Below are 230,686 nucleotides of genomic sequence, written 5' to 3'. Positions count from 1 at the left end.
TTTACGCTTCGCTTAAAGACCGCAGCAATATGCCTGTGCAGTATGGCTACAGCCCTTTTGTCCGGCTGCGCGATCTCTCCGCAGGATTCAAATCCGACAACAATCGATGCACAGTGGGTGAACCCTTCAGCCACATTTGAACAAAAGACGATCACCGGAATCCTGGTCGCAGATCTTTCTGACAATCCGACCAGCCGCAGAATTTTCGAGGATGTCGCATCGAACGTTTTAGCATTTCACGGAATACCGGCTCAGCCAAGCTATCAGTATTTATCTGACCCACAGTCACTGGTCAGCGGAAACTCGCTTAATGTCTCCTCCCTGATGAAAGCGGCACGCAAAATCAAGGCGAGCGATATTCTGGTCGTGAAAAGCAGAGGCATTAAAACCAATGTGATCTACAACCCCGGAATGACTTGGGGGCCAGATCCTTTCTGGGGGCCTGGTCCCTGGGGCGGACCGTTTGGTCCGGGCCCGTTCGGTCCTGATCCCTTCTGGGGCGGCTGGGCGATTCCGCCCTCTGTGACTCAGCAGCAAATCGCTGAAACCAACGCCGAACTGATGAGTGCTCAAACCGCTGAAGTTCTTTGGACAGGATCTTTTTCTACCGTACTCGGAGCAAAGCCTGCCAACACGACATTCCAGGAATACGCTGAATTGATCGTGCAGGCCTTAATCCATAACGGATTCTTAATCCCTGTCAGCCAGCCTGACTATCAGATTAAGCCCGCTGCGAAGTTTGATCCCGCCGCGTCTCAGCCCGCGCAAAACCCTGCTCGTTAAACCTTTTGGCAATATTGACGCAGTCCTTAATGTGCTGGTCTCCAACCCATTTAAGGGCTGCAAATGATATTCCCGCGGAAGCGGCCAAACCTAAGGCCGGCACAAGTTTTGCCGCCTGAGCGGCGGTCAGACGTATGCTGAGTTTCTGCAGGACTGCCATCACGAGCGGCTTTGTGATCCACTTTCCGGCAAATGAACTTCCCGTCGCAGTAATCATTTGAAAAAGTCTGAGCCGTGAATCCGGAGTCAGATGCCTAATCTGATTAGGCGTCAAACCGAATTCATGATTGATGCTGTTCAGAATTTCGAGCATTAAGCTCACATCGACCGCAACGCTGGCGCCCGGGATCGGAAGAAGATTCAGTCCCGCGCTCATCAGCGCCCGCTCCGTCACAAGTTTTTTGCAGCGTTTCGCGGCATCGAGGATCGCGGCTTCGTCCGCCGGCATTTCATATTCTGTGAGCGCCCCCTGATGATTTTCTCGTGCAAATTCGTTATCAACCGTCATGGTTCGCCTCCGAATATTCCCTTGTGTCCGTTAAACTTAAGTTCTGAATAATTCTATATTTTTAATATAAAAACGAATCGCGAGTATAAAAAGGGCCTATTTTGGTCTTTTCAGAATACAATTTCGCAAATTTTCGACTAATTACGATGAATCTGCTCATCCTTGGTTTAAACCATACAACGGCCCCGTTATCTTTAAGAGAGAAGCTGGCTTTCGGTCCCGAAGAACTGGAATCGTCCATCAATATGATTCGGGCGATGTTCGGCGCGCCTGCCTGCGGGGGCATCAAGGAAGTTGCCATCCTCTCCACCTGCAACCGAACGGAAATTTACTGCGCTGCCGAAGAGCCTTCTGCCGCATTCCGATCTCTTCAGGACTTTTTAGTTCAGAGCAAACATGTCAGTCTGACAGAACTTGAGGAGCAGCTCTACTTCCTTGTGCAGGACGACGCCATTCGTCACGCTTTCCGGGTGGCTTCCGGTCTTGATTCCATGGTGTTGGGCGAAACGCAGATCGTCGGTCAGATGAAAAAAGCCGTTAAAACCGCTTCGCACGCGGGCGGTCTCGGTCTCTTTTTAAACCAGCTTTTCCAAAAGACCTATGCCGTCGCAAAAGAGGTCCGCTCATCCACTGAAATCGGTGCGCATTCCATCTCTTTAGCAGCTGCCGCTGTCCGTGTCGCCAATCGTATCTTCGGCTCGCTCTCTGAGTCGAACATTCTTTTTATCGGCGCAGGCGAAATGATTGAGCTCTGCGCTGCGCACTTCGGCGCTCAGAACCCTCAAAAGGTAACCGTCGCCAATCGAACCGTCGCACGAGCTCAGGCTCTGGCTGATCAGGTAGGCGCCAATGCGGTATCACTGGCTGAACTGCCCGAGATTCTGCATAACTACGACGTGGTTGTTTCCTGTACAGCAAGCACACTCCCAATCCTAGGTCTCGGTATGGTGCAAAGCGCGGTTAAAAAGCGCCGCTACCGTCCGATCTTCATGGTGGATCTTGCAGTCCCGAGAGATATTGAACAGGAAGTCTCTTCTCTTGATGAAGTCTATGTCTACACCGTCGACGATCTGGGCAAAGTCGTGCAGAGCGGCATGGAAGGAAGAAAAGCGGCCGTTGCTCTTGCGGAAGAATTAATTGCCAAGAGAGTCGAGGAATTCAAAAACTGGTTCTCCTCCCGCGAATCTGTACCGCAGATTCTGTTGCTGCAGAAGCGGGCAGACGATCTCCGAATGATGGAACTCGAAAAGGCAAAGAAAGCGCTCCACAAAGGAGAGTCCGTGGAAAATGTGCTCGAAACGATGTCCAAAGGTCTGATGAAGAAATATATTCACGACCCTCTGACCGTTATGCGCAACACACAGAGCCTTTCGGAAGAAGACTACGAGAAAGTCCTCGATCTTCTTCAGCGCTTCTACCATTACCACGGCCGCTAGCTGAAAAATCACCCGACTCATTGAAAACCTTCACCATTTTGAAGGTTTTTTGTCGTGCGTAAATGAGTTTTTTATTTAGAATCACAAGAAATTTTTTACTGTCTTTTTTATGAAAGAATCTATGCGCTCCAAGCTGGCACAACTTGCCAGAAGATTGGAAGAAATTGATGTAACACTCCAGGACCCGGATATCGCCTCCAATATGGATCGATTCCGCGCACTCTCCAAAGAAAGGGCGGAAATTGAACCCATTGTTCAGAAAACCAAAGAATTTGAAAAAGCCGAGGCGGATCTTGAGGCTGCTAACGAAATGCTAAGCGACCCTGAGATGAAGGAATTCGCGTCTGAAGAAATCGGCAATGCAAAAAAAGTGATTGAACAGGTCTCCGCAGAACTTGAAATTCTTCTTCTGCCTAAAGACCCGAATGACGATAAAAATATTTTCTTGGAAATCCGTGCCGGCACCGGCGGCGATGAATCCGCCCTTTTTGCAGGCGACCTTTTCCGCATGTATTCACGCTATGCGGAACGCCAGGGCTGGCAGGTTGAATTTGTCTCGGCCAGCCCGTCCGATCTTGGCGGATACAAAGAAGTCGTTGTCAGAATCATCGGACTTGGCGCCTATTCCAAGCTCAAATTCGAAAGCGGCGGACATCGCGTTCAGCGTGTTCCGGAAACCGAGTCTCAGGGACGCGTCCATACGTCCGCATGTACAGTCGCGGTTCTTCCTGAAGCCGACGAGATAGGAGACGTTGTGATCGATCCCTCGGATCTGAGAATTGACGTGTATCGAGCTTCGGGCGCCGGCGGTCAACATATTCAGAAAACAGAAAGCGCGGTTCGAATTACGCACATCCCGACCGGAATCGTCGTGGAATGTCAGGACGAACGAAGCCAGCACAAAAACAAAGAACGCGCGATGGGTGTTCTTGTCGCACGTATCCATGCCGCACAGGTTGCCGCTCAGCAGGCTGAGGAAGCTTCCATGAGAAAATCTCTGGTGGGTTCCGGCGATCGAAGCGAACGCATCCGTACCTATAATTATCCTCAGGGCCGTGTCACCGATCACCGCATCAACCTCACGCTTTACAAGCTTGATCAGATCATGGACGGCGATCTTGACTGCATCATCACGCCTCTGACCTCAGAACACCAGGCCGAACAGTTGGCTGCCTTGAGCGAAGGCTCGGTCTAACCAGGCATGACGACAGTAGAACAATGGCTTGTCCAAAGTCCGCTTGAGGCTGCGGATAAGCGTGTTCTTTTTGAATTCGTGACAGGACTGGATCGAATCCGTCAAATGACGCATTCCAAAAATGTCCTATCGCCTCAGGCGTTAGAGAAACTGCGCGAAGTCGAACAGAAAAGGCTGGCGGGAATTCCGGTCCCGTACATTACCGGTGTGCAGGAGTTTTACGGCAGAACCTTCTCAGTCGGTCCGTCTGTGCTCATTCCTCGCCCGGACACCGAGTGTTTGGTTGAGTGGCTCATTGAAAATCTCCCTCACGGCATACAGGTGTGCGATCTGGGCACAGGAAGCGGCTGCATTGCCGAAACACTGAAATTGGAACGCTCTGATTTGGATGTCCTTGCCTCGGATCTCAGCAGAAGCGCCATTGAAACGGCCCGCAGAAACGCTGTCAGCCTCAAAGCAGACGTGCGTTTTCTGGAAGGAAGTTGGCTGAAGCCTTACGTCGGTCATTTCGATCTGAAAGCAATCGTCTCCAATCCGCCCTATATCCGCAGCCGGGATCCGCATTTAAAAGCGCTGACTTTCGAGCCGCAGAACGCGTTGGTTGCGCAAGAAAACGGCCTTGCCGCCTACAGAGAGATTCTTTCCGAAGCTAAGTCGCTGAAATTCAATCCGCATATCATTGCCTTCGAGCACGGATATGACCAAGGCGAGTCGGTTCGCAGTATCTTTTCTGAATTTGGCATGGAAGGCAGCAAAACGCATAAGGACTACGGCGGGAACGACCGTTTCACCGTCTGGTGCAGGACCTAAACGGCCGACAAAGGCACCTTTTTAGGTACCTAACATCTTATTTTTATTTTGGATTCTTAGACGAATCGTTTAAAATTTCAAAAGCTTTTTTTATTTTTTTGCAGAGAGACCCTAGATATGATGGTTCTTTACTCCGGCAGCACTGATCCTTTTTCCCAGCGCTGTCGTTTTGTCCTTTTCGAAAAAGGAATGGACTTTGAAATTCGTGACATCGATTTATACCATAAGCCTGAAGACATCAATGTCATGAACCCGTACGGCGAAGTGCCGATTCTCGTCGAGCGCGATCTCGTGCTTTATGAATCGAATATCATCAACGAATATATCGACGAGCGCTTTCCCCATCCTCAGCTGATGCCGCCTGACCCGGTTGAAAGAGCAAGAACAAGACTGCTTCTCTTCAATTTTGAGAGAGAAATTTTCAAGCACGTACATACCCTTGAAAATCGCAACAGCCCTGATGAAGCGCGCATCGCCGCCAGAGAAACCATTCGTGACCGTCTGACTTCTCTTGCCCCGCTCGTAGCTAAGAAAAAATATTTGAACGGCGACGATTTCACAATGCTTGATATCGCTTTGGCTCCCCTTCTGTGGAGACTGAACTACTACGGCATTGAACTTCCGGCAGCCGGTATGCCTGTCCAGAAATACGCCGAACGAGTCTTCTCCCGCCCGGCATTCATTGAGGCGCTTACTCCCTCTGAACGGGTCATGCGGAAGTAATCAATGGAAGAAACAACCTCTTTAACGCCATATTTTCTTCGCGCGTTTTACGACTGGAGCATGGATAACGGTCTGACTCCGCAGATCAACGTGATCCTCAACAACGATCCGCAGCTTTCCGTGCCCAGAGCGTACGCAAACGGTTCGCAAATCACGTTCAATATCGGACCGTATGCCGCTCGGAATTTGGAGCTTGGCAACGATTTCGTTAAATTTGACGCAACGTTTAACGGTGTCGCTGAAAGTATTCAGGTTCCCGTCAGCAACATAGAGGCGGTGTTTGTCAGAGAGACCGGCTTTGGCATCCCGTTCGAGGTCAAACTTAAACCTGACCAAGAACCCGCGCCCCGCCGCGGTTTCACTCGTGTGGACTGATTAAAAAAGGAGAAGCTTTCATTTTGTTACGCTTCTCCTTTTTTTCAGCACACAACTTCAAAAATTTGTGTAAAATTCACGTCTCGGTTAGCCCGCTTAGCTCAGTGGTAGAGCAACCGCCTTGTAAGCGGTAGGTCGTCTGTTCAAGTCAGTCAGCGGGCACCAAAGAATTCCTTCGATCATCTGCTTTGATGGTTGAAAACAGTTAATGTGGAAAGCTTCGCTTTTCCGATGCCCGCTTAGCTCAGTGGTAGAGCAACCGCCTTGTAAGCGGTAGGTCGTCTGTTCAAGTCAGTCAGTGGGCACCAGTTTCGACGGCTCCTTTCAGGAGCCGTTTTCTTTTACCCGCAAAGGGCATTGTCACTTTCAAAGATAACGTACTTCGGTGATAATTCGTCTTATTCAGTAACGTTTAAGGCGGTCATCATGGCTAATGTCCAACAACAAGCTTCAACATTCTTCAGAGAGTTTCAGGCCTTTATTTCCAAAGGAAACGTCATCGATTTAGCGGTCGCTGTTATCGTTGGCGGAGCTTTCAACTCGATCATCGGTTCCCTTGTTAAAGACGTCATCAATCCGATTCTTGGCGCGCTCATCGGAAAACCGGATTTTTCCAACCTTTTCTATGTCATGAAGATGCCCGCCGACTATACAGGGCCGATGACTTATGATGCGCTCACCAAAGCTGGGGCCTCTGTCCTAGGCTACGGCGCCTTCCTCACAGCGGTCATTAATTTCATTCTTCTGGCATTCGTTATTTTCTGTATGCTCAAGGCTCTGACCTCTCTGAGAAAACGCATTGAAGCTGAGGCTAAAGCCGAGGCTGCGGCTCCTGCCCCGACACCGGAAGACACTCTGCTGCTCAGACAGATTCTTGATGAGCTTAAGAAAAAGAATTAATTTGATCTCCAAAGACAGAGCCCTCCGCAATGGAGGGCTCTGCTTTTTACCTGAATTCCCGCTCCTAGATTACAAAAATCGGGGCGGGGATTTTTATTTTCAACTTCTGCATAAGTTCCTTGTAACGCTTTGGGATCTCGTGCCAGAGATATGTGACTTGGCCCTCAGGAGCGAACTTATAGACAGTTAATGCATTAAGCTCACTTATCAGGCGTGGAGCTTGCTCAGGGTCAATGTTGGCGTCCTGCATCCGCTTATGCAGCATCAGTCTTAAACTCAGAGCTAAATACGTGACAAAGACCTTTCCATCTAAAGCTCTCTCCAAACACCTCAATCTTCTGCCGCCGCATCTATCTTTGTAGTTATTAAACGCTTTTTCGACGGTGTCCTTTTGACGGTAAATGTTTAGAGCTTCATCCGGTAAGGAAATTCTGTCAGAACCAAGAAAGAAGAAACCACAACTCTGGCAGAACTGAGCCCAAGCCGGAACATTAAAATCATATTTGACCTTGCCGTCGTCATCTTTTCCGCGTTTGAAGAATTGCCTGAAATACGGAGAGTTAGGCACTTTCCCATTTTTCAGACGCAACTTAAAACTTTCGACTAATTGAGTCATATTCATGACATAGTCAGCTTCTCTTTCTTTGCTGTAATAGACATGGATAAACAACTTGTCCTGTTCGGCGCCATATTTTCTTGTGTTGGAATACCATTGAATTTCGCGCGTTGCACAAAAGCAGTTAACACTATTTTTAAATGCTGCCGGCAAGCATAGTCTGAGTGATCCGGCTACCTCCTTAAAAGTTTGCTCAACAATTTTTAGCTCTGAACGAAGTCCACAGACAAAGCCTACGTGATTGCGGAACATAATTTGCAGATTATGTTCAGAGCAGAACCCTCTATCCAACACCAGGTTGACATCTTCCGCATCAAGTTTAGCCAGCTGGATAAACAGGTTCTTCAATAAAACAACATCAGCAATAGAACCGTCCAGCACCTTGTAGTAAAGCGGCTCGGCTGTCTTCTCATCGATCAGCAGCGCCAGCTTTAGCATGGCCATGTCAGGGTCTTCTTTGTTATGCCCATAGGTAACCTTATGAATTGTTTGTGAGAAAGAAGACACTGAAGTGGTATCAAATGCCCAGTAACTGTTCTTGTCCAATGCTTTATTAGAGGCAAGACGCAGCTTCAGATATTGCTCGACAGAGGGTTGATAATCGATGGATTCAAATATTTCGGAGATTCTTTGAGAGGGTATAGCGGCAGCCGGATAGAGAGAGTTTTGCGCTATTACATCGTAGTTGGAGACAGTGGCGTCAGGATGGATAACTAAGAATATCGCTAAGGATAGTAACTCTTTCCAATGCTCAGGAAAGACGACCTTTAAGGCTTTAGTTATTCCCGATTGCTTGGCAATTTGCTCTAATACATAGCTGGCTCCGGCATTGAGTGCTTCCGACCGGTTCAAAACAATTTGTGCCACCGGAAGACTGACCTCTGCAATACCAACCGGACAGAGTTTGTTATCGGTAAAAGTTAGTTCAACATCCTTGTATTGAGGATTGTTTCGAAGAAATTTCCTTCCCAATTCCACCTTGCCGTCAATCAGGCGCCCAAGGGTGATTCGGTGTTTGCTATAAGAACGCTGTTTGACCGGATCCCAAGCATTTTGAAATTGGTACAGATAGTCCTTGCCCTTGATATTTACCTTGATGACATGCTCAATGGTCTTCGCAAGCATATGAATCCCTCCAGGTAGATTATATAATTATAATCTATTAAATCAGTTAAAATAATGCCCAATGCCCGGTTTACGGGCAATTTGGACACTGTGTGTAACTACTAGTAATATTTATGATCTAGTTTTTGGGAATTCAGGTTTTTAGAATTTCCAGTCGGCTTTAAATATGACCTGACTGTCGATTCTTCCGTCACCTAGAGCTGCTTTTGCAGCCAGCGTCGCTTCCGCTGAGCCACTCCTAACCTTCAGGCCGGCGCCTGCAAAACCGCTCCAGCGATTGATTTCTTTCTGAGAAATCGATTCTCTGGCCTGAGTACCAACCGCCCGCAGCTCTCCTTTCTTATCGAGCTGCCCGACTCGGATGCTGCCGCCTGCCTCTCCGTTGAGGCTAAACCGATATCCGCCAATAGAGCCGATCTCCACACTGCCTCGCACTACCGCCGGAATCTCGGCAAAAACCTGCGCCCTGCTCTTAAATTCAAACGCCTTCTGAGAACCGATCTTCGTGTGCTCAGTAGTCTTTAGAAGAGTCCAAATCTGCGGCTCAATTGCAATGCTGAGGCCCTCAATGATTCGATACGACCCTGAAATGCCTCCGGTCAGATAGTAGTCATCAACCTTCGCCTTCATGCGCTCAAGCTGCATAGCGGCAGGCAGATCCGCGGTGATATTGCCGCGCGACAGGCCCGCGCCGGCATTCACGCCGACAATAAAATCGCCGAAGTCTTTACTGATCATGCCGTTAACCGCCGTCACATTTTGCTTGCCGCTCGCTTCAAGCACAGCATGCCTGCTCTTCGAAGAAATATGGGTATATTCGGCCGCTGCGACAACTGAGTAACCGGATTCGGTTTTATGCGCCATGCCAAGACGAACATTTTCCGAATTCGCTCGATACGCTCCGCCCAGTAAATATCCGCCTGCCTTCCGGGAAGAGAAAAAACCGCCTTCAGCTCCACCGAAGATATGCGTGGAACCTTCGGGCTTGTCATAGAGTCGGATCGCTTCCGTTCCAATCGCGCTGCGCAGACCTTCTCCCGATCGGAACATATTTAAACGTGTCCCGAGAAGACTCGGCAGCAGCGTGGCCTGACCGATAAGCGCAGCAGAATAATGGGGCGCCATAAAGGTCTCGTTGTCCACTCGCGCAAAGAATCTCTGCGCCGCATTGTCGGAATCAATCGTAAAGCCTTCCGTATTGCTGTACAGCCAGCCCTGAAGCTGAGGATAGACAAAGTTCGTTGTGATAACGACCGCTTTCTCCCGATCGATAAACCAGCCGTCCTCGCGGTTCTCCAGCACCAGTGACACATTTCTGTTCGCGGAGATGAGCTGAACCGTATCCGAGCCTTCAAATTCCTGAATAGTGGAATCGGTCAGCTGATTGGTTCCAAAGGGATCAAGCACGAAAATACCGCTCCCTTCTTTGAACACCGGGGCCGTTCCATCCTCAGAACTGAACGCGGGACGCCCCGTACGATGTTTAAGAATAAATACGGCACCGCTCTCAAACGTTAATCCGGCGTGAGCCTCTCTCTCATTGGACAAGCCCACGATAATGGAGTTTTCTTTAGAAAGCACGAACGTGTCATTGACAGCCAGTACGCTCGAGAACTTCTCCTGAGCCAAATCGAAAATCTGGAAAACCACATCTCTCGTTAAATCAATTGAGTCGTCCTTGCGGCCGTCACCCAAAATTAGAATTCCGTTGCTTCCGACTCGAAATTCGGTGCCGCTTCCGCTCCAGTTCTTGATCGCCAGAGAGGCGTATTCACCTTGCTTTTCGTCGCCTTCGATCAGAATAGAGGCGTTTGCGCTCTCCGCGTTTTCAAACACAACATCCGCGTCTGAGCTGAGACGCAGTGTCGGAATCACGTCTCGAGAGCTGCTTCCGATTGAAAAGTCTTTCGCCCTCACCTGACTGCTGATTGAGGTTCTGCCGCCTTCAAGCTGCAGAGACTGAACGGTAAAAAGCCCTTCAATGTCCAAAGTCCCTCCGCGGACGATCACGCCCTGCGTCGAGTCAAAAGATGTATTTTTGTCAAAGCGCGCCGAGCCGTCCAGCTGGAAGATATCCGCGTAAACGTGTGTCTGGGCGCCGTTTTTAATGAGAAACTCACCGGTATTGACGATCGCGGAATTCGGACCGACCGTTACTTTGCCGGTAAATAAAAGACGTCCCGTGTCGGACACAAAAACCTTCGAATCGATTTCTGCCCGCTTCTGGACTTCTCGCGTTCCCTCGTAACTTAATCCGTGCAGCTCCAGCGTACTGAATTCTCCGACGGACAGCCAATTATCTGTCCCCGACATCGGTCCTCTGCCTGTACCATAAAGAACAAGCGTGGAATTGTTCAGAGTCAGCACTTCGCTCTTTGTGTAGATCGACCCGATGCAAAGGCGCTCCGAATTTAACTCGGACATCTCTCCTAAGTTGAGATTGACGGATGCCAAACCGATGTTCTTTCCTTCGAGATAATTCTTATAGTCGCTGTAGTTGATCCCTGTCACAACAGAATTATCAATCAGCAGCTCACCGGTGTACGTAACGCCGATACCGTAGTATTCGGAAGCGAGGCTGAGATATTTCAGATCGACCGCTTCATCGGTGAGGATAATTTCCGAAAATGAGGTCTTAGTGAAATCGGTGATTTTGCCCTGAAGCTGACTCTCACGATTGAAGTCCTGGGCTGATATTTCAAACAGATCCTTGGAGGCCGCTGTAATGCTGACCTCTTTAAAGTGCCAGTTGCCGTCGTTGAGATTGGTGTCGCCCGACAAAGTTAGCGAGCCGCCGTTTTGACTGTACTGACCGGTAAAGGAAAGCGTGCTGCCGTTCAGGACAACCGATGAATCCTGCACCTTGACATTAAGCGCTCCGCTAAAGACCTGATCGGCATTCACGGTTAATGATGCGCCGTTTTCCAGAATCAGAGAGCCGCCCTTTGCTGCGGAGAAAGCACTCCCGCCGGCATTTACCGTCAGCTGCTTTCCTTCTGAGACGGTGATTTTGGAGTTCACGGAACCGAGAACAAATGCGTCCGCTGAGGCGCTGATCAAAGAGTCTCCGCCGATCAGCAGCGAAGCTTTATCCTGCAGTACGGCAAAAGAGGCAGAACTTCCTGTGACCGCCCCTGTGAGGCCTTCGGAAAAAAACACCTGAGATGCCGAAGCAAAACCTTTGATTCGTATCGCTGTGTTCTCTGAGCCGTCCTCAATAGCGGCGCTCAGAGCGGCGTGATGCCTGAATGTGACATCAGCGCCCTCTTCTGCGACCAGGACGGCAGCGGATCCGCCCTGAGCATCGTTAATCGAACTCTTAACTTTGATATCAACAGCTCGCAAAATATCCGCCTGTTTGCTAAAGCGCGCCGCCGGATCATTCGAGCTCTGAACCATGCCGAAATTCAGCGCGGTTTCAGACAGCTCCGGTGCGTTCCATATTTCTTCGGCGCCTTCCATCGTCAGAGGAGAGCTGCCGACAAACGGTGAATTTTCTGAGATGTGGACAAGAATCAGATTTTCTTTAGCGAGATCTTCAATATATTGGTTAATCTCTTCATCCGTTTCAAGGTAATTGGTTTTGGTCTCCCCGAAGAAAGGATCCTCCTGCGAGAAAGAAGGTACCGCATGCAAGGCGATAACCAAGGCGAGTGCTGCCCTTTTGAGAGACAGTGGGCGTCTGTGTCGATATGTCTTGTTTGCCATCGGCAACTCCGGGTGCGCAGCTGCCGATGAAAAGATCCGGTTACACCGGGTTGTCAATTCCGACGAAGCTGACGTTTATTTCTGGGAAATGGTTTCCAATCCAAACGGCCATGGCCCGTATTCCTAACGTTTCTCCGGCATGGTGGCCGACTGAGAAATAAGGAATTCCTAATTCACGAGCTTCCAGAACTGTTCTTTCGCTAATTTCCCCGCTAAGGTAAGCGTCCGAGCCTTCGGCTGCCGCGTCTTCTAAAAAATCCTGAGCCGCGCCGCTGCAGAAGGCGACCGTCTTAATTAAAGCGACGGAGTCTACAGGCACCACAAAAGGAGGTCTATGGACAACCCCCTCTATTTTGTTAGCAAGTTCTTCCGTAGTTACAAAGTCATGGAATTCCCCCATAAGCACCAGAGGATTAGACTTTGTCGCTCGGACGTTCTGCAGCTTCAGCGCACGCGCCATTTCATAGTTGTTGCCGACAGTCTCATTGGCATCCAGAGGTAGATGGTAGGCAATCAGATTGATATTGTTGGCGAGAATCTTCGCGATTCGATTCCGTTTGATACCGATAATCCGTGAGTTCTCGTTTTTCCAGAAATAACCGTGGTGAACAATAATGGTGTCCGCACCGCGCCTGATCGCTTCATCAATTAGCGCCTCAGAGGCGCTGACACCGCAGACAATCCGCTGAACATTATCCGCACCTTCTATCTGCAGCCCGTTCGGGCAGTAGTCTTTGAAAGTCTCAGGTTTCAGTAATTCATCGAGTGTGTTCAGAAGCTCTGCTCTTTTCATAGTCAGTCCATATAGAAACTGCCGGCAAGCCGGCAGTTCAGTTCAATTAAATCTTTGTGCGGATTAAGGCATGACCAGTCCGCTTCCCGAAGCATCCGGGCTGCTGAAGCCGGGCTGACCTGGGACAACCAGCTTGCTTGCGGCCTGACGACGAAGCTCCTGAAGCTCTTTCATCGTGCGTTCCACACCGGCCTTCGCCGCTTCACGATAGCCCTTGACTGCGGCTTCCAGACTGTCGGCTTCGATATCAAAGGAAATCGGAAGCGCGCCCATCTGGGTCATAATCTGAGCTTCACCGGTATAAATCACCGGACGCGACTCATCTTTATTGCCGTCGGCAAGAACGGGAACCAGACAGCGAATCACGCCAATCTTTCTATCGGTATAGATTTCTTCACGGTACAGGTTGGTGAGCTCCATCTGAGCATCAGCCTCTTCCTTAACCGGTTCTGTTTGTTCTGACATTACATACTCCTTCTTTTATTGAATTCAGTCATTATCCGCTCGTGCGCCTCAGATGAAGCGAGGTCTGCCCCCAATCAGGGCCCCTGATTAGCGGTACACCATGACAGGAATCTTCGAATGCGTCAGTACTTTCTGTGTTTCACTTCCAAGCAGAACGGCCGCAAGACCTTGTCTGCCGTGAGAAGCCATAAAAATCAGGTCGCAGTTGTACTCCGTGGCTGCGTCAATGATCGCTTCGGCGGGAGAAAAAGACTTAAATGCGACAACTTCGCATTTCACGCCCTTTCGCTCAACCGCTTCTCTCGCGATTTCCAATCTTTCCTGAGCCATTTCCTTCACACGAGAATCGTATTGATCAATGCTCTCAGGACGATATTCGGACAGATTGGTGTAGCTGTAAGGCTCAATCACGGTGACGGCAACAATTGAGGAGTCCATTGCCTTTGCGAAATCAGCGGCTGCCTCCAGGGCTTTATCAGAAAGCTCCGACCCGTCGGTCGGTACCAGAATACGGCTGTACATTAGGCGTTTCCTTTATTTAAGTTATTTAATCTAGTTTAATAGATTCGTATGCTTACGGTTACTATTTTTCCTTGTTTTACGCTCCTCTACGCTCCTTCTGAGAAACGGTTCTTCATTTTTGTATGCCGGCGATCCGATTAATAGCAACTGAAGCCGCCGCAAACCCGATTGCGGCAGTCACAACCACGCCGGAACCGTAACCGGAACAGGCCAAGCCTCCGGTAATGTCGCAGCTGCCTTCCGGACGAACGACCGGATCGGCGGTGTATACAGCGGTTATGCCGAACTTCTCAATCCGCTTTTCTTCCTTTGGCCGCGGATACCCGTACTGCTTCCGAAGACGATACCTTAGGTTGGAGAGCAGCGGGTCTCCCTTGGCCTTTGCAAGATCATCGACGAGGATATTAAGCGCGGAGGTTTTTCCTCCGGCAGCGCCGCATGTGATAAATAAGCCGCCGCTTTTCTGCACAAAAGCTGCCATTGCCGCCTTTGCCTTGACCTGATCCGTACAGTCCAGCACGACAGGCGTGTGCAGCATTTCCGAAACATTCTCCTCATCAACGAAATCCTCGACCATCGTCACTTCGCAAAGAGGATTAATCAGGGCGATTCGTTCCTTCAGGGCTTGCGCCTTCGGCTTTCCGTAAGCGCCGGTGAGAGCCTGAAGCTGTCGGTTGGTATTGCTTTCGGCGATATTGTCCAAATCTATCAGCGTCAGTTTGCCGACAGCCGTGCGCGCAAGCGCTTCCGCTGCCCAAGAGCCGACGCCGCCTAAGCCGACGACCGTGACCGAGGCCTGAGCAAGACGTGCTGCGCCCTCCTTCGTATAGAGTCTCGCGACCCCGCCAAACCTTCTCTCATAATCCAGCGGGTACCGTTCCGTCTGACTAAGCGTCTCGCCCATAGCGTCTCCAAACCTCACTCACAATAAGGATAAAAAATGTTTGCATCGTCCTCGTCCTCCGTTAAACTTGACAGGGGATGGATCGGAAAAGAACCATATTACTAACCGCGGACAAATTTGTTAATTCGTACCTTGCGAAGGCTGATTTCGATCTGATAATTTAATCATCAAAAAGGCAGTTTCAAACAATTGTTTCTTAGGCTGCGAGAATATTCTGACCCGGAGGAATTATGAAGATTTTAGTACCCATCGACGGCAGTGAATTCAGCAATCACTCGCTTGAATTTGTCGCCTCGCGAACAACACTTCTCGGCTCCAATCCCGAAATTGAGCTGATGAGTGTTCAGGCGCCTGTTCCGGCTCGCGCCTCCCGCCTGATCGGCAGCGGATCACTCCGCGGCTACTATGACGAAGAAGCCAACACTGTATTGGAACCCGCCGTCAAGGAGCTTGAAAAAGCCGGTGTTAAAGCCGCCACACGTTTCGCGGTCGGTGAAGCCGCTCCCACAATCGCGAAGACCGCGGAAGAATCCGGCGCCGACCTGATTATCATGGGTTCGCACGGCAGATCCGCGCTCAAAGGACTGCTGCTCGGTTCCGTCACAAATTCCGTTCTTGCGCTTTCAAAGAAGCCGGTGCTTATTCTGAGAAACAAAACCGCTCCTCAGACGGACTCTCTTAAAGTCGGCGTCGCGGTTGACGGCTCCTCCTACGGCGAAAAGGCCGTGGAGTACATCCTGAAGAATCACGACCTCTTCGGTAAAGACCCGGTCTTTTATCTGATGAATGTCGTCAGCGACTATGCCGGCGTTGTGATGCCCGACATGGCAGGCATGGCGCTCCCGACACTGAATGAATCCGAGGTTCGCGCAATGCAGCGCGAAGCGTTCGATGAAGCGGTCGGACCGGTTCGCGACAAATTCACTCAGCTCGGCTTTAAAGTTGAAGAGATCTGCCTTGTCGGCAACCCGGGCGATGAGATCGCCGCCTTCGCAAACAAGGAAGGGCTTGACGTGATTGTTATGGGCACCCGAGGATACGGCGCATTCAAAGCTGCCGTTTTAGGCTCAACAGCAACCCGCATCGCCGCCATCAGCGATAAGCCCCTTCTGGTTATCCAGGCGTAGAGAAAGCATTCGGACGTTCGTCCCTTACGGTAAAAAAGAAGCGTCCGCAGACGCTTCTTTTTTTGAAGGAGAGATATGCAGCAGATTCTAAAAATAATACTTTTCATGGGCCTTCTGCACTGCGGTTTCATCTCCTCACGCGTGATTACAACCCTTTACGCGCTTCACAACGGGCAGCCCGCCTGGATTGTCGGCGTGATTCTTTCGGTTTATGCGGCGGTCCCCGCGCTGATTTCGATTCATGTCGGCAAATGGATCGACCGCATCGGTGTCAAAATTCCGATCATTATCGCCTGTCTGCTCATATGCGTTGCCTGCGCCGTACCAATTTTCTTTCCTTACGAAACTTTCGGCATCAAACCGATCTATATCACCTGTCTGCTTGCAGGCACCGGCTTTGTCTTTGCGCTCATCAGCGGTCAGGGACTCATCGGGCACCTGACCACAAATAAAACCCGAGCCACGGGATTCACGTTTCAGTCCATGGCTTTTTCCGCCTCGGGCGCCGCCGGCCCGGTCATTGCCGGTTACCTGATTGATGAGAAGAATTACTACTGGGCCTACGGCGGAGCGCTCGGCTTTGCGCTTGCGGCTGCCTTAGTCTTTCTTCTGATTTCACGCGGACTGCCTTCGTCGCTGAACGCGAACAAGCAGAAAAAAGTCGAAAAACACAGCTTATTTGAGCTCTTTAAGCATCCCCTGATTCGAAACGTACTGCTCGCCTCCGCCCTAGTCTCAATGGCATGGGATCTTCAGGCCTTCATGATCCCGGTCTACGGAACGGAAATCGGTCTTGACGCGGTAGCGATCGGATGGCTGCTGAGCGTATTTTCCGTCTGCTCTTTTGCGGTTCGAGCCCTCATGCCGATTCTTTCGCACCACTTTAAAGAGTGGTCCATTATCATCTTCGTGCTCGTCTCTACCGGCGTCTCCTACCTGATATTTCCCTTCACAACTAGTTTGGCGGTCCTCTTTGTCCTCTGCGGATGGCTTGGCGCGTCTTTGGGCGCGTCTCAGCCCAACGTTCTCTCTCTGCTTCACCAAGTCACACCGGAGGAGAGAATCGGAGAGGCGATCGGTATACGAACCATGCTGATGAACTCAAGTCACACCGTTCTACCGCTTCTTTTTGGTTTTGGGGGCTCAGTTATCGGTGCCGCAGCCGCTTTTTGGTCTCTCGGCGCAACGATGATCCTCGGTGCATTCGGAATTCAGAGGTCCAACAAAAATATTGCTTCGGATCGCGGGATGCCGGATGAGGAAAAAGCAATAGAAAGATCACTAATTGATGCGAAAAAACAAAAAATACACCATAAATAGGTGATTTTTTCATGCCATAAAGTAATCACTTATGGTCATTTTGCATTTATCTCGTTACAATCAGTAATGAAAGCTGCGGGACTACATTGATTGTGAGCAAAACTTTAATTACAGCAGCAACTATTCATAAATAAGCTCTCGTTTGAAAGACAAGAGCTTGGAGGGTTTTATCTTGAACACAAGGGAGACAACCGTATTGATTGTTGAACCGGATCTTGATACGCAGCGTGTTTACCGCCAGCGTCTGATCCATGATCCGGGTATCCGTTTGATTGGCATCTGCTCCAGTATGGAATCCGCAACTTCCTTACTGCTTCAGACTCGCTGTGACATCCTTTTAACGGAGCTTAATCTGGGCCAGCGGGATGGTTTGGAATTAATTCACCAAGCTCATACCGAGTATCACATTCCGAATATCGCTGTTATTTCCAATCGTTCCAGTCCAAAAGATATTCTTGCCGCCATTGAAAACGGCGCTATCGGCTACATTGTCAAGACTGAGACTAATCTTCAGTCGATTGCTGACTATGTTCGTTCCATCATTGTCGGAGGAAGTCCGATCAGTCCTATCGCGGGGCGCGTTATTGTTAAGACGCTTCAAAACCGCATTGAAAACGAGCAGGTTTCTGAGATTCAGGGGATGCATTCCAGTTCAGTTCCGAATCCGCTATCGCCCAGAGAGACAGAAGTCCTCCATTTGCTTGGCCGAGGCATGAGCTTTGCTGACATCAGTAAAGTGCTGGGCATCTCCACGCACACTGTCACCGCCCACATCAAGAAGATTTACCGCAAGCTCAAAGTCCACTCGCGAGGCGAAGCGGTTTACCTCGCCTCTCAGATGGGCATTCTCTCGGATCGCTAAAGTGATTCGAAAAGGGACGGTTCAAACCGTCCCTTTTGCTTGTATTTTCAGCTAAGAAGCCGCGGTCCATTCTCCGCTCTTGCCGCCGCTTTTCTTCAAGAGGCGAATCCCGTCCATCTGCATTCCGCGGTCCACCGCCTTGAGCATGTCGTAAATCGTCAGCAGCCCGACCTGAACCGTAGTCAGCGCTTCCATCTCCACGCCGGTACGGCCTTTACATTCGCAAGTCGCAACACAGCGAATTCGACTTTCCTTTTCAAAGAGCTCAAATTCGACCTCGACATGCGTGAGTGCAATCGGATGACACAGCGGAATCAATTCCGGTGTTTTTTTCGAACCCATGATTGCCGCAATTCGGGCAACCGCCAGCACGTCGCCTTTCTTAGCCTTTCCCTGAGCGACCAGTTCAAAGGTTTCCGGCTTCATCGAGATCCATCCCTCGGCAACGCCGACTCGGCAGGTTACGTTTTTTTCACCCACATCAACCATGTGTGCGTCGCCCGATTCATTAAAGTGCGTCAAAGCAGACATTCGTTTCTTTCCTATTAAGAATTCGTTACAGCAAAAAAAATAATAACTGATATATTTTCTTTTAGATGTAAATAATAACGTCGCCAAAAATTCGGAGCTGACATGGTCGCTAAGCGCATAATTTCCTTACTTTTCGCATGTTCGATGGCCCTTGAGCCGGCTGCTCATGTCTATGCGCAAAACTATAACCTTCCTAATCTCGGCGCAGCCGGCGGCGCTACGCTCTCTCAGCTGCAGGAGCGTCAGCTTGGCGAGGAGATTATGAATGAGGTTCGCAGTGATCCGACCTATCTTGCCGATCCTGAAACCATGGAATATCTGAATCGGATCGGATACCGACTCGTCTCAGCCGGTCCCGGCTCCCCATACAGTTTTGAATTTTTCCCGATCCGCGACAGCTCAATCAACGCTTTCGCGCTCCCGGGCGGCTTTATTGCGGTCCACACCGGGCTTGTCACCGCGGCTTCTAACGAAAGCGAACTTGCTTCCGTACTCGCGCACGAAATCGGGCACGTTCAGCAGCGTCATATTGCCCGCATGCTGGAAAATCAAAAAGGCAACTGGGCCATGACGCTCGGTTCTATTTTGGTCGCAATTCTTGCCGCTCGAGCGGGCTCCGGGGACGGCGCAGCGGCTTCTGTCATCGGTGCGCAGGCCGCCATGGCGCAGAACTATCTTTCTTTTTCCCGCGACGCGGAAAGAGAAGCGGACCGTGTGGGTTTTAATTCGCTCGTTCGCGCAGGTTTTGATCCGAAAGGCATGGAGCAGTTCTTCGAGCGTCTTGACTTCAACAACCGCGCTTATGAGGGCGCGAGAGCCGCCCCTGCTTATTTAAGAACGCACCCGATGACCGTGGACCGTATGAGTGAAGCCCAGGTGCGCTCAAGAAGCGTTAGAGCGCAAAAGCACAAAGATTCTCTGGACTTTTATCTGATTCGCGCGCGTCTTCGCGTCCTACAGTCCAACCGTTATCAAGGCTGGTCCGATGCGATGGACTACTTCAAAGAAGAAGCAAAGACCGCAAAGGGCTATGAAGCGGCCGCCGTCCATTACGGCATGGCGGTCGCCGCGCAGCGCATGAAGAACCCGACGCTTGCGCTTCAGGAAATCGAAAAAGCGCGCCAGATGACGGGCGGAAATTCCGCGATCATCAATAAGCTGTACTCTGATCTTGTTTTTGAGTCTTCCCCGAACCAGCGCGCCCGTGGACTGCAGCTGGCGAAACAGGCTTATGAGAAAAGCCCGCTTTCAGCCATGCTCTTAGAAAACTATGCAAGTCTGCTGCTTCGAGATAAGAAATACAGCCAGGCCGTTGAGCTTATGCGAAAGCAGCACGCGATTTCCAAATCAACGGTCACCTATCAATCGATTCTCGGACGCGCCTATGAAGCGATGGGCAAACGAAGCCTAAGCCATCAGGCAATCGGCGAGATGTATGCGCTTCAGGGGCAGAAAGTTGCTGCCATTCAGCAGCTTACGCTCGCGCAGAAAGCCAATGATGCGGACTTCTATACCATGAGTGAAATTGACGCGCGTCTCAGAGAACTCAGAGCTGATGTTGAGTTTGATAAGAAACATCAGTAAACCAATTCACGATTTTAGAGCTGATTTTTAACATCATTTAGTGAGAAAATTTAACGATTCTCATTAAAAAGAAAAAAAGGTTGAAATTGACTGAAACACAGCAAATCACAAATCCGATCGAAACAGATGCCGTGATCATCGGTGCAGGTCCGGTCGGTCTTTTCCAGGTGTTTGAATTAGGGCTGCTGGAAATGAAAGCCCACGTGCTTGATTCTTTAAACCATCCGGGCGGACAGTGCGTTGAGCTGTACCCGGACAAACCGATTTACGATATTCCCGCAGTTCCGGTCTGTTCTGCTACCGAGTTAACAGAAAATCTGCTCAAGCAGATTGAACCGTTCAAGCCGGTTTTCCATTACGGTGAAGAGGCGCAGGTTCTGAAGAAACTTGAAGACGGCCGTCTCTACGTAAAGACTTCCAAAGGTACCGAGTTCCTTGCTAAAGCGGTGTTTATTGCTGCCGGCGTCGGAAGCTTCCAGTCAAGAACACTGAAAGTTCCGCACATTGAAAAATTTGAAGGATCACAGCTTCATTACCGCGTCAAAGATCCCTCCGTTTTTGAAGGAAAGAACATTGTCATCTGCGGCGGCGGAGACTCTGCCCTTGACTGGTGTCTGAATCTTGTCGGCAAAGCCGAGAGCGTCGTTCTGGTACACCGTCGGGACGGATTCAGAGCCGCGCCTGCTTCCGTCACAAAGATGAAAGAGCTGTGCGATCAGTGGGAAATGCAGTTTGAAGTCGGACAGGTCACCGGCTTTACGGAAGAAAACGGTAAGATGATCGAGGTTAAAGTTACCGGCGCTGATGGTGTGACACGTCGAGTTCCGATGGAACACCTGCTGGTCTTCTTTGGTCTGCAGCCTAAGCTCGGACCGATCGCAGACTGGGGTCTACAACTTGAAAGAAAGCAGATTGTGGTCGATACCGCTCGCTTTGAAACGAATATCCCGGGTGTTTTTGCTGTTGGCGACATCAACATCTATCCCGGCAAGAAAAAGCTCATCCTGTCGGGCTTCCATGAATGCGCGCTTGCCGCTTTTGCCGCAGCCGACTATGTATTCCCGGAAAAGCGTGTCCTTCTGCAGTACACAACCACCAGTCCGAAACTTCACAAAGTTCTCGGCGTTGAAACACCGCACTTTGATTAATCGGTGCTGAATGCAGCAACGGAGCCCTCGGGCTCCGTTATTTTTTTGTTGCTTTACTGATGCGTTAGGTATCAGAAATCTTGATCGACGGCATCTTTCGGCTGTAGTCCTTATTCTTCTTCGCTACCGCAATTGCCAGTTTACGGGCGATTTCACGATAGATCTGAGCGATCTTGCCTTCCGGTTCGGAAATCACAATCGGCTCGCCCTTATCCATGCTCAGGCGAATATTGATGTCGAGCGGCAGTTCTCCGAGCAGATCGACGCCATACTGCTTGGCCATTTTTTCCGCACCGCCCTCACCGAAGATGTGTTCTTCGTGGCCGCAGTTAGAACAAATATGCGTAGCCATATTTTCAATAATGCCAAGAATCGGCACGTTGACCTTTTCGAACATCACGAGACCCTTACGAGCATCCATCAGAGCGATGTCCTGAGGAGTTGTCACAACCACCGCACCGGTCAGCGGAACTTCCTGAGAAAGAGAAAGCTGGATATCTCCTGTTCCCGGAGGCATATCGACAATCAGATAATCCAGATCTTTCCAATTCGTCTGCTTCAGAAGCTGCTGCAGGGCGGATACGGCGAGCGGACCTCTCCAAATCATCGGCTGATCCGGATCGATCAGCACGCCGACAGAGGCAACCTGAAGACCGTGTCCGATCATCGGCTCCAGACTCTTTCCGTCAACCGAATACGGTTTATCGGTGATACTGAGCATCGTCGGCTGGCTCGGTCCGTATACATCCGCGTCCAGAAGACCGACTTTGGCACCTTCCTGCTGCAGGGCAAGCGCAAGGTTAGCGGAAACTGTACTCTTGCCTACGCCGCCTTTTCCGCTCGATACCGCAATGATATTTCTGACGTTGTCAAAAACCTTGACGCCGGGCTGCACCGAGTGCGCGATAATATTCTGACCGACATTGACATCAGCATCGATGCCGGCTTCCGTCAGTTTTGCTCTAACCATCGACGCAATGACGGGACCCTGTGTTTTGGCCGGATAGTCCAGCTCAATCTGAACCGTTGTTTTCCCGTTTTCCGTCGTCACTTTTTTCAAAGACTTGGACGCGACCAGATTCTTGCCTGTATTCGGGTCCACAACTTCTTTGAGAAGTTCTGTAATCTTTTCCTGCATTAAAACAACTCCGTTGTATTTTTACGCCGTCTAAACTATCACATCGGAACTGACTTGCATACCGTTCTCAGATAAATACTTACCAGGAAGTTCGGAACCACGAAAACAAAGTAAGAAATCCTCCGCGCATTGACTTATAGACGCTTTCTCCTTAATTCGGTCTGTTAAAATTGACGTTTGGTCTTTTTCAACATATGGAAAAAATATTCATGAGTAAACGCACCATTTTCCTGACGACCGCGCTTCCTTACGCAAACGGAAATTTTCACATCGGTCACATCATGGAATACATCATGGCCGATATTTGGGTTCGCCATCAGCGAATGCTCGGCAATACGGTTCATTTTGTGGGGGCTGACGACGCCCATGGCGCGCCAATCATGATTTCCGCTCAGAAGCAGGGCGTCACGCCGCAGGAGTACGTCGCGAAAATCGCGGCCGGAAGACCCCAGTACCTGAACGGCTTCTATATTAAATTTGACCACTGGCACAGCACCGACAGCAAAGAAAACACGGAACTTTCTCAGGAAATCTACCGCCGTTTGAAAGGCTGCGGGCTCATCTACAGCAGAGACATCGAGCAGTTCTACGATCCGGTCAGAGGAATGTTCCTTGCCGACCGCTACATTAAAGGAACCTGTCCGAAGTGCGGCGCGCCCGATCAGTACGGCGACTCCTGTGAAGTCTGCGGCGCTGTATATCAGCCGACAGAACTGGTCAATCCGTATTCTTCTCTTTCCGGCTGCAAGCCTGAACTCAGAAAATCCAAGCACTTCTTCTTCAAGCTTTCCGACCCGAGCTGTGTCGAATTCCTGAGAAGCTGGACCAAGGGAACCGCCACAGACGGAACTTCCCGCCTGCAGCCTCAGATCGTTGCCAAGACCGAAGAATGGCTCGGCAAAGACGGAGACTTGAATGACTGGGATATTTCCCGTGACGCACCTTATTTCGGCATTGAAATTCCGGATGAACCCGGCAAATATTTCTATGTCTGGCTGGACGCTCCGATCGGATATCTCGCCAGCCTGAAGTCCTACTGCGAATTAAAGGGCATTAATTTTGACGGACTGCTGGAATCGTCCACAACCGAACAAATTCACATTATCGGTAAGGATATTGCCTATTTCCATACGCTCTTCTGGCCCTCCATGCTGCACTTTGCAGGCAAACCTTTTAAAGTTCCGGATCATGTCTGGGCGCACGGCTTTGTCACGGTCAACGGTATGAAGATGAGCAAGAGCCGCGGTACCGGCCTCAACCCCCTGGTTTATCTGGATCTGGGTATGGATCCTGAATGGCTGCGCTATTACTTTGCCGCCAAGATCAATTCGAGGGTCGAGGACATCGACTTCACAACGCACGCATTTGTCACCATGGTGAATTCCAATCTGGTCGGCAAATACGTCAATATCGCAAGCCGCTCAAGCGGATTCCTTGTTAAGCGCTTTGAAGGCAAAGTCAGCGATAAAGCGATTGCGGAGAGCCCGTTGCTTCGCGAACTTAGAGAGCAGGCCGGCGCCATCAGCAAACTTTATGAAGATCGCGAATACAGCCGTGTTCTCAATACTGTTTTTGCGCTTGCCGATAAGACAAATGAATATGTCGACGCCGAGAAACCTTGGGAACTTGCTAAGAATCCGGAAGCATCCGAAAAGCTCCATGAGGTTGCTTCTGTCACACTCGAAGCGTTCAGACTGCTCACCATCTATCTCAAACCGATTCTTCCGAGAACCGCTGAAAACGTTGAGAACTTCCTCAATTGCGGAGAGCTGAGCTGGAATTCCATCTCTGCTCCGCTGAACAGCGCCGCAGCAATCTCTCCGTTCAAACATCTGATGCAGAGAGCCGATGAGAAAGTCGTTGATAAACTCTTTGAGCTCAGCAACAAGAACGCTCCGGCAAACACGGAACAAAAAGCGGAAGAGGTAAAGAGCGAAGCTGCATCCTCTGAAGACATGGTTTACGAGGAACTTGCCCCGACAATTACTTTTGATGATTTTGCAAAAGTTGACCTGCGTATCGGCAAGATTCTCAACTGCACCGCAGTGCCAAAGAGCAAGAAACTGCTCCAGCTTACGATTGACGTCGGCGAGGAAAAACCGAGAAATATCTTCTCGGGTATCGCGGCTTATTACAACCCCGAGGATTTGATTGGAAAACTCACACTTGTAGTTGCGAATTTAGCGCCGCGCAAGATGATGGGTTCAGTATCTGAGGGCATGCTGCTTTCCGCTTCCGACGGCTCTGACAAGCCGAACGGCCTGTATCTTCTCGAACCTTTCCCCGGCGCAAAACCCGGCATGAAAATCCATTAAAGCCTTCTGCTGAAAAAGACCGCGGGTTCTCACAGATCTGCGGTCTTTTTTGTTTACTTCAGCCTAAAAACGCTCATCGTACCGTTCTAAGGCGCATAATGACGAGGTCGAAAGACATTCCCGATTTCTATTTATTAATAAAAACAACTTTCTTTACCTATCTAAGCATGAGTGTCAGATCCCATATCGTGGAAGCGCTTCATAGTTTTCCAATTGCGAAGTTCCACCCGGCTTCTTTATCGCTGCTGCGTCACTATTCGTTTAACGAATTTACGAATGATTTATCCGCAGGTCTTACCGTCGGCGTTGTTGCGCTCCCGCTTGCGATGGCTTTTGCCATTGCTTCGGGCATGACACCGGAATCCGGTATTTATACTGCCATTATTGCCGGCTTCTTTATTTCCCTGCTCGGCGGCTGCCGAGTCCAGATCGGCGGCCCTGCCGGTGCCTTTATTGTTATTGTTTACGGCATCATCGCGCAGTACGGCGTGGGCAATCTGCTCATTGCGACCTTCTTTTCAGGAATATTCCTGTTCCTGATGGGGCTCTTTAAGATAGGCAGCTTCATCCGCTTTATTCCGGTCTCCATCGTGATCGGCTTCACAAACGGTATCGCTGTACTCATTGCGCTCTCGCAGGTGAAGGATTTTCTCGGTCTTAACATCGCCAAGATGCCGGCTGACTTTTTCCATCAGATCGAGACTCTGTGGGGTGCCATTGACACGGTCAATCCCTATGCGGTTGCAATGGGACTTCTTTCTCTTTTCATTGTCTTTATCTGGCCGCGTTCCTGGACGATCGGCGGGGCGCCCTGGCGCAGATGGCTTGCGCGTATTCCGAGTACTGTCGTCGTTTTGATCATCATGACTTCGGCCGTAACTTTCTTCAATCTTCCTGTTGAAACGATCGGCTCCAAATTCGGCGGTATTCCCCAAGGCCTTCCTGAATTCAAAATTCCTGAAATCTCTTGGGGTAATATAAAACAGCTCTTTACGCCTGCGCTCACTCTCGCACTGCTCGGCGCGATCGAGTCTTTGCTCTGCGCTCGTGTCGCTGACGCGATGATCGATGACCGGCATGATCCCAATCAGGAACTGATGGGACAGGGAATCGCCAACTGCATCGTGCCTTTCTTTGGAGGTCTTCCTTCAACCGGTACTATCGCAAGAACCGTCACCAATATTAAGAGCGGCGCCGTCTCTCCGGTCGCAGGCATGGTTCATAGCCTAACGCTGCTGATCATTATTCTGGTTGCAGCTCCTCTGGCGATGAACGTCCCGCTGTGCTCACTGTCCGCGATTCTGCTCTTCATGGCTTTTAATATGGGCAACTGGCACGAGTTTGTTCGACTCAGACAATTTACGCTTTCCTATAAAGCCACTCTGCTGCTGACCTTCTTCCTGACCGTTATTTTCGATCTGACAGTCGCGGTGGAAATCGGTCTGCTCTCGGCCGCGCTCTTCTTCCTTTACCGCATGAACACGCTTACCCGAGTGCTTCCGAAGACACTGCCCTTTGACGCTCCGAAGGAGATTGAGGCTTGGGTTATGGAAGGCGCGCTTTTCTTCGGCTCTGTATCAAAGCTTGAAATTGTCACGGACCCGAAGCATATCAATGCGCCGGACGCTCCCGATGTAGTTATCTTCGATTTCTCCGAACTGCTGTCAATCGATAACAGCGCGCTCGATATCATAGAGAATTTCCAGCGCAATCTGGTTAAGCATGAAAAGGTACTCATCATCGCCGGCGCAAGTGACCACCCGCTGCGGCAGATGCAGCGTCTGGGGCTGGCTCAGAAACTCGGCAAATTCCTGTGCCCGGATATGGACTCTGCCATACGGACTGCCTGCGATGTGATTCATAACAAGAAAACGCCCGCAGCCGACTCGAATGAGATACCGATTATCGAACGCTGACACCGACTGTTGAGGTACTAAGGCTCAGAGTTGCTCTGAGCCTTTTTTAGGTCTTGTCGACAGAATTTTCATTAGGCATTAATACCTAATGCATAGACCAAAGTGTATTAGTAGCCAAGCTTTAACTCATTAAGTAGACTATATCCAAACGGATTAATCCGACTCAAACTAAGAAAAATTATCTTTCTCACACTGACGAGGGAATCAATGGGGAACATTTCTGCTGAGTGGCTTTCAGCTTTGCACAGAAAAAGATTTTATGACATTGATATCAAAGACAAAGAGAATTCTGTGCCCATTGTCCCCTGGATCCATCCCCCGCTCAATCAGGACATCGTCAGACTGCTTATTAAAGTCGGCAAAAAAGTCTCTCTAAAACGTCAGGAAAAGCTTATCTCTCTCGGTCAAAGCATTCATCACCTCGCAGTTGTGACCAACGGTGTCACGGCCAGAAACTTCGGCAATCCGACAGTTGCCACAGAAAAAGCAGCGGCTATTTCTCCGGTGGGCCATCTGGCCTTAGGCAACCTCAATTTCTTTACCGGCAGACCTGCTTTCGGCCACTATTTCGCTCTGACCAATGCAGAAATCTACATCTGCGATCGTGAACTGATCATGCCGATACTCAAGACTGAACCGACTCTGCTGGCATCTCTGATTCGGCATTTCGAAAGCTGTGCGCTCTCTGATCGAATCGGTCTTGCCCTAATGGCATTCTCCCCGGTTGAGCAGCGTTTAAAGGCTTTTGCGATAAGCTGGGCTATCCATTTTGCAGACTCTTTCTATAAGGATGGGAAGATGTGGCTCAGAATGCCTGTCCCCCTGACGCGCAGCAACCGCTGTCTTGTCGCGAACGCATCTTCTGTATCAACAGATAATTATCTAAAAAAATGGAAGGACGAAGGCGTTTGGATTAGAGAGGGAGACTACATCACCTTCCCCGTCGATTTTTTTGAAGATGCGTATAAATGGATGAGGCATTCTGAAGAACAGAGCTCTTACACTTACGCAAGCAGCCTTAAAGAACTTTTTGAGTTAATGCCTCGTATACCTCAAACAATAAATCCGCTAGCATCTCTTTGATTTAAATAGTAATTTTTAATCTAAAAGCCCTGATTCCATTCAGGGCTTTTTCGTCATTGCCGCGCAATAAATCAGGTGGAAGGATCATCATTTCACCCATTTATATTCTTTGTTGAAATTCACATCATTGAAGCGACATTCAGACAATATTTGATAAAACTACCTAACTATTTAATAACATGCGCTAAGGGTTAATCATTAGGAGGGGAACTAAAACAGTTTAGTGGTCATGATTTCGGATGATTTTTAGAATGGATCCTGTAATTGCTTCATTCCCTTCAAACTACGGAGAACATAAACATGACCCTAACAAGACGCAATTTCCTTCGCTCCTCTGCCGTTTCTGCTGCCGCGATTGCCGGCGTCGGTGCTTCTCATGCAGCAGAACTTCCGAAAGGAGCCGAATGGAATGAAACTTGTTCACTTTTAGTCATCGGAACCGGGTTTGCCGGTCTTGGCGCTGCCCTTGAAAGCCATTATCTCGGCATGAAGGATATTCTTGTCGTTGACAAAATGCCTTCTGCAGGCGGCAACTCCATCATTAACGGCGGTGCCATCGCTGCTGCCGGTACCGACATGCAGGCTAAAGCCGGTATCAAAGACAACGCCGACCTTCTCTATTCAGATATTCTGAAAGCGGGCGGCGGTATCGCTCATGCAAACCTTGCACGCAGAATCGCTGACGAATCCGTTTCCAACTATGAATGGCTCCGCGATGAAGTTGGCGTAAACTTCAAAGCCGTTACTTACCATGGCGGTCACTCTGTACCCCGCAGTCATGCAGTCCAGGAAAACACCGGCGCCGGATTCATCAACCCGATGCTTGCCAAGTGCAAGGAATTCGGCATCAAGATCCAGCTTCGCACTATTGTTGATGATCTGATCGTTAACGATAAAGGCTGCGTTGTCGGCGTTAAAGCCCGCATCAACCATCGCTTCAATCGTCCTGACAGCGGCAAAGTTGTTTACATCCGCGCCACTAAGGGTGTTCTGATCGCATCCGGCGGCTTCAGCCAGAACGTTCGCATGCGCACAAGCCACGATCCTCGCCTCACCAAGGAATTCACTTCGACCAATCATCCCGGCGCAACCGGTGAAATGATTCAGGAAGCTCAGCAGGTCGGCGCAAATACCATTCATATGGACTGGATCCAGCTCGGCCCGTGGACCTCTCCGGACGAAAACGGCTTTGGTCTGGCTCCGCTCGCAGTTGAATCCATGGTTGGCTACGGCCCGATGATCAACCCGAAGACCAGCAAGCGCTTCATCAAAGAAACCGGCAACCGCAAAGTTCGCGCTGACGCTATCGTCGCCATCGGTGCCCCGGCCGTCATCTTCACGAATGAACAGAACTTCATGAACAAGGTTGTCGGCAAGAACATGAAGCAGGAACAGTTTGAGCAGGCCCTCAAGAACGGCGTTATCCGCAAGTTTGACGACCTCAAGAGCCTTGCTGAGTTCTATAAGCTTGATTATGCAGTTCTCGAAAAAGAAACTGAAAAATTCAACGGTTACATGAAGGCTAAGAAGGATCCGGAATTCGACTGCATGTTCTTCGATGACGGCGTGCCCAATGAAAAGGGCCCCTTCTATGCAATCCGTCTCTGGCCGCGTGTCCACCACACAATGGGCGGCATTGAAATCAATGAACAGGCCCAGGTTCTGAACGTCAAAGGCGAGCCGATCTCCGGTCTATACGCTGCCGGTGAAGCAACCGGAGGTGTCCACGGCATGGTCCGTCTCGGTACCGTTGCTGTTGCAGACTGCATTATCTTCGGCCGCATCGCTGCTCGCACAGCGAACAAGTGGGCCGGCTGCTAATCTAATCTAACCTTTCCGGAGACGTCCTTTCACGGAGTCTCCGGTTCGGAGACACATCTTGAGAACAAAAATAAATTTGGACTGCGCTACGGCGGCTGTCCTTAGCGCCGGGTTAATGTTCTTCGCCTCATTTGCTTTAGCTGCCAATCCTCCGATGGGCGCCGATCGTCATGTTGCAAAAGGAGTTACCTGCAACAGCTGTCACGGCGAAGACCTCAAGAACCCGAAATTCCCGGATGACGCAACCTGCACTCAATGCCACAACAAGGACGCATTAGCGGAAAAAACAAAGGAACTTCCGGGTGCCAATCCTCACAAAGCGCCTCATAACGGAGAATGCATCAACTGCCATCTCCAGCATGAGCCTCCTGAAAATTACTGCGCTCAGTGCCATAAATTTGACTTTAACGTCAAATAGCTTTGAGTGTTTATCAAATTCCAAAGAGATATCTCTATGAAACTTAGAACTCTTATGCCTGCAGTCTTGGCTGCATTCTCTACTACTGCCTTCGCAGCAAATGTTGAACTGTACGGTATTGTTGACGCTTATGTACAGGTCTATAACGGCGGCAACGGAACCGTTGTCGATCTCGGCAGCGGCGGTAAAGCCGGCTCCAGATGGGGTATTAAAGGAACCGAAAATCTCGGCGGCGGCAACTCCGTATTCTTCCGCTTAGAAAACGGCTTTATGCTTGATAACGGTACCAACAGTCCTGCGACTGGCGGCGACGGATACGCCTTCCAGCGTGAAACCGTTCTCGGCGTAAAAGGCGGCTGGGGTGCCCTTTCCTTCGGTCGTCAGTACACTCTCAACTTCGGCGGTATCGCTCAGTTTGACGCTTTCGGATGCAGCCTCGGCAGCACGATCAACAACTTTATGGCCCCGGCGCCTTATATCCCGAGCAATCATGTCTCAGGCATTAACGGTTTGTCCGGTATTGACAACATGACTCGCCGCGACAACTCAATTATTTATGAGTCCCCGAAATTCGGCGGTCTGGTGATGTCTGCGATGGTTTCTCTCGGTGAACAGAAGAAGCTGAATCGTGTGACTCAGGAACTGAGCAGTGAACAGTCCAACAAACTGGGCAACACCTATGCGGTGCAGGCGGTTTACCGCAGCGGCGCACTTGGCGTCGGACTGACTTACACCTATCAGAACCTTGCCGGCTTCGCGCCTAACAACTTCCGCACAATCAATGCGCATGAGTCCCTTTACAACCTTGGCGCCAGCTACGATTTCGGCGTCACAAAGCTGTACGGCAATCTTATTTACCGTCAGGGCTCCAAAGCGGTTGATCGCAACGCCAACCCAAATCTGATGGTATACAGCGTTTCCGCAAAGACACCTTTGATGGGCGGCTACCTCTTGAACGGCTTTGCCTTCCTCAAGAACAATACGACAGACGACTCCAATGCGTGGAACATCTCTGCTCGCTACGACTACCCGCTCAGCAAACGCTCCACCATTTACGGCGGCGCAGCGTACATGCATAACGACGACAACGTCAACTACACTATCAATGGCGGCGGCGGTTCTTCTTCTGCGCCCGACACCAAGATCGGCAAGAGCCCGTGGACGGTTTTTGTGGGTCTGAGCCATGCGTTCTAACCCGCTTTAAAGTCTAAGTTCTCCTTGTAAACTTAAAGGCCTCTTTCAGCACATTGAAAGAGGCCTTTTTTCTTTATGAAAGATCTTTTGGAATCGGTGCCGGACCAAGGACCTTAACACCTTTTTCCTCCAGGGCTTTGACCTCGGGAATACGAAGCCTCAGAGCGGTATATACCGGCATGCTCTTCAGCGCCTGAGAGGTAAAGAACGCAAGCGCTGAAGTAATCATCATGGGAAGCGTCAGATCCCAGCAGGCCGTCATTTCCAGAATCAGAAGCACCCCGGTAATCGGCGCACAAATTGTCGAGGCGAAGAACGCGCTCATTCCTACGGCGCAGAAAGCCATCGGATTCAGATTGAGGCCGAACAGATTAAGTATCCAGATGAAGAACTGACCTAGTATGCCGCCCATCAGGAGCAAGGGCGAGAAAAGTCCGCCCGGTACTCCGGTTGAATAACAAAGCGGAGCGAAGAACCAACGAATCAGGCCGATGGCGAGGATGGTCATGATCGGGAAAGAGTAATTGAGCATCTGCTGAGCAAGCAGGTCTCCGCCGCCGGAAAGACCCGGAGCAAAATAAACCAAAGCCGCAACCACTACTCCGACTAAAGCCGCTTTAACCTCCGGAAGAAGCGAAGAAAAATACTTATTGGCGTCCAGAAGCCAAAGAACCAGCTTGTTATAGAGCGGGCCCATCGCGCCCATAAATACACCAAAGCAGATATAGGCGGCAGCCTCCTTAAAATTAGGAAGCGCGAATGCTCGAGAGATCACATGATAATCCGGCTGCATGCCGAGAATGGTCATGGAAACCGTACAACCCGCAAACGCGCAGATCAGCGTTGGGATGACCAAATTCATACGAATGTCCTTGGTCACTTCCTCAAAGGTAAACATAGATCCGCCAAGCGGAGAAGAAAACGCCACACCCAGGCCGGTGCCGGCCGAAGCGATCGTGAGAAAACGCAGCTCTTCAGGCGTAAATTTCAGCCATCGGCCAAGGGTCGCTCCAAGAGCAGCTCCCATCTGAACGGTCGGACCTTCACGTCCGAGAGCCATACCGCTGCCAAGTGTCAGCAGGCCGCCGATAAACTTCACAAACACGACACGAAGTCTTGCCGGCTCCACTTCCTGACGCCATGCCGCTTCAACATATTGAATACCGCTGCCGCCTGCGGTCGGGGCAAATCGTACCAGAGCCCTGCCAATCACAGCTGCTCCGACACAGATCAGGAGAATGAGACAGAACCCTTCAAAAAATCCGATTTGATGCGCCCATGCGGATAAATACAGCCTAAGATGGTCCGCTCGATGAAGAAAGACCTGAAAATAGCCGCCCACAAAACCGGTCAGAACACCGGCAATTAAACATACGAAATAGAACCAGCACGTGCGCAGCAAACTCACGGTGACCTCCTAAAATTTTTTTCTGAGCGCAGGATCCCCGCGCTCGCTGTCTCTTTTTCTGTAGCTTAATAAGCTTTAGGAGGTCAGCCGCCTGAAGCGTCACAAAATGAGAATACCCTTTCCCCCGTCTTCAGAGCCGGTCAAAAGAAAACCGCGGAATCCGCGGCTTGTATTCGTTAGGAACCTAACTGCTTTTTCGCAATTGCGGCGGCGCCGCTCTTTGGGAATAACTGAATCAGCTTACGGAAGGTTTTATTGGCTTCATCCGTTTTCTTTGAGTCCATCTGAGCCATACCGACCAGAAGATAGGCTTCGGAAACCTGCTTATGTTCCGGATAGCTTGCGATGAACTTATTCTCAGTCTCAATAGTCTTAGCGAAATCGCCTTTCATGTAATAGCTGCTTCCGAGCCAATACAGTGATGTCGGATAGGTTTTGGTCGCACGGTACTTAGTTGTGATCGTGCTGAAGCAGGCGATTGCCTTATTGGCATCTCCCTTCTTAAAGACTTCCAGACACTTATTGAGCTCCTGTTCGGCAGCGATTTCCTTATCGGACACCGCCTGAGCCGCCTTGGCTTTCGGGTCCATTTCGTCAAGACGGCTCTGCAGACTGCCGTAAATACTTTGAGCGTTCTCGCGTTCCTTGCCTAAGGAGTTGTTCAGCACATCCACTTGACCGCGAAGAGTCTGCACTTCTTTGGTCAGGCTCTCAAGACGGTCGTAGAGATTCATCTGAATATCCTGCTGCGCCTTGAGCTGACTGCGAAGTTCAATAATCGCTTTGCGTGCCTCATCGTCTCCGAAAAGGGCATACGCTGAAGTATTAACAGTGAGTAAAACGGTGCCGAGAACCGCGAGAACGACTTTTTTCATTACGGATTATTTGATCTGGTAGTTAATGTCAACACGACGATTTTCATAGTATGAAGATTCGTCGTGGCCGAGCGCTTTCGGTTTTTCCTTACCAAAGCTGATGGTTTCGATCTGTTCGGGAGAAACACCCATCAGAGTCATACGCTGTTTGACCGCTTCTGCACGTTTCTGCCCTAAAGCGAGGTTGTATTCACGGCCGCCGCGCTCGTCAGTGTTGCCTTCGAGGCGAACGTTAAGGTCCTTGTGCGCAGCGAGGAACTGTGCGTGATTTGTCACGACCGGCATCTGGTCGGCGCTGACAGAGTAACTGTCGAAATCGAAGTGAACCGAGCGGTTGGCAAGAGGACCGTCCTTGCTGTTCAGCATTTCTTCAACAGAAGTCCCGTCGGCGACATTGCTGCCGTCCTTATCTTTATCAAGATCGACTGTCGAGCAGGCAGTCAGTGAAAACAGAACCGCGGCTGCGGATGCGCATAACGCTAATTTTGAAAACTGCATTTCAAATTCCTTTTAACTAATCGTGGGGCCCCAAGCTGGTTCTCTGATATCCCCACTCAAACCAGAAAGCCGGGATTTTGCGCTGCCGTCTGTAGAGACTGTAGACAAAACACCTTTTCCGCCGACTTCTGCGGCGTAAATAATCATATTCCCATTGGGAGAATAACTTGGAGATTCGTTCTTACCGACCTGCGACAGCGGAATCACATTGCCGGTTGCCAAGTCCTGCTGGACCAGCTGGAAGGTTCCGCCGCTGCGTACGATGTAAGCAAGCTGGTCATTCTTCGGGCTGACTGCCGGGCTGACCGCATAAGCGTTGCCGAAGCTCACGCGCTCGGCGCTTCCGCCGACCACCGGCTTGCGATAGATTTGCGGATTTCCGCCTCTGTCGCTCGTGAAGTAAATGTACTGTCCGTCCGGGCTGAACGCGGGCTCGGTATCAATGCTGCTGCCTTCGGTAAACGGACGAACATTCTGACCGTCGACGTTCATCAGATATATCTTCGTAATGCCGCCCTTGGAGAGTGCCACCGCAAGCGTGTTTCCGTCGGGGCTGAACGCCGGAGCGCTGTTGTTGCCGCGGAAGCCCGCGACCTGACGTCTTTTGCCGGTGCTCAAATCGTGAATCCAAACCGTCGGCTTGCCCGTTTCAAAAGTGGTGTAGGCAATCTGCCGGCCGTTAGGAGACCAGGCGATCGAAATGATGGGTTCCTTGCTGCGCAGCGCCGCCTGAGGATTATGCCCGTCACTGTCGGCGACCATAATCGCGAAACTCTTGCGTCCCTGCTGTGCCACATAAGCGATGCGGCTGGCAAAGTCTCCCTTTTCTCCGGTCAGTCGTTCAAAAATACGGTCTGCGATTTTATGAGCATATAGTCTCAAATCGTCTTTGGCACAGACAAAGTTCGCCTCGTCGGTTTCCTGCCGTTTGACCGGATCAAAGAGTCTGAACTGCAGATCATAGCGTCCGTCAGGTGTCTTTTTTACCTCTCCAATGACGTATGCTCCGGCTCCAACAGCGGAAATTTTGCTCCACTCGGGTGTCATGTCATACGAGGTCGGAACAGGTCCGTCCACAAGACGGAACGCTCCGCTTCTCACTAAGTCATTGCCGACAATCTCCGCGATGTTCTCGGGAGCACCTTCATTGCCAATGAAGGCGGGAATGGCAATTGGGAACTGATTCGCCCCCACGCCTAAAATATCCACCTTCAGCTGTGCAAAAGAGGAACTCATAGTACCGGCAACAGCTGCCGCGCCCAATGATTTAAGAAACAAACGTCTCCTCATTTCAATCGCGTTTGCACTCATAGAATTCCCTCTCTCCTTACTTCTTGTCTCCTGCCCGAGCAGCCCGTTCCGAACCATGCGGACAAAAGGAAAATACTTTCAGTATATATTTGAATTCTCTATCAAATCGAAACCGAATTGCTGAATTCTCAGCAATTCGGCCCAAATTTGGTCACACTTTTTAGTGGCGGAAATGACGCTCGCCCGTGAAGACCATTGTAATTCCGCGTTCATCAGCAGCGGCGATCACTTCGTCGTCGCGAATCGATCCGCCCGGCTGAATAATGGCAGTGGCACCCGCGTCAACAATCACATCAAGACCGTCACGGAACGGGAAGAAGGCGTCGGAAGCGGCAACGCTGCCCTTCAGGCTAATACCGGCTTCTTCCGCTTTGATCGAGGCGATTCTTGCAGAATCCACGCGGCTCATCTGACCGGCGCCGACACCAAGGGTCATGCCATCGCGCACAAACACGATGGTGTTGGACTTCACAAATTTCGCAATCTTCCATGCAAACATCATGTCGGAAATCTGAGCACTCGTGGGCTGCAGTTTCGTTACGCACTTCAGAGCATCTTCTTTAACCGTCTGAGTGTCCGGTGTCTGAACAAGCAAACCGCCGCCGACGCGCTTCATATCCAAATCGTTGTGCGCATGTCCCATGGCAACCGTCAGCAGACGAAGATTCTTCTTCTGACCGAATACCGCAAGCGCTTCCTCTGTAAATTCCGGAGCAATGATCACTTCGGCGAACTGCTTGGAAATCTTTTCAGCCGCTTCTGCGCCAACCTGGCAGTTAAAAGCGATAATGCCGCCGAATGCAGATGTCGGATCGCACTTAAACGCTTTACTGTAAGCCTCGGCCGCGTCAAGTCCGATAGCGGCGCCGCAAGGATTCGCGTGTTTGATAATGACGCAGGCAGGTGTATCAAAACTTCTCACTGCTTCCCAAGCCGCATCGCTGTCAGCGATATTGTTGTAGGAAAGCTCTTTGCCCTGATGCTGAACATAGCCGGCCAGAAGTCCCGGCGCAACCTGACGTTCACGATAGAAAGCGGCTTCCTGATGCGGATTTTCGCCGTAACGCATATCCTGAACCTTAACCCACTGGCGAGTCAGACTGTCCGGGAACTTCGAACGTGTGGTCACGTCATTGCCTTCGATGCTTGTCAGGTAGTTCGAGATCATGGCGTCGTAGTGCGCGGTATGGACGAATACCTTTTTGGCAAGCGCAAGGCGAGTCTCGGCGGAGACTTCACCTTTTCCCTTAATTTCTTCGATCACTTTGCGATAGTCGGCCGGAGAGACGATCACCGTGACGCTTTCATGGTTTTTCGCCGCAGCGCGGATCATTGTCGGACCGCCGATATCGATATTTTCAATCGCGTTTTCAAACGTGCAGTTCGGGTTCGCAATGGCCTGTTCAAACGGATAAAGGTTCACGGCAACGATATCAATCGGATCGATATCGTGAGCCTTGAGCGCCTCCATATGCTCCTCCACGGGTCTGCGGGCGAGAATTCCGGCATGAATCTTCGGGTTGAGTGTCTTAACTCTACCGTCAAGCATTTCCGGGAAACCGGTGTAGTCAGCGACTTCCTGGACAGGAATGCCGGCTTCGCTAATCAGTTTGGCCGTACCGCCGGTGGACAAAATGTGATAGCCGAGTTCCGAAAGTTCTCTGGCGAATTCAACAACGCCGGATTTGTCAGAACAGCTAATCAACGCCTGTTTTTTCATCTTTGCTTTCCTCATGGTGTGGGAGATGTGGTTTTGGCTCTAATGGAAAGAGAACGCCTGCCATGGCTGATTCACCGTCCGGCAGCTCATCCTCAAGTATTCGGACAAGCGCCTGCTGCAGCCCTGAGGGCGTGTTTTCTTCATAAAGCCGCTTTAAATAGTCTGTGCATAAGTCTAACCGTTTAAAGTACCAACTTATATGTTTGCGAATTGTCTTAAGACCTCGTTCGCTTCCGTAAAAAGATAAGTGTGCCTCCGTGTGTTCGGCAATCACGTCTATAACGGCTTTCTTGGACGGCGGAACATAGCGGCGCCCATCAAGCGCGGCGCTGATTTCTTCAAAAATCCATGGGTTGCCCATTGCCGCTCTGCCGATCATTACGCCGTCCGCCCCCGTCTCTTGCAAGACCTGAAGCGCCTTGGCGCCGCTGTCTATATCGCCGTTGGCAATGACCGGAATGCCGACCGCCTGTTTTACCTGTCTAATCGTTTCATATTCAGCTTCACCCCGAAACGCCTGCGCCCGGGTTCTTCCGTGAAGTGTCAGCATCTGCACGCCGACGCTTTCAGCCATTTTGGCAATCCTAACCGCATTAATGTGCGCTTCGTCCGTTCCGGTCCGATATTTAAGCGTGACCGGGCCGCTAACGGAGGACACCATGGCTTCAAGCAGCTCCTTCACTAAATCTTCGTTCGCGAGGAGCGCCGCGCCGCTCGCCACACTGCAGACTTTTTTTGCGGGACAGCCGCAGTTGAGATCGATAATCTGAGCGCCGCACTCAGCCGCGTAACGCGCGCTGTCGGCCAAGTCCTGCGAAAAACAGCCGAGAAGCTGGATTCCCCGAGGCGCCTGCTCGCCCTTGAGATTAAACCGCTCCTGCGACTTTCGGGATGTCCTCAGCTGCGCCTGACTTGCGACCATTTCCGCAACCGCATAGGCCGCTCCGTGCGCTCTGCAGATTCGGCGGTACGGAAGATCCGTGATTCCGGCCATAGGCGCAAGAAAAACACGCCCGGGTATTTCTACATTTGCAACATTCAGCACCGTGCGCGAATCAAAATTCTCCATCTCAGGCCTCTGTCACCGCAAAATTGCGTTCCCGTCCGAAGTGCGCTAAATCCTCCGGCGTTCCGACATTTGCCCACGGCCCGCTGTAAAGCTCGCCGCTCACTCTGCCCGCATCAACAAACTGATAGAGCCAAGGGAAAAGAGGCGCCTTTTCAGCTGACTCCTTCTCAAAAATACGAGGAGAAAAAACCGCGATATTGCCATAGGTCAATCGCTTAGGCTCCCGATAGACGAGTCCTTCGCGCACATCCATGTCACCGGTATCTTTAAAGTACGGATTCGGAACCAGCACCAGATGCGCGTCAAATCGGCCGCAGCGAACTGCTTCAGCAGCCGCTCGCAGCTGACGGTAATCGTAGGCCGTCACAATATCTCCGCTCACCACCGCAAAGGGCTCTTTACCGTCACTCAGCAGCGGAAGAGCCTTAACGATTCCGCCTTTGGTTTCAAGCGCGCCGGAAAAATCCTCGCCTTCCTTGGATATTTCAATATTGAGTCCCGGCATAACTTTTGAGCCGGCGTAACGGTCAAATAATTCCGAATGGTGCGCTGTGTTGATGACTGCGCCGCTAAAACCCGCTTCCTTAGCTTTGAGCAGCTGCCACTCGAGCATCGGTCGGCCCCACAGAGAAAGCAGCGGTTTTGCCGTCTTCTCCGTCAGCTCTCTCATGCGTGTGCCTCGGCCCGCGGCTAAGATCATGATCTTCAATTCCGAGACTCCGATGATCAGAAGGTATATCCGACCTGTTCCTGCTCTCCGATAATGGTATCGATAAAGCGGGAGAGCGGTCTCAGCGCGTCGAAGCGACGGCTGGTCGCTTTAACGTAATTGAGGAACCGAGGAGTATCGCCTAAATATTTAGGCTTGCCGTCGCGATAGTTAAGACGCGCAAATATTCCGAGAACTTTTAAATGTCTCTGAATCGCCATCCATTCAACGTCTTCCCAGAAACGGCCGAAGTCAGAGGGAACCGGAACACCTGCTTTGCGGGCCTTTTCCCAATAGCGGATCGTCCAATCCAGAGTCTGTGTTTCTTCCCAGGAAATAAACGCGTCACGGCAAAGACATGCGATGTCGTAGCTCACAGGTCCGTAAACCGCGTCCTGAAAATCAATCACGCCCGGATTGCCTTTCTCTGTGAGCATCAGATTGCGCGGCATGAAATCCCGATGAACATAAACATTGGCCTGATCCAGATTCTTCGCAATAATCAGCGCGAAGGTACGATCAAACATGCTTCTAAGCTCAGGAGTAATTTCCATCCCCAAATGACGCTTTACGAACCACTGCGGAAAGAGTTCGAGCTCAGAGCGAAGCAGTTCAGCCGAATACGCAGGAAAAACATCCGGTTTGCTTGCGGCCTGAAGTTTAACCAAGGCATCTGTCGCCTGCCCCATCAGCCGATCGGCGTTGTCATGGTCCAGAACATCAAGATAAGTTTTGGTGCCTAAATCCGAAATCAGCATGAAGCCGAGTTCTCGGTTTTCTTCATAGATCTTGGGGACATTTAAGCCTGCCTGAGCAAAGACTTCATCGGCGTGGATAAACGGCGCGATGTTGTCCGCTTCTCCGGGAGAGTCCATAACGATATAGGTCGTCTCTTTTCCGTCGATTCGGAAGTAGCTTCTGAAGCCGGCGTCCGCAGATGCCGTTCTCATAGTGTCAAGCTTTAATCCGTACCGATCCGAAAACCCGCTAAGCCAATCCTTCAGCCGCATTTGTCTTTCAGTCATCTTTAAGCACCTCTTGTTTATTGGGAGAGATTCAAGAGAGTCTCTTCTTTGCCCTTATAATCAATCTTCTCAGATCCAAGCAATTTTAATGTTTAGCTGTTTATTTCGCAGAAAAAGACGTATGTCTCGAATTCGTGTTCTCCCTTTGTGCTCCGCTGTAGCGCTGGCACTCCCCCTTTGTGTTTCCGCCGCTGACTCAAAGGATGCTTCCGACGCGACAGCTCTTTCCAATGAAGGCCTGCGTCTGCGCCTATCCAGAGGTTTGAACGAGCAGGCGCCGACCGAAAGAGATGAAGCTCCGACCTATCTGAGCGCCTACCGCATGGTCGGGCGGACCAACGAGAAGATTGAACTTTACGACGATGCGGAAGTCCGTCGCGGCGGCGCCGTTCTTCGCGGAGATACAATCACATACACTTTTTCCACCGACGAAGTTTATTCGAAAGGAAACGCGCTCGTTGCAAGAAACGGTACTGTTTTCAAAGGGCCGGAACTGACTTATCGGCTTGACGCCGAAACCGGTGAAATGCCTGATGCGACATTCCGTTACCTTCCGAATGAAATGAGAGGCACCTCCGATAAAGTCGAGCTGCTCGGAGGCGGCAGAGCCAAGATGTGCAACGCGGTCATCACAACCTGCCGTGAAGGAGAGGAAGCCTGGTGGATTACTGCGGATTCCGTGGACTACGACCAGCTTGACGAGTCCGCAGTCGGCAGAAACGCGACGCTTTATCTGGGCGGAGTTCCGATTTTTGCGAGTCCCTATTTCAGCTTCCCTGTCGGAAGCGAGCGCAAGACCGGTTTCTTAACACCCAGATTCGGAATCAACTCGACGCTCGGCGTGAATCTTGAGCTTCCGTTCTATTGGAATATCGCGCCTAACTACGATTACACCTTCACGCCGAAACCCATGTCCAAGCGCGGCGTGCTCCTGGGCAATGAATTCCGGTATCTGCAGCCGTCCTTCAGCGGTGAACTTACCTATGACGTGATTTTCAAGGACAAGGAAACCAAGGACAGACGCTACGCGCTGTCGTGGAAGCACTTTCAGCGTCTGGGCAGAGGCGGTCCGACGCTCGGCGTAGATTACCAGCGCGTATCCGACAACGACTACATTTCGGACTTTTCCACGACCATTCGTGAGTCCAGTGAAAACATTCTGAATCAGAAAGTTTGGTTAAGTTACGGAAAGACATACTGGAGTACATCTTTAGGCGTCTACAAAAATCAGACGCTTGCTCCGGGCGGGCGCAGACAGACCGAAAAGCCCTATGAAAAAGTTCCTGAGTTTAATCTCAGCGGCAACGTCGCAGATTTCCACGGCTTTGCACTGACCTCCCGTCTGACAGCGACCCGATTTGACCGAGGCGCGGGCTCCACCGTGGGCCGCCATCATTTGAGCGGCGACGGATATCGAACCCTTCTTGATTCCTCAATTTCTTATCCGCTGATGGGGCCGTTCTGGTTCATCACACCCAAGTTCCAGTACAACATGGCTTGGTACCGTGACATTCACGACGCTGCTTCTTACGTCGACAGATCCGGTTCGCGTCTTGTTCCGATTTACTCCTTGGATTCCGGACTGGTGTTCGAGCGAAACACTACATTCTTCGGACGAGAGACAGAGCAGACACTGGAGCCGAGACTCTTTTACGCGTATATCCCTTATCGCGATCAGAGCCATCTGCCTAACTTCGACAGCTCGGAAGCCGACATGAACTTCGCCGAACTTTTCTCGCCGAATAAGTACACCGGAAGCGACCGAATTGCCAACACCAACCAGCTTTCTGCAATCCTGACCACGCGCATGCTCGATGCCGGAACAGGCAAAGAATGGTTTACCGCCAGCGTCGGTCAGCGCTATTACTTTGAAAACAATCAAGTCGGGCTGTATTGGTCGGATCCTGCGAAAACGAAGAACCGAAGCGACCTGCTCGCCTCTGCGCAGTTCTCTTTCTATCAGGATTGGCGTATCGAAGGTATGGTGCAGTATTCCTCGGAATGGTCTAAAGTTTCCAAGACAACGGCAGGCGTTCGCTATAACCCGAGAAAATTCTCCACTGTTTCTCTTTATTACCTTTACAACTACAACCCCAACGATAAGCGAGACGCTTACTACAACACCAACATCAGACAAGTGGACTTCTCTTTCCAGTGGCCCATTGTTAAGGACCTTTACGCTTTAGGCAGGTACAATTACTCCTTGCGTGACCATCGAGTCGTTGACTCTTTGGCCGGATTGGAATACCGAGCCGGCTGCTGGATTCTGCGCGGAGCAATTCAGCGATATATCCGAAGCAAAGGCAGAACAACAACAAACTTCTTCTTTGAGCTTCAGCTTGTAGGACTCGGCACCGTCGGTTCCAGCCCGATTGAGGCCCTAAGTGAAGGAATTTCAGGCTATCAGCCTCTGGGACCAAGGCCCGTTGAGGTAGGTCGTTACGATTATTACGAATAAAGATATATGAAAAAACTTTCTGTTCTCACTCTTTCTGTCAGCTTGGCTTTTTCCGTCGCTGCTTGTGTTTCAGCCGCACAGGCCGCGCCTAAAGCTAAAAGCACGGAAACCAAAGCGGCCGCTCAGCAGATTATTCCTGTCGACCGCATCGCCGCGGTTGTCAATCACGACGTCATTACGGAAATCGAGCTTCAGCAGCGGGTGCATCAGGCCGCTATGTCTCTTCGTCAGCAGAAAATTACGCTTCCGCCGATGAACAATCTGAGAAATCAGGTTCTTGACCGTATGATTCTTGAACGAATCATTGAGCAGAAAGCTCAGGCCTCCGGCATCCGCATCGACGACAATATGATGAACGGCGCCATTGAGCAAATTGCTCAGAACAACGGTCTTACAGTTCCTCAGCTTGAAAAGAAACTCGCGCAGGACGGTGTTTCTTTCAGAACCTTTAAGTCCGGAATTCGTAGCGAACTGATTACCCAGAGACTTCGAGAGCGAGAAGTTGACGACAAAATTCAGATCCCGGAAAGCGAAGTTGATCAGTTTATTAAGGATCAGCTCGGACCTGAAAAACGTATTCAGTACCGTCTCGCCCGCATCGTCATCGGATTGCCCGCCAATCCGACACAGAAAGACGTGGATGAAGCCACTCGACAGGCAAACATCGCACTGACGCAGGCGTCCAAAGGTGCGGACTTCGGTCAGCTCGCAGCTCGCTACTCCAGAGCGCCCGAAGCGATGGAAGGCGGTGTAATGGGCTGGATTCCCGCAGGCAGACTGCCGAGTTTTGTTCTTGACGCGGTAAAAAAACACAAGACCGGCGACATTATTCCGGTTCGTACGCCCAACTCATTCCAGATTTATAAAATCCTCGGCGTACGCGATCCCGGCGACACCGCCTCTCAGACCGTCACTCAGACGCACCTGCGTCAGATCCTGATGCGTCCGACCAATGTCACGCCTGAGAATGTCGTCGTCACGCGTCTGAATCAGCTTAAGGACCGCCTTGATAAAGGTGACGGCGATTTTGCCTCTCTTGCCCGTCTGCATTCTGCTGATCCCTCAGGTACCAGAGGCGGCGATCTCGGCTGGCTTTACCCGGGAGATCTTCCTCCGGAAATTGAGCAGATGCTGTCGAAACTCAGCCCGGGCGAAGTTAGCGCTCCGGTAAAAACTCCCTACGGCTGGCACATCTTCCAGGTACTGGAACGCAGAAACCAAAGCGGTGTCAACGAACGCCTGAAACAGCAGGCGAGAGACATCCTCAGAGAGCAGAAGCTCGATGATGCGATGCTTGACTGGGAACGCAAACTGATGAGCGAAGCTTATATTGAGAAGCGCGTCAATAAACCCGCTGAATAATGTTTCATACTAAGACGCTTAGAGAACCTAAGCGTCTTTTTTCCTATGGCAGAAGTCTTAAAACATCACAAAGCCCGTAAAAGATTCGGGCAGAACTTTCTCAACGACGACTACTGGATTCAGAAAATCGCCGATGCGGTTGATCCGCAGCAAGGTCAGAAAATTATTGAAATCGGACCGGGCCAGGCCGCCCTCACCCGACAGCTTATTGCCGGCGCCTCTCACATTTTCTGCGTTGAAATTGACCGTGACCTGGCCGCATGGCTGCGTACGCAGTTTTCTTCAGGCGCGCTGACGATCATAGAAGCCGACGCGCTGAAGTTTGACTGGAGAACGTTTTCCGAAGGAGAAAAACTTCGTGTTGTCGGAAATCTGCCCTACAACATTTCTTCTCCGCTGCTGTTTAAGCTTGCGGAAATCTCCGACCGTGTAGTCGATCAGCATTTCATGCTTCAAAAAGAAGTCGTCGATCGAATGACAGCCGCGCCGGGGAGCAAAACCTACGGCAGACTCTCCGTGATGCTTCAGCACAAGTACCGCATGGCCAAGCTCTTTGACGTGCCGCCTGAAGCCTTTACGCCTGCACCGAAAGTCGTCTCTTCCGTTGTGCGAATGATTCCGCTGGAAAATCCTGCGGAAGTGGATGAAAAAGCTTTCCATGACGTTGTCGCGGCCTCATTCGCTATGCGAAGAAAGACCCTGCGCAACAACCTCTCTAAATGGATTTCCGACGATATGATCCGAGAAGCCGGGATTCAGCCCGAGCAGCGCGCGGAAACCATTCCGGTTGAGAATTTCATACGCTTGGCGCGCTTGGTAAGCGAAAACAATGTTTCGATCACAATCCCGGGAACCGTGGTCGATTAAAGGACGCTGTGACTGATTGAGTAGCCTTTAAGCTTTCTCTCAAGCTCGCGATAGTTCGGACAGTACATTTCCACCCTGGCCCAAAAGTTCTTTGAGTGGTTCATGTGCTTGAGATGCGCGAGCTCGTGACAGATAAGATAATCGATCACGTCCTTAGGCAGAAATACCGCCCTCCAGTTCAGTCGAACAATGCCTCTCACTGAGCAGCTTCCCCAGCGTGTCTGTGCCGAAGAAATGATGAGCTTGGAAAACGGAATGCCTAAATCATCAATCGATGATGTCTTCAAAAGAATCTGCTCCAGAGCGTACTGTCTAATCTCTTCTTTCAGCACTCTGGTAATCGCCGTCTCCCATAGTTTGTCGTCATTTGTGTCTTTAGGAGGACAGACGCGAATCTCTCCCGCACCGACGCCCTCATCTCTTCGATTATTGACAAAAACGAGTCGGTGTTCTTCGCCGTAGATAGTGACTTTTCTGTTCACTGAAAGCTGACTTGAAGCTTCCTTCTGCTTCTGAAGCTGCCGCAGATACTCCGTATGCCATTTCTCCAGGGCTCGCAGATTTTCGTCCAGCCAAAGCAGTCCGCGCTCCTTTGTTCCGCCTGTAGGAACCGTAAGACGCACTTCACCGTCTTTGAAAGAGGCGCGGTATGACTTGGCGCGTTTAGATCGAATGACCTGAATCTGCACCGTTTCTCCATTCAGATCAACTTCAGCGCCCCCTCTCCTGCTGCGGATATGCTGCAGCTTGGGACTCAGCTCCCGCTCAATCTCTCTGTAGAGCGCCGCAAGCACTTGATCGGAGCGCATATTAAAAGGCACCAAAAGCGCATAATCCATATCCTGATCGTCACACGGAGAAAGAACCGACTTTCTGCATTTTTTCCCGTAAATCACTCTCACGTGAATCTTCCTGCTGCCATGGATAACTTCCAGGACTTCACCCAGCTTATAGGACGAGAACAGCGAAGAAAGTGAGTCATTGATCTTTTTGGAAACCCTGTCTATGAGTCTGTCGAAATCAAACGGATCATTCACGTCGTCAGCCTTTTTGTATTAACTTTTTATTATGCAAGCAGCTTACACAGGCAAGTCTCACTGCTGTTCGCCGGATTTTTTTCGGTAAAACTTCGGCGAGATTTTGGCCATTTCGTTTTCGATAATCTCAAACACCTTCTCGTTGAGTTCGTGCGCACTCATACCTTCCGGGTTAATCGGAGAGTTAAAGACAACATTAACCAGTCCCGGACGAATCACAAAAGAGTGTTTCGGCCAGCATTCACCGGAGTTAAGCGCAACAGGGATCACCGGAGCGCCGGTGCATTCTGCCAAGCGCGCCCCGCCGCTTTTATATTTCACCACTTGTCCCGGAGCCGTGCGTGTGCCCTCAGGGAACAGGATAATGCCCCAGCCCTTTTCAAAGAATTTAGGAACTTCCTGCTTCATCAGAGCAAAAGCATTGCGCCCCTGAGCTCGGTCGATGCTGAACATGCCCAATGAAGCCAAACCCCAGCCGAAAATCGGAATCTTGTGAAGCTCTTTTTTATAGATATAGCTCAGGCGGCGCGGCACAAAGGCGGTGAGCGCCAATGTCTCCCATCCGGACTGATGCTTTGAAAGAAGAATAAAAGGACCTTTCTTCGGAATATTTTCCATCCCGATAAAGCGATAGTCCACGCCACATATAGCCTTCATCAGCACTACGATGACGCGGCACCAGGATCGGATAATGGCATAGCGTCCGCTTTGCCAGCAGAACGGAATACACACTAAGAGCGCAAAACCGTAAATGAAAAGGAGCACTACAAAAAACAGCCAGAAGACTGCAGAACGCAAACCGTAAATTACTTTCATTCTGATTCAATATAAATTTGAATGTCTCAGAGACACGAAGGGCCGCATACGCGGCCCTGATTCAGCGAATTAGGAAGCCAGGCACGAAAGCTTCGCTACCTTATTCATCGCTTTGTGAAGCTCATTCAGAAGCGTCAGACGATTCCTCTTGAGTTTCGGATCCTCAGCATTGACCATAACTTTATCGAAGAAGGCGTCAACCGGCGCTTTAAGCGGCGCAAATTCCTTCAGAACGGCGTCGTAGTGACCGGCGCTGTAATCTGCGCCGAGTTTCGGTTCGACCTTGGAAATCGCCTCATAAAGCGCTTTTTCTTCGGGTTCGACTAAGAGAGTCGCATCCACTTCGCTGCCGGTTTCTCCGGAAGACTTCTTGAGAATGTTCTCAATTCGCTTATTCGCGGCGGCCAAAGATTCGGCTTCAGGCATGCCCATGAAGTCGTGTACCGCTTTAAGTCGTTTGGGAATATCGCTGAGAAGTTCGGGGCGGACTTCGATAACGGATTCCACTTCGTGTGCGGAGTAGCCTTTATCCTTGAGCATGACGCGCAGACGGTCGGTGAAGAACTGACGAAGCTCGTCAGAGGTATCTTTCACTCCGGGAGCGGTCATCTCGATCTGCATCGCAATCTGAATCAGATCATCCAAAGAAAGCGGAAGCTCTTTTTCCATCAGCATTCTCAGAACGCCCAGAGCGTGACGGCGCAGAGCGAAGGGATCCTTCTCTCCGGTCGGAAGCTGACCGATACCAAAGAGTCCGGCCAGAGTTTCCATCTTGTCTGCAAGCGCAACCGCAAGACTTTCTCTGGTGGAAGGCAGCTCGTCGCCGGCGTATCTCGGCTGATAATGCTCGCGAATCGCCAAAGCGACTTTTGCGTCTTCTTTATCATGCTCGGCGTAGTACTCGCCCATAATGCCCTGAAGCTCGGGAAATTCTCCGACCATGAGCGTACGCAGGTCAGCCTTGGCAAGCATCGCAGCGCGGTCGGCAAGTTTCGGATCCGCATCAATCTTCTTGGCGACCTGTTGGGCGATTTTGCGAACACGTTCGCTTCTTTCGAGCTGTGTGCCAAGCTTGTTGTGGTAAACCACATTGGAAAGTCCGGAAACTCTCGACTCAAGCGGCTGAAGCTTGTCCTGGTCGTAGAAGAATTTGGCGTCCGCCAGTCTTGCGCGCACCACGCGGGCGTTGCCGGAGCGGATAGCGTCTCCGCCGTCCGTTGCCTCAATCTGTGAGACCAAAAGGAAGCGGTTCTTGAGTTTGCCGTTCTGATCACGCAGCGCAAAATACTTCTGATTCTGCTGCATGGTAAGAATCAGACATTCTCCCGGCACGGAAAGGAATTCTTCGTCAAAGCTGGAGTCGTATACCACGGGCCACTCAGTGAGCGCAGCCACTTCGTTCACCAAATCCTGCGGCATGATGATTTCAGCATCAAGACGCTTAGCGGCGTCTTTGAGTTCCTGAACCATCTTGTTTCTTCTTTCGTCAAAAGAAGGAATAACCTTGGCGGCTTGCATTTCTTTGGCGTAGCTCTCGGCGCTCGTGATTTCGACCGGCGCCTTGCAGTGGAAGCGATGTCCGCGCGTGTCTCTGCCGGCCTTGAGACCGAAGAGTTCAACATCGACAACCTTATCGTCAAGAAGCGCGACTAAATGCTTAACCGGACGAACGAATTCAACGGTTCTTCCGTCTTCAAGCTGATAAGACATGACCTTAGGAATCGGAAGCTGTTTCACCGCCTTATCCAAAGCTGCCTGCAGACCTTCGGCAAGAAGAACGCCCGGCTTGATACCATCGTAGTAAAGCTGATCCTGCTTGCCGTCATTGACAACCGCAAGCTGAGACGGTTCGCATTCGATACCGAGCGCAGCCATTTTCTTTTTGAGCGCAGCTGTTGCGTTTCCGTCGGCGTCCAGACCGATCTTGGCGGGAACCAGTTTCTGACGGAAAGGTTTATCAGGAGAGCGCTCGGAAATCGCGGTCACTTCCGCCGCGATTCTGCGAGGCGCACCAAAGGCGGTCACTTTCGAATCCTCGGCGGTAAAACCCTGCTCTTTCAAGCTGTCGAAAAGAGAAGCGGCAAAAGCGGAAGAAAGATTTTCCAAAGCTTTCGGCGGCAGTTCTTCTGTCTGAATTTCAATCAATAATGTAGCCATTTTCCAACCTCTTCTCGTTATGCTTTGGGCTGACACATCGGGAAGCCCAGACGCTCTCTCGAGTCGTAGTAGCTCTGCGCGACTGCCCTGGAAATCTGACGGATACGGCCGATGTAGGCGGCACGTTCAGTCACACTGATCGCGCCTCTGGCGTCCAGAAGGTTAAATGTATGTCCCGCTTTCAGAACCATTTCATAGGCGGGAAGCGCAAGATTCAGATCCATTAGTCTCTTGGCTTCGCTTTCGAAGTAGTCAAACTGCTTAAGCAGTTTCTCGGGATCACTTGCTTCGAAGTTGTAGTGACTCTGTTCGACCTCATTCTGATGGAAAACATCGCCGTAGGTCAGAACATGATCTCCGGAGGCGTCCTGCCATTTGGTGTAGACCAAATCGAAAACGTTGTCGCAGTTCTGCAGGTACATCGTCAGACGTTCCAGACCGTAGGTAATCTCACCGGTAATCGGTTTGCATGTGAGGCCGCCGACCTGCTGAAAATAAGTAAACTGAGTGACTTCCATGCCGTTCATCCAGACTTCCCAGCCCAGACCCCAGGCACCCAGCGTCGGATTTTCCCAGTTATCTTCCACAAAGCGAATGTCATTGACTTCAGTGTCAATACCAAGCGCTCTCAAAGAACCCAGGTAGCGGTCCACGATATCGGTGGGAGCCGGCTTTAAGACAACCTGAAACTGGTGGTGCTGATGCAGACGGTTCGGATTCTCGCCGTAACGCGCGTCTTTCGGTCTGCGGGACGGCTGAACATAGGCGGCTCTCCACGGTTCAGGACCGAGAGCTCTTAAAAACGTGGCCGTATGAGAGGTACCGGCGCCGACTTCAATGTCGATCGGCTGAAGCAGCGCGCAGCCCTGGCCGTTCCAATATTCCTGCAGGCGCAGGATCACTTCTTGAAATGTAAGCATGGTAATTTTTATCAGTATGAGAGAACTGAAAACAATTTTTCTATTGTAAACGGTTAAGTTTAGTCTTTCGCGTAATCGCAAGCGCAATTGCGGCAAAGAAAAGCAGGAACATGAAGATCACGGAAGGAAGATCTCCGTTCCGCGCGTACGGGGTCGGTGCTCCTTTTGCGGTTGTGACCGTCACATCGAGTTTGCCCGGCGCCATGAACGGCAATTCCGCCGCCACAGTGCCGTCCGGCTCCACATACGCTGTCGCTCCCGTGTTGGAAGCACGCACCACCGGACGAGCAAATTCAATCGCCCGCATCCTGGATATGTTCAGATGCTGCGGCAGCGCAAGCGAGTCTCCGAACCAGCCGAGATTGGACAGGTTAATCAGAACATTCGGACTCGAAGCGTCTGTCCACCAATCCCGCACTTCTTCAGCAAAGAGATCCTCATAACAAAGCAAAAGCGCAGCCTGGGCATTTCCGAGATTAAACGCGGCCTGAGAGGACGAACCTCGAACCAGGTCTCCCATCGGAATGCCGAGCATGTCGATAAACCAGCGGAAACCGAACGGGACGTATTCTCCGAACGGAACAAGATGCCTCTTGCTGTAGCTCTCGATGATCCTGCCCTTGGACACCTCAACCACCGAATTCGCATATCCGTCTTTCATTCGTGTGAATCCGCCGAAAATCATGCGGCTTCCGTTATCCGTGCCCTCTGTAAAACGCTTCCAAATGTCCTTCGGAAGACGATCCAAAGGAATAGGGAAAATGGTCTCAGGCAGCACCGTCACCGTTTCCGCAGCGGCTCTGCCCTCTTTCATCAAAGTGAGATAGCGTTCAAAACTCGTTAACGTCCCCATCGGAGAAAATTTCTCATCCTGTAGGACTCCGCCCTGAATCAGCTGAAAACGAACCTGCGCAGCCGGCTCATACCATTGAATTCGTCCAAAAAAGATCCCGCCTGTGATTACCGCAAACATCGCCGCCAAACAAACCAGTCTTCTTGTCGAATCTCTGAATGAAAGAACGAAGACGGCAATAAGCACTGCAACCAATGCGGACAGAAAATTAATGCCTGTCGCTCCGACAATCGGCGCATAACCCGAGAGCGATCCTTCAACATGCGCGTAAGCGGAAGCCGCCCACGGAAAACCGCTCAGTACCCAGCCTCTCAGCCACTCGAATATACCCCACGAGGCGGATGTCCCTAATACGAAGGCAAGAGGGAATCCTTTCTTTAATGCCGGAGTGAAAAGAGCGGAAAACGCCGCGGCCGCGGCCGGAAAAATCGAGAGAAAAGCCGCGAAAAAAAACGCTGCCGCTGCCGCAAAAAAAGCGGGCTGATATCCGTAGGTATGAATCGAAACATACACCCACGAAATGGCATAACAGAACCAGCCCAAGCCAAAAAGAAAGCCTTGCGCAAACGCCTGCTTTACGCCATGAGACTTTGATAGACAGATAAATAGAACGGATAAGGCAATCAGCTGCAGAATGGCTCTGGCCGGCGCAAATGAAAAACCCTGAAGTACCCCGGCTGCCAAGGGAAGAAAATATAAGAGTGCTTTTGTTTTCACGTTGACAAATAAAAAACGGGACGATTCCTCATCCCGCTGTTATCAAAATTAGTTTGGTTCCACCGGTGCCGGTTCCGCAAGTTTTTCAACATTCAGCATCTGAACCTGCCGCGCGACTGCTTTCGTGACTTTGAACCGATAGCCGTCGAGATCCACAAATTCACCTGCGTGCGGAACATGCTCAAGTTCATCGCTGATCAGACCGCCGACACTGTCGTACTTATCATCAGAGAAATGCGTACCAAAGACGCGGTTAAAGTCATCAATCCGCGTCGCGGCTTTAACTCTCCAGCGATTTCCTCCGACAGAGACAATGTCGCTTGCGGACTTGTCCGTGTCGTACTCGTCATCAATCTCGCCGACAATCTCCTCAAGCACATCTTCAATCGTAATCAAGCCGGAGATGGAACCGAACTCATCGACCACGAGCGCCATATGGTTTCTTTTCAGGCGGAATTCTTTCAAAAGCACGTCTGCGGGCTTTGATTCCGGCACATAAACCGGCTGTCTGAGATGCTCTCGAATCTGATACTGCGGATTCACAAACAAGCGAAGCAGATCCTTAGCCAAAAGAATACCGAGCACGTTGTCTTTATCTCCGTCGACCACAGGAAAGCGCGAGTGTCCGGCTTTGACCACGTCTTTAATCCAACTCTGCGAGTCTTCCGAAATATCGATCACCGTCATCTGCGCTCTCGGGATCATCAAATCCTCGGCGCGAAGCTCATGAACTCGGATAACGCCCTCGATCATAAGCATGGCGTCATCGGTCAGGATTTTCTTGTCATGGGCCTGATGAAGGTCGTCAAGGAGCTCCTGAGTATTTTCAGGCACATCTTCATGGAAAAATTTTTCAGAAAGTTTCTCAAAAAAATTCTTTTTACTTTCTTCCGGATTGTCTGACATAAAACGGTTTCTTAAAAAGTTTCAGCGATCTAACGCAGCTCTCGCGGCACATAATTCCGATCGGGGTAAGGAAGATCATAACCGAGATTGTTCAGAATATCAGTCTCGAGCTGTTCCATCTCCTCGGCCTCGTCCTGTTCGATATGATCGTAACCTCGGGCGTGGAGGACTCCGTGCACCACTAAATGCGCCAAATGCTCTTCAAGCGACTTGTTCTGTTCGGCCGCCTCACGCACCAGAACCGGAAGACAGATCGCGATATCTGCCATGATCGGATTTGTGCAGTAGACGAAAGTCAGAACGTTTGTGGGTTTTTCTTTGCCGCGGAAACTCTTGTTCAGCTCAAGCCCCTCTTCCGCATCGACAAAGCGAATCGTCAGCTCCCCGGGCAGGCCCTGCGCGGCTGTGCGAATCCAGTGCTCAATATTCTCTTTGGCGGGAATTTCGAGCGCTTCGTCTTCCTCTTCCTGCAAATGGATTAAAAGTTCTCCGTCCTGAGGGCCTTCGGATTCGATTTCCGCAAGCGCCTCCGCCAATTCTGGATCTTCTTCAGCTTCTCTGTTCAGAACCTGATCAGTTGTTTTTTCCATTCTGATACTCCCGTTTCTCTGCTTTTTCATATGCTTCGACAATACGGGCAACCAACGGATGGCGCACGACGTCAGCAGCCGTAAAGTATGTGATCGATATGCCCCGAACTCCGTTAAGGATATTGGCTGCCTCAACCAATCCGCTGCGCTGTCCGCGCGGAAGGTCAATCTGCGACGCATCTCCTGTGATAACGGCCTTAGAGCCGAAACCGATACGCGTGAGGAACATCTTCATTTGTTCCGGCGTTGTGTTCTGAGCCTCATCAAGGATCACAAAAGAAGAGTTTAACGTTCTGCCTCGCATATATGCGAGAGGCGCAATCTCGATCTTTTGCTTTTCGAGAAGCCGCTGAGTTTTTTCGGTTCCGAGCAAATCGAAAAGCGCGTCATAGAGCGGACGCAGGTACGGGTCAACCTTCTGACTTAAATCGCCCGGGAGAAATCCGAGTTTTTCGCCGGCTTCGACCGCGGGACGAGTCAGAACAATACGCTCGACCTCTCCCTTCTCAAAAGCGCTGACCGCGGCGGCAACCGCTAAGTAGGTCTTGCCTGTGCCGGCCGGCCCGACGCCAAAAGAGATGTCATGTCCGATAATACTGCGGATATAGTTGCGCTGCATCGGTGTTCTACCCTGCAGGCCCTTACGGTTTGTCCTAAGCTCGGGCACCGGCTCTTCGGCCTGAACTTCTTCAGGCACATCCTTCTGACCGACTAAGTACAGCTGAATATCTTCGGTTGTCAGATCTGAATTCTTTTTTTCGGCAAAAGCGGCCAGGTCCGAAAGCGCTTTAAGCGCTTTGCGCGCAGCTGCGGTTTCTCCCCGAATCTGAAAATGCGCGCCTCTGCGCGAAATTTCCACATTTAGGAAAGTTTCCAGCTGCGTTAGGTTTGAATCCAGCGGACCGACTAAGCTCGCCAAATCGCTGTTCGTAATCTGAAGGGACAGGTTTAAGGACGTTCCAACATCCTTTTGTGCTTTATCCGGCATCAAATAATCTCGCCTCCAAGCGTGTGGGGATATACATCTGTAATTTTCAGATTAATCATTTGCCCGATGAGGTTTGGCTGCCCATTAAAAGTAACGATACGATTATTGTCGGTGCGTGCAGACAGTTTTCCTTCACCTCTTTTTGCCGCGCCCACCACCAGACATCTTTGGACCGTACCAACCATTTTCTGAGAAATTTCCTGAGCATGTTCAGTATTCAGAGCCTGAAGGCGCTGCAGGCGTTCCAATTTAACGGACTGCGGCGTGTCATCCGGCATGTCGGCCGCAGGTGTTCCCGGGCGCTTGGAGTAAACAAACGAGAAGCTTGCGTCGAATTTGACGTCCTGAATGAGCTTCATTGTTTTCTCAAAATCTTCCTCTGTCTCATTGGGGAAGCCGACAATGAAGTCTGTCGCGATACTAATGTCGGGGCGCACCGCGCGGAGCTTGCGCACAATCGACTTGTATTCAAGGATGGTATAGCCGCGTTTCATACCGGCAAGCACACGGTCGCTGCCTGCCTGCACCGGCAGATGCACGTGATTGGCCAATTTAGGAAGCTTTGCGTAAGCCTCGACAAGGCGATTCGTGAATTCTTTCGGATGAGAAGTGGTATAGCGGATTCGTTCAATACCCTCAATTTCCGAGACGTACTCAAGAAGCAGGGCAAAGTCGACGATCTCTCCGTCGGGACCTTCTCCGCGGTAGGCGTTCACATTCTGTCCGAGAAGCGTCACTTCTTTGACGCCTTGCTCTGCCAGCTGCGCGACTTCAAGCAGAACGTCTTCGAGAGGACGTGAGAACTCTTCACCGCGGGTATAAGGCACGACGCAGTAGGAACAGTATTTGCTGCAGCCTTCCATGATGGAGACAAACGCAGTGGCCGCTTCCGAAGTCGGTGCGGGCAGATGGTCAAATTTTTCGATTTCCGGGAAACTGATGTCTACCTGAGGACGATGCTCCTGTTCATTCTTTTTCAGAAGTTCCGGCAGGCGGTGCAGGGTCTGAGGTCCGAAAACGACGTCCACATAAGGCGCGCGACGAATGATGTTCCCGCCTTCCTGGCTTGCAACACACCCTCCGACGGCAATTTTCAGCCCGGGTTTTAATTTTTTGATTTCACGGGCGCGTCCAAGATCTGAGAAAACTTTCTCCTGAGCTTTTTCTCGAATGGAGCATGTGTTGAAAACAATCAGGTCCGCTTCTTCGATGTTGTCTGTAACCTGATAGCCCTGTGCTGCTTTGGCGATGTCAGCGATTTTGCCGGAATCATATTCATTCATCTGGCAGCCAAAAGTCTTTAAATAAATTTTTTTCGCGTTCACGGTTTATGTCCGGTGGCGGTAGAAATAAAAATAAGTTATGCGTACAAAAAGACGCACTCATAGAAATGAAATTCTATGAGGACGGCTATTCTAACGCAAAGATTCTTAAAGAAATTATTACACTTCCGACTTAGGAGAGCGGTAGAGCGGCGCCTTCTCCCGGATGTATATGGGATGCTTTGAAAGTTTCATCGCGCTAAGGCTCCCGCCCCAGAGGCATCCGGTATCCAGCGGATAAATATTGGGGCAGTCGGTCTCCCCCAAAGTCGACCAGTGCCCGAAGACGATTGGATCTTTTTCGGTTTTGCGGCCGGGGTAGTTAAACCAGGGAATGAACTGCGCCGGCGTGTCTCCCGGTGAAAGTTTCTGACTGAAATCCATCGTACCGTCTTCATTCAGATAACGCGTACGCGTCAGCACATTCACGATCGCTCTGAGCCGATCAAGTCCCTTCAGACCCTTCTCCCACTGCTGTTTACCGAAAATTTGACCGATTTCAGCTTCCCACTTATCGGAGCGAAGGAACTCCTCAACTCTGGAAGCCTGCTTCAGACAGTCCTTCACGCTCCATGAATGATGCACTGCGGCATGAACGCAGAGGAAACCCTTGTCGTAGAGCGCCATCGGGCGGTGACGAAGCCAATCGATGATTTCATCCAAATCCGGGGCCTGAAGAATCGGGTCAAGCGTATCGCTTGGAGAAAGTTTTCTTTGACCTGCGCAGACCGCAAGGAAATGCAGTTCGTGATTACCGAGCAGGCATTCGGCGTTCTTCATGCGCATCACGGCCCGGATCGTCTCCAAAGACTTCGGACCGCGATTGATGATATCGCCGATGAAAATAAGACGACGCTGAACAGGCAGCTTCTCGAGCAGCAGGTTCAGCGTATCAAAACAGCCGTGAACATCTCCGATTGCAAAAGTTTTCAATCCATTCTCCGATAAGTGTCGGCGCGCCCATACCCGGTCTGATCCGGTTTTGCCTAGCGCCCTAAAAACAAAATATCGGTCTTCTGTACGTCTATAAAACTTCCCTTGGTTTTGCTGTACGTATATCTATATGTCAATAAAAACCCCATTGGGGGCCGTTAAGCGTCGTAGAGATACAGCAGGGAAAAACCGCAAAAGCCCCGTATTTATTGGTTCGGACAAAAAAATATCCGAGAGCTTTTTGGCTCTCGGATGGGTATCTGGTGGCGAATCAGGGACTTGAACCCCGGACACAAGGATTATGATTCCTCTGCTCTAACCAACTGAGCTAATTCGCCGTGCTAACGCTGTTTCGTTAGGAGGTTGAATATTACACACGAAATTCAACTTCGGCAAGTCGAGAGTCTTTTTCTATGTAATTATTTGTAAAACTATCTCCACTGAGCGTAGAAATGATGCACCGGTCCGTGACCGTGACCGATGTGCAGTTCGTCCGCATGAATGATCGCCTGAGTAATGTAACGCTTGGCTTCTCTTGCCGCCATTGGAATATCGGAAGAAACCGGAAGGAGCGCCGCTAATGCCGAAGACAGCGCACAGCCGGTCCCGTGTGTGTTCTTCGTATTCGTTCTCTCAGCGCTGTAGCGAATCATGTGGCGACCGTCATAAAGCAAATCCATCGAATGATCCACATTCTCCTGATGACCGCCTTTGAGATAGACCCAGCCGGTGCAGCCCTTCATCTTCCAAAGATCATTGGCAGCCTCTTCCATCTGATCATCATCCGTAATATCAACCGCCTGAAGAAGCTCTGCCGCCTCCGGAAGATTCGGCGTAATGATTGTGGAAATCGGAAGAAGTTCCTCTCTCAGTGTGGAAATCGCTTCTCTTGTCAGCAGCGCATCGCCGCTCTTAGCCACCATCACCGGATCAAGGACGATAAAGCGCGGCTTCCAGTAACGAAGACGTTCCGCAATCGCTCGAATCAGATTCGAATCAAAAAGCATCCCGATTTTTACAGAGTCAATGTGGACATCTTCAAAAAGCGTATCAATTTGACGCACTACAAAATCGGTAGGGATCGGAAGCGCCCCTTGAACTCCGACGGTGTTCTGCGCAGTCACCGCTGTGACAACACCCGTCGCATAGGCACCAAGAGAGCTCATCGTTTTAATATCAGCAAGAATACCGGCGCCGCCTGAAGGGTCAACACCTGCGATAGTCAGAACGGTAGGATGCTGAGTCTGCATCATTTCTTCTCCATTGTTTCTGCATTGAATTTATTAAGATTCGTATCTTTCTTCTGCGCCATAAGCTCATCGATCACCGCGATCGTCCGCTCAGCCGCACCTCTTTGGGCCTGCGCGAATTTGGCCGCCGCAGCGCCAACCGAAGCCGCTTTACCGCTGTCCGAGAGAAGCTCGTCAGCGCGCTGCAAAGCCTGACCCAGATCCTGAACGCTCAGAATCGCACCCTCTTCACGGGCCTTTTCGATAATGTACTTAAAGTTATAAATGCTCGGACCGACAATCACCGCCTCTCCAATGGCGCAGGGCTCAATCACACTTTGCGATCCGTAGTCTCCAAAGCTTCCGCCCATAAGGACAACGTCTGAGAGCGCATAGTAAAAGGCCATTTCTCCCATACTGTCACCGAGCACCACGTCCGGGCCTTCGCTCAGTGAAAGAACTTTTTTCCAGTCACGGATATCCGACCGTTTTTCTACTGTGAAGCCCGATTTTCGAATGAGTTCCAGCACCTCTCCAAAGCGCTGGGGATGACGGGGAATCAAAAGGAAAACCGTGTCTTTGAGCCGACCGTTCGCTTTCGCTTCCTTAAGCGCGGAAAGCATGCTTGCTTCCTCGCCATCGCGAGAACTCGCAAAGGTCAGAATTTTGCGCTCGGAGAGCTTTCTAATCTCTCGTCCGGTGCGCACATGTACAGGATTGGGCTCGTAATCAAATTTCAGATTGCCGAGTACTCTAACCTCTCGGCATCCGGCTTCCTTCAGTCTGGCCGCATCTTCTTCCGATTGAGCAAGCGTCAGTGTCAGACGCGACATCGCGTCACGAATCAGACTGCCGACCTTTTTACCTTTATCTAAAGACTGCTGAGACAGGCGCGCGTTTGCCAGCACAACAGGCAGCCCTGCCTGCTTTGCCGCATATGTCAGGTTTGGCCAAACCTCTGTTTCCATCAGCAGACAAAGCGAGGGCTGAGTCTGACGAATAAATTTTCTCATCGCGGCCGGCGTGTCATAAGGCAGATAGACCTGACTAATGCGGGAGCCGAATTTCTTGCCGAATTGTTTACTAACCTCTCTGCCGGTCGGCGTCATATGAGTATATAAAACGTCAACCTGAGGCCACTTTCGGAGAATACTTTCCACAAGGGAAAATGTCGCTCTTGTCTCGCCCACGGATACCGCGTGAATCCAGATGCGCGTGCGGCCCGGCGTGACCGGGGGATAATGGGCCGTTCCAAAGCGCTCATCCCAATGCTCGGAATACTCCGGCTGCTTCTTTGCGCGCTTGGAAAGATAAAACATCGCAAAAGGCGCCGCTATATACAAAAGCGCACTGTAAACAGGACGCGGAATCATCATGACAGCACCTCTTCAAAAGCTTCAGCCACCTTCTCAATGCTCGGGCAGCTTCCAACGCCGCCAAGCGCTTTCTTCTTCGCTTCTCCCATAAGCGGCACGAGCTCTATCGGATAATCACGGAAGATGCCTACCGTCGGAATACCCATCGCGGACGACAGATGCGTCATCCCGGTATCCAATCCGACAACCGCTTTTGCACCTGAAGTTTTATTCATGAGCTCACCGATGGACATCCTAGGAAGCACGCAGGATGTACTGCCGATTCCCTGACTGATTCTTTCAACGCGCGACTTTTCCGCTTCGGAACCCCAAGGCAGAAGAATTCGATAACCGCGCTCGGAAATGATTCGGCCAAGCTCTATCCAGTAATCTTCCGGCCAAAGCTTAGTCTCTCGGCTTGTGTTGCAGTAAAAAACGACAAAGGGCGCTTCACTCTTCTGTTCAGTGAACTGAAACAGGAACTGAGGAGCGTCAGACGGGATTTCGTAACCGAGCGCAAGGGCAGCCAGACTGCGGCACCGCTCTACCGCGGAGAGCTGTCGGCTGACAGAGAATTTAGAGTGATAAAAGAAGCTCGCCAGCGGCTCCTTAATCGATGATCGGTCATAACCGGCAACCGGAGCATGAGTCCAGGAGGCCAGAACAGCACTTTTGATCAGGCCCTGCAGATCAATGACTAAGTCATATTTTTTTTGCCTTAAAGCGGACTTTAAGGCGGAAATCTGTTTTCGAGTTTCTGAGTTCAGCAAACTTTTTTTCCATTTGCGAACAGAGCAGACGAGCACCTCATCTACTCCTTTCGTCAAACGGGGAATGTCCGCAAAAACATCTTCGGCCAGCCAATCGATTTTCGCCTCCGGGAAATGCTTCCTGATATCCGCTATGACGGGTACCGCATGAACAACATCTCCCATGGAGGTTGTCTTAACAATCAGAATTTTCATGACCGGCCGTGAAAATCAGAAAGGAATTTTCGCTGTGGGAGCGACTTTCAGAATCTCTTCTTTAAAGCGCTTCATGATGCGTTCAAGCGCTTCCTTAGTGTCGGCCTCAAAACGAAGTACAACAACCGGAGTCGTGTTGGACGGTCTTGCTAAAGCGAAGCCGTCATCCCACTCAACGCGAATACCGTCGATACGAATAATGTCCTTCGCATCATCAAACTTCGCGTTCTTGCTGAGTTTCTCAACCAGCGTGAAATTCTCGCCTTCTTCGGTCGGAATCTGAAGTTCCGGAGTAGAAACCGCGTTCGGGAGATCTTTGAGCGGCTTATTCGCGTCATCAAAACGCGTCACGATTTCAAGCAGTCTTGTCGCGGCGTAAACACCGTCGTCAAATCCGGGCCAGCGGTCATGGAAGAAGATATGGCCGCTCATTTCACCGGCGAAATCCGCATTCACTTCTTTCATCTTCGCTTTAATCAGCGAGTGACCGGTCTTGGACATCACGCAGACGCCGCCTCTTGACTCCACGAACGGACGGATGTTTCGTGTGCACTTAACGTCGTGAACAATAACCGAGCCTTTCTTATGCGCAAGAATATCACCCGCAAAGAGCATCGCCTGGCGATCCGGGAAAATGATTTCTCCGTCTTTGGCTACAACACCGAGACGATCACCGTCTCCGTCAAACGCAACACCGATCTCTTCGTCTCCGGATTTAAGCTGAGCCTGAAGATCCACCAGATTTTCGGGCTTGGACGGATCCGGATGGTGGTTCGGGAAGTTCCCGTCCACATTAGTAAACATTTCGGTGACTTCCGCGCCAAGCTTGGTTAAGAGTTTCACCGCAAGAGGACCGGCAATACCGTTGCCCGCATCCACCGCGACTTTGATCGGACGGGAAAGTTTTACATCGGAAAGAATCTTTTCAATATAGGCGGGAACAACATCCACTTCTTCGTAAGAGCCCTCGTTCGAAGCCGTGTAGAGGTCGCCGCTAACGATGCGGTCATATAAAGCAGCGATACCGTCTCCAAAGAGCGTCTCGCCTGCAAGCATCATTTTCAGACCGTTGTACTCGGGAGGATTGTGACTGCCGGTAATCGCCACGCCGCTTCCTGTATTCAGGTAAACCGTGCTGAAGTAGAGTACCGGAGTTGGAACCGCTCCGATGTCATAAACACCGACTCCGGCCTTGCGAATTCCTTTAATCAAAGCCTTCTGAAGCCTTGGGCCGCTGAGTCTGCCGTCTCTGCCGACACAAATTTTTTCAACTTTTTTCTCATGGGCAAGCGTTCCAAGCGCCTGACCGATCTGCTCGCAGGCCTCCTCGGTAAGTGTCTTGTCAACAATGCCTCGGATGTCATATGCCTTGAATATAGAGCGTGAAATTTTTTCAGTCATTTGTATGTTCCCTAACGGTGATACAAGGATTCTAATCTCGGAATCGGTCTGATGAGAGCTCAGGCCGCAGTGAAGGCGCTAAAATCAGCAAATTAAAGTGTATCAAGACAGATAAATCATGGAACTTCGGGACATTAACCTAGACGCCATTAAAAATTCTTCCGTGCTTGTCGTAGGCGACGCGATGCTAGATCGATACTGGTTCGGAGACGCGTCTAGAATCTCTCCTGAAGCACCGGTCCCCGTTGTCAAAGTCACTCGTTCCGAAGATCGTCTCGGAGGAGCCGCCAATGTGGCACGAAACGCCGCAAGTCTGAAGGCGCGGACGTCCCTTCTGACAATCATCGGGGAAGACGAAGCGGGCAATAAGATCATGGACCTGCTTGAAGAATGCAGCGTTCGTCCCTGCCTGTATCGGGTTGCGGGCTTTACCACTACGCTGAAGCTGCGCATTCTCGCGCGCCATCAGCAGATGCTGCGTACCGACTTTGAGTCAGAAATCGCTCCTTCCGCACTTGAACAGCACTCCAACCGATTTTCAAGCCTTCTCCCCGACCATGATGTTGTCATCCTTTCCGACTATGGCAAGGGCGGACTTGACCGCATTAAACACATGATCGCTGAAGGCCGCGCGTTCGGCAGAACCATACTGGTCGACCCGAAAGGCTCGGACTACTCCCGCTACGCCAATACCACCGCGATCACACCAAATCGCAACGAGCTGGCGCAGGTCGTCGGTCAATGGAATTCCGAAGAAGATCTGATGAACCGCGCGCAGAATCTGCGCCAAGAGCTCAATATTGAGAAAATCCTTCTGACACGCAGTGAAGAAGGCATGACGCTTTTTGATGACAACGGCGCTTGGTCTGTTCCCGCACGTGCTCGGGAAGTATTCGATGTTTCCGGAGCCGGCGATACCGTCATTTCCGTACTCGGCGTCATGCTTGCCGCCGGATACGATTGGCACACTGCCGTCAAGATCGCCAACAAGGCGGGCGGCATCGTGGTCGGCAAAGTCGGTACGGCCACGGTTACACCCGAAGAACTATTTCCAAATCTCTAAACGAAGAGGCTAAACATGAGTTTTATTGTCACCGGCGCCGCCGGCTTTATCGGAGCAAATATCGTTGCCGGACTGAACAAAAGAGGCTTCACCGATGTTGTCGCAGTCGATCATCTGAAAAAATCAGACAAGTTCACTAATCTTGCTGACAATCGGATTTCCGACTACTTCGATAAGGCCGAATTCATTGAACTCGTCAGAGCCGGAAAGATCACCAAACCGGAAGCCGTTTTCCATGAAGGCGCATGCTCGGACACAATGGAACTCGACGGCCGCTACATGATGGAGAACAATTACCGCTACACCGTGGACTTATTCCGCTGGTGCCAGCGCGAACGAATCCCGTTTATTTACGCGTCCTCGGCGGCAACGTACGGCGCCTCCAGCATCTTCAAAGAAGACGTCCGCTACGAAAAACCTCTGAATGTTTACGGCTACTCTAAATATCTCTTTGATCAGGTACTTCGTCGTGAAATGCAGTACGGTCTGAGAGCCCCAGTCGCAGGACTCAGATACTTCAATGTCTACGGTCCGCACGAACAGCACAAAGGCCGTATGGCTTCCGTCGCATACCATCAGTTCTTCCAGTACCGCGCCGAAGGCAAGGTAAAACTCTTTGAGGGCTGCCTCGGCTACGCGAACGGTGCTCAGATGCGCGATTTCGTGTACGTGGACGATGTGGTGGAAGTGAACTTCTTCTGCCTCGATAAAGAAATCACCGGAATCTACAACTGCGGTACGGGTCTCGCTCAGCCCTTCAACGATGTCGCGCTCACTGTGGTGAACACACTGCGCGAAGCCGACGGCAAACCCGCACTCACACTTGAAGAAGCCGTGATGAAGGGAGAAATCGAATACATTCCCTTCCCGCAGGCTCTGGTCGGCAAGTATCAGGCCTACACACAGGCAGATCTGACAAACCTTCGTGAAGCCGGGTGCGAAGTTCAGTTTAAGTCCGTTCAGGAAGGCACACGCGCTTACATGCTGCATCTGCTCGATAAAGTGAAATGAAATATCGTTTTATCTTCACCAAGCGTTCCGAAAACCCAATAAAAGCCGCTTTTTTAGACCGAGACGGCGTGATCAACATTGATCACGCCTATGTCGGAAACCGATCAAACTTTGAATTCATTCCCGGCGCGATCGAAGGCATTCGGCTTCTTAGGGATAAAGGCTTTGTCCCGGTTATCGTCACCAATCAGAGCGGCATCGGGCGCGCAAAATACAGCCTGCATGAATTTTCTGAACTGACGTTTTGGATGGCTGGCGTGCTGGAAGCTTCCGGCGCCGCAATCGGTGCGCTCTATTTCTGTCCGCACCATCCGACAGGTGCATTTGCTCCCTACCTCAAAGCATGTACCTGCCGCAAACCGGAACCAGGAATGATTCTTGCCGCCGCGCAGGACCTGAATATTGATCCTGCCGCGAGCGTCATCATCGGAGACAAATGTTCGGACATCGAGGCTGGAGCCAGAGCCGGTGTCCCCCGACGCATTCTTGTCAAAAAAGACGGCACGCACCCCTTCCCCGACTGCAGTACTGAACACGAGACCGCAGATAATCTGCTTTCCGCCGCTAAATTATTATGAGTCAACATCTTCCGCCACCCGCATTCGAACAGAAGATCGTAACCACGGATCAGCTCGAAAGTCTTCACGAACAGCTTCCGCACCCCATCGTTATGACAAACGGTGTGTTTGACATCCTGCACCGCGGACATGTCACCTACCTTGCGCAGGCCAGAGCGCTCGGCGCAAGCCTGGTCGTCGCAGTCAACAGCGACGCATCGGTTCGTCAGCTCGGCAAGGGCCCGGATCGTCCGATCAACCCTGAAGCGGACCGCGCTGCGGTCCTCGCCGCCCTGGAAAGCGTGTCCAACGTCGTCATTTTCAAGGATAAGGTGCCGCTTGAAATCGTAAGAAAACTCCGCCCGGACATTTACGTCAAAGGCGGAGATTACAGAATTGAAGATCTGCCGGAAGCAAAGATCGTTCACAGCTACAGCGGCAAGGTTGTCACCGCAGCGTTCGAATTTGATCGGAGCACTACGAAACTGCTCCGTAAAGTAAGAGAAAGCTAGATAATTCGATAGCCTTCTTTTCTGGCGTAATGGACTGTGGCGTTCAGGAACCCCTGCTTGGAGCCGCAGTCAAAGCGCTCGCCCTCATAACGGCAGGCCAGAGTGTTTCCCTTCGGGATTTCTCTTCCGATCGCGTCCGTCAGCTGAATTTCACCGCCGGCGCCACGGTCAATGTGCTGAAGGCTGTCGAAAATTTCAGGTTCAAGAACATAGCGTCCGATCACCGCAAGAGTGGACGGTGCCGTCTGCGGATCAGGTTTCTCAACAATTGAAGAGATCTTCGGACAAACTTCGTGTTCATCGTCGACTTCAACAATACCGTACTGCTTCGTCATCTCGCGGGAAACTGTCTGAACAGCCAGAACATTGCCGCCGTTGTTTTCCGCTCTTGCAGCGATGAGCTGAGAAATCGCCGGTTTCTTCGCGTCAATCAGGTCGTCGGCCAAAATAACGGCAAAAGGTTCGTCACCGACCACGGGTTTTGCGCACAGAACCGCGTGACCAAGCCCGAGCGGCTCGGGCTGACGAATAAAGATGAAATTGATTCCCGGCGGAACCACCGCTTTCAGGGTCGCAAGCAGCGCGTTCTTTCCTTTGCTCTTCAGATCGCGTTCAAGCTCGGGAGCGCTGTCAAAATGATCTTCGATCGCTCTCTTATGACGACCCGTGATGAAAATCATATCTGTGATGCCCGCAGCAGCGGCTTCCTCAACCGCATACTGAATAAGAGGCTTATCTACTATGGGGAGCATTTCTTTAGGCATCGCCTTAGTAGCAGGAAGGAAACGGGTGCCAAGGCCCGCGACAGGGAATACGGCTTTTCTTACAGGTTTCATATCGGTATTAGGTTTACTCAGTTGAGCTAATCGAATTCTAATATCATTCGGCTTCTGTTCCAAAGATTTTCTCTGGTTCAGCCGTTCGCAATCGCCTTGGCAAGCACGGACGCACCGTCTGCGTCGCCGTCCTTGTATTCGTTGCCCCAAATTTCCTTGAGTTTGGCCCGCATTCGTTCCTGGCAGAGCCTGCCGATGTCATGGCGCGTCATTTCCGGTGTCGGAACGATCGGTTCCAGAAAATGCACAACCGCATGCGCATCCTCCATAGTGACCACATTCCACAGTGAACCGAACAAGGTGACGTCGCCGGCAAAAGCCGCTTGTTTTGCAGGCTTGCCTTTATCCATATAAACCAGCACGACCGGACGAACCACCGCGCCTATTTCGGCCGCAGGAGCTAAAAAGTTGGATTTAATCGGCAGCAGCTCATTGCCGAAAGTCGTCGTACCCTCAGCAAAAATTGCCACCGTTTCGCGATTGCAGAGCGCTCCTCTGATGTCGTCGTTAATCTTGAGAATCGCCCGCTTGCTCGAACGATTGATAAAAAGTGTTCCGATCGCGCGCGCAATCAGCCCGAATATCGGCCATTTTGCGATTTCGGCTTTCGCAATAAACCGAGACGGAATCTGAGAGTCCAGCGTGAAGATATCCAGCCATGAGACATGATTGGACACCACAATGCATGCGGGCGCTTCATCGGATACACCGCACTCGTGCAGTGACTCGGGCACGCTGCCTTCGTAGCGGCACTTGACGCCGGCCTTCTCTAAAACACGCCTTGTGTAGAAAGCGAGCATCCTTCCTTTGCTCTTTTGATCCGCTTTTTGAAACGCGGTATAGGCCTGAAATAAACAAACGAGCGTATACATCACCACATTCAGGAAGCGAGCGCTGCCTTTAATTTTTTTCATTACTGTTCCTTTCTTCTCAGCCACTGTTCCAGAATAACAGCCGCGGCCTCATCATCAATATAGTCCGCCCCGGAGTTTTCTCTTTCTGCCTCAACTGAGCTGAATCTTTCATCTTCGCGCACGACAGGAAGATGGAATCTGCCTTCCAGCTGATTGGCAAACTTTTGACAGGTTGCTGTCATCGAGTTCGGTTCTCCATCCGCATGCCGAGGCACGCCAACCACGATCGCCGCAGGTGTCCATTCTGAAAGCAGACTTGTGATTTCTTTCCACTTCTGCTCATTTGTTTTCCAGGAAATGATCCTCAGGGGCCGAGCTGTTTTTGTCAGCATATTGCCGATAGCAACACCGATCCGTGCCAGACCGTAGTCAAAACAAATAATAATGGCGTCCTGAGAGAGCCTCTCCAAAGCTGATTGGGTCATGTAAATTGAGTCGGATACAAATTAAATAATTCGATATTTTAGAGTTCGGGCGCCTCACCGCTCAAAGTTCGTCATCAAAATAGTGACGGTCATAGGAGGCGGGCTTACAATTTCAGCAGATTCTTTGGAGAGGATAATGCTCGAATTCAGTGCAACACTTTCGGATGCTCTGGCGCCCGTTACTTTGATTTCCGGAGTAGGACTCCTCCTGGTCTCAATGTCGGCGCGCTACTGCCATGCCGCCTCACGGATCCGACAGCTCCTTGCGGAAAGAGCGGCCGAACCCGAAGATCTTCATGAAGAAATCGATCAATCCATAGACCTGATTTTCAAGCGCGCAAGTCTTCTGAAAAACGGAATTCTGACGCTGATGATTTCCGCTGCGTTCAGCAGTCTGCAGATTCTGGCAATCGTCATAGAACGTCTCTTTGATTTTGATCTGTCTCTGACCAAATCTTTGATGCTTTTAGCCTCCGTTATTTTCATTGTACTTTCGAGCTGCATTTACGTTGGCGAGGTTCAAATTTCCGTCAGAGCGATCGGGCTGTCCGTTCACCACCATGACCATCCGCAGTAGGAGTGCACAATGATTTCGTATGCCGTTACGCTCTCCGATGCTTTAACACCGATCACGCTGATCTCAGGCGTCGGTTTACTGCTGCTCGCCATGACTGCCCGCTACAACTACACCACGGACAGAGTCAGAGCGCTTTTAAAAGAACGCCGCAAACTAGCGCCTAAAACCGATCCGATTCTTGAGCAGGCGATTCGACTTACTTATGAAAGAAGCCATTTGCTGAAGAACGCCATTCTCGCAGTGACCACCTCAGCCGCATTTGCCGGAATTCTGGTTCTTGTCACCATTTTGGAACATCTCTGGAATCTGAATTTTGAAGTTTGGAAGTCAACGATCCTTCTGACAGCCGTCGTATTTATCGTGGTTTCCACGGTGTTTTTCGTCCTAGAAGTTCAAATTTCTCTGCGGACACTCAAGACTTCCATCGATCAGATTAGGCGCCCATAGTGGTCCGATAATCCAACAGCCTCCCTCTTGTTTGAACCATCATTACCTCATCAAACATTAGGAGGCTATAAATGTCTGACAACAACAATATCAACGATCGCGTCAAAAAAGATTTGGTTCTTCCTCTTAAGCTGCATGCGAACGGGATCATAGGCTGGGGTATCTTCAGCATCGTCCTGGGAACTATCGGTCTGTTTGCTCCGATCGCCTTTTCCATCGGTGTCACGATCTTCATCGGCGCCATGCTTCTGGTGAGCGGCGGCACAGGACTCGCCCTTTTCTGGAAGGCTGAAGGATGGGGCGCAAGAACGGCAGCGATCATTCTTGCACTGCTGACCGCGTTAACCGGTTTGCTCTTGATGTTCTATCCGGTCGCCGGTACTGAAACACTCACGCTGTTCCTCGCTTCTTACTTCATTGCCGTGGGCTTGATTAAGTGCTGGGTCGCGTTCAGAAATACCGATGCGAAAGGCTGGGGACTGATGCTCTTCTCGGCAATTGTCTCTTTGCTGCTTGGCGTCTGCCTGTGGTGGGGATGGCCTCAGAGCTCCGTTTGGATCTTCGGTATCTTCGTCGCAATCGAACTGATCTTCGACGGCTGGACAGGCGTTATGTTCGGTCTGGAAGTTAAATCCATCGGCAACCAGTCTGAATCGTAAAAAGCTGAACCGCACTTTGCGCTTCTGACTGAATTAACCGGCGTTGTCTCAGCGCCGGTTCGGTTTTTTGTATTAATCACCGTAAAAACAAACGCCCACTGCTTTCTTTGCAGTGAGCGTCTGCTGCATTCTCTACCGGCCGCTCTGCGGTCGGCCGCTAAATCATCCGCTACTACTCCGTGACGATTCTTGGCTTTTCTTCGGCCTTGCGCTTAGCTTCTTCCACGTCGGCTGACAGCTGATCAAGAATGGCGTCTGAGAACTTTTCCAGGCGATCAATCTGACTGTTCGAATCCAGTGTCAGCAGATCGTCAAGCGCGATCTCCGGAGCAAGGAAGGTATACGTCACACGAATTCCCTGAATCGTATCGTCAAGCGTGAAGGAATTGAGCTTTTCAGGAAGGCCCTGCGGCGACACAACGGGGAGCAGGTCGCGGCGGATCGGCGCGTCCGTACGCTCAATGATCGGCATCGGACTCTCAGAGAGCTTCTGAAGCATGTCTCTCATTCCGGCAAACGGCACAAAGACGTGAAGCATCATCGCGTCGCGTACCAGATGATTCCACTGAGCGCCTTCGATCTCTTCCGTTCTCGGAATATCCTGAGGAATCAGACCGGTTTCACCGATCGACTGCGTCATGCACATGGCAATGTCTCTTGTCCAGTCAGGAGCTGTTCCGAGTTTGTAGTACACATCCTGCTGCATGAGGGTCGCAGTCGCAAAGAATCCGTAATTCGGCGTTTCCGCAGAAATGTGTTCAAGGATGGTACGGGCGTGTCTCAGGTTCTTGATCATCACCGGGAAACTGATGACACGGAACACTCCGTCGGGAGCCGCGAAATAAGTCGGAAGACGCTCGTTCCCTTCAAGCCAGGTCAGATAGTACTTCCCTTCGAACTGCTCTTTTGCTTTCGCGTCCCAGTTCTTCGGAAAACCGTCTTCGTAAAGCATAGCAAAAACCTGAATCAGAGGCGTTGTGTCATCCTGCTGTGTGGCGCTTCCCTCTTCACCGTCCCAAACCTGAGAGGCGGTGTACTTGTGCGTCTTCGAGTTCCAATTCAGCACAATCTTCGCCTTCTGCTCAGGATCGGACCATTCCGCATTGAAACCGTCCGCATTGATAATCAGAGTGCCGTGATTGAGAGGTCCGAAAACCAGATAGGAAGGAAGATCCTCTGCAGACTTCACTGCCTGCGGTTTGAAATTTGCCCAATCGAATTTTTCGCGTTTCGGCGGTTTGCTGTTGATCACTGCGAGCTGGAAAATCTCGCCAAGATTAGGATCATTCAGAATGTTGTCCTGCTCAGTTTTTGTTTCGTCCATTTAAATTCCTAAACAAGCCTGCTCCTTAAAAGCTCCAAAGCTCTGTGCAGGCCTGCGTTATTGATAATGCTTTCCGAAAGTTTACACGCAAAGAAAGAGGGCGGCCTATTTGACCGCCCGCTCTGAAACACCTTGTGCGTAATGACCCGTAAAAACGGGACTTACGAATAGTTTTGACTTAACCGACCCAAACTCGTGCGTTCTGGAAGATGCGCGCCCACGGCGATACATCCTCCAGCAGAGGAGAGCGCCATGAGAGCTGCACCGCACGCCAGCTGCGCTCCGGATGCGGCATCATGATCGTCGCGCGGCCGTCCGGTGTCGTAAATGCCGTCTTACCCATGGGCGAACCATTGGGATTCAGAGGATAAACTTCTGTCGGCATCTGTTTGGAATCCGCATAACAAGCCGCTGCAATCGCCTCAGCCTCGTCTTCCTGATTTTTCCAATACGCGCGCCCCTCACCGTGAGAGTTGACAATCGGGAGCATCGCTCCGGCCATTCCGGCAAAGAAAATCGACGGAGAATCCATAACCTTCACATTGACCAGACGCGCTTCAAACTGCTCTGAATAGTTGCGTTCAAAAGTCGGCCAATGAGCGGCGCCCGGGATTAAGTTCTTGAGCTGAGAAACCATCTGGCAGCCGTTGCAGACACCGAGCGTAAATGTGTTCGGGTTTTCAAAGAATCTGCGGAACATGTTCTGAAGTCCGGCATTGTGCAGAATGGTCTTAGACCATCCGCCGCCTGCTCCGAGAACGTCGCCGTAGGAGAATCCGCCGCATGCGGCAAGGCCGACAAATTCGGCAAGGTTCGCTCTGCCGGAAAGCAGATCAGTCATATGGACGTCAACCGGATTAAATCCGGCCTGCATAAACGCGCTCGCCATTTCATTCTGGCTGTTTACGCCCTGCTCTCTCAGAATGGCAACCTTCGGACGGACGCCCGTATTGATATACGGGGCCGCAATGTTCTCTTCAGGATCAAAACCCACCGCAAGTGTAAGACCGCCGTGATGCGGGTCGGAAATCAGATCATTTTCACTGTCAGCGCATTCCGGATTGTCCCGCATACGGGCAATCTGCCAGCTAACCTTGGACCAGGCCTTCTGCAGATTGGCTCTCTCTTCGGAGAGAACACACTTGCCTTCCAGGTAAATATTGAGATTTTCTTCCGGAATCAGGTTGCCAAGATACATCAGAGTATCCTGAAGGCCTTCAGCTTCAAACGCTTTCACGACTTCGGAAGAACGCCCGCGGGTCACCTGAATCACCGCGCCGAGCTCTTCATTAAAGAGCGCTTCATTGAGCGTCTTGCCGTCTTTCACAAGACCGTCGGCAACCACTTCGACACCGACATGGCTTGCGAACATCATTTCGCACAGCGTCGCCGCTAAGCCGCCGTCGCTGCGGTCGTGATAGGCAAGAATCGCGCCTTTTTCCGCAAGAGAGCGAATGACACGCATAAATTTCTTTAAGTCTTCCGCATCGTCCAGATCCGGCGTAACGGAATCAAATCTCTGTGTCACCTGCGAGTAAACCGAACCGCCAAGTCGATCCTGACCGCGTCCGAGGTCAATCAGCAGAAGCGAGCTGTCAAGAACATTCTCGGCAAACATCGGAAGCAGATTGTCACGCACGTCATACACCGGAGCCGCTGCCGAAACCACCAGGGAAACCGGAGAGATCACATTCTTATTTTCTCCGCTTTCGTCCTTCCAGGCAGTCTTCATCGAGAGAGAATCCTTACCGACGGGAATACTGACTCCAAGTTTCTGGCTGAATTCGCTTGCCGCCTTAACCGCGTCAAACAATGCCGCGTCCTGACCGGGAACGCCGCAGGCGCCCATCCAGTTGGCAGAAAGAATAATACGGTCAAGATCCACATCCGCGCTGACGATATTGGTCATCGCTTCGCCGATTGCCATACGGCTCGCCGCTGCCGCGTTGGATACCGCCAGAGGCGTTTTCTCGCCCATGGCCATCGCTTCACCGCGGAAGCTTTCATAGGAAACTGCGGTCACTGCGGCGTCGGATACAGGAACCTGCCAAGGCCCGACCATCTGGTCTCTGACAACAAGACCGCCGACGGTTCTGTCGCCGATAGTAATCAGGAATTTCTTACTGGCTACGGTCGGGTGCTCCAGCACTTCGTAAAGGGCTTTTTTCGTATCCGCGTCTTTCAACGCCTTCATCGACTGAACTTTTTCATGCTCTGCGACTCGGTGCATCTTGGGTGTCTTGCCTAAAAGCACGCTCATCGGCATATCGACCGCGGGCTCCTCTCCTTCCGAGCGCGTCACAACAAGTTCATCATCTTCGGAGATCTCGCCGAGAATCGCATAGGGGCAGCGCTCACGCCTGCAGTACTCTTCAAAAGCTTTCAGACGGCTCGGATCAATCGCAAGCGCATAACGCTCCTGCGACTCGTTGCACCAAATCTCCAGCGGGCTCATGCCGCTTTCTTCGATCGGCACCTTATTCAGATCCAGCTTCGCGCCCTTACCGGAAAGATCGGCAAGCTCAGGCATCGCATTGGATAAGCCGCCTGCGCCAATATCATGAATCGCAAGAATCGGATTCTCAAGACCCGCTTCCCAGCAGCGATCGATCACTTCCTGAGCTCTTCGCTCCATTTCGGGGTTGCCGCGCTGCACACTGGCAAAATCCAGAGATTCACTGTTGGCCCCGGCGCCCATCGAAGAGGCTGCTCCGCCGCCGATGCCGATACGCATTCCCGGGCCGCCCAGAACCACAAGAAGCGTTCCCGGAGGAAGCGCCAGCTTGTGTGTCTGATCGTCTCGAATGTTGCCGATACCGCCCGCAAGCATGATCGGTTTGTGATAGCCGTAACGGCGTCCGCCGACATTGGCTTCAAATGCGCGGAAGTAACCGAGAATATTCGGACGGCCGAATTCGTTGTTAAAGGAAGCTCCGCCGAGAGGCGCTTCGACCATGATATCCAGAGCCGAAGCCATGCGTTTGGGAGCGCCGTAATAGGGTGCGTCCTTCGAGGGGCCGCTGACGTCTTTGTCATTTTCCCAACCCTGCACCGCGCCGGGAATTCTCAGAGAAGAGACGGTAAATCCTGTCAGACCCGCTTTCGGACGAGCGCCTCGGCCGGTCGCGCCTTCATCTCTAATCTCTCCGCCCGAACCTGTAGAGGCGCCCGGGAAGGGAGAGATCGCCGTCGGGTGATTGTGCGTTTCAACCTTGAAAACGGAATGAGTGCGCTCGTTTTGCGTAATGTACTCGCGGCCGCCCTCGGAGTTTTCGTTTCCGCGGGGATACATGCGGGGAACTTCTTCGCCTTCGAAAACCGCGGCATTGTCAGAGTAAGCGACAATCGTGCCCTGCGGATGATTCTTGTGCGTCTCGCGAATCATGCCGAAAAGACTCTTGTCTTCGTCTTTGCCGTCAATCGTCCACTTCGCATTAAAAATCTTGTGTCGGCAGTGTTCGGAGTTCGCCTGAGCGAACATCATCAGCTCGACGTCCGTCGGGTTGCGTTTCAATTTCGTAAATGCGTCGATGAGGTAATCAATTTCATCATCATTGAGCGCAAGACCCAGCTCAACATTGGCCTTCTGCAGCGCAGTTCTGCCTTCCGTAAGAATGTCAACGCTGCGCATTGGCTGTCCTTCAGCCTCAGCAAAAACCACTTCCGGAGCCACGTCCGGAGCCACCACGCTTTCAGTCATGCGGTCGTGAATCACGGCTGCGATTTTTTCTCTCTGCTCTTCGCTCAGGCGCTTATCGTCCTTCATGATCAGCTCAAAGCAGGTGCCTCTTTCCACGCGAAGCACATTTGTCAGGCCGCAGTTGCGGACAATATCGGTCGCTTTGGATGCCCAGGGAGAGATTGTTCCGAGACGGGGAATCACCATGAATTTCTCTTTTGCGGAAGTAAGAATCGCCTCTTCCCCGTAAGTGAGAATGGACTGCATGGTTTCGAACTGAGAAGCCGACAGGGTGCCGTCCGTTTTTACAAAATGGATGAACCGAGTGTTCAGTGTGACCGCGTCAGGCGCGATACGGCGAATTTTCTCAAGAAGTCTTTCAGTACGAAAATCCGACAGGGCTCTGGATGCGTCTAAGCGAAACATGGACGTCTGACTCATTTTTTTATGCTGCCGCAGTCATCAGGGCTGCAATGCAGCTTCCTCCGAAGTTAGGTTAGTTGAGGTTAAAGTAATTTCGTCTATTCTAAATTGAAGTGCGCGAATTTCCCGAACTCTTGCGTGCTCAGGCATCGAACCTTCCGCAATAAGCAAAACACCCGGGAGACTGCGCTCTCGGGTGCCTGAAAATTTTTCCTCTACGGGATAAGAACCACACGATAATCATTAATGTTGGTTCTCGTAGGACCGGTATCAAAGAGATCGCCCAGTTTTTCAAAAAACTCCTGAGCGTTATGCTCTTCAAGATACTTCTGCGGATCAAGTCCGAGTTCCTTGGCTTTTTCCATCGTGTCCGGTCTGAGAATTGCGCCTGCGGCCTCTCCGTTGCCGTCAACGCCGTCCGTATCAGCCGCAATGGCGTATATCGGATTGCCTTCAAGCTCGAGCGCGAGCGCAAGCAGAAATTCCGAGCAGGGACCTCCCTTGCCAATGCGTCGTCCCGTCAGCGTCACAGTGCACTCACCGCCGGAAAGCAGAACCACCGGCTTGCGTCTCGGCTTGGAGAGTTCAAGACGGATTTTGCGGGAAACCTGCTGAGCGACTTTTTTCGCTTCTCCCGAGATTCCGTCTCCGACAATAACCGGACGCATTCCTTTTTCCTTAAAGAACGCCGCAGCTGCCTGCAGTCCCTTAAAGGAATTGGCGATAATCTTGTTTTTCACGCCGCGCATACGGACGTCGCCAATCTTCGGCGTCTCGGGGATGGCGCCGCGGGCACCGTTGCGCAAGTGCTTGAGAATGGATTCCGGCGCCTCAACTTTAGCCTGACTGAGATACCAAAGCGCATCCGCATAAGTGGAAAAATCTTCCGCACACGGGCCGGAAGCAATATCTGACGGATTATCTCCGACGGTATCGGAAATGATCAGTGAGAGAACCTCGGCACCCTTGGCTCGAGCCGCCAGCGCAAGCTGTCCGCCTTTAACTTGGGACACATGCTTGCGTACCGCATTAATATGATCGATGCTTGTTCCGGACTTCAGCAAATCTTCCGTCACTTTGCGAATGTCTTCAATCGTGACACCCTCCACCGGAAGCGAAAGAAGGCTGGAGCCTCCTCCGGAAAGAAGCGCCAGCAACATGCTGCCTTCTTTCAGCCGATCAAGCTGATCCATCATGCGCTTTGTCGCATCCAGATTGGATTGATCCGGAATCGGATGAGATGCCTCAAGCACTGTGATCTTCTTGGTTTTTTCCGAATGTCCGTGACGGGTAATGACAACGCCGGACAGTTCTTTTTCCGGCCACGCCTCCTCTACAGCCGCAGCCATGCTGGCAGCCGCTTTTCCCGCCCCGACCACAATGACATCGCCGGCGAACGTTGTTGGAATATGAGGCGCAACCACCTTATGAGGATCTGCCGCGTCTATCGCCGCGTAGAAGGACTCCATGAGGAGCTGCTCAAACTTGTCTTTTTCTCGTTTCAAGGGAACCTCTAATTTTTCTTTAAGTTTCCTAAATATGTACCGGTTTTACTAGAGGGGATTCCTCTTATATGCTCCGGCGTGCCCTCCGCAACAATCATCCCTCCGGCATCTCCGCCTTCCGGGCCGATATCTATAATCCAATCAGCCGCACGAATCACGTCAAGATTATGTTCAATAATCAGAAGCGTGTTCCCTGCGTCTTTAATTCGCTCAAGAACCGATAAAAGCATCGAGACATCATGAAAATGAAGCCCCGTCGTCGGTTCATCTAAAACGTACAAAGTTCGCCCCGTCCCCTTCTTCGAAAGCTCATGCGCAAGCTTGACCCGCTGCGCTTCGCCTCCCGAAAGAGTAACGGCACTCTGACCGAGTTTGATGTATCCCAGCCCCACATCGGAAAGCACCTGAAGCTTCTTAGCGACCGCAGGAATATTTTCAAACACATTCAAAGCCTCATCCACCGTCAGTTCCAGCACGTCGGAGATGCTCAGACCTTTGTATTCAATTTCTAATGTTTCTCGATTGTAGCGGCTGCCGCCGCAAACGTCACATGGAACATACATATCCGGGAGGAAATTCATCTCCACGCGAACCAGTCCGTCCCCCTCGCAGGCCTCACAGCGGCCGCCCTTCACATTGAAAGAGAAGCGCCCGGGACCGTATCCCCGTTCCTTAGCCAGAGGCGTTTCCGCGAATAATTCACGAATCGCAGTGAAAAGTCCGGTATAGGTCGCAGAGTTCGAACGCGGAGTTTTCCCTATCGGGCTTTGGTCCACCGCGATGACCTTGTCAAAAAATTCCAGCCCCTGCACTGACTGATACGGCTCAGGCGTCGTGTTAGCCCGATTCAGTTTTTTTGCGGCCGCCGCATATATCGTTTCATTCACCAAGGTGGATTTGCCCGAACCGGAGACGCCTGTCACGACCGTCATCAGCCCGACCGGAATCGACACATCAATATTCTTCAGATTGTGTCCGCTGCAGCCGCAGAACTTTAGGAAACGACCGTCCGGCTCCAGCCGTTTTTCCGGAATCCCAACCTTAAGCCGACCGCTTAGATACTGCCCCGTCAGAGAAGCCGGATCGGCCGTAATCTCCTCAGGAGTCCCCTGAGAAATAACTCGGCCTCCGCCAACGCCCGCACCCGGTCCCATATCGACAACATAATCGGCTTGGCGAATCGTATCTTCGTCATGCTCGACGACAATAACTGTATTTCCGAGATCTCTGAGCGCATGCAGCGTTCGTATCAGCTTCTCGTTATCACACTGATGAAGGCCGATCGAGGGCTCATCGAGAACATACATCACGCCGGTCAGTCTCGATCCGATCTGGCCCGCCAGTCGAATCCTCTGCGCCTCTCCGCCGGAGAGCGTATCGGCTCTGCGACCGAGCGTAAGGTATGAGAGACCGACATCTTCGAGAAACTTAAGCCTCAGCACGATTTCTTCAATGAGCTTTGTACCGATTTCCTGTTTCGCTCCGCTCAGACTCAAATGCTCAAAATACTCTTTCGCTTTGTTCAAGGGCATTGACGAGACGTCCTGCACCGTCTTCTTCTGCCCGTCTTCTCCGATATAGGTGTTTCTTGCGGCTTCGCAGAGGCGCGCACCCTTACAGGCGGGACATACACACATGGAACGCCATTTTCCGAGCTCACTCTTAACCGCAGGGACATCCGTCTGCTCGTAGCGGCGGGCGGTCAGCGGAATAATGCCTTCAAAGGGACGATCACTGCTTTCAAAAACTTCCCCTTTCCCGCTGATGAATCTGAGTTTCACCGGGGCATGCGTACCCCAAAGAATCTGACGCTGTATCGATTGATCAAGATCCTTCCAAGGCGTCGACAAAGAAAAACCGAGCGCGCGGGAAACATCTTCCAGCATTTCGTAGTTATAGCGATGAACCGGGTCCCAATCTTCAATCGCTCCGGCCGCAAGAGAAAGATCATCCGAGGAAACAACTTTCGCTGGGTCCCAGTCTTCGATCTCTCCGAGACCGGAGCAGGTCGGACAGCTTCCGCTCGGGCTGTTGAACGAGAAGAGCTTGGGCTCCATCACCGGAACAGAGTAGCCGCAGTAGGGGCAGGCGAACCGATCCGAGTAGATCTCTTCGCTCGCCTCTTCCATATCAAGCGCAATAACTTTCCCGCCGGAAAGCTTCAGCGCGCTTTCCGCCGCTTCGGCAATTCGCTGCCTAGAGTCAGAACGCACTCTGAGACGATCCATCACAACGTCAATATCCGAATGATTTTCCGAGAGCTCCGGAAGCTCATCAATCGTATAAATTTCTCCGCCGATACGAAAACGCGTAAAACCCCGAGCCTGCAGATCTTCCAGAATTTCGACCGAGGGCCGTTTGGTGCTCCGATCGATCGGTGCAATGATCATCATGCGCTTATCCTGACCTCGAAGCAGAATTTTGTCCGCGATTTCGGAGACGGTCAGTGCCTTGAGCGCGATATGATGATGAGGACAGTACGGAGTGCCGATCCGAGCAAAGAGCAGCCGCAGATAGTCATAGATTTCCGTGTTGGTGCCGACGGTAGAGCGCGGGTTGCTGTTCGTCCCTTTTTGCTCAATAGCGATCGCCGGAGAAAGACCTTCAATCAGATCAACATCGGGTTTTTCCATCAGTTCAAGGAACTGACGCGCGTAGGACGACAAACTCTGAACATAGCTTCTCTGACCCTCTGCGTATAAAGTGTCAAACGCAAGGGAACTCTTTCCGGAGCCGGACACTCCGGTCAGCACAATCAGTTTCCCGCGGGGCAGATCAAGATCGATATTTTTCAGATTATGAGTCCTTGCACCGCGAATTCGAATATCAGACATACGCGACCCCAATATTTGTACCGACATATTACATATCTTTTGAAAATCCTTCAGAAACAGTACGGCAGGGCGTACGCATGAATTTATTTGTTAATTAGTGAGGTTAACGCCTCCAGAGCTGCTGTCGGAGACTGCAGCTTAGCCATGATTCGCTTCACGCTTTTAGCCTCTTTGCCGGTTTCGGTTTCCTCTTCTTTTTGAAGTTTTCTGATCATCCCGAGCGCCCATTTATTCAAGAGGACTCTGTTTTGCAGATAGTTGGCGTTTTTGCACTGTGTTCTATCTTGGTAGAAGTTAACATCCAGGACGTAGTGGAGGTCATTTTCAATTCCCCAGTGACGTCTAACGGCTCTGGCACATTGTTCTGCGATATGGGCATTCAAGAAGTTCAGGGAGCTAATGTAGTAGCGATCAAGAGAACTGATCTCGCCGGTTGTCTTGTTAACGCTCTCTGTTGTAGCTTTAATGATCGTGCCCTCATCCAGCCCTATCCACTTCTTCAATAAGGCTGCGGGCAGGCAACTTCCGGGAAGGACCGAAATCTTTCTTGTCTCGATTCTTCCATGTCCGAGTTCAACTTTTTCGGTCTCCAGCGTACGGGTTTCGGTGCGGTCCACGAAGCTTAACTGCATGTCATAAAACAACGATTTGTGGTTCTGTTTCACCGCAAGGCAGTAGTCTGCCTTTCTTTGGATTAAAGCTGAAGCAAACTTTTCCTGCGTATTGAGTGCATCGGCCGTAACAATACATCCTGCCAAATCGAGTCCCTCAACCATGGAGGCGGCGTGCGTGATCTCATTTTCCTTGCTCCCGATGAGCTTTTGTCCTAAAGCAATTCCATTTTCAGTGTCATAGAAGGTAAGGATGTATTTACCGGCTCTTTCTGCGCTTTTTCTGGAGGCTTTGACCGCTTGACCGTCCACTGCAACAATTCGAGAAGTAAATTTATGAAGCAGAGGTTCTACAAGTCTGCCGTAAAAGCTTTGGAATTGTTCAGGATCTATCAGCATAAGAAGACGCCGAACGGTATCGTGAGAAATATCCTGCTTAGGAAAGTCTTCAAATGCTGTTTCCAGGGCTGCCCGATGGTTGCTCCAATAATCTGCGATTTGCACACAACTTGTCTGCCCGGACAAGGAGCTGAGCAAAGCGACTAAATACACGTACGCCAAAGGATATTGAACCTTCGCAGCCTGACGAGGGTCAACGACTTCATTGGACAGAATTTCAGAGGTTTTGTTAACGATTTCTGCAGTTGAAGACTTAACCTCCTGCTTCAAGTCCTTGATTTGTTGTTTGAGAAGGTAGCTTTTGGCATAAGTAAATACGCCGTTAACGATCGTACCGACCTGGGTGCGCTGTTCACGAGATCTTTTGTGTTCCTTACTGTAGTAATAAGTGGACTTATAAACATAGAAGCGTTGTTGTTTCTCGTTCCAGTTGACCTTGCAGCCTTGCGGGATAAGGTCGAGGATTTCCTTGCTGACAGCCATCATGCCACCTATTAAATTATAGACATATATATTATATGCTATATTTCAAAAAAAGTCAACCGTTTTTGTCGACTTTTTAACGAGTTAAGGATGTTTTGTTAAAAATTTTGTGCGTTCGCCCTGACAGTACGGAAGCGAGCACAAAGCAATTTCAGCGTATCGGTTTGTACTTCGGTAGAATGAAAAAATTAATGCGCTAAGGAAACGAAATGGCATCAGTCAACAAAGTCATATTGATCGGGAACCTCGGAAGAGATCCGGAAACCCGCTACACCACAGACAACTCGCTCCAAATTACAACGCTTGCGTTGGCAACGACGACCTACAGACGTTCTCAGGACGGCGGAAGAAACGAAGAAGTTGAATGGCACCGCGTTGTTTTATTCGGCCGTCAGGCTGAAATCGCACAGCAGTACCTGCGCAAAGGCTCTCAGGCCTACATCGAAGGAAGACTGCGTACCCGCCGCTGGGAGAAAGAAGGTCAGACGCATTATTCGACGGAAATCATTGCTGATTCTCTTCAGCTTCTTGGCTCCAGAAATGCTCAGAGTGAACCTTCCGGAGAATTCGAAAGCGTCTCCGCCTACAAAGGCGCCCCTGCCAGTTCCGATTCTTCTTACTCGAGAGGCCGTCCCTCTTCCGCTGATGAATTCGAAAGCCCGCGCACGCCCCGTCAGAGCGCACCCTCTGCTCCTTCTGCCCCCTCCGCGCCCGCCGCACCTATCGGCAGACCGGCGGAAATGGACGATCTGGACGACGACGTTCCGTTCTAATAAGAATAAAACCGCCTCGAATAAGCGTCGCTTATTTTCCAAGGCGGTTCAGATTTTTTCTCAGGCGTCGGGCTCAATGCCCGACGTTTTGTTATTCGTGGCGTACCGCCTCAATCGGATCAAGCTTGGCCGCCCGTCTGGCCGGGAAGTAGCCGAAAACAATACCAATGCACGCGGCAAACCCGAAGGCAAGAATGTTGATGGACGGACTGAAAATAAAGGGCACGTTCATGATGTGTGTCAGAAGAAGCGAGGCGCCAAGCGCCAACGCGACCCCAAGCAGACCGCCGAAACAGGCCAGCATGACCGATTCGATCAAAAACTGCAGCAGCACTTCACGCTCAAGCGCCCCGATTGCCAGGCGAACGCCGATCTCGCGGGTACGCTCCGTGACGCTCACGAGCATGATGTTCATAATGCCGATGCCGCCGACAAGCAGACTGACCGCCGCCACGGCACCCAAGAGCATAGTCATAACCTGACTGGTCTTGGAAATCGTCTCAATCAGCTCAGACGTATCCAAAATATTGAAATTGTCCATTTCTCCTTTGGAAAGAGACCGTCTTTCGCGCAGAAGCAGCCTTGCGCTCTCCTTGACACGTTCGATATCACTGCCCGCTTCCACCGCGACCGTAATCAGAGGAACTCGGACATTGCCGCTCAGCCTGCGCTGAAACGTGTTGAGCGGAATAATCACAACGTCGTCCTTGTCCATCCCCATGCCCGACTGTCCTTTCGGTTCAAGCAGGCCGATGATCTGACAGGAAAAACCTTTAATACGCAAAAGCTGACCGAGAGGATCCACGTCGCCAAACAGCTCTTTGCGTACCGTTTGACCGATCACGCAGACAGCGCTGCCCGCGCGAAGTTCGGAAGGCTCAAACTCTCGTCCTTCCTGAACCGTTAGACTGCTGATGGGAAAGTATTCATTGGTTGAGCCGATTACCGACGTAGACCAGTTCTTACCGTTGGCAACGACCACCTGAGTTGATGTGCGGGAAGGGGCCACTGCTTTAATACCGGCGATCTGCGTCGCAAGCGCTTCCGCATCCGACTCTTTAAAGGAAGGGGCGCCGACTGACTGACCGGGCCCGAGCCTCTGACCCGGACGAATCATAAGACTGTCAGAACCCAAGGACGCAATCTGATCTCTAACCTGCTGCGTCGCGCCGTTGCCGATCGTCACCATCGTGATCACCGCGGCCACGCCGATAACAACACCGAGAACCGTAAGAATGGAACGCATCGGATTTCTGAAAATCTGGCGGAGCGCCAAAAGCAAAGCGTTGCCGATCATACTTTCATCTCCTGCGAGTCAGACTCTACATTCCCATCCACGAAACGGACCGTTCTGCGCGCGTATGCCGCCATATCCGGTTCGTGCGTCACTAATGCGACCGTAATGCCTTCGTCTTCATTGAGTTTCTGGAGCAGTTCCATGATCTCCACAGAGCGATGCGAATCCAAGCTTCCGGTCGGTTCGTCCGCAAGAAGCAGCTTCGGATGCGTCACAATCGCTCGCGCGATGGCCACACGCTGTTGCTGACCGCCGGAAAGTTCTGCGGGCGTGTGATCCTTCCATTTGCAGAGCCCGACCTTATCGAGCGCTGCGAGCGCCAAATCGCGTCGGACTTTTTTATTCTCTCCGCGGTACAGCAGGGGAAGTTCCACATTTTCAAGCGCGCTCGTTCTTGCCAAAAGATTGAATCCTTGGAAGACAAACCCGAGATACTTTCTGCGAAGCAGCGCCCGCTGATCCCTTGTGAAATGTTCGACGTGATGTCCTTCAAAGAGATACTGGCCGCGCGTCGGGGTATCCAATGCGCCGATCAGATTCATGCAGGTCGATTTCCCGCTCCCGCTCGGACCCATAATGGCGAGAAACTCGCCGTGAGAAATCTTGAGATTAATATCATGCAGCGCGTCAAAAGCTGTTTCCCCGCTTCCGTAGCGCTTACCGATACCGATCAGCTCAACTAAGGGGCGTTCTTCAGACATTATTTGGCTCCGCGTCTTTGATCTACTATGACCTCGTCTCCGGCTTTCAGAGGGCCGTCAACCACCTGTGTTCTCTTGCCGTCTGAATAACCAACCGTAATCTCCACAGGCGCGGCTTTGCCCTCACGCAGTACGTATACCGTCGCTTTTTTCTGACCTGCGCTCGGACTCAGCACGGTTCCGGAACTCTTCTGTGCTGACGGGCGGCGCATCGGAGGGCCGAACATCCCCATTGCGCTTTCTTTCTTTTCAGTCGCTTCGGAGGGCTGGAAGCGAAGCGCGGTATTGGGCACTAATGTAGCGTCTTTCAAAGACACAGTCCGAATGCTCGCTGTCGCTGTCATTCCCGGCAGCAGAAGCATGTCGGGATTGTTCACTTCCAAATACGTGACATATGTGATGACGTTGTCCGTTTGCGTCGAACCGTACGCAACCTTCTTCAGTTCAGCCGGAAACTTTCGATCCGGATACGCGCTCACCGTGAAACTGGATTTCTGTCCGGGTTTAACCGCGCCGACATCCGCTTCGTCCACGTTAATGCGCAGCTCCAAACTCTTTAGGTCTGTGGCCAATTTCAGCAGTTCAACCGCCTGCAAAGTCGCCGCAACGGCATAACCGGGTTCCACGGAACGCGCGAGCACGACTCCGTCGATCGGAGAAACGATCTTCGTTTTCGATAAGTCGGACTCAGCGGATTTGAGTGCCTCTTCGCTGTCCGTGATTTTCGCTTTAGCGCTGTCCACTGAGGCCGCGCTCTTTGCCACTAAAGCCTCCTGAGCGTCAAGTTCCGTCTTACTCGGGCTCTTGCCTCCCGAAAGACGACGCACTTCCTGAAGTCTGGCAAGTTTCGCCTTTGCTTCCTTCAAAGTCGCCTCGGCTTCAGCCAAGCTCGCTTTAGAGAGCTGCAGCGTCGCCTTGGCGCGCTCGACAGAAGCAGACAGCTTAGTGTCGTCAAGCTCAATAAGAATCTGCCCTTTTTGGACCGGATCATTCACATCCACGTTAACTTTACGGACGATGCCGGAGAGTTCGCTGCCAAGGGAAACCGTTCTGATCGGATTCAGTGTTCCATTTGCCGTGACGTCCACACGCAGACCGCCCTTTTCCATCGGCGCGGTCACAAAAGAGACCTTCGAATCGGAACGCGAGCCGTAAAGATAGTAGCCGCCATAGCAGCAGATGCCTATCACAGCCGCCGCGGTCCAAAAAGATGCCCGTTTATAGAAAGGACGAGGCTGTTTCTCTCCGAGAAGAGCCTGTGTATCCGCGTCCAACGTCTTTTTGCTGTCAGTTTTATTTGTCATTTTCTTTGAACTCCTGAGGAACAGGCCAACCGCCGCCAACTGCTTTGTATAGAGCGACATAACCGTTTGAAATTTCTGCTTCCACGCTCGCAAGCGCTTCCTGAACCGTCAGCAGGGTGCGCAGAGTCGTTAGAACCACTGTGAAGTCCTGCAGCCCGGCGTTGTAATCCTGCTGAGCGGAAATCGCCGCGCTTCTTGCCGAGCGTTCCGCTTCCCGAAGTGATTTCTCTCTGAGCTGCTGCGCCCAAATGGTATTGAGCGCGTCTTCCACTTCCTGAACGCCCTTTAAAAGGCTCGCCTCGTAGTTAATACGAGCCGATTCAAGCTGAGAATTGCGCTGCTCGAGCTGAGCGAGGAGTGAGCCGGCATGGAAGATCGGAATGTTCAGCGTGCCGAAACCTGAAGAGGACTGTGTTCCGGCGTCCCCCAAGGCGCCAAAGGTCGAAGCGGAAAAGCCGAATGAACCGCTGATCGTAAGGCTCGGGAAAAGTGCCGAGCGAGCCTGTGTCACGCGCGCCATCGCCGACATCACCTGAGCTTCCGACGCCCTCACATCCGGACGATTGCGAAGCACTTCTCCGGGAATCGACAGCGCAAGATTTTTCGGCGGCTGAGGAATCTCTTTTACCTGATGCTGCCCGACTTCATCGGGACGGCTGCTGGTGAGCACCGCAAGAAGATTGCGGTATTGATGAACCTGAGCCGCGTATACGGGAATCGACGCTTTTGTCTGCTCAAGCGAAGTGATCGCCTGATCGACGTCCGTGGAGGAAACCAGTCCCGCTTTGTAGCGCCAATTTGCCAAATCGTATGCTTCCTGCTGGGTTTTCAGGTTCTGCTCGGCAACGGATACTCTTCTTTGAGCCAGACGCAGGCTGATATAAGCCTGAGCCACACGGGCGGCAATCGCAGTCTGCACCTGACCTAAGGAAGCCTTACTGTAGAGATAATCGGAGAAAGCGGCCTGCGCAGCGGCATAGCGGCCGCCGGCGTCAAGCGTTAAGCTGAGATTCAGCCCTATCTGAAAAGAGTTCGAGCCGGTTCCGCCAAAATGGCTTCTTCCGCCGCGAAATTCACCGTCGGCCTGAGGAAACATCCCGGCGTTAGCGATCGTCATCGCGGCATCGGCCTGTCTGAGATTCTCCCGGGCGACTCGAATATCCGTATTGGCGCTCTGGGATTTCTCCACTAAAAGAGCGATCTCGGGATCGGACCAGGTGGCCCACCACTCGGCTAAGTTGTTGATTGATTCCTGACATTGAACACTAGGTCCCAGCCAGCGCTGCGGAATCACATTTTTCTGCTCTTCCGTCATCTGAAAGTCCGGTGTCGTGACGCAGCCCGTCAGCGTCGTCAGGACCACGGCTGTTGCGAGAATAGAGGCGGTGGATTTCATATTTTTCTTTTCAGAGATGTCCTGTAAGTTAGTTTCTCAGAAAAGAATTATTTGCAAATTACAAAATATTTATATTTGAAAACGAGTGTTTCCTGCGCTCTAATCTCGAAACAACTTTCAATAAATTAAGTAGCTAGCGATCTTTTTCCAGGACCTGCAGAACCTTAGGCAGCAGATGTTTATTAGAAGCGACCGCGGATAACTCTTTCAGCGGGTTTCCGCCATTTGTGCTGACCAGCGCTCCGCCCGCACCTTCAATAACCGGTACAAGCGCTGCCACATCCCAATAGTTGAGATCCGGGTCGATCATGATGTCGGCTCCTCCCGTCGCTACAGAGAAATATCCGAAGCAGTCGCCCCAGGTGCGGTAAAGCTTGGCTTTATCAATCAGTTCCTGAAGCTGATGGCCGCCTTTCTGTTCCGGAGTTGTCCAGTGAGAAGTCACAAGAAGCGTCGCGTCTTCGAACCGCTCTGTGTCGCGAACGTGCTCCTCACGCACGGATCCGTCGCGAAGATGAAGCTCTGTCTTCTTTCCGTCTCCCATCAGCCAAACGCCGACGTGCGGGTGCGAAATCACTCCGATCATCGGGCGGAACCCTTCGCCGCTGTCCTTCTCGACGGCGATCAAGGTACCGAAATGAAATGCGTTGGTGATAAACGCGCGCGTTCCGTCAATCGGATCAAGAATCCAGCGGTATTTGGGATACTGCAGAGCTCTCGCCTCTTTAATGCCGTATTCCTCTCCGAAAATGCCGTGCTCGGGGAACTCTTTTTCAATCCACTCGCGCATGATGCGCTCTGCCCCTTTATCCGCTTCGGTCACCGGCGTATGGTCTTTTTTGTCAAAGACTCGCGTTCCGGAGAGAAATCTCGGAAGGATCTCTGAGTTTGCGAGCGAAATTAAGTGCTCGATCGCCGGTTCAAAGAGTTCAAATTCTTCTTTGGTGCACTCGGAACAATATGACTGAAATTCCATGTCCATTCCTCACAGGGTATACGCCCGGCGTCCGTCAGGCAGAAACAATTAAATAATTTGTTTTTTTACCATAAAAGCATCTCGACAAAGCGGGATGAATGTTTCACAATCAGAAATACTTTATCAATCACGAGGAAAGGATTAGAGCATCATGCCTATTTTTAAAACAGAAAATCTCCGAACCGTTGCGTTAGTTGGACATGGAGGGTGCGGCAAGACCACTCTCGCTGAAGGGATTCTTGCTAAAGCTGGCATGATCATCACCTGCGGTTCTGTCGAACGCGGCACCACCGTCTGCGACTCTGATCCGCTTGAAAAGGCTGTGCAGCACTCTCTGCGCGCTGCCTGTACGCATTTTGAATGGGACAATGTTGACGGCACCGAAGTTCGCGTGCACATGATCGATACCCCGGGATACCCGGACTTTGTCGGACAGGCTCTCGGCGCACTTGACGCGGTTAAGACCGCGGCTGTCGTTGTCGACGCGACCGCCGGAATTCAGCTGATGACACGCCGAATGATGGACTGGGCTAAAGAACGCAAGTTAAACCGCATGATCATTGTCAACAAGATCGACGCCGAACATCTGGACCTGCCAAAACTGATCGAAGAGCTCAAAGAGGCTTTCGGTAATGAAGTAATGCCGATTAACCTGCCCGCAAACAACGGCTCCCGAGTCATCGACTGCTTTGCTAAAGATCACGGTGAAGCCGATTTTCTGAGCGTCGAAGAAGTTCACCGCGCTTTCGTAGAACAGGTCGTTGAAGTGGACGACGAAGCGATGGAGCGCTACCTCGAAGAGGGCTCTGCCGATCCTTCCACGCTGCACGGTCCGCTCACTCAGGCCCTGCGTGAAGGCCACATCATCCCGATCTGCTTCGTTTCCGGCAAAACCGGCGCCGGCGTCGACGATCTGATCAATGTGATGGTCCGCCATCTGCCGAACCCCTCTGAATCCAACGCTCCGCTCTTTACCGACGAAGAAGGCAACGACGTCAACATTACCGCTGATCCGGAACTGCCGCTTGTCGCTCATATCTTCAAAGTCGTTAATGACCCGTACATCGGCAAGGTCGGCGTCTTCCGCATTCATCAGGGTACCCTGCACCGCGATGACCAGCTGTTTGTCAACGACAACAAAAAAGCGATCAAGATCAGTCATCCTATGATTCTTCAGGGCAAAGAAACAACCGAAGTCCGTGAATTGGTACCGGGTGATATCGGCGTCGTTTCAAAGATTGAAGAACTGGTGTTTGACAGCGTTCTGCACGCCTCTCATGAACACGACAACATTCGCATGAAGCCGCTGAGCTTCCCGAAACCCATGTTCGGTCTGGCGATCTCTCCGGCACGCCGCGGAGACGAAGGCCGCTTGTCCGACATCCTGAATAAGCTCCTGTCCGAAGATCCGACACTTGAACTTGAACACGATACGACGCTGAACGAAACCGTGCTTCGCGGTTTAAGCGCTCAGCATCTGCGCAGCGTTCTTGAAAGAATGGCTGCTCAGTTCAAACTCGAAGTCAACACACGCACTCCGAGAATTCCGTATCGCGAAACGATTTCTGCCAATGCGGAAGGTCACGCCAGACATAAGAAACAGACCGGCGGTGCCGGCCAGTTCGGTGAAGTTTATCTGCGCATCGAACCGAAAGAAAGAGGCACAGGATTCGAGTTTGTCGACGAAGTTAAAGGCGGCGCTATCCCCTACAACTTTATCCCGGCTGTGGAAAAGGGCGTCAGAGATGCGCTTTCAACCGGCTTCGTCGCAGGCTACCCGATCCATGACGTTCGCGTCGTTGTTTATGACGGTAAGAGCCATCCGGTTGACTCTAAGGAAGTCGCGTTCGTTTCAGCAGGCAGAAAAGCCATGCTCGATGCGCTCTCCAAGGCAAAACCGACTGTGCTTGAACCGATCGTTGAAATCGAAATCGTCGCGCCCGACACCTGCATGGGCGATATCACCGGCGACCTCTCCAGCAGACGCGGTCAGGTGACCGGCACAGCCAACTTAGCGGGCGGCATGATGCTTATCTCCGGTACCGCTCCTCTCTCCGAGCTCGACGGCTACGCTGCGCGTCTGAACGCCATTACTCAGGGCGCGGGAAGCTACTCTATGGAACTCGCGGGCTACGCTCCTGTTCCGATGCAGCGCCAAATGGAGCTCGCCGCGAACTATCAGCGTAAAGATGACGATGAATAACCTCGGCTTCTGCTTCTAATCTGACAGCAACGGCCGGAACAGGAGTTCCGGCCGTTTTTATGTCATACAAAACCGTCTTTTACTCGGAATGTGCCATAATGATCGATTCGAATTAGTAACGAGACAGTTCGAGCAAAAAATGCCTATTTATTCATATAAATGTTCTAATTGCGGTTACACAAAGGACGCTCTTCAGAAATACTCTGACGCTCCTCTGACCCACTGCCCTAACTGCGGAAAAGAAACCCTGGTCAAACAGCTCTCCGCTCCGGGCTTTGAGCTCAAAGGCAAAGGCTGGTATGCAACCGACTTTAAAGGGGGCTCCTCTGCCGCACTTCCAGCCTCGCACGCACGCGACGACAGCAGCGGAAAGAAATCTTCCTAAGGCCCCGCCTTCGGCATTTTAAGAATCTTCCTGCACCGGTTTCGTATATTTCTAATCACATTGTTTAAAATTAACCAATCACCATTTTAGGCATCTCTGTGATGCCTGAGTTATCGGAGTTTTTGAATGCGTACACAATATTCCGGTCTGATTGACGACAAATATATCGGTCAGACTGTTACCCTCTACGGCTGGGCGCACCGACGCCGCGATCACGGCGGAGTTATCTTTATCGACCTCCGTGACCGCGAAGGTCTCGTTCAGATCGTTTGCGACCCTGATCGACCCGAAGTTTTTGAAACAGCCGACAAAGTCCGCAACGAATTTGTTCTTGAAGTGACCGGTTTGGTCCGCGCACGCCCCGAAGGAACCAGAAATGAAAACCTCATTTCCGGCGCCGTTGAAGTTCTGGCTCAGGATCTGAAGATTCTCAATCCTTCCGCTCCTCCGCCCTTCCTGCTTGACGATGAAAATCTTTCGGAAACCACTCGTCTCACATACCGAGTTCTCGACCTTCGCCGCCTGCCGATGCAGCGCAACATGAAGCTTCGCTACAAGGCCGCTATGGCCTTCCGTCGTCACCTTGACGAACTCGGCTTCATCGATATCGAAACTCCGATGCTGACAAAGAGCACTCCGGAAGGCGCTCGAGACTACCTCGTCCCTTCCCGTGTTCATGACGGCCAGTTCTATGCTCTTCCGCAGTCTCCTCAGCTCTTTAAACAGATGCTGATGTGCGCCGGCTTCGATCGCTACTATCAGATCGTTAAATGCTTCCGCGACGAAGACCTCAGAGCAGACCGTCAGCCTGAATTCACACAGGTCGATATCGAAACCAGCTTCCTTAACGAACTCGAAATCCGTGACATCATGGAAAACCTGATCCGTCACGTGTTCAAGGAAACGATTAATGTTGACCTGGTCAATCCGTTCCCCGTCATGCTTTATAACGACGCAATGAACAACTACGGTTCGGACAAGCCCGACCTTCGCGTCAAGATGAAGCTGACCGAACTGACCGACCTGATGACCAATGTTGACTTCAAGGTCTTTAAGTCCGCTACAGAACTTCGTGACGGCCGTGTCATAGCCCTTCGCGTTCCGCACGGCGCTTCCATGCCCCGCAGCGAAATCGACAGCTACACCGAGTTTGTCAAGATCTACGGTGCCAAAGGCCTCGCCTATATCAAAGTCAATGACGTTAAAGCCGGACGTGAAGGTCTTCAGAGCCCGATCGTCAAGAATATTTCCGACGAAATCCTCCAGGCCATCATCGAAAGAACCGGCGCTCAGGACGGCGACGTTATCTTCTTCGGCGCTGACCGCAAGAAGATTGTTTTCGACTCTCTCGGCGCACTTCGCCTGAAAGTCGGCCACAGCGAATTCGGCAAGTCACACGGCCTGTTCGAAGAAGGCTGGAAGCCTCTCTGGGTTGTTGAATTCCCGATGTTCGAATATGACGAAGAGGAAGAACGCTGGGTCGCCTGCCACCACCCCTTCACCAGTCCGAAGGACGGCGACGAGGACAAACTCGAAAGCGATCCCGAAAACTGCTACGCCAAAGCCTACGACATGGTGCTGAACGGCTGGGAAATCGGCGGCGGCTCTATCCGTATTCACAAGGCCGACGTTCAGAGCAAGGTCTTCTCCGCGCTCAAGATCGGTCCAGAAGAAGCTCGTCAGAAGTTCGGCTTCCTGCTTGACGTCCTCCAGTTTGGTGCGCCTCCGCACGGCGGTATCGCATTCGGTCTCGATCGTATCGTAACGATGATGACCGGAGCAGACTCGATCCGTGACGTAATCGCGTTCCCGAAGACTCAGAGAGCACAGTGCCTGCTGACACAGGCCCCGTCTCCTGTGGACGAAAAACAGCTGCGCGAACTGCACATCCGCTTGCGCAACGAACACAAGCACGAGTAGTAAACAAAAGCGGGAGCTCTGCTCCCGCCTGCTTAACTTTGAGAAAACCGCCGCTTTTGGGGCGGTTTTCTATTTTTATGAACGATGTTTTGCGCCCAATACCGCTGAACCGGTAAAACAGAAAATCAGGCTGCATGCAAGTGCGCAGACTCCGACGAGACCCGCACCCACATAAGGAACCGCTGCAAAACCCAAAGCCACGGAAACCTTGCTTCCGATAAACGCGCCGCCGCCAATGCCAATATTGAAGATCCCTGAAAACATGGATGTAGCAACGTCAGCCGCGTCTCGCGCGGTGTTCAGAAGCAGCGTCTGAAAGGCCATGCCCACCGCACTGATACAGGCGCCCCAAACGACAACCAATACATACATCGTCCATGTCTGCCGCATCGAAAGGACAAAGAACCCCAGACACAGCGTCAAGAGGATCAGCGGCACAAGAAGCGCCATAGAGTAATGCTTATCCAGCGACCGGGTGCTCAAAATCGTCCCGATAATCCCCGAAATACCGAATACGAAAAGGACCGTAACCGTCTCAGATTCAGCCATACCGGTGACCGTCGTGAGAATCGGGCTGATATAGGAGTAAACCGTAAACTGACCGAGAATGACCACCAGTGTCAGCAGATACAGCTGTACCAGAGCAGGCCTGCGGAAAAGATCCGGAAGGCTCTTGAGAGAACCGGCCCGGTTGCTTTCGCAAACGGGCAGCACAAAGTAAATCACAAGCCAGATCACAGCCGCAGCCAGACCGATGATAAAGAACGCGCCCTGCCACCCGACAATTTGTCCGAGTCTGGTACCCAGCGGTACGCCCATAACTGTCGCGACAATCGTGCCGCCCATGACCATCGCCAGCCCGAGCGACTGCCGTCCAAAGGGCGCCACGCGCGCCGCGAGCGGCGTCATAATCGACCAAAAGACGGAGTGCGTTACAGCCACGCAAATTCGCGCACCCATCAGCTTCTCAAAGGTATCGGCCCATAAAACTAGAAAATGGCTCAGCGCGAAGATAAAAATCAGCCATAGCAGAAGCTTTCTTCTCTCCAGCTTTGCCGTGACGATCGTCAGCGGAAGCGACAGAAGTGAAACCACCCAGGCATAAACCGTAATGATCAGACCCGTCTTGGATACCGACTCTCCGATCGACTCCGCAATATTGGGCAGCAGCCCGACCGGAAGAAACTCAGAAGTATTGAAAACAAACGCCGCAAATGCCAGTCCGATCGTCGGAAGCCAGGCCTGCAGTCCGAACTTGTGTCTCTGTGGTGCAGACATGCTTAGCTCTGCTTTATTCCATTAGTTCAGATCCCAATCCGAATCCCGCTGAGACCAAGGATCGATACTCAGCACATAGCGAAGCACCTTGTCATCCTTGTCGTCAAAATCAACCCACAGTGCCATTGGAAAGCCGGCTTCATCCTGATAACGATACATGTAGGTGTGTTCGCCAAGCAGCTTGTAGTGCCATGTTTCGCAGGGCCGGCCGAACATGACGTAAATGTCTTCGCTGTCCATCACTTTCGGCTTGATCTGATTGAAGTACTTCTGCTGCAGCAGCTGATCTTTGAATACCAGATGTCCCTGCGGATCAAAAATCATCAGGTAAGACCTCTGTTCCATCGGCTGCATCGAATACACAACGCGTTTTGACCCGTCCGCGAGCGTCACCTCCGAATCCGGTTTGCCAAGCTCGGAAACCGTGTGATCATAGGTGTCGTTCATCTTGATCAGGTCAGGATGCGCGCACGCCGAAAGAAAAACGATCGCGAGCGCACCCAAAAAGATTCTCAAATAATTCATCACTGTTACTTCTCCTCGTCTGACTCTTCGGTCTGCTCCGGATAGTTCGAATGCAGCTGATTCAAAAAGCCTAAATAAACCGCTTTAAAAGCCTTCTCCGAACAGCCCATCAGAACGGCATCGTCCAGCGCTTCTCTAAGCATCTCCGAGATTTCCTCGTAATTCTCATCCATGACTTTTATTTTTTCCGTACAGGACACGGGAGAGCCGTCCGGCTTTCGCCACAGACCTTTACGCTGTTCACTGATTATTTCTGCTTCTTTGGCCATAATTCTCAAACTTTTTCAGAACTTTTTTCATCTCAGCGGAGTCTAATAACTTACAGCCGCCAAGCTTCTGTATTTCAGCCCACATTCGGGCCAAATTTTCGATTTCCCGAGCCAGCCCTTCTGCCTCTTTCGCATTGGCCCCGCAGGCGACTGCTCCGTGGTGACTCAGAAGACAGGCTCTGCCGCTCTCGCCCAGTGTCTTCACGCAGCCCTCGGCGAGCGCCTCTGAACCAAATGTCGCATACGGCGCACACGGAATGCTTTCAGTTCTGCTCACCGCCGTCATATAAGTAAACGGAGGAATGCTTTCATCACGACAGGAAAGCACCGCCGCAAACGGCGAATGTGTGTGCGCAATGGCTCGCAGCTCAGGACGAGCAAGGTAAATTTCCGAGTGAAGACGCCACTCCGACGAAGGTTCGCGAAAGCCAAATGAGCAGCCGTCAGACAGGCGGACAAAGCATATATCTTTGGGCTTCAGACTGTCGTAGCTCATGCCGCTCGGCGTAATCAGAAATCCTTCTCCCTCTTCTGAAACTGTTCGGATAGAGAAATTCCCGCTGCTGTTGATGTTCAGCCCCTCGTGAGCTAGGCGTCTTGAACACTCAATCACCATACGGCGCAGTTTTTTATTGCTCGGCATCTTTTCCGTCCTTCCATATTTCTTCAAGCTCATTGGCTGCAAAAACTCCCTGATCCGTCACAAATGCGGTAATCAGCCGCGAGGGCGTTACATCAAAACCGGGATTCATAACTTTCTGCGAGCGGCTTGTAATGAACACCGAAGCAGGAAGACCATTCTCATCTGCGCCGTAAACGCGCCGGATTTCATCTCCGCTTCTTTCCTCGATTGGGATCCCGCTTCCGTCTTTCAGCGACGCGTCAAATGTCGAAACCGGAGCCGCAACGTAAAAAGGAATATTGTTGTCCGCCGCACTGAGCGCTTTGAGATACGTCCCGATCTTATTGGCCGTATCTCCGTTTGCTGCGATTCGATCTGCGCCGACAAAAACCGCGTCAATAAGCCCTTCGCGCATTAAGTGCCCGCCCGCATTGTCCGCAATCAGACTGACCGGTACGCCGCAACTGCATAATTCCCAAGCGGTCATGGCGCCCTGAAGTCTCGGTCGGGTCTCATCTGCGTAAACTTCAATCGGTATGCCTTTCTGATGCGCCGCATAAAAACCCGCAGTCGCAGTTCCCGGCCCGACCGTCGCCAGAGCGCCTGCGTTGCAGTGCGTCAAAAGCCGAACCGGACGACCGAGCTTTCGATAAAGCGCTTCGATAATGCCTAAGGCATATTTGCCGATTTTCAAACTCATCCGGCGCTCCTGCTCAAGAATACTTTCCGCTGAATCCCACGCGGCCGCTTCCCTTTGAGAAGCAGGCAGAGAAAGAAGCGCTTGCAAAACCTTATCTACCGCCCAGGCAAGATTGACTGCAGTCGGCCGGGCAGATTTAACCCTTTCGGCCGCTTCATTCAGCGCCTTATTCGAAGAGTCTTTGCTGCAGGCGAGCGCCATCGCGGCGGCCCCGGTGATGCCGATCAGCGGCGCGCCCCGAACCGCCATACTGCGAATCGCCTCACAGGCCTGCTCCTCGTTCTGCAGAGAGAGGACCGCGACGCAATGCGGAAGCGCTCGCTGATCCAGAATTTCAACGCTCCGATTAACTGAATTTATGCGGATTGTCTCCCGCTCGAGCGGCTGGCTAAGCTCAAACATGCCTTTCTCCGAATGTTTTCGTCATGAATCAGTAAAATTGTAAAGATATCCGAATATCGGAAACTGATGCGTTAATTTCTGAGAATTAACGCGCCCTGCGGTAAATTAGTCCGAATAGTCTGCGCCTAGAGGGCTCATTAAAATGGATTTCAGTCACTATTTAAACGGTCTGCTCAGCCCGAAAAACATTGTCGTCATCGGAGCCAGTGAGCGGGAAGGCAGTTACGGGACCCTGATCTGGAACAATCTTCAGGCAGCGTCGCCGAAAGCCAAACTGTACGCCGTCAATCCGAAATATAAGAAGATCGGCAGCGCACGCTGCTACTCGTCCGTGACTCAGATCCGCTCTGATGCCGACCTGGTCATTATCGTCTCGCCGCCTGAAACTTATCTGAAAGCCATCCCGCAGGCTGTAGAGAAAAACTGCCGCTTCATTATGCTCTGCGGAGGATTCTCAAAATCAGAGCTGACCGACGAAATCACCCGACTGATCGATGAAACCGCGGCCTCGGGAATCAAAATTATTGGCCCCCAGTCCCTCGGCTTTATCTGTCCGAGAGCCGGAATCAACGCATCCTTTTTCCCTCAGATGCCGACAGCCGGCTCCGTGGGACTCGTCAGCCAGTCGCCCGGTCTCTCCTGCTGCATGATGAACATCACAGACGGCTTCTCTTTCGTGATAGACCCCGGTTTAGAGCGCACTTTAAGCGCGGCTGATTACATCGATATGCTGGCGCACGACAATGCGACCAAATGCATCGCCCTTTACCTGGAATCGTTCTCCGAACCGAGAAAACTGCTGTCCGCTATACGAGCCGCATCGCAGAAAAAACCGGTCATCCTGCTCAAGGGAGGTCAAACTGCGGGATCGGCCGACATTGTGATCAACAACAGCGGTGCCAGAGAAGATGAAGACGGAGTGATGGAAGAGGCACCGCGCCGCTCCGGCGTATTGCTGGTCAATTCATTACGGGAACTCAATTACGCAATTCAAGTCTTCACGGCCGGACGTGAGCTAACTCAGGACACCTTATTCGGCCTCGTCAACAGCAAGGGCCTGGACTCGCTTTTGGCGGATCACGCCTATCGAAACGGACTTAAATCTGCGTCCATCGACAGCGATACCGCCCAAAAGCTCCGTGACGATTTCCATGTTTCTTTCCCGTTTGCGAATCCGATCAATGTCGGTCTCGGCGCTTCGGCTTCCGAAACCGCGGAAATCATCCGGCTGCTCCTATCGCTGCCTCAGTGCGGCGGCATGATCGCAGGTATTGTGATTACACCGGCTTTCAACCCTGAGGAGTTTACGGATCTCATCATCTCGACTGTCGAAAAATCCCGCAAGCCGTTCATCATGACCTGGATCGGCGCGGAAATTAATATGCCCGCGATCCAAAAACTTCGTGCGGCGGGAATTCCTGCCGTCTCCGATATGAGAGGCGCCTGCATCGCCCTGAGACTCCTTAGCGAGTACCGACAGTCAAAGCAGGACAGCCTTTTCGGCACCTTCTCCGTCAAGCCGATTAAAAGTGAGGACTTCGAAGGCGCGAGGAAAATCGTGCGCACAGCGGTCTCTCAGAACCATCGCCTTCTCTACGAGGAAGAAGCGAAAAAACTGCTCGCGAGTATCGGAATTGAAACGACGGCCGGCATTTCCGCCGGCTCCCTCGGAGAAGCCATTGAAGCGTCCAAAGCCTTGGGCTTTCCGCTTGCAGTGAAACTTCGAATGGACGGCCTCGTGTCAAAGAGCGAAGCGGGCGGCGTCATACTCGGCGTGCGCAGCGAACGAGAGCTCAAAAACGCTTGGAAAAGCCTTAAAGAACGAGTGGCCTCAATGTTCAGCGCGGAGGAGCGCTTCGGCGTCTTCCTCCAAAAAACATTAGACACAAACAATAAGCGAGAACTTAAAGTCGGCTTGAAGATCACTCGGCACTTCGGCCCGATCGTTTACCTGCAGGTCGGAGGCCTCTACGGACCGATCTGCGGCGCAAGTGTCTTCAGTTTTGTTCCGCTGTCGCTGAATGATGCGAAGCGGATGATCGCGCAGGAACCTTTCAAAACCTTGCTCGGCGCATATAAGGGCTTAGGCAGCTGTGATACCGAAGCGATTATTCGTATCCTGATCAGACTTTCTGAACTGGCAGTGGAAATTCCCGCACTCCGGTCCATAGAAATTGACCCTCTGCTGTGCGGACAAAGCGATGCCATCGTGCTCGATGCTCTTTGTGTCATCGGCTCCGACGAGCTTCGCTCTGACGAAAAGGCTTCTCATCTCATTCTGCCTTACCGGCGCCCGACTGAGAAAAAAGAAACCGGCAGATTCGGACTCCTGAAGTTCTGCTCCGCCTCCTTGGCAAATAAAGAGGCTTTCTTAAGCTACCTGACCTCGCTTTCGGACAACAGCCGCCGACTTCGATTCCACAGCGCGAACACTTCCCTGGAAATCGCTGCCGCATCCTCGCTCAGTTACGACCCGGACAGAACGTTCTCAATTCTTGCACTGGAAAACAAACAGGACAGAGACGAAGTCGTCGCTGAGGCGCGCTTCTCTTTGCTTCCGAACGGAGAGGATGCAGAATTCGGAATCTCTGTCCGAGAAGATAAACAGGGGCAAGGCATCGCCTCTGCTCTGATGTCGGAACTTGAGGCTGAAGCAAGGGCTCGGGGCGTTCGTTCACTCATCGGATATGTGCTCAAAGGCAACGACAGCATGGCCTATATGATGGGCAAGCGCGGCTATCGCAGAGAAACTGACGAGAACGATCCGCATGTGGATCTGTTTGTTCTGGATACGTCTGCTGACTCGAATTAGTCAGAAAACGGAGTCTTTCAGACAGTTTTAACTCAGAATAAAAAAAAATCGGCCGCGCCGCAGAACTTTGCGAAGGCGGCCTTAACGTTATTGGAGATAATTGATTATGGCTATCGTCACAACAATCGAAGGAAGCATCGCGAAGATCTCCATCGATCGTCCGGAAAAGAGAAACACACTTGACACAGAAATGTGCCAGGAACTCAGCAGACAGTTAATCGACCTCAGCGAAGACAATCGCGTTCGGGTGATCATGCTCACCGGACAGAACAACGTGTTCTGCGCCGGACTGGACATCGAGGCTCAGGTCAAAGGCGACAAGGAGCTCTTTGAGTCCTTCCGCAGAGTCATCGACGCATTGGATGCCTGCACCAAACCAATAGTAACCGCTGTTTGCGGACCGGCTGTGGCCGAGGGCGCAGCTCTGCTCTACCACTGCGATCTGATTTTCTGCGGAGAACACGCAATGTTCTCTCTTCCCTCGCTAGCTCTGGGTAAGACTCCGGAATACGGCATCAGCCTGCTTGCGGTAAAAAGCGCCGGCTACAAACTCGCCGCGCAGAAGCTGCTTCTCTCAGAACCGATCAGCGCAGCAGAAGCCGTTGCTATGGGCATTGTTAACCACATTGTCAGCGACGAGAAAGTCACCGCTGCGGCCGACGCGGCAGCTGCCCGCCTCGCTTCGCTTCCGCCAACCGCTCTGAAGGCGACAAAGCGTCTGCTCAAAGCGGCTTATCTCAGCGGATTGAGCGAGCAGCGCAAGCTTGAAACGGAAATTGCCGATCAGCTCGAAGGAAATGCTGAAACGATCGAAGCGTTTAACGCTTTCCTGGAAAAACGCAGCCCTAAGTTCGAAGACTAAAACCAAAACGTGCCCTCTTCCGGATTAGGATTAGAATCCGGATTCGGATTATCAGGACGATAAACCGGCTGAGGACGCCCGTTTTTATCGAGCGCAACAAAAACAAGCTTGGCCTCCGTCACCTTTACGATGCGGTGATTGTCCTTGTGCAGACGCTCCGCATAGACTTCTACGTCAACCGTGATGGAGGTGTTGCCTACTTTTATCACCGTCGCATAAAAAGAAACAACATCACCGACCCAAACCGGCTCTTTGAATGTGAAACTTGTTACCGCCACAGTCGCGGTTCTGCATCCTGCTGTGCGCGAAGCGATGGAAGAGCCGGCCAAATCCACCTGACTCATAATCCATCCGCCGAAAATATCCCCATACTGATTTGTGTCGGGCGGCATCGCAATGACTCGGATTGCAGGCTGTTTATTGGGAAGCGCATCGACCTGATTGGGCATTTTTTCTCCTTTTGTTTGAAATTTGCTCGAGATTGTAAAACCGAAAACGCATCAAAATTAATTCGAAGAAAGTATTCGATACGCCGCCTAGGATTACACGGCTTTCTCAACGGTATACTTTTCTAAAAGAGAAAAGAGAGATTCAAATGCCAATGATTCAAATAGATAACGTGAGTAAATGGTACGGCGACTTTCAAGTACTGAAAAATTGCTCCGCAAAAGTAGAAAAAGGAGAAGTTGTCGTCATCTGCGGGCCCTCCGGATCTGGAAAATCGACTCTGCTGCGCACTGTCAACGGACTTGAAGATTATCAGGAAGGCCGAGTCATTGTTGACGATATCGACATCGGCGCCCCGGGAACCAACCTCACGCGTCTTAGAGCAAAAGTCGGTATGGTGTTCCAGCATTTCGAACTCTTCCCGCACCTCACTGTCAGCGACAACCTGACGCTCGCTCAGATGAAAGTGCTGAAAAGAAGCCGCGCAGAAGCTGAAAAGCGAGGTCTGGAGCTGCTTGCCCGCGTCGGCCTGGAAAAACAGGCGTCGAAATTCCCCGCACAGCTCTCGGGCGGTCAGCAGCAGCGCGTCGCCATCGCCCGCTCTCTGGCAATGGATCCTGTCTGCATGCTGTTTGATGAACCGACTTCCGCGCTTGACCCGGAAATGATCAACGAGGTGCTGGACGTAATGATCGGCCTCGCTAAGGAAGGAATGACCATGATGGTCGTCACGCACGAAATGGGATTCGCACGGAAAGTCGCAAATCGGGTTCTGTTTATGGATGCGGGAGAAATTGTCGAACAGGCCCCCGCTGAAGAGTTCTTCACGAAACCACGAAGCGATCGTGCCCAGAAATTCCTCGCAAAAATTCTGCAGCACTGAGACATACACAGCACAATTTTGCAGTCCGAGAACCTGCACAACCTTCTATAATGATCTATTCCAATAAATTACTGCCTGCGCTGATGTGAGATGGGCGGGCTTAGATAAGGAACGATCAATGAACGTGGTTTCTGAAGAAGGAATTCTGAACTTAGGCCGGCAGGTGCTGATCGAAGAGGCTGATGAAGTACGAGCTCTGGCCGACAGACTCGGAGAGCCCTTTGTCAAAGCAGTGAAACTGCTTCTTTCTTGCAAAGGAAGAGTTGTCGTCAGCGGCATCGGAAAAAGCGGCCATATCGCACGTAAAATCGCCGCGACCCTGGCTTCTACCGGAACCCCCGCTTTCTTTGTGCATGCCGCAGAAGCCGCGCACGGCGACCTGGGAATGATTACCAAAGAAGACGTTGTCATTGCGATTTCCTACTCCGGCACCTCCTCTGAACTGCTGGCGATTATCCCGACGGTAATTCGCGAAGGCGCCCCGGTTATTTCCATCACCGGCTCGGACGACAATACACTTGCCCGTGAAGCAAACGTCAATTTGAACATTCATGTCACACGTGAGGCCTGCCCGCTCAACTTGGCACCTACATCATCGACTACCGCGACGCTTGCCATGGGCGACGCACTCGCCATCGCCTGCTTGGACGCTAAAGGATTCGGTCCGGAAGATTTCGCGCGCTCTCACCCGGGCGGCGCACTCGGCCGAAGACTTCTTATCCACGTATCCGATCTCATGCGCCAGGGCGATCAGATGCCTGTCGTCTTGGAAAACGCTTCCGTAATGGATGCGGTTAAGGAAATCACCAAAAAACGCATCGGCATGACCGCGATTGTCGATTCGGACAACAAGGTCAAAGGAATCTTCACTGAGGGGGACCTCAGACGCCTGATCGAGAAGGTCGGAGACATCCGTTCCGTACCGATCGCTGAAGTCATGACCGCAAACCCGACAACCGTTGCCCCTTCCGCTCTGGCGGCAGAGGCGGCCAAAATACTTACATCCACGCTTCGCAACCAGCTTTTGGTCGTGGATGAAGCCGACCACCTCATCGGCGCTCTCCATGTGCACGATCTGATGACGGCAAAGGTGATCTAATGAAACCGACAGATATCGCGAAAAATATCAAACTGGTCTGCCTAGATGTGGACGGAGTCCTCACAAACGGCTCCATTGTGATTTCCGGAGAGGGAGAACTGTTCAAAGAGTTCTACGTCCGTGACGGACTCGGCATTAAATTCCTGCAGGATGCGGGAATCCAGGTCGCAATCTGTACGGGCCGCACCTCCACAATTGTGACGGAGCGCGCTAAAGAACTCGGAATAACACTTCTGATGCAGGGCCAGAAAGATAAGCGTGACGGCTTGGCAGACATCTGCGCTCGCGCAGGCGTCAAGCTTTCTGAAACCGCATACATGGGAGACGATATCCCTGATCTCTGCCTTTTCCCGCTCGTTGCCCTTTCAGCCGCGCCTTCAGATGCTGTTCCTATGATCCTGAGAGAAGCTGACTGGATATCCGCTCAGCCCGGCGGCAGAGGCGCCGTCCGCGAACTCGCAGAATTCATCCTCGAGGCTCAGGACAAAATGGAATATGTCGTCCGCAAAAGATTCAACACGGAAATCTAAATGAAAGACCACTTTATCTCTTGCATCGCTCTTGGACTCTTGGTCCTGCTTTGCGGATTAAGCTACTGGTACTCCGTCAAAGCCGAACTTGAAAACATCACGCATCTGTCAGACTTGGAGTCTCCGGACTTTATCGCCCGCGACATTACGATTACCAAGTTTGACAAGGACGGCAAAGCCAGCGCGAGAGTTTTCGCCAAAGAAGTGAAACATTATTCGGACGGACATGCCGATGCCGTTCTTCCGGAATACGCCTCCCTTAATCCGAACGAGGCTCAGGTCACAGCCAGAAGCGATACTGCCAAGATGGTGGAAGGCGGCGCCGTGATTCACTTCTATGACAATGTGGACATCCGCCAGGCCGCAAAGAACGGCTCTCCGGCAAGCAGACTTACCACTTCTCAGCTCGACGCCTACCCGGATGACAATATCTATTCGTCAGACAAACCTGCAACGCTTTATCGGGGCGAAGACACCTCCAACGGCGTCGGATTTGACTATGACAACGTGGACCGAACATTTAAACTTCGCTCCAGAGTTCAGACAACCCTCCAGCCGAACACAGTCAGGAACGTTCAGCGATAGAAAAACGCTTCTTCTGCGCCTGTCTTTTCGTTATTCTTTCTAAGACTTGTAGTAGGATACTAAGTTAACTTTGAAGTGACTTTCTTTCTGAATAAAATGAAAAAACTGCCCCTCTCCATCCTTCTTGCCTTATGCTCAGTTCTGCCGGGAATCGCTTCAGCCGAAAGCGCCGACTCGTCTCAGCCGATCCAAATTTTCTCTGACAAGTTCGATGGCGACGATGTGAAACAGGTCGCGGTCTACACCGGCGACGTGGCCGTCCATCAAGGGACCTTGGAAATCCGCGGTGCGAAACTTGTTTTGACAATCGATCCTCAGGGCTATCGCCACGCGGTTATGACGCCTCAAAAGGGAAAGCTCGTCACATTCAAACAGCGTAAAGATGAAAAAACACCCGGCGTCGAAGAATGGATGCACGGCAAGGGCGACAAACTGACGTACAACGAAAAAACCAATGAACTCACTCTGACCAACAATGCTCAGGTCTCGCGCTCGGAAAACGGCGTCATGAAAGACGAAAGCAGAGGAACTGTCATTACCTACAACATGACTACATCCACCGCTGACGTTGTCGGCAGCAAGAATCGCGGCTCAGCCGGCAGAGTATCCACTGTGATTGCGCCGCGCGACAGCAATTTCGACGCGTCTAAACCGATCGAACTTCAGCCGAGCAAAGGAATTAAGAGATGAGCGAGAAACACAGTCTGGACGGAGCAAATGTCCTTGAAGCGCTCAACCTAAAGAAAATCTACGGACAGCGAACGGTTGTCAAAGACGTCTCTCTGCGGCTGCACAGCGGCGAAGTCGTGGGACTGCTCGGACCGAACGGAGCCGGCAAAACAACTACGTTCTATATGATTGTCGGACTGGTCGCATCCAACGGCGGCCAAATCCTTCTGAACGGCGAGTCGATTCAGCACCTTCCGATTTATAAACGCGCGCGTATCGGCATTACGTATCTGCCGCAGGAAAACAGTGTATTTCGTACGCTCACGGTCGAAGAAAATATTCAGGCGATCCTGGAGCTTCAAACTAATCCGGACGGCTCTGCGCTCTCAAAGAAACAAATTAAGGAAGAACTGGACAACCTGCTCAACGAGCTTCAGATCACGCATATCCGAAACAATCTGGCTCCGACCGTCTCTGGCGGAGAAAGACGCCGTACGGAAATTGCCCGAGCGCTCGCCGCAAGACCGAGATTTATTCTTCTCGATGAGCCGTTCGCCGGCGTAGACCCGATCGCAGTTATCGAAATCCAGCGCATCGTTCACTACTTAAAAGAACGCGGCATCGGCGTCCTCATTACCGACCATAACGTACGCGAAACACTCGGCATCTGCGACCACGCCTATATCATCAGCGACGGAAGCGTACTAGCCAGCGGAAAACCTGAGGCAATCGTGGAAAATCCGCTCGTGCGCAACGCATACCTCGGCGATAATTTCTCTATGTAGGAGCTATGGCTCAGACGCTTTCACTGCAGCAGTCTCAGCGCATGGCGCTTACGCCGGAACTGAGACAGGCCATATCCATCCTTCAGCTTTCAACCGCTGAGCTGACACAGCTCATTAACGAAGCAATTGATCAAAACCCCCTGCTTGAAGTCTCCGATACGAGTGAAGAGGCTGCCGACAGTTTCGACTCGGATCAGCAGCTGCGCTGGGAAGGCACCGCCTCCGATCAGGAACCCTGGGAGGGAAAAGAACATCCGGAAAGTCTGGCTGAGCATTTACTGCGGCAAGTCGGCTGTCTTTCTCTCTCGGATAAAGAAAAAAGTCTTCTTGCCTGGCTTATCGGCTCATTGGACGACAACGGTTTCCTTTCCGCGCCTATTGAACGGCTCGCAGAGGAGGCAAAGATGCCGGCTGAAATCAGGCTCTCCGATTGGAAGGCCGCTTTGAAACTGCTGCAGAGTTTCGAGCCCTCCGGAATTGGTGCCCGCGACTACAAAGAATCTCTGCTAATCCAGCTGAATCATCGCAGATTGTCAATGCAGTCTGATCCGGTAATCTGCGCGCTGGCCTCTCAAATCGTCCAAGAGCATTTGGAGCTGCTCGCGAAACGAAGTTTCGATAAAATTCGCCCGCTCCTCGGATGCGCATCCAAGGAGCTGGAAGAGGCTGTTCGCCTGATTGCCGCTCTAACACCGCATCCTGCCTCAGAATTTTCAACGGATTCTATTAACTATGTCACTCCGGAAATTCTTGTTCGCAAGACAGGCGAAGGCTGGTGCGCCGAACTGATCGATGCTTCGCTGCCGAAAGTCAGGCTTAACCGAATTTATGCTGAGGCCGTCACCGACAGCTGTCATGACCAGCTGTGGAAAGACAGACTCCATGAAGCATCCGAGCTGATCAAAAACATCGAACATAGGCGTATCACACTGCTTCGCGTCACTCAGGCGCTCGTGCGGCGGCAATCCGATTTTTTTGAATCCGGACCGCTCTGCATGCGCCCTTTGGTCCTTCGCCAAATTGCAGACGAACTTGAGCTGCACGAGTCAACCGTCTCCAGAGTCGTTTCAGGAAAATACCTGCAGTGCGCAAGAGGCGTCTTTGAGCTGAAATATTTCTTCTCTTCGCAAATCGGTAACTCCAATGAAGCGGTTTCATCAATCGCAGTCAAAAACGAAATTGCAAGACTTATCGCCTCTGAAAATCCTTCTAAGCCACTCTCAGACGCGAAGATCACCGAGTTTCTCTCTGAGCGAGGGTTCTCCGCCGCACGGAGAACGGTCGCTAAATATCGCGATGCACTTGGAATCGCACCGGCTTCTCAGCGTAAAAAAATTCGCTGATTCACGTTTACAATAACTGATTGATCAAATCGAGTGACGCATTATGAATGCACTGTGCCTGCTTCTAAAGCCCGAAAATATTCTGCTTGGTATTTCACCGAGCAGTAAGAAACGTGTATTCGAACAAGCCGCTCAAGCTCTGTCGCTGATTTACCGACTGGATCGCAAGGAGGTGTTCGACGCACTCATCGCGCGGGAAAAGCTTGGCTCTACTTATCTCGGCTACGGAATTTCTCTGCCGCACTGCCGCCTTCCAAACCTAAGTCAGCCATGCGCCCTTTTCATCCGGCTGCACGGGCAGCTCGAACCCGCCCGCGCCGGAGAAGAACCGACGCACAGTCTGTTCTTTCTCTTGGCTCCGGAAGAAGCCTGCAGCGAACATCTTGAACTTCTGGCCGGCGCCGCGGAAATTTTTTCCGACGAATCCATCCGAACAAAATTATCTCAGGCCAACACTTCGGAAAAATTTTGCGAAGCTCTGAATAAATGGTGCGCTGAGAAGTACGAATCGGATAAACGTGAGAGTTAGATTTTTATGGCAACTTATCAGCAGCTCTTCACCCTCTGCAAGCGAAAGTTTGATTTCAACTGGCTCTACGGCCAGTCTCATGCGGGAGATTCGATTGAGCTCTCGCCCAACGCTGTTAACTATCCGACACTCGCAGTCGGATTCCTAAACATTATTCACCCGGATCGACTACACATTCTCGGACCGGCTGAAATCGCATTCTTTGATCAAATCGGCTCAGAATCCCGAAAGAGCTTGATCGCGAAACTTGCCTCAGACAAATCTCTCGGCTTTGTCCTCTGCGCTAACCTTAGCCTGCAGCCGGATATGGTGCAGGCGCTGATAGAACACGATCTGGTTGTTTTCAGCACTTCGGAAACGCCGGAGCGGGTCCTGACACTCGTAAGACAATACATTGTTCGCCTGCTTGCGCCAAGCTGTTCAATGCACGGCGTTTTTATGGATGTATTCGGCATGGGCATTCTCCTCTCCGGTCAAAGCGGCATCGGCAAAAGCGAGCTTGGCTTGGAATTAGTCACACGAGGACACGGTCTGGTCGCAGACGATGTGGTCGATTTCATTCAAAGAGCGCCTGATTGGGTCGAGGGATCGGCGCCCGCGTTACTTGCGAACCTCCTGGAGGTCCGTGGAATCGGTCTGCTCGACATTAAAACAATCTTCGGAGAAACTGCGGTACGCCGCAAAATGCGGCTTAACCTTGTGGCTGAACTCAAGCAGTTTGATCAGGGCGAACTCATGGAAAGACTGCCCGAGACAGAACTGTTCACCGAAGTGCTCGGACAGCCGATCAGAAAAATGATCATTCCGGTCGGCGGCGGACGAAACCTTGCCGTGCTGGTCGAAGCCGCCGTTCGAAGCGCGATCCTTCAGCTGCGGGGAATCAACACAATTGAGGAATTCTTCCAGCGGCAGCGCAAACTTATGATGGCCGAGGACGGCTTGTAAAAACGGGGACTTGAAATGCAGTTAATCTTGGTGACCGGCCTGTCCGGAAGCGGTAAATCAATCGCGCTGAAGCAGCTTGAAGATCTGGGCTACTACTGTATCGACAATCTGCCCGGTAAATATGTCGTGCCTGTCACAAAGCATCTTCATTCCGTCCGAAGAGAGCATCTTGCCGTTTCACTGGATGCACGCAGCGATGTTTCACTCTCCGAGCTCAGCCGCGATCTTGAAGATCTGGTCGCTTCCGGTGTGCATTTAAGGATACTGTGCCTGACAGCTTCAACAGATGCGCTTGTCCAAAGATATTCCGAGACCAGGCGTCAGCACCCTCTAAGCCAAGCCGACTCAGATTCTCCCGAAACGCTGGTTGAAGCGATTGAAAGAGAAAGGAAACTGCTCGAGCCGATCATGGATGACGCGCATATCATTGACACCACAGGAATGCTCCCCAACACACTGAAGCATTGGGTGCGCAGCTTCGTCAACGCCAAAAAAGGCGCCATCCTCCTCACTTTCGAATCATTCGGGTTCAAAAAAGGACTGCCGATCGCCAGTGACTTGGTCTTCGACGTTCGCTGCCTTCCTAACCCCTATTGGGTTGAAGAGCTTCGGCCGCTAAACGGAAAAGATCAGCCGGTTATCGATTTCCTCAGCAAGGAACCTCTCGTTCGAAGCATGTTCGAAGACATCCGTGGTTTTGTGGAAAAGTGGCTTCCCCACTACGAAGCACAGAATCAGCACTACCTTACGGTCTCAATCGGCTGTACGGGCGGACAGCACCGCTCCGTCTATATTTGCGAGCAGCTCGGAAAATATTTCTCCGAGCGCTGTGAGGGCGTCATTACGCGCCACCGCACGCTCGACGCCGCAAAATAATTTTTCCTGCCTAAGCAAGAAATTCCAGTAAGAACGTCTTTAAAGGCGTCGCAACAGCTGCGTTTGTCAGCTCTTCCAATGTGAACCATCGACCTTCGGGGGGAGACGAGAGCGGAACCGTACTGAGCGAAATCATCAGTTTCAGGTGCGTCAGCCGATGCGTGATGAATCCGCATTCGCGGGCGTCTGAAGGCAAAACCTGCGCCTCAGGAAGGACCCAAAGATTTTTCCAGTACCGACTTTCTCTCTTGATTAGAAGAACTTTTCCGTCCCTGACGTAGATCAGCATATGGATCGGTTCTTCCGGCACAGGAGCGCGTTTCTTTTTGGGCGGATAGCTTTCCTGAAGTCCTTCGGCACATGCTCGGCACATTTTCTGAAGAGGACAAACTTCACAGCGCGGTCTGTTTCTGACGCAAACAGTCGCGCCCAAATCCATCATTGCCTGTGCATAGGCTCTTCCCTCTTCCTTAGGCTGGATCTCTTCGGCTGCAAGCCACAGCTTCTTATCGAGTGCTGATGCACTGAGCCCGTCACCAATAAGCAGCAGACGGGATAAAACCCGTTTGACATTACCGTCTAATATCGGAGACGGAATGTCCGTACATGCGCTGCGTATCGCTCCCGCTGTTGAACGGCCGATACCTGAAAGTGTCACAAGATCCGATATCTCTGTCGGGAAAACTCCGTTGTATCGCTCTGCGACCTCCTGTGCGCAGCGATGCAGATTCTCCGCCCGACTGTAATAACCGAGCCCTGCCCAAAGCTGAAATACTTCCTCCCGGTCGGCTTTAGCAAGCGCTTTAACTGTCGGGAACCGCGACATAAATTTCAAATAGTAAGGAATAACAGTCTTTACCTGAGTCTGCTGAAGCATGATTTCAGCAACCCAGCGCGGATAAGGTTCAGTGGTTTGCTGCCAGGGCAAATCATGTCGGCCGAATTGCTTCTGCCACTCAATAATCGCTCGTGCGGGATCGCTCTTTTTCATTCAAATCAAAAAAAATTAGCCGCCTCAATGAAACATCGGGCGGCTGAATAAAATTAAAAAATGATTAGGCCGACTGCTTTCTGTCTTCCATAATGAGGTTGAGCAGAATTGCGGCAAGGGTCGCTGTACCGATGCCTCCAAGTTCAAAACCGCCAATCTTCAGAGAGAAATCGCCTGCGCCGATAATCAGTGTAACCGCAGTCACGATTAAGTTCTTGCTGCTGGCAAGATCAATTTTGTTTTCAATCATGATGCGCACACCGGCAGCGGCAATAAATCCGAATACCACCACAGAAACCGCTCCGAGAAGCGGACCTGGGATAGTTTGAATGACCGCACCAAACTTCGGCGAGAAGCTTAGCAGAATCGCAAACAGACCGGCTACGGGGAAAATCAAGGTAGAGTAGACGCGGGTAGCCGCCATCACGCCAATGTTTTCTCCGTATGTGGTCACGCCGGGGCCGCCGCCGAAACCAGCGATGATAGTCGCTAACCCGTCACCGAAGAATGATCGTCCGATATAGGGATCCAGATTTCTATGCGTCATGACATTGACCGCTTTGATGTGTCCTAAGTTCTCTGCGATCAAAATAACAACCACCGGAACAATGAGGATCATCGCTTCAGGCTGGAAAACTGGAGCGGAGAAATGCGGAAAGCCAAACCAGCTGGCGTCATAAAGCGGCTGAAAATCAATCGGCTTGCCCAGACCCATTAAGTTCGTAAGGATCCAGTAGAAGATATACGCGATCACAATACCGACAAGAATCAGGAGCTTTTGCAGGAAACCGCGAAGATAAACAGCGACAAACCCCATGATCAGAACCGCTGCAGAGGCATACCACTGTTCAAAAGTCGTTGTACCCATCCCTTTTACCGCCACAGGCGCCAAATTAAGGCCGATCGTCATAACGATGGAACCCGTGACAACCGGAGGCATCAGCCGCTCAATCCATTTGATTCCGGTAAACATAACAATGAGACCGACCAAGGCATACACGACACCGCAGGCGATAACACCGCCCATCGCAACCGGAATATTCGGATTCGGTCCGCTGCCGGCATAACCGGTAGCCGCAATAACGACCCCGATAAACGCGAAACTTGAACCCAGATAACTCGGGACGTGACCGCCAACCACCAGGAAGAACAGCAGCGTTCCGATACCGCTCATGAAAATCGCAACATTCGGGTCCAAGCCCATAATTAATGGCGCTAGAACCGTTGAGCCGAACATAATCACAACATGCTGAATGCCCATGGCAAGCGTTTGGCCTAAGGGCAGTGTTTCATCAGGCGCAATAACGCCTGCCGTCTTCACGGACCATTTTGGAAAGTATGAATTTTTCATTTGATTTAACTAGATGGATGCTCCGTACATTCTAATTAATAAAGTCTTAACAATCACATTTAATACGTTCTTTTCTTCTTTTCCTGTTACGAAGATAAATAATTCCGTCGGTGCGATAATAGAGCTCTTCGAAAATTGACGTAAAATTCGTGACTTATCGATAAACAGGACAACAAAATGCCGGAGCTGAGCTCTCAAACGCAAAAACAAATTAAACGCAGAAGAACCTTCGCGATTATTTCTCACCCTGACGCTGGTAAAACAACTCTTACCGAAAAGCTGCTTCTTTTCGGCGGAGCAATTCAGCTCGCAGGTGCGGTCAAGGGACGTAAAGCCGGCCGTCATGCAACGAGCGACTGGATGGAAGTTGAAAAACAACGCGGTATTTCCGTCACCAGCTCCGTTATGCAGTTTGAGTACGACGATCACGTAATCAATCTTCTCGATACCCCGGGACATGAGGACTTCTCGGAAGATACCTATCGAGTACTGACCGCCGTTGACTGCGCAGTCATGGTTATCGATGCCGCCAAGGGCGTGGAGGCGCAGACAATTAAACTTTTGGAAGTTTGCCGTCTGCGTAAAACTCCGATTATTACGTTCATCAATAAACTGGACCGCGAGGTCCAGGACCCGATCGATCTGCTCGGAGAAATTGAAAACGTCCTCAAAATCGAGTGTGCCCCGATTACATGGCCGATTGGAATGGGAAAAACTTTCCGAGGTGTGTTCTCTCTTCTGGACAATAAGCTTGTCCGTTTCACTCCGGGCGGCGAGAAACTTAGCGACGATGTCGAAGTTATTGAGGGACTGGATAACCCGAGGCTCGATCAGCTGTTCCCGCTGGAAATCGGGAACGTCAGAGAAAGCATCGAGCTCATTCAGGGCGCTAGTGAACCTTTCTCCTTGGAACGTTTCCTTGCCGGTGACCAAACGCCTGTCTTCTTCGGCTCCGGTGTCAATAACTTCGGTGTGCAGGACGTCCTGGACGCGCTCATTCGCTGGGCTCCGACTCCGCAGCCTCGTGATGCCGGCAAACGCATGGTTGAACCGGATGAAGCCAAATTCAGCGGCTTCGTCTTCAAGATTCAGGCCAATATGGATCCGAAACATCGTGACCGCATCGCGTTCTTCCGCGTCTGCTCCGGCGAGTACAAACCCGGCATGAAGGTCTACCACGTTCGTGAACAGAAGGATATGAAGATTCCTAACGCTCTGACCTTTATGGCCAACGACCGTGTCCTTATGACCGACGCTGTTGCCGGAGATATTATCGGTATCTATAACCACGGACAGCTTCACATCGGCGACACCCTAACGCAAGGCGAAATACTCGGCTTTACCGGTATTCCTTACTTTGCTCCGGAATTGTTCAGAAGCGCACGCGCCAGAGACCCTTTCAAAGCAAAACAGCTTCATAAAGGCTTGAAAGAACTCGGCGAAGAAGGCGCGATTCAGGTGTTCGAAGATGAACTCGGCAACCTTCTTCTCGGCGCGGTCGGCGCACTTCAGTTTGAAATCGTTGCTCAGCGTCTGGCGACCGAATACAACGTCGACGCTATCTACGAAAACACTCCGATCTCAACCGCCCGCTGGCTGACATACCCGGATGAACAGACGAAAAAAGATTTTGAGCGGGAACAGGCTCTGCGCCTTGCAAAAGACGCGGAAGGCAATCCGGTGTACCTTGCGACAAGCGTATACAACCTTCAGACCACACAGAAACACTGGCCTCAGGTGACTTTCCACGTCACCCGAGAACACGGTCAGAAGCTCAAACACACCGACACGGATATTGCGATTTAATCCGATCTGCCGGGAAGCCTTTACGAAAGCGCTTCCCGTGCTTCCGGGAAGGGAGAAAGCACGCGCTTCAGTATTCCCTTTATATACGCAATCAGAACTCCGTAGTTCACGATCGGCACACCTGCCTCTCTGCACTGCCGCTGTCTGGAAAGCATCGCTCTGCGGTTGATCATGCAGGCGCCGCAGTGAATCACAAGTTTATAGTCGCTGACATCTTCCGGAAATGAGTCTCCGGTATACCATTCAAAAGACAGCTCTCCGCCGACATGCTCCTGCAGCCAGGCGGGAATTTTGACACGTCCGATATCTTCAGCCTGACACTGATGCGTACAGGCTTCCGCGATCAGAACTTTGTCTCCCGGTTTAAGTGATTCAATCGCTTTGGCACCTTCGACAAGCCCTGTCAGATCGCCCTTATTTCTTGCCATCAAGATCGAGAAAGATGTTAGAGGAATTTCCTTAGGAACGATTTTCGCAGCCTTGCCAAACACCTGACTGTCGGTAACGACAAGGGCAGGCGGAGTTTTCAGATTATCCAGCTGAGCGGCAATAAGGTTTTCTTTTGCGACAATCGCGTTCGCGTTGGCATCCAGAGTGTCTCTAAGCGCCTGAACCTGAGGCAGAATAAGTCTGCCCTTGGGCGCCGCTGTGTCGATCGGCACGCAAAACACAACGGTATCGCCCGGGTTCAAAAGGTCCCGAATGAGCGGCCTGTCTTCAAAAGCGCGCGGCGCCGCAGAGAGAATTGCCGAGCGAAGTCGGTCAAAGCCGCTTTTGTTCAGCGCGCTGACGACTATGAATTCTTCTTTAACCTCCGCCTGAAGTTTCTCAGCAATCTCGTCTGCAGACGGCACGGTATCGCACTTATTAAGAACCAGTAAATAAGGCGTTCCCAGTCTTTTGAACTCTTCAATGAGTTTTTCTTCGAATTCGGAAAAAGGGTTTGCCGCATCCATCACAATGAGCGCGACATCTGTCTTAGTCATGACTTCCCGCGTCTTGCCGATGCGCAGCTTTCCTAAATCGCCGACATCATCGATACCCGCAGTATCAATAAGCATGATCGGCCCAAGCGGCAGTAGTTCCATCGCTTTGTAGACAGGATCGGTCGTTGTACCAGCAATGTCGCTGACCAGCGCAATTTTCTGTTTCGTAAGCGCATTGATCACACTCGACTTTCCGGCGTTTCGTCTGCCGAACAAACCGATGTGAATTCGTGTCCCTCTGGGACTCTGATTCATTTCTGCCATGATAAGCACCTTGCTTGAAGAACTTTCAGTATAAAGATTAAAGCCATAAAAAAAGGGGCCGAAGCCCCTTTCTTGAAATCAATCCGACGAGAAATTATTTCTCAACGACCTTGATAACGTCACGCTGAACCCATGTGGGAGCGTGGTGTTCGGCGGCCTCGTAGGAGATGTCGCCGGAACCGATGCGCCAAATGCCTTTGAAGTGTTCCATGGAAAGGAGCGCCAGAGGAATATGAGCGCAGGTGACCATTGCTGTCACGATGAAGCTGCCCCAAACGTGGGTCATGAAGAGCCAGTAGAAGACAGTTTTACCGAGAAGAGGTGCACCCATCCAAAGCAGCCAGCCGGTGACGATGAGGTAAACAACCGCAGCGATGAAAATGAGATAGCTCATCTTCTGGCCGCCGTTGTAACGGCCCTGGGGCGGAACTTCAACCGGTCCGAAGGGGATCTTGAAGAAACGACGCGGATAGCCGCCGAAGTTTCTGAACCAAAGAATGGTGTTCTTGTCCCACTCGAGCAGGTTCTTCATCGTCACTGCGAAGCGTTCCGGAGCGAACAGAACATAGCCGATGAAGTTCAGCGTGAACAGACCGCCGAGCCAAATGTGCCAAACCATCAGAAGATTGGCTGTTTCATCGGAGATCTTGCCCATCATGTTACCGAAGTAAACGATGGCGCCTGTGAAGAACAAAGCGTACCAGCAGATCGCGTTGATAGAGTGGAATACTTTGTCGGAAGTGTGGAAGCGCAGAATACGTGCGCCTTGCATTTCAGCGTTAGACATGATGTTCGGCCTCCGTCATAGCGAGTTGAGAGCGCGGTGTGTAGTGCGTATGGTTGAGTTTGTACATTTCGCCTTCAACAGGTTTACCGTTCATATCCTTATAAACCTGCCAGCAAACATCGTTTTCATGAGAAGAAGTCAGCTTCATCTTCTGAAGACGCTTGTCATCGGCATACAAACCGGCCTGACGGTCAAGAATCACCTTATTTCTGGAAGTGATCAGCTTCGTGATCGCTGCGCCGGCAGCGACAACTGCGATCGCACAAAGACCGATAACCTTGAGGAATCCACGACGACCTAACAGGGCAGGTACATCACGTTCGGTATATTGATATTTGCTCATTTGATATTCACCCTAGTTAGAGTTTGACAGGCAGCGGAGTTGTCGGAGCGAGCCAAGCGGAACCGGCGCCCTGGAGCGGCTGACCGCCGCCGTTGACACAGCCGCCGGGGCAGTTCATAACTTCAATGAAGTGCCAGCGATCCTTGTCTTCGTTGATAATCTTCATAACTTTGTGCAGATCCTGCAGCGCGCCGTTTACAACCGCAACGCGAAGTTCGAAGATCTTTCCGCCCTGAGCTTTCAGAGGAATCGGAATAGTGGCTTCAACGAGGGAGTTGTTCATACCGCGAACTGTGATGATGTCCGGATCTTTGAGCTCTTCTCCAGAGAGAATTGCGTAAGCTGTACGCAGAGCCGCTTCCATAACACCGCCGGAGCAGCCGAAAATCGTCCCGGCACCGGTGTATTTTTCCATTGTCTTGACTTCATGAGTCTTGGGCATTGTGAGCGGATTGATACCTTTGCGGCGCAGAAGTTCGGCGATATCACGAGTGGTCAGACTGTAGTCGATATCGGGGAAGGCGGGAGTGTCTTTGGGCAGATAGCCGTGTTCCACGTTCCACTTCCATGCGTCGACAAACTCAGGACGGCTCGCTTCGTAAATCTTGGCTGTACAGGGAGTAACAGCAACCATCACGACATCGCGGGGATCCTTGTTCCAAATGTGCTTGGCAGCCCAGCTCTTGGCGAGCGCGCCGCCCATCTGAACCGGGCTCTTAGTTGTGGAAACATGAGGAATCGCAGAAGCGAAGTTAATTTCCATGTTTCTGACCCAGCCGGGGCAACAGCTGGTGAAATGCGGCAGCGGATGATGAGCCATCTGGTTCACTTCAGGGCTTCTTTCGCCTAAGCACCAGTATCTGACTTTCTTAATGAATTCCGTACCTTCTTCCAGAATAGTCTGGTCAGCGGTCTGGTTCACGTCGTAAACAGTGAAACCTGCTTTTTCGAAAGCGTTAAGCATCTGCTCGGTGCAGAGATCGCCGGGCTGGCCGCCGAATTCTTCAGCAAGCGCCACGCGAACCGCGGGAGACGGGTGAGCAACCACGAATTTCTTCGGATCGTCCAAAACCTTGAGAACGTCCTCGACGAAGGACATCTGTTCAATCGCGCCGAAGGGACATGCGCTCAGACACTGTCCGCAGCTAACGCATGCGTCATCACGAATCTTATGAATGCTGCCGAGACCGCCGGTAATCGCATCAACCGGGCAGAATTTGCGGCATGTATCGCAGCCGACACAGTTGTCTTTGTTAATCTTAATAATCCCGCGCAGTTCGCCTTTGCGGAAATTACCCTGATATTCCGGTCCGTCTTCACCGCGGCAGCCTTGCGGCGGACGGAAAGTCACTACGTTCATAGTAGCCATCTTTCAACTCCAGAGCTTGAAATGGGAAATAAAAATTTGATCCGAAAAATTCTTGTTTACGCTGTACACAAAAGTGACAGCCGGACCAATATAAAAACCTTATACATCAGTTTACGGGCTGAGTTACATCGACTCAATTGGTCTAATACGTAAAGTCTAGGTAGTTACCCTTGGAAAATGGGGAAAATAAGGGTTTATCCGATAAGACATATCTCTTAATCGGACATTTCGTCTTACATATCTGATTCTTTGAGAGGTTTTCTCAGTTCTGCGCGAATATTATCCATCGCCGAGTAAAAATCTTTCATCATGACCAGTCCCAGCAGTTTGCCTCTGTCAGTCACAATAAACTGGTTGGGATCGTCCGGATTCTCTTTAATGGCACCTGCCAGCTTCAGTCCCAGAACTTCTTTAAACAAAGCTCTATCCAGATTGACGCCGTGCACTTCTTTGAAATAGCGGCGGTTCAGACGCCCTGCGAAAAGACCTAAAAGAAGACGATACTGAAGTACATTGAACTTATCAAACGTCCGCTTTCTTTCAACACCGTTTCTTCCCGATCCGATGCGCTCGTTATAGCGTCTCAGTGAGAATGTATTCACATAAAGCGTGTCACCAAGAAAACTAAACGCTCCGGAGCCTACGCCGAGATATTCGTCGTTATCGATAACGTATTCGTCAAATCCCTCGTTGTTGGACTTGCCGAACGCCCAGCTTGAAAGCTGCGTGTAGTCATGGCAGAGCGTATCAAGAATAATTCGATACTGCTCAGCCATAATTTCCGGGGGCGCTGCGATCTTGTCCTTGACGCTGCGTTTTGTCTGGCTCGTCACCATCAGAGGATAAGTAGTAATCTGACGCGGCGACAGCTCAAGCAGTTTGGCTAAATCCGAACGAAGAACTTCGTTGGTCTGTCCGTGAAAACCGAAGATCATGTCAACGTTGCAGATCGGGAAAAGCTCCTGAGCCTTTTGGATGTAGTCGAAAACCTGCTTGCCGGTACCGAACTTATCACGCTCGGTCATCTTCAGAATTCCGTCGTCAAAGCTCTGTACACCGATCGACATGCGGTCTACTAATCCTTTAAGCATCGAAATGGACGGATCGCCCATTACCTGAGGATCCGTCTCGCAGGAAACCTCCTTGATGCCGGGAAAGAGCGTACGGGTGAGCTCGATCGTCTTAACAAGCTCATCCATCAGAACAGTTGTCGTACCGCCGCCAATATAAAGCGAAGTAAAGTTGTACCCCATGTCATGAACCGACTGTATCTCTTTGCGCAGGTTCACAAAGTATTCACGGGCTTTGTATTCTTTAAACAGAAAACGATGGAATGTGCAGTAAGAGCAAAGCGTCTTGCAGAAAGGAATGTGCGCGTACATCATGTACTGATGACCTTCCTGCGGTTTGGGAAACTCCTGAAGAATGCAGGGATCCAGAGTCAGATTTTTGTCCAGGTAGTACTGCATGACCGCTTCGGTCGCCCTCAGCATCCAGCCCGGTGCAATTGCTTCTGATTTCTCGTGCTTTGCGTTTCCTTTGTACGCAGTGCGGATCGTTTCCGTTGATTTTTCCATGATGACTCTTACTACGTTAGTTCGACCGAGAATTATAGGTTATTCGCGGCATGTGAACTTTTTTTGGCCCCCATATACATGTCATCAATCAGCGATCCGTATTTTTCGTTCATGGGCTTTCTCTTCAGCTTCAGCGTCGGTGTCAGCAGACCGTTGTCAATCGTCCACTCGTCCAGCGTAAGCGTGACATTTCGCGGCACAGCGTATGCCGGAAAGGTCCTGCAGGCCTTTTTTACCTGCTGAAGCACCGCGCTCTTGGCGCTGCTTGCGGTGAGCGAAACCTGATCCTTCGGATCCAAATGCAGCGAAGAAGCAAGAGCGCTCCACCGCTCGCAATCCAAGGAAACCAATACTCCAATATAGGGCTTCCCGTCTCCTACGGCATAGCACTGGTTCACCAAAGGAAGCGTTTCCACCGCACTCTCGATATCCACCGGAGAAATCTTTTCACCGGTCGACGTCACAATAATCTCTTTGATTCTGCCGACAATTTTCAGACGCCTGTCCTCATCAAAACGGCCCTGATCTCCTGTGTGCAGCCAGCCGTCCTCCGTAAAGGCTTCCTTGGTCTCTTTTTCGCGATTCCAGTATCCGCGCATCACCAAGTCGCCCTTAATTTGAATCTCGTCCTTGTCGCCTAAACGAATTCCGACATCCTTCAGCGCTCTTCCAACCGTGGCCGGATCGTTATCCGTTACGTTATTTCCGCTGATAATCGGAGAAGTCTCCGTCATGCCGTAACCTTGAATGACGGGAAGACCGAGTCCGCAAAACACTTTTGCCGCTTCCGGATTCAAAGATGCCCCGCCGCTGATCGCAACACGAAGACGGCCGCCGAACTGGGATTTAAGCGTCCTGGAAATTTTCCCGCCGATCAGTTTGTTCGTCACTGAATCAATCAGCGGGGGCACTGACGACGCCACCCGAATTCGATTCTTTCTGCAGAACACTCTCCAGCCGGCGTTCACTGCCGTTTCGAAAACCTTCTTGGCGACAGGACCTTTATCCAAAAGCACTTTATTGAGCTTTCCGTAGATACGCTCATATACGCGGGGAACGGAAATCAGAACATTGGGTTTGGCAATCCTGAAGTCCTCCGCCAAGTACTGAAGCGATCGATTGAAAACAATCGTAGAGCCGGTTGCCAGCGCGAGATAGTAGCCCGCCGTCCTCTCAAACATATGGGAAAGAGGAAGAAAAGAGAGGAAGATATCACCGACTTCCGGCTTCACGTGAGCAAGCGTAGAGCGAACATTGCTCGTAATGTTTTTGTGTGTCAGCATGACGCCTTTGGGTCTGCCGGTCGTTCCGGAGGTGTACACAATGCAGGCTAAATCCTGCTCGGTCGGAGAGTCCGGAAGATCGGCATTCTGAGAGGCCGACGCAAGCCAGGCCGCAAGCGCGCTGACCATACCGCCTGACGGCGCTTCATCATCGGTAATGATGACCTTCTTCAGCGCCGAAAGGTCAAATCCGGCTTCTTTAATTTTTTCCCACTTGGAAACTTTGTCGGTGACAAGAACGGATGCGCCGCTGTCCTGGAGAATATATGCGCTCGATGCGGGAGTATCAATTGCGTGCAGCGGGACCGGGACAAGAGTATTGGCCATCGCCGCCTGGTCAAAACAAACAGCATTGACGCCGTTGGGCAAAAGCATCGCGACACGATCGCCTCGCTTCAGGTTGAGAGCGGCAAAAGCTTTGCGCCAGCTCAAAACTTTTTCTCCAAGCTCGCTGTAGGTAACGGAAACCCATTCCTTTGTCGATTTGTTGAATTCCCGTAAAGCCTCGTCCGAAGGCCCTTTGCAGACCCGATTCTGGAAAAATTCACACAGTGTTGTTAACCCGTCAAGAGCCCTAGCTCGCTCTTCCTTGCTATCTGTCACGATACTATCTCCCATAATACCTGCTAGGCTAAACATAAAAATAAGTATTTAACGACGTAAAAAATCCGTGTTTACCCTAACAAATCCGCAGCGAAAAAATTTCTTCTTTTTTCGAAAAATGCGCAATCAAGCGGGTGCGGCTTGATGTCTGCCGGCAAAGGTCAATAAAAAAGCCGCTGAACGCGGCTCTCCAAGAGAGGAATGTTTCGGCTAATTGGCCGGCATAATCCTAACCTCCCAGCCGGAGCTGCACTCCGTCACGAAAGGATAAAAATTCTTGCTGGCCTGGCACCAATACATCGTATTTCCCGACGGCGCAGGTGAAACAACAACAGGTGCCGGGGCTGCAACAGGCGCAGTCACAACCGGAGCCGGAATAACCGTCGGCGCGGTCACGACAGGCGCCACCACTGGTGCTGTGTAAGTCGGTACGGCCGCAGTGACCGGATAAGCCGGAGGAACATAGCTTGGCGCAACATACGTGGGCGACAAAGCATTGCTAATGGCTCCGGCCACACCGAGTCCGAGCCCTAATGTCAAAGCTCCGCCCAAGACATCTCTGCCGAAGTGGCGCCAGGGTCCGCCGTGGTGATAGCGAGGCGGAGGGGCCGGTCGAAAACCGGGGACCTCCGGGAGGAGGACCGGGACGGAAGCCCGGACCGCCGTGGCCGGGGCCGCCGGGACGAGCATCAGCAAGCGATCCGCTCAATACAAGACACATGATGGAAGCGGTAAAGACCCCTTTTAATAATTTAGATTTCATAGAGACCTCCTCTTTTGCTTCTGTTCTATACGAATAGTTTGGACTTTATCAGCCCGAAAATCTCAAATTATTTTGCAAGAGATTGTTTTTCTTCCAACTGCTCCCAGAGCTGATACTTCTGCTCAAGACAGCTGCCGACATCCGTAAGTTCGTCCCCAAGCTTCAGTTTGTCTTCCGCACTCTTTGCGGCATAGTCGGGGGACTGCATTTGTTCAATCAGCTCGTTCTGCCGTGTCTCAAGCGCTTCAATTTCCGCGGGCAGCGCCTCCAAAGCCTGTCTCTCCTTATAGGTCAATCCGCCCTTGGGCTGCCGTTTCGGCTTAACAGACTTTTCTTTCGGAGCCTCTTTTGCCGCTTCCGTCTTCTTCTCTTCTTTCCCCTCTTTTGCCCGCCAGCGCAGCCATTCTTCATAGCCGCCCGCATACGAGGTCCACTTGCCGTTCTTGTCCGGCGCAATCGCAAACGTAGCGACGTTATCCATGAACTGCCGATCGTGAGACACAATCAGTACGGTACCGGGATAACTGCTCAGCGTATCCTCAAGCATCTCGACGGATTCAATATCCAAGTCATTGGTCGGTTCGTCCATCACAAGAAGATTTGCCGGCTTGGCAAACAGTTTCGCAAGCAGCAGTCTGTTGCGTTCACCGCCTGAGAGACTGCCGACTTTGACGTTCATTCGATGCGGTGGGAAGAGAAAATCCCCGAGGTAGCCGACAATGTGCTTTTTCACTCCGCCGACTTCAACCCAGTCGGAGCCCGGCGAAACCGTCTCCTGAAGCGTTTTATCCGGATCCAGTTCCGTTCGAAGCTGATCAAAATAGGCGACTTGGAGATTGGTTCCGGGTTTGACCGTGCCCTCATCCGGAGCAACCTGCCCGAGAATAATTTTAATCAGCGTACTCTTTCCAACCCCATTGGGTCCGAGCAGTCCGAGCTTATCGCCGCGCATCACGCGCATGGTCAGATCATTAATCAGGCAGCGGCCGCCGTAACTCTTATAAACGTCAGTCAATTCGGCAACGATTTTGCCGCTTCGCTCACCTGCGTCGATGTTCAGATCAACCACACCCAAACGGTCTCTGCGGTTTTCTCGTTCAACACGCATCTTTTCAAGCCGTCTGACGCGGCCTTCATTGCGCGTGCGCCGCGCTTCAATGCCTCGGCGAATCCAAGCCTCTTCCTGCGACCACACTTTGTCAAAGTTCTGACGCGCCTTCTCTTCGTCCGCAAGCTCGGCCGCTTTGCGCGTCTGGTATTCTTCGAAATTTCCGGGATAGCGGCGCACAACGCCTCGATCAAGCTCCCATATAGAGTCAACGATACGGTTCAAAAAGGCTCGGTCATGCGTAACCGTTACCAGTGAGCGGGATTTTTTAAACTCGGAAAGAATAATCTCTTCAAGCAGCTCGATCGCGTCAATATCCAAATGGTTGGTTGGTTCATCCAGCAGAAGAAGATCCGGCTCAAGGGAAAACGCCAGCGCAAGCGCCGCTTTTTTCTTCTCTCCGCCTGATGCCTTGGACAGATCCGCATTTTCATCCAGACCGAAGCGATGCAGATATTCCGATAATCTGCTCTGCAGCTGCCAACGGTATTTACTGTCGGCAATGTCATCAAAGCGACCGCGAAGAACAAGCGACTCCATCAGCGTCGGAGCCTCAGGAAAAAAGGGTTCCTGTTCCACATAAACCGCGTTTAAACCGTTTTGTATGTGAAGCGTTCCGTCGTCAAGTTTCTCCAGCCCGGCAAGCACTTTCATCAGGGAGCTTTTTCCTGTCCCGTTTCGTCCGATCAATCCGATTCTCTGCCCTTCTTCAACCGTCAGATCGACAGAATCAAGAAGAGGCTTGTCCCCCCAGGCCAGGTGAGCCTGCAATATCGAGATCAGACTCATAATCCTGCATCTCCGGCATCTTCGGTGAACTGCACTAAATCTTCTTCCGCGGAACCGGTCTTCGAAGGATTCACCACCGCCTTGTCAAGCTGACGAATAACACGCTGTCCGTCTTCACCGGAATAGGTCAGTCTGCCGCTCATGCTTTCCGAGAATGAAAAATCTTTGGCCCACTTCAGCCATTGCTCTCCAACCTGCCAGGCATCAATGCCCACGGCAAACATCTGCCGCTCTTCCTGACTCATCTTGTCGTACACCTTCATATAACCGGAGTAGGACGAGAGCGGAAGTTTTGTTTCTGCGGGAAGTTCAAGCGTAACCATGCCGACAAGATCATTGGCTTGGGTCTTTGCCTGCATACGATCCTGCAGATGCAGAGGACTTGTGTACGTTGTTCCGAATACGGGAAGTTCCGGCGGAATATAGGGCCTTAAAAGACTTGCCTGCTGTGCGCTCATCGCAAAGAAAACGCCTCGGAAGCTCTTTCCGCGCATTTCCTGACGAAGATAACTCAGCTGCTCAGGGGAAATACTTCGGCGTTCAGCGGACACGCCGGACTTTGCAAGCTCTCGCTCAATTGTTCGGGCAAGCTTGTCGTCATAATCGCTGCCAGTCGTGAAAATCACAAAACTCTTTGCCGCGTTCTGCTCCGAAGCAGTGTTCTCAAGCGCGATCTTAACCAGCTGCTCGGCTTCGCTTTCAACCGACATGTCCAGCGTGAGCATCAGCTCGGGGACGCGCTCCGTGTGCGCTCGATTAATCGCGACCACCGGGAGAGGAAGATAACTAAGCTCTGAAACCGCCTGCACCGCCGGCTTTGAAACCGGACCGATCGCAAGCATCGCGCCTGCGTCCGCAGCGGAGTTTAAAACATCACGTACGGCCGACGGTTCACTCAAAGTGAACTCCACCAGCTCATACTTATCCTTTACTCGCTCGTAGGCTGCCCGGATACCTGCCCGCAAAGGGGTCGTAGCCTGCCACAAAGGGCTGCCCTTCGGCGATACAATCAATGCCACTTTCTGTCTCTGCACCGCTTCATCCGTGTGCGCAGAGCCTGAACTTTCCTGAGCGACGGCATTCATCGATAAGGAAACCGCCAGGACAGCAGTTAAGCTAATTAAACGGCATCTAACCAATGAGGTCAAAATGGACTCCTCGAAACCTTGCTTCGAAATTGAAAAAATACTCGACAGCATTTCTCTTGCATCTCAGGATCTTCCCGCTCCGGCCCTTTATATCGTAGGACTGCCAATCGGCAATCTCGGCGACATCACGCTGAGAGCGCTTTGGACGCTCTCTCAGGCAGATTTCATCGCGGCTGAAGACACCCGAGAAACTAAGAAATTACTTGAGAAGTTTAATATACAGGGACGGCTCTTCCCAGTGCACCAGCACAACGAGCATGAAGGAACGGAAAAAATCCTCGAGTACCTCTCTCAGGGACTGAGAGTCGCACTGGTGACGGACGCGGGCACGCCCGCAGTCTCGGACCCCGGCTCAAAAAGCGTCGCAATTGTTCGTGAGCACGGCTATCGCGTCATTCCGGTTCCGGGCGCAAGTGCCGTTGTCACGGCCATGTCCGCTGCCGGTATGGCGCCTGAGGGCTTCGTTTTCCACGGCTTCCTTCACGGCGGTAAAAAGGAACGTCGGGACGAAATCGCCAAACTCGTTTCCGGCGGACGCACATTCATCCTCTACGAAGCGCCGCACCGTATCCTTAAACTCGCGGAAGAACTCGCCGAAAATGTTCCCGCGCAGAGAAAAATCGCCATCGCAAGAGAACTGACAAAAAAATTCGAAAATATCGAATCATTAACCGCTTCCGAATTGACTGACTGGTCAAAGCATCATGAGCCTAGAGGAGAGTATGTAGTTTTAGTAAATGCGGAAGAGAAAAATACCGAAGAGGAGTTAAGCCAGGAGCTTAGAGAATGGTTGGATAACCTTATTCCGCTGCTTCCAACTGGACAGCTTGCGGCAGTTGCCAGTAAGATTTCCGGTTTATCCAAAAAAATTATCTATAACTATATATTGAGCAAGAAAAATTCCTCTTAACCGTCGCGAGCGGTCAGGACGGAATTTCTGCAGAAGGAGATGTTAAATGTCCAGTAAGAAGAACAAGGTCGAGACACCCGAACCGAACCAGCAGGCTGCCGTTCAGCCGGAAGCTGACGAGAAAGATCCTTTCCAGACAGAGATCGAAGGAATCACGTCTTCTCCGATCACCTCAGAGGCCGAAGCCGAAACTTACGTCACCAAACAAATGACGGCCGCCGCCAATGAGCATGAAATGGCGGCTCTGATCTCGATTCTCGACGGAGAAGCTCCTGCCGACCGCAAAGCGATTCTCAAGGCTCTGGTGCAGCGTGAGAAAGTTAAAGACGCCTCTTCCAAGCCTGAACCTGTCGTTAGCGAGAACGAACTGAACGAAGACTGGAAAAACGGCGGCTATCCGTACAAAAACCGCATGAGCCGCAAGCTCTACGAAAAAGAAAAGTATCTTCTTCAGGTCGAACTTCTCAAGCTGCAGACTTGGGTTAAGGAAACCGGACAGCGCGTTGTAATCCTCTTTGAAGGACGCGATGCTGCAGGCAAAGGCGGCACAATCCGCCGCTTCATGGAGCACCTGAATCCCCGCGGCGCACGCGTGATCGCTCTGGAAAAACCGACTGAGAGAGAACTTGGTCAGTGGTACTTCCAGCGCTACGTTCCGCATCTGCCGACCGCCGGCGAAATCGTCCTTTTTGACCGTTCCTGGTATAACCGCGCCGGCGTAGAACGCGTTATGGGCTTCTGCACCGATGAACAATACCTCGAGTTCATGAGAGAATGCCCGGAATTTGAGCGTTTTCTTACAAGAAGCGGTATTTATCTGATTAAGTTCTGGTTCTCCGTCAGCCGTAAAGAACAGAGAAGACGCTTCAAAGAGCGCCAGGTTCATCCGCTCAAGCGCTGGAAGCTCTCTCCGATCGATATGGCCTCCCTCGATAAATGGGACGACTACACAAAAGCCAAAGAAGCGATGTTCCTGAACACCGACACGGTCGCCGCTCCCTGGACCGTCATTAAGAGTGACGATAAAAAACGCGCACGCCTGAACGCGATGCGCTATGTTCTGCACTCACTGCCCTACACCGACAAGGATCTTGACGCGATCGGCGCCATCGATCCGTTAATCCTCGGCCGAGCCAACACCATCTACGAAAAGGGTGAGCACAGCGATATCCTTCTTCAGCTTAGCAACAGCCTCGTCGGCGTGCAGAGAGATTCAAAGAAGAAAGGCAAATAAGCCTCTTTGTCTCTAAAAATAAAAGACCGCACCGTCACTGCACTGCGGTCTTTTTTATTGTCTAAAAACAGCAAAAGCCGCAGTACGCGGCTTGATCATAAACAGATCTGCTTTACAGCAGCTTGTAGCGTCCCATGTATTCCGCCATGGCCACGACACGACCGTCCAGACTGTAGTAGATCTCTTTGAGCGAGGGCGTCTTTTCAAACTTCAGCCAGCAGTCCGCCGCAAACGCTTTGAAATAATAGCGGTGTATTCCAATCGGCGGCTTAGGCCCTATATAGCCCACTTTCCCACGGTCGTTCAGTCCCTGAAAACAATTGGGATAAAGCACCTTTGGGTCGGCTCCTTCAGGAAGATACAGCGGAACCGCCGGCAGGTTGTAGACAATCCAATGGATAAATGTCCGCTTCGGCGCCTGCGGATCCGGCGCATCCGGATCCATGCAGACCAGAACGATCGATTTGGCTCCCTCAGGCAAATCCGTAATCTCAATCGCAGGAGAAATATCTTCTCCCTGCTGAGTGAATTTTCGAGGGATCATCCCGCCGTTGCTGAAGTTGGGACTGCTGATCAGCATATCGTCCTTCTTACGGGCGCTGAGCCTGTTCTCTTGTCTTGGAAGACTTAACCGCACGAACCACGCTGTCAAGCTGTTCGGAGATTTCTTCCACAATATTGTTGGCCGTCACAATCCCGCAGAGACGTCCGTTGTCGTCAACCACCGGAAGGCGGCGAATGCCCTGCTCTCTCATGCGGGCAAGCGCGTCAACCACTGTTTCATTGGAGTTGGCGGTGCAGACCGGAGAACTCATCACGTCATCCACACTAAGGGCCTGAACATCTTTTTCCAGCGCAACGACTTCCAGAGTAATGTCGCGGTCAGTCAGCATGCCAAGGGGATGATAGTCTTTATCAACAACGACTAAACTGCCGACATGCTGCGAACGCATTTCCTTTGCCGCATTTAAAAGCGGAGTTCCGGCAGCAATCGTTGCGACATGATGCACCGCCAAGTCAATAATCTTTAATGAGCGAGCTCTCATTTGTACCTCTAATCAAATCAACCGGTTTAGAACCCGGCTTCTCAAATAAACTCTATGTCTCATTTTTAGTTTAGCAAAGAGACAGCGCCTCTCACGCAAGTAGCGACAGTCAGCAACCCGACAGCAAAAGGCTTCTCATCGACTTGGTTTCTCTATTGTTCGTCCTCAAAAGGAGACGCTTTGAGATCCTTAAAGTCAAACAGGTTTTCATCTACCAGATGCGACGGAGCGACACGGGTAAGACTTCTAAAGATGTTTTCCACCCGACCCGGCGTCTGCCGATCCATTCGCTCGATAATCGCCTTCATTTCACGACGGCAGACGTCATCAGCGCCGCACATCTTCGGAATAACGTCATAACCATTGACACGGCACCAGCGGGCTAAATCCTTTTCTCTTAAATAAATCAGCGGACGAATGACAATATGCTCCTTCGCGTCGCTTAAAAGCTTCGGCGGCATCGCTTTCAGCCGCCCGCCGTAAAACATATTCAGCATCAGCGTGCTGACCACATCGTCCATATGATGACCAAGCGCAATCTTTGTACACTTCTGCTCACGCGCTACCCGGTAGATAATGCCGCGTCTCAGACGGGAACACAAAGAACACAGATTCCTACTGCCCGGATATTTCGACTTCACAATCGAAAAAGTATCCTGATCCTCAATGTGATAAGGAACACCGCTCTTTTCCAAATGGGCTTTCAGCCGATCCAGCGGAAAATCCGGAAGATGCTGATTCAGACTGAACGCAAGCAGATCAAAGTGTATCGGCGCTCTGCCGCGAAGACGAATCAGAGCGTCAAGCAGCGCATAGCTGTCCTTGCCGCCTGAGATGCACACCATAACTTTGTCACCGTCCTCAATCAGGTTGAAGTCGGTAATGGCCTTGGCGCAAAGACGCACCAGACGCTTCTCGAGCTTTCGGTTCTCAAACGAGAGACGCGCCGGTTTATCTTCCTGTCCGCCCTCGGACTCTTTAAACTCTACTTTCTGAAATTCTTCGGCTCCCATCAGCACTCCTTCGGTCTCTGCGAATCATCCTGCACAAAAAACTCCTCTATCCCCGCCGACTCCGCATTCGGATATACCTCAAGTTTTTCACTTCGGATGCGCAGCGCAGCAACTTCCTGATCCTTCAGCAACTCTCGGGCAATCTCCCCGATCAGCGTTTCCTGAAGATCAAAATGCCCACGCGCTATTGTCTTTTCAATCACCTGGGGAACTAAGTCATAGTTGTATACCTCGCTGAATTCACGAGGAATCCCCGGCGCCTTTCGCACATAAAGATCAACATTGAATCTTACTTTCTGGACTTTGTTTTTCTCATGTTCATAAACACCGATTTGGGCCTGAGCAATGTAATTCTTTATGATGACTTTTCTCAGCTGTCCGCTGAACATTAAATTGTCGAAAACCACAGGATGTCCTCACTGCACGGATGTGTAAAATCTAACTATGCGATGGATATTAACTATTTTTATCGGGCTCTGCGTTCTGACCTCAGCAATCCCCTGGCTTCAAAAACTCGGCATTGGAAAACTGCCGGGCGACTTGAATCTTTCTGTTTTCGGCAGAAAGATTCAGATTCCTATTGCCAGTACCATGCTGATCGCAGTTGTCTTAATGTTGATCGGCAAATTCCTTTAAGTAAGCTTCAATTGCCTTCAAAGAAGCCGCACGAATCGCCTGCGGGATTTCCTTTCTATCCTCTGCCACCTCTGCCGCGGCCTTCATATCCACACTCATAAGCGCCTCAGCGGCGCCCAGCCAAAACGCCTGATCCTTTATGGCCGAAGCGCTCTCCAAGAGCTTCATCAGAGAAGCAAAACGCTTGGGACGGCGCAGTGCGTCCTTTCGCTTTAACGACTCGAGCACCTCCTCTGCAGAACCGCTTCGAAGCTCGGCGCCATGAAGCGTTCGACTAAACTGCAACGCCAAGTCCTCATTTTCTGAAGAGACGCGTAAAAGCTTAAAGATCTCTCCAAGAGCGCTCGGATCTGTGTCGAGAAAAAGCAGCGCGAAGCGCTCCGACTCTGTATAGGAGTCATCTGCCGCATCAGTCAGATCCATCGTCTTAGATGTCAGACGCCACTTGGGAAAGGAGCTTGAGAGATAACCGCAGTCTTTCAAAACCTCAAAGAATCGTGAAGGCTTTGCCTCATGCAGCGCTTTCATGAATTCCCGCCCGACACGCTCGGCCACGAGATAGTCCGTCTCTCCGCTTTCAACGATGGATCTGAGCAGGCGCTTCGTCTCGTCGGCGATCGTGAAATCCGGCAGCTTCGCAGCAAAGCGCGCCGCGCGCAGAACTCGAACCGGATCCTCTTTGAACGCGTCGCTGACGTTTCGAAGCACTTTTGCCTCCAAATCCCGGCAGCCGCCGTAAGGATCGGTCACATGCCCGTTCTCATCCATCGCGATAGCATTGACAGTAAGATCGCGCCGATACAAGTCCTGCTCCAAAGTGACGTTCGGCGCCGTATAAAACACAAAGCCCTTATAACCATTGCCGCTCTTGCGTTCTGTTCTCGCCAAGGCGTATTCTTCATGAGTTTTCGGATGCAAAAAAACGGGAAAGTCTTTGCCCACGGGCGTATAGCCCTGACAGATCATTTCCTCGGGCGTCGCTCCGATGACAACCCAGTCACGATCGGAGGGCCGAACCGCAAAGCCTCTTTCCTGAAGAAGCTTATCCCGTACCCAGCCGCCTACAATATATTTTTTCATTCCGAACTCTGTCGAATCCTATGCTGTCAAATAAGAAAACTGTCCGCGCCGCACTGCTCGAACAGAGAAACACACTTAAAAAATCAAACCGGTGGGCCGAACTTAATGCCGAACTTTGTCAGTCCGCAGCAGATTGGCTGAGCCGGGCGACGACTCAAACCATCGGACTCTTCTATCCTATCGGAAGCGAACCCGATATTCGGCCGGCTGCCCTTCGACTGAGCGCTGAGAAAAGCGGGCTAAAACTTTACCTTCCTGTCACGGTCGGCAAAGAAATGATTTTCCGCCAATGGCTGCCGCAGCAGAAGCTGATTCAGGGGAAATTTGGAATTCCCGAGCCGCAAAACACGGAGTGCGCCGCTCCGGATCTTCTGCTGGTCCCATGCGTCGGCGTCGATCCTCTCGGGCACCGCCTCGGCTACGGAGGCGGTTTCTATGACCGCTATCTCCAAAAGGCCGATCCGCGCCCGTTAACCGTCGGGATCTGCTTTTCACAGTTTGCCGCCGCGCAGTTTCAGACGGAACCGTTCGATGCCGCAATGGACTGGATCATTACGGAAAAAGGTGCCGTCAAAGCAGCACCTCTTCACACTATTCCTCCGCAAGCTCTCTAAGCGCTTCCTGCACCTGCTGCTCGGAAACCGACTCGGCAAGTTCATTAAAGACGCCAGTCAGCGCCGCCATTCCCTGAGCCTTAAACTGCTTAACCAGCGCTCCGGTCTCCTTGCCGGAAGCAAGGCCTCCCGCTGTCACCAGAAGATTTCCGCTGGCATCAACCAGCTTGAAGTAAAAGAGTCCGTCTTTCTCCCGATACTGCTTCACCACACACTTGCCCTTGCGCGTCTTAACTTTTTTCGCTTTATTTTCAAGAGCTCGGAATGCTCTCAGGCCGACCGCCTCACGCACCTGAGCGACGAGTTCTCTGGCCATCGGACGAATCCTCTCCACGCCTTCGATAAGAATCTTCTCTACGACTTCCGGCTCCCGCATATACATTTCATATTTTTCGCGCATAGGACCGATTTCACCGTTAATTGTGTTAAAAACGATCTCTTTGGCCTCTCCCCAGCTCAACCCTTCACGAAGCGCCTTGCGGAACGCCTCACGCTCTTCATGCGTCGCGAACGCCTCATAGAGCTGAGTCAGCGATGTGGAATCCGGATCCTTCGGCTCGCCCGGAAGTTTGGAATCCGTGACCACTTTCATAATCGCTTCTTTCAGCGCCTTCTCTCCGCCCTCAAACAAAGGAATGACATTGTCATAACTCTTGCTCATCTTGCGCCCGTCAAGACCAAGAAGAACCGCGACCTCCTCGTCAATCAGCGCCTCGGGCAGCGGAAGGATTTCTTTGCCATTGCCGTAAAGCATGTTAAAGCGAGCGGCAATATCACGGCACATTTCAATGTGCTGAATCTGATCTCTTCCGACCGGAATCAAATTTGCTTTGAAAATCAGAATGTCGGCCGCCATCAGAATCGGATAGCAGAAAAGACCCATTGTGACATTATTGTCGGGATCTTCTCCGTCGCGTTCATTCGCTTCAACCTTGGCCTTATATGCATGCGCACGATTCATCAGCCCTTTGGAAGTCAGACAGTTAAGAATCCAGTCCAATTCCAAAGTTTCCGGCAGATCGCTCTGTCGATAAAAGTGAACGCGATTCGGATCAAGACCGCAGGCAAGCCATGTAGCGGCAATCTGAATACGGCTCTTTTCAATTCGATCCGGATCCTCGATCGTCTTGATCAGGGCGTGGTAATCAGAAAGAAAATAAAAACTCTCCGTACCGGCTGCAAGACTCTTTTGAATCGCGGGACGAATACAGCCCACATAGTTGCCCAAATGAAGAGTACCACTTGGCGTAACACCTGTTAAAACTCGTACTGTCATCGATCTTTCCTTACTTCGATCTGTTTCACTGAATAGTTGGATTTTAATTAGTTGTTCGCTAAAACAGAAAGAGGCGGATTTCGTCCGCCTCCCACTGAACGCTTATCGCGAAATTTTAGTCTGCCAAGCCGGCAGCTTTGCGCAGCGCTTCTGCTTTGTCCGTTCTTTCCCAAGTGAATTCTGGCTCTTCTCTGCCGAAATGACCGTATGCGGCAGTCTTAGAGTAGATCGGACGCTGCAGATCAAGCATCTTGATGATGCCTGCAGGTCTCAGATCAAAATGTTCACGGACGAGTTCGGCAATCTTTTCATCAGGGATGACGCCGGTACCTTCGGTATAAACAGTGATATTCACAGGGTTGGCAACGCCGATGGCATAAGCGACCTGAATCTGGCACTGCTTGGCAAGTCCTGCGGCAACGATGTTCTTAGCCACGTATCTGCATGCGTAGGCAGCTGAGCGGTCAACCTTGGTCGGATCCTTGCCGGAGAAGGCACCGCCGCCGTGCGGGCAGGCACCGCCGTAGGTGTCCACAATGATCTTACGGCCGGTTAAACCGCAGTCGCCCTGAGGGCCACCGATTACAAAGCGGCCTGTCGGATTGATCAGATACTTGGTGTCGCGAAGCATTTCCGGAGGAAATACCGGCTTCACAATCTTCTCAATCACGGCTTCGATGAATTCGGGCTTCATCTTGTCTCCGTCGCTCATCTCAGGCGCATGCTGAGTAGAAAGAACCACGGTTTCTACCGAGACGGGACGACCGTCAACATAACGCATCGTGACCTGGCTCTTGGCATCCGGACGCAGGTAAGGCATTTCGCCGGTTCTGCGCATCAAAGACTGCTGTTCAACTAAGCGATGAGCGTAATAAATCGGAGCAGGCATCAGCGCGTCAGTTTCGTCACAGGCGTAGCCGAACATCAGACCTTGGTCGCCGGCGCCTTTTTCCAAAGGATCGTCCTGCGCGGAATCAACACCCTGCGCGATGTCGGGAGACTGCTTGTCAAAGGCGACGAGAACAGCACAGCCTTTATGATCAATGCCGTAGCTGCTGTCGTCATAGCCGATTCTCTTCAGCGTGTTGCGAACCACTGAGGGAAAATCCACATTGGCTGTCGTGGAAATTTCGCCTGCCAGCATCACAGTGCCGGTCGTACACAGTGTTTCAGCCGCAACGCGTGCCGTCGGATCCTGTTCCAAAATGGCGTCAAGGATCGCATCGGAAATCTGATCGGCTACTTTATCGGGATGTCCCTCCGACACAGACTCGGAGGTAAAAAGATATTCTTTGGCGGATTGTTTCATGTCTTGCTGTACTCCAATAAAAATTTAACCAAAGGAGACAGCGTCGCGGAAGCACGCTTCCGGACGCTTTAGCGGAATTTCGATATCGCCCCGCAAGTTGTCCTTTAACTCGGCGAACTCAGCACTATAATCTTCGAGCATCGGCTTTTCAAGTCCAATACCCTAGCTTGGAAAGAAAATTTAGCAAATTAACATTTTTTTATCTTAAAGACTGACGTGGCGAAGAAATCTGCACTTAATCAAATCATTTCCCGCACCTGTGTCGGGATTGTGAACTCGATGGTCAGCTGGAAGCAGTCCTCGCGGACCGCTCTGGCCGATTTCCTCGGCACGGTCACCTGGTACGTGCTTGCGCGCCGACGCCATATCGCCCTTACAAACCTCAGGCTGTGTTTCCCGGATTGGACCGAAGAAAAACGCACAGCCACAGCGAAACAAGTCTTCAGGAACCTCGTGCGTGCCGCGCTTGACCACAGCGTACTGGCCAAGGGAAGCGCCGAGCAGGTACAGGCAATGGTCAAATTCACCGGAAAAGAGAAATTCCTGGAACTGTGTGATGAGGGTCCGCTTATCGTTGTCGCCCCGCACTTTGTCGGTCTGGATGCGGGCGGTATCGCAATCAATACCTTCAGACGCGGCGCTTCGCTTTATCAGACTCAGTCCAACCCCATTTGGGATAAATGGGCTTATGACGCCCGCAAGCGATTCTCCGATCCGGTCCTGATTCCAAAATCCAACTCCGCGATGAAACAAGTCATCCGTGTCATTCGTGAGCCCCTGCCTTTTTATTACCTTCCCGATATGGACCACGGAGAACGAAATTCCGTCTTTGTCCCGTTTTTCGGAGTTCAGGCCGCGACACTGCCCATGGTCTCTAAATTGGCAAAGCTGACTAAGGCAAAAGTGATCTGGGGCATCGCTGAAACAACCGACGAGGGCTACATCATGCATCTGTCGGACCCGCTTGAGAATTTTCCGACGGATGATCCCGTCGCGGACACCGAACGCCTCAATCGGGAACTCGAACAATTTATCCTCAGACATCCGGACCAATATCTGTGGACACATCGCCGCTTTAAAACGCGGCCGCAGGGAGAACCGCCTGTTTATTAGGCTGCTATTGCGAAAAATACGCGGATTGCGCTTACGCATTAGTAGAATGATGAGATTAACTATCCGTTGAGGACGCTGTGAAAATTAAATTCACGAAAATGCACGGAGCAGGAAACGACTTCGTGGTGCTTGACTGCACTGAAAAACCGTTTTCCCTCACAGAAAAGCAGCTGAGACATTTGGCTGACCGCCATTTTGGCGTCGGTGCCGATCAGATTCTGGTTGTTGAAAAACCCGATGATAACTCTGTCGACTTCAAATACCGAATCTTTAACCAAGACGGCGGAGAGGTCGAACAGTGCGGCAACGGCGCGCGCTGCTTCGTTAAATATGTCAGCCAAAGAAAACTGACGGACAAGAAAAAAATCCGCGTCCAAACGATGAAATCCGTCATTGAGCCCGAACTGCTCGATAACGGAACGGTCAAAGTCAATATGGGAATGCCGTCTTTTACCCCGGCAGACCTTCCGTTTAATCCCGCCGGACTGCCGACAAGAGAAGTAAATGGTGAGCCTCAGTGGGCAATCCGCTTCAAGGGCGAACTCTGGTGGTTCTCCGTCAGCTCAATGGGCAATCCGCATGTCACGATCATTGTCGACGACGCTGCCGGCGCGCCGGTTGCTGAGCTCGGCGCGTTTATCGAAAAACATCCGGCCTTCCCCCGTCGCGTCAATGTCGGCTTTTTGGAAATCATGAATCCCCATGAAGGCAAAGTTCGGGTCTGGGAACGAGGTGCCGGAGAAACACTCGCCTGCGGAACCGGGAACTGCGCGGCCGCAGTCACCAGCATTCACGCTCAGTTCATGGAATCACCCGTAACGCTTCACAACCGAGGCGGCGATCTGACGCTTCAGTGGGAAGGAGAAGGTGAAAACGTTGAACTTATCGGCCCTGCCGTTTACCTATTTGACAGCGAGATCGAACTTTAATGAACTACTCACTTGAAGATAATCAGAAAGCTGTCCGATTTGTCATCGATTACCTGACGGACAACCCGGATTTCTTTCGACGCCACCCCGACGTCTTCTCTCATATGAGCTTCCCGAGACAAAATCGGGAGGGTACACGCTCTATTATCGAGTGCCAGAACGAAGTTCTTCGGGCAACGCTCACGACCATGGAAGTTCGGGAAGAGGAAAATAAGCTTCGGGAAAAGGCGCTTTCAGAAGCAAAAGACACCGAATCCGTTTTGGATCTGGCAATTTCACTGCTTGCCTGCGAAGACAATATCGGACTTCCGGATACGGCACTCGAGTTCTTCAAGAATGCCTTCGACGCTTCGTACGGATTAATTCGACTTTGGCCGGCACGTCCAAATTTTGCCTTCTTCCCCTATGCGGAGCGTCTCGGACCGGAGATTGAGGAGTCCATTGCGCAAATGGAAGGCCCCTTTGCCGGGAAAAATTTTGGAGATGAGATCGCCGCATGGCTCAAGGTAGATCCGTCAGAGACGCGCGGAGTTCTTCTTCTTCCGCTGAAGAAACAGGACGGCAAAGCCTTCGGGCTTATCTGTCTTTGCGATCCCGACGAAAAGAAATTCTCCGCAGCTCAGCGGGAGCCGTTCCTCAGAGGCGCTTCCCGAGTCTGCGAGGCCGCCCTCGCTCCACTTACCGAATGAAACTCAAATGACACAGTCTATTGCTACTATTACATTGAAACCCGGTAAAGAACGCGCCCTGCTGCGCCGTCATCCTTGGGTGTATGCGACCGGAGTCGCGTCTGCATCCGGACGTCCCAAGAGCGGTCAGACCGTTCGCGTCCAGGACAGCAAAAAGAACTTCCTAGCATGGGCGGCATTCTCTCCGGAGTCCGCGCTGCGCGCCCGCTGCTGGTCCTTTAACGAAACCGACGTTATCGACGAAAACTGGATTGATGAAAAAATCCGTCTGGCGATCGCCGCAAGAGAACCTCTGCGCAGCAGAACAAACGCGATTCGTCTGATCTTTGGCGAAGCTGATTTTCTGCCCGGACTCATCGTCGATCAGTACAACAACCAGATCGTGACGCAGTTCCAGTCTGCCGGGGTCGAATACTGGAGAGCTGAAATCGGCAAATCGATCGTCAGGCACACCGGTATTTCCGAGGTCTATGACCGCTCTGACGCGGCAACACGCGCCAGAGAAGGCCTGCCAGAGCGCAAGGAAGTACTCGAAGGGAACGAACCGCCCGAAGAAGTCGAAATCGTTGAAGACGGGATCAAATACGGCGTGGATGTACGCAAAGGACATAAAACCGGCTTTTATGTGGATCAGCGCGACAACCGTCTGCTCGCCCGTAAACTTGCCGAGGCGTTCCGCCGTAAACACGGCAGGGGCCTGAGGGCTTTGAACTGCTTCTGCTATACCGGCGGCTTTTCTCTGGCGCTGAAAGCGGGCGGCGCCGACGAAGTTGTCTCGATTGACTCCTCAGCAGATGCGCTGACCATGGCTAAAGAAAATGCCAAGCGAAACGGCTTTGACGACGGCAGTATGAAATGGATCGAAGCGAATGTTTTCGAAGCGCTACGGAAATTCCGCGATGAGGGAGAGAAGTTCGATCTGGTCATTCTTGATCCTCCGAAATTCGCCTCCAGCCACCACCATGTTGAGAAAGCCGCCAGAGCGTACAAAGACATTAACCTTAACGGGCTGCGCATCCTTGGCGATGACGGCCATCTGCTGACTTTCTCATGCTCCGGCGCCATTGACGTGGACCTCTTCCAGAAAATTATCGCCGGCGCCGTCATTGACTCCAAAGTGGACGCATGGATGATTCAGCGTCTTGGCGCAGGTATGGATCACCCGCTTTTGATGACTCACCCGGAAGGAGAATACCTGAAAGGTCTTCATCTGCTCTCCAGAGGTCCGGCTTAATTCTGACAAACGCTTTTTTCAGGCTTGATAAACAAAATTTCGAGCCTGTTTTTTTGTAAAGCTCAGTGACATGGAAAATACCTAATTCGTTTAAAACACCGGCTCAATTTAAGTTTTCTCTTTCCTTAAGCCCTGAAAACTAAAGCGGCTGAATCGGTTTTCTTAAGGATTGGGACTTGTTTTAAATTTGGTTTTCTCAGCTTGGTTTTTTAACTCTTGCATTAATAAGAATGTTGCTGTATAACCCACTGTTCAAATTAAATGGCCTCAAAGATTTTTCTATTTTGTTCAAACGATTAAGGGGGAGCTATGGACAAGTTGATTCCGGTAACAATCATCACCGGCTTTCTTGGCGCCGGAAAAACGACGCTTCTCAACAGAATCCTTACTGAGGAACACGGACAGAAAATCGCCGTCATCGAAAATGAATTCGGCGAAGAAAGCATCGACAACGATCTTCTGGTTCGCAATGAGGACGAAGAAATCATCACGATGAATAACGGCTGTATCTGCTGCACGATTCGCGGTGATTTGGCTGAAAACCTTATTCGTTTAATGGAAAAGAAAAAAGAAGGCTCAGCACAGTTCGAACGCGTCATTATTGAGACGACCGGATTGGCTGATCCGGGCCCTGTCGCACAGACGTTTTTCATGGATGAAGAAGTCAGCCAATTCTATATGGTCGATGGAATCATCACCGTCGTGGACGCTCTGAACGGAGGACGTACTCTTGATGAGCAGGAGCCCGCACAGGCTCAGGTTGGATTTGCCGACCGCATCCTTCTTTCCAAGGTCGATCTGGTCGACTCGGAAATTGTTGATGATCTGTGCGCGCGTCTGCACCGCATGAACCCGCGCGCTCCGATTATCGAATGCAACATGGGCAATGTTGACATCCGCGAAGTGCTCGACATTCACGGTTTCAACCTTGACGCTGCACTCGAGCTCGACCCGGACTTCCTCAAGGAGGCTCAGGAAGAAGGCGAACACCACCATCATGGCGATCATTGCTGCTGCGGCCACGATCACGACCACAATCATGATCATCACGACCACGACGGAGAGTGCAGCTGCGGACATCATCACGAGGAGGGAGAGACATGCAGCTGCGGTCATCACCATCATCATCCGCGTCATGATGACGAAATCGCAGCGTTCGTATTTGAATCCGACAAGCCGTTCGATCCGGCTCGGCTTGACAGCTATATGCGGACTCTGACACAGGTATACGGTCCGGACATGCTCCGCTACAAGGGTGTGCTGTATATGACCGGAACCGACAGACGCATGATTTTCCAGGGTGTGCATATGCTGATGGCTGCTGATCTGGACAAGCCCTGGGGTGATCAGAAACCGACAAACAAAATTGTATTCATCGGCCGCCGCCTGCCTAAAAAGGCGATTCTGCAGGGACTCGAAACCTGCTTGGTTTAATTAACTCATCTAAAAACCGCTAGGGAGAAGAAACATGGCGACTAAACGTAAATCTGCTGCTCAAAAAGCGCTCAAAGAAGCCGCTGAGCTCGCTCCTCTTGTACAGGCCGATCAGAACGGAACGGACGCAAAAACCAGCGAAAAGGCTGCGCAGAAGGCTGCTGAGTATCTGTTAAAGACGATGGGCTCCCAGACCGGAGAAAAGATTGTCGTCGACGGAATTACTATTCCGACTCAGGCAGAACTTCTGAACATGCCTGAATCCGACTACATGAACGAGGCTCAGCAGGCTTTCTTTAAGCACCTGCTCAAAGAAAGAGAAGCTCAGCTTCGCAGCAACGCCGGCGAGACAGCCGAACATCTGCGCGAGAACAGCATTGTTCCCGATCCGGCAGACCGTGCCACGATCGAAGAAGAACATGCACTTGAGCTGAGAACCCGTGACAGAGAACGCAAGCTCCTTAAAAAAGTTCAGGAGGCGCTGCGCCGACTCGAAAACGGCGAATACGGCTGGTGTGAAGAAACCGGCGATCCGATCGGTATTCCTCGTCTTCTCGCCCGCCCGACCGCAACGCTCTCGCTTGAGGCTCAGCAGAGAAGAGAACTTCGTCAGAAGCTCTACGGCAACTAATAAAAAAACCGGGTGCCCAAAAGACATCCGGTTTTCTTTTTGTCCAAAAGTACGAAAATCAGTTCAGAGGCTGAGCAGAGTAATCTCCGGCCTTTGAAAGGGCCTCGTTGACTTTTTCCGTTGATACGGGTTCTTTAACTGTCAGAACTGCGATCGCGGGGGAAAGCGTAACTTCAACTTTTTCCGCAAGAGGTTCAAGTGCTTTCTTGACACGGGCAACACAATGCATGCAGTGGACACCGCTTAACTCAAAACTTTGTTCCATCGTTTTAGACCTCCAATAATGGATTATTCGTGTTGCGATTCTAGCGCTCCGAAGTGATACTATTCAGAACCGCCAATAACTTACAGCCCGATTTGTTGGAAGAAATCAATGACAAACCTCAGCACAAAATCCGTTCCGGCTCAGCTGAAAGCAGAGATACTGTCGGAAGCCCTCCCGTTTATCCAAAAATTTCACGGCAAAACAATCGTCATTAAATACGGCGGCAATGCAATGACCGACGAACGCCTTCAAAGAGCCTTCGCCCGCGATGTCGTTCTGCTGAAATTAGTCGGCATGAACCCTGTCGTCGTCCACGGCGGCGGCCCGCAGATCGGCGAGGCTTTAAACCGGGTCGGCAAAAAAAGCGAATTCATACAGGGTATGCGCGTCACTGACGACGAAACAATGAAAGTCGTGGAATGGGTGCTCTCCGGACAGGTACAGGGCGATCTCGTAACACTCATCAACAGCTTCGGAGGTCAGGCTGTCGGTCTTTCCGGTAAGGACGGAGGGCTCATTAAAGCCAGAAAACTTAAACTGCAGGATATTCAGGATCCCACAAAGTTTTACGACGTGGGCCGAGTCGGTGAAATCGAATCCGTTAATCCGTCCGTCGTTAAAGCTCTGCAGGATGACGCTTTCATCCCGATTATTTCTCCGATCGGAGTCGGCGAGGATGAACTTTCCTACAATATCAACGCAGACGTAGTCGCCGGAAAAATCGCAGAAGTTCTTCACGCAGAAAAGTTAGTCATGCTGACTAACACCCCGGGCGTCCTCGACAAGGAAGGAAACCTCATTACCGGTCTTTCTTCCGGAGAAATTGACGCTCTGTTTGCCGACGGAACAATCTCAGGCGGAATGTATCCGAAAATCTCATCCGCTCTTCAGGCGGCCAGAAACGGAGTCAAGGCTGTCCACATTATCGACGGACGGGTTGACCACTGCCTCCTCTTGGAAATCCTGACGCCTCAGGGTGTCGGAACCATGATCAGAGCAAATTAGCATCAAACAGAGATGGAAGAAAAGAAAAGTAAAAGAAAAACCGGCGCCGAGCGCAAACTGGAAATTCTCAGAGCGCTCGTCAGCCTGATCAGCGAGTCCGAATCCAAACACATCACAACCAAAACGCTCGCACATCGTCTCGGCATTTCTGAGGCCGCCCTTTATCGGCATTTCCCCGGAAAAGCCGAGATGTATCGAGAAGTCATTAAATACGCGGAAAATTTTATTGTTTCGTGGATCAATAAGATTGTGTCTGAAAACGCTTCCGGCTCGGATCAGGTGAAAACGCTCTATAAGCTGCTTTTATCCCTGCGCAGCGCCGAACCGGGTCTGATCTCTCTCCTGTGCGGAGAGGCGCTCGCGCTCGAAGATAAATCACTGCAGCAAAACATCAATAAGATCTACGGCTACATTCAGATCGCGTTTAAACAGTCGCTCAAACTAGCGGCCGCCCAGGGAGAAATTTCCGCTTCGGCTGATGCGGCCGAGCGCGCTTCATTTCTGCTCTCCCTGCTGCTTGGCCATTGGCTGAGATTCATCAAGCAGGATCCTTCTGAAAAAGATGCCTATACCGACTCGGAACTCGCGCTCGTCCTTGCCGGATAGAACGCTTCTGCGGCAATCAGATAACGAAAGCCCGGGCTAAACCCAGGCTTTCCGCTTAGAGAACTGTTATTTCTTAACAGGCTCCACTTTCATCTTAATACCGCTCTCAAGCTCAATCACAGAAGCTTTGGCATTTTTCGATACCTGCTCCTTGTCAACCTTCTTGAGATAATCGATCGCCTGATTCAGCTGATAATCATCAGCGTCGCCGTAACGATAGAACTTCGGACGCTTCTTCACCGTTTCAGACTGCGCCTTCACCGGTTCTACCTTTTCGGTAATGCCGGATGCATCTGTCTTCACAGGAAGCGGTGCCTCGGCCTTCTTCGGTTTTTCAGAAGCCTTCTTGGCATCTTTGGCGGCCTTATCCTCCGGAACTTCCAGATGGTTGGAGAGGTCCGCTTCGCGAATATCGAAGTCAAGGAAATTGCCTTCGGCCGTATCTTTTACTTCAACATCCGGAGAAATGCCTTTGGCCTGGATAGAGCGGCCGCTCGGCGTAAAGTAACGAGCTGTCGTCAGCTTAATCGCTGTCTTCTTCCCTTCACTGCGCATCGGAATCACGGTTTGAACGGATCCCTTACCGAAGGACTGAGTGCCCATGATCGTTGCGCGCTTGTGATCCTGAAGCGCTCCGGCAACAATTTCACTGGCGCTCGCGCTCGCGCCGTTCACCAGCACAACAATCGGCATCGTCTTGGTGACTTCAGGAAGCTTCTCCACCGCGGCGTCTTCGCGAACAACCTGATAGTCTTTCGGAGAAGTTATGTATTCCTTCTTTGCGTCTTCAATCTGCCCCTTGGTCGATACAACCAATGAACCTTTCGGCAGGAAAGCCGCAGAGACTCCGATCGCAGCATTGAGCAGTCCGCCCGGGTCGTTGCGCAGATCAAGCACCAAACCGTTCTTCAGATTGCCGCTCTTATTCAGAGACTCCAGAGCGTTAGCTAAATCACTGCTCGTTCTTTCCTGGAACTGAGAAATTCTGACGTATCCCATACCGTCGGGCAGAGGTTTGGATTTAACCGACTGAACTTTGATAATCGCTCGGGTCAGCTTGATGTTAATCGGGCCAGCAGAACCTTTTCTCAAGATCGAAAGCTCGATATTGGTATCCGGCTTGCCGCGCATCATCTTGACGGAATCATTCAGCGATTGGTCTTTAATCAGTTTGCCGTCAATCTTGAAAATAATATCGCCTGCTCGGATATGCGCTCTCGCCGCAGGCGTATCGTCGATTGGCGAAATCACCTTCACGCCGGACGGATCTGCGCTGACTTCGATACCCAGGCCGCCAAATTCTCCGGCGGTCCCTTCCTGAAGATCTTTGTAGGCTTCTTCGTCTAAGAAAGCCGAATGCGGATCAAGTCCGGACAGCATGCCGGAAATCGCTTCCTTCATCAGCTTTTTATCTTCTACCGGTTCAACGTAAAACTGCTTTACAGCCCCGTAAACATCCGTGAACTGACGGATTTCATCCAGAGGGAGTATTGAGGCTCCCTGCTTGGCTGGACCGGCCAGAGAGGCGCTGATCAAAGCACCCGCGACCATTCCGCCGGAAACAAGAAGCAATCCTCGAAACATGTTTTTCATAAAATAATTTAAGAAATCAGTTGTTCTTTTAGTAAGAGTTTAAAAAGATTATCAAAGATTTATCCATCCTGTCGGATCGATTGGTTTCCCATTGTGACGCATTTCAAAATAAAGAACCGAGACTGACCCGGAACCTTTGCCGACCCGAGAAATCACTTCGCCGCTCCTGACGGAATCTCCAATGTCCTTTTCAAGCTCCGCATTATTGCCGTAAACAGAGAAGTAACCCTTTCCGTGATCAATGATCAGCAGGTTTCCATAGCCCTTCAAATAATCAGCGAACACGACCTTTCCGCCGCGAACCGCATACACCGGCTTGTCCCCGGTTACACTGAAGAGCGTTCCCTTCCAGGTTCCCATCTTGTCGTCGCTGCCGCGTTTCTGGCCGTAACGAGCCGCAACGTCGCCCTGAACGGGCGAGATCAAACCGACCGCTGCTGTCGGCTGCACCTTCGCTGCAGCGGTTCCTGAAGAATCTGAGGCTTTGCGATGCGCAGCAGATGCGAGCGCTTTGGACTGCTTCGCCGCTTCACGCTTCTGAATATTAGTTATGAGGTTCCCCAATCTGGCCTCATCCTTCTTCAGCTTCTGCAGACTGCCTGATAGAATAATAAGTTCACGATCGAGCTTGGCTGCGGTTCTCTGCCGCTCCCTCCGTTCCTTATTCAGACGCGTCTGCTCTTCCCTTTCGGCTGAAAGCATTTTATTGAGCTTGTCGCCAGTGCGCTTCGAATCCGCCAGTGCCTTGTTCAACGCCTTTTGTGATTTTTCAAGACGCTTGATGGATTCCTGAGAACGCTTAGCCAGAATCTGCAGCATTGTTTCCCGTCTCATCGCCTGATTCGGATCGGAAGAAGCCCAACCTGGACTCTTCGTCTGCGTCTGCAGCTCAACTCTCTGCCGATTGATGCTCTCCAGCGCTCTTTGCTCAAGCGCCAATTCACTTTCCAGACTGACAACACGCCGCTTCTGTGCGCCGAGTTCGCGCTCGGCTTTGCTTCGCTGCGTACGAATCGTTCTGAGCTTCTGCCGAACGGCACGAATCTCTGTTTCGGATTTTTTCAGCTCTGACCGAATCTTTTCCCGATCCTGAGAGGTCGATTCAATCGAAGAACGAATCTTCTCAATATTGCCCTGAGTTTCCTGCTGCTGGGCGCGAGCCGCGTCAATGCTGTCCGGTACAGCTCCGACCTTCTTCGCGGCAGTGCGGCGTTTTGGAGCGCTTTTAGAAGACTTCGATGATGCCGCCTTTTTCTTCACAGCCGGCTTGATAGCATTCTTCTTTTTGACCGGAGTCTTCTGCACAGCAGCCTTCGCTGATGAAGACTGAACGGCAAAAGCGCTCGGAGCCGCCGCACACAAAGCGGCGGCACTCACGAGCGCAATGACCAGCAAAGAGCGTGCGTGCATCAAGAGTTATTTTTGAGACTTGCCCTGAGCAGCAACAGCAGCCATCTTCTGCTTAATCGCTTCCTGATCGCCAAGATAGTAGCTGCGGATCGGACGCATATTTTCATCCAGTTCGTAGACAAGAGGCGTTGCGGTCGGAACATTGACGCCAACAATATCTTTGTCGGAAACATTGTCCAAATGTTTGATCAGGGAACGCAGTGAATTGCCGTGCGCAGTAATCAGAATCTTTCTTCCGGCTTTAATGTTGGGGACGATTTCGTTTTCCCAATAGGGCACCACACGGGCCACCGTATCGGCCAGACATTCTGTGAGCGGAAGCGTATCGGGATTAACAGCGCTGTAACGACGGTCAAAACCCGGCCACATCGGATTATCCTTGGTCAGTGCGGGCGGCGGAACGTCATAAGAGCGGCGCCAGATCAGAACCTGTTCGTCTCCAAAGTTTGCCGCTGTCTCTTTTTTGTTCAGTCCCTGAAGCGCTCCGTAATGACGTTCGTTCAGGCGCCAGTCATTAATAACCGGCAGATACATCGCGTCAAGCTTGTCCAGCGCAATCCAGAGGGTGCGTACGGCGCGTTTTAAAACCGATGTATAGCAAAGATCAAATTCAAAACCTTCGGCTTTAAGAATCTCTCCGGCCCTTGCCGCTTCCTGACGGCCTTTTTCCGTCAAATCGACATCAACCCAACCCGTGAATCGATTCTCTAAATTCCACTGGCTTTCGCCGTGTCTCATCAAAACAATTTTGTACATAATCTTTCCGGAAATCGATCGTAAACCTTGATTGTATCAGTCGGGGAGGCAATAGAGATAAAGACTCGACCGCCGCAGCGAGAATAAATCGTCCTTGGCAGGCGCCTTTTTACGGTCAGTCCGCAATTTCCTATGGAATCAAAAGAATCGTTTTGATAGAATGCCTTATTTGTTTGATTGCCGGCTCCGTAAGGCGGGAATCCGCGATACCGATCGGGCTAATTTTATTTACCAACAAAATGGATTTTATTACTGAAAATATTCTGCTGATCATCACGTTTATCGGTTCAGCAATCCTTCTCGCGTTCCCTTCCTTATCCAAGTCCAGAAACGCCGGCCTTAATCCCGCAGACGTCGTAATCAAGGTGAACGATAAAAACGCTCAGCTTGTCGATGTCAGAACTCCGAGTGAGTTCTCCAAAGGAACTTTGGCAGGCTCAGTAAACATTCCGGCTGCTGACTTGATCGCCAAACTCGATTCTCTTGATAAGAATCGTCCGGTCATTCTCGTTTGCCAAAATGGCAGAAGAGCACAGCAGGCACTGAAACAGTTCAAGGGAAAAGGCTTCTCTGAGGTCTATACACTTGACGGCGGCATTGTCGCCTGGCAGGCCGCCAAGCTTCCGCTCACCGGCCTTGAAATTTCCAAACGCGGCCGTAAAGGCAAGAAATAATTAACCATCATTTAACCCTTGAAAAGGAAACAAAAATGGCAGAAAACGAAACAAACGCAGCTCCTGAAGCAGCTGCTCAGGATCAGGGCCCTCAGTTCGCTATCCAGCGTATTTATCTGAAGGACGCTTCCCTTGAAATGCCCAACGCTCCAGAGATCTTCCTTGCTCCTGAAGCGCCGCACGTCGATATCCAGCTCGAAGTTGCCCAGTCCGCTCTGAGCCAGCCGGATCTGTATGAAGTCGTTGTTCGCGCTACAGTGACCGCGACAACCAAAATCAATAACGAAGACCGAACGGTTTTCCTTGTCGAATGCAAGCAGGCAGGTATCTTCCTCATGAAAGGATTTGAAGAAGAACACAAGACAATGGTTCTCGGCATCACCTGCCCGACAACCATCTATCCGTACCTCCGCAGCAATGTCTGCGACCTGCTGACACGCGCAGGTATGCCCCCTGTTTACCTCGGCGAAATTAACTTTGAAGCCTATTTCGCTCAGAGAATGCAGGAACAGCAGGCTGCTGAGCAAGCTCATACTGCACAGTAAACGCTAATCTGCAAAGACCGCTTCCGATACAATCGGAAGCGGTTTTTTATTTTTTACTGCTATGAGAAGAAAAGATGGAAGAGAACAAATTTCAGTTGGCGTTTTTTGCGGCTCTCGAGAAGTAGAGGAGTATGACTTAACCGCTTCTGCGGAAGAGGTTGGAGAGTTGATCGCAGGCTATGGGTACCGTCTGGTATTCGGGGGCGGCAATACCGGTCTGATGAGTGCTGTCTCCCAGAGCGCTGTTGACTTTTACGCCCCTGTTGTAGGAATTATTCCGAAATTCCTAAGCTCGGTAGAGAAGCCCGCGGACAACCTCACAGAACTTATCTATGTCGATACAATGGCTGAACGTAAAGAGCGTATGTTCCTAGAGTCCGATATGTTCCTCGTTCTTCCGGGAGGCGTCGGCACGCTCGATGAGGCTTTCGAAGTCATTACCAATAATCAGCTCGGACTTTTCCGTAAACCGATCGGATTTTTTGATGTCGATGGGTACTATCAGAAAATTCATGAATTTTTCGAAACCGCTATCGATTGCGGCCTTATCAGCGATACAGTCAACGATCTCTGCTTTTTTGACAGCAACATCAAAGCGCTTTTTGAGAAACTGATAGGCGCTCTGCCGGACTAAACTCCGCCTTCGAAATTATTCTGCCGCCAAGCTTCGTAAACCGTAACGGCGACAGAGTTGGAGAGATTGAGGGAACGGTTCTTCGGCCGCATCGGCAGCCGTATCATATGCGCCGCATCAAATAAATCTCTGATCTCCTGCGGCAGGCCGCTCCCCTCAGAGCCGAAGACAAACCAGTCCCCGGGCTCGAAAGAGACGCTCTGGACTAACTGCTTCGCTTTGGTCGTCATTGCGAACATGCGGGCTCTGTCGGGCTCTTCGGCTGCCAAAAAGGCCTCAAAAGAGGGATAGACCTTGATGTCGGCATATTCCCAGTAATCAAGCCCGGCACGCTTCAGATGCTTGTCTTCAAGCGCAAACCCCAGCGGCTCGATAAGAAAAACCCGACAGCCGGTATTGGCCGACAGACGAATAATGTTTCCGGTATTCGGCGGAATCTCCGGATGGACAAGCACTATGTTGAACATGACAAACTAAACCTTTCGCATAAATGCGCCTTCACTCAGCCGCATCATCCTTCAGTTCTGACTTCAATACGGCAAACGCCTTTTTTTCAAGCTGACGAACCCTTTCCTGACTGACACCCAGCTCTGCTGCCAGATCAGCCAAAGTTGCGCCTTTTTTGTCTTTGCTTTCGTCAAAAAGCCAGCGCGCCTCAATAATACGCCGCGAACGAGGATCAAGCTTCTTTACCGCTTCAGGAAGCTCTGTGCTAAGCACTTCTTCGTACCGAGCCTGCTTTAGCCTGCTGTCCGGGTCGTCCCCTTCATCAAAGAGCCAGTCCTCCGGCGCACTGTCTTTTTCCCCGCCGCTCGGTTCATCAATCACAATGTCCGCGCCGGTCATGCGCTGCTCCATCTCAAAAACTTCAGAGGGCTTCACTTCCAGCTGTTCGGCAATGCGATTTGCGTCGTCCAAACCCAACAGCTTGGTATCGTCCTTCATCTTTCTAAGGTTAAAGAAGAGCTTGCGCTGAGATTTAGTCGTCGCCACTTTCACCAGCCGCCAGTTCTTCAGAACGTAGTCCTGAATTTCAGAACGGATCCATGTCATGGCAAACGTCACTAAGCGGGCGCCATTATGCGGATTGAAACGCTTAACCGCCTTCATCAGACCGATATTGCCTTCCTGAATCAGATCTGAGAACGGAAGCCCGTAGCCTTGATACTGACGGGCAATAGAAATCACCAGCCGCAAATGCGACATGATCAGTTCGCCTGCGGCTTCCATGTCCCCTTTGTCGTGCAGCCTAACCGCTAATTCGTGTTCACGTTCAGGCGTCAGGATCGGGGCACGGTTCGCGGCCCGAATAAAATCCGCCAGCGTTCCTAATCCTGTGTCAGGAATCGCCAACGGCGTCGGCTTATAAGGAGCCAGCGCAGTGCAGGGCTTTTTCTTGGGTTCTTTGTTATCAGCAGTCATTGCCTTCAATTCTAAGCTAAAGGTTAATAACTAGAACTTCAGGGGCTTAGTCAGGGAAGCCGCGACCATTGAAGAAAAAACTGTCGCGAAAATAGTCATCAGCGCAATCAGCGCAATCACAGCGGCGCAGGTTTGTACGTCTGCAAGAAGCTTCACTTCAAAGGCTTCTTCCAAAAGGGGGATACTGCCCCAGAGCGACAGGGCCAAAAGCATCGAGCCAAATAAACACGAAAGCAGCGAAGCCCAGAAGGCAACCAGCATCTGAGGCGCACAAATCGAAAACCGCGAAGCGCCAAGCATGCCGAAAAGCCGTTGTTCATCGCTCATAAAGCTCCGCAGTCTCAGGCTGCTCTGAACGATCAGCATGGCCACTAAAAGCACAGTCGGAACCGCAAGCGCAATAATACCCAGCGCAATCGCCTCTCTGAGCGTATGACGCTTCTCGATCCACTCAAAATTCGCCGTAACTGCCTCTACACCCTTCATCTTCTTAATATCGGCGGCGTGCTCGCGCATCTCTGAAACTGAAACATCAGCCGGAAACTGAAGCGCAAGGATCAGCGGCACTTTCTTGCGAGCCTCAACCAGTTTCAAAATATCTTTTTCCAACACGTCAGCCGGCTGAATCTCTCTCATCGAAGAGGCCGGGGTGAGACTCTGAATCTTCTGTACAAGTTTTTCCGTCTCCTTATCATTCAGGGTAGGATCGATGAAAATCGTTGCCTCATCACCCATCACTCCGCGGTGCGCCTGATAAAAAGAATAAAAACTCAGTACCATCTGACCGAGAAGACAGAACGCCAAAGAAAGAATCGCGACAACTAAGAAGAAGGTTCTTTTCCCGGTTTTTAAAGAGCGCTTGGCCCTTTCCGCAGTGGAGATCATTTCTGCACCTCGTTAAGGTTAAACACGCGAAGCGCTCGAATCTCAAATGGAAGAGGATAGCTTGAGGTCATTACGATCGGATAACCGATCTGTGCAAGTTTTGTGCAGATATACAGAAATTCTTCCTGAGCGTCATTGTCAAGCGCTTCCATCGGAGAATCCGCCAGTATGAGTTCCGGCTGATTCACCAGCGAGCGGGCGATAACCAAACGCTTCTTCAAGCCGACTGAAAGCTCTGAGCCTTTTCTTTTAAGCTCCGGCTCTAAACCGCATAAAGCTGCGCACTCCCTCGCGTTGCTCGCAGCCTCCTGAACGCTCTTCCCCAGAAGCAGCGCAGTCAGCTGAAGGTTTTCTTCAATCGTATAGTCTTCGAGTATGACGGGATCGGACGGAATCATGCCGATACGGGAGCGCCACTGCCGAAGCTGATGCTCGCTCATCCTTGATATCGCATTCCCTTTGATAAAAACCTCTCCGGATTCGGGCAGAGAAAGACCTGAAATAAGATTAAGCAGACTGGATTTTCCGGAGCCGTTATTTCCAAGAAGCAGGACAAATTCTCCCTCTCGGACCTCCATGGTCACAAGAGGAGCTCCGTCACGGTTCCATCCCTGAAGCGGAACCTTCACCATTCTGACGAGTGCTTTCATTTCATACTCAGCTTAACCTGATAACCAACCTTTTCCCACGCCAAAGCTTCCTGCTCAATCATGTACTTCGTCAGCGGATGCTCCCTGCACCAATGCTCGGGAAGATGAATTTCAAAAACTTTCCCCGCTTCACTGAGCGACATCTTCGGCAGCGCTATGTCGTGCCGCGCATGCACAAAAATCGCCGCCAAACGAATAACAAAGACCAATTCACGGAAACTTTTTTCTTCGATCTGCGCTTCAACCTTTCTCAGCTGCCCGCGGTGCGAAAGCACCAGAGCGGCAATTCTCTCCTGCTCGGAGCGGGAAAAGCCCGCCAAATCGCTGTTGCGAATAACGTATTCACTGTGCTTATGATAGTCGCTCCTAGAGAGAAAGAGGCCGACTTCATAAAGCCGAGACGCCCATTCCAAGGCTTGTTTTTGTTCCGCCGAAGCATGCGGCTTTAAAAGGCCCAGCAGCTGCAGCGAAAAGGATGCCATGCGCTCGGACTGCTTTTCATCGGAGTGCGTGCGCTTTAAGAGCGCACTGACTGAACCGGTACGCGGATCAGAATTCAGCTGACGGCCGGCAAGGTTATAAAGTAGCCCGTAACGGAGCGCTCCGCCCGAAACCTTCATTTTGTCAATCCGCAGCTTCTTAAACACCGCAAGCAGAACCGCCACGCCGCCCGCCAGTACCTCTCTGCGGTCCTCGCGCAGCCCGTCGAAATGAAGATTATCAATGCGCCCGGAGGAAATAATCTTCTCTTTCAGCACCTCAAGCGCGTCAAGCGTAATCGTGCCGTCCGTCAGGCCGTTCGAGCGCAGAATCGAAGAAACCGCAGAAACCGTCCCTGATGAACCGTAAGCTTCCGACCAATGTCCCTTCGTAAAGGCCGACACATTGCCGTCCAGCACAAATTCCGCCGCCAATATCGCATGCCTAAAACTCTTGGCGCTGATATTGCCGTCCTTAAAGAACGAGACGGAAGTGTTAACGCAGCCGATATGGAACGACTCTCCGTCTAAAACTTCATGGCCGCGTCCAACCACGCACTCAGTTGACGCGCCGCCGATATCAACAATAAGCCTGATCTCGTCCGAAGCCGGCAGCGCAAAGCTGCAGCCCATGTAAACAAGGCGCGCCTCTTCTTTGCCCCTGAGAATTTCAATCTTATAGCCCAGAACTTTCTCGGCCTTCACTAAAAACTCTGCCGAGTTTTCCGCGGCTCGAAGCGTCTGAGTTCCGACTGCTCGTACTTGGGCGGGCGGAAAACCCTGCACTTTCTCGGCAATTCTGGAAAGCGCCGTCAGCGCTCTTTTCTGCGCAGCTTCAGAAAGATACCCGTTCTCATCAAGCCCTGCAGCCAAACGGACCGTCTCTTTCCATCTGCACTCGCTGAAAATATTTCCGTCTTCTACTCGGGCGATCTCCAGCCTGAAGCTGTTGGACCCTAAATCTATCGCGGCTAATCTCATCTTGCGTTACTTGTCCAATCCGACCAAAGCGGCTGCGAATTCATCTGCGTTAAATGTCTGCAGATCATCAATCGTTTCTCCGACGCCAATGTAGTAAATCGGAATCGGATTTTCTCTGGAACAGGCCAGCGCGACCAGCACTCCGCCCTTTGCCGTACCGTCAAGTTTTGTAATGATCAGCCCGGTCAGTTTGGCCGCTTCGTCAAAAGCTTTCACCTGAGCCAGCGCATTCTGTCCGTTTGTTCCGTCCAAAACCAGAATTGAAGCGTGCGGTGCCCCTTCCATCGCTTTGCCCTGAACGCGCTGAATGCGCGAGAGCTCGTTCATCAGGTTGGTCTGAGTAGGAAGACGCCCTGCGGTGTCCACCATCACAATATCCATTCCTTTCTTTTTGCCGCTGACGATCGACTCGTAAGCAACGGATGCCGGATCCCCCTTGTCCTGAGAGATGACTTCAATTTGGTTTCTCTCGCCCCAAACCGCCAGCTGCTCCCGCGCCGCTGCGCGGAAAGTATCCGCCGCCGCCAAAAGCACTCGCTTGTTCATGAGACTGAAATGCTTGGCAAGTTTACCGATCGTGGTTGTCTTGCCGGCGCCGTTAACACCGCACATCATTATCACCAATGGATTGTGCGCGTCAAAATCTAAAGACGCTTCGCAGGGTTTCAAAAGTTCCGCAATGATCTCTTTCAGCGCGACCTTCACTTCGTCCTGTGTTTTAAGACCTTTGAGTTTGATTCTGTCGCGCAGACTATCCAGAATCTTCGCGCTTGCTTCCACCCCGACGTCTGAAGCAATCAGCTGAAACTCCAGCTCTTCAAGAAATGCTTCGTCAACAACGCCGCCGGTAAAGATGCCGACAAGGTTAACTTGAGTTTTTTTAAGACCTTTCTTCAGTCTGGCAAACCAACCCGTTTTTTCTTTCGTGTCACTCATGTTGAGTATTTTTCATTTAAAGTTCAGGTAATCAATTAATCTGAGAGTTTACCAATGCCTGGAAACTGTAGCGGCAAAGTAAGGATCATTGGGGGAAAATGGAAACGAACCCCGTTGCCCGTTTTGGACGCAAAAGGACTAAGGCCCACCGGGGATCGCCAGAGGGAAACACTCTTTAACTGGCTCGGACACCTGTTCGAAACTTTTGAAGAACGGACAAGCCTCGATATGTTTGGCGGAAGCGGCGCCCTTTCCTTCGAATTCCTCAGCCGAGGCGGAAAAAGCGCGGATGTTTATGAAGTCAACCGCTCCGCCTGTGCGCAAATTAAGAAGAACGCTGAAAAACTCGGCGCGCCTTTACACGTGCACTGCGCCGACAGCCTGACGATAAAATCCGCAGGAAAACAATATGACGTGATCTTTATCGATCCGCCCTTTGCTCTAAAACTACAGATGCATGCGCTTAAAACCGCATCCGGGCTTATTAAACCCGACGGGCTGATTTATGTCGAATCGCCCGAAGAAATCTCAGACGCATCTCTTTCAGAAATCGGACTTCAGGCCGTCAGACGACTTAAGTCCGGCGCCAGCTCATTGCTTCTGGCGCGTCAGACGGAGCAGTAAACATGGTTATCGCAACATACCCGGGTACGTTTGATCCGCTTACGCGCGGACATCTCGATTTAATCCGCCGTGCGGCGAAACTCTTCCCTAAACTTATCGTCGCCTGCGCAGAAAGTAAACGCAAACACACGCTTTTTACGCTTGAGGAACGCCTGGAAATGATCCAAAACGCCACCGCAGAGATGTCCAATGTCGAGGTGTACGGTTTTACGGGGCTTTTAGCGACTTTCGTTCGGGAACATCACTCTCAGTGCATCATCCGGGGCGCGCGCGCTGTCAGCGACTTTGAATACGAGTTCCAAATGGCCGGTATGAACCAGATTTTGATGCCGGAAGTGGACACCCTATTTCTGACGCCTGCCGAACAGTACCAGTTCGTCAGCGGCTCATTCGTGCGCGAAATCGCTTCCATGGGCGGCGACGTAAGCGGCTTTGTCACCGATGACGTCGCTTCGCACCTCAGAAACAAGTTCGTCGCATTTAAGCAAAGCAGCGATTAATGCGCTCTGCGCACCGCAGAGTTTTTTCCCGCCGCTCGACGAGCTTTTCTTCGTCCGTACTGCGTACCTTCGGACTCCAGTAGGAGTCCGGGTAGGAGGCGTCGTCACGATAGCGTGCAATCAGATGCCAATGCAGATGCGGCACCATCGTTCCGAACTCGGCCAAGTTAATTTTGTCCGGAGAAAGCTCTTCATTCATGATCCGCTCAATCTCGCAGAGCGCGCGCCAAAGAATCAGACGATCCTCTTCAGACAGATCACTGTTCTCTTTCACGTGCTCGTTCCAAATTAAGCGAAAGTATCCCGGGAAATCCGGGTCATCGACCCGGATCACACGGAATTTATCGGTCCTTACGACCTCAAGCTCGCCCTGAGGGGCGCATAAAGGACAATCTTTGACCATTACAGCAGTACCTTTTCAATCGCTCCGTCACGGAGCTTATTTAACGTTTCATGCAGCCAGCCGTCTCCGTATCTTGAGCGCATCATCTCCACAATCAGAAACTCCGCCTGTGATTTGATCGCGTCCGAATACCGGCTCATGCCCTGCAGACAGCCGGGACATGTCGTCAGAACCTTGGTGGTTCCGCTGAAGTCGCCCGCCTTGAGCTTCGCGGCCGCGCCTCTCAGGCTTTGTTCTTTCGCAAAACGAACCTGACTGGCGATGTCCGGTCGGGCAATCGCAAACGTTCCGCTTTCGCCGCAGCAGCGCTCAGAGAGCACCACCGAAGAGCCGTCCTTGGGATGAATCAGCGCGTTTACCGTCTCAATTGGCACGCCTTCCTTAAGCGGTGTATGACACGGATCGTGGTAGATGTAGCGCGTGTTGTAGGCGCCCTTAACGGACACGCCCTTACTGAGCAGATAGTCATGGATGTCCATGACGCGGCAGCCCGGGAAAATGGACTCAAAGTTGTACTCGCGTAGCTGATGCAGACAGGTTCCGCAGCTGACAAGCACCGTGCTGATCGAGGCATAGTTCATCGTGTTGGCAACACGATGGAAAAGAACCCGATTGCGCGTGATGATTTCATCGCCCTTATCCTTCAGACCGTTCCCTTTCTGCGGATGTCCGCAGCAGCGGTATCCGGGCGGAAGGATAACCTGCACGCCCAGGTCATAGAGCATGCCTAAAACGGCGATAGAAACCTGACTGAAAAGTTTCTCATTGCCGCAGCCCGGGAAGTAGAACACGGACTCTCTCGGCTGATCCGAAGCGGCAAGCTCCTTGTTTTTTATCACCGGAATAAATTTCGCATCCTCAATATCAAGCAGCTTGCGCGCCGTCGTCCCGACATAATCCTTCGGGAGCTTGCGGTTAACGAGATGAATCACCTCTTCCCGAACACTCGGACGCCCCGTGCTGAATCCCGGATGACGCGCACTGCGGGCAGAGGCAATTTTCAGCATGTCCGAAGCCGCCCTTTCTGCCTGGAACCCATATTCAATCAGTCCCTTGCGGGCCGCTCTGACCGCAAGCGGGTTCTCAAGCTCAAGGAATTTAAGTCCGGCAGCCTTGGCCGGATGGAAGCGCTCCTTATGCTTGGCGTGCAGCATATCGCGCATCAGCATAGTGACGCGGCCGAAGTCAATCTTAACCGGACACGGCTTCTGGCATTTCTGACAGATCGTGCAGTGATCTGACACATCCTCAAAGTCGGCGTAGTGCTTAAGAGAAACACCTCGGCGGGTCTGCTCTTCGTAAAGAAACGCCTCCAAAAGCAGCGAGGTCGCAATCACCTTATTTCGAGGAGAGTAGAGCAGATTGGCATTGGGAACATGAGTCGAACAGACCGGTTTGCACTTGCCGCAGCGCAGACAGGTCTTAATCTCCTCGGAAATCAGACGAGCCTCGCTTTTCTGCATAATCAGAGACTCATGTCCGAGCAAATTAAAACTCGGCGTATAGGCAATCGAAAGATTGGCCTGCGGTCTCAGCTTGCCTTTGTTGAACCTTCCGTGCGGATCGGTCTTGTCAAGGTAGTCGTAAAACTCGTCAAATTCTCCTTTGCTCACAAAATCGATCTTTGTCATGCCGATGCCGTGCTCTCCGGAGATCGCTCCGCCAAGCTTCTTTGCGACATCCATGACATACGCGACGCCTTCGTTGGCTTTACGGAGCATTTTCACATTGTCGGAGTTGACCGGAATATTTGTGTGAACATTGCCGTCCCCCGCATGCATATGAAGCGCAATGAATACTCTTTCGCGGAGCACTCTCGCATGAATTCGGAAAATCTCATTTCTGACATTTTCAAAGGAGTCGCCGGCAAAAATGTCATTGAGCTCTTTCAGAACCTCCTGTTTCCACGAGACGCGAATCAAATGATTCTGAACAAGATCGAGAAGCGTCAGGCCGCTAAGATCCTTTGGAAGACGCTCAGAACGCTTTCTGCCAAGCTCTTCCAGCCGCTCAACCGCCTGCTTCGCGTCCTCATCCAGATAATGAAGAATATAAGTCCACTCGGCCTCAACCTTGTCCAAAAGAACAAGTCCGAGCGGAACTTTCTGACTGAGAAGCTCCTTCTCGGTGTAGCCGCCGGAACTCACTGCGAGTTTTCCAAGGCTGAGCGGCCCATCGAGATAGCACTTGGTCTCCCGAATCATATCGAGCTTATTCTCAATCGAGCAGCAAATATTGAAGCGTTCCACCGCGTTTGTATAGTCGCCGATCTTATCCAGAGGAATCACAACGTCCTCGTTCAGCTTAAAGGCGTTGGTATGCTTTGAAATAGCGGAGGTCTTTGAGCGTTCAGCCCAGAACTGATGGCGTGCTTCCGGGGTCTTCGCCACGTACGTGTCACCGTTTCCGGACAGCGCTATCTTGCGGACTTCCTCCACATACTTGGAGATGCTCTCCTCGCTGCTGCCGATAATGTCTCCGACGATGACCATCTTAGGGTAGATCCCTCTTCCGCTCTTTGGCGCATAGTTAATCGCATGAAGATAACGATCATCGAGATGCTCAAGACCGGCAAGCATCACGCCCTCGGGCTGGGACTCAAAGAGCTGAGAAATCTGATAAATAGCCGGACCCGCGTTGCTTGCCGCTCCGTAGAACTCCAAGCATACGGTCTGAGTGAACGCGGGCATCTTGTGCACGATAAATCGGGCGGATGTGATAATGCCGTCGCAGCCTTCTTTCTGCAGTCCGGGAACTCCGCCAAAGAATTTATTCGTCACGTCCTTGCCCAAGCCCGGCTTACGGATTGTGCTGCCTTTGATCCGATAAGTCCTGCGGCGAATCTCGGCGGCTTTCTCCGGCGCGCTTCCGCCTTTTTTCCAAACAGCCTCGAAAACCACATCTTCCTGTAAGTGGATTTTGCCGAGATTGTGGTTGACGCGCGTCACCTCAATCCAGTCACCGTTGGGATCAACCATTCGGTACCAATACACGTTGTCGGCGGTTGTTCCCCACAGAACCGCCTTCTTGCCGCCGGCGTTTTCGGCGATATTGCCTCCGATCGTGCAGGCGTAGTTGGAGTTGGGATCAACAGAAAACACCCAGCCCTCGGAGGCTGCTTTTTCGGCAACCTGTTTATTGACGGCGCCTGCTCCGGCAAAAATCGTCGCATGCTTTCCTTCAAGGCCGTCGAGCGCACGGAATTCAACATCGGAAATGCGGTTTAGCTTCTCCGTATTGATGATGATTGTGCGCGGATGGAGCGGGACAGCCCCGCCGGTATATCCGGTGCCGCCGCCTCGCGCGATGATGGTGAAGTTCATCTCGATACAGGCCTGCACAATACCTGAGACCTCTTCCTCTCGGTCGGGATAAACAACGGCGAACGGATACTCCACGCGCCAGTCGGTCGCATCCGTCACATGGCTCGCTCTGGAAAAACTGTCAAAGCGAATATTCTGACTCTTCGTGTACTTCTTCAGGCGCTTCAGCACAAGCCTTCTTAAGTCCCAGGACCGCTCAAAAGAACTCTTGAATTTCTCTATAACAATCAGCGCCTTCTGAACCAAAAACTCAACCTTCTCGGCTGACTGCGGATCAAGTTTAGTGATCTGCTGCTGCATCGAACGGATGCGATGATAAAGCGCGCCCACCAAAAGTCCTCTGCGCTTCTGGTTAAAGAGCATATCCTCCTGAAGATAGGGGTTGCGCTGAATAACCCATATGTCGCCCAGCACTTCGTAAAGCATCCGGGCAGACCTTCCGGGACGGCCGTCTCCGCGAAGCTCTTCCAAAACATTCCATGCATCTTCTCCGAGCAGTCTCACAACAATGTCCCGGTCCGAAAAAGACGTGTAGTTATATGGAATTTCACGCAGTCTAAGGTTGTTCAATTTTTCTTTCGACATCTCTTTAATCATCTGGAAATTCTCTGTTCATGCCATCATTGTGCAATATTCTCGAGTAAGAGTCAGAAACTAAAACGCTCTTTTTTATTTTTTGGCCGCCTTAGTGCTATTTTTTAACTTTACCAATCACAAATCACAAAAAATGCTTGAACAAGAATATCTGCGTCGCATCCTCAAGGCTCATGTCTATGACGTTGCAAAAGAAACTCCGCTCCAAAAAGCCAAACTGCTTTCCGAGCGAATTGGAAACAACGTCATGCTCAAACGAGAAGATTTACAGAGCGTGTTCAGCTTCAAGCTGAGAGGCGCCTACAACAAAATGGCCAACCTGACGCCGGAAGAACGCGCTAAAGGCGTAATCGCCGCAAGCGCAGGCAACCACGCCCAGGGCGTTGCACTCGCCGCAAGCAAACTCAAGTGCCGCGCGGTCATTGTGATGCCGATTACCGCACCGGCGCTGAAAATCAACACGGTTCGCCGACTCGGCGGTGAAGTCGTTCTTTACGGCGACTCTTTTTCCGACGCCGCTGCCTATGCGGCTGAACTTCAGGCCAAAGAAGGCCTGACTCCGGTTCCGCCGTTCGATGATCCGGACATCATCGCCGGTCAGGGTACCGTCGCCATGGAGATCATTCGTCAGGCCCAGAACGCAAACGGCGCCATCGACGCGGTCTTTGTACCCGTCGGAGGCGGCGGCCTTCTCGCCGGCGTTGCCGTCTACGTCAAAGCGCTGTACCCGGAAATCAAAGTGTTCGGCGTGCAGACGGTTGACTCCGATTCTATGAATCAGTCCCTCAAAAACGGCAAACCGACCTTCCTTGCCGATGTCGGACTTTTCTCCGACGGTACCGCCGTTAAACTTGTCGGTGAAGAAACCTATCGTCTGTGCGCAAACTTTGTTGACGGCATCATTCTCGTTGACACGGACGAAGTTTGCGCGGCAATCAAGGATGTGTTCCAAGACACACGCAGCATTCTCGAACCGGCAGGCGCTCTGTCCGTCGCGGGCATCAAGAAATACGTCAAACTGAACGACATCAAAAACCAGAACTTTGTGGGCGTTCTTTCCGGCGCCAACATGAACTTCGACCGTCTTCGCTTCGTCGCTGAACGCGCCGAACTCGGCGAACATCGTGAGGTGCTTTTCTCCGTGACAATTCCCGAACGCCGAGGCGCGTTCAAGCAGCTGATCTCGCTGCTTGGCAGCCGCAGCGTTACGGAATTCAATTACCGTATCTCGGATGCGGACAAGGCTCAGATTTATGTCGGCCTGCAGACAGAACACCGCAGCGAAGCTCAAGGCATTAAAAAGCTCTTAGAAGAAAACGGCTTCCCGGCAGTTGACCTGACCGACAACGAACTGGCAAAAACACACCTCCGTTATATGGTCGGCGGCCACTCCAAACTGGCAGTCAACGAACGAGTCTTCCGCTTTGAATTCCCTGAAAGACCCGGCGCCCTCTTCAAATTCCTCTCCTCGAGCGCGCCCGACTGGAACATCTCCCTGTTCCATTATCGGAACCAAGGCGCCGATTACGGCCGTATTCTGGTCGGTCTTCAGGTCCCTCAGGAAGACAGCGAAAAATTCGGCGCATTCCTGCAGAATCTCGGCTACGCCTACGTAGAGGAAACCGATAATCCTGCTTATCAGCAGTTCCTGGGATAATATCGGCACGGCGGTCCGATCGCGGCCGCCCTCCTTGAGGAAAATCCAATGAGTCTGACCAGCAAAGAATCGGTTGACAAAGTCATGCAGGGTCTGCCGCCTCAGGCGCGTACCGCCCTTAATGTCATGGCCGAAATGCAGAAGCGGCCGCCCGAAGACGTGCTGCGTGACGAAATTCGCAATTACATCGCGGGACGTCTGCCCGCTATCGATTTAGAGGGTGCGGTCAAAGCTATTCAGGAGCGCTCATATCAAGCCGGATACCTCGTCGGATCACTGCGAAAGTTTGTCAGCAATTGGAACCGGGAGGATTAATTGAAAAAAGCCCGACGCCGGGCTTTTCTCAACTTCCGACTTAGTCGGCGATGCGAATCTCTCCGTTTTCTTCAATCAGCTGAAGATCGTATTTCTTTTTGCCGTTGATCTCTTCAACCCAAGCCGCTGTCGGCACCTCTTCTTCGAGATTGGCGTTGATATATCTCTCGGCTTCCATCTTCGTTGCAAAATTTTCGCATCCGTTCGGATACTGAACGATCACTTCAACCACTACATCCCGTCTCAAAACGTCACTCCTTATAGTTGGCTACGATCCAAACGATCGAAGCTATTAACTTCAGAGCATACTCAATGTGCAGCGACTCGTTCGGACCGTGCGCGTTCGAATTGGGACCTAAGCCGCCGGCCACCATAAACTGCGCCTTAGGCCACGTCTTCGAAAACACATTCAGCAGCGGGATAGAGGCGCCCATTCCAAAGTAACAGGGCGCATTGCCCCAAAAGGCCTGAGAACTCTCCTCGAATGCCTTCTGAAGCCACGGCGCGGTTTGAGGCGCTGCCCAGCCGTTGCTCTCTACCGTGGAGCTGTAGCTGACCTTTGCCTGAAAAGGCGGATTCTCCGTCACAATTTGAGAAAGTGCGCGGGACGCTTTAACCGCATCTACGCCCGGCGGAAGGCGAATGCCGATCTTTGCGGCGGTAAAGACACGCATAACATTGCCTGCGTTTTCGACCTTCGGCACACCGTCAATGCCCGTCACTGTCATTTCCGGACGCCAGCCTCTGTTAAGCAGACAGGTCAGAGCATCCCTGCTCAAAGGCTGAGTGGCCCCCGCAAATGGGAAATGGGACCAGACTTCGTCACCTAAAAGCGCCGCGACCTGCCGGTTTTCTTCCACCGTTTCGTCGGAAATTTCTGTTTTAAAGGCTTGCGGAAGCATCTCTCCGGTAGCAGAATTCTCCAGTCGGTCCAGAAGATTGCGCAGAACCATAAAGGAGCTCGGCGCAATTCCGCTTGCTTCCCCGGAATGCACGCCTTCCGTCAGTGTCTGAACCTTCAGAACTCCGCCGAGCATTCCGCGCAAAGAGCGAACGATCCAAAGTCGATCGTAGTCACCGCAAGTGCTGTCAAGCGCAATGACCAGCCCGATGTCGCCAAGGCGCTGTCTGCATTTGTCCAGATACGCTTCATAGTGACGCGAGCTCGACTCTTCACAGGTTTCAAAAAGCCCGACGCATCTCGGATGCGCAAAACCGAGCTCCTGCATCACTTTAACCGCGCCAAGCAGTGAGTAGAAGGCGTAGCCGTCATCAACAGAACCGCGGCCGTAAAGACGGCCGTTCTGCAGCACCGGAACCCACGGAGATTTGTCGGCGTCCCAGCCCTCGTTTTCCGGCTGTTTGTCCAAATGCCCGTAAAAGAATACCGAACGCTCAAATTTATCAGCAGAACTCGGCTCTATCTCAACAAGAAGACACGGCGTGCAGCCCTCGTCTTTCACGATTTCGCACTTGAGCCCTCGAATCCCCTGTTTCTGCGCCCAAGCCTTCGCCTGCTCTACCGCGAATGCCAAATGACCGGTCTTTTCCCAGCTGTTGTCAAAGTCCGGTGAAAGAGCAGGAATACGAATGAAATCCTCCAGCGCGGCAAGCATCGATGTTTGCCAAAAACGTTCTACGCTTTCATAAATCTTCTGATGCACCTTTTACTCCTTTAAAACGAAAGCCTTGATATTCAGCGCATCTCGAACAATGGCTGTCGCGGCTTTCGCCTGCGCCTCCGTCATGCCGCTGCCGACCACCACTTTATGAAGCCCGTTAACGAGCTCAATGCGCACCTGCGCACCCATTTTATCCCCAAGAACTTCCGTGAACTGCTGCTTGAGTTTTAAGGCGTTCTGCTCGGAACGGAACACGCCGAGCTGCACGGCGTATTGCTTAACCGCAGAAGCCGCGTTTACTGCTTGGCCCAGCTGAGATTCAGACGCGTGTTTTTTCAGTGCGCTGATGACTTCGGCTTTTGCCTCTGTCTCAAACGTGTTCAAGGTGGTTTGATCAGCATTTCCGGCTTTTTCCAAAGCGATCTGCGCCCCGGCTTCCAGTACACGCTCAACCGGATTCTGATTCAGCGGCGGCTGATCCTTTTCTATGATGACGCGATCGGCGGTAATACTCGGTGAACTCGAAGAGGCAAGGGACTCCCCTTCGGCAGCTAAAGTAGCGACCTGAGCAATAAAATCCGACTCTTTGGTTGAGCCGCTCTCGCTTGAAGACAATACTTTCTTCGCCACGGGCGCGGCAATCGAAGCAAGAACACTGCCGTTTGTGGTCGAAGGAATATTCCCTGCCGCGATCTGCGCTCGTGTAATGCGTTCGACCTTCACTTTGGCCGTTCCTTTATTGACATAGCCGAGACGCGAGGCGGCCGCATAAGAGAGATCAATCACACGACTGTGCAGAAACGGTCCGCGGTCATTGACACGAACAATAATGCTTCTGCCGTTTTCCAGATTCGTCACTTTGGCATAGCTCGGAAGCTCCATCGTGGTATGCGCCGCTGTCATCGCGTACATATCGTAAATTTCACCGGTGGAGGTTTTCTTCCCGTGGAACTGTTTGCCGTACCAGGAGCCGTAACCGGTCTGTACCAGAGGCTTGTCTCCTGTCATCGGAACATATGTTTTGCCCATGACCTTGTAAGGACGGTTCGTCGCGGCAATCGGCTTCTCTACCTTCGGCACCGCATTCTTCGTTTCCATACCGATCGTACCTAAGGCAGAAGGCGGTCCGTCGTTATCGTAGTACTTGCCGTCTTTTTGTGAGGTTCCGCAGCCGGCGAGAATCGAGGCCGCGGCCGAAAAAATCAGTATCTGCCAATAACGTCGTTTCATGTTTTTTCTTATTCAGCTAACTTCGGTAAGAATCTCCGTACAAAGATTCTTTTATGCGGCGTCCGGCGGAAATTTTCATCAGCAGTCCGCAGCAGATGCCTAAAATCAGAAGCGCAGTACCGCCGTAACTCATAAAGGGAAGGGGCACGCCGACAACGGGCAGGATCCCGCTGACCATTCCCATATTAACAAAGGAATACATCAAAAAGATCGCTGCAATGGCTCCGGCTGTCAGACGCTCAAACATGGTTGAAGCGACCGAGGCGATATAAAGCGTACGCATAATCAGCAGCGTGTAAAGGAGCAGCAGTCCGACATCTCCGAAAAAACCGAACTCCTCGGAAAATACCGCAAAAAGAAAGTCACTGGTTCGCTCAGGAATAAAATCCAAATGCGCCTGGGTTCCGTTCATCCAGCCCTTTCCGGTCATTCCGCCCGAACCGATCGCAATAATTGACTGCAGCGTATGAAAACCCGCACCCAAAGGATCCGAACTCGGATCCAGCAGAGTCAAAACCCGCTGTCGCTGATAGTCATACATCATGCTCCAGACAACGGGAAGCGCAGCCGCCGCACACGAAATCATCAACAGTAAAAATTTCCAGCTGAGTCCGGCAAAGAAGATCACGGCAAAGCCGGAGGCGCAGACCAAGAGAGATGTGCCAAGGTCAGGCTGCTTCAAAATCAGCGCAACCGGCAGAGCAAGCAGAACAAACGCAACCGCATAGTCCCACCAGCGCAGAACGCCTTCCTGAGCGGTATAGCGAATCTGGAAATACCAGGCGATCAAAAGCGGCGTCGCCAGCTTCATGATCTCCGAGGGCTGAATGCGGACTACGCCAATGTCGAGCCAGCGCGTCGCGCCCTTGGTATTCACGCCGAAAAGCAGCGTTGCGACCAACAGAAGAAGACCGACCGCGTAAAGAGGAATCGCGAGTCCCTTCATCCATTTCATGGGAATATTGGCGAAAACCAGCATCGCCGCTCCGGCGGCCGCTAAATTTCGAATCTGTCCGTCAATACGCCAGGGGAAACTGTAGCCTGCAGAATAAAGCGTCACAAAACCCCAGGCGCTCAGCAGCGTCACAATCGCCAGCAGTGTCCAGTCAATCGAAAAAAACACACTGAGAAACGTTTTCAGCACCTTCACATAGAAGGGTTCTTTGTGCACAGTAATCAACGAGTTCAACGTTTATCTCCCTTCTGTCCGTTTTTCCCGTCCGTCCTCGCCGCGGGCTTCTTCACAGCAGTTTTTGCGGGCGCTTTCCCTGAAGCTGGCTTTGCGCCAGCCTCTTTAGATGAGGCCCCTTCCCGCTTATCTTCGGGAATACGGCTCTGCACCAAGTAATAATCCAAAATTTTCCGAGCAAGCGGCGCTGCCGCGGCAGCGCCGAAGCCGCCGTTTTCCACCATAATGGCAAGCGCAATCTGCGGCTTGTCCACAGGAGCAAACGCTATAAACAGGGAGTGGTCGCGATGACGCTCCTTAATCTTGTTCTTGTCATACGTCGCGCCCTGCTTGATGCCTAAAACCTGAGCGGTTCCGGTTTTTCCGCCGACGGTGTAGGGCGCGTTGGCAAACAGCGCGCGCCCGGTTCCTTTGAGCGTCACATCGTGCATCGCGTTCTTAATAAAATCCACATTCTCTTTTTTGAGCGGAATCACATCCACCGGATCCTTGGCAATAACCTCTTCTTCCCCGGTCTCCGCGTTGATAATCTTCTTCACCAGGTGCGGCTTCATCACAATGCCGTCATTGGCAAGGGTTGCCACCGCGTGCGCCAGCTGCAACATCGTAAAAGAGTTGTAGCCCTGACCGATACCGATGGAAATCGTATCGCCAACCGCCCAGCGCTGTTTAAAGCGCTTCTGCTTCCATTCCTTCGAAGGAAGAATACCGCGTGCTTCGCCGACAAGATCGATCCCGGTAATCTGCCCAAAACCAAAGGGTTTCATGAAATCATGAATTCGATCAATACCCATGTCCTGAGCAAGCGAGTAGTAATACACATCTGAAGAAACAACAATCGAACGATGCATATCTACGGGTCCGTATCCGCGCCCTTTGGTGGAATCGCGAAACACATGATTGCCAAGCTGAAAATGGCCGTTGTCCTGAATGACACGCTTCGGATCGCGAACTTTCATCTCCAGCGCGCCAAGCGCCATAAAGGGCTTAAACGTGGACCCGATAGGATAAGTTCCTCTCAAAGCTCGATTCATGAGCGGCTTGTCTTCGTCCTGGTTCAGCTTGTCCCAGGTCTCCTGATCAATACCGTCAACAAATAGGTTCGGATCAAAACTGGGATTGGAAACAAAGGCGAGCACATCTCCGGTCTTCGGCTCAATGGCAATGACCGTGCCTCTTCTGTCTCCTAGCTCTTTCATGATCATGCGCTGCAGGCCCATATCAAGCGTCAGAACCAAATGATTCCCGGTCTTGGGCTGAGTCATTGACAGCGAACGAATGGGACGGCCTGAGGCGCGGACCTCAATTTCTTCAAAACCGGGTTTGCCGTGAAGTTCGTCCTCGTAAGAGAGTTCAATGCCGGTCTTGCCAATATTGAGCGTACCGGAGTAATCACGACCGCGTCCGCTTTCTTCAAGGCGCGTCTGATCTTTCTGTGAAATTCTTCCGATATAGCCGACGACATGCGCCGCGGCTTCCGCCTGCGGATACCTGCGATGCATGCGGGAACGAACTTCAACGCCGGGGAATCGCCAGGACTGAGCGGTAAACCGAGCAACTTCTTCGTCTGTCAGACCACTCTTAATCGGCACCGGGCTCAAACGAGGAAGCTCATCCTTCAGACGATTAAAACGACGTAGATCGCCTTTGGAAATACTGATGATTTTTCCGAGTTCATCTATGGTTTTTCTAAAATTCGGCGTCTCTGCCGGCGTAATTTCGAGTGTGTAGATCGGATCATTCGTCGCGAGAATTTCGCCGTTTTTATCAACAATAGTCCCGCGCCTCGGAGGATGCGCGGTTTCTGTTTTCCGGTTGGCTTCCGCCTTAACGACAAGTTCGTCGTACTGAATAATCTGCAGCCACACAAAACGAAGCGTCAGTATTCCAAAACACAGAAGCGTAACAAACAGAAAGAACCAGCAGCGATTAATGAACTGCTGCCGGTGTTTGGATTCGAGCTCCTGGACCCTTCGTTTCATAATGCGTCAGGCGGCCTCAGCCGAGATAAAAACGTCTGGATAAAAACCAAACCCACAGCGGCCAGAAGACAATAAACAGCAAAACCTGGAGGAACCATGCCGCATCAAAGCTTTGCTGAGACAAAAGAAAGCTTTCCACGGTTTTCAAAACCGCGGGAAGAAGAAAAACCGGCAGCAGAGATATTGCCTGACTGATCGGAGAGAGCCAAAGCAGCCGAACACTCATCAGTTCAGCACAAAATACCACGACGCAGTAAGTCAGCGCGTGCTGACCGAAAACGGCCCCGGTATCAGCATCCGTGAGAAGACCTAAGCAGAATGCGAGCCAGTAGAAAATTCTGTTGGGCTGATGAATCGCCCAGAAAATCAGCGTCATCACGAGAAAACTCGGAAAAAACGGCCAGTGCGAACTTGGCAGCAGATCAAGTAGCCAGGACAACAGAAGCGAACCGTAGATCCAAAGCGGTCCGGCCAAAGTCGGATCATGAATTGACTTATCCGGACGCTGATAGTTAAAGCCTTTGGAAAAATTACTCATCGCTTGGCCTTTCTTCTCTGCTGCGGATCCGCCGGCTCCTCCTCTTCAACCTGAGGAAGCTTGGATTCGGTATCAACAAACATCACCAGTACGTATTCACTCGTACCGATGGACTTTGGTGCGGCAATGCTCACGTCAACATAAGAACCGGCCTCGCCGGGGCGAACGGAAGTCACGGTCCCTACTGGAATCCCTTTGGGATAAATACCGTCAAGACCGGAAGTCACAACCTTTTCACCAACCCTGATTTTGTCGCTGAACGGTAAATCGCGGCTCTGCAGCGTATCACCGTCTCCGGTACCGCGGACAATGCCTCGAACATGCGATTCTGTAAACAAAACGGGAACTTCCTGATTCTTATCCTGAATCAGCTGCACCTGACTTGAACGCTTGGAAACATGAATGATCTGACCGGCGAGCCCGGTTTCCGTGACAACCGGCATCCCGACCTCAACTCCGTCGTCGCTTCCGCCGTTGATCTGATAACGCTGAGTGAAGCCGTCGGAGAGAGCCCGACGAACTTCAAACATCACTGAATGCACCGGGTAAAGTGCCTTTTGCTGAAGCATCTCCTTCAGAACGCGATTTTCATCGCTCAGAGTCCCGAGGCGAAACCTTTCCATTTCGCTCTCGGCCAGACGCTTCTTCAGCACCTCATTTTCATTAACCAGCTTAGATTTCGACTGAAAATACTCCGCCGCTTCTTCAATACCGCGGGACGGAGCGGTAACACCCGTATGCAGGGCATCCGCAACCCACGCAAAACCGCTTCGGACAGGCTCCATCACCTGCATTTGATGATCAACAACCATCATCAGAATGGCAGCAAACGCGAAGAAACCAAAGCTTGTAAAGGAAGAAGCTCTGGGAGCATTAAACTTCAGGTGCTTTGAAGGCCCGAGCATCTTGTCCTATTTCTAGCCGAAACAGAAGATTGAATCTTCGATCTTACCGATACCTTCGAGCGCAACACCGCAGCCGCGGACAACGCAGGTCAGAGGATCATCAGCGACAACGACAGGAAGACCGGTTTCTTCCATCAGAAGACGATCCAGGTCCTTCAGCAGAGCTCCGCCGCCGGTCAGCATCAGACCGCGTACGGCAATGTCCGCGCCAAGCTCTGGAGGCGTCTGCTCAAGCGCCTTTTTGACCGCTCCGACAACCTGATTCAGCGGTTCGGTAAGCGCTTCAAGCACTTCGTTGCTGGAAATCGTAAATGAACGAGGCACACCTTCCGCAAGATTGCGGCCTTTGACCTCAAACTCGCGCACTTCACTGGAAACGAATGCCGAACCGATTTCTTTTTTGATTCGTTCAGCCGTCGGCTCGCCAATCTGCATGCCGTAGTTGCGGCGGATGTAATCAATGATCGCCTGATCAAACTTATCGCCGCCCACGCGTACGCTGCAGGCGTAAACAATGCCGCCCAGAGAAATCACTCCGACCTCAGTTGTGCCGCCGCCGATATCAATCACCATGGAACCGGCCGCTTCACTAACCGGAAGACCTGCGCCGAGCGCGGCCGCCATCGGTTCTTCAATCAGAAAAACCTGCTTGGCACCGGCTGCTTCAGCACTCTCTTTGATCGCGCGGCGCTCAACCTGGGTAGATCCGTAGGGGACGCAAATGACAATTCTGGGACGAGGCGTGAAAATGCTGGGGGTATGCACTTTCTTGATAAAACTCTTGAGCATCTGCTCAGTAACCGTGAAATTCGCGATAACGCCGTCCTTCATCGGACGAATTGCGTCAATGTTGCCCGGAACGCGGCCAAGCATGTTCTTTGCTTCTTTACCAACCGCTCTGACGTCGAGCTTTCCTGAATTTCCTTTGTCTGTTCGCACGGCCACAACACTCGGTTCATCAAGAACCATTCCTTTGCCGCGACAATAAATAAGCGTATTGGCTGTTCCTAAGTCAATCGCTAAATCATTAGAAAAAAAGTTCCTTAAACCACCGAACATGTAGTCCCCCTGCCACTCCACCTTGGCACATATTTAGTAACCGCCCAATTCGAACGAAGGGCAAACGTAAATGATAGACTAAAAAAGGTATTTTAGGCCCCTGACGGAGGCCGGCTGTTACTTGCAGAAACAACAGTTATTGCAAAAACTCATTCATTTTTTAGGAAGTTCATGTCTTTAACCATCAATGACGTGCGCAGAATTTCTGATCTGGCGCGCATCGACCTTTCGGACGCAAACGCCGAAAAACTTATGGTCGAGCTTAATGACATTCTGTCCATGGTCGAACAGATTCAGTCCATCGACACCACAGGCGTAGAGCCCATGCCGCACCCGTTCGGGGGCGCTCAGAGACTTCGTGAAGACGAAGTCACGGAACATAACCGCAGAGAAGAAAATATGCAGAATGCTCCGGACGTCATGGACGGCTTATTCCTGGTTCCAAAGGTGATTGAATAAAATGACTGATCTCACACATTCCACTGTCGCCGAGCTGAAAAAGCTCCTGACTGCAAAAGAAGTCTCTGCTAAGGAAGTCGCTCAGGCGTACCTCGATAAAATCGAAAAAACAAGCTCTCTCAACGCGTTTCTTGACGTGCGCCCTGAGGTCACACTGAAGGAAGCCGAAGAAGCAGACAAGAAAATCCGCTCAGGCGAGGCATCCCCGCTCACCGGCATCCCGATTGCGCACAAGGATATTTTTGTGACGCTCAAGTGGGCGAGCACCGCTGCCAGCAAAATGCTGGAAAACTACATGAGCCCGTTTGACGCGACCGTCGTCGAACGACTTCAGAACGCCGGCTTTGTCTGTCTGGGCAAAACCAACTGCGATGAATTCGCTATGGGTTCAACAACCGCCAACAGCGCTTACGGCAAAACCTACAATCCCTGGGACGCCAACGCGGTCCCCGGCGGCTCATCAGGCGGTTCTGCCTCCTGCGTCGCCGCGCGCATCGCGCCTGCTGCAACAGCCACCGACACGGGCGGTTCAATCCGTCAGCCCGCGGCTTTCTGCGGCGTCACCGGTATTAAACCGACTTACGGCAGACCGAGCCGCTGGGGCATGATCGCATTTGCCTCCAGTCTGGATACCGCCGGCATCATCGCTCAAAGCGCTGAAGACTGCGCTATTGTTCTTTCTGAAATGATCGGTTTTGACAAGCGCGACTCTACCAGCATTGAACTGCCGCCCGAAGACCTGACAGTCGGTCTGAATGCCAGCGTCAAGGGTCTGCGCATCGGCGTTCCCCGCGCCTGGATCGATAAGGCCGAACCGGGCCTGCGCGACGCCATTTACAAGGCACTTTCCGTTTACGAAAGTCTCGGCGCTGTTCTCGTCGATATCAAACTCGACAAAGCCAACCTCGGCGTTCCTGTCTACTACATCATCGCGCCCGCGGAAGCAAGCTCCAACCTCGGCCGCTTTGACGGCGTCCGCTACGGACATCGTGCGAAAGACTATAACGATCTTCTCGACATGATCAAAAAGAGCCGTGATGAAGGCTTCGGCCCTGAACCGAAACGCCGTATTCTGATCGGCACTTACGTCCTTTCGCACGGCTATTACGACGCCTACTACATCAAGGCTCAGCAGGTACGCCGCCTGATCGCTCAAGAGTTTGATGCGATCTTTAAGAACGAATGCGATGTCATCGCCGCACCGGTCTCCACAGATGCCGCTTTCCGCTTCGATGCTAAAGCCGATCCGCTCTCTTTATACCTGAGCGACTTGTACACCGTCCCGGGATCTCTTGCAGGACTGCCCGGCCTCAGCCTGCCCTGCGGTATGAGCGAAGGCAAACTGCCTTACGGTCTGCAGCTGATCGCGCCCAAGTGCGAAGAAGGCCGCCTGCTCGGTACCGCGCATGCCTATCAGCAGGCGACTGACTGGCATAAACTTGTCCCCGCCGGATACTAGGAAGGAATACAAACATGGAATGGGAAGTAGTTATCGGGCTGGAAACACATGTCCAGCTCTCAACAAAATCTAAGATTTTCTCCGGCGCTTCCGCCTCTTTCGGCGCAGAACCGAACACACATGCCTGCCCGATCGATCTGGCGCTCCCCGGCTGCCTGCCGGTCCTCAATAAGAGCGCTGTGGAAAAGGCGATTCGTTTCGGCCTTGCAATCGACGCAAAAGTCGCAAACCGCTCCGTCTTCGACCGTAAGCATTATTTCTACCCGGATTTACCGAAGGCCTATCAAATCAGCCAGTTCGAACTGCCCGTTGTCATCGGCGGACGAGTCAGCTTCCAGGTCGAAAACCCCGATGGAAGCACCTACCAAAAAACTATTAATCTGACCCGCGCGCACCTTGAAGAAGACGCGGGCAAAAGCGTTCACGGCATTGTGCATGGAAAAACCGGTATCGATTTGAACCGTGCCGGAACGCCGCTTTTGGAAATCGTTACGGAACCGGAACTGAGAAGCTCCGCAGAAGCCGTTGCATACGCAAAAGCGCTGCATGAACTCGTTATGTGGATCGGCGTCAGCGACGGCGATATGCAGAAAGGTAATTTCCGCTGCGACGCCAACGTCTCTGTCCGACCCAAGGGCCAGAAAGAATTCGGAACCCGCTGCGAAATTAAAAACCTGAACAGCTTTAAATTCCTTCAGGCCGCTATCGACTACGAAGTTCGCCGCCAGATTGAACTGATCAGTGAAGGCGGAAAAGTGGTACAGGCCACACGCCTCTATGACCCGGACAATGACGAAACACGCGAAATGAGAACGAAGGAAGACTCGATGGACTACCGGTACTTCCCGGATCCGGATCTTCTCCCGCTTGAAATTTCCGACGAATGGATCGAAGAGGTTCGCGCCTCTATGCCTGAACTTCCTGAAAAGACGCTTGCGCGTCTCATCAACGAATACGGCATCAGCGAAGCCGACGCCCTGCAGCTGATCTCTCACCGTCCGCTCACCGAGTACTTTGAGAAAGCAGCCGCTAAACTCAAAGACAAGAAGATCGCGGCCAACTGGGTCAAGGGCGAAGTTATGGCTCAGCTCAACGCCGCTGAGCTTTCGATCGAAGAAAGCCCGGTCTCAGCCGAACAGCTCGGCGATATTCTTGTTCGCTACAGCGACGGCACAATCAATCAGAAAGGTGCGCGTACCGTCTTCTCCGCGATTTGGGAAAAGAAGGGCGACAAAGTTGATGAACTGATCGAAACGCTGGGCCTGAAGCAAATCTCGGATACCGGCGCCATCGAGGCGGCTATTGACGCAGTGCTTGCCGCCAACCCGAAGATGGTCGAAGAATTCAAATCGGGCAAGGAAAAGGCTTTCAACGCTCTGGTCGGTCAGACCATGAGAGCGACAAAAGGCAAGGCCAATCCGGCTCAGGTCAATGAAATTCTGAGAGCAAAGCTCGCTCAGTAAACAAGCTCACAAAAAGCCGGTTTTAACCTGAGTTTGGCAGATTCTAACTGACCTCTTGGTCGTCAACGGCCATGGGGTCTGTTTTTTGGCCTTTTTATTCATTATTCGCTTGTAGATATGTAGTAGGTATGTTATAATTAGATCATTATTGGAGGTGGTCTATGTTTGTTTCTACTTGCAAGGGTGGCGCCAAAGGACAGTACACTTATGTCCGGCTGATGGAGTCTTATCGAGACAAAGACGGGAAGGTAAAACACAAAGTTGTCCAAAATCTTGGGCGGCTTGATGTTCTTTCTCAGTCGAATCCAAACTATCTGGAAGATCTGAAGAAGAAATACCAAGATAGTTATGCAGAAAAGAGTCGTCTTCAGTCGCTCAATCGACTCGCACAAGCTCAGACTCTGCTGAACTTTGAAAACAGTGTTTCTGCGGGCGGTCCGCTTCCTCTTTTGCAGTACGGGCACTACGTTTTAAAAAAGCTCTGGGATGATCATCTGCATTTAGATCGGAAGTTCAAAGACATACAACAGCGACAAACAAAAGCAAAATTCGATTTGAACGCTGTTGTCTCTTATCTCTGTTTTTTAAAAATCCTTGATCCGCACTCTGTTTTTTACTCATTCGGCGACCAGGACGGATTTCTAGGTGCGCCTGTGCAGGGTATCGGTTTAGACAGTTACTACAATTCTTACGATTATTTGTTTGAGCACAAAGACTCGATCATGAGATTCTTTAACCGCTCAGTCAATAAACAGCTCGGAAAAACAAAGGCCACCTTGATTTTTTATGACGTTACCAACGTCTACTTTGAAACTGCGCTGAGTGACTTGGAGTGCGGCAGACAACAGATAGATTTCCAAGACCGGCTTCAGCAAGAACTGGAATTGGCCTATGAAAGCGGTGAATTGGATTCCTCGTGCTTTGACGATGAAGGAAGACTACGGCCTTGTCCGAAGGCTGATGACTTCATCAAGAAAATCCAGGAGCAAAAGATCGAATACCTGCGAATGAGAGGCCCCTCAAAAGAGCACCGCTTCGACCTGCCTTTAGCCTCCATCGCCTTGGTCATTAACGAAGAAGGAATACCGATTGACTTTTACGTCTACGCCGGAAACGCATCCGAATTTAAGACGATGAGTTCTTCGATTGAGTCTCTGAAACAAAAATACAACGTTAAAGAGAGCATCGTCGTTGCCGACCGAGGACTAAATTCTGCGGCAAATTTAAAGATGCTGCAGACAAATGATCTTGGATTTCTGATGGCGCAGAAAGTAAGTAATCTGGATCAGAAGACAACAAAAGCGATGTTCGATCCCGAAGGATATGTCCCAATCATCAGACAAGGAGAGGAAATCGGACGCTTTAAAGTCATAAAAGACTGGGTTAAAAAAGGAAAGGTAAAAGAAGAAGATACTCACTGCACCTTGGTTCTGACCTTTGATAAAAAGAGACAGAAACGGGACTTAGCAGTGCTCGAAGTGTGGAAAGAGCTGGTACTAAAGAAACAGGCGCAAGGCATAAAAGTTAAACCTAAGAGCTCCGGGTGGGCCTGCATTGCAAAGACTTCGGAAAAAGTAGAGGCGAAAATCGAAGGCGTTGATGAAGAGGTCCTCGAAGCTAAACGCCGCCTTGCCGGATATGCAGCCCTCATCTACAAAAATGCTCCGGACTGTGTGGAGCAAAGCGCTTTACCGGACGGACACCTAGCCGCAGCCTACCACGAACTTAACCAGATCGAGAGCTGCTTCAGAGTTATGAAGTCTCACTTAGGTTTACGGCCTATGTACGTGAGAAACTCGAATCATATTAAAGGCCACATACTCATTTGTGTAATTGCGCTGGGCATTCTGAAACTACTGCAGTGGAAGCTGAAAGAAGCCGGAACTCCTCTGAGCATCTCGGAAATAGTCCGAGCACTAAACTCGGCGACGACCGTACCAATAAAAAGTGCTAATGAACTCATGTTCCTGCAGTGCTCGAGACCACAGAATATTAGAAAGGGCTTAGAGCGGCTGACTCAGGAAGAACTTAAAGCTGAGCTATCAGGGCGCAGGCTGCAGCCAAGTCAGCTCGAAATACTCTTCAAAACGGTCGGACTCGTACCGCCGGCTCGCTTAGTCAATATCAAAGAAATGGGTCGTTGTTTAGGAGTAAGACTTACAGCGGAGGACTCGATACCGGAATTGCTCAAAGATATGCTCTAGCATACCTACAAGACAATAATTTTAAAAAGCTCTCAACTCCCTGATAATCAAAGGACTGAGAGCTTTTTTATTTGATAAATTCTGCCAAACTCAGGATCAATCAGAAAGGTGCGCGTACCGTCTTCTCCGCGATTTGGGAAAAGAAGGGCGACAAAGTTGATGAACTGATCGAAACGCTGGGCCTGAAGCAAATCTCGGATACCGGCGCCATCGAGGCGGCTATTGACGCAGTGCTTGCCGCCAACCCGAAGATGGTCGAAGAATTCAAATCGGGCAAGGAAAAGGCTTTCAACGCTCTGGTCGGTCAGACCATGAGAGCGACAAAAGGCAAGGCCAATCCGGCTCAGGTCAATGAAATTCTGAGAGCAAAGCTCGCTCAGTAAACAAGCTCACAAAAAGCCGGTTTTAACGCCGGCTTTTTTGTGTCTTTTGTTTACTTAACGCCGTAACGCGCGCGGTAGTCGGAAATAGCCGAACTATAAGCCGACAGCTCTTTTACATCGGATTCCTTCAGATATTCCATCAGGTCCGCAAGATTGGCGATCGCAACGACCGACATCCCGTATTTGTGTTCGACTTCTTCAACTGCCGAACGCTCTCCGACGTCTTCAGCGGTGCCCGAGCACTCCATCCTGTCAAGCGCCAGCAAAACTCCGGACGGGCAAGCCCCGCTCGCTTCAATAATTCTGACCGACTCATTGACGGAAGTTCCAGCGGAAATAACGTCATCAATGATCACCACGTGCCCTTTTAAAGGAGCGCCGACAACCTTGCCGCCTTCTCCGTGATCTTTGGCTTCTTTGCGGTTGTATGCGAAGGGAATGTCATGACCGAGCTCGGACATGCGGATTGCTGTCGCCGCGGCAAGCGTAATGCCTTTATAAGCAGGTCCGAAGAGCATGTCGCACTGAATGCGTCCCTGTTCAATCGCTTCAATAAGCGTTCTGGCGTAGAAATCCGCAAGCGTACGCAGCGAAGCGCCGGTGTAGAACAAACCGGCATTGAAAAAATAAGGCGAGAGACGCCCTGCCTTGGTTTTGAACTCTCCAAAGCGGAGAACGTCCGAATCAATACAAAACTCAATAAATTTATGTTGAAGTTTGGACATAATGTTGTCAGGAACTTGCTGAGGAAAGAAAGCTTAATTTTAGCGGCTCCGAAGTTATTTTCCCGTTACAAAGACGAGCTCTTTCAGCTCTCACGGCCGTTGTAATATAGACAGCATCTTTATCAACGGGTACCAACGTGCTGAAAATCATTACCGCCAACACAAACGGCATCAGAAGTGCTGTCCAAAAAGGCTTTCAATCCTGGCTCTCTGCGCAGGACGCTGACATCGTTTGTATTCAGGAGCTCAAGTCTCAGGATCACGAGGTCCCCGAAGAACTTACTCTCGGACCCTCCTCCTTTCGATACTTCCACTGTGCGGAAAAAAAAGGCTATTCGGGGTGCGCGGTACTGACCAAAAAAGAACCGGATGAAGTCATTATCGGATTCGGCAGCGAAGAGTTCGATCGTGAAGGAAGGTATGTTGAAGTACGCTTTAAGAACCTGATCGTCGTCTCCATCTATTTCCCTTCAGGAAGTTCTTCAGAGGAACGTCAGCAGGCAAAATTCCGCTTCCTCGATGTCATTTTGGACCGCTTAAACACACTAAAAGCCGACGGACGGGAAGTTGTCCTCTGCGGCGACGTCAATATCGCGCACAAGGAAATCGATATCAAAAACTGGAAAGGAAATCTCAAAAACTCCGGGTTCCTTCCGCAAGAGCGTCAATGGCTCACTGATCTCTTTGCCAACGGCTGGACAGACGTCTTCCGTAAGCTTGATCCCCGGCCTAACCAATACACCTGGTGGAGCAATCGCGGCAGAGCGCGTCAAAACAACGTCGGCTGGCGTATCGATTATCAGATTGCGACACCGCTGATTGCAGCAAAAGCCTCCAAAACCGACGTGTACCGCGATGAACGCTTTTCGGATCACGCGCCTCTCACCGTTGTCTACGATTTCGATATCAAATGAAAGCAGAACAGATTCTCTTCTCTCAAGGCTTCGGCACACGTCATGAATGTCGGGGCCTGATACTGCTCGGCAAGTTCACCGCCGCAGGCATGCCTGTCGAAGACCCTGATGAAGATATTGACACGAAGGATCTCGTCTTTACCGTTGACAGCACCGCTTGGCCTTACTACGAGAAAGCCATCGTGATGATGAACAAGCCTGAGCACTACGAATGCTCACTCAAGCCGCTGCACCATCCTTCCGTGATCAGCCTGCTCCCGCCGCCGCTTAGAACCCGAAAACTGCAGCCGGTGGGACGACTTGACGAAGACACAACCGGACTGCTCCTTTTTACCGACGACGGCAAACTCATTCATCGCCTGACACACCCTAAAAAACATGTTGACAAGGTCTACCGAGTCACACTCAAGCATCCGATTACGGACAACCAGATCAGTACGCTGCTCAAAGGCGTGCTGCTCAAGGATGAAAAAGCGGAAGTCAAAGCCGGCTCCTGCGTAAAGATCACAGACAATGTTATCGAGCTCACGCTCGCGCAGGGCAAATATCATCAGGTAAAACGCATGCTGGCTGCGGTCTCAAACCGAGTCACGGCACTTGAACGCGTACAGTTCGGACGCCTTAAACTCCCGGCAGATCTGGCGGCCGGCCAATGGCGCTGGGTCGCGTCAGCCTCGGAGATCACGGGATGAGCACCCTCGGCTCAAAACTTCAGAATTGGTTCGGCGCGTTCCGCATTTATCTGCAGCCGGTATGTCTGAGAATGTTTTTCCTCGGATTCTCCGCAGGACTTCCTCTGCTGCTTGTCCTCGGTACTCTTGGATTCTGGCTGCGCGAGGCGGGAATCGACCTTAAAACCATCGGCTTCATGTCCTGGATCGGATTGGTCTACGGATGCAAATGGCTGTGGGCGCCCCTCGTCGATAATCTCAAAATTCCCTACTTCTCCGCGAAATTGGGACAGCGGCGCACGTGGCTGATCCTCTCGCAGCTCATGCTGATGCTCTCTCTCTCGGGCATGGCTTTTTCCGACCCTCGCTTCCATCTGCCGCTGCTGACGTTCTTTGCGTTTCTGACCGCCTTTGCGTCTGCGACACAGGATATTTCTCTGGACGCCTACCGTATTGAAAGCGCGGATACCGATCTGCAGGGAGCGCTTGCAGCGACTTATCAAACCGGATATCGAATCGCTATGATTTGGGCCGGAGCCGGCGCCTTCGCGCTCGCGGCGCTCTTCCAAACGACTCCGGACAGCGTCTACGATCAAAAGGGCTGGACCGTTGCTTATCTGATTATGGCCGCCTCCATCGGTGTCGGACTTCTTACCTCGATTCTCTCGCCCGCCCCTAATAAAATCGATGAGGCAGACAAACTCAGGGAGCTGCGGGAGGTCAAAAGCAAGGTCAAAGAATTCGTCAGAACGCACGACGCTCTGCCTCAGCCCGCTGCGAAAGTTATCGGCTGGCTCAAAGTTATCTGCTGGAGTCCGATCGCCGACTTCTTTGATCGCTACAAGTGGCATGCGGCCGCCATTCTGCTGCTCATTGCCACCTATCGAATCAGCGACGTTGTCATGGGCGTTATGAGCAATCCTTTCTATCGAGATCTCGGATTCAGTAAGGAAGAAGTCGCCGCTGTATCGAAAATTTTCGGCGTCGTCATGACTTTGGTCGGTACATTCGTCGGGGGAGTTGTCGTCCTGCGCTTGGGCGTGCTTAAAACGCTTTTTATCGGAGCGCTGCTTGCCTCCGCGACCAACCTGCTTTTCTCCTGCCTCGCAGGCCTCGGCCATGACCTCGCATTCCTCGTCTTTACCGTAAGCGCGGACAACCTCTCCGGAGGTCTCGCGAGCGCCGCCTTTATCGCATACCTCTCAGGGCTCACCAACGTCCGGTATTCGGCGACTCAGTACGCGGTCTTCTCCTCCATCATGCTGATTCTGCCTAAGTTTCTCGCAGGTTTCTCCGGCGTTATGGTCGAAAGCGTCGGATATGCCAATTTCTTTATCATCACTGCGGCGCTTGGCATACCCGTCTTGATCCTCATCCCGGTAATCGGGATGCTGGAGAAATCAAAGCATTAATTTTTGCTCTCTTCCTCCATCGGCTCATTAAGCTCCGGAAATGCGTAGCCCTTTGTCACATTGGCGATCTCCGCGACACAGCTGGCTAAATCGGAGAGCGCCGCGGGCAAGTCCTCAAGCGGCGCTTCCTTATCGAGGATTTGTTTCGTTTCTGCGAAATCCCCCAAGCTCTCCTGCGGCAGATGACGCAGAATTCCGTGCAGCGCCAGGGCAATCTTGGGAGAATCGGATTTCTCCAGGAAATCGGGCCAAACCTGACCGGCTTCTAAAAAGCCCATGGCAAACGGCTCCAGAGCCTTAATCGCTTCCTTTCCTTCCAAAACTCTGCCTCGCTCGTCTTCGGCATCAAAGTAGATCGGATCAAGGGGCTGCGAATTGGCAAGCGTTTCTCCAATTTCACGAAAACGTTTTATGAGCAACTCCCTCAAACGCTTGTCTTCTGAGGCACTGCCTGTAGAAGCCGAGGCTTTGCCGTTCGTGGAAAGAATCCGCCCAAGCCAGCTTCTGGTATCGGGAAGAGTCGGCAGCAGCTGTATCGCGGTCATAAAACCGTCTGCTTCCGACGCGTCCATCGGTTCCGCACTTTCATCCACCGAAGCAAGCAGCTCATCGAGTTCACTAAGCTCATCAACCGTCATTGCGTTACTCTTTTCAGACATTCCTGTTCTCCTCTTTTTCCCAAAACTGATCCAAAATCTCGGCCGCGTGAGGACCGTCATGCGCTTTTGACAGCTGCTGTACCAAACGTACGCAGGCAGAGTGCTTAAGCCCGAGAACCGCTTCCTTCACTTCGGGAATATTCATCGGCGCCATCGACAGCTCCTTGATGCCCAGACCGATAAAAATCGGTACCAGTCTGCTTTTTCCGCCTGCCTCTCCGCAAATCGAAATCGGTTTCTCTGCTTTGGCGGCGGCCTTCGCACTCATCTTCAAAAGCTTCAAAACCGCCGGATGCAGTTCGTCATAAAGCGGGGCCACCGCAGCATTGCCGCGGTCCACACCGAGACAATACTGAATCAGATCATTGGTGCCGATGCAGATAAAATCAGACGCTTCCAAAAATTCCTCAATACAGAGCACCGCCGCCGGAAGCTCTACCATAATGCCGACTTTCACATCGGGATTAAACGGTACCTGCTCTTCACTAAGTTGCGCCTTGGCCAGCGCAATATAGCGCTTTGCTTCTTCAATCTCATGAAGGTTCGACACCAGAGGCAAAAGTATCCGAACATCAAAACCGTGTGCCGCTCTCAAAATCGCACGAAGCTGAATTAAAAAGAGATTCGGATTCACCAGCGAAAAACGAATTGCCCTGAGCCCTAAAGCCGGATTATCTTCCTTCTCCGCCCCGGACGAAACATTCTGATGAAGCGCTTCAGGAGTCAAAATCTTATCGCCGCCGACGTCAATCGTTCGAATCGTGACCGGACGCTTTCCCATCCCCTCGATAAGCGTGCGGTAGCTTTCGTACTGCTCCTGCTCTGTGGGAAGAACCTGCCGCCCCATAAAAAGGTATTCGCTCCTAAAAAGCCCTATTCCCTGCGCGCCGAGATGCAGAATATCGTCAAGTCCGGAAACCATTGCGACATTAGCCTTGAGCGTCATGCGAAAACCGTCTTTGGTCTGCGCCGCCCGTCTTCTTGCCCTGAATCGCTGAGAATAATTTCTTTCCTGATCCTTGACGCGTGAAGCGATCTCTTTGGTTTCCTTCGCATCCGGATTGCAGATAATCGTTCCGCTGTGCGAGTCAACAAATACTCGATCACCGCTCTGGATCAGCCCGACAGCACCGCCTACGCCGACAATGGCCGGGATAAACAGAGTTTGAGAAAGTACCGCGGTATGCGAAGTGGGGCCGCCCTTCTCCGTTACGATGCCGACAAGATCGAGCTCCTCATACTCGGTCAGCCAGATCACGTCCGCAAACGAAAGGTCATGCGTCACTAAAATGACAGATTCATCCGCCGCATCCCGAACCTGTTCCCCAAGTCTGCGCCCGCCGGTCAGCTCTTCCTGAAGCCGTGTGACGACATGCTCAATGTCATCGCCGCGTTCAGCCAAATAAGAGTCGGACAGATTCTCAAATACCTTGCGGACCTCTTCGAGATGCTGCTCGAGCGCCCACTCGGCATTAATCAGCTTCTGCTCAATCAGACGCGAAGTTTCCGTAAACAATGTCTCGTCATTCACAAGCATTCGGAAAACTTCAAGGAAGGCTTTCACCTCTTTGGGCGCTTTCTTGGGCGAGCGCCGGATCATCAGATCAAGCTCCTTGTTCACCGCCGTAATCGCGGAGGCAAGACGCGCCACTTCCTGCTGAGACTGAGAAGCCTCAATCTGATACTGAGGAAGCTGCAGAGAGCCGGAATTCATGACTCTGGCCTGGCCAAAGCCGATCCCGCTGGAGACGCCGACTCCTCTTAATTCCTGCCTGGGACGAACCGCTTCGTCAGTCATGGCTATTCCTGCTCTCCGAATTTGCTGTCAAATAATTCTTTTACCGCCGCTAAGGCCGCATCCTCGTCTGTTCCGTCCGCTGTGACGGTAAGCTCCGTACCTTTGGAAGCCGCAAGCAGCATGACGCCCATGATCGACTTACCGTTGACCTTTCGGCCGCCTTTCTCAATGCGAATATCACTTAAAAATTCATTGCCCTTCTGAGTGAGCTTAGCAGCCGGACGAGCATGCAGACCAAGACGATTCAATACCGTTACCTGAATGGATTTCATTTTTTTCCTTCAATGAGATACGCGGTGACGCCAATTTCTTTTGCCTTCTGTTCAAGCTCTTTCAAAGAAAGAGAGCGATAGCAAATCATCTTAAAGAGAAGCGGCAGAGAGAGCGGCACAAGAAATAAGCAGGGATGTGTTTCGCAAAATCCGCGCATCACATTGCAGGGCGTCGCACCTTCAATATCAAGAATCACAACACGTTCTTCGGCCTCGATGGAATTCCATGCCTCAGAAAGCTGTTTCTGAAGCGCCTCAGCCGAAGCGTCCGAATCAATATCAACAGCTATGAAATCCGGGACCTCTTTCATAATCTGAAGAGTCGCTTCCCTAAAAGCGCTCGCTATCGGCTTATGCGCCGCGATTATCAAACTCACGCTCATAACTGTCCTTCCAACATGTTTAACTCCTTGAAAGTATATATTTCATCCGGCAGATTTGCCGTACGCCATATTCGCAGACAGAGAACCTTCTTTGCACAGACTCCGTACCAACACAGGCGCAGAAAACAATAAAATATCAAAAACCAACAGAGGAGACGCTTATGGCAATTGTTACCTTTAAAAGCAAAGCCGCCGGTGAAATTTTTATGTTCCGCGAAACCGCAGAAAAAATCTTTAAAGTCATCGGCAAACCTTTAGGCCTGAGAGGCGTACTCACACCCGAAGAGATCCCTGACGCCATCGCCGCACTGAAAGATGCAATGGAAAAGGAAAAAGAATTTCTCAAAGGCCTGCGCGAGCGTGAAGACAAACGCTTCCGCGAGGGCAAAGACCTGGATGAGGAAAAGAAACCCGCTATCGAAGCGCCGGTCTACTTCACTCAGCGCGCTTATCCGCTTCTTGAAATGCTCGAAAGAAGCCTCAAAGAAGATACGCCTGTCGTCTGGGGTGTTTAAGCCCGCCAGAAACCGCGCGTGAAGAGTACGAGCACAGTAAAGAGCTCCAAGCGTCCGATCACCATCAGGAAGCAGCAGAAAGCAATCTGAAAATCGTTGAGGGACGCAAAGTTATAGGCCGGCCCAAGACTTCCAAGGGCCGGTCCGAGATTGTTCAGGCACGCCAGAGCCGCCGAAAAAGCCGTCAGACCGTCCAGCCCTGAAAGCATGAATGTGATTGTGCTGAAAAGCGCAATGATCGTGTACAGCATCAGGAAGGCCAAAACCAAGAAGACTACCTGCTTGTCAATGGTCTGAGACCCAATCTTGAGCGGGCGAACCATCTTCGGATGCAGAATTCTCTTGAACTCCAGATTGCCCTGCTTCACCAAAGCAATCGCTCGGATCATCTTGATGCCGCCGCCGGTTGACCCGGCGCACGTCGCAAAACAGCTTGCCAGCAAAATCAGCAGCTGCGCCACAAGCGACCATTCACCGTAGTTCGTGTTCGCAAAGCCGCCAGTACTAATCACAAAAACTGTATTGGTCACGCCGTAATAAATCGCGTCTGAAACTGTGGCGTACGTTTTGTCATAAACCAGAAGGAACGAAATAAACGCAGAGAGCAGAACAATCGTCAGGATCCATCCGCATGTCTCCGCGTCCTTCAGATAGGTTCTGAACGAGAGCTTCCTCCAGGCGGTAAAGTGCATGGAGAAGTTAATGCCGCCGATAATCAGAAAGATCACGCAGACCCAGTCCACCGTCCGGCTCGACCAATAGGCGAAACTCGCGTCATGCGAGGAATACCCGCCTAAAGAAACCGTCGTAAAGGTATGCATGATCGCATCATCCCAGTCCATGCCGGCAAAGTGATAGCAAACTGCGCAAACGACGGAAATCGCAAAGTAAATGTTGTAGAACGCTTTGGCAGTATCGGCGATCCTCGGCGTTAGGCGCCCTTCTTTGAGCGGCCCTGTAGACTCGGCGCGAAAGATCTGAGCGCCGCCCACGCCCAAGAGCGGTAAAACCGCCACGGCCGTCACCAGGATTCCAATACCGCCCATCCATGCGAGGAAACAGCGCCAGAAATTGACACTGATCGGAAGACGATCCAGCCCCGAGAGAATCGTCGCGCAAGTCGTCGTAATCCCGGATGTCGCTTCAAAAAACGCATGTATGAAGGAAATATTTTCAATATTGACATAGAGCGGGATCGTCGCGGCGAGCGCAAGAAGCACCCATGCCATCGTGACCAGCAGAAAACCGTCTCTTGGAATCAGCTCACGCTTAAACCGGCGCGTGCTCAGCCACAAAAATAGCCCGGTAAAGAAAGTAATGCAGAACGCGATCTCAAAACCGGCCTCAGCTCCGTCGTTTTTCCATAAAGATAATGCAAGCGGGATCAGCATCGATAGAGAAAATCCCACCAAAATCGGCCCAAGCACGTTGAGCACGGGCAGAAGCATGAGTCTGAGTACGGGCGGCAGCATCGTCATGATTAAAAGAAACCTACTGATGGAGCAAATAGTTTCTCAACATCAGAAATCTGCCGCTTGCTGCCCATAAACACAATCACCTGGTCCCCGTCCTGAATAACGAGGTCCTTATCGGCCATAAACACTTCAAAGATGCCGTTCACTTTACGAAGCACACATCCGATCGAAGTGCCGTCTGGCATGGAAATCTGAGCGGCATGCCGTCCTATGATCTTTGAATTCTTCTCATTGCCGTGTGCGACGATTTCCATCACTTCGGCTCCGCCTCTGCGCAGCGTGTGCGCAGACAAAACATCGCCCTGACGAATGTGACGCAGCAAATCCGAAAGCGTCGCTTCCGTTGGAGAAAACGCGATATCAATACTGGTGCCCTCAACCAAATCAATGTAGTCAGCACGGTTGATCAGCGTAATGGCACGATGCGCACCCAATTTCTTCGCAAGCAGACACGACATGATGTTGTCTTCGTCATCACTGCTGACGGCAATAAATAAATCGGTATTCGCAATGCCTTCATTCACAAAAAGACCTTCGTCCGTCATATCTCCGTGAAGCACCAGAACGGAACTTGAAAGGTTCTGCGACAGGAACTGACAGCGCTCCAAGTCCGGCTCAATGATTTTGACGTTGTAGACATCTCCGGAGGCTGTCTCCACATCGTCGAGCGCTTTGGCAAGCTGCAGCCCTAAGCTGTCACCGCCGACAATCATGACGCGATCGGAACGACGTACCCGCTGACGAAGTACTTTGACAACGTCCATCGCGCTGTCCTTGGTTGTGAGGAAGAAAATCTCGTCTCCCGCCTCAATCACAGTGTTGCCGCGGATATCATCCAGACGGTATTTTTGTCGGTAGATGGAAACAATCTGAACTTTTACGCGCGGCAGCAGACTATGAATAGTGTCAACCGTTTGGCCGCACATCTTGGCCCCGCTCACGACTTTAACGGACATCAAAATGACGTCCGCCTCGGAAAACTCAATGACCTGCAGCGCTTCCGGATAGGTAATCAGCTGAACAATATAATTCGTGATCGCCTCTTCCGGCCATATAACGGAAGTCGCACGAAACCCCGCAGTCGACAGAAGCGCCGGATATTCACGAAGCTCATCATTGCGCACACGCGCGATGCGCGACGGAACATTAAAAAGCTGCTCGGCAATCAGAGTTACGGCGAGATTGGTTTCGTCATTAGCGGTCACGGCAATAATCATGTCCGCGTCCACCGCTCCGGCCTCGGCAAGAACAGAGGGAGACGTCGCGTCGCCTACGATGCCCTGAAGGTCGTAATTATTCTGAATGTCTGTTATGCGGTCCTTGTCTGTATCAACAATCGTAATGTCGTTGGACTCAGACACTAAATTCCCTGCAACGGAAGAACCGACTTTCCCCGCTCCAACTATGAGAATCCTCATTTATTGCTCCATTGCCGGAGATCAGGTCTTCGGGAGGCTACTCGCGGGCTCTCACCGTCTTTCCAATCTCAATTCCCAGCTGCTTAAGCTTTCGATACAGATGCGTGCGCTCTAATCCGGCAAATGCGGCAACACGCGAAATACTATTGTTTTCTCTTTTCAGCAGATTCAAGAAGTAAAGCCGCTCAAATTGATCTCTGGCTTCTCTGAGCGGAGCGGAAAAGTCCACCTGACCCAGCAGCGCTTTGGTGTCCTCTGCGCTGGTGCGCGGAGGCTGATCCGAAATTGCCGTCACTCGGGCATCCGCGGAATGAGAACCGGAAGATCGGTAAGAGCTTCCGGAAGCCTGGAACGGATGCGCATAAACCGTCGTATCCCGCAGCGCATCAATACGCGCGGAGGCCTGAGAGTCTCCGATTCTGGGCTCCTTAGAACTCTTCTGCAGAGCTTCCTTCACGGCGCTGATCAGACGAGAAAGCGCAATCGGCTTTTCCAGAAAATCCACAGCGCCGAATTTGGTCGCTTCAACGGCTGTATCCAGAGTGGCATGACCGCTCATCATGATCACAGGCGCTGTCAGCTGTCCGCTCGAACTCCACTCCTTCAGCAGAGAAATCCCATCGTTATCCGGCATCCAGATATCCAAAAGGACCAAATCCGGATGCTGGTTCATCGCAGCTCGTGCCGCACTGGCGTTTTCCGCCAGAAGAACTCCGTAACCCTCATCAGAGAGAATTTCTGACAAAAGTTCGCGAATGCCGATTTCGTCGTCTACAACTAAAACAACTGCCATAAAATCTTTACTTTCTGAATAATTCTTACTTCTCTATGGACTTCTATTCTATCAAGTCCGAATTCTTCCTAAACGGTCCAAAGCCTTCTAAAAACAAAAAACAGAGCGGCTCCGCGAACCTCTCCCTTTTCATCCGTTAAATTCACCGCGGTAACCGACGCTCCGTGCTCATCAACGATCTTCTTGATCATGGCAAGGCCCAGACCTGTGCCGGAAGACTTTGTCGTCACATAGGGCTCAAACGCGTGTTCCAGAATCTGTTTGGTGAACCCCGGACCATTATCGCTTACTTCCAGGCTGACGCCCTCGGCCTCTCCGCTTGTCTCGTTCCTTATCACCGAGGTGCGGATCGAAACCACTAGCTGCTCCTTGGAAGGAAGCGCCTCCATCGCATTGGAGAACAAATTATGAAATACCTGACGAAGCTGATTTGCATCCCCCTCAATCGCGGGCATCGGCTCCTGTAGAGCCAGCTGAACGCGAATCCCGGCCGCCTGATAGAAATGAGCCACTTCCTCAATAAAAACAGTGAGGTCCAGACGGTCATAATGCGGCGCTCCGATCTTTGCATACAGGCGAAAATCATTAACCATCTGCTTCATTGCCGTGACCTGGCTGACAATGGTTTTGGTCGCCCTTTCCAAAATTTCCTGATCCCGTCCCTGAACCTTATCCTTAAGCTTCATCTCCAGTCGCTCGGCGGCAAGCTGGATAGGCGTCAGCGGATTCTTAATCTCGTGGGCAAGACGACGGGCCACCTCGCCCCATGCCTCCGTTCTCTGAGCGGCCGCAAGCGCGGTGACGTCGTCAAAAACCAGCAGATATCCTTTGTCTTCGCCAAGCGTCAGCCGAGTCGCTCTCGCAAAAATATTGAGCTTTTCCTGAAGTTTGTCCGGCCGCTGATATTCACACTGAATCGAAATGTCAGAGTTCTCTTCTGTGCAGAGCGCAAGCTTTTCACTCACCACCGACGCGAAGGCCGGCATGATGTCCTTCAGCAGAGCGCCTAAGCACTCGGTGAGATTGATGCCGAGAATTCTGGAAGCCGCTGAGTTGGCGGAAATCAGCTGGCTGTGGCTGCTGAGCACAATCACACCGGAGGACATCTTTGCCAGAATTCGTTCCAGGTATTCTTTGGCCTGACCCAGTTCTTCACTGCGGCTTTCCAGATCTTCCCGCGCCTGTGCAAGCTGCCCGGTCATTGTGTTGAACGAACGGGCAAGCTCCCCGACTTCATCGTTTGTCCTCACCTCGGGAAGCTGCTCATACTGGCCGGCGCCGACTCGCCGAATACCTTCCAGAAGCAGCATCAGCGGTTTGCTGATGCGGTTGGCCATAATCACCGAAATCGCTATCGCGCCAAACATGGAAAGCAGAAGCACCAGCGTCAGTGAGATGGAGTAAATGTTGCGAAGGCCGCTGCGGGCGAGAACCATTTCCTGATAATCCCGATAACCGTTCATCAGCGTCTCGGCATTGCTTGCAAGCGAGGGCGGGACATTGTCAATCAGTTCGAGAAAAACAGACTCTCTGCCGGAAGAAGGAGCATCCAGCATAAAAATATCCTTCTGCGAACGCAGCGCGAGCGAAATCGAACCGTCAGCCGTCGGGATAGGAATCACGACCTGAGCTCTCTGAAGTCCCGGATTATTGTCATCAATCGTCTGCCAAAAACCATGCGTACGCGCCGCCTGCAGCACTCGATTCGAAGGAACGGTCGGAACCAGTTTGCCAAAGGAGCTGCCGGAAACGGCTAAGAGATTGCCGCTTGAGGTGATCAGCACTGCTTCCTGCACCCCCTCGCGCTCCCGTGCGGCATCCAGCACGGCGAGCCAGCCGGAGGGCGGAGTTTCTGCGATTTCTGCTGAAATTTTACGAGCCTTCACCAGCAAATTGGATTGGAAATTCTCAAGCACTTCGCGGCCGAGCGTAAGACCTGAATCCAGAGCGCGTTCCACTCTGACGTCGAACCAGGAATCCACGGAATGGTGAAGAAACTGAACAGAAACAGCAAAAATCAAGATTCCGGGAAGCACACCGGTCAGCCCGAGCGCAAGCGCAAATTTCGAAAGAATTTTGACACCGTATTTTTTTCGCTTCGCATTGCGGTAAAGCTGGTAAAGAAGCGCGCCGACCATGCCCATGAACACGAGCATCACAAAGGTGTTGATATACAGGAGAACGGTATAGTACTTTTCAAAAAATACCGTGTTCTGGCTTGCACTCACCAGAAGAAATAAAAGCACACAGCTAAGCCCTATTAAAGCCAACAGAGCCAATCTGAGATACTTTGACAACTCAGCCCTCCGAACGGGTTATTTTGACAGGGAACCAACCGCTGTCTACATTCCAGCCGTCTTCGCGGCGGAGCGTAACCTGGAAGGGCTTAGGCAGCTTGCTTGTGTCAAGGTAAAATCGTGCTTTTGCGCTGTAGCCCTCCGGATTTAATTCCCGATACGATCCTAAATAGAGGTTGGAGACATTTTTCATCATGGCGAGCGCGGCCGCGGGCGACTCAAAACTTTGCGTCATGCCGCCGATGCTGAGCTTGTATTTGCGTGTGAGCGGATTGAAGCTCAGGCGAATGTGCTCAGATGCGCCGGCAATGTCACGATCAAACCAATACCAGCGCTTTTTTTCAACTTCAACTTCCAGAACAAAGCTGAGCGTAATCCCACGCAGAAGAACATCCATAAGCTCGTCGGTCAGCTCAAAATTAAACTCGCCATTGAAGAACAGCCCGCTCGACGGAGTCCGCTGCGCAGAAATCTCCGCCGTCACCGGCTCAACCGACGCTGAATACGCCTGACCGACCGCGCTCAGCACAAGCGCGGCAGCCAGAACAACCTTCTTCAATAACATTAAATCTTCTCTATAAGCGCGTAGAAAAATCCATCATGCGTCTTCGGGAAGAATTCCGGCTTATCCTGAACGCCTTCAGCAGGCGGCAGACTCAGGAGAATCTCCTTGTCAGGACCGATAGGAATCAGTTTGGCGTCCGGATGCTTGGAACAAAACGACTCTATCTGTGCAGGACCTTCCTCAGAAAACACTGAACATACAGCATAAAGAATTCTTCCCCCTTTTACCAGAAGAGGCCATAAATTCTCCAAAAGCTTTGCCTGAGTACGAGCCAGCTGAGCAATATCTTCAGGCTTGCGGGACCACGGAATATCCGGGTGTCTGCGAACAATTCCGGAAGCCGTGCACGGAGCATCCAAAAGAATTCTGTCAAACGGTTTGCCGTCCCACCAGGACTGAATATCCGACGCATCCGCAACTCGGACGTTCGCCTTCAAACCCAGTCGATCCAAATTTTCAGTAATGCGGACGGCCCGCAGAGGATCAATTTCCAATGCGGTTAAGTCCACATCGGCCAGCTCCAAAATATGCGCGGTTTTCCCGCCGGGCGCAGCACAGGCGTCCAGTACGCGCATCCCGTCTTTTGCGCCGAGAATCGGTGCGGCAAGCTGACTGCCCGCATCCTGGACCGACACCAATCCGTCGGCAAAACCGGGAATATCCCGAACCGGACGCGGCTCCTCCAAGCGAAGTCCGTACATACCTTCAGGAACACACACGATTTCCTTAGCACGGTAGTCCGCGAGCACATCTTCAAGAACGGCTTTTCTCTTGTTGACGCGCAGCGTCAGGGGAGGATGCCTTCTTTGCAGCGAAAAAATCTCTCGCGAGGATTTTCCGAAAACGACCTCATAGCGGCGAATCCACCACATGGGCGCGTTGTAGCGGACCACCGGACTGCGCTCAAGCTCATCGGTCAGCCGGCGTTTTTCACGAAGATAGCGCCGCAGAATCGCATTAACGAAGTTGGCCGCTCTCATGGTCTGCGGATCCGACTTCGCCGCGATAACCGCTTGGTTGCAGACGGTAAATTCCTGCTCCTTGCCTTCCTTTAGAAGACTAATCGAAAGCTCCAGCAGCGCCGCGGTCTTCGCATCGGGCGCCCTGCTGACCAATTTTGCGACAGCGGCTTCAGCAAAAGCCCTGCGCCGACTGACGCAGTAAAGCAGGTTTTGACAGGCGCCCCGATAAGCAGCGTCTCGGGGAATTTCACTAAGCGCCTTATCAAGAGAAACTCCGCCTTTGATACTGATCCAGGGCGCCGCGGATCGAACCAGCGCCTCAGCCAAACTGCCGCTTTTCATTTGAAAATCTCTCCCGCTTTAATCGAATGACCGGAAAGAAAGTCCCGCACGTCCAGTTTCTTTCCGCCGGGCCTCTGCAGACGTGTCAGACGCAGCACCGTTCCGCCGCCGCAGGCCACACAGATTCCTTTTGCGTCGCTGCTAATAACAGTTCCCGGCGCCAAGCTCGTTTTACCCGAGTCGGCAGCAGCCATCCAGGCCTTCAATACTTCATCATTTAAACTAAAGAAACAGCCGGGCGCCGGATTGAATGCCCGAATTCTGCATGCGATCTCCTGAGCCGACTGTCCCCAGTCAATCCGACCTTCTTCCTTAGACAATTTATTGGCATATGTCGCGCCTTGCGGCTGCGCTCTCGGCGGATATGCGTTCGGATCATCTAAATACCGGAGCAGCATCTCGGCGCCAAGCTCAGAGAGCTCACGCGTCAGATTCTCAGCCGTATCTTTCTCAGTGATCGGAACCGACTCTTCCATCAGCATCGGCCCGGTATCCAGTCCCGCATCCATCTGCATGAGCGTAATGCCGGTCTCGGCGTCTCCCTTCTCGATCGCGCGTGCAATCGGAGCGGCGCCTCTCCATGCCGGCAGGAGACTGCCGTGAATGTTAACGGCCTTGATTTCCGGATGCTCCGGCGAAACGCCTCTCGGTATATCCAGCACTTCCTGAGGAATAATGAGTCCGTAAGCCGCAACCACAAGAACATCAGCGTCAGCAGCTTTCATTGCTTCAATCGCTTCAGCGGTTTCCTCCAGCCCCTTGGAGCGGCGAAGCGTCAGCGGCGTCAGCACCTTAATTCCGGCGCTCAGAGCGGTCTGCTTGACTTCGCTTGCCTTGAGCTTTCGGCCTCGCCCTGAAGGCCGATCCGGCTGACTCAGCACCAGCATGACCTCATGCTCGCTTTCGATCAGTTTTCTGAGAGCCTCGGCTGCAAAGTCCGGCGTTCCGGCAAAAACAATTCTCATCTTCTCTTTCTCCGGCTATATCCGAATATGACAAAGTCTGATTGTATGACACGTGCGGATGTTTCATAATCCAATCAGTTACTTTCCGAGCATAGATATGCCAATCGTTGATCTGAAAACCGTCAAGCTGAACTACGAAATTCTCGGTGATCCTGCGCTTCCTACAGTGCTGCTGATCATGGGACTGAGCATGCCGGCATCAGCATGGCCGGATAAATTCATTGAGCAGCTGCTTGTCAGAGGCCTGCGCGTCATTACCGTGGATAACCGAGACGCGGGTCTGTCGGAGAAATTCAGCAACAGAAAAATTCAAACCTCGGTACCGATCGCGATCGGCCGCGCTCTGCTGAGAATGCCTGTACCCGCGCCCTATCGTTTGGAAGATATGGCGCTTGACCTGGCAGCTCTTCTGGATTACTTAAATGTGCCGCGCGTTCACGCGGTGGGCGCCTCTATGGGCGGAATGATCGCACAGATACTTGCAGGCATCCGTCCCTCCCGCGTCTGCTCTCTGACGTCAATCATGTCCGCTTCGGGGAATCCCCGTACGGGTTTTGGCAAACTCAAGGCGATCTACTCTATCCTGAGCCAAAGCTTGGGAGATGACTCCGAACAAGAGAGGAAAAAACGTTTGACTCAGGTCTTCATGACATTGAAAAGTCCGCATTATCAGTATCAGGAAGAAGATCTGGAGCGACAGCTTGCAGACGTCGCAGCTCACCCGCTCGATCCTGCGGCCGGAGAAAGACAGCTGCTTGCAATTCTGGCGAGCGGCGACCGCTCGCAGCAGCTCTCGCGGATTACCGTACCGACTTTAGTCATCCATGGAGAGGACGACCCTCTGCTGCCGCTTTCCGCGGGCAAGGAAGTCGCAGAATTAATTAACGGCGCAAGATTTATGTCCCTTCCGAAAATGGGACACGACCTTACGCCGATACATTTGGAGACGATCGCTGACGCAATCGCCGACCTTGTCTGGTCTTCGGAGTGTTAGGCGCGGGCGGCCTGCTTGGCCGCTTTCGCCTCTTCAAGACGCTGCTTTTGAATCTTGTGACGAATACGCTGCTTTTTCAGCATGCTCAGATGATCAACAAAAACAACTCCGTCAAGATGGTCCATTTCATGCTGAACACAAACCGCGAGCAAGCCGTCACAGTCCATTTCATAACTGTTGCCTTTAAGATCCTGAGCGCGCACTCGGACATTGGCCGGACGCGTCACCTTATCGTAAATACCGGGTACGGAAAGACAGCCTTCTTCCCAAGGCTTGGTCTCTTCGCTTGAAGAAACAATCTCCGGATTAATGAGAATCTTTAAATCATTCTTTTCTTCCGTGACGTCAATCACAATTAGGCGGATGTGACGATCAACCTGCGTCGCGGCAAGTCCCACGCCAGGCGCTTTATACATCGTCTCAGCCATATCGGAAGCCAGCTTTTCAAGCTCTTCGTTAAACTCTGTCACTTTTGCGGCTTTCGTCTTCAACCGCGGATCCGGATATTTCAAAATAGGAAGAATGGCCAAAGTAATCCTCTCAACTAAATCTTAATCATCAGCGCTCTCTCAGAGCCGCAGCATTTTAAACGAGCTGCGTCTCGAACGCTTACAGAAGATTGTAAATCTCCCAAAAGTCAATTGGTTGCAGTCATCCCAAAAAGTGCTAATTTAAAAAAAGAATGTTTTGAGTTTTCATCATGGGTAAATCGTTAGTTATTGCTGAAAAACCTTCAGTCGCCGCAGACATTGCCAGAGCTATCGGCGGGCTTAAAAAAGAAGGCGATCATTATGTGGGCGAACACTATATCGTGGCGTCCGCCGTCGGCCACCTGCTCGAGCTGAAAGAGCCGCCGGAATATGAAGTCAAAAGAGGCAAATGGAGCTTTGCGCATCTGCCGGTCATTCCCTCGCACTTCGATCTCTCGCCGATTAAAAAATCCGAAGCAAAACTCAACTCACTTAAGAAACTGATCAAGAGCCGGGAAGTAGACAAACTCATCAACGCATGCGATGCGGGACGAGAGGGCGAGCTGATTTTCCGCTATATCGTCGAAGCGGTTAAATCCAAAAAACCGATCGAGCGGCTGTGGCTGCAGTCAATGACGAAACACGCCATTGTTGAAGCGTTCAAACACCTGAGAAGCGACGAAGAAATGCAGTCTCTTGCCGATGCGGCGCGAAGCAGATCGGAGGCGGACTGGCTTGTCGGAATTAACGGCACAAGAGCGCTTACAGCCTTCAACAGCAAGGACGGCGGCTTCTTTCTGACGACCGTCGGCCGCGTGCAGACGCCTACACTTGCACTGGTCGTTAAGCGCGAAGAACAGATTCGCGCCTTTGTGCCGACCTCGTATTGGGAGGTACACGCCGAATTCAAGGTGGCCGAGGGAAACTACAGCGGAAAATTCTTCGACCCTAAATTCAAAAAGAGCAGCGATCCGGTCAAAAAGGCCGAACGATTATTCAGCGCCGAAGAGGCCGCTAAAATCGCAGACGCCTGCCGCGGAAAAACCGGCACCGCGGTCGATACCTCTAAACCGTCAACTTCTAACTGCCCCGCTCTGTACGATTTGACAACACTGCAGAGGGATGCGAACTCCAGATTCGGATTCTCAGCGAAGACCACCTTGGCAATCGCTCAGGCACTCTACGAGAAACACAAACTGCTGACCTACCCGAGAACCGACGCGCGAGCGCTTCCGGAGGACTATCTTCCGACGGTGAAGAGTACGCTGCAGCTGCTCGCAGAACACAGTCCTCTGGGCAAATACGCGGCTAAGGCGCTCAAAAATGACTATGTTGTGTTCAGCAAAAAAGTCTTTAACAACGCCAAAATCAGTGACCACTTCGCGATTATTCCGACCACTCAGGAGCCTAAGACCACCTTGTCCGAAGCTGAACAGAAGGTCTATGAACTGGTAGTCAAGCGTTTTATCGCAATCTTTTATCCGCCCGCCCAGTTCAATAACACGACACGCGTCACCGAAGTCGAAAACTACAGCTTTATTACCGAAGGCAAAGTTCTTGTCAGCCCCGGCTGGCTTGAAGTTTACGGCCGCTCCGCCGGTGAAGACGGTGCTGAGCTGGTGCCGATTAAACCGAAAGAATCAGCCCTCACGCTGAAAGCTGAACCTACTGCTCTTGCAACCAAGCCGCCTGCTCGCTACACAGAAGCCTCGCTGCTGAGCGCGATGGAAGGCGCGGGCAAAACACTCGAAGAAGCTGAACTGCGGGATGCGATGTCTGAAAAAGGCATCGGAACGCCGGCGACACGAGCCGCAATCATCGAAGGACTCATTCAGCAGAACTACATGATCCGGGAAAACCGAGAATTGGTCCCAACCGCAAAAGCGACTCAGCTCCTGACCCTGCTCAAGGGGCTGAAAATTCAAACACTCTCGGAGGCCGAACTGACCGGTGAGTGGGAATACAAGCTCTCGCAAATCGAAAAAGGCAAGCTCTCACGCAAGGACTTTATGACTGAAATCGGCGGCCTCACTAAGGAGATTGTCGACGCCGCAAAAAGCTATGGCGCTGACACGGTCCCCTTAGATAACCCCGCTATGCTTAAAATGCCCTGTCCGAAATGCGGCGGTCCTATCGTAGAAAACTACCGCAGATTCGCGTGCACAAAATGCGGCTACAGCATTCCGAAACATCCGGGAGGACGCACCTTCGCTCCCGATGAAGTTGACGAGCTGCTGACTAAGGGCAAAATCGGACCGCTCGACGGATTTATCAGCAAACTCGGACGCCCCTTCTCCGCCGAACTGAAACTTGGTCCTGCGCCCGATTACAAGATTGATTTTGACTTCGGAGAAAACACTTCACAAGTCACCGTCAGCGTCGATGAACTGCGCAAGCAGGAACCCGTCGGCGTCTGTCCGGTCTGCGGCGCAAACGTGTATGAAACGGAAAACGCTTACGCCTGCGAAAATCATGTCGACCCGAAGGCTAAGAAGAAATGCGCTTTCAGAAGTTCCAAGGTTATTCTGCAGCAGCCGATTGCGCGTGAACAAATGGAAAAACTTCTGAAAACCGGCTCCACAGATCTGCTGACCAACTTTGTCTCCAACCGAACCAAACGGAAATTCTCCGCTTTCCTGGTTCTGGAAAAGGGCGGAAAAATCGGCTTCAAATTTGAAGAAAAGCCCGCAGGAGAACAAAAGAAAATCGCCGGACGGCGCACCACGAAAAAAGCAGCCGAGTAATGCGTAAAAACGGCGGGCTTAAAGGCCGCCGTTTATTACTTCTGCTCTTCCTGTTCAGAGTCCTCCGATGCAGAGGTCTGCTCTTTCTTATCATCAACCTTCGTGACAAGTATCTGATCGATTCTGTGCCGCTCAACGTCGATCACTTCAAAACGATAACCTTCGTAGACAAATCGGTCCGTCAGCTTCGGAATTTTTCTCAGCATATACATCATAAAACCCGCAACCGTTTCGTAGGTTTCATCCTCCGGCAGGGGACCAAAATCGAACACACGCTCTAAATCGTCAATCGGAGTCGCGCCGTCAATCAGCCAAGAGCCGTCATCGCGCTGCACAATCTGCGCCTCATCCGGCGTCAGAACAAATTCGCCCATCACAGTACTCATGATGTCATTGAGCGTAATCACACCAACAGTCAGCGCATATTCATTCAGCACCACCGCAAAGTCGGAGCGCTGATTTTTGAACAATTCCAGAACCTCTGAAAGAGTGAGCGAATCGGGAACCGCAGGGATTGAAGAAATGCAGTTCTGATCTTTAAGAGAGAAGGTCTTGCCTTCAATGACGCGGCGAAGCAGGTCTTTTGCGTCGACATAGCCGATAACATGGTCAATGTCGCGATCGCAGACCGGGAATTTATTGTGCGGGCTTTCCGCAATCTTCTTTGTGATGCTTTCGTAGCTCTCGTCAAGCGTGAAGTAAACCACATATTCACGCGCCGTCATCGCACTCGGAACAAGCCTGCTTTCCAAATCCATCACGTTTTCAATTGCTGCCTGCTCCGTCGGAGCGATAAGCCCCGCTGCCGCCCCTGCATCTACCGTCGCAACAATATCCTCACTCGTCAGACGGGTTTTATTCTGAGTCGGCAGCCCGAGCATCTTCATAATGGAATTGGAAATAATTGTGAGAACCCACACAAAAGGCTTGAGCAGGCGAATCAGCACCTGCATGGAACCGATGAGGCGGACGGATATCTCCTCAGGCTTTGACATCCCGATGCGTTTTGGGATGAGGTCGGCAAAAATAATGAAAAGAATCGTCACTACAACAAATGAACAGACAAACGACGTCGTGTCCAGATACTGCTGAGGAAGAATCGGCTCAAGAAGTGTGTTGAAAATTCCCTTAAACGCAGGCTCACCTACGATACCGCCGAGAATGGCGACCGCATTAATGCCGATTTGAATCACGGAAAAGAAGGGACCCGGCTTTTCCTGCAGATTCAGCACTTCCTGCGCTCGGCTGTCTCCGGCTTCCGCCATTTGCGTCAAACGAACACGACGCGAGCCGGCCAGTGAAATTTCAGAGATAGCAAAGTACGCCGCCGCAAGAATCAGCAGAAAAATAGCAAAAATTTTCAGTGTTAAATCCATAAAGTCCCCTCAAATTGATACACATAGGTACAAGCCTACCAAATAGAAAGGACCTGCGGCGGATACCAGACTATAGATAGGGGTTAATATTGCACAGACGAGCCTTCCTTAAATCATCTCTTAAGGTTTCGGCTTCGCCCATAAAATGAAGAATCAGTGCCAGAGAGTTGGCGTCCAGCTCAAACACCCGGCGCAGGTTTTCCGCCCGATGCGTTATACGAAACGTCGCGGAGCGGAATCGTCCGTTGCTTAAAAATTCATCAAAGGCACCCAGCTCCTGCAGTTCGTCAAAAACCTTCAGCGGAAAACCGCTCATTTCTCGGAACTCCTCGGGGCTCAGCGTCGTACGAATCTCAGTCACAATCGCAGTGCTCATAGCCGTTCCTCCTACAAATTCTCTCTAGGGTTAAACGTTGAAACCTCTGAGAGCCTCTTATAAAGCTCTTTCTCCTCTTCGGTGGGAGCGGGAGGAACAACAATAGAAATCACGAGATACATGTCTCCGGCAGCACCCTTCTTGTTCGGGAACCCCTTTCCCGCGATACGGATCTTTTGACCGGCTTTAGCACCGGCCGGCACCTTAACGGAAATCTTGCCGCCTGAAAGCGTCGGTATCACAGCTTCTGTGCCAAGCACCGCCTCATACGGTGCAAGCGGAACGGTCAGATAAACATCGCGCCCGTCAACACGGAAACGTCCGCCTTCACTGATGTTGATCGTAATGTAGAGATTGCCGTTCGGACCGCCGTTATAGCCCGGGCCGCCCTTGCCTGCCAAACGCATTCTCTGGCCGCTGATCGTTCCTGCGGGAACCTTGACCTCCAGAGTCTTGGTGACGTGACGCACCCTGCCGTCGGCTCCGGCCTCTGGTTCACGAAGCGAGAGACTGACTGTGGTGCCGTTAAAGGCCTGTTCCGGCGTAATCTGAACTTCCGCATTCAGATCCTCGCCCGCCTCTGGCTGACGAGCGCGAGAGGCGCCCATATGCGAGAACAGATCGGAAAAATCAAACCCGCTGTCGCCGAAATCAAATCCGCCAAAGCCGGAAGCACCGGCTCCGCCGAAACCGCCCCATCCCGGAGGCGGCTCAAAATTGCTTCCGTCGCGGCGCTGACCGAGCTGGTCATATGCGGCGCGTTTTTCAGGATCCGACAGCGTCTGATAGGCCTCATTGACGTCCTTGAATTTCGCCTCCGCGTCCTTCTCTTTAGAAACGTCGGGATGGTATTTGTGCGCAAGCTTTCGGAAGGCTTTCTTGATATCTGTCTCAGAAGCTCCGCGTTCCACTCCTAAAATTTTGTAGTAATCCTTGTATTCCATAACAAGTCCTCTTTAGAGATTTGATTAGTCTCTACTGTTTGTCCCGAATATGTTGAAGCCCAGACTAAAAATGGGCAGATGCGGACATTGAATTTAGTCCCTGAAAAACATTTTCCGGCGTGCTGCTTATGGTAAAAAATAATTACGTTGTTAATTCCATTTGGAGAAATCAAAATGAAAAAAACACTGACTGCCGCGGGCCTTGTCGCGGCTTCGTTCGCCTTTGCCGCAGCCGCCTCCGCGGGCACCGTTCTGGACAAAGTTAAATCCAGCGGAGTCGTCGTCTGCGGCGTGAACACTGCTGCGCCCGGCTTCTCAAACGCTGACAGCCAGGGAAACTGGACCGGTCTGGATGTTGATTACTGCCGCGCTCTGGCCGCCGCGGTCCTGGGCGATGCAACCAAAGTTAAGTTCGTTCCCCTCAACTCTCCACAGCGCTTCTCTGCGCTTCAGGCCGGAGAAATCGACGTGCTCGCCCGCAACACTACCTGGAACCTGACTCGTGACGCCTCCTTAGGCGCAGTCTTCGTCGGCACTAACTACTATGACGGACAGGGCTTCCTGGTTCCGAAGAAACTGAACGTCAAGTCTGCCAAACAGCTTAACGGCGCCACTATCTGCGTACAGTCCGGAACCAGCAGCGAACCGAGCGTCGCCGACTATTTCAAGTCCAACAACATGAAATACAAGGCTGTAGTCTTTGATACCACTGAAGCAACTCAGGGCGCTTTCCTCTCCGGACGCTGCCAGGTTTACACCACTGACATGAGCGACCTCGCCGGCGCCAGAACAAAGGCCGCCAACCCTGATGACTACATTATTCTTCCTGAAGTCATCTCCAAAGAACCGCTCGGACCTGCCGTTCGCCGCGGTGATAATGAATGGTTCCAGATCGCCCGCTGGGTGCTGAACGCCATGATTGAGGCCGAAGAAAAAGGCATTACATCCGCTAATGTCGACGAGCTACGTAAAACCAGCACCGACCCCAATGTGAAGCGTCTGACCGGTGCAGGCGACGATACCGGCAAACTTCTCGGTCTGGACAAGGATTGGTCCTATCGCATCGTCAAACAGGTCGGCAATTACGGTGAGAGCTTCGAAAAAAATCTCGGACCGAAGACTCCGCTTGCTCTGCCCCGCGGTATCAACAACCAGTGGACTAACGGCGGCATCCTGTATGCGCCTCCTGTCCGCTAAAATCTAGTTTCGACTAATAACAGCTATCACTGAGGCAGGTCTGTCCGACCTGTCTCATCATTATTATTAAAACTATGAATCGGCACGGCGACGAGGCTTTCCACAGGCGGGAGAAATCAAGAAAAAAGAAAGCGTTTATCTGGCAGTTCATTCTGCTTGCTGCGCTTTTAGTAATTTTCGGAAGCTTCGCATTTAACATCTCATCCAACCTCGCAGCAAGAAATATTCATTCCGGCTTCGGTTTCCTAAGCGAGAGCGCGGGTTTTGAACTGGGAGAATCGCTCATCAGCTTCAGCTCGACAGAATCGTACGGACGAGCGTTTTTGGCCGGCCTGCTCAATACCATTCGTGTTGCGGCAGTTTCCATTATTACCGCCACAGTCCTCGGCATCATCGTCGGCTTAATGAGACTGTCCAAACATCCGCTGCTGAAGTTTCTGGGGGCGGCGCATGTCGAGTTCTATCGAAACATCCCTCTTATCGTTCAGTTGCTGCTGATCTATCTGCTGATCACGGAACTGCTTCCCGATTCAACGGAAGCGCTGCATTTCGGCTCTTGGGCCCTGCTTTCCAAAGCCGGACTGCAGTACGCAGTCCCGACAGATTTTCATGCAGCCGCCGCAGCCTCAGCCGTTTCAGCGATCCTGTGTTTTATTTTCTGCAGAAGAACTTTTATTAAAACTTATACCGGCCTGATCTCCAGTACATTAGCGCTCGGCTGCGCCTTATTGGCGGGCGGCGCGGTCTGGTTCGCCGCGGGCATTATTTTCGGCTGGTCCAAACCTGAACTTCAGGGTTTTGCGATCGAAGGCGGCAGCTCCCTTTCTCCGGAATTCCTTGCTCTTTGGATCGGTCTGACACTGTTCACCTCCTCAGCAATTGCAGAGATTATTCGTGCCGGCGTACTCGCAGTCCCTAAGGGACAATGGAACGCGGCTCTTTCACTCGGCATGACGCAGATGGAAACCGTCAGCTACGTTATCTTTCCTCAGGCCCTCAAACTCGCTGTACCTCCGCTTGCCAGTCAGTATATGAATCTGACAAAGAACTCTTCCTTGGCGGTGGTGGTCGGCTATCCGGATCTTGTGTCGATCGGCAATTCAACGATCAACTTAAACGGACAGGCACTGGAAGTCATCGTCATCATCATGTCGGTATATCTGGTCCTGAACCTCATTATTTCCGTCCTGATGAATAAAGTTAATGCTTTGGTGACCAGGGGGGCGCGATGAAACATCATCAAAACCGCGGACTGGCATACTCTCTGCGCTCTTCGCTCTTTTATTCTCCAATCGCTTCCGTAATCACGCTCGGGCTATTTCTATTCGTGGGTGCCGCAGGCTGGTACGCTTGGAAATGGGGTGTTTCCGACGCTATTTTCAGAGCTGACTTTCAGGCCTGTCTGAAAAATCATGACGGAGCCTGCTGGGGATTTGTCGCGGAAAAGTGGCGTCTGATCATTTTCGGCCGCTTCCCCTACGATGAACAATGGCGGTCCGCCGTCGGCACCAGCGCAGTCCTTCTTATGCTGTTTGTCTCCGCATTCCCTCAAACCTGGACCAAGACCGGTATAAAGATCCTCGGTGCACTCTGGCTCGCCGCTCTGGCAGCGTTTTTCATCTTCATGAGAGGAGGTATTTTCGGCCTGAGCTCCATCGACCCGGACTATTGGGGCGGCCTGCCTCTGACAATCATTCTGACGCTTTTCGGCATGACGGCTTCAGCTCCGATCGGCATTCTTCTTGCGATCGGTCGCACTTCCAAACTAACCGCCATCCGTAATATCTGCATCGGTTATATCGAATTGGTCCGCGGCGTGCCGCTGATTACAGTTCTCTTCGTGGCCTCTTTCATCTTCCCGCTCATTCTCCCGCCGGGCTGGAGAATCGATGCGTTCTGGCGAATCGTCATCGGTATCGTGCTGTTTCAGGCCGCTTATATGGCTGAAACCGTCCGAGGCGGTCTGCAGACCATACCGAAGGGGCAGTTTGAGGCCGCGGCCGCACTCGGACTGAATAAGTTTCAGACTTATGTTTCAGCGATCCTGCCGCAGGCGCTCGCCGCGATTATCCCGGCTTTTGTCAATAATCTGCTTTCAACCTTCATGGACACTTCCCTTGTCACGATCGTCTCCATGTATGACCTCACCGGAAGCCTTCGTCTCGCTTTGGGTGATCCCAATTGGCGCAACTTCTTCCTTGAAGGGTATTTGTTCATCGCCATAATCTACTTTGTATTCAGCTTTATTATGTCCCGCTACAGTGTTTGGCTGGAACAGCGAATTCTAAAAAAGAAACAAATGGCGGCTCAGGAAGGACAAAAAAATGACGATGCAGATCGTGTTGGAACATGAAGTAAAAATCGGAAGTGAAGAAAACCGCTTCGAGCGTGAGCAGGTATGGCAGGCGCTGACTTACGTCTTACTGAATCGACATAAATTCAGTGACCTCTTTACCGAAATCGAGGCGATCGAACGCAAAGAAGAACCTGGGAAAATAACCCAGAAACTGCGCGTGCAGATGCACAGCGGCCACTGCATTGAAGAAGTGCTCGAATTTTTCCCTGAGGATCGCGTTCTTACGACAATTGACTCGGCTGCGCATAATCCGAGATCCACACTCGAAATCAGAATCGTGCGCAATGACAACGGTCAGTACGCGCTGCACTTCACGTATAAAGAAGATTTAAAGGAAAAGGCAGAAAGAAAATTGGAACACCCGCGCGAAATACAAGGGCTCATCCATAACGCGTGGAAATTAAAAGATGAAGAGCTGACCGCAGGGGTACTCGGACTGCTACTGAAAGGGAATGTAAAGTAACTGCGCTAAGGCCGCCTGCGCAGACCGTCTGAAGCAAACAAGAAACCCTCCGAAGGAGATTCCGACGGAGGGTTTGGAAACTATGAATCAGACAAAATCGCTTTGTATAAGCGAGACTCTGTCTTAGATCGCACCGACGAGGTCGATAGACGGCTTCAGAGTGTCTTTACCGGGTTTCCATTTGGCCGGGCAGACCATGCCGGGGTTGGCTTCAATGAACTGAGCAGCCTGAACCTTGCGCAGAAGTTCCTTAGCGTCACGACCGATGCCTTCGTCATGGATTTCGCAGGCAACGATACGGCCGTTCGGATTGATCACGAAAGTGCCGCGCTGAGCAAGACCGGCAGACTCAATCATCACGCCGAAATTGCGAGAGAGCTGACCTGTCGGATCGCCAAGCATCGGGAACTGAACCTTTTTAATGGCTTCAGAAGAGTCGTGCCAAGCTTTGTGAGCAAAATGCGTATCTGTGGAAACAGAGTAAATTTCGCAGCCGATCTTCTGGAATTCAGCATAGTTGTCAGCGAGATCTTCAAGCTCTGTCGGGCAGACAAATGTGAAGTCAGCCGGGTAGAAGAAAACAACAGACCACTTACCTTTCAGATCGGCGTCAGTGATGGTCTTGAATTCGAATTTTTCAAAAGCCTCAGCTGTGAACGGCTGAAGCTGTGTTCCGATAAGGGACATTCATTTCTCCTTTAATAAAAGTGCGACAACAATATCGGACAACTTCCGGCAAATCAAACCCCTTACTGGCCATTATGGGGTTTCTTTTAATAACAACTTATATATTCTATTTATATTCAATAAGTTAAATATCATTTATTTCAATTTTTTCTTTGTAACTCCATATTTCTTGCTTATTCGAACAAATCTTCATAAGATAGGCGCTTTTAGAGGAGTTACCCACCAATGACTGCATCTGCATCACCTCAGGCTGCCGCGCTCGCGCCGGTCCCTTCCATTGTCACTGATACACTTGATCGGCTCTCCCTGATACCGATCATTAAAAGCGCTCTGGAACAAATTAAAAAAGATGAAACTCTGACGATTGAGGATCAGATCAGTCTGACTGAAGTTGAAGCGCCCCCATTCCATGAAGAAGCTCGCGCTGAATACTTTGCGCGTCAATTGAAGGAACTTGGCCTTAAGAATGTCCGAATTGACGGCATCGGTAATGTTATCGGCGTTCGTCCCGGAAACGGAAACGGCCCCCGCCTGGTGCTGGGTGCGCACCTTGACACCGTTTTTCCAAAGGGCACAAACGTTAAAGTCCGTCGGGAAAACGGCATTCTCTATGCCCCCGGTATTTCCGACGATGCCAGAGGTCTTACGGTTCTTTTAGAAGTTCTGCGAACACTTAACGCTTTTGACATTAAAACCGAAGGCGACCTTCTTTTTATTGCCACCGTCGGTGAAGAGGGAAACGGCGACTTACGCGGCTCCAAACACCTTTTTGCTGCCGGAGAAGAACATATCGACGGTTTTATTTCCGTTGACGGTGCCGATGTCGGCGTACTGCTTCACGGCTCCACCGGCTCCCGCCGATTCCGCGTCACATTCAGCGGCCCCGGAGGACACAGCTGGAGCAATTTCGGTATTCCGAATGCCAACCATGCGCTCGGCCGCGCAATCGCGAAAATCGCTGATCTTCAGGTTTCCGAGTCGCCAAAAACGACCTTCTCCGTCGGTACTGTTCAGGGCGGAAGTTCAATCAATGCGATCCCCGCAAAGGCTCAGCTGGAACTCGATACCCGCTCAATCAACAACGATGAGCTGAACAAACTTGTTGAACGTATTCTCCCGATCTTCGAAGAAGCTTGCGAAGCCGAAAACAAGCGCTGGAACGCGACAGAAGAGACGAAAATAAAACTGAGCATTGAACCTATCGGACACCGTCCTGCCGGAGATCAGCAAAACGACAGCCCGATCCTCCTTGCGGCTCGTGCCTCTATGAACCATCTCGGAATTGCTCTCACCACATACGGCTGTGCAAGTACCGACCAAAACGTTGCATTGAGCCTTGGTATTCCAGCTACTACGCTTGGAGGCGGTGGAAAAGAGGGCTATAACCACTCCCTAAAAGAATGGTATGACCCGACAGATTCCTACCTCGGCCCTCAGCTCACATTCCTGAGCGCACTTGCTCTTGTCGGTCTCGAGGCTGAAACTCTGCCTCTTTTACCAAAAAGAAAGTAATCTAAACGGGTAACTTAATACACCCTTCATGCTTGGGCCGAACTAATTGGGCTAAACTTTCTCCGTCTAGTTCTATTTAATTCCATTCGGATGAAGGGCGTGTTAATAAAAATAAAGATTGCGGCGGCTATGCTCGCGCTGATCGGCCTCGGGATTCAGACCGGTTATGCTCAGGAAACCGGAGTAAAAGAGGCTAATAAGGCTGAAAAACAACTCAGCAGTGATAGTGAAATACCAAAAGTTCACCTCAACAGCCGACTGCTTTTTCAAATCATAGCCAGTGAAGTCGCCCTTCAGCGCGGACAGGCGGGCGCTGCTTTCCGCACTTATCTCGCGATAGCTGACGAAACCAAAGACCCCAGATTAGCCGAACGAGCCGTTCAAATTGCAGTCGCGGCTAACGCGCTGAAAGAATTCCGACAGGCAACAGCAACTTGGCTCAAGCTCGCACCTTCCAACCGGGATGCCCAGCGTCATTATTTGTCTGCAAACATTCTCTCCGGCAACTACGCTGTCGCGTTGCCGATTGAGTCCGCCTACCTGGAGAATTCTCCGGAAAGAGGAAAAAACATCCTCGAACTTCAGGCTCAGCTCGCCCTGGCGAAAGACCGCAAACAAGCCCTGCAGTTTTTCCAGTCGGCTACCGTCAAATACCGGGATCTCTATGAAACCCAGCTGGGACTTGCGCGTCTCGAGCTGCTGAACGGCAACATGAATACTGCCCTCGAATACGCGAAAAAAGCGTACTCGATCAATGCCAACGAGGAGACCGTTTCGGTCCTTGCGGGAATGCTTGCCGGAGTACAGCCCGAAGAAGCGATGAAGCTTCTCACTAATTTTCTTCAGAAAAAGCCTGACAGCAAGGCTGCCAGAAACGCTTACACGCAGCTTCTGCTTAAAAAAGGAGATTACAAATCCTTTGACAAACTGGTTTCGCAATACACCAATGACCCGGAATTCGTTCTCTCTGCAAGCGCCAGTCTGCTTGAACTAAGACGCTTTGAGTCCGCAAAGGAGCTGCTGGAAGGTTTTGTGAAGCAAAATCAGAACAAGTCGGATCAGAATGAGAATCTCTCCAGAGCCTATCTAATGCTCAGCGATGCAGCGATTCAGGATAAAGATTTTCCTAAAGCTGTCCAATACTGCTCCAAAGTAACAGGAAAGCTGGCCTCCGCAGCTTTTCTCCAAATGGCAAATATCTATGCTCGCCAAAATGATTTCCCTGCAGCCCTAAAAAGCCTGTCTCAAATCGGTACGGAGAATGACGCAATTTCAGAGGAGAGGTATCTCCTGGAGGCACGAATCTATCTGGAGATGAATAATCGCGCAAAGGCTAAAGCGGCGCTGAATGAAGGACTGAAAAAGCTCGCTTACTCAAAAAGCATGTACTACGAAGCCGCAATGCTTGCCGAGCAGGACGGCGATCTGAAGACTGCAGAAAAACACCTGAAGAAAGCGATTGAAATCGACCCTGATTTCTCGGGTGCATATAACTCGCTTGGCTATTCACTGCTTGAATCTGCGCCGAGAAGAATTAAGGAGGCTGAGCGCTATATCAATCGAGCCTATGAGTTAGACCCGACGGATCCGTTTATTCTTGATTCAAAGGGCTGGCTGGCTTTTAAACAGAAGAAGTATGCCGAAGCTGAAAAATATCTGAACGAAGCACTCGATAAATTACCTGAACTCGATGTGTACCTCCATTTAACAGAACTTTATTGGACAACCGGGAAAAAGAGTCGGGCTTTGGAATTACTGAAGAAGGCTGAAAAAGAGTGGCCGGACAGCATTGAAACCAAACTTCTCAAGTCAAGACTGAAAATAAAAGATGCGGCAGCTAAGTAAAATCTTTTTTCTTTTCCTGACTGCACTTCTGAGTGCATGCAGCACCCTGTCTGTCCCTGAAAATACAGAAGTATGGACAGGGCGATTTTCCGTCCTCAGCCAATCTGCCTCATCCGCGGAACGACACAGCGGAAATTTCCGTTTTACGGTCAGTCCTGAAAAAAAGACGCTTTTGATCACCGGACCGCTTGGAGCATCCGTCGCCAAGATAGAAGAAAACAGCACCGTTTCAACGATGGAAACAAGAGAGGGAATCCGTCGTGCGCGCAGCACCTCTGAACTTCTGAACCAAGCGGTAGGCGTTCCGGTCAATTTTGAAGAGCTTCAGAGCTGGTTAGAAGGCTCTTCGAAAGCCTCCGCAGCTGCGCAGGGATGGAAAGTTGAAATTTCGCGAGCTCCGAACGGCGATGTTCAAAGAATTTTCGGCAAAGGAAAAGCACCCGCTTCTGACATGAATATCACGATTACGCTTCTGCCTAAAAAAGAAAAGTGAACACTTACTTAAACCTTCCCGCCCCGGCTAAACTGAACCTGTTCCTGCACGTCACCGGAAGAAAGTCTGACGGCATGCATCTGCTGGAATCGATTTTCGTTCTAATTGACTTACGCGATCAGATCGACCTTGAGGAGCTTCCCTCGGGCGCAATTGAACGCGTCGGAGATATCGAGTGGGACGTGGAGAAAGATCTCTGCTGGCGTGCAGCAAAACTTCTTCAAAGACTTGCTCCTCAAAAAGGCTGTCGAATTACAGTTCGTAAACAAATTCCTCACGGTGCCGGCATGGGTGGAGGATCTTCCGACGCCGCGACCTGTCTGATCGGTCTAAATCGCCTTTGGGGACTGAATTTAAGCAGAACCGAGCTCATGCGTTTGGGATTGGAACTTGGTGCAGATGTCCCCTTTTTCATATTTGGCCAAGATGCATTTGCGGAGGGAGTCGGTGAAGTACTGACCCCCTGTCCGATCCCTGACTTTAAGGCCCTAGTCGTTTTCCCGAATGTTTCTGTGCCTACTGCCAAGGTGTTCGGAAGCCCTGATTTGACAAGAAATACTAAATCTATCAGAATGTTGCACTTTCCAGGACTGGTCTCCGCCTTTCCGCTTGCGCTCATCGGGCGCAACGATTTAGAGCCCGTAACGCGCAGTTTATGTCCTGCCGTAGAGGACGCTTTCAGACTAATGAAGCCGATAAGCCGTCCTCGAATGACAGGATCAGGATCGGCAGTTTTTTCCGCTGTAGAATTAGGTTCGGAAGTCTGTCCGCTTGCTCCTCTGCCTTCGGGCTGGAAGCAGTGGATAGTCAAGAGTTTAAAGATTCATCCGCTCAGTGGGTGGATTGAGTCGTAGTACGTTGGAAACACAGGGGAGTCGCCAAGTGGTTAAGGCACCGGGTTTTGATCCCGGCATACGAAGGTTCGAATCCTTCCTCCCCTGCCATACCGACGTCTGTGAGTTCTTTTAACGCTGTTATCTTTCCCGATAGAGCAAACATCATGGTCCAAATGGTTCCAGACAGCCTGATGGTCTTCTCAGGCAATGCTAATCCGAAATTAGCGCAAGCTGTTGTTCAGCATCTCAACATTCCTCTGGGAAGAGCCACTGTAAGTCGCTTCTCAGACGGCGAAGTTCAGGTAGAACTGAATGAGAATGTCCGCGGCAGAGACGTATTTATCGTTCAGCCGACTTGTGTTCCCACCAATGACAATTTGATGGAACTTGTCATTATGGTTGACGCTCTCAGAAGAGCTTCTGCTGCCCGAATCACTGCTGTTATTCCTTACTACGGTTATGCACGTCAGGACCGCAGACCGCGCTCCACTCGTGTTGCCATCAGCGCGAAAGTGGTTGCCAATATGCTTCAGGCAGCCGGAATCGACCGCGTTCTGACAATGGATCTTCACGCTGACCAGATCCAGGGCTTTTTCGATGTTCCTGTCGATAACATTTACGCCAGCCCGATCCTTTTAGGTGACCTCTGGAAGCACAACTATTCCGATCTTGTTGTCGTTTCTCCGGACGTTGGCGGAGTGGTTCGCGCAAGAGCTGTGGCAAAACGCATGGAATGCGATCTTGCCATTATCGATAAGCGTCGTCCCAGAGCGAACGTCTCCGAAGTAATGAATATCATCGGAGAAATTGAAGGAAGAACCTGCGTCATTGTTGATGACATTGTTGATACCGCCGGAACTCTTTGTCATGCCGCCGATGCTCTGAAAGAGCGCGGCGCCAAGAAAGTTCTCGCCTATGCAACACATCCGGTTTTCTCCGGCAACGCCGTAGAAAAAATTACAAATTCTGCTCTTGATGAGGTCGTTGTTACTGATACAATCCCGCTTCGTCAAGACGCTCTTGCCTGTCAGAAGATTAGACAGCTGAGCTGCTCTTCTCTTCTGGGCGAGACGATCTCTCGCATTGCTTGCGAGTCCTCAGTAAGCAGTCTGTTTGCTGAGTAGTTATGTCCCCTCTGCCGGCTGGTCGCGGCCGGCAGTATTATTTTTGGAGATTTTTAAATGAAATTCACTGCTGTCACACGTAAAGCGCAAGGTACGGGTGCGAGCCGCCGCCTTCGCCGTGCGGATAAGCTTCCCGGAATCGTCTATGGTGGTAAAGTCGCTGCGACTCCCATCGAGTTAGATCACAACGAAATTTTCCATGCTCTTCGCAAGGAAAAATTCCATGCATCTATTCTTGAGATGGTTCTTGACGGAAAGAGCGAACGTGTTCTGCTCCGTTCTTTCCAGATGCATCCTTACAAGCCTCAGGTTCTCCACATCGACTTCCAGAGAGTCGCTGCTGATGAACCGATCCGCATGAACGTGCCTCTGCACTTTGTCGGCGAAGAAACCAGCCCGGCCGTTGTTGCTGAAAAAGCCAACATCAACCACGCTATCTCCGAGCTTCTCGTTTCCTGCCTGCCGGATCAGCTGCCTGAACACATCACTGTTGACCTCTCCGGTCTTACAGTTGAAAAACCGATCCACGTTTCCGACATTACTCTTCCTGAAGGCGTTACAGCCATCCTCAAACCGAACGAGGATCCGACTGTTGCTTCTGCTGTCATCATGGCTGAGGAAGTTGACGAAGCTCCTGCTGAGGAAGTTCCGGCTGACGCCGTTCCTGCTACAGCAGAGAAGTCTGAGGAAGCACCGGCTCAGTAATCATCTGATTACTCAAAATGCTTTGCCGCGGCTAAGCCGCGGCTTTTTTTATTCATAATTAAAAGATTAACTAATGATGGGAGCTTAAATGTCATCTAATCCATTTGCCGATTTAGGGCTGTGTGACACACTGGTCAGTTCCCTGGCCAAACTTGGCTTCGAAGAACCGACACCTATTCAAACAAAGGCTATTCCCGAACTTATTCAAGGCCGAGATGTCCTCGGTCAGGCTGCCACCGGAACAGGAAAAACGGCAGCCTTTTCTTTACCTCTGATTCAGCGCTACTGTCTGGATCAGAAACCCGGAAAACCAAAAATTCTTATCCTTACACCGACCCGCGAACTGTGTATTCAGGTTTCAGAAGCAGTCAACAGTTTCGGAAAAGATTCCAATATTGTTGTTCTGCCTGTATACGGCGGTCAGGAGTACAGCCGGCAGATCCGAGCCCTCAACCGCGGGGTCCATATTGTTGTCGCAACCCCGGGAAGAGCTTTGGATCACATAAAGAGAGGAACGCTTGACCTCTCAGACATCCAAGCTGTAGTACTTGATGAAGCTGACGAAATGCTGGACATGGGTTTTGCGGATGAACTGGATGCGATTTTCGAGGCTCTTCCTGCAAAACGTCAAACCGCCCTGTTTTCAGCCACCTTGCCTGCGAGAATTTCTAAAATTGCAGAAAATCATCTGCACGATGCATGCCACATTCTCATTCCTAAAGAAAAAGTTCCCGAAGGAGAGCAGCCCAAAGTTAAACAGACTGCTTATATCGTCGGAAAAAATCATAAAACCGCGGCGCTTGGACGCATTCTTGACATTGAAAGTCCGAAACTCGCTATTGTGTTTGCAAGAACCCGCAATGAAGTTGACGAGCTGGCAGAATCTCTAAGAGGCAGAGGCTACAGCGTTGAGCCGCTTCACGGCGGATTGGATCAAGCGCAGCGCGACCGAGTGATGAAACGCGCCAGAGCAGAACAGGTTGACGTGATCGTGGCAACAGACGTTGCTGCGCGCGGCATTGATATTGATCACCTGAGTCATGTCATCAATTTCGGTATCCCGTCTTCTGCAGAAACATACATTCACCGTATCGGAAGAACTGGCCGTGCAGGACGAGAAGGCACAGCCATTACCATTCTTGAACCGCGCGAAAGCCGCTTACTAAAGAATATTGAACGAATCACTAAACGCAAAATCAGCGTCCTGTCCGTACCGACCGCGACCGACGTACATGCTAAACGTCTTGACCTCACCCGTGCTTCGCTGCATGAGCTGCTCGTTGGAGATTCTGATCTTGGACGCTATCGTTCAATCGTTGAAATTCTTGGTGACGAATTCGACATTATTGACGTTGCCGCTGCCGCCATCAAACTTGCTAACGAAGCTAACTGGAAAGATGTTTCTGACGTCGATCTTCCCGAAGATCTTTCTTGGAAAAAGGAACACAGCAGTGTCGATCGTCGAGAAAGCTTCAGAGAGGATAGAAGAGCAAAACAGAGAGTCCTCTCTCCCGGAATGGTCCGTTTGTTTATCGGTACCGGAAGAGATGCAGGCATTCGTCCTCAGGACCTTGTCGGCGCGATCGCCAATGAAGCCGGAATTCCGTCAAAACTTATCGGAGCCATTGATATCGCTGACAGATTCTCCCTCGTTGAAGTCGATGAAAACGTTGCTCAGGATGTAATATACGCATTGCGCGACGCCTTTATTAAAGGACGTCAGTGCATCGTCCGCTATGACCGTGAAGGGGCGCCTAGAGACAGCGAACGCGTTCCCTATCATTACAAAAAGTCAGGCGGGAAAGAGAAACGGAAAAACAAAGCTCCGAAGAAAGCGTTTAAATGAGCAAGGCAATACGTTTAATTGTTGGATTAGGAAATGTGGGTGCCTCCTATGAAGGCACCCGGCACAATGCAGGTTTTCTTTTTGCCGATGAAGCAGCTCGGAAGTTCGGCGGATTTTTTTCTCCTGAAAAGAAATTTTCAGGAGATGTCTGCAGAGTAAAGATAGACGGTCGGGAAGTTTTCATCCTTAAACCGTCAACCTTTATGAATTTATCCGGGATTGCAGTGGCCGCCCTCGCCTCTTTTTATAAAATTCTGCCTGAGGAAATTCTCGTCGTCCATGATGAGCTTGACCTTCCTCCTGGAAGTATCAAGCTCAAAGAAGGCGGCGGAACAGCTGGTCACAATGGATTAAAGAGCATCACCGAAAAGCTCGGTACTCCTAATTTTGTTCGGCTTAGAGTCGGGATCGGTCATCCGAGAAACAAGCAGCTCAGCATACCTGTGGCTGACTATGTTCTGACACGTCCTTCTCCTGACGACCGTCAATTAATTGAAGACGCAGTCGAAAGAGGAATTGAAAATACTGCTTTAATCGCCAGCGGAAATCTGAAGGAAGCGGCAAATAAACTTAATGAAAAAAGAACGAGTACTCGTTAGTGCTTGTCTTCTCGGCTATCCAATCAGGTATGACGGATCGGATAAGAAAATATCAGACGAGCTTATTGATCGATTAAAAAACTCAGCCGAGGTGATCTCCGCTTGTCCTGAGATGCTTGGCGGTCTTCCCTGTCCGCGGCTTGCATCCGAGCAGCAGTCACACACCGACAAGGTCATTGCTTCAGACGGCCGAGATATTTCAGTTTTTTTCAGATTAGGTGCGCACGAGACACTGAATATCTGTAAAAATTATGGAATTCGAGTAGCAGTTCTCAAATCGAAGAGCCCTTCTTGCGGAAAAGGTTTTATATATGACGGCTCCTTCACCGGTCAGTTAACTAAAGGTGAAGGTATTACTTCAAGGCTTCTGTCCGAAAACGGAATTAAAATTTTCAATGAATCTGAAGTTAGCCAAGCAATTGAAAAGATAAGAGGAAAATAAATGGGTTTGAAATGCGGCATCGTAGGACTTCCTAATGTTGGTAAATCTACGTTATTTAATGCACTAACTAAAGCCGGAATTGCGGCAGAAAACTATCCGTTCTGCACGATTGAGCCGAACGTCGGTATTGTTGAAGTTCCGGATCCGCGTTTAGCGAAGCTTGCAGAAATTGTCTCTCCTCAGCGCATTGTTCCTGCAACAGTTGAGTTTGTCGATATTGCCGGGCTAGTGGCCGGAGCCAGTGCGGGTGAAGGATTAGGCAATCAATTCTTAGCAAATATTCGTGAATGCGATGCGATCGCTCATATCGTCAGATGTTTTGATGATGAGAATATCGTTCATGTATCCGGAAAAGTTGATCCGCTGGATGATATCTCCGTTATCAATACTGAATTAGCCCTGGCCGACTTAGCCTCAGTTGAAAAACAGCTGAACAAGTACTCTAAGCAGGCTCGTGCCGGCGGCGATAAGGAAGCGTTGAAACTGGTCAAAGTGCTGGAGAAACTTCAGCCGGTCCTTAATGAAGGCAAACCTGCCCGCATGGTTGACTTAAATAAAGACGAACTAGCTATTATCAGACCCCTGTTCCTGCTGACGCTGAAACCGGTTATGTACGTTGCAAACGTAGAAGAAGACGGTTTTGAAAATAATCCTCTTCTGGACAAGGTCAAGGAACATGCTGCAGCTGAAAAAGCGCCTGTTGTTGCCGTATGTGCAAAGATCGAAGCTGAAATCTCAGATCTTCCTGACGAAGAAAAACAGATATTCCTTGAAGATATCGGCATGCACGAACCGGGTCTGAATCGCGTTATTCGAGCCGCCTACCAGCTGCTAGGCCTGGAAACATACTTCACTGCCGGTGTTAAAGAAGTACGCGCATGGACCATCCATAAGGGAGATCTTGCTCCTCAGGCAGCCGGCGTTATTCACACAGACTTTGAGCGCGGTTTCATTAGAGCCCAGACAATCAGCTATGACGATTATGTTCAATACAACGGCGAGCAGGGCGCTAAAGAAGCTGGTAAGCTGAGAGTTGAAGGTAAAGACTATGTTGTTCAGGATGGCGACATCATGAACTTCTTATTCAACGTATAAAGATGGCACTGACAAGTACCCGACAAAGACAGGAAATTGGGGAGAGGCTGCGCGAGGAACGTGAAAGGCTGGGATATTCAGAGCAGCAAATTTCACAGCTTCTCGGCATTCCAATCGATGCCTACATCCGTTTTGAGGAAGGCGACAGCGATCCTGGCATTTTCAGAATGCCGAGACTTTCCAGTATTGGTTTTGACGTTTTGTACATTATTACGAACGAACGTCATGTCCCTGGAAGGGAGGAAGATGTGCTGCTTCAAAAATTTAGGACACTATCTTTGAAGGGGCGCGTGACGGTGTTCAACACAATAGACGCCCTTGAGCGGCTTGCCCCAAACATCAAAAGAAAAATTAGGAACGTTAAGCGAAGCAAATAAATCCTGTAGGCCTCGTTAAGAGGCCTTTTGCTTGCTCATAGCAGATCGATGAACACCCATTGGCGCAGGCGAAATAACTCACCTGCGAAGATTTTGGGCGGCTAGTCATATTCACGTTCGCCAAAGAATGCCTTCTGAAAGCGAATAAATTCATCACCCCTCCGCACGGACAAAATAAAACCTCTCACCGCATTCGCAGCAAGAGGCTTTAAGAATGGAGAGCCCGGAGACTACCTACTTTCGCAAGAAATACAACTCACTATCATCGGCGTGGAGGCGTTTCACTGTCCTGTTCGGGATGGGAAGGAGTGGTTCCGCCCTGCTATGGCCTCCGGGCTTAAAACTGTCCGCTCCGGTTAAGGAGCCAATTCGGATCGATTTACTTCATCTTGGCAGCGCCTTGGATTTCTCTCAAGCTCAGCCTTCACTTTGTTCTTTCTCGCACGGACCTCACAGCCGGTCACAAGCAACACGGTTATAGGATCAAGCCTCACGAGCAATTAGTATCAGTTAGCTCAACGCCTCACAGCGCTTACACACCTGACCTATCGACGTCCTGGTCTCGGACGACTCTTCAGGGAGGTTTTACCTCCGGGAAGACTTATCTTCAGGAAAGTTTCCCGCTTAGATGCTTTCAGCGGTTATCTCGTCCGCACTTAGCTACCCGGCAATGCCACTGGCGTGACAACCGGTACACCAGAGGTGCGTCCACTCCGGTCCTCTCGTACTAGGAGCAGCCCCCGTCAATCTTCCAACGCCCACGGCAGATAGGGACCAAACTGTCTCACGACGTTTTAAACCCAGCTCACGTACCTCTTTAAATGGCGAACAGCCATACCCTTGGGACCGACTACAGCCCCAGGATGAGATGAGCCGACATCGAGGTGCCAAACACCGCCGTCGATATGAACTCTTGGGCGGTATCAGCCTGTTATCCCCAGAGTACCTTTTATCCGTTGAGCGATGGCCCTTCCATTCAGAGCCACCGGATCACTATGACCTGCTTTCGCATCTGCTCGAGTTGTTGCTCTCGCAGTCAAGCACGCTTTTGCCATTGCACTATCAGCACGATTTCCGACCGTACCTAGCGTACCTTCGTACTCCTCCGTTACCCTTTAGGAGGAGACCGCCCCAGTCAAACTGCCTACCATGCACGGTCCCCGAACAGGGTCACTGTCCCGGGTTAGAACCGCAAACAAATCAGGGTGGTATTTCAAGGTTGGCTCCGCGCGTACTGGCGTACACGTTTCTCTGCCTCCCACCTATCCTACACAAATCGGTTCACAGTTCAATGCAAAGCTGCAGTAAAGGTTCATGGGGTCTTTCCGTCTAGCCGCGGGTAGATTGCATCATCACAAACATTTCAACTTCACTGAGTCTCGGGAGGAGACAGTGTGGCCATCGTTATGCCATTCGTGCAGGTCGGAACTTACCCGACAAGGAATTTCGCTACCTTAGGACCGTTATAGTTACGGCCGCCGTTTACTGGGACTTCGATCAAGGCCTCTCAGCCCATCAATTAATCTTCCAGCACCGGGCAGGCATCACACCCTATACGTCGTCTTTCGACTTGGCAGAGTGCTGTGTTTTTAATAAACAGTCGCAGCCACCTATTCTCTGAGACCTTTTCACGCCAGCGCAGTCCCTGCGCCTACGTTACTCAGGCACACCTTCTTCCGAAGTTACGGTGTCAATTTGCCGAGTTCCTTCTCCCGAGTTCTCTCAAGCGCCTGAGCATATTCAGCTCGCCCACCAGTGTCGGTTTGCGGTACGGTCCCGCCGAACTGACGCTTAGAGGGTTTTCTTGGAAGTTCGTCCAATCACTTCTCTGCCTTAGCAGATCGCGGCTTTGCCTCGGAGATGCGCCTGCGGATTTGCCTGCAGACCTCCTACACTCACCCACCGGGACGTCCAACACCCGGCTGACCTTCTAAACTCCGTCACCCCATCGCATTCGGCGGCGGTTCGGGAATATTAACCCGATTCCCATCGACTACGCCTTTCGGCCTCGCCTTAGGGGCCGACTCACCCTGCTCCGATGAACGTAGAGCAGGAAACCTTGGGCTTACGGCGAGCGGGCTTTTCACCCGCTTTAACGTTACTCATGTCAGCATTCGCACTTCTGATATCTCCAGAATCCTTCTCAAGACTCCTTCGCAGACTTACAGAACGCTCCCCTACCACGCAGAGAGTAATCTCCGCATCCGCGGCTTCGGTTAATGGCTTAGCCCCGTTACATCTTCCGCGCAGAAAGACTCGACCAGTGAGCTATTACGCTTTCTTTGAAGGATGGCTGCTTCTAAGCCAACTTCCTGGTTGTCACGGCCTTTCCACTTCGTTTTCCACTTAGCCATTATTGGGGACCTTAGCCGGCGGTCTGGGTTGTTTCCCTTTTGAGTCCGGACGTTAGCACCCGGTGCTCTGTCTCCCGTGCTCACGCTTCCAGGTATTCGGAGTTTGCCTTGGTTTGGTAAGACTCCATGTCCCCCTAGCCAAAACAGTGCTCTACCCCCTGGAGCGATACACGAGGCACTACCTCAATAGTTTTCGGGGAGAACCAGCTATCTCCAGATTTGTTTGGCCTTTCACCCCTATCCACAGCTCATCCGCTAATTTTGCAACACTAGTCGGTTCGGTCCTCCAGTGTGTGTTACCACACCTTCAACCTGGCCATGGATAGCTCATCTGGTTTCGGGTCTACACCCTGCGACTGTTCGCTCTATTCGAACTCGCTTTCGCTGCGCCTCCCCTAGTCGGTTAAGCTCGCCACAGAATGTAAGTCGCTGACCCATTATGCAAAAGGTACGCAGTCACTCCTTACGAAGCTCCTACTGTTTGTATGCATGCGGTTTCAGGTTCTATTTCACTCCCCTCCCGGGGTTCTTTTCGCCTTTCCCTCACGGTACTGGTTCACTATCGGTCGATCACGAGTATTTAGCCTTGGAGGATGGTCCCCCCGTCTTCGAACAGGATTCCACGTGTCCCGCTCTACTTCTCACTGCCTTAGTACCATTCAAAGCGTTTCGCCTACGGGGCTATCACCCGCTATGGCCGGACTTTCCATTCCGTTCGACTACGCTTCAAACTATCAGCTGTTAGGCTCTTCCGGGGTCGCTCGCCGCTACTGCCGGAATCTCGGTTGATTTCTTTTCCTGAGGATACTTAGATGTTTCAGTTCTCCTCGTTCGCCTCTGCACCCTATGTATTCAGATGCAGATACACCTTGCGGTGTGGGTTCCCCCATTCAGATATCTGCGGATCAATGCTCGTTTGCCAGCTCCCCGCAGCTTTTCGCAGGCTGCCGCGTCTTTCTTCGCCTGTGATCGCCAAGGCATCCGCCACATGCACTTAGTCACTTGATCCTATAACCCTGCCGCCTATTGCCCGGCCGGGTCACAAGTAACTTGGTTCTTTGTGCCCATATGCTGTCAATGTCTCATGCTTGAGAAATCTCAAAGTTTTAACTTTGCTTGATTTCCAATCACTACCCGTCTTGACTGACTCTCATCAAATCAGTCTTAACGTTAGATTTTTCAATCTTTCCGAATTGTTAAAGAACATATTTCTTTTCGATTTATCGACTGCCGATAAGAGTGAGCGCTGAATGAATTCACGCGTCTTCTAAAAGCTTTCATTCGCTTTCTCTTGAAAGGAGGTGATCCAGCCGCACCTTCCGGTACGGCTACCTTGTTACGACTTAACATTAGTCACGGTGCTCACCGTGGTCGCCGCCCTCCTTGCGGTTAGGCTAACGACTTCTGGTAAACACCACTCCCATTGTTTGACGGGCGGTGTGTACAAGACCCGGGAACGTATTCACCGCGGCATGCTGATCCGCGATTACTAGCGATTCCGACTTCATGCAGTCGAGTTGCAGACTGCAATCCGGACTACGATCGGTTTTCTGGGATTTGCTCCCCCTCACGGGTTGGCTGCCCTCTGTTCCGACCATTGTATGACGTGTGAAGCCCTACCCATAAGGGCCATGAGGACTTGACGTCATCCCCACCTTCCTCCGGTTTGTCACCGGCAGTCTCACTAGAGTGCCCTTTCGTAGCAACTAGTGACAAGGGTTGCGCTCGTTGCGGGACTTAACCCAACATCTCACGACACGAGCTGACGACAGCCATGCAGCACCTGTGTTCAGACGCCCTTGCGGGCACACTCTCATTACAAAAGCTTCTCTGACATGTCAAGGGTAGGTAAGGTTTTTCGCGTTGCATCGAATTAATCCACATCATCCACCGCTTGTGCGGGTCCCCGTCAATTCCTTTGAGTTTTAGTCTTGCGACCGTACTTCCCAGGCGGTCAACTTCACGCGTTGGCTGCGTTACTGAGAATTTTAATCCCCAACAACTAGTTGACATCGTTTAGGGCGTGGACTACCAGGGTATCTAATCCTGTTTGCTCCCCACGCTTTCGTGTATGAGCGTCAGTTGCGTCCCAGGAGGCTGCCTTCGCCATCGGTGTTCTTCCACATATCTACGCATTTCACTGCTACACGTGGAATTCCACCTCCCTCTGACGCACTCTAGCCAAGCAGTCACATATGCGGTTCCCAGGTTAAGCCCGGGGATTTCACATCTGTCTTACTCAGCCGCCTGCACACCCTTTACGCCCAGTAATTCCGATTAACGCTCGCACCCTACGTATTACCGCGGCTGCTGGCACGTAGTTAGCCGGTGCTTATTCTTAGAGTACCGTCAGCAGAGCTATTTATTCGATAGCTCCTTTTCGTTCTCTACTAAAGTGGTTTACAACCCGAGGGCCGTCATCCCACACGCGGAATAGCTGGATCAGGCTTGCGCCCATTGTCCAAAATTCCCCACTGCTGCCTCCCGTAGGAGTCTGGGCCGTGTCTCAGTCCCAGTGTGGCTGGTCGTCCTCTCAGACCAGCTACTGATCGTTGCTTTGGTGAGCCGTTACCTCACCAACCGGCTAATCAGTCATCGGCCGCTCCGCTCGCGAGAGGCCTGCAAGCAGGTCCCCCTCTTTCTTCCGTAGAACTCATGCGGTATTAGCCATCCTTTCGGATGGTTGTCCCCCACGAGCGGACACGTTCCGATGTATTACTCACCCGTTCGCCACTCGTCAGCCGAAAAAAGCAAGCTTTCCTCGCTGTTACCGTTCGACTTGCATGTGTAAAGCGTTCCGCCAGCGTTCAATCTGAGCCAGGATCAAACTCTTTTGTTTAATCTCTGTTGTCGCTCGAATCACTCTCTTGGTGTTTGACGGAGTATTTCTACTCCTTCATCCAATAAGTGCGAGCTAAAAATTGCTTCGCGAATTCAGTCCTCTAAACCCGCTTAAATCTTCAGCGCCCGCTCTTATCGGTCGTCGATAAATTTTTAAAGAACTTGCTTGATTTCTCAAGCGCAGAATTGCTATTTTACAGAACTGAAAATTCTTGTCAACTGAAACAGGAAAATTCAATGTAAAAATTTGTTTCTGTATCTCGAACAGCGCTTGGCGTTGTTCAATGAGGCGTGCATTTTACATGCTTTTTAAATTATTGCAAGTCGCCTGCTCTGCTCTAAGTTTAATTCCGGTAAGAACGATGTTATGGCATAAAGTAAAACACGGAAGCCGTCCCAACGCACTTTTTTCAAGAATTGAGGCTGCCCCGCCCGTTAAAATTACTTCAATGTCGTTTGACATAGCAGTTTTTTTAAGCCGTTGAATTGCAAAATAAACAGGGCCAAGCTGAGCATCAACAATTCCGGTATTGATCGCGTCTGAAGTATTTTTTGGAAAATCTCTGGCAGCTCCTCTCGGAACGGCGATTGCCGGAATCTTACGTTCCAACGCTGTATACATAAGATTAAGTCCCGGAAGAATCATTCCTCCTTCGAATACGTAATTTTTCCCGCCTTCGTATCGAATCATATCGACAGTCGTTGCTGTACCAAACTGCACTAATACTATGGATTTTTGAGGATTAAGCGCAATTGCTCCAACTGCGCCATACCAGCGATCTGCACCCAGTCGTTCCGGGTATTCATAGCTGTTTAAAAGATAAAAAGGGCCTTTGAATTCAGCTTCTGTCCGTAACCAAGTACATTTGCCGCCTCTCCCTTCCATAAAAGATTCAATTTGATCTTTCAATTCAGGCCTGCAGACATATGTTCCTAATATCTCGGTGACATCTTCTTCTTCCCAACTCCGAATAACGTCAGGATTTAAAGTCGTTTCCGAGCTGTGCACAAACGCTCTTGGATGTGGGACTTCAGATATGTAATCCCATTTAAGGGCTGTATTTCCAATATCAACAACTATCCTTTTCATAAAGTCACCGATAGTTCGCCTATGTTTATCGACTTCAGCCCCTCAGATGTTTGAACCATCAAACGGCCTTCCTTATCTATTCCCATTTCACACCCTTCGTCCACAACTTTTCCATCTTGTATGATTTTGACCTTTTTCTGATAAAAGACATCACAAGCAGACCAGCTCATCTTGTCCTCATCTGTGAACGATTCCGGGATATTATCGAGAGAATCGATAAGAACTCTTCCTAATTCAATAAGAATATCAGTTCTTTCATCTATAGAGGGAGTAGATTTCTCATACAAAAAGGCGATATTTCGCCCGCTAATCTGAGTTAGGTTAGGATCGAAAAAAAGGTTTACCCCAATACCTGCGATCAAATAGGATACCTCCCCTTTTGAAACTATTTCGAATAGCATTCCCGATAGCTTTCCGCCGTTAATCAGCAGATCATTCGGCCACTTTGCCCCTACCGTTTGAAATCCAACTGAATGCAGATATTGACAAAAATTTAGAGCTACCCAAGGACTAATTACCGCAAACTTAGAAAAATTAGTCGGCAATTGTTTTCTATATGAAAATTTTAAGCAGCATTGCGGAGAGTCATACCATACTCTGCCTCGTGTGCCTTTTCCCTTAACTTGCCGCTCTGCACACACCAAAGTATCCGAAACACTGTTAGATTGTTTTACCTCCCTTTTTAAGTATTCATTCGTTGAATCAATTTCCGGGAGAAACTCAAATCTAACGGGTGCTAACAATCTTTCGCACCGAGAGATGTCTAAATACTTTTTCATTTCTAAAACTATAGGTATATTGTTTCATTATGTCGTAGCATAACGATCAATTGGGAGAGTTTAATCGACAAACTCAATCACTTGCTGCCGACTCCAATTGTTTATGAGAGATTCTGCATTCATATGACCTCTGGGAAAAAAAATATTTTTACTTTAGCGGCTTCTTTTTTTTTCATAGGTACTAGTTTTAGCTCGCCCTCAGACATTGCTATTTCGTACGACTTAAACAGCAGACAGATCATCGAGAGCAAAGATGCCTACACAGTCAAAAGCATCAGCGGCTCAATTCCTCAAAAAATATATATTGCTTCTAAGCTGTTAAAAAAAATTCAGCGAAAAGAACTGGATATTCAGAAAGCCTTCAAGGTTGATCCCTCAATTTTCTCTAACTTGGATAAAAATACTCCAGTTTTCTTTCAGCAAGGAGAAAGTATCACCTTAAAAGAGCTTATTGCCTCCATGCTTCTTCTTCAATCAGACGAAGCAGCGATCCTTGGGCTGCAGCTCATTAACACCTCAGACAAAAAAGAAAATCCAGCCTTAAATCAAATTGCATTCTCCGAGAATGGCTTTTTTGTTGCCCTAACGGAACTTTTTAACGGCCTCCAAGATATCGGAATTTCTTTCTTTGATTCAACCGTTCTTCTCCAGGATCAGGAACTCCCTTCGCAAATCCAGACCGTTCGTTCGGGAAATTCCGAAACCGTAATATTGAGGGAAAGGAATAAAAAGCAAAGCTTGGCTATTTCATTCGTAAAAAATTCTGAATACCCTGAAAACATTCGAAGAGTTGCGGTTATCAATTTTCAAGAAGAGCCAAGTACCTCAGTTAACCAAATATCTCGAGCACTGCTGCATGCGGTCAACGACTTTGAAACAGCAAAAATTTTTCCTTCCGGACATAAATTTTCCAGCATCCCGGTTGCCGGGGGAATAAAAAATTCTGTCGATGTCATTACGCCCTCTGACATCTTTGTCACTCTGTCAAAAGAGCAAATAAAACAAAATAAAAAAGAACCGATTGAGATCATCATAGAAAGAAAAGAACTCATTAAGGCACCAGTTCAAGCAACAGAAGCGGTAGGAAAGGTTAATATCCTTCAAGCTGGAAAGGTCGTAAAAAGTTTTTCGGTCTATCCCGGCTCAGATGTGGGAGTAGATAAATCCTTCCTCCCGTTGATTTTTAATACTTTTCAAAAGGTGTTTAAAAAAAGAAATGGCTGAAGAAATTAAGAACGAAAATATGGAAGAACTGCCTGCTGCTCTATTGCAGTTTCCTTGTGAATTTCCTATGAAAATTGTCGGCGAGAGAACCGATGAATTCGCACAGGAAATCGTGAGTATCATACAAAAACATTGCCCGTCTTTCGACGCTGCAGAAGTCGAAATGAAAGCTTCCGCAAAAGGAAATTATCTTTCCCTCGGAGTTTTGATTAATGCGACTTCTCAAGACATGCTCGATAATCTGTACAAAGAAATCACTGCGCACAACAAGGTTCGTTTTGTTCTATAACCGGTGAAAATAAGACATCTAGGTCTGCAGCCGTACCAATCTGTTTTCGAAAAAATGCTGCACTTCACAAGACAGAGGAATTCTGAAACAGAGGATGAAATCTGGTTTTGTGAACATGCCCCTACATATACAGTCGGAACTACCTGTCCTTTACTTAGTTCGGATTTAAAAAATATTCCGATTGTGAAAACTGACCGTGGCGGGAAAATTACCTACCACGGTCCGGGGCAGATTGTATGTTATCCACTGGTTAATCTTCGCAATAGGAAACTTTACCCAAAGGCTTATCTGTCGATAATTCAGCAGATGCTTCTCGAGTTCTGCTGTTCATATGGAGTTGATGCATCTCTAGTCGAAGGCGCGCCTGGTATTTATCTGCCTTTGCTCGGCGGCTTCGGACAATTTGCAAATCTTGCTAAAGTTGCATCGATTGGCTTAAAAATCACCAATGACTGCACGTATCACGGATTCGCCATCAACATAAATGCTGATCTTTCTCCCTTTAAAGACATTGATCCTTGCGGCTACCAAGGTCTTAGGGCTGTAAACTTGAGTCACTATGCTCCTCTGATCACTATCGACGAAGCTGAGGAGAAACTTACAGAAAAAATTGAGGAGTATTTTGCCTAATGAATAATAAAAAAGAAATTACACCCCACAGCCTATCTGCCTGGCTCGCTTTCATGAGACCCAGCACTTTTTGGATTGCGGCTACGCCTGTCCTTGTCGGATCTTCTTTTGCACTTGCGTTAAACGGAAAGTTTAATTTTTGGACCTTTTTATTCACCTTGTTCGGAGCCATTCTCATCCAGGCTATGTCTAACATGGTCAATGACTACGCATATAACGTCCGAAAGGCTGAAAACGGAACAAGAGTGGGATTGCCCAGAGCTACATCCGAAGGCTGGATTTCTATGTCTTCTGCAAAGAAGGCTATCAGCTTTACTATTTTGCTTTGTGCCCTCTTCGGGATACTGCTGGTCATCATCGGCGGTATTCCTATCGCTCTGATCGCAATCCTCTCCATCATTTGCGGATATTGCTATATGGGAGGCCCTAAACCCATTGCTTATACGTGTCTTGGTGAATTTTTAGTTCTTCTTTTTTACGGTCTTTTTGCCGTAGGAGGAAGCTATTGGCTGCAAACGCACTCATTTAACATCATTGTGCTTGTGCCGGGTCTCAGCTTGGGTCTTCTTGGAGCCGCAGTACTATTTGTGAACAACTACAGAGATCTTGATCACGACAAATCTGTGGGACGCCATACCCTCGTTGCTGTCTGTGGAAGAAAAGTTTCAGAAGCTCTCTATATGTTTATGATTTTTCTTCCCTTTGTATTTATCGGTTGGCTTGTCCCACTCAATCACAACTGCTGGCCTTTCCTCTTTGTTCTTTTAGTGCTTCCACGGGCAAGCATGCTTCCCCAGTATCTTAAAAAATATCCTCAGGAAAGAATTACAGAGGTAATGCTCAAAACAATTAAACTCGAGCTTCTCTTCGGCTTTCTTCTGACGCTCGGAGCTATAGCAGTCGCCTTCTTGAGTTGGCCTCCTGAAATCTTAAACGCATCAATCTTTAATTCTCCTTTTTAGACATGAATAACAAACTTCATAATCCCCAGAGAGAAGAATTAAAAATAAAAAAATACCAAGAGTTTGCGTCTGCTGAAAAATTACAGAAGCCGGAATGGTTAAAGATAAAAATTCCGATAAAAAACGGTGCGTTCGCAGGAACAAAAGAAATTTTGAAAAACGGAGGACTGGCAACAGTTTGCGAACAGGCTGCCTGTCCAAACATCTCTGAGTGCTTCCACCATAGAAGGGCAACCTTCTTAATCATGGGAAGTATTTGTACAAGAAGATGCCCCTTTTGTGATATTGCACACGGCTATCCGAAACCTCTTGACCCTGATGAGCCGAAAAAAGTTGCTGAGGCAGCCAGAAAACTTGGGTTGAAGTATGTGGTTATTACAAGTGTTGATAGGGACGATATCAAAGACGGCGGAGCGGAGCATTTCGCGAACTGTGTCAATGAAATTCACAAAATTGACGGTGTCAAAGTCGAGATTCTTGTCCCGGACTTTAGAGGAAGATTAGATAAGGCGCTTGAAAACCTTCAGCATGCCTCTCCTGACGTATTCAATCACAATATAGAAACCGTACCCAGGCTATATAAAGAAGCAAGACCCGGCGGTAATTATGAACATTCTCTCAAATTACTGAATGAATGGAGTAAGTGTTCACAAACATGTCTGACAAAAAGCGGATTAATGGTTGGTCTCGGTGAGAAGGATGAAGAAATTTATGAGGTAATGGAGGATCTGCGCCGAAATAATGTCACCATGCTTACCATCGGCCAATATCTTCGTCCAAGTAAACATCACATCCCTGTCAAAAGATACGTTCACCCGGATCAATTTAAAAAATATGCTGAGAAAGCCAAAGAACTCGGCTTTCTCAGCTGTCTAAGCGGACCCTTTGTGCGCTCAAGCTACAATGCTTATGAGCAGCATGACCTACTTTTTGACGATAACAAAAACACTTGACATATCGTCAATGGACCAAACCGCATCAGAAAGGGCGTCCTTCAGCTGTCTCCATTCTTGTTTCTGGATCTCTGAAGGAGAGCCCTTCTTAATTTCTCTGCCTGTCAAAACAAATTTTTCAGGAATAACACCCGGCTTTAAATAAAAGCAAATTTGCTTTTCTCCGACAGAAACTTCGAAATACATACGGCCGTAAACACCTTCAGGTGCTTCTGTGGGAAAGGTATCGAGCACGTCATAAGTTTTTCTTGTGACGGCTCTTGTGACCATTTCTACAGCGTCTCTTAGCCCAGGACCTGGAAACGCAGTCTTAAAGGAGATTTCTTTTCTCTCAGGAATTCTTTCTCCGCAAAGCTCTTTTAGAGCCCATTGAAGCATTCGAAAACCTAAGGACAAACCTCCAATGCTGTCCCGACCGTGATAGAGGACACAGGCACTGAACGGAATCTCCAGGAGAACCGCATCGTCATACACGGAAATCGTATCTTTAATCATTATTTAACAGCCGAAGGAAGAATGAGATCTTTAACATTGACTTCTTTCTCAATCATTCCGTTCGCCTTCAGGAACTTCTGATCTTTATCCAATTCGTCGATATCTTTCTGAGTCAGCACGTCATAGTAATGGCTTCCTTCAGCGAGTTTCTCTGCATCAGAGAGCGTAATACCGTGTTCCTTGGCACCAATCTCAAGTGCCTCTTTCTTGTTCTCATTGATCCATTTGAGCGCTTCGCGATTAACCTTAACTAAACGCTGAACGATTTCGGGATTCTCCTGTGCAAACTTGCCGCTGACAGTGAAAACTAAATTCGGCTGGACAAGACCTTCAGCAGTCGTAATTGTTTTAGCACCACCCTCATTAGCCTTAATAATTCCGCTGGCGGCAACAAGAGCTGCATCAACCTTACCGGCCATCATTGCAGTCATGCCTTTAGGAATATCCATATTGATGAAATTCACATCTTTCTGGCTCATTCCTTTGCTATCCAAAGCTGCTACTAATGTCTGATGAAGAACTGTACCCTTAGGTCCGACAACTGTTTTACCTTTCAGGTCTTCGATTTTCATCTGAGGACCGGGTTTACCGACAACAGCGAAGAGACTGGTCGGATGGGCAACACCGGTTGCAATCTTCACAGGATTTCCTGCTGCGTTTGCCATCAGTAAAGATGCCGTGTTCATTGTCGCGCTGGCGTCGAGTGAGCCGGCAGCCATGGCCTGTGTCTGTTTGGCACCGGATGTAATGTCATGCCATTTGATCTGGATACCGTCTTTTGCAAACTCCTTCTCCAACATTTGGTTATGTTTCATAACCATATTTTGAAGATTAAAAGGTGCTTTAACATAGGCGATGTTGATCTCTTTGGGTGCGGCGAAAACCGATGTCATCAAGGACATCCCTGCCAAAATCGCGACTAACTTAAGTTTCATTTGAATATTTACTCCGTTGTTTATATAAAGAAATTAAAAAGCTGTTTCTGATACTGAGATAAATTAGTATCTCCGTATCTTCTTGGTTTAGGTAAATTGATATCCAGGGATTCGGCTATTTTACCGTCACGCATGAATGCAATATCATCGCTTAAAAGAACGGCTTCATTAATGTCATGCGTGATTAAGAGCATTGTTGTTTCCAGTTCTGTTTGGATTTTTGAAAAATCCATCTGGAGCTTGCTCCTTGTCATAAAGTCAAGAGCTCCAAAAGGTTCATCCAAAAGCAAAAGATCAGGTCTTGAAATAATCCCACGAGCTAAGCCGATACGCTGAGCCATACCTCCGGAAAGCTGAGCCGGGTATAAATCTGCCGTTCCGGAAAGCTGAACCAATTCCAGCACTTCATTTACTCTTTTCTCCTGTTCGGCTGCAGGCAGAGTTCTAATGGCAAGCTCTAAGTTTTCACGGACTGACTTCCAAGGAAGTAATCTCGGATCCTGAAAAACTAAAGAAATTTTAGGATCTTCGAAAGCGGATCCGTCATCTCTGAAGAATTGGATCTTTCCTGAGTCAATTTTTTCTAATCCGCAAATAACTTTCAGCAGTGTGGTTTTTCCGCAGCCGCTTTTTCCAAGTACGGTTGTTAACTTTCCCGGCTGAACTGTTAAAGAAAGATCCTTTAGAGGGCTAACAGCTCTTTTACCGTCCAAAAAAGTCTTCGAGACATCAACTAAGGAAACTCCGGCTACCATTTATTCCTCGCCCAGGGTGTACAGCGCTTTCCGATAAATTGAAATAATTGATCGCCAGCAATGCCTAACACCGCAATACAGAGGATTCCGACAAAAACTCTGTCTGTTCTCGACATTTCACTAGCATCTCCAATCAAATATCCCAGCCCCGAAGTTGCTGCGATAAGCTCAGCACCAACTAATGCACGCCAGGAATATCCAAAACCAAGACGAAGACCTGTGAATATGTTAGGAAGCGAAGCAGGAAATTCAATGTGTCTAAATTTTTCAAGTTTCGTCAGTCGGAGCGTTTGAGAGAGCTCATCATATGCACTGTTGATCTGTTTAAAACCTGAAAAAACGTTCAGGTAAATAGGGAAAAAGCTTGCAAGAAACACAATCGCCAGCTTAGCCGGTTCACCGATTCCTAACCAGAGAATAAGAAGCGGAATAAGTGATAAAGGTGGAATAAATCTTAATGCTTCAAGAGTCAGCTTCGATCTGGCTTCAGCTTCCGGAGAGTGGTAAAAAAAATAAGCAAGTGGCAGGGCGACTATAACTGCCATAAAAAAGCCGCCAAAAACCCTTCCGGAACTCGCCAGAATATGCCGTGAAAGCTCACCGCTTTCACAGAGTTCCAAAAAACTCTTGAATACTTTTGCCGGTGTCGGAAGAAGAAATTCGCTGAATATGCCCGACGAAGATAAAAATGCCCATGCAATAACAATAAGCATAGGCACGGCAATAAGATTTATAAGTTTACGCAATCGGCCTCCAAGACTAATCTTGGAAGATTATAAATAAAATCGATAATGATTATCAATTATAAATTACATATTGATAGGAGTCGATTGTGCACCAGTGGAATATGATGAACTACTATCGCTTTCCAATCCACTTCCGCTCTCAACGGTGGATGAGCCGTCATTAGTAATCAGCTTTCTTTTTTCAAGCTCTTCCGGAGTAAGAATTGTAAAGAGACAGACAACACGTGTCACACCTTGGACTTTAGAAGCAATCTTCCCGATAATTTCCGCTTCCTGCTGCGTTACCGCACCAATCAGGTAAGCAACTCCCCGTTCAACTACAACCTTCAGAGAAGTCAGAGTCACCTGTTTATTGTCCAACAACGCCGCACGAATTTTACTTGCGGTGATTGAGTCACTCATTCTGCTCGTGAAGGAAGAATTGGGCATAACAGCCAATTCGTTGTAAACCGTATTTACTTCATTGATAGATTTAACAATCTGAGCCGCCTTCTCTTTATCATCTTCCGTGCCGACTTCCCCGCTCAATAATACGTTTCCTTCGTAAGAGGTCGTAGTGATATGACTTGAGGAAAAATTCGTTTGTGAAAGATGAAGCGCTGATTTCGTCTCAATAAGCCCATCATTTGCAACCGCCCCGGCACTTCTTCTGTCTGCCGCTACGGATGCACCGGTCATAGCAGCTGATCCAATGAGAACAGGCGCACAACCTGTCAATACAGCGACGCTAAAGGCTGCAGATACTAATAGTAATTTTTTACTCATAATCAAAACTCAGCTGATAATCCCAGAAATAAGACAGTTATTCACTAGAAAATGTTAACAATTAACTAATATCTTGTGAACAACTGGATATAAGTTCAATTTAATCCAAATTTTCCACTGATACTAACATAGAATTACTAAAGTTTTAAACAACTTATTAGTAAACTAACTTATTGATAATAAAAAGAATAATATAGTTATTAACATTTTTTACAGAAGCATTAATTAATACTCCTTATAGTAATTAATACAATAAGTAGTATTAGTTCTGTTGATAAATAGGTTTGTTCTTTGGTAGTGATTTTTTTTAAAAAAGGAAAAGTTATTTCTAGTTATTAACGTATCTATAACTAATTAATTTATAAAAATTAATTAAGAGTATTAATATTAGAAGTGATTTAAAATTTGTTGATAACTATATTATTATCTATATAAACAATAAGTTATAATGTTTAAAGATTGTTGATTTCTCTGTGATTTGTCGTTTATTAGTGTTGAGAAGATATTGATAATTTGGGCACAAAGCATAACTGCACAGTTTATTCAACATTTATAAACATAGTTGTACACATTAGAAAGTGATCAAAATATCTCTTTTTGTCTACATTTCAGCTGGTGCCGGTAAGGTAAAAGTAAGGAAAAAACTTAACCTTCTGCACCAAGCTCTAATTAATTTATAACTGTTGACACTGATTAAAAGAAAAGGACGGCCAAAAAGCCGTCCTTTTCTGAGTTAAGAAAGTCTAGGTGTCAATGTTGCTTGCAAGAAGTGCATTGTCCTCAATGAACTGCCGTCTTGGCTCAACCTCGTCTCCCATGAGCTTTGTAAAGACCATATCTGCAGCGACCGCATCTTCAACACCAACCTTCAGAAGACGACGTTTTGCAGGATCCATGGTGGTTTCTTCAAGCTCTACGTCTTTCATTTCTCCAAGCCCTTTGTAGCGCTGCATTTTCTTAACAGTCGCCTTGCCGGCTTTTAGAACAAATTCGATGACCTCACTAAAATTAGAGATCGGCTGTATCGTCTCTTTTCCTCTCTTCTGATTAAGAAGACAGGCACCCGGATGAAGAAGGTTCTTGAATATTGTTGACGTACTTTGAAGTGTTAAGTAGTCCGGTGTTTCAACGAAAGATGGAGTAATCTTTGTCTCAATTACATTACCGTACTTCGTTCGCTTCACGATAATTGTCGGAACATTCTCTACTATCTGATGTTCAACAACCACATCCGGATCGGTGAGCTTCTCAATAATCGATTCAACAGACTTGCGTGCGTCCTCCTCATCAGACAGACTTATCTCAGCGCCTGCAGCGATGGCAGTTAAAACGCTTGAGTCCACAAAACGAGAGAACCTATTGATGACGTTATGGGCATCGTTGTATGACATGAGGTAACTTTGAAGCTGCTCTCCAGATACCGCCTCGTCCTTTTCAAAAGCTTCTTTTGAAACATAGAGTCTTGTGTCTTTGGTTCCCTGTTCAACAAGAAGCTTGTAAAGCTCTTTTTCGTCTTTAATGTAGCGTTCTTTGTTATCTGAATAGACAACCTTATAGAGCGGAGGCTGAGCAATGTAAACATGACCGCCTTCAATAAGCTTAGGCATTTGTCTATAAAAGAGAGTCAGAAGAAGCGTACGAATGTGAGCTCCGTCCACGTCAGCATCAGTCATGATGATCACGCGGTCATAACGAAGTTTGTCTAAATTGAACTCTTCGCCAATTCCAGTTCCTAAGGCTGCAATCAGAGTTGCGATCTGTTCACTGGAGAGCATTTTTTCAATGCGGGCTTTTTCAACGTTTAGAACCTTGCCTCGTAAAGGAAGAATAGCTTGGTAGTTTCTATCTCTGCCGCTCTTAGCAGATCCGCCGGCGGAGTCTCCCTCCACCAGGAACACTTCACAGAGGGAACGATCTCTGTTGGAGCAATCTGCTAACTTTCCGGGAAGACCTGCAGAACCGAGCAAACCTTTGCGCCGAGTTGTCTCTCTAGCCTTTCTTGCAGCTTCACGAGCTCTGGCCGCGTCAATAATCTTTGTGCAGATGATCTTCGCGTCTTTAGGATTTTCCTGCAGATAGGCATCGAGACTGTCTCTGACAACCTGCTCTACAGCACCTCTCGCTTCTGATGAAACCAGTTTGTCCTTAGTCTGAGAACTGAATTTAGGTTCAGGCATCTTCAGCGAAAGAACGCATGTCATGCCCTCTCGAATATCCTCACCAACCAAATCAATTTTGTCTTTCTTGGCTAACTCGTTTTCTTCAATATACCGCTTCAGTACAGCGGTCATAGCATTGCGCAGACCGTTGACATGAGTACCGCCGTCTTTTTGAGGAATATTGTTGGTGTAGGCACTGAAATTCTCGCTGTATCCGTCGGTCCATTGCATAGCGACTTCGACAGCTATGTTTTCAGTTGGAGATACCTGAACTGTTTTGTTGGTATAAAAACAGTTGTCATGGATTTTTGTCTTGTCGCGGTTAATGTAGGCTACGAAGCCGCTCACGCCTCCGACAAACTGGAATACTTCGTCTTTCCCTTTTCTAAGGTCGGCAAGGTGAATCTTCACGCCGTTATTCAAGAAGGAGAGTTCTCTCAATCTTGAGGAAAGAACTTCATAATGGAAGTCTACATTTCCGAAAATCTCGGCGTCCGGAAGGAACTGAACTTCCGTGCCTCTTCTATCAGTCTGACCGGATACGTGCATCGGGGAGACTTCAACAACGCCGTTCGGCGTATTAACTTTGTCGATTAAGCGGTCAATCAGGACGCCTTTTTCAAAGTTAAGGTAGTGTTCTACTCCGTCGCGTCTGACGATAAGTTTTAACCAGGAGGACAAAGCGTTGACGCAGGAAACACCTACGCCATGGAGGCCGCCTGAAACTTTGTAGCTGTTCTGGTTGAATTTTCCGCCGGCATGGAGCTCGGTCAGTGCGATCTCTGCAGCGCTTCTCTTAGGCTCATGCTTATCGTTCATCTTTATGTCAGTAGGAATTCCGCGACCGTTGTCAACAACGGAGATAGAGTTATCGCGGTTGATCGTAACATTAATGTGATCCGCGTAGCCGGCAAGAGCTTCGTCAATAGAGTTATCAACGACCTCAAAAACTAAATGGTGGAGACCGGTACCGTCAGAGGTGTCTCCAATATACATACCGGGTCTTTTTCTTACAGCTTCCAGTCCTTCGAGGACTTGAATAGCGTCTTCACCATAGCTGTCTTCAGCTGACAGCTTGACATCTTGTGTTTCACTCATTCTTTTGTATTCCAAATTGGAGCTATCAGCCCGTTAAATCTTCATTGGCATGACGACAAATTTGAATTTTTCGCTGTCGGGCATGCGGATCAATGCAGAGCTAAGCGGACCACCGAGAGATACTCTGACTGTTTCGTTTTTCAGAGCATTCAGCACTTCGATCAGATAGGTCACATTGAAACCGATTTCAATGCTGTCGCCCTGATATTCGACTTCAAGCTCGTCTTCCGCTTCTTCCATATCGGCATTTGTCGCAGCAACATTGATAACGCCGGACGAAAGATTCCAACGGACGCCTTTGAGTTTATCTGCGGTGAGAATGGATACTCTCTGAAGAGAAGAAAGAAGTTCCTGTCTGGATACTTTGAATTCTTTATCGTTGTCGACCGGAATGACCTTTTGGTAATCCGGATACCTTCCTTCAACAAGTTTGGAAAGAATTTCAACACCGGCAAATGTAAATTTGATTTGTTTTTCCGCCATGTAGACAGTGATTTCGTCTTCGGAATCGGGAACTAAACGAGTTAGTTCCTTAACAGTCTTTCTCGGAATAATTGAGTCAAGTTTCTTCTCGGAAGCCTGATCAGCATCGACATCACAAAGAGCGAGACGATGTCCGTCTGTTGCAACAGCCCGTACGGATGTACCTTCGGAGCAAATATAAACCCCGTTAAGGAAATAACGAACGTTGTTGACGGCACATGCAAAGGAGACCATGCTTAGGAGATATTTAAAGCGGGAACAAGGCATAGAAAACGCCTTTTCCAGCTTCACTTCCTTCATTGACGGAAAATCTTCTGCCGGAAGAGTCTGCAGTTCAAAGCGGCTCCTTCCTGAAGTCAGAAGTACGTGCTCTCCTTTCTTTGTAAAAGAAACCTCATTGTTATCAACCAGAGAAGCAAGAATATCATTCAGTTTTCTGGATGATATTGTCGTTGAAACTCTGCAGTTAGGCGTACCGATTGCAGAGCTTGTTCTGATTTGAATGTCCAGATCTGTTGCTGTAAATGTGACATTCTCATTTTCCTGAGCCAGCAAGATATTGGAGAGAATCGGAAGCGGCTGCTTCTTCTGGACAACACCGCTTACGTTCTGAATAGGTTTAAAGATATTCTCTTTGCTTCCGTTAATGAAGAGTACAGGAGTGCCGGGAGCAGCTTCAGCTGGTTCCGCAAACATAGTTTCCGTCCCTGCGGTTCCTGTTGCTTCGGTAAGGTCGTTTTCCAGATTATTTTCCATCGTGGCTCCCGTTAATTCCAATTCTTTAATGCTTGTTCTATTAAATGAAGAGTGTGGTTCAGTTCTTGTTTCTGAGCACGCTCTTTAGTAATTTTTTTCACAGCGTAAAGCACTGTCGTGTGATCTCTTCCGCCAAAAGCGTTTCCAATATCAATCAGACTTTTTTGAGTCAGCTCCTTAGCCAGGTACATCGCGATCTGGCGGGCATATGCCACATTTGCGACTCGGCTTTTTGAATGCATGTCAGCAATCTTGATATTGAAGTGTTCAGCAGTGGTTTGCTGAATGTTCTCTATAGAAATTCGTCCCGTTCCGCTGATACCTTGCAAAGCTTCTTTAGCAAGCTCCTCTGTGATCGGTCGATTGAAAACAGTTGCGCGCATGATGACGTTTTTTAGTGCTCCTTCCAACTCTCTGACATTCGTATTCAATCGATTGGCAATAAGATAAGCCACCTCTAAAGGAAGATGGACATCCTGCTGTCTTGCCTTCTCCAACAAAATCGCGGCCCTAAGTTCAAATTCTGCAGGTTCTATCGAAACCGACAGCCCTGCTCCAAGTCTCGAGATTAGCCTTTCATCAAAGTCGGAAAGCTGTCGGGCATAGGTATCGCAGGTAAGAATAATTTGCTTATTCTTCGGAAGGAGAGCTTCAAAGATACTGAAAAGTCTTTGCTGCGTTCCGCCTCGTTTGCATAGGAACTGAACGTCATCGATCAGCAGCGCATCCAGATTCCGATACTTATTATCGAACTTCTTAATCTTTTCGTCGGATAAACGACCGCCGCTGGAAAGATCAACAACCTCATTAATGAAACGTTCGGCGGAAATACAAAGCAGTTTTAGATGCGGATTGTTTTCCAATAGTTTTCTGCCGACTGAATGCATTAAGTGAGTTTTTCCCAGACCGACAGCCCCATAGATAAAAAACGGGTTGTACTTTTCTCCCGGAAACTGCGCAACTAATTCAGCGCTGCTTCTTGCAACACGATTTGCATTACCGGTAACAAATGTCTCAAATGTCAGTCCGTCATGAAGACCGGATTTTCTAGCAAGAAGATTAATATCAGTATGTTCATCAGAATGACTTTCCGATTCCTGTGAAGACTGCGCACGAGCAGCTCCTTCGTTAGGATCCTTAACAATAAAGGTTAGTTGAACCGGTCGACCGGCAATCTCATCCACCTTTTTCTGGATTTCGCTCTGATACTGAGACTTCAGCTGTTTTAAATGAATGAAAGACGGAGCGCACAGTACAAGTTCATTAGGGTCATCTTTTTCGACGTACTCTAATCTTCCAAACCAAGGTTCGAAGACCTCGGTGGGGTAGCTGTCTCTCAAGGAAGCTAAAGTTAATTCCCAAACTTCTCGCATTTAATCTAATTTCTTATGCAGACAATTCTGCTTCTATCAAAAATCCAAACAATGATTGTACCTTATGTAGTCTTCTGATTCTTCTTTGGAGAGGTGCCGT

At 50.8% G+C, this 230,686-nt stretch carries 209 protein-coding genes, 4 tRNA genes, 3 rRNA genes and 1 pseudogene (1 of these 217 cut by a window edge); 98 read left to right on the top strand and 119 right to left on the bottom strand.

Going from position 1 to position 230,686, the window contains the following annotated elements; translation table 11 throughout:
* Window positions 1-783, top strand: the 3' portion of a protein-coding gene (locus AC6I1F_RS01085) for a hypothetical protein (protein ID WP_237178835.1). The gene continues 9 nt to the left of window position 1, outside the view; only the last 783 of its 792 coding nucleotides appear in the window; the start codon falls outside the window, past its left edge; the stop codon is at window positions 781-783.
* Here AC6I1F_RS01085 and AC6I1F_RS01080 read toward each other — a convergent pair.
* The gene (locus tag AC6I1F_RS01080; protein ID WP_160336291.1) at window positions 722-1,291 is read right to left on the bottom strand and encodes a hypothetical protein; all 570 of its coding nucleotides are present in this window, start codon (window positions 1,289-1,291) and stop codon (window positions 722-724) included. The two genes, AC6I1F_RS01085 and AC6I1F_RS01080, sit on opposite strands and share 62 nt — an antisense overlap.
* A 146-nt stretch (window positions 1,292-1,437) precedes the next feature.
* On the opposite strand from AC6I1F_RS01080, the gene hemA reads away from it, so the two are divergent.
* From hemA to mscL, 8 genes are all read left to right on the top strand, one after another.
* Window positions 1,438-2,727, top strand: coding sequence for a glutamyl-tRNA reductase (gene hemA, locus AC6I1F_RS01075; protein ID WP_160336292.1), 1,290 nt, complete (start codon window positions 1,438-1,440; stop codon window positions 2,725-2,727).
* Window positions 2,728-2,836: 109 nt separating this feature from the next.
* A complete protein-coding gene (gene prfA / locus AC6I1F_RS01070) occupies window positions 2,837-3,922 on the top strand; it encodes a peptide chain release factor 1 (protein WP_160336293.1) in 1,086 nt (361 codons plus the stop codon).
* A gap of 6 nt (window positions 3,923-3,928) precedes the next feature.
* A complete protein-coding gene (prmC, locus tag AC6I1F_RS01065) occupies window positions 3,929-4,732 on the top strand; it encodes a peptide chain release factor N(5)-glutamine methyltransferase (protein WP_160336294.1) in 804 nt (267 codons plus the stop codon).
* A 117-nt stretch (window positions 4,733-4,849) separates the two neighbouring features.
* Window positions 4,850-5,455, top strand: a complete 606-nt coding sequence (locus tag AC6I1F_RS01060; RefSeq protein ID WP_160336295.1) for a glutathione S-transferase N-terminal domain-containing protein — start codon at window positions 4,850-4,852, stop codon at window positions 5,453-5,455.
* 3 nt (window positions 5,456-5,458) lie between these two features.
* A complete protein-coding gene (locus tag AC6I1F_RS01055) occupies window positions 5,459-5,830 on the top strand; it encodes a stringent starvation protein B (protein ID WP_160336296.1) in 372 nt (123 codons plus the stop codon).
* A 90-nt stretch (window positions 5,831-5,920) separates the two neighbouring features.
* Window positions 5,921-5,995 (top strand) — tRNA-Thr (locus AC6I1F_RS01050).
* A 68-nt stretch (window positions 5,996-6,063) separates the two neighbouring features.
* A tRNA-Thr gene (locus tag AC6I1F_RS01045) sits at window positions 6,064-6,138 on the top strand.
* 118 nt (window positions 6,139-6,256) lie between these two features.
* On the top strand, window positions 6,257-6,730 hold the full coding sequence (mscL, locus tag AC6I1F_RS01040) for a large conductance mechanosensitive channel protein MscL (RefSeq protein ID WP_160336297.1): 474 nt from the start codon (window positions 6,257-6,259) through the stop codon (window positions 6,728-6,730).
* Window positions 6,731-6,794: 64 nt separating this feature from the next.
* Here the strand turns inward: mscL and AC6I1F_RS01035 are convergent, their stop codons facing one another.
* The 6 genes from AC6I1F_RS01035 to AC6I1F_RS01010 all read right to left on the bottom strand — a co-directional run bounded on the left by AC6I1F_RS01035 (window position 6,795) and on the right by AC6I1F_RS01010 (window position 14,863).
* Window positions 6,795-8,471, bottom strand: coding sequence for an IS1634 family transposase (locus AC6I1F_RS01035; protein ID WP_497801578.1), 1,677 nt, complete (start codon window positions 8,469-8,471; stop codon window positions 6,795-6,797).
* Window positions 8,472-8,612: 141 nt separating this feature from the next.
* Window positions 8,613-12,179 (bottom strand): autotransporter outer membrane beta-barrel domain-containing protein, encoded by a 3,567-nt coding sequence (locus AC6I1F_RS01030; RefSeq protein WP_497801577.1) that lies wholly within the window; start codon window positions 12,177-12,179, stop codon window positions 8,613-8,615.
* 40 nt (window positions 12,180-12,219) lie between these two features.
* Window positions 12,220-12,972 (bottom strand): Nif3-like dinuclear metal center hexameric protein, encoded by a 753-nt coding sequence (locus AC6I1F_RS01025; RefSeq protein ID WP_160334765.1) that lies wholly within the window; start codon window positions 12,970-12,972, stop codon window positions 12,220-12,222.
* Window positions 12,973-13,035: 63 nt separating this feature from the next.
* The gene (locus AC6I1F_RS01020) at window positions 13,036-13,437 is read right to left on the bottom strand and encodes a hypothetical protein (protein WP_160334764.1); all 402 of its coding nucleotides are present in this window, start codon (window positions 13,435-13,437) and stop codon (window positions 13,036-13,038) included.
* An 87-nt stretch (window positions 13,438-13,524) separates the two neighbouring features.
* Window positions 13,525-13,959, bottom strand: coding sequence for a universal stress protein (locus AC6I1F_RS01015; protein ID WP_160334763.1), 435 nt, complete (start codon window positions 13,957-13,959; stop codon window positions 13,525-13,527).
* Between the two features lie 112 nt (window positions 13,960-14,071).
* Entirely contained in the window at window positions 14,072-14,863 is a 792-nt protein-coding gene (locus AC6I1F_RS01010) for a tRNA threonylcarbamoyladenosine dehydratase (RefSeq protein WP_160334762.1), read from the bottom strand.
* Window positions 14,864-15,093: 230 nt separating this feature from the next.
* Between AC6I1F_RS01010 and AC6I1F_RS01005 the strand changes: the two genes are divergently transcribed.
* The 3 genes from AC6I1F_RS01005 (at window position 15,094) to AC6I1F_RS00995 (ending at window position 18,172) form a co-directional block, all read left to right on the top strand.
* Window positions 15,094-15,990 (top strand): universal stress protein, encoded by an 897-nt coding sequence (locus tag AC6I1F_RS01005; RefSeq protein ID WP_160334761.1) that lies wholly within the window; start codon window positions 15,094-15,096, stop codon window positions 15,988-15,990.
* Between the two features lie 75 nt (window positions 15,991-16,065).
* On the top strand, window positions 16,066-17,310 hold the full coding sequence (locus tag AC6I1F_RS01000; protein WP_251569702.1) for an MFS transporter: 1,245 nt from the start codon (window positions 16,066-16,068) through the stop codon (window positions 17,308-17,310).
* A 172-nt stretch (window positions 17,311-17,482) separates the two neighbouring features.
* On the top strand, window positions 17,483-18,172 hold the full coding sequence (locus AC6I1F_RS00995) for a response regulator transcription factor (RefSeq protein ID WP_160334760.1): 690 nt from the start codon (window positions 17,483-17,485) through the stop codon (window positions 18,170-18,172).
* A 51-nt stretch (window positions 18,173-18,223) separates the two neighbouring features.
* On the opposite strand, the gene moaC is transcribed toward AC6I1F_RS00995, so the two are convergent.
* Entirely contained in the window at window positions 18,224-18,703 is a 480-nt protein-coding gene (moaC, locus tag AC6I1F_RS00990) for a cyclic pyranopterin monophosphate synthase MoaC (protein WP_160334759.1), read from the bottom strand.
* A 102-nt stretch (window positions 18,704-18,805) separates the two neighbouring features.
* Between moaC and AC6I1F_RS00985 the strand changes: the two genes are divergently transcribed.
* Together AC6I1F_RS00985 and AC6I1F_RS00980 are read left to right on the top strand one after the other, a co-directional pair.
* On the top strand, window positions 18,806-20,287 hold the full coding sequence (locus AC6I1F_RS00985) for a beta-barrel assembly-enhancing protease (protein ID WP_160334758.1): 1,482 nt from the start codon (window positions 18,806-18,808) through the stop codon (window positions 20,285-20,287).
* A gap of 86 nt (window positions 20,288-20,373) precedes the next feature.
* Window positions 20,374-21,435: an NAD(P)/FAD-dependent oxidoreductase gene (locus AC6I1F_RS00980; protein ID WP_237178719.1), complete on the top strand. Its 1,062-nt coding sequence runs from the start codon at window positions 20,374-20,376 to the stop codon at window positions 21,433-21,435.
* Between the two features lie 64 nt (window positions 21,436-21,499).
* On the opposite strand, the gene apbC is transcribed toward AC6I1F_RS00980, so the two are convergent.
* The gene (gene apbC / locus AC6I1F_RS00975; protein WP_160334756.1) at window positions 21,500-22,573 is read right to left on the bottom strand and encodes an iron-sulfur cluster carrier protein ApbC; all 1,074 of its coding nucleotides are present in this window, start codon (window positions 22,571-22,573) and stop codon (window positions 21,500-21,502) included.
* Between the two features lie 170 nt (window positions 22,574-22,743).
* On the opposite strand from apbC, the gene metG reads away from it, so the two are divergent.
* The 6 genes from metG to AC6I1F_RS00945 all read left to right on the top strand — a co-directional run bounded on the left by metG (window position 22,744) and on the right by AC6I1F_RS00945 (window position 31,320).
* Window positions 22,744-24,888, top strand: a complete 2,145-nt coding sequence (metG, locus tag AC6I1F_RS00970) for a methionine--tRNA ligase (RefSeq protein WP_255453134.1) — start codon at window positions 22,744-22,746, stop codon at window positions 24,886-24,888.
* Window positions 24,889-25,055: 167 nt separating this feature from the next.
* Window positions 25,056-26,804, top strand: a complete 1,749-nt coding sequence (locus AC6I1F_RS00965; RefSeq protein WP_289077170.1) for a SulP family inorganic anion transporter — start codon at window positions 25,056-25,058, stop codon at window positions 26,802-26,804.
* A 291-nt stretch (window positions 26,805-27,095) separates the two neighbouring features.
* Complete coding sequence (locus AC6I1F_RS00960; RefSeq protein WP_289163526.1) at window positions 27,096-27,887, top strand: cyclic nucleotide-binding domain-containing protein; 792 nt, start codon at window positions 27,096-27,098, stop codon at window positions 27,885-27,887.
* Between the two features lie 300 nt (window positions 27,888-28,187).
* Window positions 28,188-29,708 (top strand): flavocytochrome c, encoded by a 1,521-nt coding sequence (locus tag AC6I1F_RS00955; protein WP_251449872.1) that lies wholly within the window; start codon window positions 28,188-28,190, stop codon window positions 29,706-29,708.
* Window positions 29,709-29,766: 58 nt separating this feature from the next.
* Window positions 29,767-30,126 carry a cytochrome c3 family protein gene (locus tag AC6I1F_RS00950; protein WP_370455737.1) on the top strand — a complete coding sequence of 120 codons (360 nt, stop codon included), beginning with the start codon at window positions 29,767-29,769 and terminating at the stop codon, window positions 30,124-30,126.
* 36 nt (window positions 30,127-30,162) lie between these two features.
* A complete protein-coding gene (locus tag AC6I1F_RS00945; RefSeq protein ID WP_251569699.1) occupies window positions 30,163-31,320 on the top strand; it encodes a porin in 1,158 nt (385 codons plus the stop codon).
* A gap of 73 nt (window positions 31,321-31,393) precedes the next feature.
* On the opposite strand, the gene AC6I1F_RS00940 is transcribed toward AC6I1F_RS00945, so the two are convergent.
* The 8 genes from AC6I1F_RS00940 to AC6I1F_RS00905 all read right to left on the bottom strand — a co-directional run bounded on the left by AC6I1F_RS00940 (window position 31,394) and on the right by AC6I1F_RS00905 (window position 39,935).
* A complete protein-coding gene (locus AC6I1F_RS00940; protein WP_290432515.1) occupies window positions 31,394-32,728 on the bottom strand; it encodes a ClC family H(+)/Cl(-) exchange transporter in 1,335 nt (444 codons plus the stop codon).
* Between the two features lie 176 nt (window positions 32,729-32,904).
* Window positions 32,905-33,603 (bottom strand): tetratricopeptide repeat protein, encoded by a 699-nt coding sequence (locus tag AC6I1F_RS00935; protein ID WP_251569698.1) that lies wholly within the window; start codon window positions 33,601-33,603, stop codon window positions 32,905-32,907.
* Between the two features lie 6 nt (window positions 33,604-33,609).
* Entirely contained in the window at window positions 33,610-34,101 is a 492-nt protein-coding gene (gene pal, locus AC6I1F_RS00930) for a peptidoglycan-associated lipoprotein Pal (protein WP_160334749.1), read from the bottom strand.
* Between the two features lie 12 nt (window positions 34,102-34,113).
* The gene (gene tolB, locus AC6I1F_RS00925) at window positions 34,114-35,391 is read right to left on the bottom strand and encodes a Tol-Pal system beta propeller repeat protein TolB (RefSeq protein ID WP_497801785.1); all 1,278 of its coding nucleotides are present in this window, start codon (window positions 35,389-35,391) and stop codon (window positions 34,114-34,116) included.
* Between the two features lie 181 nt (window positions 35,392-35,572).
* Window positions 35,573-37,132, bottom strand: a complete 1,560-nt coding sequence (gene purH, locus AC6I1F_RS00920) for a bifunctional phosphoribosylaminoimidazolecarboxamide formyltransferase/IMP cyclohydrolase (RefSeq protein ID WP_251569696.1) — start codon at window positions 37,130-37,132, stop codon at window positions 35,573-35,575.
* Window positions 37,110-38,201 (bottom strand): tRNA dihydrouridine synthase DusB, encoded by a 1,092-nt coding sequence (gene dusB, locus AC6I1F_RS00915; RefSeq protein WP_289077171.1) that lies wholly within the window; start codon window positions 38,199-38,201, stop codon window positions 37,110-37,112. Before dusB ends, purH begins: the two co-directional genes overlap by 23 nt.
* 1 nt (window position 38,202) lies before the next feature.
* Window positions 38,203-38,901 carry a nucleotidyltransferase family protein gene (locus AC6I1F_RS00910; RefSeq protein ID WP_290432518.1) on the bottom strand — a complete coding sequence of 233 codons (699 nt, stop codon included), beginning with the start codon at window positions 38,899-38,901 and terminating at the stop codon, window positions 38,203-38,205.
* Between the two features lie 26 nt (window positions 38,902-38,927).
* Window positions 38,928-39,935, bottom strand: a complete 1,008-nt coding sequence (locus tag AC6I1F_RS00905) for an aminoglycoside phosphotransferase family protein (RefSeq protein ID WP_289162731.1) — start codon at window positions 39,933-39,935, stop codon at window positions 38,928-38,930.
* 121 nt (window positions 39,936-40,056) lie between these two features.
* Here AC6I1F_RS00905 and AC6I1F_RS00900 point away from each other — a divergent pair, with 121 nt between their 5' ends.
* Genes AC6I1F_RS00900 through rsmA form a run of 3 tightly spaced genes read left to right on the top strand, consistent with a single transcriptional unit; the run spans window position 40,057 to window position 44,622 of the window.
* Entirely contained in the window at window positions 40,057-42,393 is a 2,337-nt protein-coding gene (locus tag AC6I1F_RS00900) for an LPS-assembly protein LptD (RefSeq protein ID WP_290432514.1), read from the top strand.
* Window positions 42,394-42,399: 6 nt separating this feature from the next.
* The gene (locus AC6I1F_RS00895; protein ID WP_251449864.1) at window positions 42,400-43,755 is read left to right on the top strand and encodes a peptidylprolyl isomerase; all 1,356 of its coding nucleotides are present in this window, start codon (window positions 42,400-42,402) and stop codon (window positions 43,753-43,755) included.
* A 45-nt stretch (window positions 43,756-43,800) separates the two neighbouring features.
* Window positions 43,801-44,622: a 16S rRNA (adenine(1518)-N(6)/adenine(1519)-N(6))-dimethyltransferase RsmA gene (gene rsmA / locus AC6I1F_RS00890; RefSeq protein WP_160334741.1), complete on the top strand. Its 822-nt coding sequence runs from the start codon at window positions 43,801-43,803 to the stop codon at window positions 44,620-44,622.
* Here rsmA and AC6I1F_RS00885 read toward each other — a convergent pair.
* From AC6I1F_RS00885 to AC6I1F_RS00815, 15 genes are all read right to left on the bottom strand, one after another.
* Window positions 44,619-45,659, bottom strand: a complete 1,041-nt coding sequence (locus AC6I1F_RS00885) for a M48 family metallopeptidase (RefSeq protein ID WP_251569693.1) — start codon at window positions 45,657-45,659, stop codon at window positions 44,619-44,621. The genes rsmA and AC6I1F_RS00885 overlap by 4 nt on opposite strands.
* A gap of 57 nt (window positions 45,660-45,716) precedes the next feature.
* Window positions 45,717-46,475: a lysophospholipid acyltransferase family protein gene (locus AC6I1F_RS00880; RefSeq protein WP_289162734.1), complete on the bottom strand. Its 759-nt coding sequence runs from the start codon at window positions 46,473-46,475 to the stop codon at window positions 45,717-45,719.
* A gap of 69 nt (window positions 46,476-46,544) precedes the next feature.
* Complete coding sequence (glyS, locus tag AC6I1F_RS00875) at window positions 46,545-48,632, bottom strand: glycine--tRNA ligase subunit beta (RefSeq protein WP_289162736.1); 2,088 nt, start codon at window positions 48,630-48,632, stop codon at window positions 46,545-46,547.
* A 17-nt stretch (window positions 48,633-48,649) separates the two neighbouring features.
* On the bottom strand, window positions 48,650-49,552 hold the full coding sequence (gene glyQ / locus AC6I1F_RS00870; RefSeq protein WP_160334737.1) for a glycine--tRNA ligase subunit alpha: 903 nt from the start codon (window positions 49,550-49,552) through the stop codon (window positions 48,650-48,652).
* Between the two features lie 40 nt (window positions 49,553-49,592).
* Window positions 49,593-51,122 (bottom strand): apolipoprotein N-acyltransferase, encoded by a 1,530-nt coding sequence (lnt, locus tag AC6I1F_RS00865; RefSeq protein ID WP_251569690.1) that lies wholly within the window; start codon window positions 51,120-51,122, stop codon window positions 49,593-49,595.
* 48 nt (window positions 51,123-51,170) lie between these two features.
* The gene (locus AC6I1F_RS00860; RefSeq protein WP_290432513.1) at window positions 51,171-52,028 is read right to left on the bottom strand and encodes a CorC family transporter; all 858 of its coding nucleotides are present in this window, start codon (window positions 52,026-52,028) and stop codon (window positions 51,171-51,173) included.
* A 29-nt stretch (window positions 52,029-52,057) separates the two neighbouring features.
* Window positions 52,058-52,618, bottom strand: a complete 561-nt coding sequence (ybeY, locus tag AC6I1F_RS00855) for an rRNA maturation RNase YbeY (RefSeq protein WP_160334734.1) — start codon at window positions 52,616-52,618, stop codon at window positions 52,058-52,060.
* Window positions 52,602-53,606 (bottom strand): PhoH family protein, encoded by a 1,005-nt coding sequence (locus AC6I1F_RS00850; protein ID WP_251569687.1) that lies wholly within the window; start codon window positions 53,604-53,606, stop codon window positions 52,602-52,604. The genes ybeY and AC6I1F_RS00850 overlap by 17 nt, the downstream gene beginning before the upstream one ends.
* A complete protein-coding gene (miaB, locus tag AC6I1F_RS00845) occupies window positions 53,606-54,931 on the bottom strand; it encodes a tRNA (N6-isopentenyl adenosine(37)-C2)-methylthiotransferase MiaB (protein WP_160334732.1) in 1,326 nt (441 codons plus the stop codon). The genes AC6I1F_RS00850 and miaB overlap by 1 nt, the downstream gene beginning before the upstream one ends.
* Window positions 54,932-55,048: 117 nt before the next feature.
* On the bottom strand, window positions 55,049-55,861 hold the full coding sequence (locus AC6I1F_RS00840) for a symmetrical bis(5'-nucleosyl)-tetraphosphatase (protein ID WP_160334731.1): 813 nt from the start codon (window positions 55,859-55,861) through the stop codon (window positions 55,049-55,051).
* A gap of 261 nt (window positions 55,862-56,122) precedes the next feature.
* Window positions 56,123-56,199, bottom strand: a tRNA-Met gene (locus AC6I1F_RS00835).
* Between the two features lie 93 nt (window positions 56,200-56,292).
* On the bottom strand, window positions 56,293-57,111 hold the full coding sequence (thiD, locus tag AC6I1F_RS00830) for a bifunctional hydroxymethylpyrimidine kinase/phosphomethylpyrimidine kinase (protein ID WP_160334767.1): 819 nt from the start codon (window positions 57,109-57,111) through the stop codon (window positions 56,293-56,295).
* The gene (locus AC6I1F_RS00825) at window positions 57,111-58,466 is read right to left on the bottom strand and encodes a 3-deoxy-D-manno-octulosonic acid transferase (protein WP_251569686.1); all 1,356 of its coding nucleotides are present in this window, start codon (window positions 58,464-58,466) and stop codon (window positions 57,111-57,113) included. The genes thiD and AC6I1F_RS00825 overlap by 1 nt, the downstream gene beginning before the upstream one ends.
* Window positions 58,463-59,410: a lipopolysaccharide heptosyltransferase I gene (gene waaC, locus AC6I1F_RS00820; RefSeq protein ID WP_160334729.1), complete on the bottom strand. Its 948-nt coding sequence runs from the start codon at window positions 59,408-59,410 to the stop codon at window positions 58,463-58,465. The genes AC6I1F_RS00825 and waaC overlap by 4 nt, the downstream gene beginning before the upstream one ends.
* Before the next feature lie 15 nt (window positions 59,411-59,425).
* Complete coding sequence (locus AC6I1F_RS00815; RefSeq protein ID WP_251449848.1) at window positions 59,426-60,811, bottom strand: phosphomannomutase/phosphoglucomutase; 1,386 nt, start codon at window positions 60,809-60,811, stop codon at window positions 59,426-59,428.
* 118 nt (window positions 60,812-60,929) lie between these two features.
* Between AC6I1F_RS00815 and rfaE1 the strand changes: the two genes are divergently transcribed.
* From rfaE1 to rfaE2, 4 genes are read left to right on the top strand one after another with little or no spacing between them, the layout of a single operon-like run.
* The gene (rfaE1, locus tag AC6I1F_RS00810) at window positions 60,930-61,874 is read left to right on the top strand and encodes a D-glycero-beta-D-manno-heptose-7-phosphate kinase (RefSeq protein WP_290432512.1); all 945 of its coding nucleotides are present in this window, start codon (window positions 60,930-60,932) and stop codon (window positions 61,872-61,874) included.
* 15 nt (window positions 61,875-61,889) lie between these two features.
* Window positions 61,890-62,885 carry an ADP-glyceromanno-heptose 6-epimerase gene (rfaD, locus tag AC6I1F_RS00805; RefSeq protein WP_289162743.1) on the top strand — a complete coding sequence of 332 codons (996 nt, stop codon included), beginning with the start codon at window positions 61,890-61,892 and terminating at the stop codon, window positions 62,883-62,885.
* Complete coding sequence (gmhB, locus tag AC6I1F_RS00800) at window positions 62,882-63,463, top strand: D-glycero-beta-D-manno-heptose 1,7-bisphosphate 7-phosphatase (RefSeq protein WP_160334725.1); 582 nt, start codon at window positions 62,882-62,884, stop codon at window positions 63,461-63,463. Before rfaD ends, gmhB begins: the two co-directional genes overlap by 4 nt.
* Complete coding sequence (gene rfaE2 / locus AC6I1F_RS00795) at window positions 63,460-63,954, top strand: D-glycero-beta-D-manno-heptose 1-phosphate adenylyltransferase (RefSeq protein WP_160334724.1); 495 nt, start codon at window positions 63,460-63,462, stop codon at window positions 63,952-63,954. The genes gmhB and rfaE2 overlap by 4 nt, the downstream gene beginning before the upstream one ends.
* On the opposite strand, the gene galU is transcribed toward rfaE2, so the two are convergent.
* The 3 genes from galU to ruvX form a co-directional block, all read right to left on the bottom strand.
* Entirely contained in the window at window positions 63,951-64,790 is an 840-nt protein-coding gene (gene galU / locus AC6I1F_RS00790) for a UTP--glucose-1-phosphate uridylyltransferase GalU (protein ID WP_289162746.1), read from the bottom strand. The genes rfaE2 and galU overlap by 4 nt on opposite strands.
* Before the next feature lie 77 nt (window positions 64,791-64,867).
* Complete coding sequence (locus tag AC6I1F_RS00785; RefSeq protein ID WP_251449844.1) at window positions 64,868-65,704, bottom strand: lysophospholipid acyltransferase family protein; 837 nt, start codon at window positions 65,702-65,704, stop codon at window positions 64,868-64,870.
* Window positions 65,704-66,129: a Holliday junction resolvase RuvX gene (gene ruvX / locus AC6I1F_RS00780; RefSeq protein WP_160334721.1), complete on the bottom strand. Its 426-nt coding sequence runs from the start codon at window positions 66,127-66,129 to the stop codon at window positions 65,704-65,706. The genes AC6I1F_RS00785 and ruvX overlap by 1 nt, the downstream gene beginning before the upstream one ends.
* A 136-nt stretch (window positions 66,130-66,265) precedes the next feature.
* Between ruvX and AC6I1F_RS00775 the strand changes: the two genes are divergently transcribed.
* From AC6I1F_RS00775 to AC6I1F_RS00765, 3 genes are all read left to right on the top strand, one after another.
* Window positions 66,266-66,706, top strand: a complete 441-nt coding sequence (locus tag AC6I1F_RS00775; RefSeq protein ID WP_160334720.1) for a DUF2721 domain-containing protein — start codon at window positions 66,266-66,268, stop codon at window positions 66,704-66,706.
* Window positions 66,707-66,715: 9 nt separating this feature from the next.
* Entirely contained in the window at window positions 66,716-67,153 is a 438-nt protein-coding gene (locus tag AC6I1F_RS00770) for a DUF2721 domain-containing protein (protein ID WP_251569683.1), read from the top strand.
* Between the two features lie 71 nt (window positions 67,154-67,224).
* Window positions 67,225-67,812, top strand: coding sequence for an HdeD family acid-resistance protein (locus AC6I1F_RS00765; RefSeq protein WP_290432511.1), 588 nt, complete (start codon window positions 67,225-67,227; stop codon window positions 67,810-67,812).
* A 172-nt stretch (window positions 67,813-67,984) separates the two neighbouring features.
* Here the strand turns inward: AC6I1F_RS00765 and AC6I1F_RS00760 are convergent, their stop codons facing one another.
* The 5 genes from AC6I1F_RS00760 to AC6I1F_RS00740 form a co-directional block, all read right to left on the bottom strand.
* Window positions 67,985-69,136, bottom strand: a complete 1,152-nt coding sequence (locus AC6I1F_RS00760) for a hypothetical protein (RefSeq protein ID WP_160334717.1) — start codon at window positions 69,134-69,136, stop codon at window positions 67,985-67,987.
* A gap of 178 nt (window positions 69,137-69,314) precedes the next feature.
* Window positions 69,315-73,256: a phosphoribosylformylglycinamidine synthase gene (purL, locus tag AC6I1F_RS00755; protein ID WP_289185166.1), complete on the bottom strand. Its 3,942-nt coding sequence runs from the start codon at window positions 73,254-73,256 to the stop codon at window positions 69,315-69,317.
* Between the two features lie 197 nt (window positions 73,257-73,453).
* Window positions 73,454-74,743 (bottom strand): glycerate kinase type-2 family protein, encoded by a 1,290-nt coding sequence (locus tag AC6I1F_RS00750; RefSeq protein WP_160334715.1) that lies wholly within the window; start codon window positions 74,741-74,743, stop codon window positions 73,454-73,456.
* 8 nt (window positions 74,744-74,751) lie between these two features.
* Window positions 74,752-77,577: an excinuclease ABC subunit UvrA gene (gene uvrA / locus AC6I1F_RS00745; RefSeq protein ID WP_251569681.1), complete on the bottom strand. Its 2,826-nt coding sequence runs from the start codon at window positions 77,575-77,577 to the stop codon at window positions 74,752-74,754.
* Window positions 77,578-77,660: 83 nt separating this feature from the next.
* The gene (locus tag AC6I1F_RS00740; protein WP_497801576.1) at window positions 77,661-79,073 is read right to left on the bottom strand and encodes an ISAs1 family transposase; all 1,413 of its coding nucleotides are present in this window, start codon (window positions 79,071-79,073) and stop codon (window positions 77,661-77,663) included.
* 206 nt (window positions 79,074-79,279) lie between these two features.
* On the opposite strand from AC6I1F_RS00740, the gene AC6I1F_RS00735 reads away from it, so the two are divergent.
* Entirely contained in the window at window positions 79,280-79,843 is a 564-nt protein-coding gene (locus tag AC6I1F_RS00735) for a single-stranded DNA-binding protein (protein WP_160334713.1), read from the top strand.
* A gap of 91 nt (window positions 79,844-79,934) precedes the next feature.
* Here the strand turns inward: AC6I1F_RS00735 and AC6I1F_RS00730 are convergent, their stop codons facing one another.
* The 5 genes from AC6I1F_RS00730 to AC6I1F_RS00710 form a co-directional block, all read right to left on the bottom strand.
* Window positions 79,935-81,140: an ABC transporter permease gene (locus AC6I1F_RS00730; protein WP_289162754.1), complete on the bottom strand. Its 1,206-nt coding sequence runs from the start codon at window positions 81,138-81,140 to the stop codon at window positions 79,935-79,937.
* A complete protein-coding gene (locus AC6I1F_RS00725) occupies window positions 81,137-81,841 on the bottom strand; it encodes an ABC transporter ATP-binding protein (protein WP_289162756.1) in 705 nt (234 codons plus the stop codon). The genes AC6I1F_RS00730 and AC6I1F_RS00725 overlap by 4 nt, the downstream gene beginning before the upstream one ends.
* On the bottom strand, window positions 81,841-83,145 hold the full coding sequence (locus AC6I1F_RS00720; RefSeq protein WP_251569680.1) for an efflux RND transporter periplasmic adaptor subunit: 1,305 nt from the start codon (window positions 83,143-83,145) through the stop codon (window positions 81,841-81,843). The genes AC6I1F_RS00725 and AC6I1F_RS00720 overlap by 1 nt, the downstream gene beginning before the upstream one ends.
* A complete protein-coding gene (locus AC6I1F_RS00715) occupies window positions 83,135-84,541 on the bottom strand; it encodes an efflux transporter outer membrane subunit (protein WP_290432510.1) in 1,407 nt (468 codons plus the stop codon). The genes AC6I1F_RS00720 and AC6I1F_RS00715 overlap by 11 nt, the downstream gene beginning before the upstream one ends.
* Window positions 84,542-84,674: 133 nt before the next feature.
* The gene (locus tag AC6I1F_RS00710; protein WP_251569679.1) at window positions 84,675-85,517 is read right to left on the bottom strand and encodes an inositol monophosphatase family protein; all 843 of its coding nucleotides are present in this window, start codon (window positions 85,515-85,517) and stop codon (window positions 84,675-84,677) included.
* Between the two features lie 151 nt (window positions 85,518-85,668).
* On the opposite strand from AC6I1F_RS00710, the gene fusA reads away from it, so the two are divergent.
* The 3 genes from fusA (at window position 85,669) to aspS (ending at window position 90,025) form a co-directional block, all read left to right on the top strand.
* Window positions 85,669-87,720, top strand: coding sequence for an elongation factor G (fusA, locus tag AC6I1F_RS00705; RefSeq protein WP_251449826.1), 2,052 nt, complete (start codon window positions 85,669-85,671; stop codon window positions 87,718-87,720).
* Window positions 87,721-87,859: 139 nt separating this feature from the next.
* Window positions 87,860-88,105 (top strand): FmdB family zinc ribbon protein, encoded by a 246-nt coding sequence (locus AC6I1F_RS00700; protein WP_251569678.1) that lies wholly within the window; start codon window positions 87,860-87,862, stop codon window positions 88,103-88,105.
* Window positions 88,106-88,231: 126 nt separating this feature from the next.
* On the top strand, window positions 88,232-90,025 hold the full coding sequence (gene aspS / locus AC6I1F_RS00695) for an aspartate--tRNA ligase (RefSeq protein WP_251569677.1): 1,794 nt from the start codon (window positions 88,232-88,234) through the stop codon (window positions 90,023-90,025).
* 75 nt (window positions 90,026-90,100) lie between these two features.
* Here the strand turns inward: aspS and AC6I1F_RS00690 are convergent, their stop codons facing one another.
* The 5 genes from AC6I1F_RS00690 to mtnA are packed head-to-tail and all read right to left on the bottom strand — an operon-like array spanning window position 90,101 to window position 93,821.
* Entirely contained in the window at window positions 90,101-91,303 is a 1,203-nt protein-coding gene (locus tag AC6I1F_RS00690; RefSeq protein ID WP_251569676.1) for a sugar transporter, read from the bottom strand.
* 21 nt (window positions 91,304-91,324) lie between these two features.
* The gene (locus tag AC6I1F_RS00685) at window positions 91,325-91,828 is read right to left on the bottom strand and encodes a hypothetical protein (RefSeq protein WP_160334156.1); all 504 of its coding nucleotides are present in this window, start codon (window positions 91,826-91,828) and stop codon (window positions 91,325-91,327) included.
* A 5-nt stretch (window positions 91,829-91,833) separates the two neighbouring features.
* A complete protein-coding gene (locus AC6I1F_RS00680) occupies window positions 91,834-92,097 on the bottom strand; it encodes a hypothetical protein (protein ID WP_160334157.1) in 264 nt (87 codons plus the stop codon).
* The gene (locus AC6I1F_RS00675; protein ID WP_289162764.1) at window positions 92,069-92,740 is read right to left on the bottom strand and encodes a class II aldolase/adducin family protein; all 672 of its coding nucleotides are present in this window, start codon (window positions 92,738-92,740) and stop codon (window positions 92,069-92,071) included. The genes AC6I1F_RS00680 and AC6I1F_RS00675 overlap by 29 nt, the downstream gene beginning before the upstream one ends.
* Entirely contained in the window at window positions 92,727-93,821 is a 1,095-nt protein-coding gene (gene mtnA / locus AC6I1F_RS00670; protein ID WP_160334158.1) for an S-methyl-5-thioribose-1-phosphate isomerase, read from the bottom strand. Before mtnA ends, AC6I1F_RS00675 begins: the two co-directional genes overlap by 14 nt.
* A 142-nt stretch (window positions 93,822-93,963) precedes the next feature.
* On the opposite strand from mtnA, the gene AC6I1F_RS00665 reads away from it, so the two are divergent.
* A complete protein-coding gene (locus tag AC6I1F_RS00665; RefSeq protein WP_289162767.1) occupies window positions 93,964-96,633 on the top strand; it encodes a bifunctional acetate--CoA ligase family protein/GNAT family N-acetyltransferase in 2,670 nt (889 codons plus the stop codon).
* A gap of 106 nt (window positions 96,634-96,739) precedes the next feature.
* The gene (locus tag AC6I1F_RS00660; RefSeq protein ID WP_289162770.1) at window positions 96,740-97,495 is read left to right on the top strand and encodes an enoyl-CoA hydratase-related protein; all 756 of its coding nucleotides are present in this window, start codon (window positions 96,740-96,742) and stop codon (window positions 97,493-97,495) included.
* Here the strand turns inward: AC6I1F_RS00660 and AC6I1F_RS00655 are convergent.
* Window positions 97,492-97,944, bottom strand: coding sequence for an acyl-CoA thioesterase (locus AC6I1F_RS00655; RefSeq protein WP_251569674.1), 453 nt, complete (start codon window positions 97,942-97,944; stop codon window positions 97,492-97,494). The genes AC6I1F_RS00660 and AC6I1F_RS00655 overlap by 4 nt on opposite strands.
* A gap of 152 nt (window positions 97,945-98,096) precedes the next feature.
* Here AC6I1F_RS00655 and AC6I1F_RS00650 point away from each other — a divergent pair, with 152 nt between their 5' ends.
* From AC6I1F_RS00650 to rapZ, 10 genes are all read left to right on the top strand, one after another.
* Entirely contained in the window at window positions 98,097-98,825 is a 729-nt protein-coding gene (locus AC6I1F_RS00650) for an amino acid ABC transporter ATP-binding protein (protein WP_202074509.1), read from the top strand.
* Window positions 98,826-98,943: 118 nt separating this feature from the next.
* Complete coding sequence (locus AC6I1F_RS00645) at window positions 98,944-99,924, top strand: KpsF/GutQ family sugar-phosphate isomerase (protein ID WP_160334163.1); 981 nt, start codon at window positions 98,944-98,946, stop codon at window positions 99,922-99,924.
* Window positions 99,924-100,454, top strand: a complete 531-nt coding sequence (locus AC6I1F_RS00640) for a KdsC family phosphatase (protein WP_251569673.1) — start codon at window positions 99,924-99,926, stop codon at window positions 100,452-100,454. The genes AC6I1F_RS00645 and AC6I1F_RS00640 overlap by 1 nt, the downstream gene beginning before the upstream one ends.
* Window positions 100,455-101,039 carry an LPS export ABC transporter periplasmic protein LptC gene (gene lptC, locus AC6I1F_RS00635; RefSeq protein ID WP_290432509.1) on the top strand — a complete coding sequence of 195 codons (585 nt, stop codon included), beginning with the start codon at window positions 100,455-100,457 and terminating at the stop codon, window positions 101,037-101,039. It abuts the gene before it with no gap.
* 96 nt (window positions 101,040-101,135) lie between these two features.
* Entirely contained in the window at window positions 101,136-101,729 is a 594-nt protein-coding gene (lptA, locus tag AC6I1F_RS00630) for a lipopolysaccharide transport periplasmic protein LptA (RefSeq protein ID WP_160334166.1), read from the top strand.
* Window positions 101,726-102,493, top strand: coding sequence for an LPS export ABC transporter ATP-binding protein (gene lptB, locus AC6I1F_RS00625; RefSeq protein WP_160334167.1), 768 nt, complete (start codon window positions 101,726-101,728; stop codon window positions 102,491-102,493). Before lptA ends, lptB begins: the two co-directional genes overlap by 4 nt.
* A gap of 5 nt (window positions 102,494-102,498) precedes the next feature.
* Window positions 102,499-103,836, top strand: coding sequence for an RNA polymerase factor sigma-54 (rpoN, locus tag AC6I1F_RS00620; RefSeq protein WP_251569671.1), 1,338 nt, complete (start codon window positions 102,499-102,501; stop codon window positions 103,834-103,836).
* 43 nt (window positions 103,837-103,879) lie between these two features.
* The gene (locus AC6I1F_RS00615; RefSeq protein WP_160334169.1) at window positions 103,880-104,365 is read left to right on the top strand and encodes a PTS sugar transporter subunit IIA; all 486 of its coding nucleotides are present in this window, start codon (window positions 103,880-103,882) and stop codon (window positions 104,363-104,365) included.
* A 6-nt stretch (window positions 104,366-104,371) separates the two neighbouring features.
* Entirely contained in the window at window positions 104,372-105,310 is a 939-nt protein-coding gene (gene hprK, locus AC6I1F_RS00610) for an HPr(Ser) kinase/phosphatase (protein ID WP_160334170.1), read from the top strand.
* A gap of 15 nt (window positions 105,311-105,325) precedes the next feature.
* The gene (rapZ, locus tag AC6I1F_RS00605) at window positions 105,326-106,186 is read left to right on the top strand and encodes an RNase adapter RapZ (protein ID WP_290432507.1); all 861 of its coding nucleotides are present in this window, start codon (window positions 105,326-105,328) and stop codon (window positions 106,184-106,186) included.
* Window positions 106,187-106,196: 10 nt separating this feature from the next.
* Here the strand turns inward: rapZ and mutY are convergent, their stop codons facing one another.
* Entirely contained in the window at window positions 106,197-107,177 is a 981-nt protein-coding gene (gene mutY, locus AC6I1F_RS00600) for an A/G-specific adenine glycosylase (RefSeq protein ID WP_160334172.1), read from the bottom strand.
* A gap of 64 nt (window positions 107,178-107,241) precedes the next feature.
* The gene (locus tag AC6I1F_RS00595; protein ID WP_160334173.1) at window positions 107,242-108,528 is read right to left on the bottom strand and encodes a solute carrier family 23 protein; all 1,287 of its coding nucleotides are present in this window, start codon (window positions 108,526-108,528) and stop codon (window positions 107,242-107,244) included.
* A gap of 177 nt (window positions 108,529-108,705) precedes the next feature.
* On the opposite strand from AC6I1F_RS00595, the gene AC6I1F_RS00590 reads away from it, so the two are divergent.
* A complete protein-coding gene (locus tag AC6I1F_RS00590; protein WP_160334174.1) occupies window positions 108,706-110,334 on the top strand; it encodes a peptide chain release factor 3 in 1,629 nt (542 codons plus the stop codon).
* Between the two features lie 20 nt (window positions 110,335-110,354).
* On the opposite strand, the gene hydF is transcribed toward AC6I1F_RS00590, so the two are convergent.
* The 9 genes from hydF to AC6I1F_RS00545 all read right to left on the bottom strand — a co-directional run bounded on the left by hydF (window position 110,355) and on the right by AC6I1F_RS00545 (window position 121,354).
* Window positions 110,355-111,584, bottom strand: a complete 1,230-nt coding sequence (hydF, locus tag AC6I1F_RS00585; protein ID WP_160334175.1) for a [FeFe] hydrogenase H-cluster maturation GTPase HydF — start codon at window positions 111,582-111,584, stop codon at window positions 110,355-110,357.
* A gap of 94 nt (window positions 111,585-111,678) precedes the next feature.
* Window positions 111,679-112,371, bottom strand: coding sequence for a cytochrome b/b6 domain-containing protein (locus tag AC6I1F_RS00580; RefSeq protein ID WP_160334176.1), 693 nt, complete (start codon window positions 112,369-112,371; stop codon window positions 111,679-111,681).
* Window positions 112,364-112,714 (bottom strand): iron hydrogenase small subunit, encoded by a 351-nt coding sequence (locus AC6I1F_RS00575; RefSeq protein WP_290432506.1) that lies wholly within the window; start codon window positions 112,712-112,714, stop codon window positions 112,364-112,366. Before AC6I1F_RS00575 ends, AC6I1F_RS00580 begins: the two co-directional genes overlap by 8 nt.
* Before the next feature lie 16 nt (window positions 112,715-112,730).
* Complete coding sequence (locus AC6I1F_RS00570) at window positions 112,731-114,083, bottom strand: [Fe-Fe] hydrogenase large subunit C-terminal domain-containing protein (RefSeq protein ID WP_160334178.1); 1,353 nt, start codon at window positions 114,081-114,083, stop codon at window positions 112,731-112,733.
* 233 nt (window positions 114,084-114,316) lie between these two features.
* Entirely contained in the window at window positions 114,317-115,660 is a 1,344-nt protein-coding gene (locus AC6I1F_RS00565; protein ID WP_202074505.1) for a coproporphyrinogen III oxidase family protein, read from the bottom strand.
* Between the two features lie 32 nt (window positions 115,661-115,692).
* The gene (locus AC6I1F_RS00560; RefSeq protein ID WP_160334179.1) at window positions 115,693-117,561 is read right to left on the bottom strand and encodes an AMP-dependent synthetase/ligase; all 1,869 of its coding nucleotides are present in this window, start codon (window positions 117,559-117,561) and stop codon (window positions 115,693-115,695) included.
* Between the two features lie 195 nt (window positions 117,562-117,756).
* Window positions 117,757-118,236 carry a hypothetical protein gene (locus tag AC6I1F_RS00555; RefSeq protein WP_497801575.1) on the bottom strand — a complete coding sequence of 160 codons (480 nt, stop codon included), beginning with the start codon at window positions 118,234-118,236 and terminating at the stop codon, window positions 117,757-117,759.
* A gap of 140 nt (window positions 118,237-118,376) precedes the next feature.
* Window positions 118,377-120,206, bottom strand: a complete 1,830-nt coding sequence (locus AC6I1F_RS00550) for an ATP-binding cassette domain-containing protein (protein ID WP_160334181.1) — start codon at window positions 120,204-120,206, stop codon at window positions 118,377-118,379.
* Window positions 120,203-121,354, bottom strand: coding sequence for a type 1 periplasmic-binding domain-containing protein (locus AC6I1F_RS00545; protein WP_160334182.1), 1,152 nt, complete (start codon window positions 121,352-121,354; stop codon window positions 120,203-120,205). The genes AC6I1F_RS00550 and AC6I1F_RS00545 overlap by 4 nt, the downstream gene beginning before the upstream one ends.
* Window position 121,355: 1 nt before the next feature.
* Here AC6I1F_RS00545 and rsmI point away from each other — a divergent pair, with 1 nt between their 5' ends.
* On the top strand, window positions 121,356-122,264 hold the full coding sequence (rsmI, locus tag AC6I1F_RS00540) for a 16S rRNA (cytidine(1402)-2'-O)-methyltransferase (protein WP_160334183.1): 909 nt from the start codon (window positions 121,356-121,358) through the stop codon (window positions 122,262-122,264).
* A 46-nt stretch (window positions 122,265-122,310) separates the two neighbouring features.
* Window positions 122,311-123,498 (top strand): polyphosphate kinase 2, encoded by a 1,188-nt coding sequence (gene ppk2 / locus AC6I1F_RS00535; RefSeq protein WP_160334184.1) that lies wholly within the window; start codon window positions 122,311-122,313, stop codon window positions 123,496-123,498.
* A 112-nt stretch (window positions 123,499-123,610) separates the two neighbouring features.
* Here ppk2 and AC6I1F_RS00530 read toward each other — a convergent pair whose 3' ends face one another.
* From AC6I1F_RS00530 to AC6I1F_RS00515, 4 genes are all read right to left on the bottom strand, one after another.
* On the bottom strand, window positions 123,611-124,078 hold the full coding sequence (locus tag AC6I1F_RS00530) for a YbhB/YbcL family Raf kinase inhibitor-like protein (protein WP_160334185.1): 468 nt from the start codon (window positions 124,076-124,078) through the stop codon (window positions 123,611-123,613).
* Between the two features lie 10 nt (window positions 124,079-124,088).
* Window positions 124,089-124,544: a CBS domain-containing protein gene (locus tag AC6I1F_RS00525; RefSeq protein WP_160334186.1), complete on the bottom strand. Its 456-nt coding sequence runs from the start codon at window positions 124,542-124,544 to the stop codon at window positions 124,089-124,091.
* 152 nt (window positions 124,545-124,696) lie between these two features.
* Window positions 124,697-125,557: a tRNA 2-thiocytidine(32) synthetase TtcA gene (ttcA, locus tag AC6I1F_RS00520; protein WP_237178669.1), complete on the bottom strand. Its 861-nt coding sequence runs from the start codon at window positions 125,555-125,557 to the stop codon at window positions 124,697-124,699.
* On the bottom strand, window positions 125,557-125,964 hold the full coding sequence (locus AC6I1F_RS00515) for a dihydroneopterin aldolase (protein WP_289077099.1): 408 nt from the start codon (window positions 125,962-125,964) through the stop codon (window positions 125,557-125,559). Before AC6I1F_RS00515 ends, ttcA begins: the two co-directional genes overlap by 1 nt.
* Before the next feature lie 37 nt (window positions 125,965-126,001).
* On the opposite strand from AC6I1F_RS00515, the gene AC6I1F_RS00510 reads away from it, so the two are divergent.
* Window positions 126,002-126,193 (top strand): DUF2905 domain-containing protein, encoded by a 192-nt coding sequence (locus AC6I1F_RS00510; protein ID WP_160334188.1) that lies wholly within the window; start codon window positions 126,002-126,004, stop codon window positions 126,191-126,193.
* On the opposite strand, the gene AC6I1F_RS00505 is transcribed toward AC6I1F_RS00510, so the two are convergent.
* Window positions 126,167-127,273: a tRNA nucleotidyltransferase/poly(A) polymerase-related protein gene (locus AC6I1F_RS00505; protein ID WP_290432505.1), complete on the bottom strand. Its 1,107-nt coding sequence runs from the start codon at window positions 127,271-127,273 to the stop codon at window positions 126,167-126,169. The two genes, AC6I1F_RS00510 and AC6I1F_RS00505, sit on opposite strands and share 27 nt — an antisense overlap.
* A gap of 20 nt (window positions 127,274-127,293) precedes the next feature.
* Here AC6I1F_RS00505 and AC6I1F_RS00500 point away from each other — a divergent pair, with 20 nt between their 5' ends.
* Entirely contained in the window at window positions 127,294-127,887 is a 594-nt protein-coding gene (locus AC6I1F_RS00500) for a 5-formyltetrahydrofolate cyclo-ligase (RefSeq protein WP_160334190.1), read from the top strand.
* Here the strand turns inward: AC6I1F_RS00500 and AC6I1F_RS00495 are convergent.
* Together AC6I1F_RS00495 and metK are read right to left on the bottom strand one after the other, a co-directional pair.
* The gene (locus AC6I1F_RS00495) at window positions 127,865-129,163 is read right to left on the bottom strand and encodes a tryptophan--tRNA ligase (protein WP_290432504.1); all 1,299 of its coding nucleotides are present in this window, start codon (window positions 129,161-129,163) and stop codon (window positions 127,865-127,867) included. The two genes, AC6I1F_RS00500 and AC6I1F_RS00495, sit on opposite strands and share 23 nt — an antisense overlap.
* A gap of 115 nt (window positions 129,164-129,278) precedes the next feature.
* Entirely contained in the window at window positions 129,279-130,472 is a 1,194-nt protein-coding gene (metK, locus tag AC6I1F_RS00490) for a methionine adenosyltransferase (protein WP_251449799.1), read from the bottom strand.
* Window positions 130,473-130,688: 216 nt separating this feature from the next.
* On the opposite strand from metK, the gene AC6I1F_RS00485 reads away from it, so the two are divergent.
* The 6 genes from AC6I1F_RS00485 to dksA all read left to right on the top strand — a co-directional run bounded on the left by AC6I1F_RS00485 (window position 130,689) and on the right by dksA (window position 136,502).
* Window positions 130,689-131,585, top strand: coding sequence for a lysophospholipid acyltransferase family protein (locus AC6I1F_RS00485; protein ID WP_160334193.1), 897 nt, complete (start codon window positions 130,689-130,691; stop codon window positions 131,583-131,585).
* 77 nt (window positions 131,586-131,662) lie between these two features.
* Entirely contained in the window at window positions 131,663-132,514 is an 852-nt protein-coding gene (gene dapF, locus AC6I1F_RS00480) for a diaminopimelate epimerase (RefSeq protein ID WP_160334194.1), read from the top strand.
* Window positions 132,514-133,203 (top strand): DUF484 family protein, encoded by a 690-nt coding sequence (locus AC6I1F_RS00475; protein ID WP_160334195.1) that lies wholly within the window; start codon window positions 132,514-132,516, stop codon window positions 133,201-133,203. Before dapF ends, AC6I1F_RS00475 begins: the two co-directional genes overlap by 1 nt.
* A 7-nt stretch (window positions 133,204-133,210) precedes the next feature.
* The gene (locus tag AC6I1F_RS00470) at window positions 133,211-134,437 is read left to right on the top strand and encodes a class I SAM-dependent rRNA methyltransferase (RefSeq protein ID WP_160334196.1); all 1,227 of its coding nucleotides are present in this window, start codon (window positions 133,211-133,213) and stop codon (window positions 134,435-134,437) included.
* Window positions 134,438-134,746: 309 nt separating this feature from the next.
* On the top strand, window positions 134,747-135,871 hold the full coding sequence (locus tag AC6I1F_RS00465) for a CobW family GTP-binding protein (RefSeq protein WP_160334197.1): 1,125 nt from the start codon (window positions 134,747-134,749) through the stop codon (window positions 135,869-135,871).
* Between the two features lie 181 nt (window positions 135,872-136,052).
* Complete coding sequence (gene dksA / locus AC6I1F_RS00460) at window positions 136,053-136,502, top strand: RNA polymerase-binding protein DksA (protein WP_160334266.1); 450 nt, start codon at window positions 136,053-136,055, stop codon at window positions 136,500-136,502.
* Window positions 136,503-136,560: 58 nt separating this feature from the next.
* Here dksA and AC6I1F_RS00455 read toward each other — a convergent pair whose 3' ends face one another.
* The gene (locus tag AC6I1F_RS00455) at window positions 136,561-136,767 is read right to left on the bottom strand and encodes a heavy-metal-associated domain-containing protein (protein WP_160334198.1); all 207 of its coding nucleotides are present in this window, start codon (window positions 136,765-136,767) and stop codon (window positions 136,561-136,563) included.
* A 108-nt stretch (window positions 136,768-136,875) separates the two neighbouring features.
* Here AC6I1F_RS00455 and argB point away from each other — a divergent pair, with 108 nt between their 5' ends.
* Both argB and slmA read left to right on the top strand, forming a co-directional pair.
* Entirely contained in the window at window positions 136,876-137,772 is an 897-nt protein-coding gene (gene argB, locus AC6I1F_RS00450; protein ID WP_160334199.1) for an acetylglutamate kinase, read from the top strand.
* 12 nt (window positions 137,773-137,784) lie between these two features.
* Window positions 137,785-138,378 (top strand): nucleoid occlusion factor SlmA, encoded by a 594-nt coding sequence (slmA, locus tag AC6I1F_RS00445; RefSeq protein ID WP_160334200.1) that lies wholly within the window; start codon window positions 137,785-137,787, stop codon window positions 138,376-138,378.
* 66 nt (window positions 138,379-138,444) lie between these two features.
* Here slmA and AC6I1F_RS00440 read toward each other — a convergent pair whose 3' ends face one another.
* From AC6I1F_RS00440 to gpmA, 3 genes are read right to left on the bottom strand one after another with little or no spacing between them, the layout of a single operon-like run.
* Window positions 138,445-139,962: a S41 family peptidase gene (locus AC6I1F_RS00440; protein WP_289163172.1), complete on the bottom strand. Its 1,518-nt coding sequence runs from the start codon at window positions 139,960-139,962 to the stop codon at window positions 138,445-138,447.
* Between the two features lie 60 nt (window positions 139,963-140,022).
* Window positions 140,023-141,381, bottom strand: a complete 1,359-nt coding sequence (locus tag AC6I1F_RS00435; RefSeq protein WP_289077106.1) for a murein hydrolase activator EnvC family protein — start codon at window positions 141,379-141,381, stop codon at window positions 140,023-140,025.
* A gap of 6 nt (window positions 141,382-141,387) precedes the next feature.
* Window positions 141,388-142,137, bottom strand: a complete 750-nt coding sequence (gene gpmA, locus AC6I1F_RS00430; RefSeq protein ID WP_160334203.1) for a 2,3-diphosphoglycerate-dependent phosphoglycerate mutase — start codon at window positions 142,135-142,137, stop codon at window positions 141,388-141,390.
* A gap of 239 nt (window positions 142,138-142,376) precedes the next feature.
* Between gpmA and AC6I1F_RS00425 the strand changes: the two genes are divergently transcribed.
* From AC6I1F_RS00425 to AC6I1F_RS00415, 3 genes are all read left to right on the top strand, one after another.
* The gene (locus AC6I1F_RS00425) at window positions 142,377-142,811 is read left to right on the top strand and encodes a rhodanese-like domain-containing protein (RefSeq protein WP_160334204.1); all 435 of its coding nucleotides are present in this window, start codon (window positions 142,377-142,379) and stop codon (window positions 142,809-142,811) included.
* Window positions 142,812-142,846: 35 nt separating this feature from the next.
* Complete coding sequence (gene secB, locus AC6I1F_RS00420) at window positions 142,847-143,356, top strand: protein-export chaperone SecB (protein ID WP_160334205.1); 510 nt, start codon at window positions 142,847-142,849, stop codon at window positions 143,354-143,356.
* 61 nt (window positions 143,357-143,417) lie between these two features.
* On the top strand, window positions 143,418-143,990 hold the full coding sequence (locus AC6I1F_RS00415) for an LOG family protein (RefSeq protein ID WP_160334206.1): 573 nt from the start codon (window positions 143,418-143,420) through the stop codon (window positions 143,988-143,990).
* Here AC6I1F_RS00415 and trmL read toward each other — a convergent pair.
* From trmL to ftsY, 6 genes are read right to left on the bottom strand one after another with little or no spacing between them, the layout of a single operon-like run.
* Window positions 143,987-144,457 (bottom strand): tRNA (uridine(34)/cytosine(34)/5-carboxymethylaminomethyluridine(34)-2'-O)-methyltransferase TrmL, encoded by a 471-nt coding sequence (trmL, locus tag AC6I1F_RS00410; protein ID WP_289077100.1) that lies wholly within the window; start codon window positions 144,455-144,457, stop codon window positions 143,987-143,989. The genes AC6I1F_RS00415 and trmL overlap by 4 nt on opposite strands.
* A 31-nt stretch (window positions 144,458-144,488) precedes the next feature.
* The gene (gene rpoH / locus AC6I1F_RS00405) at window positions 144,489-145,412 is read right to left on the bottom strand and encodes an RNA polymerase sigma factor RpoH (protein ID WP_160334208.1); all 924 of its coding nucleotides are present in this window, start codon (window positions 145,410-145,412) and stop codon (window positions 144,489-144,491) included.
* 30 nt (window positions 145,413-145,442) lie between these two features.
* Window positions 145,443-146,297 (bottom strand): cell division protein FtsX, encoded by an 855-nt coding sequence (locus AC6I1F_RS00400; protein WP_160334209.1) that lies wholly within the window; start codon window positions 146,295-146,297, stop codon window positions 145,443-145,445.
* Window positions 146,294-146,947 (bottom strand): ATP-binding cassette domain-containing protein, encoded by a 654-nt coding sequence (locus tag AC6I1F_RS00395; protein ID WP_160334210.1) that lies wholly within the window; start codon window positions 146,945-146,947, stop codon window positions 146,294-146,296. The genes AC6I1F_RS00400 and AC6I1F_RS00395 overlap by 4 nt, the downstream gene beginning before the upstream one ends.
* The gene (locus AC6I1F_RS00390) at window positions 146,944-148,407 is read right to left on the bottom strand and encodes a Ppx/GppA phosphatase family protein (RefSeq protein WP_160334211.1); all 1,464 of its coding nucleotides are present in this window, start codon (window positions 148,405-148,407) and stop codon (window positions 146,944-146,946) included. Before AC6I1F_RS00390 ends, AC6I1F_RS00395 begins: the two co-directional genes overlap by 4 nt.
* 6 nt (window positions 148,408-148,413) lie before the next feature.
* Window positions 148,414-149,343, bottom strand: a complete 930-nt coding sequence (gene ftsY, locus AC6I1F_RS00385; protein ID WP_160334212.1) for a signal recognition particle-docking protein FtsY — start codon at window positions 149,341-149,343, stop codon at window positions 148,414-148,416.
* Between the two features lie 54 nt (window positions 149,344-149,397).
* On the opposite strand from ftsY, the gene rsmD reads away from it, so the two are divergent.
* Complete coding sequence (rsmD, locus tag AC6I1F_RS00380; protein ID WP_160334213.1) at window positions 149,398-149,967, top strand: 16S rRNA (guanine(966)-N(2))-methyltransferase RsmD; 570 nt, start codon at window positions 149,398-149,400, stop codon at window positions 149,965-149,967.
* 2 nt (window positions 149,968-149,969) lie between these two features.
* Window positions 149,970-150,467 (top strand): pantetheine-phosphate adenylyltransferase, encoded by a 498-nt coding sequence (coaD, locus tag AC6I1F_RS00375; protein WP_160334214.1) that lies wholly within the window; start codon window positions 149,970-149,972, stop codon window positions 150,465-150,467.
* Here the strand turns inward: coaD and AC6I1F_RS00370 are convergent.
* Window positions 150,448-150,870: an HIT family protein gene (locus AC6I1F_RS00370; RefSeq protein ID WP_160334215.1), complete on the bottom strand. Its 423-nt coding sequence runs from the start codon at window positions 150,868-150,870 to the stop codon at window positions 150,448-150,450. The genes coaD and AC6I1F_RS00370 overlap by 20 nt on opposite strands.
* Entirely contained in the window at window positions 150,870-154,790 is a 3,921-nt protein-coding gene (locus AC6I1F_RS00365; RefSeq protein ID WP_290432503.1) for a DUF3683 domain-containing protein, read from the bottom strand. The genes AC6I1F_RS00370 and AC6I1F_RS00365 overlap by 1 nt, the downstream gene beginning before the upstream one ends.
* 91 nt (window positions 154,791-154,881) lie before the next feature.
* Here AC6I1F_RS00365 and ilvA point away from each other — a divergent pair, with 91 nt between their 5' ends.
* Both ilvA and AC6I1F_RS00355 read left to right on the top strand, forming a co-directional pair.
* Window positions 154,882-156,444: a threonine ammonia-lyase, biosynthetic gene (ilvA, locus tag AC6I1F_RS00360; protein ID WP_289172320.1), complete on the top strand. Its 1,563-nt coding sequence runs from the start codon at window positions 154,882-154,884 to the stop codon at window positions 156,442-156,444.
* 48 nt (window positions 156,445-156,492) lie between these two features.
* Window positions 156,493-156,759 carry a hypothetical protein gene (locus AC6I1F_RS00355; RefSeq protein ID WP_251449779.1) on the top strand — a complete coding sequence of 89 codons (267 nt, stop codon included), beginning with the start codon at window positions 156,493-156,495 and terminating at the stop codon, window positions 156,757-156,759.
* Between the two features lie 40 nt (window positions 156,760-156,799).
* Here the strand turns inward: AC6I1F_RS00355 and AC6I1F_RS00350 are convergent, their stop codons facing one another.
* Genes AC6I1F_RS00350 through AC6I1F_RS00315 form a run of 8 tightly spaced genes read right to left on the bottom strand, consistent with a single transcriptional unit; the run spans window position 156,800 to window position 165,284 of the window.
* Window positions 156,800-157,006 carry a hypothetical protein gene (locus tag AC6I1F_RS00350; RefSeq protein WP_202074507.1) on the bottom strand — a complete coding sequence of 69 codons (207 nt, stop codon included), beginning with the start codon at window positions 157,004-157,006 and terminating at the stop codon, window positions 156,800-156,802.
* A gap of 4 nt (window positions 157,007-157,010) precedes the next feature.
* On the bottom strand, window positions 157,011-158,423 hold the full coding sequence (locus tag AC6I1F_RS00345) for a M20/M25/M40 family metallo-hydrolase (RefSeq protein WP_289163015.1): 1,413 nt from the start codon (window positions 158,421-158,423) through the stop codon (window positions 157,011-157,013).
* Window positions 158,424-158,426: 3 nt separating this feature from the next.
* Window positions 158,427-159,611 carry a septal ring lytic transglycosylase RlpA family protein gene (locus AC6I1F_RS00340; RefSeq protein WP_160334219.1) on the bottom strand — a complete coding sequence of 395 codons (1,185 nt, stop codon included), beginning with the start codon at window positions 159,609-159,611 and terminating at the stop codon, window positions 158,427-158,429.
* Between the two features lie 16 nt (window positions 159,612-159,627).
* Window positions 159,628-160,788: a rod shape-determining protein RodA gene (gene rodA / locus AC6I1F_RS00335; RefSeq protein ID WP_160334269.1), complete on the bottom strand. Its 1,161-nt coding sequence runs from the start codon at window positions 160,786-160,788 to the stop codon at window positions 159,628-159,630.
* Between the two features lie 8 nt (window positions 160,789-160,796).
* Window positions 160,797-162,782: a penicillin-binding protein 2 gene (gene mrdA, locus AC6I1F_RS00330; RefSeq protein WP_160334220.1), complete on the bottom strand. Its 1,986-nt coding sequence runs from the start codon at window positions 162,780-162,782 to the stop codon at window positions 160,797-160,799.
* Window positions 162,783-162,798: 16 nt separating this feature from the next.
* Window positions 162,799-163,320 carry a rod shape-determining protein MreD gene (gene mreD / locus AC6I1F_RS00325; RefSeq protein WP_497801574.1) on the bottom strand — a complete coding sequence of 174 codons (522 nt, stop codon included), beginning with the start codon at window positions 163,318-163,320 and terminating at the stop codon, window positions 162,799-162,801.
* The gene (mreC, locus tag AC6I1F_RS00320; protein ID WP_160334222.1) at window positions 163,317-164,225 is read right to left on the bottom strand and encodes a rod shape-determining protein MreC; all 909 of its coding nucleotides are present in this window, start codon (window positions 164,223-164,225) and stop codon (window positions 163,317-163,319) included. Before mreC ends, mreD begins: the two co-directional genes overlap by 4 nt.
* A 12-nt stretch (window positions 164,226-164,237) precedes the next feature.
* Window positions 164,238-165,284 (bottom strand): rod shape-determining protein, encoded by a 1,047-nt coding sequence (locus AC6I1F_RS00315; protein WP_160334223.1) that lies wholly within the window; start codon window positions 165,282-165,284, stop codon window positions 164,238-164,240.
* Window positions 165,285-165,455: 171 nt separating this feature from the next.
* On the opposite strand from AC6I1F_RS00315, the gene gatC reads away from it, so the two are divergent.
* The 5 genes and pseudogenes from gatC to gatB (AC6I1F_RS00290) form a co-directional block, all read left to right on the top strand.
* Window positions 165,456-165,743, top strand: coding sequence for an Asp-tRNA(Asn)/Glu-tRNA(Gln) amidotransferase subunit GatC (gatC, locus tag AC6I1F_RS00310; RefSeq protein WP_160334224.1), 288 nt, complete (start codon window positions 165,456-165,458; stop codon window positions 165,741-165,743).
* Window position 165,744: 1 nt separating this feature from the next.
* Window positions 165,745-167,202, top strand: a complete 1,458-nt coding sequence (gatA, locus tag AC6I1F_RS00305) for an Asp-tRNA(Asn)/Glu-tRNA(Gln) amidotransferase subunit GatA (protein WP_289163019.1) — start codon at window positions 165,745-165,747, stop codon at window positions 167,200-167,202.
* Window positions 167,203-167,216: 14 nt separating this feature from the next.
* The gene (gene gatB / locus AC6I1F_RS00300) at window positions 167,217-168,665 is read left to right on the top strand and encodes an Asp-tRNA(Asn)/Glu-tRNA(Gln) amidotransferase subunit GatB (protein ID WP_251570199.1); all 1,449 of its coding nucleotides are present in this window, start codon (window positions 167,217-167,219) and stop codon (window positions 168,663-168,665) included.
* 161 nt (window positions 168,666-168,826) lie between these two features.
* A complete protein-coding gene (locus tag AC6I1F_RS00295; RefSeq protein ID WP_251570937.1) occupies window positions 168,827-170,869 on the top strand; it encodes an IS1634 family transposase in 2,043 nt (680 codons plus the stop codon).
* A gap of 95 nt (window positions 170,870-170,964) precedes the next feature.
* Window positions 170,965-171,252: pseudogene (gene gatB / locus AC6I1F_RS00290) on the top strand (Asp-tRNA(Asn)/Glu-tRNA(Gln) amidotransferase subunit GatB); the annotation flags it as partial.
* 50 nt (window positions 171,253-171,302) lie between these two features.
* Here gatB (AC6I1F_RS00290) and pyrE read toward each other — a convergent pair.
* On the bottom strand, window positions 171,303-171,977 hold the full coding sequence (pyrE, locus tag AC6I1F_RS00285) for an orotate phosphoribosyltransferase (RefSeq protein ID WP_160334227.1): 675 nt from the start codon (window positions 171,975-171,977) through the stop codon (window positions 171,303-171,305).
* A 137-nt stretch (window positions 171,978-172,114) separates the two neighbouring features.
* Here pyrE and AC6I1F_RS00280 point away from each other — a divergent pair, with 137 nt between their 5' ends.
* From AC6I1F_RS00280 to AC6I1F_RS00270, 3 genes are read left to right on the top strand one after another with little or no spacing between them, the layout of a single operon-like run.
* Entirely contained in the window at window positions 172,115-172,891 is a 777-nt protein-coding gene (locus tag AC6I1F_RS00280; protein WP_251449769.1) for an exodeoxyribonuclease III, read from the top strand.
* A complete protein-coding gene (locus tag AC6I1F_RS00275; protein ID WP_289163023.1) occupies window positions 172,888-173,583 on the top strand; it encodes a 16S rRNA pseudouridine(516) synthase in 696 nt (231 codons plus the stop codon). The genes AC6I1F_RS00280 and AC6I1F_RS00275 overlap by 4 nt, the downstream gene beginning before the upstream one ends.
* On the top strand, window positions 173,580-174,974 hold the full coding sequence (locus tag AC6I1F_RS00270; protein WP_237178674.1) for an AmpG family muropeptide MFS transporter: 1,395 nt from the start codon (window positions 173,580-173,582) through the stop codon (window positions 174,972-174,974). Before AC6I1F_RS00275 ends, AC6I1F_RS00270 begins: the two co-directional genes overlap by 4 nt.
* On the opposite strand, the gene AC6I1F_RS00265 is transcribed toward AC6I1F_RS00270, so the two are convergent.
* Genes AC6I1F_RS00265 through AC6I1F_RS00250 form a run of 4 tightly spaced genes read right to left on the bottom strand, consistent with a single transcriptional unit; the run spans window position 174,971 to window position 178,080 of the window.
* Window positions 174,971-175,633, bottom strand: a complete 663-nt coding sequence (locus AC6I1F_RS00265) for a YecA/YgfB family protein (protein WP_289163024.1) — start codon at window positions 175,631-175,633, stop codon at window positions 174,971-174,973. The two genes, AC6I1F_RS00270 and AC6I1F_RS00265, sit on opposite strands and share 4 nt — an antisense overlap.
* A complete protein-coding gene (gene ptsP / locus AC6I1F_RS00260) occupies window positions 175,626-177,431 on the bottom strand; it encodes a phosphoenolpyruvate--protein phosphotransferase (RefSeq protein WP_160334232.1) in 1,806 nt (601 codons plus the stop codon). Before ptsP ends, AC6I1F_RS00265 begins: the two co-directional genes overlap by 8 nt.
* A 2-nt stretch (window positions 177,432-177,433) precedes the next feature.
* Window positions 177,434-177,703 (bottom strand): HPr family phosphocarrier protein, encoded by a 270-nt coding sequence (locus AC6I1F_RS00255; protein WP_160334233.1) that lies wholly within the window; start codon window positions 177,701-177,703, stop codon window positions 177,434-177,436.
* Complete coding sequence (locus tag AC6I1F_RS00250) at window positions 177,700-178,080, bottom strand: PTS sugar transporter subunit IIA (protein ID WP_288319732.1); 381 nt, start codon at window positions 178,078-178,080, stop codon at window positions 177,700-177,702. Before AC6I1F_RS00250 ends, AC6I1F_RS00255 begins: the two co-directional genes overlap by 4 nt.
* A gap of 167 nt (window positions 178,081-178,247) precedes the next feature.
* Between AC6I1F_RS00250 and AC6I1F_RS00245 the strand changes: the two genes are divergently transcribed.
* Complete coding sequence (locus AC6I1F_RS00245; protein ID WP_160334235.1) at window positions 178,248-178,601, top strand: DUF1840 domain-containing protein; 354 nt, start codon at window positions 178,248-178,250, stop codon at window positions 178,599-178,601.
* Here the strand turns inward: AC6I1F_RS00245 and AC6I1F_RS00240 are convergent.
* The 7 genes from AC6I1F_RS00240 to fmt all read right to left on the bottom strand — a co-directional run bounded on the left by AC6I1F_RS00240 (window position 178,598) and on the right by fmt (window position 187,418).
* Window positions 178,598-180,079 (bottom strand): TrkH family potassium uptake protein, encoded by a 1,482-nt coding sequence (locus AC6I1F_RS00240; protein ID WP_160334236.1) that lies wholly within the window; start codon window positions 180,077-180,079, stop codon window positions 178,598-178,600. The two genes, AC6I1F_RS00245 and AC6I1F_RS00240, sit on opposite strands and share 4 nt — an antisense overlap.
* 2 nt (window positions 180,080-180,081) lie before the next feature.
* Entirely contained in the window at window positions 180,082-181,494 is a 1,413-nt protein-coding gene (gene trkA, locus AC6I1F_RS00235) for a Trk system potassium transporter TrkA (protein ID WP_251449767.1), read from the bottom strand.
* Between the two features lie 37 nt (window positions 181,495-181,531).
* Window positions 181,532-182,287, bottom strand: a complete 756-nt coding sequence (locus AC6I1F_RS00230) for a response regulator (protein ID WP_289163029.1) — start codon at window positions 182,285-182,287, stop codon at window positions 181,532-181,534.
* A gap of 68 nt (window positions 182,288-182,355) precedes the next feature.
* Entirely contained in the window at window positions 182,356-184,584 is a 2,229-nt protein-coding gene (locus tag AC6I1F_RS00225; RefSeq protein ID WP_289163031.1) for a sensor histidine kinase, read from the bottom strand.
* A gap of 1 nt (window position 184,585) precedes the next feature.
* Window positions 184,586-185,149: a DUF4390 domain-containing protein gene (locus AC6I1F_RS00220; protein WP_160334240.1), complete on the bottom strand. Its 564-nt coding sequence runs from the start codon at window positions 185,147-185,149 to the stop codon at window positions 184,586-184,588.
* Window positions 185,149-186,453, bottom strand: a complete 1,305-nt coding sequence (rsmB, locus tag AC6I1F_RS00215) for a 16S rRNA (cytosine(967)-C(5))-methyltransferase RsmB (protein WP_251570194.1) — start codon at window positions 186,451-186,453, stop codon at window positions 185,149-185,151. The genes AC6I1F_RS00220 and rsmB overlap by 1 nt, the downstream gene beginning before the upstream one ends.
* Window positions 186,450-187,418, bottom strand: a complete 969-nt coding sequence (fmt, locus tag AC6I1F_RS00210; protein ID WP_251570193.1) for a methionyl-tRNA formyltransferase — start codon at window positions 187,416-187,418, stop codon at window positions 186,450-186,452. Before fmt ends, rsmB begins: the two co-directional genes overlap by 4 nt.
* Window positions 187,419-187,515: 97 nt before the next feature.
* On the opposite strand from fmt, the gene AC6I1F_RS00205 reads away from it, so the two are divergent.
* Window positions 187,516-188,412, top strand: a complete 897-nt coding sequence (locus AC6I1F_RS00205) for an alpha/beta fold hydrolase (RefSeq protein WP_160334243.1) — start codon at window positions 187,516-187,518, stop codon at window positions 188,410-188,412.
* On the opposite strand, the gene def is transcribed toward AC6I1F_RS00205, so the two are convergent.
* A complete protein-coding gene (def, locus tag AC6I1F_RS00200; RefSeq protein WP_202074508.1) occupies window positions 188,409-188,942 on the bottom strand; it encodes a peptide deformylase in 534 nt (177 codons plus the stop codon). The genes AC6I1F_RS00205 and def overlap by 4 nt on opposite strands.
* Before the next feature lie 170 nt (window positions 188,943-189,112).
* Here def and AC6I1F_RS00195 point away from each other — a divergent pair, with 170 nt between their 5' ends.
* Window positions 189,113-191,626: a DNA topoisomerase III gene (locus AC6I1F_RS00195; protein ID WP_290432502.1), complete on the top strand. Its 2,514-nt coding sequence runs from the start codon at window positions 189,113-189,115 to the stop codon at window positions 191,624-191,626.
* A gap of 35 nt (window positions 191,627-191,661) precedes the next feature.
* Here the strand turns inward: AC6I1F_RS00195 and paeA are convergent, their stop codons facing one another.
* The 3 genes from paeA to AC6I1F_RS00180 form a co-directional block, all read right to left on the bottom strand.
* Window positions 191,662-193,002 carry a polyamine export protein PaeA gene (gene paeA / locus AC6I1F_RS00190; protein WP_160334245.1) on the bottom strand — a complete coding sequence of 447 codons (1,341 nt, stop codon included), beginning with the start codon at window positions 193,000-193,002 and terminating at the stop codon, window positions 191,662-191,664.
* Between the two features lie 70 nt (window positions 193,003-193,072).
* Window positions 193,073-193,378 carry a hypothetical protein gene (locus AC6I1F_RS00185; protein ID WP_160334246.1) on the bottom strand — a complete coding sequence of 102 codons (306 nt, stop codon included), beginning with the start codon at window positions 193,376-193,378 and terminating at the stop codon, window positions 193,073-193,075.
* Window positions 193,379-193,389: 11 nt separating this feature from the next.
* The gene (locus AC6I1F_RS00180) at window positions 193,390-194,322 is read right to left on the bottom strand and encodes a DnaJ C-terminal domain-containing protein (RefSeq protein WP_251449756.1); all 933 of its coding nucleotides are present in this window, start codon (window positions 194,320-194,322) and stop codon (window positions 193,390-193,392) included.
* Between the two features lie 174 nt (window positions 194,323-194,496).
* On the opposite strand from AC6I1F_RS00180, the gene AC6I1F_RS00175 reads away from it, so the two are divergent.
* The 4 genes from AC6I1F_RS00175 (at window position 194,497) to AC6I1F_RS00160 (ending at window position 198,338) form a co-directional block, all read left to right on the top strand.
* The gene (locus tag AC6I1F_RS00175; protein WP_160334248.1) at window positions 194,497-195,519 is read left to right on the top strand and encodes an amino acid ABC transporter substrate-binding protein; all 1,023 of its coding nucleotides are present in this window, start codon (window positions 194,497-194,499) and stop codon (window positions 195,517-195,519) included.
* Between the two features lie 74 nt (window positions 195,520-195,593).
* A complete protein-coding gene (locus tag AC6I1F_RS00170) occupies window positions 195,594-196,751 on the top strand; it encodes an amino acid ABC transporter permease (protein ID WP_160334249.1) in 1,158 nt (385 codons plus the stop codon).
* Complete coding sequence (locus tag AC6I1F_RS00165) at window positions 196,748-197,872, top strand: amino acid ABC transporter permease (protein WP_289163035.1); 1,125 nt, start codon at window positions 196,748-196,750, stop codon at window positions 197,870-197,872. The genes AC6I1F_RS00170 and AC6I1F_RS00165 overlap by 4 nt, the downstream gene beginning before the upstream one ends.
* Window positions 197,844-198,338, top strand: coding sequence for an AtaL-like protein (locus AC6I1F_RS00160; protein ID WP_251449750.1), 495 nt, complete (start codon window positions 197,844-197,846; stop codon window positions 198,336-198,338). Before AC6I1F_RS00165 ends, AC6I1F_RS00160 begins: the two co-directional genes overlap by 29 nt.
* A 123-nt stretch (window positions 198,339-198,461) precedes the next feature.
* On the opposite strand, the gene ahpC is transcribed toward AC6I1F_RS00160, so the two are convergent.
* Window positions 198,462-199,025 (bottom strand): alkyl hydroperoxide reductase subunit C, encoded by a 564-nt coding sequence (gene ahpC / locus AC6I1F_RS00155; protein ID WP_160334252.1) that lies wholly within the window; start codon window positions 199,023-199,025, stop codon window positions 198,462-198,464.
* A 225-nt stretch (window positions 199,026-199,250) separates the two neighbouring features.
* Here ahpC and AC6I1F_RS00150 point away from each other — a divergent pair, with 225 nt between their 5' ends.
* The 12 genes from AC6I1F_RS00150 (at window position 199,251) to AC6I1F_RS00095 (ending at window position 209,899) form a co-directional block, all read left to right on the top strand.
* Window positions 199,251-200,537 carry a M20/M25/M40 family metallo-hydrolase gene (locus AC6I1F_RS00150; RefSeq protein WP_251570188.1) on the top strand — a complete coding sequence of 429 codons (1,287 nt, stop codon included), beginning with the start codon at window positions 199,251-199,253 and terminating at the stop codon, window positions 200,535-200,537.
* A 99-nt stretch (window positions 200,538-200,636) separates the two neighbouring features.
* Window positions 200,637-202,382 carry a tetratricopeptide repeat protein gene (locus AC6I1F_RS00145; RefSeq protein ID WP_251570187.1) on the top strand — a complete coding sequence of 582 codons (1,746 nt, stop codon included), beginning with the start codon at window positions 200,637-200,639 and terminating at the stop codon, window positions 202,380-202,382.
* Window positions 202,366-202,875 (top strand): lipoprotein insertase outer membrane protein LolB, encoded by a 510-nt coding sequence (locus AC6I1F_RS00140; RefSeq protein ID WP_160334255.1) that lies wholly within the window; start codon window positions 202,366-202,368, stop codon window positions 202,873-202,875. The genes AC6I1F_RS00145 and AC6I1F_RS00140 overlap by 17 nt, the downstream gene beginning before the upstream one ends.
* Window positions 202,872-203,729, top strand: a complete 858-nt coding sequence (ispE, locus tag AC6I1F_RS00135; RefSeq protein WP_160334256.1) for a 4-(cytidine 5'-diphospho)-2-C-methyl-D-erythritol kinase — start codon at window positions 202,872-202,874, stop codon at window positions 203,727-203,729. Before AC6I1F_RS00140 ends, ispE begins: the two co-directional genes overlap by 4 nt.
* Before the next feature lie 14 nt (window positions 203,730-203,743).
* Window positions 203,744-203,819: transfer RNA gene (locus tag AC6I1F_RS00130), tRNA-Gln, on the top strand.
* Between the two features lie 65 nt (window positions 203,820-203,884).
* Window positions 203,885-204,835 (top strand): ribose-phosphate pyrophosphokinase, encoded by a 951-nt coding sequence (locus AC6I1F_RS00125; RefSeq protein ID WP_202074516.1) that lies wholly within the window; start codon window positions 203,885-203,887, stop codon window positions 204,833-204,835.
* A 57-nt stretch (window positions 204,836-204,892) separates the two neighbouring features.
* Window positions 204,893-205,540 carry a 50S ribosomal protein L25/general stress protein Ctc gene (locus AC6I1F_RS00120; RefSeq protein WP_160334258.1) on the top strand — a complete coding sequence of 216 codons (648 nt, stop codon included), beginning with the start codon at window positions 204,893-204,895 and terminating at the stop codon, window positions 205,538-205,540.
* 88 nt (window positions 205,541-205,628) lie between these two features.
* Entirely contained in the window at window positions 205,629-207,386 is a 1,758-nt protein-coding gene (locus AC6I1F_RS00115; RefSeq protein WP_160334259.1) for a DEAD/DEAH box helicase, read from the top strand.
* Window positions 207,383-207,985: an aminoacyl-tRNA hydrolase gene (pth, locus tag AC6I1F_RS00110; protein WP_160334260.1), complete on the top strand. Its 603-nt coding sequence runs from the start codon at window positions 207,383-207,385 to the stop codon at window positions 207,983-207,985. The genes AC6I1F_RS00115 and pth overlap by 4 nt, the downstream gene beginning before the upstream one ends.
* Window positions 207,960-208,427: a 2-thiouracil desulfurase family protein gene (locus AC6I1F_RS00105; protein WP_251570186.1), complete on the top strand. Its 468-nt coding sequence runs from the start codon at window positions 207,960-207,962 to the stop codon at window positions 208,425-208,427. The genes pth and AC6I1F_RS00105 overlap by 26 nt, the downstream gene beginning before the upstream one ends.
* A complete protein-coding gene (ychF, locus tag AC6I1F_RS00100) occupies window positions 208,428-209,522 on the top strand; it encodes a redox-regulated ATPase YchF (protein ID WP_160334262.1) in 1,095 nt (364 codons plus the stop codon).
* 2 nt (window positions 209,523-209,524) lie between these two features.
* On the top strand, window positions 209,525-209,899 hold the full coding sequence (locus AC6I1F_RS00095; protein WP_160334263.1) for a helix-turn-helix domain-containing protein: 375 nt from the start codon (window positions 209,525-209,527) through the stop codon (window positions 209,897-209,899).
* Between the two features lie 221 nt (window positions 209,900-210,120).
* Here AC6I1F_RS00095 and rrf read toward each other — a convergent pair.
* The 5 genes from rrf to AC6I1F_RS00070 form a co-directional block, all read right to left on the bottom strand.
* Window positions 210,121-210,235, bottom strand: a 5S ribosomal RNA gene (gene rrf, locus AC6I1F_RS00090).
* Between the two features lie 143 nt (window positions 210,236-210,378).
* Window positions 210,379-213,261: ribosomal RNA gene (locus AC6I1F_RS00085) — 23S ribosomal RNA — on the bottom strand.
* 286 nt (window positions 213,262-213,547) lie between these two features.
* Window positions 213,548-215,092, bottom strand: a 16S ribosomal RNA gene (locus AC6I1F_RS00080).
* The 16S, 23S and 5S rRNA genes sit together here, the layout of an rRNA operon.
* Window positions 215,093-215,392: 300 nt before the next feature.
* Window positions 215,393-216,184 (bottom strand): type III pantothenate kinase, encoded by a 792-nt coding sequence (locus AC6I1F_RS00075; protein WP_251570825.1) that lies wholly within the window; start codon window positions 216,182-216,184, stop codon window positions 215,393-215,395.
* Window positions 216,181-216,927 carry a biotin--[acetyl-CoA-carboxylase] ligase gene (locus tag AC6I1F_RS00070; RefSeq protein WP_289185747.1) on the bottom strand — a complete coding sequence of 249 codons (747 nt, stop codon included), beginning with the start codon at window positions 216,925-216,927 and terminating at the stop codon, window positions 216,181-216,183. Before AC6I1F_RS00070 ends, AC6I1F_RS00075 begins: the two co-directional genes overlap by 4 nt.
* A gap of 159 nt (window positions 216,928-217,086) precedes the next feature.
* Here AC6I1F_RS00070 and AC6I1F_RS00065 point away from each other — a divergent pair, with 159 nt between their 5' ends.
* From AC6I1F_RS00065 to lipA, 5 genes are read left to right on the top strand one after another with little or no spacing between them, the layout of a single operon-like run.
* Entirely contained in the window at window positions 217,087-218,187 is a 1,101-nt protein-coding gene (locus AC6I1F_RS00065) for a hypothetical protein (protein WP_497801573.1), read from the top strand.
* Window positions 218,180-218,476, top strand: a complete 297-nt coding sequence (locus AC6I1F_RS00060) for an HP0495 family protein (protein ID WP_251570829.1) — start codon at window positions 218,180-218,182, stop codon at window positions 218,474-218,476. The genes AC6I1F_RS00065 and AC6I1F_RS00060 overlap by 8 nt, the downstream gene beginning before the upstream one ends.
* Window positions 218,477-218,530: 54 nt before the next feature.
* Window positions 218,531-219,106, top strand: a complete 576-nt coding sequence (gene lipB / locus AC6I1F_RS00055) for a lipoyl(octanoyl) transferase LipB (RefSeq protein WP_202074620.1) — start codon at window positions 218,531-218,533, stop codon at window positions 219,104-219,106.
* The gene (gene menA / locus AC6I1F_RS00050) at window positions 219,106-220,068 is read left to right on the top strand and encodes a 1,4-dihydroxy-2-naphthoate octaprenyltransferase (protein WP_160336101.1); all 963 of its coding nucleotides are present in this window, start codon (window positions 219,106-219,108) and stop codon (window positions 220,066-220,068) included. The genes lipB and menA overlap by 1 nt, the downstream gene beginning before the upstream one ends.
* A 2-nt stretch (window positions 220,069-220,070) precedes the next feature.
* On the top strand, window positions 220,071-221,021 hold the full coding sequence (gene lipA, locus AC6I1F_RS00045; protein ID WP_160336102.1) for a lipoyl synthase: 951 nt from the start codon (window positions 220,071-220,073) through the stop codon (window positions 221,019-221,021).
* Here the strand turns inward: lipA and AC6I1F_RS00040 are convergent.
* The 8 genes from AC6I1F_RS00040 to dnaA all read right to left on the bottom strand — a co-directional run bounded on the left by AC6I1F_RS00040 (window position 220,992) and on the right by dnaA (window position 230,586).
* On the bottom strand, window positions 220,992-221,516 hold the full coding sequence (locus AC6I1F_RS00040) for a hypothetical protein (RefSeq protein ID WP_251451464.1): 525 nt from the start codon (window positions 221,514-221,516) through the stop codon (window positions 220,992-220,994). The genes lipA and AC6I1F_RS00040 overlap by 30 nt on opposite strands.
* Window positions 221,516-222,451 carry an ABC transporter substrate-binding protein gene (locus AC6I1F_RS00035; protein WP_251451462.1) on the bottom strand — a complete coding sequence of 312 codons (936 nt, stop codon included), beginning with the start codon at window positions 222,449-222,451 and terminating at the stop codon, window positions 221,516-221,518. The genes AC6I1F_RS00040 and AC6I1F_RS00035 overlap by 1 nt, the downstream gene beginning before the upstream one ends.
* 20 nt (window positions 222,452-222,471) lie before the next feature.
* Entirely contained in the window at window positions 222,472-223,164 is a 693-nt protein-coding gene (locus AC6I1F_RS00030; RefSeq protein ID WP_251570831.1) for an ABC transporter ATP-binding protein, read from the bottom strand.
* A gap of 35 nt (window positions 223,165-223,199) precedes the next feature.
* Entirely contained in the window at window positions 223,200-223,952 is a 753-nt protein-coding gene (locus AC6I1F_RS00025; protein ID WP_237178813.1) for an ABC transporter permease, read from the bottom strand.
* A 63-nt stretch (window positions 223,953-224,015) separates the two neighbouring features.
* Window positions 224,016-224,717 (bottom strand): BON domain-containing protein, encoded by a 702-nt coding sequence (locus tag AC6I1F_RS00020; protein ID WP_160336105.1) that lies wholly within the window; start codon window positions 224,715-224,717, stop codon window positions 224,016-224,018.
* A 743-nt stretch (window positions 224,718-225,460) separates the two neighbouring features.
* A complete protein-coding gene (gene gyrB, locus AC6I1F_RS00015) occupies window positions 225,461-227,974 on the bottom strand; it encodes a DNA topoisomerase (ATP-hydrolyzing) subunit B (RefSeq protein WP_160336106.1) in 2,514 nt (837 codons plus the stop codon).
* Between the two features lie 33 nt (window positions 227,975-228,007).
* Window positions 228,008-229,213, bottom strand: coding sequence for a DNA polymerase III subunit beta (gene dnaN / locus AC6I1F_RS00010; protein ID WP_290432907.1), 1,206 nt, complete (start codon window positions 229,211-229,213; stop codon window positions 228,008-228,010).
* Between the two features lie 11 nt (window positions 229,214-229,224).
* Window positions 229,225-230,586, bottom strand: coding sequence for a chromosomal replication initiator protein DnaA (gene dnaA / locus AC6I1F_RS00005; RefSeq protein ID WP_251451454.1), 1,362 nt, complete (start codon window positions 230,584-230,586; stop codon window positions 229,225-229,227).
* Window positions 230,587-230,686 lie beyond the last annotated feature (100 nt).

Source organism: Parasutterella sp. St.1A3, from assembly GCF_059728705.1.
This window is presented reverse-complemented; position numbering and strand designations above follow the sequence as displayed.

Excerpts from the sequence above, each read along its gene's own strand:
- AC6I1F_RS01015 (WP_160334763.1), bottom strand. The coding sequence starts at position 13,959 with ATGTACAGCCGTATTCTGGTACCGACCGACGGGTCGGAGCTTTCTGAT.
- AC6I1F_RS00900 (WP_290432514.1), top strand. The coding sequence starts at position 40,057 with ATGTCTCGAATTCGTGTTCTCCCTTTGTGCTCCGCTGTAGCGCTGGCA.
- AC6I1F_RS00815 (WP_251449848.1), bottom strand. The coding sequence starts at position 60,811 with ATGACTGAAAAAATTTCACGCTCTATATTCAAGGCATATGACATCCGA.
- AC6I1F_RS00120 (WP_160334258.1), top strand. The coding sequence starts at position 204,893 with ATGAAATTCACTGCTGTCACACGTAAAGCGCAAGGTACGGGTGCGAGC.
- ychF (WP_160334262.1), top strand. The coding sequence starts at position 208,428 with ATGGGTTTGAAATGCGGCATCGTAGGACTTCCTAATGTTGGTAAATCT.
- ruvX (WP_160334721.1), bottom strand. The coding sequence starts at position 66,129 with ATGACCCAATCAGCTTTGGAGAGGCTCTCTCAGGACGCCATTATTATT.
- AC6I1F_RS00590 (WP_160334174.1), top strand. The coding sequence starts at position 108,706 with ATGCCGGAGCTGAGCTCTCAAACGCAAAAACAAATTAAACGCAGAAGA.
- rfaD (WP_289162743.1), top strand. The coding sequence starts at position 61,890 with ATGAGTTTTATTGTCACCGGCGCCGCCGGCTTTATCGGAGCAAATATC.
- rpoN (WP_251569671.1), top strand. The coding sequence starts at position 102,499 with ATGGCTCAGACGCTTTCACTGCAGCAGTCTCAGCGCATGGCGCTTACG.
- apbC (WP_160334756.1), bottom strand. The coding sequence starts at position 22,573 with ATGCAGGAAAAGATTACAGAACTTCTCAAAGAAGTTGTGGACCCGAAT.
- AC6I1F_RS00370 (WP_160334215.1), bottom strand. The coding sequence starts at position 150,870 with ATGGTCAAAGATTGTCCTTTATGCGCCCCTCAGGGCGAGCTTGAGGTC.
- pyrE (WP_160334227.1), bottom strand. The coding sequence starts at position 171,977 with ATGTCCAAACTTCAACATAAATTTATTGAGTTTTGTATTGATTCGGAC.
- AC6I1F_RS00525 (WP_160334186.1), bottom strand. The coding sequence starts at position 124,544 with ATGAGAGCTCGCTCATTAAAGATTATTGACTTGGCGGTGCATCATGTC.
- AC6I1F_RS00895 (WP_251449864.1), top strand. The coding sequence starts at position 42,400 with ATGAAAAAACTTTCTGTTCTCACTCTTTCTGTCAGCTTGGCTTTTTCC.
- ahpC (WP_160334252.1), bottom strand. The coding sequence starts at position 199,025 with ATGTCCCTTATCGGAACACAGCTTCAGCCGTTCACAGCTGAGGCTTTT.
- mscL (WP_160336297.1), top strand. The coding sequence starts at position 6,257 with ATGGCTAATGTCCAACAACAAGCTTCAACATTCTTCAGAGAGTTTCAG.
- ppk2 (WP_160334184.1), top strand. The coding sequence starts at position 122,311 with ATGTCCAGTAAGAAGAACAAGGTCGAGACACCCGAACCGAACCAGCAG.
- AC6I1F_RS00220 (WP_160334240.1), bottom strand. The coding sequence starts at position 185,149 with ATGTTATTGAAGAAGGTTGTTCTGGCTGCCGCGCTTGTGCTGAGCGCG.
- dusB (WP_289077171.1), bottom strand. The coding sequence starts at position 38,201 with ATGGAGAATTTTGATTCGCGCACGGTGCTGAATGTTGCAAATGTAGAA.
- AC6I1F_RS00570 (WP_160334178.1), bottom strand. The coding sequence starts at position 114,083 with ATGGCTACTATGAACGTAGTGACTTTCCGTCCGCCGCAAGGCTGCCGC.
- AC6I1F_RS00435 (WP_289077106.1), bottom strand. The coding sequence starts at position 141,381 with ATGCACGCACGCTCTTTGCTGGTCATTGCGCTCGTGAGTGCCGCCGCT.
- coaD (WP_160334214.1), top strand. The coding sequence starts at position 149,970 with ATGGTTATCGCAACATACCCGGGTACGTTTGATCCGCTTACGCGCGGA.
- trkA (WP_251449767.1), bottom strand. The coding sequence starts at position 181,494 with ATGAGGATTCTCATAGTTGGAGCGGGGAAAGTCGGTTCTTCCGTTGCA.
- AC6I1F_RS00165 (WP_289163035.1), top strand. The coding sequence starts at position 196,748 with ATGAAACATCATCAAAACCGCGGACTGGCATACTCTCTGCGCTCTTCG.
- AC6I1F_RS00255 (WP_160334233.1), bottom strand. The coding sequence starts at position 177,703 with ATGAAATCCATTCAGGTAACGGTATTGAATCGTCTTGGTCTGCATGCT.
- AC6I1F_RS00945 (WP_251569699.1), top strand. The coding sequence starts at position 30,163 with ATGAAACTTAGAACTCTTATGCCTGCAGTCTTGGCTGCATTCTCTACT.
- mrdA (WP_160334220.1), bottom strand. The coding sequence starts at position 162,782 with ATGAAACGAAGGGTCCAGGAGCTCGAATCCAAACACCGGCAGCAGTTC.
- AC6I1F_RS00825 (WP_251569686.1), bottom strand. The coding sequence starts at position 58,466 with ATGATGATTCCGCGTCCTGTTTACAGTGCGCTTTTGTATATAGCGGCG.
- AC6I1F_RS00150 (WP_251570188.1), top strand. The coding sequence starts at position 199,251 with ATGACTGCATCTGCATCACCTCAGGCTGCCGCGCTCGCGCCGGTCCCT.
- AC6I1F_RS00640 (WP_251569673.1), top strand. The coding sequence starts at position 99,924 with ATGAAACCGACAGATATCGCGAAAAATATCAAACTGGTCTGCCTAGAT.
- rsmD (WP_160334213.1), top strand. The coding sequence starts at position 149,398 with ATGCCTGGAAACTGTAGCGGCAAAGTAAGGATCATTGGGGGAAAATGG.
- mutY (WP_160334172.1), bottom strand. The coding sequence starts at position 107,177 with ATGAAAAAGAGCGATCCCGCACGAGCGATTATTGAGTGGCAGAAGCAA.
- AC6I1F_RS00040 (WP_251451464.1), bottom strand. The coding sequence starts at position 221,516 with ATGATTAAAGATACGATTTCCGTGTATGACGATGCGGTTCTCCTGGAG.
- galU (WP_289162746.1), bottom strand. The coding sequence starts at position 64,790 with ATGAAACCTGTAAGAAAAGCCGTATTCCCTGTCGCGGGCCTTGGCACC.
- mtnA (WP_160334158.1), bottom strand. The coding sequence starts at position 93,821 with ATGTTTGAGCTTAGCCAGCCGCTCGAGCGGGAGACAATCCGCATAAAT.
- AC6I1F_RS00245 (WP_160334235.1), top strand. The coding sequence starts at position 178,248 with ATGGCAATTGTTACCTTTAAAAGCAAAGCCGCCGGTGAAATTTTTATG.
- ttcA (WP_237178669.1), bottom strand. The coding sequence starts at position 125,557 with ATGGGAGCCGAAGAATTTCAGAAAGTAGAGTTTAAAGAGTCCGAGGGC.
- AC6I1F_RS00425 (WP_160334204.1), top strand. The coding sequence starts at position 142,377 with ATGGATTTTATTACTGAAAATATTCTGCTGATCATCACGTTTATCGGT.
- hemA (WP_160336292.1), top strand. The coding sequence starts at position 1,438 with ATGAATCTGCTCATCCTTGGTTTAAACCATACAACGGCCCCGTTATCT.
- AC6I1F_RS00125 (WP_202074516.1), top strand. The coding sequence starts at position 203,885 with ATGGTTCCAGACAGCCTGATGGTCTTCTCAGGCAATGCTAATCCGAAA.
- AC6I1F_RS01025 (WP_160334765.1), bottom strand. The coding sequence starts at position 12,972 with ATGAAAAGAGCAGAGCTTCTGAACACACTCGATGAATTACTGAAACCT.
- dnaA (WP_251451454.1), bottom strand. The coding sequence starts at position 230,586 with ATGCGAGAAGTTTGGGAATTAACTTTAGCTTCCTTGAGAGACAGCTAC.
- AC6I1F_RS00655 (WP_251569674.1), bottom strand. The coding sequence starts at position 97,944 with ATGCCCAATCAGGTCGATGCGCTTCCCAATAAACAGCCTGCAATCCGA.
- pth (WP_160334260.1), top strand. The coding sequence starts at position 207,383 with ATGAGCAAGGCAATACGTTTAATTGTTGGATTAGGAAATGTGGGTGCC.
- AC6I1F_RS00240 (WP_160334236.1), bottom strand. The coding sequence starts at position 180,079 with ATGACGATGCTGCCGCCCGTACTCAGACTCATGCTTCTGCCCGTGCTC.
- AC6I1F_RS00035 (WP_251451462.1), bottom strand. The coding sequence starts at position 222,451 with ATGAAACTTAAGTTAGTCGCGATTTTGGCAGGGATGTCCTTGATGACA.
- AC6I1F_RS00580 (WP_160334176.1), bottom strand. The coding sequence starts at position 112,371 with ATGTCTAACGCTGAAATGCAAGGCGCACGTATTCTGCGCTTCCACACT.
- AC6I1F_RS00955 (WP_251449872.1), top strand. The coding sequence starts at position 28,188 with ATGACCCTAACAAGACGCAATTTCCTTCGCTCCTCTGCCGTTTCTGCT.
- AC6I1F_RS00905 (WP_289162731.1), bottom strand. The coding sequence starts at position 39,935 with ATGACTGAAAGACAAATGCGGCTGAAGGATTGGCTTAGCGGGTTTTCG.
- AC6I1F_RS01030 (WP_497801577.1), bottom strand. The coding sequence starts at position 12,179 with ATGGCAAACAAGACATATCGACACAGACGCCCACTGTCTCTCAAAAGG.
- AC6I1F_RS00020 (WP_160336105.1), bottom strand. The coding sequence starts at position 224,717 with ATGAGTAAAAAATTACTATTAGTATCTGCAGCCTTTAGCGTCGCTGTA.
- ptsP (WP_160334232.1), bottom strand. The coding sequence starts at position 177,431 with ATGACTGACGAAGCGGTTCGTCCCAGGCAGGAATTAAGAGGAGTCGGC.
- AC6I1F_RS00140 (WP_160334255.1), top strand. The coding sequence starts at position 202,366 with ATGCGGCAGCTAAGTAAAATCTTTTTTCTTTTCCTGACTGCACTTCTG.
- rapZ (WP_290432507.1), top strand. The coding sequence starts at position 105,326 with ATGCAGTTAATCTTGGTGACCGGCCTGTCCGGAAGCGGTAAATCAATC.
- AC6I1F_RS00565 (WP_202074505.1), bottom strand. The coding sequence starts at position 115,660 with ATGGAAAAATCAACGGAAACGATCCGCACTGCGTACAAAGGAAACGCA.
- AC6I1F_RS00205 (WP_160334243.1), top strand. The coding sequence starts at position 187,516 with ATGCCAATCGTTGATCTGAAAACCGTCAAGCTGAACTACGAAATTCTC.
- lptA (WP_160334166.1), top strand. The coding sequence starts at position 101,136 with ATGAAAAAACTGCCCCTCTCCATCCTTCTTGCCTTATGCTCAGTTCTG.
- paeA (WP_160334245.1), bottom strand. The coding sequence starts at position 193,002 with ATGGATTTAACACTGAAAATTTTTGCTATTTTTCTGCTGATTCTTGCG.
- AC6I1F_RS00935 (WP_251569698.1), bottom strand. The coding sequence starts at position 33,603 with ATGAAAAAAGTCGTTCTCGCGGTTCTCGGCACCGTTTTACTCACTGTT.
- waaC (WP_160334729.1), bottom strand. The coding sequence starts at position 59,410 with ATGAAAATTCTGATTGTTAAGACAACCTCCATGGGAGATGTTGTTCAT.
- AC6I1F_RS00395 (WP_160334210.1), bottom strand. The coding sequence starts at position 146,947 with ATGAAAGCACTCGTCAGAATGGTGAAGGTTCCGCTTCAGGGATGGAAC.
- AC6I1F_RS00400 (WP_160334209.1), bottom strand. The coding sequence starts at position 146,297 with ATGATCTCCACTGCGGAAAGGGCCAAGCGCTCTTTAAAAACCGGGAAA.
- AC6I1F_RS00710 (WP_251569679.1), bottom strand. The coding sequence starts at position 85,517 with ATGGAATTTCAGTCATATTGTTCCGAGTGCACCAAAGAAGAATTTGAA.
- AC6I1F_RS00230 (WP_289163029.1), bottom strand. The coding sequence starts at position 182,287 with ATGGCAGTTGTTTTAGTTGTAGACGACGAAATCGGCATTCGCGAACTT.
- AC6I1F_RS00740 (WP_497801576.1), bottom strand. The coding sequence starts at position 79,073 with ATGATGGCTGTCAGCAAGGAAATCCTCGACCTTATCCCGCAAGGCTGC.
- aspS (WP_251569677.1), top strand. The coding sequence starts at position 88,232 with ATGCGTACACAATATTCCGGTCTGATTGACGACAAATATATCGGTCAG.
- AC6I1F_RS00720 (WP_251569680.1), bottom strand. The coding sequence starts at position 83,145 with ATGACAAATAAAACTGACAGCAAAAAGACGTTGGACGCGGATACACAG.
- AC6I1F_RS00985 (WP_160334758.1), top strand. The coding sequence starts at position 18,806 with ATGGTCGCTAAGCGCATAATTTCCTTACTTTTCGCATGTTCGATGGCC.
- AC6I1F_RS00465 (WP_160334197.1), top strand. The coding sequence starts at position 134,747 with ATGGACAAGTTGATTCCGGTAACAATCATCACCGGCTTTCTTGGCGCC.
- AC6I1F_RS00170 (WP_160334249.1), top strand. The coding sequence starts at position 195,594 with ATGAATCGGCACGGCGACGAGGCTTTCCACAGGCGGGAGAAATCAAGA.
- AC6I1F_RS00185 (WP_160334246.1), bottom strand. The coding sequence starts at position 193,378 with ATGAGCACTGCGATTGTGACTGAGATTCGTACGACGCTGAGCCCCGAG.
- argB (WP_160334199.1), top strand. The coding sequence starts at position 136,876 with ATGACAAACCTCAGCACAAAATCCGTTCCGGCTCAGCTGAAAGCAGAG.
- AC6I1F_RS00065 (WP_497801573.1), top strand. The coding sequence starts at position 217,087 with ATGACCTCTGGGAAAAAAAATATTTTTACTTTAGCGGCTTCTTTTTTT.
- AC6I1F_RS01035 (WP_497801578.1), bottom strand. The coding sequence starts at position 8,471 with ATGCTTGCGAAGACCATTGAGCATGTCATCAAGGTAAATATCAAGGGC.
- AC6I1F_RS01055 (WP_160336296.1), top strand. The coding sequence starts at position 5,459 with ATGGAAGAAACAACCTCTTTAACGCCATATTTTCTTCGCGCGTTTTAC.
- AC6I1F_RS01010 (WP_160334762.1), bottom strand. The coding sequence starts at position 14,863 with ATGGGCGAGACGCTTAGTCAGACGGAACGGTACCCGCTGGATTATGAG.
- menA (WP_160336101.1), top strand. The coding sequence starts at position 219,106 with ATGAATAATAAAAAAGAAATTACACCCCACAGCCTATCTGCCTGGCTC.
- AC6I1F_RS01080 (WP_160336291.1), bottom strand. The coding sequence starts at position 1,291 with ATGACGGTTGATAACGAATTTGCACGAGAAAATCATCAGGGGGCGCTC.
- purH (WP_251569696.1), bottom strand. The coding sequence starts at position 37,132 with ATGAAAAAACAGGCGTTGATTAGCTGTTCTGACAAATCCGGCGTTGTT.
- AC6I1F_RS00715 (WP_290432510.1), bottom strand. The coding sequence starts at position 84,541 with ATGAAATCCACCGCCTCTATTCTCGCAACAGCCGTGGTCCTGACGACG.
- mreD (WP_497801574.1), bottom strand. The coding sequence starts at position 163,320 with ATGAGTAATTTTTCCAAAGGCTTTAACTATCAGCGTCCGGATAAGTCA.
- AC6I1F_RS00665 (WP_289162767.1), top strand. The coding sequence starts at position 93,964 with ATGGATTTCAGTCACTATTTAAACGGTCTGCTCAGCCCGAAAAACATT.
- AC6I1F_RS01060 (WP_160336295.1), top strand. The coding sequence starts at position 4,850 with ATGATGGTTCTTTACTCCGGCAGCACTGATCCTTTTTCCCAGCGCTGT.
- gpmA (WP_160334203.1), bottom strand. The coding sequence starts at position 142,137 with ATGTACAAAATTGTTTTGATGAGACACGGCGAAAGCCAGTGGAATTTA.
- prfA (WP_160336293.1), top strand. The coding sequence starts at position 2,837 with ATGAAAGAATCTATGCGCTCCAAGCTGGCACAACTTGCCAGAAGATTG.
- AC6I1F_RS01005 (WP_160334761.1), top strand. The coding sequence starts at position 15,094 with ATGAAGATTTTAGTACCCATCGACGGCAGTGAATTCAGCAATCACTCG.
- rsmI (WP_160334183.1), top strand. The coding sequence starts at position 121,356 with ATGGACTCCTCGAAACCTTGCTTCGAAATTGAAAAAATACTCGACAGC.
- gmhB (WP_160334725.1), top strand. The coding sequence starts at position 62,882 with ATGAAATATCGTTTTATCTTCACCAAGCGTTCCGAAAACCCAATAAAA.
- AC6I1F_RS00510 (WP_160334188.1), top strand. The coding sequence starts at position 126,002 with ATGCGATGGATATTAACTATTTTTATCGGGCTCTGCGTTCTGACCTCA.
- purL (WP_289185166.1), bottom strand. The coding sequence starts at position 73,256 with ATGAGTCAGACGTCCATGTTTCGCTTAGACGCATCCAGAGCCCTGTCG.
- AC6I1F_RS00455 (WP_160334198.1), bottom strand. The coding sequence starts at position 136,767 with ATGGAACAAAGTTTTGAGTTAAGCGGTGTCCACTGCATGCATTGTGTT.
- AC6I1F_RS00180 (WP_251449756.1), bottom strand. The coding sequence starts at position 194,322 with ATGGAATACAAGGATTACTACAAAATTTTAGGAGTGGAACGCGGAGCT.
- rfaE2 (WP_160334724.1), top strand. The coding sequence starts at position 63,460 with ATGAGTCAACATCTTCCGCCACCCGCATTCGAACAGAAGATCGTAACC.
- AC6I1F_RS00675 (WP_289162764.1), bottom strand. The coding sequence starts at position 92,740 with ATGCCGAGCAATAAAAAACTGCGCCGTATGGTGATTGAGTGTTCAAGA.
- AC6I1F_RS00265 (WP_289163024.1), bottom strand. The coding sequence starts at position 175,633 with ATGTCTGAAAAGAGTAACGCAATGACGGTTGATGAGCTTAGTGAACTC.
- AC6I1F_RS00560 (WP_160334179.1), bottom strand. The coding sequence starts at position 117,561 with ATGGGAGATAGTATCGTGACAGATAGCAAGGAAGAGCGAGCTAGGGCT.
- dnaN (WP_290432907.1), bottom strand. The coding sequence starts at position 229,213 with ATGGAAAATAATCTGGAAAACGACCTTACCGAAGCAACAGGAACCGCA.
- AC6I1F_RS00660 (WP_289162770.1), top strand. The coding sequence starts at position 96,740 with ATGGCTATCGTCACAACAATCGAAGGAAGCATCGCGAAGATCTCCATC.
- AC6I1F_RS00910 (WP_290432518.1), bottom strand. The coding sequence starts at position 38,901 with ATGATCTTAGCCGCGGGCCGAGGCACACGCATGAGAGAGCTGACGGAG.
- AC6I1F_RS01020 (WP_160334764.1), bottom strand. The coding sequence starts at position 13,437 with ATGTCAGAACAAACAGAACCGGTTAAGGAAGAGGCTGATGCTCAGATG.
- AC6I1F_RS00765 (WP_290432511.1), top strand. The coding sequence starts at position 67,225 with ATGTCTGACAACAACAATATCAACGATCGCGTCAAAAAAGATTTGGTT.
- AC6I1F_RS00175 (WP_160334248.1), top strand. The coding sequence starts at position 194,497 with ATGAAAAAAACACTGACTGCCGCGGGCCTTGTCGCGGCTTCGTTCGCC.
- lipB (WP_202074620.1), top strand. The coding sequence starts at position 218,531 with ATGCTGCACTTCACAAGACAGAGGAATTCTGAAACAGAGGATGAAATC.
- AC6I1F_RS00770 (WP_251569683.1), top strand. The coding sequence starts at position 66,716 with ATGATTTCGTATGCCGTTACGCTCTCCGATGCTTTAACACCGATCACG.
- AC6I1F_RS00785 (WP_251449844.1), bottom strand. The coding sequence starts at position 65,704 with ATGAAAAAAATTAAAGGCAGCGCTCGCTTCCTGAATGTGGTGATGTAT.
- AC6I1F_RS00850 (WP_251569687.1), bottom strand. The coding sequence starts at position 53,606 with ATGCCGGATAAAGCACAAAAGGATGTTGGAACGTCCTTAAACCTGTCC.
- AC6I1F_RS00270 (WP_237178674.1), top strand. The coding sequence starts at position 173,580 with ATGAGCACCCTCGGCTCAAAACTTCAGAATTGGTTCGGCGCGTTCCGC.
- rsmB (WP_251570194.1), bottom strand. The coding sequence starts at position 186,453 with ATGAAAAGCGGCAGTTTGGCTGAGGCGCTGGTTCGATCCGCGGCGCCC.
- AC6I1F_RS00725 (WP_289162756.1), bottom strand. The coding sequence starts at position 81,841 with ATGTCTGAAGAACGCCCCTTAGTTGAGCTGATCGGTATCGGTAAGCGC.
- ftsY (WP_160334212.1), bottom strand. The coding sequence starts at position 149,343 with ATGAGTGACACGAAAGAAAAAACGGGTTGGTTTGCCAGACTGAAGAAA.
- tolB (WP_497801785.1), bottom strand. The coding sequence starts at position 35,391 with ATGAGGAGACGTTTGTTTCTTAAATCATTGGGCGCGGCAGCTGTTGCC.
- AC6I1F_RS00555 (WP_497801575.1), bottom strand. The coding sequence starts at position 118,236 with ATGCTCGTCCCGGCGGCCCCGGCCACGGCGGTCCGGGCTTCCGTCCCG.
- AC6I1F_RS00415 (WP_160334206.1), top strand. The coding sequence starts at position 143,418 with ATGAGAAGAAAAGATGGAAGAGAACAAATTTCAGTTGGCGTTTTTTGC.
- AC6I1F_RS00595 (WP_160334173.1), bottom strand. The coding sequence starts at position 108,528 with ATGAAAAATTCATACTTTCCAAAATGGTCCGTGAAGACGGCAGGCGTT.
- ybeY (WP_160334734.1), bottom strand. The coding sequence starts at position 52,618 with ATGGAAAAAACAACTGATCAGGTTCTGAACAGAGAAGCTGAAGAAGAT.
- gatA (WP_289163019.1), top strand. The coding sequence starts at position 165,745 with ATGACTGATCTCACACATTCCACTGTCGCCGAGCTGAAAAAGCTCCTG.
- AC6I1F_RS00075 (WP_251570825.1), bottom strand. The coding sequence starts at position 216,184 with ATGAAAAGGATAGTTGTTGATATTGGAAATACAGCCCTTAAATGGGAT.
- uvrA (WP_251569681.1), bottom strand. The coding sequence starts at position 77,577 with ATGTCTGATATTCGAATTCGCGGTGCAAGGACTCATAATCTGAAAAAT.
- hprK (WP_160334170.1), top strand. The coding sequence starts at position 104,372 with ATGGCAACTTATCAGCAGCTCTTCACCCTCTGCAAGCGAAAGTTTGAT.
- AC6I1F_RS00295 (WP_251570937.1), top strand. The coding sequence starts at position 168,827 with ATGTTTGTTTCTACTTGCAAGGGTGGCGCCAAAGGACAGTACACTTAT.
- AC6I1F_RS00365 (WP_290432503.1), bottom strand. The coding sequence starts at position 154,790 with ATGATTAAAGAGATGTCGAAAGAAAAATTGAACAACCTTAGACTGCGT.
- AC6I1F_RS00730 (WP_289162754.1), bottom strand. The coding sequence starts at position 81,140 with ATGATCGGCAACGCTTTGCTTTTGGCGCTCCGCCAGATTTTCAGAAAT.
- AC6I1F_RS00700 (WP_251569678.1), top strand. The coding sequence starts at position 87,860 with ATGCCTATTTATTCATATAAATGTTCTAATTGCGGTTACACAAAGGAC.
- AC6I1F_RS00340 (WP_160334219.1), bottom strand. The coding sequence starts at position 159,611 with ATGAAACGACGTTATTGGCAGATACTGATTTTTTCGGCCGCGGCCTCG.
- AC6I1F_RS00115 (WP_160334259.1), top strand. The coding sequence starts at position 205,629 with ATGTCATCTAATCCATTTGCCGATTTAGGGCTGTGTGACACACTGGTC.
- AC6I1F_RS00315 (WP_160334223.1), bottom strand. The coding sequence starts at position 165,284 with ATGTTCGGTGGTTTAAGGAACTTTTTTTCTAATGATTTAGCGATTGAC.
- rfaE1 (WP_290432512.1), top strand. The coding sequence starts at position 60,930 with ATGGAACTTCGGGACATTAACCTAGACGCCATTAAAAATTCTTCCGTG.
- AC6I1F_RS00440 (WP_289163172.1), bottom strand. The coding sequence starts at position 139,962 with ATGTTTCGAGGATTGCTTCTTGTTTCCGGCGGAATGGTCGCGGGTGCT.
- AC6I1F_RS01000 (WP_251569702.1), top strand. The coding sequence starts at position 16,066 with ATGCAGCAGATTCTAAAAATAATACTTTTCATGGGCCTTCTGCACTGC.
- AC6I1F_RS00615 (WP_160334169.1), top strand. The coding sequence starts at position 103,880 with ATGAATGCACTGTGCCTGCTTCTAAAGCCCGAAAATATTCTGCTTGGT.
- AC6I1F_RS00470 (WP_160334196.1), top strand. The coding sequence starts at position 133,211 with ATGACACAGTCTATTGCTACTATTACATTGAAACCCGGTAAAGAACGC.
- AC6I1F_RS00475 (WP_160334195.1), top strand. The coding sequence starts at position 132,514 with ATGAACTACTCACTTGAAGATAATCAGAAAGCTGTCCGATTTGTCATC.
- AC6I1F_RS00355 (WP_251449779.1), top strand. The coding sequence starts at position 156,493 with ATGAGTCTGACCAGCAAAGAATCGGTTGACAAAGTCATGCAGGGTCTG.
- AC6I1F_RS00505 (WP_290432505.1), bottom strand. The coding sequence starts at position 127,273 with ATGAAAAAATATATTGTAGGCGGCTGGGTACGGGATAAGCTTCTTCAG.
- lipA (WP_160336102.1), top strand. The coding sequence starts at position 220,071 with ATGAATAACAAACTTCATAATCCCCAGAGAGAAGAATTAAAAATAAAA.
- AC6I1F_RS00645 (WP_160334163.1), top strand. The coding sequence starts at position 98,944 with ATGAACGTGGTTTCTGAAGAAGGAATTCTGAACTTAGGCCGGCAGGTG.
- glyS (WP_289162736.1), bottom strand. The coding sequence starts at position 48,632 with ATGGCTACATTATTGATTGAAATTCAGACAGAAGAACTGCCGCCGAAA.
- AC6I1F_RS00550 (WP_160334181.1), bottom strand. The coding sequence starts at position 120,206 with ATGAGTCTGATCTCGATATTGCAGGCTCACCTGGCCTGGGGGGACAAG.
- AC6I1F_RS00575 (WP_290432506.1), bottom strand. The coding sequence starts at position 112,714 with ATGAGCAAATATCAATATACCGAACGTGATGTACCTGCCCTGTTAGGT.
- glyQ (WP_160334737.1), bottom strand. The coding sequence starts at position 49,552 with ATGCTTACATTTCAAGAAGTGATCCTGCGCCTGCAGGAATATTGGAAC.
- gatC (WP_160334224.1), top strand. The coding sequence starts at position 165,456 with ATGTCTTTAACCATCAATGACGTGCGCAGAATTTCTGATCTGGCGCGC.
- gatB (WP_251570199.1), top strand. The coding sequence starts at position 167,217 with ATGGAATGGGAAGTAGTTATCGGGCTGGAAACACATGTCCAGCTCTCA.
- AC6I1F_RS00530 (WP_160334185.1), bottom strand. The coding sequence starts at position 124,078 with ATGCTGATCAGCAGTCCCAACTTCAGCAACGGCGGGATGATCCCTCGA.
- secB (WP_160334205.1), top strand. The coding sequence starts at position 142,847 with ATGGCAGAAAACGAAACAAACGCAGCTCCTGAAGCAGCTGCTCAGGAT.
- AC6I1F_RS00775 (WP_160334720.1), top strand. The coding sequence starts at position 66,266 with ATGCTCGAATTCAGTGCAACACTTTCGGATGCTCTGGCGCCCGTTACT.
- AC6I1F_RS00500 (WP_160334190.1), top strand. The coding sequence starts at position 127,294 with ATGCTGTCAAATAAGAAAACTGTCCGCGCCGCACTGCTCGAACAGAGA.
- AC6I1F_RS00860 (WP_290432513.1), bottom strand. The coding sequence starts at position 52,028 with ATGTCAGACAATCCGGAAGAAAGTAAAAAGAATTTTTTTGAGAAACTT.
- rsmA (WP_160334741.1), top strand. The coding sequence starts at position 43,801 with ATGGCAGAAGTCTTAAAACATCACAAAGCCCGTAAAAGATTCGGGCAG.
- AC6I1F_RS00685 (WP_160334156.1), bottom strand. The coding sequence starts at position 91,828 with ATGAATTATTTGAGAATCTTTTTGGGTGCGCTCGCGATCGTTTTTCTT.
- moaC (WP_160334759.1), bottom strand. The coding sequence starts at position 18,703 with ATGTCTGCTTTGACGCACTTTAATGAATCGGGCGACGCACACATGGTT.
- fusA (WP_251449826.1), top strand. The coding sequence starts at position 85,669 with ATGCCTATTTTTAAAACAGAAAATCTCCGAACCGTTGCGTTAGTTGGA.
- AC6I1F_RS00095 (WP_160334263.1), top strand. The coding sequence starts at position 209,525 with ATGGCACTGACAAGTACCCGACAAAGACAGGAAATTGGGGAGAGGCTG.
- AC6I1F_RS00680 (WP_160334157.1), bottom strand. The coding sequence starts at position 92,097 with ATGGCCAAAGAAGCAGAAATAATCAGTGAACAGCGTAAAGGTCTGTGG.
- lptB (WP_160334167.1), top strand. The coding sequence starts at position 101,726 with ATGAGCGAGAAACACAGTCTGGACGGAGCAAATGTCCTTGAAGCGCTC.
- AC6I1F_RS00160 (WP_251449750.1), top strand. The coding sequence starts at position 197,844 with ATGACGATGCAGATCGTGTTGGAACATGAAGTAAAAATCGGAAGTGAA.
- AC6I1F_RS00195 (WP_290432502.1), top strand. The coding sequence starts at position 189,113 with ATGGGTAAATCGTTAGTTATTGCTGAAAAACCTTCAGTCGCCGCAGAC.
- pal (WP_160334749.1), bottom strand. The coding sequence starts at position 34,101 with ATGCAGTTTTCAAAATTAGCGTTATGCGCATCCGCAGCCGCGGTTCTG.
- AC6I1F_RS00060 (WP_251570829.1), top strand. The coding sequence starts at position 218,180 with ATGGCTGAAGAAATTAAGAACGAAAATATGGAAGAACTGCCTGCTGCT.
- fmt (WP_251570193.1), bottom strand. The coding sequence starts at position 187,418 with ATGAGAATTGTTTTTGCCGGAACGCCGGACTTTGCAGCCGAGGCTCTC.
- lptC (WP_290432509.1), top strand. The coding sequence starts at position 100,455 with ATGAAAGACCACTTTATCTCTTGCATCGCTCTTGGACTCTTGGTCCTG.
- AC6I1F_RS00495 (WP_290432504.1), bottom strand. The coding sequence starts at position 129,163 with ATGACAGTACGAGTTTTAACAGGTGTTACGCCAAGTGGTACTCTTCAT.
- thiD (WP_160334767.1), bottom strand. The coding sequence starts at position 57,111 with ATGCAGACTCAGCATCCTACCGTTCTGACTATCGCAGGTGTTGACCCT.
- slmA (WP_160334200.1), top strand. The coding sequence starts at position 137,785 with ATGGAAGAAAAGAAAAGTAAAAGAAAAACCGGCGCCGAGCGCAAACTG.
- rpoH (WP_160334208.1), bottom strand. The coding sequence starts at position 145,412 with ATGACTGCTGATAACAAAGAACCCAAGAAAAAGCCCTGCACTGCGCTG.
- AC6I1F_RS00760 (WP_160334717.1), bottom strand. The coding sequence starts at position 69,136 with ATGGACGAAACAAAAACTGAGCAGGACAACATTCTGAATGATCCTAAT.
- AC6I1F_RS00690 (WP_251569676.1), bottom strand. The coding sequence starts at position 91,303 with ATGTCTGCACCACAGAGACACAAGTTCGGACTGCAGGCCTGGCTTCCG.
- AC6I1F_RS00735 (WP_160334713.1), top strand. The coding sequence starts at position 79,280 with ATGGCATCAGTCAACAAAGTCATATTGATCGGGAACCTCGGAAGAGAT.
- AC6I1F_RS00275 (WP_289163023.1), top strand. The coding sequence starts at position 172,888 with ATGAAAGCAGAACAGATTCTCTTCTCTCAAGGCTTCGGCACACGTCAT.
- AC6I1F_RS00965 (WP_289077170.1), top strand. The coding sequence starts at position 25,056 with ATGAGTGTCAGATCCCATATCGTGGAAGCGCTTCATAGTTTTCCAATT.
- mreC (WP_160334222.1), bottom strand. The coding sequence starts at position 164,225 with ATGCTCGGGCCTTCAAAGCACCTGAAGTTTAATGCTCCCAGAGCTTCT.
- AC6I1F_RS00880 (WP_289162734.1), bottom strand. The coding sequence starts at position 46,475 with ATGAAAGTAATTTACGGTTTGCGTTCTGCAGTCTTCTGGCTGTTTTTT.
- AC6I1F_RS00650 (WP_202074509.1), top strand. The coding sequence starts at position 98,097 with ATGATTCAAATAGATAACGTGAGTAAATGGTACGGCGACTTTCAAGTA.
- gyrB (WP_160336106.1), bottom strand. The coding sequence starts at position 227,974 with ATGAGTGAAACACAAGATGTCAAGCTGTCAGCTGAAGACAGCTATGGT.
- trmL (WP_289077100.1), bottom strand. The coding sequence starts at position 144,457 with ATGTTCAACATAGTGCTTGTCCATCCGGAGATTCCGCCGAATACCGGA.
- metK (WP_251449799.1), bottom strand. The coding sequence starts at position 130,472 with ATGAAACAATCCGCCAAAGAATATCTTTTTACCTCCGAGTCTGTGTCG.
- dksA (WP_160334266.1), top strand. The coding sequence starts at position 136,053 with ATGGGCTCCCAGACCGGAGAAAAGATTGTCGTCGACGGAATTACTATT.
- AC6I1F_RS00105 (WP_251570186.1), top strand. The coding sequence starts at position 207,960 with ATGAAAAAAGAACGAGTACTCGTTAGTGCTTGTCTTCTCGGCTATCCA.
- hydF (WP_160334175.1), bottom strand. The coding sequence starts at position 111,584 with ATGGCAGAAATGAATCAGAGTCCCAGAGGGACACGAATTCACATCGGT.
- AC6I1F_RS00390 (WP_160334211.1), bottom strand. The coding sequence starts at position 148,407 with ATGAGATTAGCCGCGATAGATTTAGGGTCCAACAGCTTCAGGCTGGAG.
- prmC (WP_160336294.1), top strand. The coding sequence starts at position 3,929 with ATGACGACAGTAGAACAATGGCTTGTCCAAAGTCCGCTTGAGGCTGCG.